The organism is Luteimonas sp. A534 (assembly GCF_054072805.1).
Genome location: NZ_JBSVRR010000001.1, coordinates 798,238 through 1,021,605, shown reverse-complemented (window position 1 = coordinate 1,021,605; position 223,368 = coordinate 798,238). Strand labels below are relative to the sequence as shown.

Sequence of the window (223,368 nt, the reverse complement as noted above, 5' to 3'; positions counted from 1 at the left end):
GTCGCTGTCGCCGGATTTCCGCATCAAGGCATCGGCGTCGAAGACCCTTGGCCGCGCCAACCCGGAAATGATCGCAACAGTCGAGAATTTCAATGACGAGGAATTCACCGTCTCGCGCGGCAACGCCGGTATCAAGCCACGGCAATCAACCAACCTTGACCTGGGCATGGAGTACTACTTCCACCAGGGTCTGGGAATGGTCACGCTGACCGGCTTCTACAAGGACATCAGCGACGACATCCTCAACATGTCGTGGCAGGAAACCATCGAGGATGAAACCTGGACAGTGACCTCGCCGATCAATGGTGAAGACACCACCTACAAGGGCCTGGAGCTGGGTGTGATCCACAGCAGCTTCGGGGGTCTGCATCACGCGCTGGCACCGCTGGGCGCTTCCGTCAACATGATGTGGATCGACGGCAAGTCCTCCTATATCTACGGGGAAGGGATCCACGAGATCGACCAGCTCCAGTACCAGTCGAAATTTGCCGGCAACGCCGCGGTGTTCTGGAGCTTCAACAAGGGCTCCGAACTGCGTTTGGCGGTCAACCACCAAGGCAAGTACCTTGAAAGCTTCGACGCCAATCCTTGGGACACGCTCTGGATCCAGCCGTTGACCACGGTCGACCTGACCGCGAAGTGGAACGTGAGCTCCAACCTGCAGCTTCGACTCAGCGGGCGGAACATTTTCAGCAAGAGCCGCGGGCGCACGATTGGCCCGAACCACGACATGTTTCGCGCTGGCCTCGAGATCGGCTCGACCTGGTTCCTGGACATGAACTACCGCTTCTGACTTCTTCCTGCATGGGGCCGCAGGCCCCATGTAGGACGGCGACTCAGCCCCGCCGCGCGGCCTCGATCGCGGCGACATCGATCTTGCGCATGGTCATCATGGCGTTGAACACGCGCTTGGCGGCGGCGCGGTCCGGGCCTGTATAGGCCTCGGTCAGGACGCGCGGGGTGATCTGCCAGGAGATGCCCCACTTGTCCTTGCACCAGCCGCATTCGCTTTCCTGGCCGCCGTTGCCGACGATCGCGTCCCATAGGCGGTCGGTCTCGGCCTGGTCTTCCGTGGCGATCTGGAACGAGAACGCTTCGCTGTGCTTGAACGTGTCGCCGCCGTTGAGGCCAAGACAGGGGATGCCGCACACGCTGAACTCGACCGTCAGCACGTCGCCTTCCTTGCCGGACGGGTAGTCGCCGGGCGCGCGGTTGACGGCGGTGACGGCGCTGTCGGGGAAGGTCTGGGCGTAGAAGTTGGCGGCATCGAGCGCGTCGCGGTCGTACCACACGCAGATGGTGTTCTTGGCGATCATGGCTGCGGGGTCCAGTCCGCGGCCGGTACGGTGTTGACCATCCACGGCACGCCGAAGCGGTCCACCAGGGCGCCGTAGCCTGGCGACCAGAAGGTCGCCTCGAACGGCATCACCTGTTTGCCGCCTTCGGACAGCTGTTCGAACCAGCGCCGCGCCTTGTCGATGTCATCGGTGTGCACGGTGACGTCGAAGCCGTTCTTGGGCTTGTCGACATTGGGCGCCCACTCGACGTCCATGTCGGCGCCCATCAGGGCCTGGTCGTCGACCTCGAGCCAGCAGTGCATCAGCCAGGTCTTGTACTTGTCGCCGCTGATCGGCATGTCCGGCGGCGCATCGGCGTAGGGGATCGCGGCGGTGATCTTGCCGCCCAGCACCTTGGCGTAGAACTCGAACGCTTCGCGGCATTGCCCCTGGAAGCTCAGGCTGGTCACGATCTTCATGGCTCTTCCCTGTGTCCGGTGGAGGAGACGCCTGAGTACGCCCGCGTCCGTTATGCGGGTGTCATCGGGCGCACTCCCGCGCTGGTCGATCGATCGCGATCACGCCGACGCGGGTCTCGACCCGGCCGCTCTCGGAGCGCGCCAGCCAGCCCTTCACGTCTTCGACGGGGAGGGTGCTGCTTCCTTCGGCCAGGGGCACGAGGTTCAGCCCGCTCAGGGTCTGCGCGCAGTCGCCGCTGTCGTTGTAGAAGTGGCTTTCTGCCTGCACGAGCACGCGACGATCGTCCCCGGCGAGCTTGCGCACCGCGAGGTGGTTCGCGAGCGTTCCGGTGGGCAGGTAGATCGCGTCGTCCTTGCCGAGCAGCCGGGCGAACTTGCGTTCCAGCTCACGGATGACGCCGCCCTGTGAGTAGTAGTCGGGTTCTAAGCCGTCCTCCGCCACGACCTCGCCCAGCAGTGCTGCGTACTCGGCGGGGCTGAGCCCAAGCCCGTCGGACGCGAAGTTCACGCGCTTGAACAATGTTGCGGTGGCGTTTGCCACGGGGGAAGTGCCCAGTGCGGCCAACATCGGCGACGCGGCGGCTGCTCCAGTCACGCCAAGGAAGCGGCGACGATCCATGCGTAGTCCTCAGGGGCAGGGCGTGGCGGCAGCGACGCTTGCCATCAATCGTAACCAGCGCCGCGGCCACCCCACCGGGCACCGTGCCGTGGGCTTGCGATGGGCATGAACTACCGCTTCTGACTCCTCTTCACTTGGTGTGGGTGGGACAGTGGGGGAGGGAGCGACGCTTCGAACAGCACCCGCTTGCTCGCCACGTTGTTGTCCGTGCGGAGTTCGGGCCAGTCGTAAAGCACGCGCGCGGTGCCCGTGACCATGGTCTGCGCGGCCGAGGTGGTGAGGACGAAGGGAAACTGGCGCTCGTGATGCGCGCCCGCTGCGAGCGCCGGCATCTGGCAGGTGATCGCGAGGGAGCCGTTCCAGGCCTGGGACGTGCAGTCGCCCGGGAGGGTGTCGCCACTGACCGACCCGAGGCGCGGTTCGAGGCGGAAGGTCAACTTGTAGGCCGCGGCCTGCAAGGTGCCGCGGTTTTCCACGCGTATCGCCGCCGCGCCTGCGTTGAGGCCGGTGAACACCGCAAGGTCGGTCCCCAGTGATGAATTGCGGCCGGCCCTGTAGGAGATGCCTCCGCTGGCGTCGCGCAGCACGATGTCCCTCTCGCCATCGCCGTTGACGTCGCCAAGGGCGTAGCTCGCGGTGTTGCCCAGCTCGTGCGTGACCGCGGGAGAAAATCCACCGCCGGCACGCCCGAGTCGGACGACCAATGCCTGGTCGAAACTTCGGGTGAAGACCAGCACGTCCTGGTGGCCATCGCCATCCAGGTCAGTGGCCAGCACTTCGTCGACGCTGACCAGTCTCCCACCACCAAGGGGCTGCTTCAGACGATACGCGCCGTCATTGCCCTGCAGGTGGAGGACGACCGAGTACGTCGGCCAGGACCCCACAGCGTGCGCGAGGTCGATGCGGCCGTTGCCCCTGAAGTCGGCCACCGCGAACCGGTCATCGAAGCTGGCCCGGACCAGGGTGCGGGGCGACTCGGCGAAGCCCGTGCCCTCGTTGCGACGGACCTGGAACACGTCCCACGCGTGGTAGACGAGGTCCTCCCTGCCGTCGCCATCGATATCGGCCAGCTGGAACATCGAGGGGTAGGCGTTGTATCCGTGCCAGGTGATCTGGCCGAACCCGGCTTCGCCGTCGCCGTGGAGGATGGCGATGTTGCCGTAGTTGTCGTTGCCCACAAGGTCCAGATGGCCATCGCCGTTGACATCGGTGAACCTCATTTCGCGCAGCACTTCGGTCGTGGAAAATGCGTCCACCGTGAATGCGCCGCCGTCATTGCGGAGCACGGCCAGCTCGCTGCTCGGGTAGTCACCGTAGGGCACGAGGATGTCGAGGTCGCCGTCACCGTCAAGGTCAGCCAGCGCAAGCCCCTTGCCCGCGGCGTAGTAGTCGGTCGGCTCGGGGTGGTAGTCGATCGCGACAGGCGGCGCGAAGCCGTTCGCGATCTGTGCGTAGAGGATGACGCGGTTCCGGAAGTGGGACTGGCCGCCGCCGAGCGCGAGCACATCGTCAAGGCCGTCACCGGTCACGTCGCCTACCGCCACCGCCTTGGCGTCGATCCCCGCGGGAGCGATCGCGGAGACCAGCTCGAATCCATGATCAGCCATGGCGGTCGTGCACACGCACGACAAGATCATGGCACCTGCAATCTGCCTGTACATTCTGGATTTCCCCTTGTAGTGGATGCGTTGGCTGCCTTCCGATGGGTGTTCTGCGATACCGCCAGGTGCCGCGCGCCATCGACATCGTCCGCTCCCATGGCCCCCGCGGGAAGAATACAGCCCTCCTGCGGGGGCAGGCGGCGATGGGTGGCTGGGGCGTCACTTGTGCCGGCGCGCAGGTTGTGGCCTGTCGGATGCTTCATGCCTGATCGACGAAGATGGCGCCATGCATGGATCCCCCGGCCTCCCCTGCTAAAGACTCTTCACTACCGCGAAGGCAAACTCATGTCCGAACGCATCCTGGTGTTCTACGGCTCCTACCGCAGCGACCGCATGGGCATCCGCCTGGCCGACTACTGCGTGCGCACGTTGCAGGCACGCGGAATCGACGCCGAGCTGATCGACGCAAGGGCGGTGGATCTGCCGATGCTGGACCGCATGTACAAGGAATATCCGAAGGGCCAGGCGCCCGAGGCGATGGAGGCGCTGGCCGGCAAGATCCGCGGCGCCGACGGCTTCGTGTTCGTCACCGGGGAATACAACTGGGGCATGCAGCCGGGCCTGAAGAACCTGACCGATCACTTCCTGGAGGAGTGGTTCTGGCGTCCCGCCGGCGTGGTCAGCTATTCGGCCGGGCGTCTGGCCGGTGCGCGCGCGAACGTCGCCTGGCACGGCACCTTGTCGGAAATGGGCATGGTGGTGATCTCAAGCACCGTGGAAGTCGGACCGATTGCAAAGACCCTGGACGATCAAGGGCAACCAGTCGATGCGGCCGGCAAGTCGCTTGAAAGGAGCTTTGCCCGCTTCGCGGATGACCTGGCGTGGTGGACCGAGGCCGCGCGGCTGCAGCGGCAGCGCAGGGCGCCGCCCTATTGAGGAAGAAACCCCGGTGGAAGAGATCGTTGAGGGCGTGGTGACCGTCAATGGCCGCGGCCCGCTGCGCGCCCCGTTGACGCTGATGCACTTCGCCAGCTTCTTCATCGCCAGTCACCCGGCGCGGGTGCAGGCGGAGATCGCCGACTACCTGGGCGCGCGACCGCAGGACGTCTGCCTGACCGGCAACACCACCACCGGCCTGGCGCTGGTGTACCAGGGCCTGCCGCTACGGGCCGGCGACGAAGTGCTGTGCACCACGCACGACCACTACTCGCACCCACCATGAGTCGATCCGCCTGGCCGTCGAACGCGCCGGGGCGAGCATGCGCATGGTCCCGCTGTTCGAGGACGAGGCGTCGGCCACCACCGATTCGATCATCGACGCGCTGCTCAAGGCCATCGGCCCCAAAGCACGGGTGGTGGGGCTGACCTGGGTGCATTCCAGCAGCGGCATCCGCCTGCCGATCCGCGTGCGCGCACGCGCCGGGAATTGGGCACGCCTACGAGCACTAGTGGGCCGCCGCCGCGGCGTTCCGCATGCACAAGCAGATGGGGCGCGCGCACGTGGCGGCGCGCATCCGCAAGCTCAACGATCAGTGCAAGTCCGGGCTCGCCGCCAATCCGAAGGTGAAGCTGCACACTCCGATGTCGGGAGAGCTGTCAGCGGGGCTGGTGTCGTTCGAGGTGGAGGGCGTGGCGCCGGCGGAGATGGTGCGGCAGCTGCTGGCGCGCAACATCATCGCCAGCACCAGTCCCTATGCCGTCACCTATGCCCGGCTGGCGCCGAGCCTGGTGAACACGAGTGACGAAGTGGAGCGCGCGGTGCGGGCGGTGCGGGAGATTTCAGGGTAGGGCTCATGCCTTGCCGCGCGATTCGCAAGGCCGCTGATCGCGACGTAGTGTGGAACCCTCGCCGGGAGGGATTCTGGATGCGTGTACCTGTTGGTGCAGCGCGCCGATCGAGTCTGTGGGACCTGGTCTTACTTTGCGACCGGCAAGGTGTATGAAGGACGGGTTGTTGCTCGCGCGATGGTCCCGGACGCGGCAGCGCGGCCGTGGCTGTGTCGGCACTAGTCCCGGCACATCAACTGCGCGCGCATGCTCGCGACCTGCTCGGGCGAGAGGCCCGCAACGTTGTCCGGTGTGACCTGGGCCTTCTCTTCCCGGACGATCAGATACCCGCCGTCTGCCTGGCGCAGCCACATGACATAGCCGCAGGTGAACCCCTGGCTTGGGTAGGTCACGCCGTAGTCGACCGCGACATATCGGCCCAGCGATGGCGCATTCGCGGGATTGTCGTACCAGGTGGTGCGGACCAGGCGCGTTTCCGCACCGGGTCCGACCTTTGCATTGAAGGCGCTGCGGGTGGCCGCCCACTCTTCCGGTGTCGCGTAGCTGGCCATTTCGGGCGAGAGCAACTGGTACGCGGCGTCCGCGTCGGCGTTTTCCTTCGCCGTGAAGTAGGCCAAAGTAAGTGCGTTGATGATTGCCGCGTCGTCTTCGGTCGGTGGGCTGTCAGGCGCCGGTGGCACCGGCATGGAGGCCGTTTCGATGGTCTCCTGCGGTGCGTCGTGACAGGTGATGTCGTGCGAGTAGCGCAGCGATTCCGGCCCGGGTGTGTCCGACGCCCCGAGTTGGCTCCACGCTTCAAAGCGGTACTTTCCGAAATGCGGGAACCGGGCTCCACAGGTCGTCAGTGCTTCGGGCGTGATCGCGACCAGTCCCTCCCCGGGATCCATCGTGCCGTGAACAACGGTGCTCAAGGTGTACCGGCCATCGCCGTGGTCCTGCACTTGCACGGCTTCCCCGGCGATCGCGGTCGCGGACAGCAGGGAAAGAAGTGCGGGGACCTTCCATCGGCGCATCGGGGCACTCCTGCTCAATAGTTGTAGATCGGGGTCGCTGGGCGAGAATACCCGTTACGGTCTGCTTTCTTGGCTGGGGATGAGGGAATGAGTGCAAGAGGTGTTATGCGTACGCTCGCGTGGGCGGCGGGCGCACTGGTGGCGTTCGCGGCGGTTACGTACGCGGTGCTCCTGGTCGTCAACTGGAACGACGAGTCGGCTTCTGCCGACGCGGAGCGGCTGACGGCCATGATGCGCGACCGTTTGGTGCTGGCCGATACGGCAAACGGCTACATCCATGCGTTGGGCCTGGCGGCCGCGCAGGACACGGATCCGGTGGCGCTGGGCAGCGTCCGCAATGCGCACATCGAGGCGTTCACTCCGTCGTCCTTTGGAGCCTACTTCCCGGAACTACCGGGTGAGGATGCGGACTACAAGGCCGCGCGCAGCCCTGAGGTCGCCGCGCTTGCCACCGCATGCAGCGAGGCAGCGGCATGTGTGGAGGCATTGCATGCCCACCCCGAAGCGGTAGCGCAGTGGTTGGCCGGGGAGCAGTGGTTGCTCGACCGGTATGGCCGCATGCTCGCCACCGACGGGTGGCGCGACCCCATTCCCGCGGATATTGGCGTGCCGCTGGCGGGTTATCAGCATCCGATGGAGATCCAGAAGCTGCATCTGGTCGCGGTGCGGCAGCACGCGATCGCGCGCGACGCGGGGGCCGTGCGGGACCTCCTGGAGCAAGATCTTGTGTTCTGGCGGCAAGTGCTGGCCTCGTCGGACCTGCTGGTTTCCAAGATGATCGCGGCGGCTGGGGTCAGGCGGAATTTCGCGTTCGGAAACCTTGCGCTAGCCGAGCTTCCACCCGACCTTGCCGCCGCGGCCGTGCCGCCGTCCTGGCGGCAGCCCATGTCGGTGGCCGAGCGTTCCCTCGCGCGGGCGCTCGGTGGCGAGTGGCACGCTACCGGTGGCTCGCTGCGGATGGTCATGTCGCCTGAAGCGCAGACAGCCAACTCGCGTTCGCAGGTCAGCGAGCGCCTGCTGCGCCCGCTGTTCCAGCCGCAGGCGACGCTCAATCTGTTCGCTGCCCGAATGGTCGAGCTGGGTAGGCTCTCAGAGCTGCCTTATCCGGAGATGGGCCAGGCACTGGATGGCCTCGCCGAGCCGCAGAATGATGCGTCGCCGGGGTTCCGGCTGTACAACCCGGTCGGCGCCATCCTCGACTCCATAGCCGCACCCGCCTACACGAACTACATCGCACGGCTGACTGATCTCGAAGGCCAACGGCGCGCCGCGTTGCTGGCTGCGACCCTGCGCGCCGGTGGCATTTCACGCGAGGGCGCGGCGGACGCGGTACGCGATGCGCCGCTTCGCAGACCCCATGACGGTGCCCCGTTCGAATGGGATGCTGCCAGCGGGTCCATCGTGTTCCACGGGCTGGAGCAGGGGGAACGTGGACGGCATGTGGTGCTGTTCTAGACGGCCGGGTTTGACGCTGGTCCGACGCCGGAACGTGCTCTCGGCTCAGTCCAGCGCCCGCAAGGCGGATTCGAGGTCGGCAACGTCGGGATGATCTTCACCGTGGGCTTCGCGCAGGATGGTCAGGGCCTGCGCGTAGTTGTCGCGCGCCTCGGTGATGGCGCCGAGATCCTGGTAAGAGCCAGCCATGTTGGCGAGCACCGTGGCGGTGGCGGGATGTCCAGCGGGGAGTGCGTTGCGCCGGATATCGAGCGCGCGTCGATAGAGCTGCAGTGCATCTTCATGCTGGCCTCGCGCATCCGCCAGGATGCCTTGCGTGTTCAGCGTGTACGCAAGGTCCGGGTGGCCGGGTCCAAGTTGGGCTTGCTCCGTGGCGAGTACACGGTCAAGCATCTGGTGCGCTTCGTCGAGCCTCTCCGTTCGGATGAGAAGGTCGGCAAAGTTGGCTTGCACCTTGGCCAGCTGCAGTGGCGGTGCGCCGGTAGCCGCCATGAGCGCCAACGCCTCCGTGTAGGCCTGTTCGGCCTCGGGAAGTGCGTCCAGCTGGTGGCGGATCAGGGCAAGCGCGGCGAGGGCCGTTGCGGTCTCGGCATGCGTGGGGCCGTAGGCCAGTTCGCTGGTCCTATACGACTCTTCGAGCCACGGCAACGCGCGATCGAACTGCCCCTGTTGCCGGTGCAGCTCGCCCAGGTTGCCCATGGCCACCGCCATGTCCCTGGGATCGGGGTCGGGACTACGGCGCAGCGTGGCCAGGGATGATTCAAAGGCCGTGGTGGCTTCGGGGAAATGCCCAAGTGCAAGCTCGGCGGCGGCATGCAGGCTCAACGCCGCGCCGGCTTCAGTGGTGTCGGGGCCAAGGGTCGCCGTCGCCTGTGAATGCGCGAGGCGCGCCAGTTGCGACGCATCGGCATACGCGGCGCGCTCGTAGGCTTCGTTGGCCTGCGCGTACGCCAGTTCCCAGCTGAGCGGGGTGGCGGTGGCGGTCGCCGGTGCGCGTGCGGTGTGATCCACGTTCGCGCATGACGTCATGACGCATGCGAGCAGCAGCGCAATGGCGGCTGCTCTCTTCCTGGCTGATCCGTTCAACGCTTGCTCCCCGTTCCCTGTCGGGAGAATAGCGCGCCGGCGGATGGACTCAAGGCCGATCGGGCTCCCTGGCCATGTTGGCGGCAGTGAATTTGACCGTGCCCTTCTTGCAGTCGAGCATCGCAAGCCGCGTGTCGCCCTGGAACACGGTCAGTTGGCCGTACCAGTCCGGATCCATGTAGGAGGTTGATGCGTCGAGCAGATAAGTCGTGTCGCCGTTCTTGAAGTTCATCACGAAGCTTTCAACCTGCGAACCCGTGGAGACGGAGTATTCGAGCTCCGCCGTAGGCGTCTCGATCGTCATTTCTGGCGCCTGGCCAGGCTTGCCGAAGGTGTAGCGGACGTGGGTCACCGTCTGCACCACCTGTACGACCTTGCCGTTCGTTGTCGTGCAGCTGAAGACCGTGTCGTCTGCCTGCGCCAGGAGCGGCAGGGCCGCGAGGGAGGACAGGATCAGAACGCGCATGGGTGCCTCCTTTGCTGAAGGACACGACATCCCGACGACAGAACGGCCAGAGGCATGGTGGACGGCAACCCGCTGCACCAGCGAGGACAGCCGCGGAACGGGGTCAGGGACTGATGTTTTCATGGCCTGATCGCTGCGGCCGTGGACGGTACGGGATGGCGTTGGGACGGTTATCCAGAGGCGGGCGCTGCGCCCCAAGTGAGCGGCTGTCCTGCGCCTTGCCACGCCGTAGACACCGTCAAGATACGCTCCACGCAACCGCCACGCCCTGGAGCAGGAAATGCCTTCCCTTCGATCTATTGCCGTCCCGTCCGCCGTGGCCCTGACCATTGCGCTGGCCACCGCATCCTGCGCCACGCCACCCGAAGCACCTTCCGCCGCCCCTGGCAACGTTTCCGTCGAGGGCACCGTGGCGTCCATCGACACGCAACCGTGGACGTACGACGGCAGCGCTGTGGTCGAGGTCGATGTCGTGGGCCGCGGCCGCGTGGCGGTGCGGCTGCCCGCGCGCTGGAATCTTTGCGAAGCCGAACCAGTGGACGTGCAGGCCTTGGCCGTGGGCATGCGGGTGCTGGTGGCGGGTGCATCCGGGGACGGAGATGGCCTGACGGTGTGCAGCGATGCCGCGCACCGGCTGGTGCCGCTGGATGACGGCAGTGACCCGACCCGTGGCGGCGACGGCTCTGCGATCGCGCTCATGCCGCTGTCGGCGGCGGAGATCGATGCGGCGGCGCTTGCCGGGGAGCTCGCCTGCAGCTTCTCCTCTGGCGAAGCGGGCGAGGCACCCCTGCTGCTGGCGAGGGGCGATGTGGCCTCCGCCGAATCCGCACGCGGCGTGGTGAAGGTCGGCGACTACATAGAGCCCGTGGCGGCGCCCGGCGGTTTCGACGCGATGCTCCGCGGCACGCGCTTTTCCGGCGCTGGCAAGACGATCGACATCACGCTCACCGGCGCGGCGAGCGGAGGCGGGGAATCACCGGTCCGCCCTGCGACCCTCGTCTATCACCGTGCCGACGGTGCGCAGCGCAGGTGGAGTGGTTGGTGGCAGTGCGGGCCGTAGGAGCAGCAGGGGTAATCGCCCGGCGCGTGGTTGACGGCGGTGACGGCGCTGTCGGGGAAGGTCGCGGCGTAGAAGGTGGCGGCTTCGAGCGCGCCGCCCGGCGACCTGGTGGCCACCCACCGGCTCGATGCCGATCGCGTACACCGATCCGCATGGCCCCGACGCATCTGCGCAAATGCTGCGGTTCTTCGCAGCGTGGAGGCGTCGCGACGGGTGAAGCCGGGAAGGGGCGGAGATTCATGCGTTGCATGAAGGTTGAGTAAATGACAGAGTGAATCAGGCGCGTGTCCTGAGTCGACCCGTTCGGGGAGCAGACGAATGAAGGCAAGCAAGCTGATTTCTCCCGTGCGCTGGCTCGGGATGCTGGTGTTGGTGCTGATGGCGGTGGCCGTGATCTACGCCGGCTACACGGCGATTGAGTATTGGCCTTCGATCTCCGTCTAGGAACGACACCATGAACAAGCGGCAGTCCCGGATCTTCGCCATCGTCGCAACAGGCCTCGCCGCCGTCGCATTCCTCGGCCTGACCCTGTACAGCCATGCGCGCTTCGACGACCTCACCAACGCGCAGGACATCACGCCGGAGGTCACCCACGGCAAGGATGTCTGGCACAAGTACAACTGCATCAACTGCCACACCCTGTTCGGCGAAGGCGCCTACTACGCCCCCGACCTGACCAAGATCGCGCAGCACCGCGGCGAGGCCTACCTGAAGGCCTATATGCGCGATCCATCGCAGTTCTACGACGAGCAGCGCCATCGCCGCCTGATGCCGACGCAGAACCTCAGCGAGCTCGAGATCGCGAACCTGGTGAAGTTCCTCGAGTGGGTGTCCAAGGTCGACAACCAGGGCTGGCCGCCGCGGCCCATCCTGGTCGCCGGCGGCACCGTCAACGTGGCCGCGCAGGGCACCGAAGAGGGCACGGCGCAGGACGTGAGGCCCGTGCGTGCCGACAGCGACCCGCGCGCAATCGGCGAACACCTGTTCGGCACCGCGGTGCCCGTGTGCACCGCATGCCACTCGCTGCAGCCGGGCGTCCAGCTCGCCGGCCCGTCGATGGCTGGCATGGCGGAACGTGCGGCGCAGACGATCGCGTCCCCGGACTACACCGGCAGTGCGACCGACGTGGAGGGCTATATCCGCGAGGCGATCGTTTCCCCAAGCGCGCACCTGGTTCCGGGAGCCATGTTCTCGGCGGAAGGCACGTCGTTCATGCCCAACACGTATCCAGAGACCCTCACCGAAGAGCAGGTCGACCAGCTCGTCGCCTTCCTTGGATCGATGAAATAACACTGGCGGCGTCCTGCGCCGGCACCGGGAGATCTTCCATGCGTTACAAGTCCCAATCAGTGGCCTACTGGTATTTCGCCGTGGCCATGGTGCTGTTCGGGCTGCAGATCGTGTTCGGGTTGCTGTCGGCGGCCAAGTACCTCGGGCCGGACCCGCTGCTGTACATCCTGCCGTTCGACGTCACCAAGACCATCCACACCAACCTGCTGATCGTCTGGGTGCTCACGGGCTTCATGGGCGCGACCTACTGGATGGTGCCGGACGAGTCGCGCACCGAGCTGTACAGCACGAAGCTCGCGTACTGGCAGCTCGGCTTGTGGACGGTGATGGGCGTCACCGCGGTCATCGGCTACCTGTTCCGCTACGGCACCGGCAACAAGCTGCTCGAGCAGCCGCTGCCGCACAAGATCGTCATCGTCATCTGCATGCTGATGTTCCTCTACAACATCGGCATGACGATCAAGCGGTCGGGGCGACTGACCACGACCGAGGGCGTGCTGATCGGCGGACTTGCGCTGTCGGCGGTGCTCTACATCCCGGCGCTGCTGCATTACGAGAACTACACGGTGTCGATCTTCTACCGCTGGTGGACCATCCACCTGTGGGTCGAGGGCGTGTGGATGATGATCATGGCCGGCTTCCTCGCCTACCTGCTGATCCGCCTGTCGGGCATCGATCGCGAGGTGATGGAGAAGTGGCTGTATGTGATCGTGGGCCTGGTGTTCTTCGCCGGCATCCTTGGCACCGCGCACCATTACTACTGGGTGGGCGTGCCGCAGATCTGGCTGCCGATCGGTGGCTTCTTCAGCGCGCTGGAGCCGCTGGCGCTGGCCGCGATGGCGATCTACGCCTATGCCGCGATGCGGCGCGGCGGGGTCACGCATCCCAACAGCCTGGCGTTGCACTGGACCATCGGCAGCGCGATCTTCGCGCTGTTCGGTGCGGGCCTGCTTGGCCTGGCCCACACCTGGCCCAGCGTCAACAAGTGGACGCACGGCACCCTGATCACCGCGATGCATGCGCACTCCGCGTTCTATGGCGCCTACGCGATGATCATCATGGCGATGATCAGCTACGCGATGCCGGGCCTGACCAACCGGCCGCCGGGAAAGCACTCGCCGCTGGGCTACTGGGCGTTCTGGCTGCAGGTGTCGGGCATGTTCGGCATGACGCTGTCCTTCGGCACCGCAGGCATCGCCCAGGTCTACCTGGAGCGGATCATGGGGATGGGCTACCTGGACGCACAGCTCAAGATCCAGGTGCACTTCCTCATGCTGATCCTGACGGCGACGATCTTCGCCACCGGCGTTGCGATGTTCATCTTCGACTTCTTCCGGTACCGGCCGCAGTTCGATGTGATCGCGGACGGGGCCGAGGGCGAGCTGCAGGTCAAGCCGGGACGCTGATCGATGGATGAGCGCTCAGCGACCGCGACGGCGAAGGCCGGCCCGTACTACCTGCCCACGGGCAACGAGATCGGGATCGTCGAGCAGTGCCATGCAGGCGGGCTTGCCGTGATGCTCAAGGGTCCCACCGGCTGCGGCAAGACGCGCTTCGTCGAACACATGGCCTGGCGGTTGGGGCGCCCGCTGATCACGGTGGCCTGTCACGACGACCTGACCGCGAGCGACCTCATCGGGCGTTTCCTGATCCGCCACGACGACACCGTCTGGCAGGACGGCCCGCTGACCCGCGCCGTGCGCGAGGGCGCGATCTGCTACCTCGACGAAGTGGTGGAGGCGCGCCAGGACACCATCGTGGTCCTGCACCCACTGACCGATTACCGCCGGATGCTGCCGATCGACCGCACCGGCGAGACGCTGGAGGCGGCACCGGGCTTCCAGCTGGTGATCTCCTACAACCCCGGCTACCAGCGCATGCTCAAGGACTTGAAGCCGAGCACGCGCCAGCGCTTCGTCGCGATCGAGCTGGGCTTTCCCGAGCCACCGGCGGAAGCCGCGATCGTCGCGACCGAAAGCGACGTGGACAGCGGCACGGCGGCGGCGCTGGTGGAGCTGGCCGGGCGCCTGCGCTCGTTGCGTGACCGTGGCCTGGCCGAGGTGCCGAGCACGCGCCTGCTGATTGCCGCGGGCCGCCTGGTCGCCAGCGGCATCGGCGTGCGCGAGGCGTGCAACGCCGCGGTGGTTTCGCCGCTGAGCGACGATCCGACCCTGCTCGGTGCGATGCGCGAACTCGTCGACGCGATGTTCCCCTAGGCGGACCCGACGTGGCCGAGGCCGAGGACGTTGTCGTCGATGCCGCGCGGCACGCGACGGTGTTCATCCGCGACACCTGGCGCCGGCACTACGCGCGCGAACCCGATGCGCCGGTCGCACTGGCGTCGCTGGTGCGGCGCTTGGACCTGCTGGTGTCGGCCGCCTGCGGGACAAGCCTGCCGATGCGCGTGGCGCTGCCGCCGGCGCGCCCGACCGTGCTGCACCGGCTGTTCCACCGCGGCGCCTATCCGCGCCACCGCCGGGCGCTGCCGGCCACCAGCGGGGATGCGATCTGGCTCCCGGCGCACCTGGGCACTTGCGATGGTGTCGAGGCGTCTGAGCTGTATCGCGCGATGGCGCTGCAGCAGGCGCGCCGAGCGATGCGTGGCAGCGTGCAGGCGATCCTCGGTCAGCGCGGGTCACCGCTGTTGCGCGATACCGCGCTGGTCCTCGAGACGCAGGCCGCCGAAGCGGAGATTGCGCGGAGCTTCCCCGGGCTGCTGCCGGCGCTGACGCGACTGCGCCGCCTTGCGCTGGCAGGGCGGCCGCCGCTGGCCGATTTCGCGCCGGCCAGGCAGCCGCTCGAGCAGCTGGTCCGCGGCATCCTTGCGCGCGACCTGTCGGCCGTGCCGGCATCGCCGCCGGGACCGGTCGAGGATTCGCTCGCACGTGCCGGGCGACTGCTGCATGAGTGGGGCATCGCCAGTGCGGACGTACGCCGGCTTGGCCCGATGCCGCTGTATCGCGACTGGTGGACTGGTGAACTGCGCGAGGCGGGCGCCGCCGCCGGACTGGTCGAAGGCAAGCCCTTCGACCACGACGATGACGCCGGTCCCGTGCGCAGCGCGCGGATGGAACGGCGCCCCGAGGAGCGCGAAGCGGCCGCGGACGAGGACCAGGACGGCGAGCCCGGCGCGTGGATGGTCCAGCAGGACGCGCCGCACGAGGTTGCCGAAGATCCCTTCGGCCTGCAGCGCCCGGTCGACCGCGATGACGAGACCAGCGCGGACGAGTACGGCGACATGCTTTCCGAGCTGGCATCGACGCGGATGGTCGCCGCGCCGGACCCGTCGCGCGAAGTGCTGCTGTCGGACGATCCACCCTCCAGTCGCGCAAGGATCGAGTTCGACGATCCCGACGCCGGCGGCATCCGCTTCCGCTATCCCGAGTGGGACCACGCCAGCAGGTCCTACATCGAGCACGGCACCACGGTGCGCATGATGCCGTCGGTGGAAGGCGACAGCCGCTGGATCGACGCGACCCTGGCCCGCCACCGCTCGCACCTCGACGGCATCCGCCGCCAGTTCGAGGCCCTGCGTCCCGAGCGCGTCCGCCTGCGCAGGCAGAGCGATGGCGAGGACATCGATATCGATGCCTGCGTCGAAGGCCGCGCCGACCTGCGCGCCGGGGGATTCCTGCGCGAAGGGCTGTACGAGTCGCGCCGACCGGGTCGGCGCAGCATCGCGGTGTCGTTGCTGGTCGACGCCAGCGGTTCCACGGACGGTTTCATCGGTGGCGGCCGGCGCGTGATCGACGTCGAACGCGAGGCCCTGCTGCTGGTCTGCATGGCCCTGGACGGCCTGGGCGAACCCTTCTCGGTCATGGCCTTCTCCGGCGAAGGCCCGCACGGCGTGACGCTGCGCATGCTCAAGGCCTTCGACGAGGCCTACGGGCAGAACGTCGCGCTGCGCATTGCCGGCCTGGAACCCGAGCACTACACGCGCGCCGGCGCAGCGATCCGCCATGCCACGTCGCTGCTGATGCGGCAGCCCGCCGAGCACCGGCTGCTGCTCATGCTGTCCGATGGCAAGCCCAATGACGCCGACCGCTACGATGGCCTGTTCGGCGTCGAGGACATGCGCCAGTCGGTCACAGAAGCACGGCTGCAGGGCATCTTTCCCTTCTGCCTGACTGTCGACCTGCAGGCGCCTGGCTATCTGCCAAAGGTGTTCGGCCCGGGCCACTACGCCTTGCTGTCGACGCCCGAGCGGCTGCCGCTGGTGCTGCTGGACTGGACCCGGCGATTGCTGGCGCGCTGAGATGGTGACTGCAGATGGAGATCCACTATCCGGGCTTCAGCCCGGACGAGACGGTGACCCTCTGTCATTTCAACCTCTGAGTCGCACGCGCCGCGGGTATCACGCGACGCTGCGTACAGTGGGCACCCCGCACCCGACGGACCCGCGCATGCGCAAGCTTCCACCGAACCCCGACGACCTTGGCCGCCTCGACCTCGACGACATCCTCGGCACCATCAACGAGGAGGTGCGGCAGCGCTTCGGCGAAGGCGAGGTGGCGGACTACATCCCGTCGCTGGCCGACGTGCCGAAGGATCGTTTCGGCATGGCGCTGGCGCTGCTGGATGGCACGATCCACGAGGTCGGGCATTCGCGCGAGCGCTTCTCGATCCAGAGCGTCTCCAAGGTCTACAGCTTGACCCTGGCATTGGAGGCGGTTGGCGACGAGCTGTGGACGCGCGTGGACCGCGAGCCCTCGGGTGATGCGTACAATTCGCTGATCCAGCTCGAGCACGAGAAGGGCATTCCCCGCAATCCGTTCATGAACGCCGGGGCCCTGGTGACCGCCGACGTGGTGCTGTCCAGCCATGATGATGCCGAGACCCTGCTGCTCGAGTTCATGCGGGCGCGTTCGGGCAATCCGGAGGTCGGCACCGACGAGGTTGTGGCGAAGTCCGAGCGCGAGAGCGGCTACCGCAACGTGGCGCTCGCCAACTTCATCCGCAGCTACGACAACCTGCACAACGATGTGCAGGATGTGCTGGATTTCTACTACCTGCAGTGTTCGCTGCGCATGGACTGCGTAGACCTGGCGCGCAGCGTGCAATACCTGGCCGATGGTGGCCGCTGCGGGTCGTCTGGCGAGCAGGTGACCACGTCCGAAGGCGCCACGCGCATCAATTCGGTGATGATGACGGCGGGGACATACGATGCCGCCGGCGACTTCGCGTTCTATGTCGGCCTGCCCGCCAAGAGCGGGGTGGGCGGCGGCATCGTCGCGGTGGTGCCGCGCGTGATGGGCCTGTGCGTGTGGTCGCCCGGGCTGGACGACAAGGGCAATTCACTGCTCGGCCGCTATGCACTGCATCGCTTCACGCGGATGACGGGGCTGTCTGTGTTCTGAAAGCAAGGGTCGGGTGTGTCGGGGCGATGTCGGGCAAAATGCGCAGACGATTGAATAAGATCGGGGAGTGCGAATGCGGCACCTGAACATCTCCAGCCGTCGGTGCATCGCGGTGGCCCTTGCGGCCGCGATCGTGGCGGCTGGCTGCAGCGAGTCTCCGGTCAATCCGCAGGACGTCGCGCCGGATGGAATCCCGGCCGCAAGCGAGGCGGTCGACTGGTCCCAGCCCAGCCCGCAAGCGGTCTTGGGTGAGTCGCCCGCGCGCAGGGTGGATGGTCCCGATGCGTATCTCTGTGCGGGTGCCCATGCACGCTGCTCCGATGATGTGTTCATGGCTGTGGATGCCAGGGAAGCTGACTGGCTGATCCGCAACGGCTATCCCTCTCCTGCGGAACGACAGCGTTTGCAAGAACTCACGATCGAGCAGCTCGAGTCGGAGGCGCCCGGCAACGAGGCCGCGGTGCTCGAGCTGGCGATGCGGCATCTGGACGCAGGCGACCCGTACCACGCGATCGGCATGACCTACCCGCTCGCCAGGGCGGGCAACCTCTTCGCCTATCACGTGCTTGCCGACATCCATGCCGCGAAGGGCCCGCGACAGGACATGCTCGAGTCCGGCGCTTACCTCCGGCTGGCTTATATCCTTGGCGATCATCGCGCGGGTGACGTGCTGGCAGAGCGGCTGTCGCGGTTCGGGCCGGTCGAGCACCGGATGGTCGACCGGCGCGCTGCGTCCCTGTACCAGACGTTTGCCGAGGGCAGGACGCCTGATCCCCGCCCGTTCGGCGGAAGTGACTGACTGCCGACTCCGCCTCGCGCAGCCAAGCCGGCCTTGACGCGGTAGATCGCGACCACATCGTCCTGGTGGGCGAAGGCGGCGTGCAGCACATGCCTGCGCCGGCCGACCCGATCCAGGCGTGGATCGACCTCTCCTGCTGTAGCCGGTGACAGCTGCGCGGCGCTGCCGCGAAGCACGCACGGGCGCGCCGCCGAGCTGGCGCAGCTTGTTCGCCCCAGCGATCGCGCCCCCACCCGTCGTATGGCACTCTTCGCCCGTCATCAGGGGGAGCCATTCATGGGATATCGCATTGCACTGGTCGTCGTGCTGCTATGGGTGGGCGCCGCGGGCGCGGTCGAGCCGCTGCCTGCGGTGCAGCCGCAAGGACGCTATGTCGACGACGATCTGTCCGCGAGGTATCACCCCACGCCCCCCGGGGACCGGGCGCGCTTCCGCCGGATGGTCAACGCCGCGATCCAGAAGAACCCGCGCAACGGGGCCGCGCTTTCGCAGCGTGCGTACCTGTTCATGGAAGGCGGCGACCTGGTGCGCGCGCGTCGTGACTTCGACACCGCCCTGTCGGTGGCAGAACCCGGGGGGCCGTACGAGCGCAACGCGCTGTGGTCCAGGGGTTGGGCGAGCTATGACCTCGGCGATTTTGCGACCACCTTTTCCGACTGGCAGCGTGCAATCGCGCTGCATGGCGGCGAACCCTTCTGGGCGGCCTACAGCATGGCACTGCTGTACTGGACGACCGGACAAGCCGACCTTGCCCTGCAGTGGTACGACACCACGGCCGCCGGCCAGCCGGAGTGGGGGACCGTGGAAGGCATGGAGCACAGGATCCGGCGCTGGGATGCACCGCAGCAGGAACGGATGCGCGAACTCTTCGCCGCGTGGGAGCAGCGTTCACGCTGATGAGTCCAGTGGGGCGCTACCGGAACGTCCATGCGACGAACCGGCTCTGTTTGGCGCCCTGTGCCATGGGCACCACCCGGATGTCCGAGGCGCTGGCCTGGACAAGCTGGCTGCGCAGGGCGGGGAGGTGCTCCGACCGGGCGACGAGGCTGGTGAACCAGCGCACCTGGTCGCGGAACTCCACGCTTTCGCGGACCATCCGGCGCAGGAACGCCGCTTCTCCGCCCTCGCACCAGAGTTCGTGGGCATGGCCGCCGAAGTTCAGTGCGGGCGCTGGCGCCCGCTGTGACAGTGGTGGGGACTGCGTGCCGAGCTGGCGACGCTTGCGCTGGTTGGCGTTCGCGGCCTCGCTTGCGGAGGCGTGGAAGGGTGGATTGCACAGAGTGAGGTCGAAGCGGTCGTCCTCGTGGATCACACCGCGGAATACATTGCCCCGTCGCGGTTGCTGGCGCAGTGCCATCGCCTTGTCGAGCCGGTTCGCCTGCACGATCGCGTTGGCGACCCGCAGCGAGGTCGCGTCGATGTCCGAGCCCACGAAGCGCCAGCCGTACTCGGCGTGTCCCAGCAGCGGATAGATGCAGCTGGCGCCGACGCCGACGTCGAGCACGCGGATCGAGGTGCCGCGCGGGATCGCGCCGTCGCCGCTTTCGGCGAGCAGATCCGCCAGTCCGTGCAGGTAGTCGGCGCGGCCGGGGATCGGCGGGCACAGGGCACCATCGGGCAGGTCCCAGTGGGCGATTCCGTAGTCACTGCGGAGAATCGCGCGGTTGAGTTCGCGCACGGCGGCGGGGTCGCTGAAATCGATGCTGGTGTCGCCGCGCGGTGTCGTCAGCAGGTGCGGTGCCAAGGCAGGGCAGGCCTGTACCAGGCGCACGAAGTCGTAGCGGCCCTGGTGCCGGTTGCGCGGATGCAGCGTGGGTGGGGATGGCTTCATGGGAGCTGCGTGCCTGATCGTGCCGTCGTCGCTCAGTGAGCGCCCAAGAGGGTGGGCATGGGCTGCGTTGTGGCGGGAAAGGCGCGCCAAGCCTAACGCACCCCGGTGCCGATGGCCGGGTGGCCCGGACCCGGTGCTACCCTTTCCCGATTCCCACTGAAGCCGATCACCATGGCCGTTCCAGACAACGCCAAGCTCGACCGCATCGTCGCCGAGGCCCGGCGCAGCGCGGAGCAGCGCGACAAGGGCTACCGCGAGCGGGCCCTGAAGATGTACCCCTGGATCTGCGGCCGCTGCGCGCGCGAGTTCACCCGCGCCAACCTGCAGGAACTGACGGTGCACCACCGCAACCACAACCATTCGGACAATCCGGCCGACGGCAGCAACTGGGAGCTGCTGTGCGTGTACTGCCACGACAACGAGCACTCGCGCCAGCTTGACCACACCGGAGTGAGCGCGCTGGTGGCCGAAGACAAACCGGCCACGGCCACGTCCAATCCGTTCGCCGACCTGAAGTCGCTGCTCAAGCGCGAGGCACCATGATCAACAACGACGTCCTGCGCAGCATCCGCTACATGCTCGACCTGAGCGACAACAAGGTGGTGGAGATCGCGCACCTGGCGGATCCGGCACTGCCGCTGGACCGGGACGACGTGCGCGCCTTCCTGCTGAGGGAAGAAGAGCCCGGCCACGTGGCCTGCAGCGATGCGGTGCTGGCGCACGTGCTCGACGGGCTGATCGTGCACCTGCGGGGACGCGACGAAAGCGTGTCGCCGCGACCGGTGGAAAAGCGCATCCGCAACAACGTGGTGCTGAAGAAGCTGCGGGTGGCGTTCCAGCTCAAGGACGACGACATGCACGCGGTGTTCGCCGCCGCGGGCTTCCCGCTGGCGAAGCCGGAGCTTTCGGCCCTGTTCCGGCAGCCGGAACACAAGAACTACCGCCTGTGCGGCGACCAGTTGCTGCGTGCGTTCCTCAAGGGGCTGACGCTGCGCGTGCGCGGCGCCTGAGCCCGCAGGGCGGCAGGTCCCCAGGGTTTCAGAAGCGCTCGCCGGCGGGCAGATAGCGCCAGGCACCCACGGGCATCTTCGTCAGCGGCACCTTGCCGATGCGGATCCTGCGGATGGCCACCACGTCCAGCCCCACCTGCGCGCACATGTGGCGCAGCTGCCCGCCCTGCACGCCCTTGATCGCGAAGCGCAGGCGGATCTCGTTCTGCCAGCTGACCTTGCACGGGGGCAGCGGGCGGCCGCTGTAGCTCATGCCGTGGCTCAGGCGCTGCAGGCCGTAGGGCGCGATCTCGCCGTCCACTTCGACCACGAACTCCTGCTCGATGTCGTCGCGGTCCTCGCTCAGCCGGCGCCAGACGCGGCCGTCCTGGGTCAGCACCATCAGGCCGCTGGCTTCGGCATCGAGCGGCATCAGCGGCGTCAGGCGATGGAAATGCCGCTGCAGCAGGCGCACGCCAGACGGATCCTCACTCCAGCGGCTGTCCGGCTGCACCAGCGTGTCCGCGGGCTTCGGGCCGGTGATGGTGTCGTAGCCCGCCGGCTTGTGCAGCAGGATCGTGGCCGGCTCGGCGGCGGCCAGCTGGGCGGCGGGGTCCACCACCACGGTTTCGGTGGTGACCCGGAACGCCGGATCCTCGACCACCTGGCCGTCCACCGACACCCAGCCACCCTTGATGTACTGCTCGGCATCGGTGCGCGAGCACTGCGTCATCTCGATGACGCGTCTGGCCAGGCGTACGGGGTCGGACATGGGAGGCTGCCGGGAATCGGGACGCGCAGTGTACCGGTGCGCGGGACCTGTCCTCTCGCCCGGTCGGACGGCGTACACCTTGGGAATCCGGTTGCCTGGCCTGGCGCTGCGCGGCCGGGCCCTGCTTTCTTCTTCGTGGAAAGGATGCCGACGATGCTGCGTATGCGCCCCTTGTTTCTCGCCAGCCTGCTCGGTGCAGGCGCCATGTCGTGTGCTGCGTCGGAAGCGGCGCCACCTGCCTACATTGGCGCCCCGGGCTTCAGCGTGGTGGATGCCGAACCCACCGAAAGCGCGGACTACTACAGCGCGGAGCGCTTTCCGGCGCAGGGCGGTTCGGCATTCCATCCGGACGCCGGGCTGGCGCCGCCGGTGCGTGCGCTGCTGCTGGTCGAGCATCGCGAAGGGCTGCTGCCGCACGCACGCTACCGGGTCAGCTGGCACGTGGCGGCCGATGCGCAGGCGCCGGATCGGCAGCTGGACTACGTCGAAGTACAGCGATTCAACCTGGGGCCGGCGCGGCATGACGATCTGCGCGCATCGGTGGCGGCGGAGCACCTGGCCGACGTCTCGGAGTTCGGCGTCGGGGCGGACGTGGCCTGGCGCTTCGTGATGGCGCCCCGGCAGGGCATGCGTGCCGGCGTCATGCATGCCTCGCGCAAGGAGTTGACCGCTGCCGAAGCGCTTGCGGTGGACTGCCTGGGTGCGCCCTGTGCGGCACTGCCGGATCCGGTCGCGCCCGAGGGCGAATGGTTCGCGCGCGATGTGACGGCGCCGTCGATCGGCTATGCGCCGGCGCCCGGTGGGCCGCATCCGGCACGCGTCGCCGACGATCTGGTTGCCGCGCTGGGCGAAGAGGCCGATCGCGCGATGCCTTTCGATCCCGACGCGCCGCGCTTCGTGTTCGTGATCTCGGCCAATGCCGACGGCCAGGACCTGGCGACCACGGCACTCGCGCGCGACGCGATGGTGCTGGATCACGACATCGGCACCATCTGGGTCCGCTGGCGCCAGGTGTTGGATTCCGCGCCCGAATCGGCACTGCTCCACCAGTCGCGCGGCCGCTGATCCAGGCCCGGTCCTTCATCAAATGCGCGAGTGTTCGCGCGGGGAGATTCATGCCATGCAGATCCACTTCCACCATTCCGCCCGGCGGTCCCCGGGTCGCGTCCAGCTTCCGGCGGTGTCGATGCTTGCGCTTGCCCTGATGCTGGCGGGCTGCGGAGGTGACGCCGCGAACGCCGCCGGGAATCCAAGTGCCGGCGGACAGCAGGGCTCGAGCCGGGCCTCGGCGAAGTTCGATCCTTCGCTCAGGGACACCCCCTGCAGCGTGGTGACCATCGACACCGTGGCGACGGTGTTCGGGCTGCGGGTGGATGAGATCGAACAGCACGCGGCCGCGGGGATGTGCCTGTACAGCTGGAAGGGCAACGGCCAGGTCATGGATGCCACCATCCATGTGACACGGGTGTCGGACAACGCCGCCGATGCCGCGGACTATTTCGCCAGCGCCACGCGCGGGATAGGCGGCGCCGAGCTGGACGCGGCCATGGACTCCATCGGCGAGAAGGCGCGCGAGAACGCGGCCGACAGTGCCGCAACGGACGCACTGCTGGGTGCGGCCGGAAGCGCCTCCCGCAGTGGGTCGGGCGGAATCCAGTTCAGCGAAGTCATGGGCATCGGGGACCGGGCCCGCATGCAGGTCGGCAGGGGCGACCTGAGCGTGCTCCAGGACAACCTGCACTTCAGCGTGACCGCCTACCACGGCGACAGGATGCCGGCCCCCGCGGGCCTCGCCGAGATGGTCGCCGCGAGTCGTGAGTGGCACAAGACGACCCTGACGCAGCGTGAGCAGCAGACGCTGGCGCTGGCGCGGGTGGCGGTCGCTGAGCTCTAGGCGGTCGCTCGCTTCAACGCCGGAACCAGCTGTGCAGGCGCACGAGCAGCAATTCGACGTCGGTCAGCGCCGCCCGTTCGGCGCGCAGGCGCACCGCAAGTTCCGGCACGTCGGTACTGATGTCGTCGACGCCGAGGTCCATGTAACGCGCCATGCGTACAGGATCGTTGACCGTCCATGCCTGCAGCAGGTAGCCGCGGCGGCGCGCATCGGCGACCGCGGCGGCGTCGATTTGCAGGTGGTTGATCCCGAGCATGTCGAAGTCGGTCCGCAGTGCCGTGCCGGGCAGGGCAGCATTCGCGAACAGGGCCAGTCGCGCCCCGGGTGCGGCGGCGCGCGCGGCGCGGACGAGCTCCGGCGAGAGTGAGGCCAGCACGACGGCATCTTCATGGCCCGCGCGCTGGATCTCGCGCAGGGTGGCGTGGAGCAGGGACTGTGCGTTGTGTGCGTCGGGCTTGAGCTCGACCAGCGCAAGCGCGCGGCGGTCGATGAAGGCCAGGGCCTCGGCCAGCGTCTGGATGCGCTCGCCCGAGAAGCGTGGATCGAACCAGCTGCCGACGTCGATGTCGCGCATGGCCGACAGCGGCGTCTGCAGCACGGTGCGGGGGTCATTGGCGACCCTGCGGAAATCGCTGTCATGGAACACGACCACGGCACCGTCGGCGCTCAGCCGGACGTCGAACTCGATCGCATCCGCGCCGGCGGCGATCGCCGCCTGGAACGACGCGAGCGTGTTCTCCGGCGCCATCAGCGCGGCGCCGCGATGCGCGGTCACCGTGACATCGCGACGCAGGTTCATGCTGCTCACGGCCATCGTCGCCTGCACCAGTGCAACGACGAGGAACGCGGCCTCGGCGCCCCAGACCAGCCGGCCCGGGCGCCGCGGAGTGGGGTCGGCCGCCCGTGCACCGCGGGCGCCGCCGAGACGGTGGAACAGGGCGCGGACGAGCAGGGTGTTCAAGGTGCTGCCGAGCAGCAGCACGCCCAGCACGGTGGCGACGTAGAGCGTGAGGTACACCACCATGCCACCACTGACCAGCAGGCGATGCTCGGGCAGCCAGTCCAGCAGGGGCGTGGCCGCCCGGTCGTAGAGTTCGGTCACGACCAGCGGCATGGCCGCGACGGTGAGCGCGACGCCCACCACGAGCGCTGCGATGCGCAGGTGCCGGCCGCGGGTCAGCCTGCGGCTGCGGCGCAGGGCGGCGAGTGGCGAGTGGCCTTCCAGCACCAGCGCCGGCGTGGCGAGCAGCCATCTGAAGTACAGCGTCGCGTGCAGCAGCAGGCCGATCGCGAGCACCGGCAGGAAGGCGGCGAGGAACCACCACAGCGCGGGTGGTCGCGCCGCCACCACGAAATACGGATCGTAGCCGCCAAGGAGCAGCCAGTAGAGCGTGCCGCCGATCGCAAGCCAGGGCAGGGCGAACAGCGTGTGCGCGAGGACCTGCAGGGTGGCCAGCACGGCAAGCGGCCCGGCGCGGCGCAGCATGCCGATCAGCGCTGCAGCGGCCGTGCGGTAGCGGCAGCCGTGGCTTGCCGAGACCAGGAGCATGCCGGCCTGCTGCAGCATGACCACGTACCAGGACAGTGCGCCGGCCAGCATGAGCCAGGTGAGCGCGAGCAGGTTGTCGAGGGCGCCATCCAGGTCGCCTGCGAACGGGCGCTCGATCCAGTGCAGCAGCGCGGCGAGCGACCACGTGGTCAGCGGTGCCGCCGCCACCGTCGCGAACACGGTGAACAGCAGGTACCAGGCCAGCATCGGACGCAGGTGGCGGTGCAGGTCGCGACGGATGTCGTGCACCAGGATGCCGCGCAGGAGGGCGCGGTCATCGTTTGCGATCAATGCAGCTGCGCCGCTGTTGCCCCTGTCTCCGGTGTGCACAGAAGCCTCGGTTCGGAAAAGGGCCGGGGTGGAACGGAGTTCCAGCCGTGGCGGAAGGATAGGGGAACACGGCTGTGGCGCGCGATGTCCGGGGATAGACTGCGCGCATGGACGAAACGAATGGCAGGGCGCACGGCGAGTACAAGGTCCCCGGCGGCAAGCTGGTGGTGGTGGACCTGGCCGTCGCGGAGGGCCGGATGACGGCGGTGCAGGTCAGCGGGGACTTCTTCCTGGAGCCCGACAGTGCGCTGGACGCGATCACCGCGGCCCTGGAAGGAACACCCGTCGATGTCGACGAGGCCGCGCTGGCTGCCCTGGTGGCCGCGGCGACGGATCCGGAGACGCGGATGTATGGCATCACCCCCGCGGGTGTGGCGATCGCTGTGCGCCGGGCAGTGGGTGCCGCGGGCGGCGACGCTGGGGGCCGGGCGTGAGCCGCAGCGACTGGCGCGACCACGCCTGGCACCTGGTGCACGCGCAAGCGCAGGCGCCGGCGCTGCACATGGCGCTGGATGACGTGATCCTGGACGAGGTGGCTGCCGGTCGGCGGCCGCCCACGCTGCGGGTGTGGGAGTGGGCCGGGCCGGCGGTGGTGATGGGGCGCTTCCAGTCCCTGCGCAACGAGGTCGACATGGAAGCCGCGCGTCGCCATGGCATCGAGGTGGTGCGGCGGATCAGCGGCGGCGGCGCGATGTTCATCGAGCCCGGCAACACCATCACGTATTCCATCGTCGCGCCGGAGACGCTGGTGCAGGACATGACGTTCGAGCAGGCCTATGCGTTCATGGACCAATGGGTGATCGAGGCCCTGGCCGGTCTCGGGATCAAGGCCTGGTACCAGCCCCTGAACGACATCACGTCCAGTGCCGGAAAGATCGCCGGCGCGGCACAGACCCGGCGCCGCGGGGCGGTGCTGCACCACGTCACCATGGCCTACGACATCGACGCGGCCAAGATGATGGAGGTGCTGCGCATCGGCCGCGAGAAGCTGTCCGACAAGGGCACGACCAGCGCCGCCAAGCGCGTGGACCCGCTGCGCAGCCAGACCGGACTGCCACGCGCCGTGGTGATCGACCGCATGGTGGACACCTTCCGCAGCCGCCATGGCGGGCTGCAGCCCGACATCCTGCATCCGGACGAACTCGGGCGCGCGCAGGCGCTGGCGCGGGACCGGTTTTCGACGCCGGAGTGGACCGCGGTGCTGCCATAGGCCGACGCGAACGCCCTGGCGGATGACCCGGAGGGCCAACAAAAAAAGGCCCGGACATGTCCGGGCCTTTTCCGTTGATTGACTGGAGCGCGCTCAGGCCGGCGCAAAGGGCTTGGTCGCGCCCTTGTCGCGCTTTTCGGCCTTTTTTTCCTTCATGGTCTTGAGCGGTTTCTTCTTCTGTTCCTTCTTCTGGTTCAGGCCCTTGCTCATCTGGTTCTCCTCGGCGCGTTGGCGCGGGACTGCGGTTGCAGTCGGCCCACACAGTATGCGCCAGCCATCCGGAACCGGATTGCCGCCCGGCGGCCGGCACGGCGCTGCTACAGGGCGGGGCTCGCACCGCCCTGGGGGGTGTCGATCAGGTCGTCGAGCTCGAATCCCTGTGCACGGGCCGTGGCGAGGTAGTCCTCGCGGGTCGACGCGTCCAGGCGCGGTTCGCGCGCGAGCAGCCACAGGTACTTGCGGTCCGGGCTGCCGACCAGGGCGATGCGGTAGTCCGGGTCCAGGCGCAGGATCCAGTAGTCGCCCTTGGTGAACGGGATCCAGCGCAGGCCTTGCGGGAGGAAGCTCACCTCGAGCTTGCTGTCCTGGCTGCCGTCGACCGGGGTGGCCTCGCCGATCGACTCCTGCGGCTCGCCCTTGCCGTCGATGGCGCGGTTGGCGACCCGCACCTTGCCGTCGTCCTGCAGCGTGTAGGTGGCGGTGATGTTCCGGTAGTCCTCGGGCTCGTACCGCATCGGCAGGCGGGCGATCTCGTACCAGGTGCCGAGGTAGCGCTGCAGGTCGACGGCGGGGACGGTGGCGGGGGCATCGTGTGCGGTCATCGGGGAGCTCCTTGTGGGGTCCCCCTGTTTAGCCGAGTGCGGATGAAGCATCCGCAAAGGCCGGACGCAGCCTATGGGCCCTGGCGTGGTCAGGCCGCCGTCAGCCGCCCGAGGAACACCAGCAAGGTGGCGAACGTGAGCATCATGAAATAGATGAAGCCGATGACCAGGTACTTGGGCACCGTCAGCCACCAGGACTGCGCGTAGACGCGCTTCTGCATCATGAGCAGATAGACCGGCATCCACACGAGGATGGCGAACATCGCCAGGGCGGACACGACGCCCGCGGCGCGCGTGCCCACCCAGTCATCCAGCGCCGCCAGCAGGAAGGCCGCGGTCAACATGAGCAACAGGAAGATGTGGCTGTACAGCGCCACCACCAGGTGTTCGAGGTACACGCGTCGCGTGAACAGGTAGGCCACCTTCAACAACAGGGCGAACACCGGGACCAGCAGGAAGAGCGCCGACGGCGCCGACGACATGATGCCCTGCAGCCACACGTCGGGGGCCGCACCGTCGAAGGACTGCATGTTCTTGTCGAGATTGCCCACCTTGCGGTTGAGCCAGTCGTTCGCGAAGCGCGGCCACCAGTTGACGACAAGCGGGTTGGTCTCGGCATCCCACACGCCCTTGTGGCCGAACGAGTTGAACTGCAGTGACGAGGGACGCTTGCCGCCGGGTGCGGACGATTCGCCCGTGTCTCCGGCCGCCGGCTCGCCCGTCAGCTCGACGATGCGGTTGGCGGCGGCACCGTGAATCCGCACCTCGGCTGCCACGAGGGCAGGGTCGATGCCCGGTGTGTTGCCGGCTTCCACGCGTGCGGCTTCGATCTCGGCGGTCATCGCGTCGCGGATGCGCTCGACCTCTTCGACGGTCCCCGCACCCCGGATTTCCTCGATGCCGGTGACGGTGACCGGGTTGTCGTCGACGTGCACCGACACCGCGCCGATGAAGAACGTGAGCACGCTCAGGATCACGAACAGGCGCAGCGGCGCGATGTAGCGGGCGCGGTGGCCGGCGAGATAGTTGATCGCCACCCGCCCCGGGAACCAGAGGTCGCGGAGCGTCCGGAAGACGCGCCCGTCGAGATGCCAGAACGCTTCGAAGAACTCTTCGATCGCGTGTCCGAAATGGCGGATCGGATTGTGTACGGACTGTCCGCAGGCGTGGCAGAACTCGCCGTGCAGGGCGGCCGCGCAGTTTTCGCAGTGGGCCGAGTGGTCGACGCCGGTGCTTGTAGCCTGGTCGCTCATTTGGTCCTTTCCCGGAGGCCTTGGCGGCGGGCGTTACGATAACGCATCCGATTCAGCTGCAAGCCCATCGACTTCAGAGTGGAGCGGGCAGGGACGCTCTCGAAGCAGACGACCTCACTCGAGCACGTCTGATGCCGTTCCGGACGAGCTGATCCCAAGCGGACCCGCGGCCTTATCGAGCGCGGCGTGGTCATCGGGGGCGACGGTTGCCTCCTGTGGCTGCGGCGCCGGACTCGCTGCCCTCAACTTGGCGGTCATTTCCCCGATCAGATCCTGGATGACGCGTGCCTCGTCCTGGAATCCGTGGAACGCGGAATTCTTCCAGTCGCCCGCGATCAGAAGGTCGCCGCTCTTGGCATCGAACAGTTTGACCGCTACGGACTGCAGGTACATCACGATGTCCCAGCGCCAGACATCGACGTAGCTCACGATCGCGTCGACACCGTCCGACGTGCGCGTCCCGGCGGGCAAGGGCGCCTGCACGGTAAATCCGTTCGCGAGCAGCGCATTGCGCACCGCCACGTCCATCTCTGCGGAATTTCCCTCGGCCGGTGCCTGCGCGACGGACACGATCGCCGGCGGCGCCGACTTCGCAAGAAGCACGTCCTGGTGCGTCGCGCAGGCGGACAGGAACAAGGCTGCGGCCAACGCCGCGCCGCGCATGGTCTGTTTCATGATGTTTCCCCCTGTGAGGCGGCAACTATATGCCTTGGGTGCCTGGTGGATTGGCGGGCCTCGTCGCCGCAAACAGGTGCTGCTGACGTGAATCGTCACTACCCGCCGTGAAGCGGCCGCCTGCTCGGGTGGATGGGGCGTGGGATGTATCGCCCGATGGCACGGCGTTGGCACGCGACGTGCTTCATGCGCAGCGCGCCAGCGTCTTCCGGCGCGGTCAAAAACAATGAAAACAGGGGAGTTTCATGAAGAAGTCCAGTTCGGTGGCCATGATGGCCGCCGCGTTCGCAGTCATCGCATCAACGGGTGCCTACGCCCAGTCGAAGGCGATCGAGCCTGCGTCACCGCCGCCGCGCCAGGAGATGGATCCGGCCAAGCGCGTGCCCGAAGCGCCGCGACCGGTTGTCGCTGCAGACGAAGCGCCGCAGCCTGTGCCGCAGCAGCAGTCCAGCGTGGGCCACTCGCAGTCGTATACCGGCAGCTACGAGGCTCCGGCGCGCCAAGAGGAAGGCCGGGGCGGCTTCTTCGTCGGCGTCCAGGGCGGCAAGGGCTGGGTATATGACGACGTCGACCAGTCGGCGCGCTTGGTCAACGCGGGCTACCGCTGGCAGGCCGGCGCGGTGGGCCTGGTCGGTATCGAGCTGGCCGCCGGTCGGCTGGACAGCACCACCGAGGACGGCTGGCGTTTCGCCGAAGTCGACTACGCAAGCATCGGTGTGAACGCCCGCTTCAACTTTGGCAGCACCAGCCCGGTGTACGCCCTCGTGCGCGCCGGTTACATGTCGGCCGACTACGATGTCGACGGCGGCTACGTCGGCGTCGGCCTGGGCGTGGACTTCAACCGTCATTTCAACATGAGCCTCGTCTACACGAACTACGTGTACTTCAACGAAGCCTATTGGGACCGCGGCACGTTCTATTACGACGCGGACCGCGCCGATACGCTGATGCTCGGCGTCGAAGCCCGGTTCTGACTGAACGGCGGCGGGTCCCGGCATGGGGCCCGCTGCCGCGGGAGACACTGGCCCACGCCGCCATCCACCGCTATCGTCGGACCCCCATCCTTTGCCGATCCGGGGCTCCCATGCGCTTCCTCGCCGCCATCCTGCTGTCCACCACCGCATTGCTGGCCCATGCCGCGGAGCCTGTCTCCTACGGCGAGGCTTTCACCGATGGCCCGACCGTTCCGGTATCCGCAGCCATTGCGGATTTCGACGGCCATGCCGGCGAGCCGCGTCGCTTCAGCGGCCGCATCGCCGAGGTCTGCCAGGCCAAGGGCTGCTGGATGATGCTGGAGGACGACGGCCAGGTGGCGCGGGTGATGTTCGGCGACCACGCCTTCTTCCTGCCCAAGGACGCAAGCGGCGCGGCGGTGGTGCACGGCGTACTTGAGCGCAAGGAGCTCACTCCCGAGCAGGTCGAACACCTCAGCGGCGACAGTGCCAAGGGCATCGCGGCCGAGCCGGTCGAATACCGGATCGTCGCCGACGGCGTTCGCGTCGCCGGCGCGCCCTGATCGCCGTGTCCGGCGGGCGCGGCGGCATGGACAGGCGGCGGTTCATCGGTGGCGCGGCGGCAGCGGCCTTGCTGCTGCCACTTGCCGGCGGGCACCGCGCGCTGGCCTCGGTGGGCGGGCGCCTGCTTCCCATGGCGCTGAAGCCGGGCGATACCGTTGCCCTGGTCAGTCCGTCATCGCCCGTCGACGATGCCTTCAACCTGCAGCTTGCGCAGGAAGTGATGGAAGCGCTGGGCTTCAAGGTCAAGGCCGGCGCCCACTACGCGGACAAGCGCGGCCACCTGGCGGGCAGCGATGCCGGGCGCGCGGACGACATCAACACGGCCTTCGCCGATACCGACGTCAACGCCGTGATCTGCGTGCGTGGCGGCTCCGGCGCCGCGCGGCTGTTGCCGCTGCTGGATTACGACCTGATCCGCGCCAATCCGAAGGTGCTGCTCGGGTACTCCGACATCACCGCATTGCACAGCGCGATCCACGCGCAGACGGGGCTCGTCACCTTCCACGGCCCCAACGGCTCCGGCAGCTGGAACAGCTTCAACGCCGACCAGTTCAGGCGCCTGTTCTTCAATCGGGAGTTGATGCAGTACCGGAACGTGGCCGATCGCGGTGACGAGCTGGTGCAGCGCAAGAACCGCACGGTGACGATCACCGGTGGCACGGCGCGCGGCGAGCTGGTCGGCGGCAACCTGACCGTGCTCACGGCGCTGGCCGGCTCGCCCTTCCTGCCGGACTTCAGCGGGAAGATCCTGTTCCTTGAAGACGTGTCTGAGGCACCGTATCGCGTGGACCGCATGCTCAGCACCTTGAAACTGATGGGCGCGCTGGACCGGATCGCGGGCTTCATTTTCGGCGAGTGCACCGATTGCGACCCGGGCGACGGCTACGGTTCGCTGGGACTCGACCAGATCCTCGACGACTACATCAAGCCGCTGGGCATTCCCGCCTACCGCGGCGCGATGATCGGCCACATCCGGCAGCAGTTCATCGTGCCGGTGGGCGGCCGGGTGGAGATGGACGCGGGTGACGGGAGCTTCCGGCTGCTGGAGCCGGTCTTCCAAGGCCAAGCCTAGGCCAGGGTCGGTTGGCACGTCCGGATCGTGTTCGGGAGCATGCGCCGGGGCGTGAAGTGCGTAGGAAGGCAGCGCGGGATCCGGGCGCGGGATGAACGCGAGCGCCGTGCTCGTTGTCGGCTTCACGCGCACCGAATCCCGCGGCTGCTGTCCTTGGTGCCTGCTCAACCAGCAGTCACACGGAGATCCCCCATGCTCGCCAGGCTCATCAAGCTTGCCTTGCTCACCGGCGCCGGCGCCGCTGCGTGGAAAGCGTATTCGCGACGCGACAAATCGCGCGGTTTACTCGGGCAGGCCTTGTACGACGGCGTCGCCGCGGTGGAGGCGGCGCGTTCGGCACAGCTGCGCGGGGCGTCGGCGGAGCTGCGCCGGTTCGCACAGCAGCTGGAACACGACCTTGTGGCGCTCAACCGGGTGCTTGCCGAAGCCGCCGGCAGCGCGCCCCCGAAGCCCGACGCACGCCAGCGGAGCACGCTGCACGAACTCGACCGGAACCAGGGCGAAGCCTACGACCGTGCGTGGCTCCGGCACATGGCGCGCGGCCATGGCCGTGCAATCCGCCTGTACCAGCGCGAGCTCGACCAGGGCGGGCCGGGCGCGCACCTCGCCGGGGAAGCTCTGCCGAAGCTGCGCGAGCACGATCGCAGGATGGCCGCGCTTCGATCCGGCCGCAGTGGCAGTGCATCCGATCCCATCGCAGAGGTGGTAGCGCGCTGAAGGACGAAGGTCCCGGCCGGGCGCGGTAACCTGCGCGCGTGACTCGCTCGCCCCGCCCGATCCGCGACGGCATTCCCGCCAGTCGCCTGCAACTGCCCCCCGGTCCGTGGGGCACCCTGCTGGATGGCCTGTGCGCACGTTTTCCGGCAGTGGACCGGGCGACGTGGTCCGACCGTTTCCGCCGGGGGCGCGTGCTGGATTCGGAGGGACGCGCGCTGGACGACACCACTGCGTACCGCGCCGGCTCGGAGATCCATTACTTCCGCGAAGTTGCCGACGAGCGCTGCATCCCGTTTTCTGAAACGGTGCTGCACGTGGATGAACACCTGGTGGTCGTCGACAAGCCGCACTTCCTGCCGGTCGCTCCCACGGGCGCGTTCGTGCGCGAAACCCTGCTGACACGGCTTGCCACCCGTCTCGACACCGCGGACCTGGTACCGCTTCACCGTATCGACCGCGACACCGCGGGCCTTGTGCTGTTTTCCGTGCGCCGGGACAGTCGGGCGGACTACCAGGCCCTGTTCCGCGAGCGACGCATGCGCAAGGAATACTTCGCCCTCGCGGCCCCGCTGCCGGAGCTCGGGTTCCCGCATGTGCGCCGCAGCCGCCTCGAAGCGGGCGAGCCGTTCTTCCGGATGCGCGAAGTGGCCGGAGAGCCCAACTCCGAAACGCTGATCGACGTTGCCGCGCGCGGGCCGGACGCCTGGTGGTACCGGCTCAAGCCGGTGACGGGACGCAAGCACCAGCTCCGGGTGCACATGGCGGCCCTGGGCGCCCCGATCCAGGGCGATCCGTACTATCCGGTGCTACGTGCGATCGGGGAAGACGACCATGCACGGCCCTTGCAGCTGTTCGCACACGCACTGGAGTTCGTGGATCCGCTGACCGGCGCGCACCGGCGTTTCGAAAGGCCTTCGGACGCAGCGCCGTTCCTGTAAAGCTGCCGCAATGCGGTGTGACTGGCCGGACGCGCTTCGCTAATGTGGCTGCCTGTCATTGCAGCGGAGGCGTGGCCATGCGGCACCTGACCTGGTCCAGGCGCGATGTGTTGGGGGCGATGGCTGCAGGCGCCACCTGCGCGCTGGCCCCGTCGGCGTGCTCCAGGCAACCCATGCCGGGAGCAGACGTGTCCGGACTGCTGTTGCGCGACGTGCTTCTTGTCGACGGCACCGGCGGGCCCGGCCAGCACACCGATGTCAGGATTCGCGGTGATCGCATCGAACACATCGGCCCGTCGTCCGACGCCGATGCACGCGGGCTGCGCGTGGTGCAGGGCGAGGGCCGCGTGCTGGCGCCCGGCTTCATCGACCTGCATACGCACGGCGATCCGCTGGAAGCCGCGTTCACGCCCTTCCTCGCCATGGGTGTGACCACGGTTGTGCTTGGCCAGGACGGCGGCAGCCCCGCGCTGCCGGAGGCGCGGAATGCGCCCGACAGCCTGCCGGCGTGGATGGACGCGGTGGACGCGTCGAACCCGGACATCAACATCGCCACGCTTTCCGGACACGGCACGCTGCGGCGGCGCGCAGGCATCGATGACGGCACGCGCCGGCCCTCGGATACGCAGCTCGAACGGCTGCAGGCGGTCCTGGACGGCGATATGCGCGCCGGGGCGTTCGGTCTCTCCACGGGCCTTGAATACGTGCCGGGCCGCTACGCGGAGATGCGCGAGCTCGCCAGCCTCGGGCCGGTGGTCGCGCGCCATGGCGGCGTGGCGATGAGCCATATGCGTTCCGAGGATGTCGACGACGTGCGTGCGTCGATCCGGGAGCTGGTGGAAGCCGCCGGCCCCGCGCGTGCGCACGTCTCGCACCTGAAGGTGGTGTACGGGAAGGGCGAGGACGCCGCCGTCGAACTGCTCGCCTTCCTGCAGTCGCTGCGCGGGCCGCGGCAGCCGCTCACCGCCGATGCCTATCCCTACGAAGCCAGCTATACGGGCGTGGCGATCCTGTTCCCGGAGTGGGCGCTGCCGCCGGGCGACTACGCGGCGGTGCTGCAGTCGCGGCGCGACGAATTGCGCGCCTGGCTGCAGCAGCGGATGACGCAGCGTGGCGGGCCGTCGGCGCTGCTGTTCGGCACCGGACCGCATGCGGGACGGACGCTGGAGCAGGTGTCGGCGGAGCGCGGCCTTCCCTTCGCCGACGTCCTGCTCGAGATCGGCCCCGGCGGGGGGCAGGCTGCGCACTTCGTGATGGACCGCGCGCTGCAGGACAGGCTGCTGTTGGATCCGCGCGTGGCGGTGGCCTCGGATGGTTCGCCGGGTGGCAGCCATCCACGCGGTGCCGGGACGTTCGCGAAATGGATCGAGGACTTTGCCGTCCGCGACCCGCGGGTGTCGCTGGAAGAAGCCGTGCGCAAGGCGACGTCGCTGCCCGCGTCCATCCTCGGCCTGGCCGACCGCGGCACGGTGCGCGTGGGTGCGATCGCCGATCTGGTGCTGTTCGATCCATCAGCCGTGCGGGCGCGGGCGGACTATGTGCATCCGACCGCTCAAGCTGAGGGCTTCGACCTGGTGGTGGTGAACGGCCGGCCCGTCTACGAAGCCGGGAAGCCGGTCGCACGCGCGGGCCGCATGCTGCGCCGTTCCGCGCGCGGCGGCTCCGCGTGACGGCGGCGCGCAGCCTGGTACTGCGTGGCTGCGCGTCGTGACGGTGAAGCGTCGGGCGTTCCGGATCGGCTGCGTCGGCTGCAAGACGCTTGCCGCAGGTCGCTAGCCGCGCGTGCGGCGGTATTCGCGTATGGCCTGCTCGGGCGTGGGATTGGACATCGCCATGCCGTTGACGAACACCGCCGGCGCGCCGCGCTTGAACACCTCGATGGAGCGCCGGATCGCCGCCTGGTCTTCGCGCGTCGGCTCAACCGCTTCGAACTCGATGCTGGTGCCACGACGCACGGGAACCCCGTCACGTTCCAGTGCGGCCAGCAGCGCTTCGGACCGCTGCGCCTGCTCGGATGGGCAGTTGCGCGGCGCGAGCACCAGCACGACATTGCGCGGCGCGCCCACCGGCATGGCCGCGGGCACGAATCCGTTGGGACTCGGTTCGGCGCCGATCGCGGCAATGGCCGCGTCGGCGGAGCGTTCCTGCCACCACTGCCAGCCGCCGTACAGCGATGCGGCCAAGGCCAGCCAGAGCACGATGCGCATGGAGTTCCCCTTCGATCCCATTCCCTGGCCGCCGACTATAGGGTCCCGGTAGCATTCGCGCATGTCCATCATCCTCACCGACTTCGCCCGCGGGCGCCTGTTCCCGCGTCAGCCGCGTGGCAACACCATCCAGGACTGCACGCCGGAGGCCTTCGAGCACCATCTCAACGAGGTGCCGCCGCTTGAGGTGCTCGATGGCTACGCGCCGTTCTGCAAGCTGCATGTGCATCGCAACTGGACCTCCACCCGCTGCCTGGCGGCGCCGATCACCGACGCCAACCGGCACCTGCTGCGCTCGGACTACGAGGCGCGCACGCGCGACGAACTGCCCGTGCTCGTGCGCTGGTTCGAAGGCCTGGAGCCGCCTGTCGCCGGTTACCTGATCCCGATCCTCTACAGCCGCGCGCAGCTGGAGAAGGAAGGCACGCGCATCAGCGCCGACTGGGGCGTGGTGGGCTGCATGTACACCGCGGAGCCAGATGAAACGCCGATGGCGCCGATCACGATGATGCGCAACGCGCTGGGCGTCGAGGAGGGCGGTTCGGGCGTGCCGGTGGACCGCGAGGCGTATGCGCGCAGCGTGGCGTTCTGGAGCACGCACGCCAACTGGCGCGGGTGAGCGCTGCCGCTCTGCCCATGGGCGGGCATTCCGGCACGTCGCGGCCGGCGGCGCGGCGGAAAGCAGGGCTAGGGATGTCCCCATGCTGCACGGGCCGTGCGGATGGCGTTAGCGTGCAGGTCATCCCGTCCCCCGCACGAGGCGACCGATGAACAAGTTGCTCGCGAGCATGGCGCTCGTCGCCTGCGCTGCGCTGTCCGGCTGTGCAGCCACCGTCCAGCGGCCGGCGGCGCCGGCGGCGGGCATGGACATCCCGGTGCCAGCGACCTCGCGCATCCTCCTGCACGTGAAGGGCACGCCGGAGATGGTGGCCTCCGACGGTTGGCAGGCCTTCCGCGCGGAGTGGCGCAGCGCGATGGCCGCCACGGCTGCCGGGGCCGGGCGGGAGTTCGTCTACCTGGACACCTTGCCGGCGACGTTCGAGATGCCGGGAACGCTGGTCGAAGTGACCATCACGGATTACCGCCATGTGTCCACCGGAGCACGCTACGGGCTGGGCGTGATGACCGGCAACGCCCGCGTCGAGGCCGATGCCGCCTTCTACGTGCTGCCGGGCAGGACCCTGGCTGGCACCCGCGAGTACTCCACCTCGTCCAGCGCGTGGCAGGGGATCTTCGCGGCGATGACGTCCAAGCAGGTCGCGGCGATCACGGAGCAGATGGTGCAGGAGATCGATTCCAGGGAGTGACGCCTCTGGCCCGGGCAACTGAACAGACCCGGCGAGGGTCCTGCAGACGCGCGCGTGATGGTGCTCGCGACGGTGAATCCGTCCTGGTTGCTGCGGCTTCCCGACAGCGAGCGGACGCCGGGGCCAGTTCCCGCCGGCAGCCGCTCAGAGCATCGCAAGCTCGACATTGGCCAGGATGCCGCCGTACTGCTCCCGCAGCCGGACCTTGCGCTCGAAGTCGGCAATGATGTGGCTGCTGAAATCCACGCCGGTCAGCTCCTCGGCCATGTTGATCCCGCCGGGCGTGTCGACGTTCACCTCCATCAGCTTGTCGCCGACGATGTCGAGGCCGGTGAAATACATGCCGTCGCGGATGAGCTTCGGCGCCACGATCTCGGCCAGCCGCAGCGCATCGGCATCGGGGACGGCGAGTTCGACCTTGCCGCCGGCGCTGATGTTGCTGCGCGCGTCGCCGCTGTCGTTGTAGCGGCGGAAGCAGGCGTACTGGCCATCCACCTGGAGTGGCCGGCCATTGAGGGTCAGCAGGCGCAGGTCGCCGTCGGCGGCCTTGGGCAGGTACTCCTGGGCGATGGCGTAGCCGTCACGGGTCACCGCTTCGATCATCTGGTTGAGGTTGCCGCCGTCGTCCTCCCGGACCACGAACACGCCCTGGCCGCCGGAACCCTGCAGCGGCTTGATCACACCGCGGTTGCCATGGGTGGCGATGAAGTCGCGGATCTCGTCGGCGTCGCGGCTGATGCAGGTCACCGGCCGCACCTCTTCCGGGAAATGCTGGAAGTAGGTCTTGTTGGATGCATTGGTGAGGTGGAAGGGATCGTTGAGCACGATCACGCCGCGGCGGGTCACCAGCTGCGCGAACAGCAGCGCGCTGGTCGGTGCCCAAGGCCGCTCGACCTGTTCCGGCGCGGGGTCGCTGCGCAGCATCAGCACGTCGAGCTCCTCGACGTTGATCCGTTCGGTGGCGGCGTCCTCGTCCTGTATCTCTTCCAGCATTGCGTTGTCGTCGGCGTAATCCTGCCCGGCGGGCATGTGCGCCTTGGCGCGCACGGTGCCGTTGGCGTCGTAGACGAACCCGTCGAGTCCGATCAGGGCCACGCTGTGCCCCAGGTTGGCGGCGGTGCGCGCGAGGCGGATGGTGGTGTAGTTGTCCTGCTCGGTGGCGACGTCGTTGACGACGAATCCGATGCGCAGCGGTCGGTCGGTCATGCGGGCGGTTCCTGGAAGGCCGGAGGGGCGGGCTGGTGGTGGTGGTGGAGGTCTTCGACGCCGATGTCGCGGCACTGGTCGAGTGCGCGCGTGAAGCCGGCAGCGGTGGCATAGCGCGGTAGCAGTGCAGGGGGCAGCACCCAGCCGGCTTCGACCAGTTGCTCCAGCACCACCAGGTGCGTGAGTGCGAACTTGCCGGCGAACAGCGGCTCGAAGGCGCCGCCGCCACGCAGGTGGTCGAGCAGGTCGCGCAGCCCGCGCAGGTAGACGGCATCCTTGGTCAGGCCGCCCCCGCGGCGCGCACGCACGGCGACGTCGAAGGCGTCTTCGGTCGGGAACCCGTGCTCCTGGTGCAGGCAGGCGAAGATTTCCGGGATGTCGCGGTCGCGGATGGCCATGTCGGCGGCGACCACGCGGCCGGCCAGTACGCGCAGGCGTTCGCCGGGAAGGTAGCCGGCCATGTATTCGGCCAGCACGCCCAGGCCTTCCTGCAGCGGATCGTAGTGCGCCAGCCCGACGGCGAGCTGCCGCAGCGGCTGGCGCAGCCCGTTGTAGCGGGTGACCACGTGGGTGCCGACTTCGTGCTGCACCAGCGGCTGCAGCCGTGCATGCGGCAGGCGCAGCTGCGCGTCGAGGTACAGCCGGCCGTGCGAGACCATCATCAGCGAGCCGATGTCGGCATCGACGACGATGTCGAGGCGGAAATCCGGCGCGCGCTCGCAGTACCAGGCGACTTCGTCCTCCACGGCGGCGACGACCGCGTCGACGCCGATGTCGGCCTCGAGCGGCTCGCTGTCATCGACGCCAGCGAGGATCGCTTGGGCCAGTTCGAGCAGGCCCGGCTCCACGCCGCCGAACAGGTCGATGCTGGCCGACACGAAGCCCCGGGTGCCGCGCAGCCGCACCAGTTCGATCATGCGGTCGAGTTCGCGCTGCTTCTCGCCCAGCACGCCGGCGAGCAGCGATGATTCGATGCGCTCCACCGGGAGGTCGAGCAGCCGCCTGCGCATCGCCGCGAGGTCGAGCGTCGGCTCGGCATAGCGCAGCGGCGACACGCGCGTGTGCCCGCTTGCCACGAACTCCTCCCACAGCGCATCGGTGCCCAGGGGCGTGAGCGCGAGCAGCCAGTCGAGGCCGGCATCGATGTCGGCGAGCGCGGCATCCACTTCCGCCGCCACGGGGGGCAGGGAGCGCACGCCCGGCGCACCCGTGACCGTGCTCACTGCCGTGCCTCGAAGTCCGGGCGCACCGCGTCCACCGCTGCCTGCAGGCCGTCGCGCAGCGCATACAGCGCGGCGATGTCGGCCTGCCCGGTGTGTTCGTCCATGAAGATCTTCTTGTACTCGGGCGAGATCGTGCAGACCCGCGCGCCCCAGCGCGCATACACCCATTCCGGGAAGTCGCCGCCGGTGGGGAAGCGCACGTTGGCGCGCACGTCCGGTGCGCGCCCATGGAGGGGCGTGGCGCGCAGCGCGGCCGCAAAGCGTTCGCAGACCGCGGCCCAGCGCTCCGGATCAGCGGTGGTGAGGCCGAGCTCGATGTCGGGGTTGGCGTCCTGTGGCGCCGGCGCCGCGTCGGGCCCGTCGCGACGATGGTTGTAGCTGTGCAGGTCGATCAGCAGCACCGCCTCCCAGCGTTGCAGCAGCCGGTCCAGCAGCTCCGCCACCATCGCGTGGAAGCGGTCCCAGCTGGCGAGCGAACGTTCGATTTCGGCATCGGGAAGCGTGCCGCGCCAGGCTTCAAGTCCCCAGCAATCCTCCGGCCGCGCGTACACGGCCGCGGTGCGCGGTCGATTGAGGTCAAGCTCGAAGCGCGAGGTCGGGACCTGGATGCGCACGTCGCCAACGGCGGTCAGGACTCCGGTCAGCGGATCTTCCTCGCGAAACCGCACGTCGTCGGGCAGCGCAAGCAGCGATTGCAGCGAAGGCCGGATGGCATGGCCGTCGTGGATGGCGGTGGCCACCACGGGGCCGTCGGCCACCGCGATGTTCCATTCGCGCGCCGCGGCGGTGGGGACGGGCGGTTGGCCATCCTGGAAATAGCGGGCCTGCGGTGCCGGGGTCTCGGGTCGCGTCATGGCGGCAAATGTTCGCAGCGGGGCAATGATCGCGCCGTGACCGCGCTGTACCGTGGTCACCGCCGGTCCTGTGCTAGTGTCCGCGACGCGACGGCGCGGGCACGCATCCATCCCGCGGTCGGCATCGGAAGCCGGGGTGGTTCATTGGGGGGGAGACTTGGATGTCGGTACTGCTTGATCTGTTGGATACCCGCGGCGGCGATGCCGTGTTGGCGATGCCGTACGTCATCAGGGCCTGCGACTAGGCCCTGCGGCCGAGCTCGACCGACGTCATGTGCCGGCTGATTCGGACCACGTTGCTGCTGCTGGCATTTGCCGGCATGCCGGCGTTCGCGAACGACGCGCTGGAAGCGGAAGTCAGGGACATCGAGCGGCTGGCGGTCACTGCGCACTGGCGGCAGTCGGACGTAAGGATCGAAGGCCTCGCGCCGCGGCTGGACGACTTCAGCCCGGAGCAACGGCAGCGCCTGGAGTTCGTCCGCCTGCGCAACCTGGCGGTGTCGACGCGCGAGCAGGAATCGTTGGAGGGCTTCGTCGAGCTGCTGCACGAGGACCTGTCGGCGCAGCTGCGCGTGCGCGTGTACACCACGGCCATCAGCGTGGCGGCCAATATCGAGGACTGGCCGCTGGCCTTTGCCTGGCTGGGCGAAGCCCTGACGTACCTGGCGGACGCGCCCTCGGAGTCGGGCAGGCTCATGGGCGTGGCCAGCTATCTGCACACGCTGGTCGGCGAAACCGCGAAGGCGCGGGAGCTGGCCCTGCGCGGCCTGGAACTGGTCGAGTCACAGGGAGACGCGCGGGCGGTATGCCTGGCCGTGTCCGACGTGGCGCTTGCCGAGGACCATGCGCGCAACTACCGCGAATCGGAGACCTGGCGGTTGCGGCAGATCGAGGAATGCACCCGTGCGGGCGACATGATCTTCATCGCCAACGCCAAATACGGCGTCGGCAAGATGCTCGCCGCCCAGGGCAAGCATTCGGAGGCCCTGGGCTGGGGGCGCCAGGCGATCGCCGAGTTCGAGGCCGCGGGCTTTGCCGCCGGCGCCTGGAGCGCGAAACTCGTGGTAGCCGAAAGCCTGACCACGCTTGGCCGCGGCCATGGCGAAGCGCAGGTGCTGCTCACGCAGGCGCTGGCGCACTACAGGGAAAAAGGCGCCCAGTTCGCCATCGCGGAAACCGAGCAGCTGCTGGGCGACCTGGCCGAACGACGCGGCGACCTGCGCGAGGCGCTTGCCCATCGCAAGTTCGCCGCCACGGCGCTGGAAGCCGCCGAAGCCATCACCCGCGAGCGCCAGCTCGCCTACCTGCAGGTCGAGTTCGACACCCGCCTGAAGGAGCAGCAGATCGCGCTGCTGGAAGCCGAGAAAGAGCTTGCCGCGCTCCAGGTCACCGCCACCCAGCGCCGGCAGTGGCTGCTGGGCCTGGGCATGTTCGCGCTGCTGGTCACCGCTGTCCTGCTGGCCATCCTGTTGCGGCATTCGTTCCTCGAACGCGGCCGCTACCGGCGGCAGTCCGAACGTGACGGTCTGACCGGGCTGTTCAACTACCAGCAGATCCGCAGGCGCGGCGAGGCGGCCTTCGTGCGTGCTCGCAACAACCGGCGCCCGTTCACCGCGATCGTTGCCGACATCGATCTGTTCAAGCAGGTCAACGACAGCTACGGACATGCCGCGGGCGACGAGGCCTTGCGCTCGCTAGGCGACTGGATCAGCGAAGTCGTCGAAGGACGCGGCATTGCCGGCCGCAGCGGTGGCGACGAGTTCACCATCCTGCTGGAGGGTTCGGCGTCGGAGGCCGAAGCGCTGCTGGATCGCCTGCGCGCGCGGCTGGAGCCGATCACCGTGTTCGGGCAGACCTTCGGCTTCGACCTCAGCGCCGGGCTGTGCCAGGACGACGGCGACAGCGCCACCCTGGAACAGCTGCTGCACAAGGCCGACCAGGCCTTGTACCGCGCCAAGCACGACGGCCGCGACCGCGTGGCCTGAGTGGGCCAGGCTAGTTGCGCTCCAGCAGGCGTTTGCGCGGCATCCGCTCCTCGCGCATGGCGGCGTGGTAGGCGAAGGTCGCGACGATCGCCGCGGCCTGCTTCAGGTCCTCGGGCTCGATGTGGTCCCAGGTGTCCAGGTGGGTGTGGTGGACATTGGTGAAGTAGTCCAGGCGGTCCTGGATGAACTGGAAGCCGGGCAGGCCGACGCGGTCGAAGGCGATGTGGTCGGTGCTGCCGGTGTTGCGCGTGGCCACGGTGGTGGCGCCGACATCGTGGAAGGGCGCAAGCCAGGCTTCGAAGATCGGCACGGCGGCCAGGTTTTCCTGCGCGTAGATACCGCGGAAGCGGCCGGAGCCGTTGTCCATGTTGAAGTACGCCGAGAAGCGGTCGTAGTCGCGCTGCTTCTGCAGCGGGCCGGTGGGCTCGCGCAGCGAGCCGGGCAGCGCCTTCTGCGTCGGATCGGTGGGTTCGGGGTACGCGGCGAAGTGGCGTGACACGTAATCCTGCGAACCGATCAGGCCCTGCTCCTCGCCGCTCCACAGCGCCACGCGGATGGTGCGGTCGGGGCGGGCGCCCACCGCCTTGAGGATGCGCATGGCTTCCATCATCACGGCCACGCCAGCGGCGTTGTCGGCGGCGCCGGTACCGGTGTGCCAGGAGTCCATGTGGGCGCCGAGCATGACGATCTCCCCGGCCTTGCGGCCGCGGCCGGGGATCTCGGCGATGGTGTTGTAGCCGGGCTGGTCGGCTACGTCGGTGAAGCGGGCATCGACCCGGACGCGCAGGCGCACGGTGTCGCCGCGCTCGAGCGCCCGCACCAGCGGATTGAAGTGCTCGGCGATCATCGCAAGCTCCGGGATGCCCACCGGCTCGCCGGCCTTGCGCGAACCGCCACCGGCGACGCGGATGATGCCGTTGTCCCAGCTGCTGATGCTGATCGCGGCCAGCGCGCCTTCCTCGGCGAAGAAGGTATTGATCGCCCGGGCGAGTTCCTGGCGTTCGCTGTACTCCTTGACCCGCTTGGCGCGGTCGCTGGCGGCGGTCTTGGGCACCGTGAACTGCTGCAGGCCTTCCAGCGAGGTAGCGTCGTGGCGCTGCGAATCGGGCTCGCTGCCGCGCTTGTATTCGCGCGCCTCGCCCAGCAGCAGGATCTTGCCGGCCAGCTTGCCGCGGTAGGTGTCGATGTCGGCCAGCTTCTTGATCTCGACATGCACCAGCTCGCCTTCCACCGCGCCGTCAGTGCCCGGGGTCCAGGCCTTGGGCAGGGCGTGCAGCGGCTGCACGCGGTCGCTGAGCATCTCCACGCTGGCGTGGCTGAACTCCCAGCCTCGCCCGAAGTCGTCGAACGCGTCGTCGTGGACGTTGGACAGGCCCCACTCGGTGAACCTGGCGCGCGTCCAGGCGTTGGCCTCGGCCATCTGCGGCGAGTTGGTCAGGCGGGCGCCGATGTTCTCGGTGAGATGGCTGAAGGTGGCCATCACCTGGGAGTTGTGGAAGGCCTCCTGGCGGATGCGGCTGACCATGTCGAGGTCGACGGGCTCGGTGGCCGCGGCGAGGCCGCTGGCCCCCAGGCAGAACACCATCAGGCAACGCTTCAACATCGGGATCCCCTCTGCGCCCGGGGCGCTGGAAACCGACAACTCTAGCGAAGAGGCAGCCGCGGTTCACCGGTCGTTAGTCACGCCGGCGGGGTCGGTTTTGCTACGCTTCCGCCCCCGATTCCCGAATGCCTGGCCGGTGTCCCCGATGTCCCTGATGCGCGCCGCGCTGGTGCTGTTGCTGATCGTCCTCAATACCCTGGTGCACGCGGTGCCGCTGCTGCTGGTGGCCGTGGGCAAGGCGCTGCTGCCGATCGAGGGCGTGCGGCGGGCCATCAACCGCCTGCTGGCGGTGCTCGCGGAAAGCTGGATCGGCGCCAACGGCGCGATGGTCGACAGCCTTACCGGCACCCGCTTCCAGGTGAGCGGGGACGCGGCGCTGCAGGCCGATGGCCACTACCTTGTGCTGGCCAACCACCAGAGCTGGGTCGACATCGTGGTGCTGCAGAAGGTGTTCAACCGGCGCATCCCGCTGCTGCGCTTCTTCCTCAAGCGCCAGCTGTTCTGGGTGCCGGTGCTGGGACTGGCGTGGTGGGCGCTGGATTTCCCCTTCATGGGCCGCTACACCCGCAAGGAGATCGCGAGGAACCCCGAGCTTGGCAAGCGCGACATGGAAGCCACGCGCCGTGCCTGCGAAAAATTCCGGGCGCTGCCGGTCGCAGTGATGAACTTCGTCGAGGGCACGCGCTTCACGCCCGACAAGCACGCGCGGCAGGCCTCACCCTACCGGCACCTGCTCAAGCCCAAGTCGGGCGGCGTGGCCTTCGTGATCGATGCGATGGGCGACGCCCTGCATGCCGTCCTGGACGTCACCATCGCCTATCCCGCCGGCCGGCCCACGATGATGGACCTCATGGGCGGGCGCATCCCGGAGGTGCGCGTGCACGTGCGGCAGCGCCCGATCCCGACCGAAGTGATGGCAGGCCGCTACCAGGACGACCGCGTCGTGCGCGCCCGCTTCCAGCAGTGGATGAACGGGGTGTGGCAGGAAAAGGATGCGGACATGGAGCAGATGCTGGGGCCTGTCCGGCATCTGTAAGCGCTTGCGCGGGCGCTGATACCGCCTCGCTCAGGCAGGCGTGTCCTGCGCCGGGGCGTCGTCGCCCTTGGCCGCTTCGCGTTCGGCGCGCTTCTTGGCGTCCTTCGCGTCCTGCTTCTTCTTCTTTGCCAGCTCGCGCTGGCGCTTTTCAAACGAGTAGTTTGGCTTGGCCATGGGTCATCCGTCGTGATCAGAACGTCCATTGTACGAAAACGGGCGATCCGGGGCCTCCGCGCCCACTCGGCAGGCCTGCATCTAGAACATCTGCAGCGGAATCCCGCGGGCGTTGCGGTCCGAATAGTCTTCGCGCAGTGCCCGGCAATAGGCGCCGCCCATCACAAACCGCCTGCAGACGTCGGGACGTGATTCATAGATCGAGCAGCCGCCGCCGGCGGGATCGACCGCCACGCACCAGCCGAATTCGTCCCGGGCCATGACATGCAGGCCGGCGTCGGTCCAGGTGGTGAGGTGGTCGGCGATACGGTCTTCGGCTTGCAGGACCACGGTCATGCGGCAGCAGACAGCGTCGCAGGACGCGCAGTGATGGACGTCGGCGCTCATGCGCCGTCGTGCGTCAGGTTCATGGGGCTTTCCGATGCGGGGGGTGGGCGCACCTTAGACCAAGCGGTGCCCTCCGGGTGGAAATGTGGCCGCAGGGGCCTACATCCCGCGTTCAGCCGGGACTTTTGTCCCGTGCCAAGTGGCGCGGGGCTGGCTAAGTTGGGCGGGTTTATCTCCTGGATGCCGACCGCATGTCCCGAAACGCCCTTGCCCTCGCGCTCGCCTGCGCGCTTGCCTCGTTCCCCGTCCTCGCCCAGGACCCGCCTGCGCCGCCGCCGCAGGACAAGGCGGAGCAGCAGGAAAACCGCGATGACAACGTCGAACTGGAACAGGACGCGCTGGACGCCGCCGGCGTGGACGAGGCACGGGCGCCCCTCGAGAGCGCGCGCGGCCTGCGCGAGGACGCGGATGGCACCGACGAGGCCGCCAAGTGGAACGTGGAATCCACCCAGGGCCAGGCGAAGACGGTGCGCTTCGAGACCGGCGAAGGCACCTGGATGGACGTCGACGTCTCGCCCGACGGCCGCCAGCTGGTGTTCTCGCTGCTCGGCGACATCTACCGCACGCCGATCGCCGGTGGCGCCGCCACCCGCATCACCACCGGTCGCGCCTGGGACATCCAGCCGCGCTGGTCGCCCGATGGCCGCCGCATCGCCTTCACCTCCGACCGCAGCGGTGGCAACAACATCTGGACGGTGGCTGCCGACGGCAGCGATGCGCGCCAGGTCACCGAGGAGACCTTCCGCCTGATCAACAACCCGGCCTGGACGCCGGACGGCGAATACATCGTGGCCCGCAAGCACTTCACCTCCACGCGCTCGCTTGGCGCGGGCGAGCTGTGGCTGTATCACGCCGGCGGCACCAGCGCCGGCATCCAGCTGGTGGAAAAGGCCAACGAGCAGCAGGACCTCGGCGAGCCCTCCGTGTCGCCGGACGGACGCCATGTCTATTTCTCCCAGGACGTCAGCCCCGGGCCGAGCTTCGAGTACAACCGTGACCCGCACGGCGTGATCTACGCGATCAAGCGCTTCGACCGGCAGACCGGCAAGACCGAGACCGTGGTCGCGACGCCGGGCGGCGCGGTGCGTCCGCAGGTGTCGCCCGATGGCAAGTCGCTGGCCTTCGTCAAGCGCGTGCGCGATGCGAGCGTGCTGCACCACCTGGACCTGGCGAGTGGCGAGGTGCGCCCGGTCTGGGACGGCCTCAGCCACGACCAGCAGGAAGCCTGGGCGATCTTCGGGCCCTACAGCGGGTTCGACTGGACGCCGGATTCGCGCGCGGTGGTGGTCTGGGCGCAGGGCGGGCTGTGGCGCGTGGACATGGGCAGTGGCGCGGCGACGAATATCCCGTTCACGGCGCAGGTGGAGCAGGTGGTCTCGGAGCCGCTGCGGTTCGCGCAGTCGCTGCCCGAGGGCCGCTTCAACCCGCGCATGATCCGTGACGTGGCTACCTCCGCCGATGGCGGCACCCTGGTGTTCCATGCGCTGGGCCAGCTCTGGCGCAAGCCGCTGCCCGGCGGCACCCCGGCGCGCCTCACCGGCAATCGCGACGTTTACGAATACCAGCCGAGCTTCAGCGCCGACGGCCGCCAGCTGCTCTACACCACGTGGTCCGATGCTGCGCTCGGCGCGATCCACGTGCGCGGCGCCAGCGGCAGCGGCGCCGGGCGCAAGCTCACGCAGGAGCCTGGCTTCTACTACCACCCGCGCTTTTCGCCCGATGCCCGCCACGTGGTCTACAGCCGCAGCAGCGGCGGCGGCCTGACGGGAAGCCTGTGGTCGGGCGACCGTGGCATCTACGTCGTGCCCACGGCCGGCGGCAAGCCGGTGCGCGTGGCCGAGACCGGCCAGTCGCCGCAGTTCAACCACGACGGCACGCGCGTGCTCTACCTCACCGGCGGCGGCATGGAGAAGAAGCTGATGTCGGTGGGCCTGCACGGCGAAGAGCCGCGCGCGGTGTTCGACCTGAAGTACGTGGACTCCGTGCAGATCAGCCCCGACGGCAAATGGGTGGCCTTCACCGAGCTCTTCAACGCCTACGTGGCACCGATGCCGGAAACCGGCCGCAGCATCACGCTCGACCGCAAGACCAAGGCGCTGCCGGTGCGCCCGGTCAGCGCCGACGTCGGCAGCTACCTGCACTGGGCGGCGGACTCGGGCTCGCTGCACTGGATGGTCGGCGACCGCTACCACTCGCGCCGGCTCGACCAGACCTTCCCCTTCCTGCCCGGCGCGCCGCAGGAGATCGCTGCGCCGGCACCAGGCGGCGGTACCGCCGTGGGACTCGAGGCGCCGGTGTACGCGCCGCGCGACGTGGTGGCCTTCACCAATGCCCGTATCGTCACCATGCGCAATGCCGAAGACGGGGAAGAGGTGATCGAGAACGGCACCATCGTGCTCGACGGCAACACCATCGCGGCGGTGGGCGCGGCGGGCTCCGTGCAGGTGCCTGCCGGAGCGAACGTGATCGATGTCTCCGGCAAGACCATCGTGCCCGGCATCATCGATGTCCACGCGCACGCCTCGAACTTCGGCCAGGGCGTGGTGCCGCAGCAGAACTGGGCCTACTACGCCAACCTCGCGTTCGGCATCACCACCCTGCACGATCCTTCGGCGACGACCGAGTTCGTGTTCTCGCAGGCCGAGCTGCTGCAGGCCGGGCGCATGGTCGGTCCGCGCATGATGTCGACCGGCACGATCCTGTACGGCGCCGACGGCGGCTTCAAGGCCGAGATCGATTCCCTCGACGACGCGCGCAGCCACCTGCGCCGGATGCAGGCCAACGGCGCGTTCTCGGTGAAGAGCTACAACCAGCCGCGCCGCGACCAGCGCCAGCAGGTCAACCAGGCCGCGCGCGAACTGGGCATGCTGGTGGTCGAGGAGGGCGGCTCCACCTTCCACCACAACATGACCATGATCCTGGACGGCGCCACCGGCATCGAGCACAACCTGCCGATCGCGCCGCTCTACGACGACGTCGTGAATCTGTGGAAGGAAACCGACGTGCGCAACACGCCGACGCTCGTGGTCAGCTATGGCGGCCTGTCCGGCGAGTACTGGTTCTACGCCCGCGACAATGTGTGGGAAGACGCCAAGCTCAACCGCTTCTTCCCGCGCGAGACCCTGGACGCGCGCAGCATCCGCCGCGAGATCGCGCCGGACTGGGACTACCACCACATCGAGGTGGCGAAGGCGCTCAAGGGCCTGCGCGATGCCGGGGTCAAGGTGCAGGTGGGCGGCCACGGCCAACTGCAGGGCATGGCCACGCACTGGGAGATCTGGATGCTCACCCAGGGCGGCTTCAGCAACTTCGAGGCGCTGCGCGCGGCCACCATCGACGGCGCCGACTACATCGGCTTCGGCGCGCAGCTGGGTTCGCTCGAGGTCGGCAAGCGCGCGGACCTGGTGGTGCTCGACGGCAACCCGCTGGACAACATCCGCCACACCGCCGACACGCGCTACGTGATGGTCGATGGCCGCTTGTTCGACGTCGCCGCAGACATGGCGGAAATCGGCAACCAGGCCGTGCCCGCACCGGAGTTCTACTGGCAGCACCATCGGCAGGGACAGGCGTTCGGCGAGAGCTTCGGCCCGACCTCGGTCTGCCACGGAGTGCATTGATCGCCACCCGCGAACGCCGGCGGCCCACCAAGGGCCGCTGCTATGCTGATTGTCCGATCGTCTTTCCGGAAGTGGGGTGCAAGGGTTGTCCAGGGAATGTGTGTTTGACGGGTCTGATCCGTTCGCCATGCCCTTGGACGTGCCGTTCGTGCCCACCGGCGAGCGGGTGGTGCAGGCGATGCTCAAGCTGGCCGCTGTGGATGCCGGCGACGTGGTCTACGACCTGGGCTCGGGTGACGGCCGGATCGTGGTCGCCGCCGCCCGCGACCACGGCGCGCAGGCGGTGGGCGTGGAAATCGATCGCGTGCGGGTGGAGCGGGCCGAGGCATACGCGGCCCGGGCCGGGGTTGAAGACAGGGTCAGCTTCATCGAATACGACCTGTTCCACGCCGATTTCAGCCCGGCGACGGTGGTCACGATGTACCTGCTGCACAGCGTCAACCTGGACCTGCGCCCACGCCTGCTGGAGGAACTGCGGCCGGGGACGCGGGTGGTGTCGCACGACTTCGACATGGGCGACTGGAAGCCGGACCGCAAGATGTCCGCCGGCGGGGTTGCCATTTTCCTGTGGATGATCCCGGCCGGCGTGGCGGGCACCTGGGGCTGGCAGACATCGAACGGCCGGCGCTTCCGCGTACGCCTGCAGCAGACCTGGCAGCGGGTGGAGGGCGAGGCCTGGATCGACGACCAGCCGGCCAGGTTCAAGCGGGCGGTCCTGTGGGGTGACTGGCTTGAGCTGGTGCTGCGGCCCGCCGGCGCAGCCGTGCCCAAGTCCGTGTTCATGCGTTGCGGACGCGATCATTGGGTGGGCTTCAACGGCAACCACAAGGGCGCAGTGGCATCGCGCCTGTGCGCATGAGTGACCCTGCGCGCCAGCTCAGCGCAGGGTCAGGGCGAAGGCCAGCGCGTTGTTGAGCATGTGCAGGACCACGGCCGGCCCAAGCGAGCGCGTGCTCCGCACCAGCCAGCCTGCGAGCAGCCCGAGCGCGAGGTAGAACAGGAAGCGCGGCGGGTCATCGTGGATCACGGCGAACAGGACGGCCTGCAGCAGGTTGGCCCAGCCGAATGAGATGTGCCGCGCGATTCCGCCCAGGAGCATGCCGCGGAAGGCGATCTCTTCCCACAGCGGCCCGACCAGCACGACGGCGGCGAAGGCCAGCAGGATCTCCAGCGTGGTGCGTCCGCTGTTGACCAGTTCGGCCACCATCCGCACCTGCGCGGTGTCGGTGTCCGTGCCTTGGCCTTGGTGCCAGGCTGCAAGCAGTCCGCCAAGCACAAGCAGCACACCCCAGGCCAGCAGGATCCGCCACCACGCCCGGTGCAGCCGCGCCCAGCCGAAGCCGCCGGCGGTGCTGAAGCGCGCCAGCGGCAGGGCCAGCGCCGCCATGCATGCCAGGCCGCCCCACAGTCCGACCAGCATCAAGGTGCGGCCGCCCGGTTGCGGGTCCTCGGACAGCATCACCGACACGTCGTGAGGGGCCACGATTCCGAGCACCAGCATCGGCAGGACCAGCACGGCCGCCAGCGCCATCCAGGCGTGTCGCAGTCCGAAGGTCTGGTAGAGCGGCGTGCGTGCGCGCCCCGCGAGCCGCCGCAGCGCCCCGCGGTAGTGGACCGGGATCAGCAGCAGGCCCGGGACGAGAGCGAGGCCGAGGAGGATCGCCAGCAAGATGGCGAGCGACGGCCACAGGGCCGGCTGCAGCAGGCTGCCAGGAGATGCCGCGACCAGCCTGGCGAAGCGTTCGGCGTGCGCGACGAAGCCCTCGGCGCGGACCAGGTCGACCGCCGCGGCCGCCGTGCTCCAGTCGCCCGCCGCATGGGCCACGTCGAAGCGTGCGAGGGCCAGTTCATCGTCGTTCCCGTCGGTTGATGCGGCCAGCCGCTCCTGGGCGGCGTCGATCTCGCCGGCGCGAAGCAGGGCGCGCGCGGCGATGGCGGCGTCGACCGCGAAACCGTCCTGCTCCTGGCGGCGCAGTTCGCGAGCGGCGGCGCCCGGCGGCTGCAGCTGCATCGCCGCCTCCACGCGCCGCCCCGCCGCATGGCTGCCGCTGGCCGGGCCGGCGTTCTCGAGCAGGGCCAGCGCGCCGGCGTGATCGCCGGTACCGACAAGGTGGGTGACCGCGCGCGGCACCAGCGGGGACTCGCCCAGCTGCGCGGCCATGGTCGCCATCACCCCCTCGCGTTCGTCGTGCAGCTCCCAGTAGAGGGCGGTCGCGAGTCGCCTGCGCAGCTCGGGCGGCCAGTCGACGGACTCGGCGACCAGTGCGTCGGCCTGTCCGTCGGCATCGTGCAGGCGACCCATCTCCAGCATGTAGACGCGCACGATCGGGTGGTCCGGCGCGGCTGCCGCGATCGCGTCGATGCATTCGTCCAGCGCGTCGGGCGCACTGTCCACGTAGCGGCCGGTTTCCGCGTCGCTGAACGCGGCGATGAATTCGCAGCGCGCCACCGCGCGGGCGGCGTGGTCCGGGAGGGACGTGGGTCCGGCGTCGAAAAGACGCAGCTGCTGCTCGTACGCGGCCAGCATGTGCGCGTCGACCTCGCTGACCGACGCTTGCACCGGGTCGTCATCGGACCGGGCGTGCCAAGGCCAGCATGCAGCCGCGCAGAGCAGCGCCAGCAGCGCGATGCGAAACAGTCCCATCCCCATGGTGTTCCCCGCGTTCCCCTGTCGCGATGATAGCGCGGAGGCGGTTTGCCCCAAGGCCTGCGTTTCGCCGGACCTGCAGGCCGCGGCTTGGCCCGATTCCGGTCTGCCACGGGGTGCACTGGGGCACTGGGGTTTGCGGCTAGACTCGCGCCTGTCCCCCTTGGCGGGGGACGGGCGGGGGAGGGGAGATGAAACAGCTGTTGCGCAATATCGCCGCGGTGCCCGCGGGCATCGTTATCGGGAGCCTGGTCAACATGGCGATCGTGACCGGTGGCCCGATGCTGGTGCCACCGCCTGCCGGCGTGGACATGACGACCGCGGAAGGCCTCGCTGCGGGCATCCACCTGTTCCGGCCGGAGCACTTCGTGGTGCCGTTCCTGGCGCATGCGCTGGGCACGTTTGCCGGTGCCCTGGTGGCCTACCTGGTCGCGGCCAGTCGCAAGGCGGCCTTCGCATGGGTGATCGGCGTCGTGTTCCTGGCGGGCGGCGTGGCGGCGGCGTTCATGATCCCGGCGCCGGCGTGGTTCATCGCGCTGGATCTCGTGTTCGCGTACCTGCCGATGGCATGGCTGGGCATCGTGGCCGGGCGTCGCATGCTGCGTCGCGTCTAGCGGATCGTTGCCGGTCTTGGACAGCGCACGTACCCGATCGGAGCGCGACCCCTATCCCGACGCATTGCGCGCGTGCGCGCTGCTGGTCGTGGTGTTGGGACACTGGGTCGCCACCCTCCCGCGCCTGGTCGATGGCCAGCTGGTCGACACCGACCACCTGCTGGGCATCTGGGAGGCGGCCGGATTCCTGACCTGGGTGCTGCAGGTGGTGCCGCTGTTCGTGTTCGTGTCGGCCGCGGTCAGCGCCGATGGCGTGGCGCGACGGATGGAAGGCGGCGGACAGAAGCACTGGTGGGCGGCGCGCGCGCTCGGGCTGGCGCGGCCGACGGTGACCTACCTCGCGGTGCTGGTGGCGCTGGCGGCGTTCTCGCTCCTGACCGGCGGGCGCCTGCTCGGCGTGTTCAACCAGTCGCTCACCATCCACCTGTGGTTCCTGCTGATGCTGCTGACGGTGCAGGCGCTGCTGCCGTGGTGCCTGCGGCTGGACGTCCGTTTCGGACTGCGCGCGGTGGCGGGGCTGGTGGCGCTGGCGGCCGTGTTCGACGTGGTGCGCGCAGGCGCGACATCGCTTGATGCGCTGCGCTGGCTTGGCCGCGGCGTGTCGGAACATCCGGCCGGAATCGCATGGCTGAACATGCTGGTGGTCTGGCTGATCCCGCAGCAGCTGGGCATCGCGTGGAAGCGCGGGCGTTTCCGCGGCGTCGGCACCGGCATGGCGCTGCTGGTGCTGGGCGCGCTGTGGCTGGCGCTGGCAATGGCCAGCGGCTATCCGGTGGCGATGGTCGGCGTGGCCCTGGCCGGCAACAACATGCTGCCGCCCACGCTGGCGCTGATCGGCGTGATGTGGCTGCAGGTGGGCGCGGTGTTGTCCTTCGAGCCGCTGGCTCGTCGGCTGCTGGCGGGCCGCGCCCTGGGTCGCGTGATTGCCGTGCTCGGTGCGCTCGGGATGCCGCTGTACCTCTGGCACAAGCTGGCTGAACTCCCCGCTGCGTGGCTGGGCGAGAAACTCGGCCTGCCGATCGATGCGGGCGTGCCCGGGGAGCCGGGTTTCTGGCTGGGGCGGGCAGGGTGGATCGCGCTGTGCCTGCTGATGGTGGCGCCGGTGATCGCGCTGGTGCTGCGCTTCGAGCTGCGGCGTACGCGGGACGTGCCCGCTGTGCACGACATGTTGCCCATCCTGGCCGGTGGCGCAGCCCTGTACGCCGGGCTCGCCTCGGCGCTGGTGTGGGGCGTGTGGCCGGGCGCATTGGCCGGGCTGGCAGCGGTGTCCTTCGCGTCCTGGCGGCTTCGGGCACGCGGCGGCGTCAAGCCAGGTGGCGGCTGAACCAGTCGATCGTGCGCTCCCAGGCCAGCTTCGCCGCGGCCTCGTCGTAGCGCGGCGTCGAGTCGTTGTGGAAGCCGTGGTTGGTGCCGGGATAGAAGTGCGCCTCGTAGTCGCTGCCGGCCGCTTTCAGCGCGGCTTCGTACGCCGGCCAGGTGGCGTTGACGCGTTCGTCGTTCTCGGCGAAATGGATCAGCAGCGGCGCCTTGATGCGTGGCACGTCGGCCGGTTCGGCCTGGCGCCCGTAGAAGGGCACGGCCGCGGCGAGCTCGGGATACGCCACCGCTGCCGCGTTGGAGACGCCGCCCCCATAGCAGAAACCGGTGATGCCGACCTTGTCCGTGGTGCGCGCGTCGCGCAGCAGGAACTCGATGGCGGCAAAGAAGTCGTTCATCAGTTTTTCCGGATCGACCTGCTGCTGCAGCTCGCGGCCGCGGTCGTCGTTGCCCGGGTAGCCGCCAACCGAACTCAGGCCGTTGGGCGCGAGCGCCGCGAAGCCGGCCTTGGCCACGCGGCGGGCGACGTCTTCGATATAGGGATTGAGGCCGCGGTTCTCGTGCACCACCACCACGCCCGGCACGGGGGCCTGCGCCTTCGCCGGTATCACCAGGTAGCCGCGCACCTCGCCGTGGCCGTTGGGCGAGGGATAGGTGATGTAGTCGGCGACGATGTCCGGATCGGTGAACTGGACCTGCTGGGCGAGCGCATAGTCGGGCGTCAGCGCGGCAAGGGCGACGGCCGCGGTCATCCCGCCAATGGCGAGCGTGGCGGCGCGATCCAGGAACTGCCGCCGGTTGATGCGGCCGTGGACGTAGCCGTCGTAGAGCTCGAGCAGTTCTGGCGAGAAATCCTTCGCGGTGCGACGGGTCATGGCGGGCAGCTCCCTGGTGGCGGTGGCACGGCAACCTTACGCCTCGGGCGCGCCCGCATGCGGCTTGACCGGAGTCAAGGACGCCAAGAGGGGGAGGGCTGCATGATGCATTCCGCCGGGGTCGCCGGTGACCCCACAAGGAGATCCACATGCAGTTCGAACTGTCCGGCAAGGCCGACGCCGCCATGCTTTCCACCGCGATGCGCCCGCTCGATCCCGACGCAAAGATCGCGCTGGATCTCGAGAACGGCCGCCTGGAAGTGATCTCGAGCGCCAGCAGCGAGCAGATCGTGGCCGCGCTGCGCAAGGTGGGCTACGCCGCCGAGCCGCTCGTGCAAGAGCTGCATATCAGCGGTGGCAGCACCTGCTGCGGCGGCTGCAGCTGAGCCAAGGGTCTACACTCGCGCCTCCCTTGAAGAGGCGCACGCATGGCCCCCAATGCCACGATCTACCGGCTCGAGCTCCAGGTCAGCGACATGGACCGGCATTACTACGCCGGCCATGCCCTGACGCTCGCCCAGCATCCGTCCGAAACGCCCCTGCGCCTGATGGCGCGCGTGATCGCGTTCGCGCTGAATGCGCACGAGCGCCTGGAGTTCGGTCGCGGCCTGAGCAATGAAGAGGAACCCGACCTCTGGCTGCGCGACTACACCGGCGACGTCGAGCACTGGATCGACCTCGGCCAGCCCGATGAAAGCCGCATCCGCAAGGCCTGCGGCCGCGCCCGGCAGGTCACCGTGGTCAACTACAGCGGCGGCGCCGCGGACATCTGGTGGGACAAGGCCGCCAACAGCCTCGGGCGCCTGAAGAACCTTTCGGTCGTCAACCTCGAGCCGGCATCGGTGGAGGCCGCGGCCGGCCTGCTCGAGCGCAGCATGAACATGGGCGCGATGATCCAGGACGGCGAGCTGCAGCTCATCGCCGATCGCGGCGACGTGACCCTGAAGCCGCAGATGCGGATGGGTGTCGCGGCCGCCTGAGGGCGCAGTCCGGCGCTCACGTCCGGCGGACACCCGGTCTGGAATGATCGGCGCAGGCCCTCAGGAGCACGCGCCGTGTCCGACAGCCCGGTCAGCGGAGAGGTATCCAACAGCAAGCTTGCCGCGGTGTTCGACAGCGCCGGCGCTGCGCGCGATGCCGCCGCGGCGATGATCGCCGAGATCGGGCTGCAGCCCGCGCAGGTGAAGGTGATCGCGCCCGACGAGCCCGACGCCAATATCAAGCTCGAACCCGAGGGCGGCGGCATCTGGCGCACCATCGTCATTGCCCACGTGCGGCTGGGCATCCTCGGCGCCGTGCTGGGCGCAGCCGCCTTCGGGACCATGATGTGGATGGGCGTGCCCTTCGTGGCGCGCTCGCCGGTGGCGGCGGGCCTGGCGACGATCTTCTTTGGTGCCGTCGGCGGACTGTTCCTGGGCGGACTGGTTGCCATCCGACCCGACCACGACCGTTACGTGCAGGCCACCCACGACGCGATGGACGCGCACCGCACCACGGTCGTGGTGCATGCGCTGTCGCGCGACGAGCAGTCGCGGGCGAAGGAGTTCCTCGCCGCACGCGGAGGCGAGGTGACCGGCACGCTCTAGCAGCGCGTGCCCTGGCAGCGCGTGCCCACGATGGGGCCGCATCGGGAGAACGCGTCGGCGAGGTAGTCGATCATCACCCGCACCTTGGCCGGCGGGCGCCCGTCGGGCGGATACAGCACGTGGATGCCGCCAAGGTCCACCGCTGGCCTGTCGAGTTCCAGGGCCACGAGTTCGCCCCGCGACACGGCCTCGCCGACGATGAATCCCGGCTGGTAGATGACCCCCTGGCCGCGCACGGCCGCTTCCAGCAAGGCCTCGCCGTTGTTCGCCATCAGGTTGCCGCTGACCGGGACCCGGATCTCGCCGTTGCTGCCGAAGGCCCAGTGGTCGCGCCCCTGCGAGGCAGACAGCGTGTACCCGAGGCAGTTGTGCTGGATGAGCTCGGCGACCCGCCGCGGAACGCCGCGCCGGTCCAGGTAGTCGGGTGCCGCGCAGACCAGCATCGGGCTTTCGCCCAGTCGGCGCGCCTGCAGCGGACTGTCGGCCAGGCGGCCGATGCGGATCGCCAGGTCCCAATTGCCGGCGATGATGTCGAGTTCGGCGTCGCTCAGGCCGAGTTCCACCGACACTTCCGGGTGGCGTCGGCTGAACTCCGGCATCAAGGGGGCCACGAAGCCGCGGCCGAACGACAGCGGCACGTTCATCCGCAGCAGGCCGCTCGCTTTCACGCGCTGCGATGCGGCAGCCGCCTCGGCTTCGTCGATCTCCGGAAGGATCCGCAGGCAGGCCTCGAGATAGTTGGCGCCGGCTTCGGTCAGGGCCAGCCGGCGAGTGCTGCGGTGGAACAGCTTCACGCCCAGCCGTGCTTCCAGGGCATTGACGTGCTTGGTGGCCATGGCCGGCGACATGCCGAGATGGCGCGCGGCCGCCGACAGGCTGCCGTCGCTGGCGGCGCGCACGAAGACGCGCATGCTGGTGATCCGGTCCACGGCGGCAATCTAACACTCCGAGCGGGAAGTATTGTTCGATTCTGGCCGGTTCTCTGCCTAAGGGGTGGAGCCCATACTGTGTGCCATGACCACGAACATTCCCTCCGCGAGCTCCATCGGCAGCACATCCGCTGTGACCGGCGGCGTGCGCATGCCCGTCTTCTTCGTCCCCCACGGTGCCGGCCCCTGCTTCTTCATGGACTGGAACCCGGCCGATACCTGGGACCGCATGGCCGCCTTCCTCAAGGGCGTCGCCGGCACCCTGCCGGCCACGCCGCGCGCGATCGTGCTGGTCTCCGGCCACTGGCTGGAGCTCGGCTTCAGCGTCACCGGAAGCGCCCGGCCTTCCCTGATCTACGACTACAGCGGCTTCCCGCCGCATACCTATGAGCTGACGTACCCGGCGCCTGGCGAGTCGGTCCTGGCCGAACGCATCGTGCAGCTGCTTGGCGAGGCGGGCGCGCAGGCGCGCGTGGATCCGCAGCGCGGCCATGACCACGGCGTGTTCATCCCGTTGAAGCTGATGTTCCCCAAGGCGGAGGTGCCGGTGGTGCAGCTTTCGCTGCGCCGCGACATGGATCCGGCCGCGCACATCGAGGCCGGTCGCGCCCTCGCCGCGCTGCGCGACGAGGGCGTGCTGATCGTCGGCAGCGGCATGAGCTTCCACAACATGCGTGGCTACGGTGACCCGCGCTACACACCGGTGTCGGCAACGTTCGACGAATGGCTGACGGCGGCGGTTGCAAGCGAAACGCCACGGCGCGAGGCCATGCTGCGCGAGTGGGCAGCCGCGCCGCACGCCCGCGACAGCCATCCCCCGGGCGGCGAGGAGCACCTGCTTCCGCTGCTGGTCGCCGCCGGCGCGGGCGCCGGCTCCGAAGGCTGCAAGGTCTATTCGGAGGAAGTCATGAAGACCACCCTTTCCGCATTCCGCTTTGGCTGATCCGCAGCCAAGCCCGCTACAGGAGACTCCCCCATGAAGATCGATCTTTCCGGCAAGCGCGCCATCGTCACCGGATCCAGCGGCGGCATCGGACTGGCCATCGCCACCGGCCTGTCGAAGGCCGGCGCGGCCGTCACCATCGTCGGCCGCATCCAGGGGCGCGTGGACGAAGCGCTGGCCAAGCTGCGCCGGGACGGCGGTCGCGACGATGCCAGCGGCGTGGTGGCCGATGTCGGCACCGCCAAAGGCTGCAGCGCCCTGGTGGGGGCGCGCCCAGACGCGGACATCCTCGTCAACAACCTCGGCATCTATGGTGCGCGCGAATTCTTCGACATCGACGATGCGCTCTGGGACGAGTACTGGCAGGTGAACGTGATGAGCGGCGTGCGCCTGGCCCGCCACTATGCGAAGGGCATGCGCGATCGCGGCTGGGGCCGGATTCAGTTCGTGTCCAGCGAGTCGGCGCTCAACATCCCCACCGAGATGGTCCACTACGGCGCCAGCAAGGCCGCGCTGCAGGGCCTGTCGCGCGGCCTGGCCAAGGTGCTGGCGGGCACCGGGGTCACCGTCAACACCATCCTGCCTGGCCCGACACGCACCGAGGGTGGCGTGCGGATGATGGCCGACCTGGCCGCGGAGCGCGGCGTGACCCCGGCGGAGATGGAAGGCCTGTTCCTGGCCGAGAACCGTCCGTCGAACCTGCTGGGTCGCTTCGCGGATCCGGACGAGGTCGCCAACCTCAGCGTGTACGCGGCGTCGCTGCAGGCGAGCGCCACGACGGGTGCCGCGCTGCGCGTTGATGGCGGCACGGTCGAGACGATTGCCTGAACCCTACGGATTCCAAGGAGCAACAGATCATGAAGAAGCGCAGGCTCGGCCGCAGTGGCCCTGAAATTTCACCCCTCGTATTCGGCGGCAACGTCTTCGGCTGGACCGCCGATGAAGCCACCTCGTTCGCGCTGCTCGACCGCTTCACCGGACGCGGCTTCAATGCCATCGACACAGCCGATGTCTACTCGGCGTGGGCCCCGGGCCTGTCGGGTGGCGAATCGGAAACCGTGATCGGCAACTGGCTGGCGAAGCGCGGCCGCCGCGACGATGTGGTGCTGATGACCAAGGTCGGGAAGCTGGCATCGCGCGAGGGCCTGTCGGCGGACAACATCCAGGCGGCGGTGGAGGAGTCGCTGAAGCGCCTGCGTACCGATTATCTCGATGTCTACTTCGCCCACGCCGACGATTCGACCGTGCCGCTGGAGGAAACGCTCACCGCGTTCTCGAAGCTGGTCGAGGCCGGCAAGGTCCGCACGATCGGCGCGTCGAACTATTCGGTCGAACGCATGCGCGAGGCACTGCAGGTGTCCAGCGACGAGGGCCTGTCCCGCTACGAAGTGATGCAGCCCGGATACAGCCTGTACGACCGCGCCGGCTACGAGTCCGGGCTGGCCGCCGTGGCGCAGGAAAACGATATCGGCGTGGTGAGTTACTTCTCGCTCGCCAGCGGCTTCCTGACCGGCAAGTACCGCAGCGTCGAGGATCTGGAAGGCACCGCGCGCGCCGGCTTCCTCAAGGGCTATTTCGATGAGCGCGGCATGAAGCTTCTCGAAGTCCTGCGCACGGTCGCAGCCGACGTCGCTGCCACGCCCGCGCAGGTCTCCCTTGCGTGGCTGATGGCGCGTCCGAACGTCACGCCCATCGCCAGTGCCACCAGTCTGGAGCAGCTTGACGACATCATGGCCGCGGCGGAGCTGCACCTGCCGGTGTCCGCAATGGAGGCCCTGGAACAGGCGTCGGCCTGATCTCCATGGAATGGCGGTAAGGTTGGCCTTGCTGCTATTCCGGCCCGCCAGCAGTCCAGCAAGCCAAGGAGATCCCATGAGTCGTGATACCAGGGAACGCTACGGAACCGTTTCGCGCCTGCTGCACTGGGGCGTGGCCCTGCTGGTGGTCTGGCAGGTGCTCAAGATCTTCGACCGCATCGACGATGGCGAGCACTGGGTCGGCCAGACCCTGGTGCCCTGGCATATCTCGATCGGCTTCCTGATCCTGCTGCTGATGCTGTTGCGCATCGTGTGGGCGCTGCGCAACCAGGGCAACCGCCCGCCGGCACCGCCGCCGAAGATGCTCGGCCTTGTCGCCAAGGCGGGCCACTTCGCGCTGTACGCGGCTCTCGTGCTGATGCCGGTGACCGGCATCAGCATCATGATCGGCAATGGCTACGGATTGACCGTCTTCGGCATGGAGCTGGTGGCGCAAGGCGCCGAGATCCCCTGGCTGGCCACCTTCGGCGGAGTCCTGCATTCGCCAGTCGCGTGGCTGCTGCTGGCCATGGTGATCGGCCATGCGGTGATGGCGCTGGTCCACCGCTTCGTCAAGAAGGATGGCGTGCTGCAGCGGATGCTTTGACCCGCGCGTACCGGCCGGCCAAGGCCCGTGACCTGGATCAGGGCCGTGGCCGATGCCGGCCGGGATAATCGGGATCGTCCCCTCCAAGGAGCCGAACCATGCCGGTCCGATACACGCAGGTGTCCAACAGCATCCTCGACGCCGTGCACGACACGCCCATGCTCGAACTCGAGGACGGCATCTTCGCCAAGTGCGAATTCCTCAACCCCTCCGGGTCGATCAAGGCGCGCATCGCCTCGTACATCATCGGTCGCGCGGAGAAGGAAGGGCTGATCAAGCCCGGCGACACCATCGTCGAGGCCACCAGCGGCAACACCGGCAACGCGTTCTCGATGGTCGCGGCGGTCAAGGGTTACCGCATGATCGTGGTCATGCCCGAAGGCCTGTCCAGCGAGCGGGTGGCGATTTCCCGCGCGTTTGGCGCCGAGGTGCTGCTGTGCGGCAACTTCCACGTCAACGAAGCGCTGGAGCGCGCACGCGAACTCGGCCAGCGCCCGGGCTTCTTCTTCCCCGGCCAGTTCGAGTCGGAGTGGAACGTGCAGGAAAACCGCGAGATCCTGGGTCCGGAGATCCTGGCCCAGCTGCCCGCAGGTCGCGTGCCGGATGCCTTCGTGCACGGCGTCGGCACCGGTGGCACCCTGATCGGCGTCGGCCAGGCGTTCCGCAGGGTGAACCCCGACGTACGCCTGTTCGCGATGGAGCCGTCGGAGTCGCGCACGCTGCTGTGCGGCGAAGTGGACCTGCATGGCATCGAAGGCATTTCCGACGGCTTCGTCCCCGGCATCTTCGCCCGCCACCGCGACCAGGTCAGCGACTTCCTGAGCGTGTCGAGCACTGACGCCGTGGCCGAGATGCGCAAGCTGGCCCGCACGCGCGGCCTGCTGTGCGGGCCCAGCTCCGGGGCGCACCTCATCGCCGCCCGTCGTATCCGCGAGCTCTTCCCGGAGTTGAAGACCGTGGTCACCGTGCTTGCCGACAAGGGCGAGAAGTACCTCAACGACTTCTACATGTCGGCTGCCGAGCCGGCGTCACCGCCGCTGCACTGATCGGGGGCTGCGCCGCAAGGCGTCGGCTCGCCGCGCCGCTGCCGCTGCCGACCACTCGATCGCATCCACCAGCTCACAGGTCTTCGGGAGAGCCAATGAAGCATGTCGCCTGCTGTCTGTTCCTGCTGCCGGAAGACATCAACAGGAAAGCCCAGGCCCTGATCGAGGAGTTCCGTGCACGGGAGTTGGAATACGATGCGACAACCGCGCATGGAGCGACGCAGGGAGCGCGGTTCTAGGTCGATAACAGACCTCGGATGCTGGAGTCGGAAGAACGCTTCTCAAACGTGCGGGCAGGCGCCCTGCATCACGGCGACGCGCCGGAATCGAACACCGGCTCGAACCCGCCCCACATCATGCGCTTGCCGTCGAAGGGCATCTCCGGCATGCCGGCGCCTTCCATCTCGGCCTCCATGGCCTTGTTCGCGGCATCGCAGGTGTCGCGATCCGGCCAGGCGATCCAGCTGAACACCGGTACTTCGCCTTCGACGGCCTGGGCAGCGCGGTAGAAGTCGGTGCGCTTGCCATGCGGAACGTCTTCTCCCCAGGCCTCGACCATGGCCAAGGCGCCGAGCCGGGCGAACATCTGCCAGCCCTCGTCGGCCATGGCGACATAGGTTTCCTGGTTTTCCCCGGGCACGGCGAGCGCGAAGCCCTGGTAATAGCCACCGCTCGCAGGTTCGCCCTGCGAGTACACCGGTGTGAAACCGCCGTAGATCATGCGGCTGCCGTCGAACGGCATCTCCGGCAACACCGCCATCGCCGAGTCCTGTTCCATTTTCTGCCATGCGGCATCGGAGGCGGCCCGGTCGGGCCAGGCGATCCACGAGAACACGACGGTCTCGTCATCCCCGGCCTCGACGGCGCGATGGAGGTCGGTGAGCTTCCCGTGGGGCACGTCCACGCCCCAGGTCTCGACCATGCGTTCGGCGCCGTACTTCTGGAACACGCGCCAAGTGGCAGCGGCGTGGTCGATGTAGTCCTGCTTGCGGGCGGTGGGAACCGCGACGATCGTGCCGGTGTAGTAGGGCATGTGGCGTCTCCTGGGCGTCGGGGAAGGGCAGCCCTGCACGGGCCTGCCGATGCGCCGACAAAGTAATCCCGGAGATGTTTCGCCGGCGTTAACCGGACGAAGACTGCAGGGAGGCTAGCGCAGCGTGGCGGTCGTGGTGGCCGGCCTGCGGCATCCCGGCTGCTCGAACCAGTCCACCACCAGCGGCATCAGCGCGTCGAGTTGCATCGGCAGGCTCAGGTGGTCCTGGCCGGGGATCTCGACGTAACGCGCGTGCGGCGACGACGCGGCCAGCGCGCGGCCATGTTCGACGGGGACGTGGCGGTCGGCATCGCCGTGGACCAGCAGCGGGCAGGGCACGTGCGCAAGCGCGGCGCCAACGTCGACGTTGTCCAGGGACAGCTCCAGGGTGCTGTCGGCCTGCTCGATCGCGTCATCCAGCACGGCATCGCTCAGGCGCCATTTCAGCCACTGCCGGGTCAGCCAGGCAGAAGGCGGCGCGGGGGCGTCGGTGAGCATGTAGGGCACCATGTCGCGGATCGCGGTGCCGGCGACGGCGAAGGATTCCATGGCCACCACGCTGTCGGCCTGCAGGTGCGGGTCGGCGCCGGCGAAGATCGCGGTGGCGGCGCCGTAGGACACGCCCAGCAGGTGCAGCGGACCGACGATCTCGCCGCGCTGGCGCAAGGCGGTGACCACGTCGACCACGTCGTCCGCCTCGCGCGTGCCGTAGCCGGAAGGGCCCTCGCCCGAGCGGCCGTGGTTGCGCAGGTCGATGGTGATCGTGCGGTAGCCGGCCTCGCCCAGGCGCAGCGCCCAGGGCAGCATGGAATCGCCGTGCATCATCCACCCGTGCAGCAGCACCACGGTGCCGCGCGGCGCGGAGGCAGGCGTGGACGGGACGTCGAAATCGAGCGTGGGAAAGGTGTCGGCCACGGTCAGGCCCTGCGGCCAGGACATGCGCAGGTCGTAGTTGCCGGGATCGATAGCGCGCCAGAAGACGGCGATGCCGTCGCCGGTGGTGACGTGGCCGCTGCGGTCGTGCAGGCGGGACAGGGCGGCGTTGATCGGGCCGGACGGCAGCAGCGACGAGGTGCCGCCGGGCGCGACCAGGCGCGATGCCAGCGCCGCGGACAGTCCTGGCCAGGAGGTGAAACCCGCCGCCAGCAGGCAGGCGGCGAGGAGGGCGGCGATGCGGAGCATGTGAACCACGGCTGGAATCGGCCTTTCAGGCTACCGGCCCGCCGCGTGGCTGCTCTACCTTGCTGCGATGACACAGTCATGACAGCTGGCTGGCCATTCAGGAATCGCCCGCGTCGCAGATGCGCTACGCGGGCGACAGGTGTCGCGGATGCCGAGCGGCATCAGTTGACGCTGATCGTGCCCTTCATCAGCGCTGCATGGCCCGGGAAGCTGCAGAAGAACTGGTAGGGACCACCGGTCTTGATCTTGGCCACGTCGAAGGTCACCGAGGTGCTTTCGCCGCCGCCGACCATGTCCGTGGCCGCGATGACGCGGCTGTCGCCGGCCTTGAGGTAGCCCGCTGCTGCGCCGGTGGAAATGCCGTCGGCGGCGACGCCGGCCATGTCGGACGACGTGGTGACCACGACGTTGTGGCCCATCGCCGCTTCCGGCAGGCGGCCGGTATGGGTGAGGTTGATGGTGAATTCGGCGCAGCTCGACGGCACGCTGATCGACGACAGGTTGAACTGCATCATGTCGTTGCCTTCGATGTCGACGGCGCAGCTGGTGGCGCTGGCTGCGGCATCACCGGCAGCGGTGTCGGCGGTTGCGGGTGACTCGGCGGGTTCGCCCGGGTCGCCGGGCCCAGCCATGGAGCCGTCCGCTGGAACCTGGTCCATCGGGGCGTCGGTACCCGGGGCGGGAACCGCCGTAGCGGCATCTTCGGCCGGGGTGGTGGCGGGGGCCGGTGCGGCTGCGGTGTCCTGGGTCTGTGACGGCTCGCCGCCACAGGCGGACAGGGCCAGTGCGCAGGCGGCGGCAAGCAGGGAAGCGTGGAGTTTCATCGTGCACCTCGTGCGTGGGAAATTGGGAACCATGATGGACCTTCGTGGTCTTTCGCGCGCGTGAAGGCGCGCGGCCGGCGCGGCCGGATCAGGGGGCCGTCGTCGTCTGTGAAGGGTGGTCGACCGGCCGCCCCTCGGCATCCACCACCAGCCGCAGGCGCCGGCCCTCGTGGTAGAAGCTGGCGCGGTAGAGTCCGGCATCCTCGCCGGTGCCGCGTTCGCAGAGCATGCCGACCTTGCGCAGCGCCATCAGTTCGCGGAACCGCTCCACATCCAGGCCGAGGCCGCGCGCCACCAGGTCGCCGTCGATCTCGATGTCCGGCCGGTCGGCAAGTTGAAGGGAAATGGCGTCGCCCATGGCCTCCTCCGTGCGTGGGGAGCATGCAGGCTCGCATCTTCGCGGCGTTCGCGCATTGACCTGGGTCAGACCGGCGCGTCCGCGCCGCCGGCGCTCTATCATGGCGCGCTGCCGTCGCCCGGAATCCGTACCTTTATGTCTTTCCTCCCCGCTTTCCTGCGCCGGCCAAGCCTGGTCACGCAAATCGTGATCGGCCTGCTGGCCGGCGTCCTGCTCGCCATGGCGTCGCCACGCGCCGCGGCGTCGGTCGGCCTGCTCGGGACGGTGTTCATCTCCGCGCTGAAGGCGGTGGCGCCGGTGCTCGTCCTGGTGCTCGTGGCCGCGTCGATCGCCAACCATCGGCAGGGCCAGGACACGCGGATGCGTCCGGTGCTCGTGCTGTACCTGGTCGGCACCGCGCTTGCGGCGCTGGTGGGCGTCGCGGCGAGCTTCATGTTCCCGACCACGCTCACGCTCGACGTGCCGGCCGACGTCGCTCTCAGCGCGCCTGGCGGCATCGGCGAGGTGCTACGCACGCTGGTGCTGCAGGTGTTCGACAACCCCTTCGCTGCGCTGGTCAACGCCAACTACATCGGCCTGCTGGCCTGGGGCATCGCCACGGGCCTGGCGTTGCGCCACGCGGGCGAGGGCACGAAGCAGGTGCTGTCCGATTTCTCGGACGCGATCACGCGCGTGGTGCGGATGGTGATCCGACTGGCGCCGCTGGGCGTGTTCGGAATCGTCGCCTCGATCCTGGCCGAAAGCGGGTTGTCGGCGCTACTCGATTATGTGCACCTGTTGGCGGTGCTGCTGGGCGCGATGCTGTTCGTGGCCCTGGTGGCCAATCCGCTGGTCGTGTTCGCGATGACGCGGCGCAATCCCTATCCGCTGGTGCTGCGCTGCCTGCGCGAGAGCGGCATCACGGCGTTCTTCACCCGCTCGTCGGCGGCCAACATCCCGGTCAACATGGAGCTCTGCCGCAAGCTGGGCCTGCACCAGGAAACCTGTTCGGTAGCGGTGCCGCTGGGCGCGACGATCAACATGGCGGGCGCCGCGATCACCATTTCGGTGCTGTCGCTGGCGGCGGTGCACACGCTCGGCATCCCAGTGGACCTGCCCACGGCGCTGCTGCTGAGCGTGGTCGCGGCGATCGGCGCATGCGGTGCGTCGGGCGTACCGGGCGGGTCTCTGCTGCTGATCCCGCTGGCCTGCGGGCTGTTCGGCATCAGTGACGACATCGCCATGCAGGTGGTGGCGATCGGCTTCATCGTGGGCGTGGTGCAGGATTCGGCGGAGACGGCGTTGAACTCGTCGACCGACGTGGTGTTCATCGCCGCGGCCTGCGGCGCGACCTCCGCCCGCGATGCAGTGGTCGATGAGGATGCCGCGGGCGGAATGTCCGGGAACGCGGTGCCGAGGGGCGGCTTCAGCGTCTGAAACGTACGGGCGGCGCGCGATGATCGCGCGCCGCCCCGGTCATCCTGGCCCGGTCGGGCAGGGTGCAGTCTGGTTTACTTCTTGGCCTTCGCCGCGGGGGCGTCTGCCGCAGGTTTGGCGACAGCGGTCTTGCGGCTGGTGGTGCGCGAGGTATACGGCCGCAGGGGCGTGTTGCCCAACACTTCGATCCGTCCACCGGACTTCTTGAACGACGCGAGGTCGGCGGCGATGCGCTGGCTGGTCAGGTGGGAGGCAGAGCTGTTGGCGCTGCTGCCCGAAGAGCGGCGGAGCGGCGGCGAGGTGCGGGCGCGCGGTGTGGTGGCGGCGGGGGCGGGGGTCTTCTTCTGGGCGTTGCTGCGGGACATCTCGACTCCTGTCGTTGTTGGCTCGGCCGTGCGGTTGCGGCCGGCCGGCCTTCGGAGAGCGGCCATGGCAGTCGGGGCAGGGCCCCGGAATGGTTGTGCGGTGCCGAAACGCACCTGGAGACTGGAACTGCCCGACCTGGACACCGCTGACCCTGTCGGGTGCATGCGTCCTTGCGTCCATTTTACCAATCGCACATTAACAAAGTGTTTGCAGGCTCTTGACGCCGGCTTGCCGCCGTGGCAGGAGGCTCAGCGCCGGAAGTGCAGCAGACGGCCACGCAGCGTGCCCAGGGCGTCCCCTTTCAGCGCTCCGCGCGATTGCGTAAGCCCGAAACCTTCGTCCTCCAGCAAGCGCACGAGGGTGCTGCTGTTGCCACGGCCGGGGTCGGCGACAACGACCTCGGCCACCGGATTTGCGTGGCGCACCACTACAGCCGCGAGCAGCGCCGCATGTTCGCGCTCGTACAGCACGTCGCTGGCGATGAGCACGTCGAAGCCGCCCAGCGACGGCAGCGCCCGTTCCCAGTCGAGCTGGCGGTAGTGCACGGCCGGCAAGCCGTTGAGCGCCGAGTTGTAGGCGATGAAGGCTTCCGCCAGCGGGTGTATGTCCGAGGCGACCACGTCGGCCCCGCGCCGCTGGAGCACCAGGCTGGCCAGGCCGATGCCACAGCCGGCTTCAAGGATCCGCTTGCCTGCGATGTCGAACGTGTCCATGGCCTCGGCCAGCAGCCGTGCCGAGGGCCAGAGCTGGCCGAAATGGCTCCACTGCGCCGACGAGATGCCCAAGCGCTCGCCATGGCCGTCGGGATCGGAGAACTGCTGGTTGTCGCTGAGGACGCGCAGCCGGTAGCGGTGCGCGCCGACCGCCACGGTGAGCGTGCGGGTGCTGTAACCGGGCACGAAGGCCTCCCTGGAGGGGCGCCCGTCCTGTCGGACTGCGCGTGGGAGGGGCGTCCGGTGGGTTGGTACGCGCATATGCAGTGCGAGCCTGCACTCGCGGGCAGGGTAGCAGGCGCGGCCGGTGGCCGCCGGTCAGCGCTGTGCCTGCAGCAGCTGCACGAACTCGGCGGGCGGCATCGGGCGGGCGATCCAGAAGCCCTGCCCGGCGTCGCATCCGGCCTCGGTGAGCCAGGCCCGCGTGTCCTCGTCCTCGATGCCTTCCGCGGCGACGCTGGCGCCGAGCTCGTGACCGAGATCGATGGTGGCACGGACGATCGCGCGGTCCGAGTGCGAGGCCAGCAGGGCGCGCACGAAGGACCGGTCGATCTTCAGTTCGTCCGGTGCGAGGCGTCGCAGGTTCACGAGCGAGGAGTGGCCCACGCCGAAGTCGTCGACCGAGATCCCGATGCCGTGGCTGCGCAGGCGCGGAAGCGCTTCTGCCACGCGTTCGGGTTCGCGCATCACTTCGGTCTCGGTGATCTCCAGCATCAAGCCGGGACAGCCACCGTCGCAGGCGTCGATGATGGCGTCGACCAGGTGCGGGTCGGCGAGGTCATTGGCCGACACGTTGATGGACACATGCAGCGGGTCGCCCGTGGTCGGCCAGCCGCGGCACTGCGCGAGGCCATGGCGCACCAGGTAGAGCGTCATTTCTCCGATGGTGCGTGCCTGTTCCGCGATCGGCACGAACTCTTCGGGCGCCATCGGGCCCAGGCGCGGATGGTCCCAGCGCACCAGCAACTCGGCACCAAGCAGGCGTCCGCTGCGCAGGTCGATCTTCGGTTGCAAGGCATAGGCGAGCTGCTGGTTGGCGATCGCCTCGCTCAACTCCTCAAGCAACCGCGGGCTGTCGACGGTGGCATCGGGTGATTGCGTACTGGCGGCGGCCGTTGAGGTCTGGCTTGGCGCGACCGTATGCGCGGTGGCGGGACGCCGACGGCGTTGCCATGCGAGCAGTGCGAGCAGTGCGATGCACGCGACAGCCAGCGCACCCAGCCCGGACAGGAGCAGGGCGAAAAGGTTGCGCGGCGTGGGTAGCGGCTCGCCTGGCGCGCCCGGATTGCCGATCCATTCCACGTACAGCCGGTTCTGGACGCCATTCCGGCGCAGTCGCCCCAGCGATCCGTTGATTGCGGCCACCAGTTCCGGATCGCCCGGCCGGACGGCGAACACGTATTTGCGCTCCAGCAGCGGCGGGGTGAGCGCAACGATGCCCGGCAGGTCCTCGTGCTGGATCGCGTAATAACCGATGCCGGTGGGTGCCAGTGCGTAGTCGACTGCGCCCTGCGCCACCAACCTCAGGGTTTCGGATTCGTTGTTGGTCTCGACCAGGGTGACTCCGGGGCGATCGAGTTCGCGCATCGCTTCCCAGGCCAGCCCCGAGCTTTGTACCGCGATGCGCACGTTCGCCAGCGCCTCCAGTGAGCTGACGGCCGGCGTTTCGTAGTGGCCGAACAGGGCGTGGTGGCGGATCAGGAAGGGCTCGGTAAGCCCGTAGCGCAGTTCGCGCGCGGGCGACCAGAACATGGGTACGACGTCGAGTTCGCCGCGTGCGAGGCGCTCGAGCGCGGCCCCCCAGTCGCCAAGCTCGAACACCGGTTCCAAGCCCAGGTCGGCGGCGATTTCGCGGGAGAGTTCGATGTCGAAGCCATCAGGGTGGCCGCGGGCGTCGAGGAAGTGGTACGGCGGGTAGTTGGCATCGCCGCCGATACGGAGGGTGCGGGGCTCACCGGAGGCGACCGACAGCGTGGCGGTGAGTGCCAGCAGGAGGCCCGGCGCCAGCAGCCACCACGGGCGAACTCGTCGAGTGCACTTGCCGTCCGCTTCCATCCGACCCCCATCTGATGGGACCGCACCGGAGAGTAGTACCACGGTTGCCTGGGGTTTGGGCGATTGGGCGCTTTAAGATCCCCGCATGCGAATCACGAAGACTCCAGCGATGCGCGTCGGCCTGTCGGTCGCGGTCGCTACCGGACTGTACGGCGTGTCCTTCGGCGCGCTCGGCGTGGCGGCCGGACTGGACGTCCTGCAGGTGGTCGCGCTCAGCGCGCTGATGTTCACCGGCGGCTCGCAGTTCGCCTACATCGGCGTGGTGGCCGGTGGTGGAGGCGGGGCCGCGGCGTTTGGCGCGGCCACGTTGCTGGGCGTGCGCAACGCGGTGTACGGCATGCAGATCAACCGCATGCTGCGGCCGCGAGGGTGGAGGCGTGTGCTTGCGGCCCAGGTCTGCATCGACGAGTCCACTGCGACCGCCGTTGGCCAGCGCGACCCGGCCGAACAGCGGCGCGGTTTCTGGACGGCGGGGCTCGGCATCTACCTGCTCTGGAACATGTGCACCGCGACGGGCGCGCTGCTTGGCGATGCCATGGGTGATCCGCGGCGCTGGGGCCTGGACGGTGCCGCGGTGGCGGCCTTCCTCGGGCTGCTGTGGCCGCGGCTGTCGGCGCGTGAACCTGTGGCGATCGCGGTGGTCTGCGCGTTGGCCACGGTGCTCGCGGTGCCCTTCGTGCCGCCGGGCGTGCCGATCCTGGTCGCGGCGGCAGTGGCCGCCGCCTGGGGCTGGTACGGCGCGGCGAGGCTGCGCTGATGTCGACTTGGGGATGGATCCTGCTCGCCAGCGCTGCCGCGTTCGCGACCAAGTTCGCCGGCTTCCTGGTGCCGCCGCGCTGGCTCGATGCGCCGTGCGCGCAGGCGGCGGCAACGGCCTTGACGATCGGCCTGCTCGCTTCGCTGACGGCGGTCAACACCTTTGCCCACGGCCAAGTGCTTGCCTTCGATGCGCGCGTTGCAGCACTGCTCGCGGCGGCGGCCGCGCTGGTGCTGCGGCTGCCGTTCCTCGTGGTGGTGGTGGCAGGTGCGGCCGCGGCGGCGCTGGTGCGCCTGGTCTGAGCCGGTTGCCGCGGCGGCGGTCAGTTCGTGGCGTCGCCGGCCGTTCCTGGGATCGCTTCGAGCATCCGCTTGACGTGCTGCGCGGGATTCATGTCCGAATGCGCGGCCAGCACGCGGCCGTCGCTGCCGATCAGATAGGAGGTGCGGCTGGACATCTCCGGCTTGCGCTCGAGCACGGCGGAGTATTCGGCCGCGATCTTCGCGCCGGTGTCGGCGGCCACCGGGAACTTGCCGGAGCAGGTGGCCTTGTCGGCGGAGAACTCGCGCAGCTGTTCGGTGTTTCCGGCGGTGACGCCGATCACCGACACGCCGCGTGCCTTGAAATCGTCGATCGCCTGCGAGAACAGCGATGCCTCGATGTTGCAGCCCGGCGTGTTCGCGGCGGGGAAGAAATACAGCACCACCGGCCCGTCGCGCAGCGCCTTGGAGAGGGAGTACTCGAACGCCTCGCCGGCGAGCCAGGCGGGGGCGGTGAAGTCGGGTGCGGCGTCACCGGGCTGGAGGGTCGCGCGCGCCTGCGGCGAGCAGGCGGAGGCGAGGGCGAGGGCGGCGAGTACCAGGGTGCGCTTCAGGTTGGTCATGGCGGGGCTCCTCGGAGGACTTCCGATTCTAGGCCCTGCGTCGCGTCAGCGCGGCACGAGACGCGTGACCAGGTCGACGAAGCCGTCGACATACGCCTGCAGGAACGCGCGCGTGTCGGCATTGCTGAAGTCGCCGTCGGCGCCGATGAGATCGGGCCTGAACTGGATGTAGGCTTCGCCGCCCTGGACCACTGCGCCCAGGATGCCGAGGATCTGCCGCAGGTGCTGCTGGCCGACCGCGGTGCCGATCGCGCCCGGCGTGGTGCCGGTGATCGAGGTCGGCTTGCCGCGCCAGACGTTCTGGTCCATCGGCTTGGAACCCCAGTCGATGGCGTTCTTCAGCACCGCCGGCAGCGAGCGGTTGTGCTCTGGCATCACCACCGCCACGGCGTCGGCGGCGGCGATCTCGCCGGTGAAGCGGATGACTTCGGCCGGGCGCTCGCCCTCGAGGTCCATGTTGTACATCGGCAGGTCGTCGATGCGCGGCCAGCTGACCTCGAAGGTGTCGGGCAGCTGCCGGGCCATGGCTTCGGCAAGCTTGCGGTTGATGGAGTCGCGGCGGTTGCTGCCGACGACGATGGCAAGGTGGTACTTGGCCATGGAAGGGTCCTGGAAGTTGCGTGGGGAGGAGTGCACGCAACAAGGGTATGGCCGATACCGGACGCCGGAACCACGGCCTCGCGCAACGATGCGTTGCGCGCATCCAGCGGGGCGCGCCGGCGTCAGACGTCCAGGTTGCGGGCCGGCCTGTCCCGCGCTGCAAGGGCGCGACGACGGTCTTCGTCGCTCCGCCAGCGGCGGACGCTGCGCTGGAAGAACAGGCTGTTGGGCACGCGGAGCACGCTGCCGCGCGGGTCGCCGGCGTCGTCGATTTCCTGCAGCGTGGTGTAGACCAGGTTGATGTCGGTCACGCGGCCGCCCAGGCCCGGCTTGTCGCCGCCTTCGAGGATCTCGACGTGGTCGTACAGCCGGAACGGGCGCGTGGCCAGGATCAGCATCGTGCAGAAGATGTTCGACAGCACGCTCCAGGCGGCGAAGAAGGCCACCGCGGCGACCGCGGCGAAGCCGGTGAACGCCGTCCACAGCACGGTGCCGGACACGCCCAGGCGCTGCAGGATCAGCAGGAGCGCGGATGCGGAGATCAGGAAGGTGACCACGCGGCGCGACCCCACCACGAGTTCGGCCGGGGCGTCGTAACGCTTCCAGATGCGGTCGCCGACGCGGCGTGCCAGCAGGCGCAGCAGCAGCGCGGCGACAATGATCAGCGCGACCTGGCCCAGGGGCACGATCACGCCCAGCCATTCCTGCACCCACACGGGCAGATGCTCCCTCACGTCAACTCCTCGGATATGTCCCAAAGCCGGCGTGCCATCGCTGCGTCGCGCTGTGCGGCGCTCTGTTCGGCGGGTTGGAAATCCCGCAGGAACCGACCGTTCACTCCCGCCATGCGCGGGTGCACCGCCGCGTAGCAAGGCGTGGCGGCACCCTGCGCCGGAGTGCGTGCATCCGCCCGATAGGCATCGCCGACGTGGCGCAGGATGCGCGTGCGCGTATGCCCGGGCGTCACGCAGTTCGACGTGGCTCCGGTGCCCGCGAGGCGGCGCGACAGCTCAAGCGAGAACAGGCCGTTGGCCAGCTTGGAGTGGCTGTACGCACGCTCGTGCCAGCCTTCGCCCGACAGTTTGTCGAACTGGATGCCGCCCTCGGGCGCATCGTGGTGGTTGGCGCTGCCCAGCACCACCACGCGACCGCGCGCGGCGACCACGAGGTCAAGCGCCTGGTTCACCAGCAGATGATGGCCAAGGTGGTTCACCACGAAGTGCTTTTCGATGCCGCCCACGCGCTGCCAGTCGCCAAGCACGATGCCCGCGTTGCAGACGATGGCGTCCAGCCGCGGCGCCAGTTCGCGGACACGGGCCGCGCAGGCCCGTACCGAATCGAAATCCGCCAGGTCGAGTTGCACCGGCACCAGGTGTCCCGCGAAGCCGTCCCAGGCGGCCGGTCCGCGCGCCGCGGAACGCGTGCTGCCCAGCACCCGAGCGCCGCGCAGTGCGAGCACGCGCGCGGTTTCCAGTCCGATCCCGGACGTCGCGCCGGTCACCAGGACTGTGCGGCCGGCGAGGTCCAGGCCACGCGTGGCTTCTTCGGCGGTGGTGGTTGGCCCGAAGGCCTCTTCGGCGCACAGGCCCGGAAGGAGCGGCGCAAGCGCCAACAAGGGCACGGCGGACAGCAAGCGGCGGCGAGTGGAATTGGCAGGCATGGGGTGATGGTCGCATGGCCCTGCCATGACCAGCGACACACTTCGCGGGCGGATCGGCGTGGGTAGACTGTCCGGCGCACCCGCACCCGCGGGGCCAACCATTTGCGCCACGACGCGCCGGAGAAGCCCGCTTTGAAAAAGACGATCCTCAGCCTTGCCACCGCCCTCGCGCTCACCGTCGGCACCCCTGCGGTCGCCAGTGCCCACGAACGCTGCCTGGACGAAGCCTGCCACCTCCTCGCCCTCGTCGATGACGGTGGGCAGGGTGCGGGCACCACGGACACCGTGGCGGCCACCCGGTACGGCACCTGGGGCATCGACACCGCCGGCATGGATCCCTCCGTGTCGCCGGGCAGCGACTTCTTCGGCTATGTCAGCGGTACCTGGGCGGCGAACACCGAGATCCCGTCCGACAAGTCCATGTACGGCTCGTTCCTGGTCCTGCGCGACCTGTCCGAGGCCCGCGTGCACCAGCTGCTGGAAAGCTACGCGCCGGGCGATCCGGCGGGCAGCGACAATGCCGCCAAGCTCGCGGCCCTGTACCAGGGCTTCATGGACGAAGCCGCGGTGGAAGCGCTCGGCGCCAAGCCGCTGCAGCCGCAGCTGGACGCGATCCGCGCGGTCGACGGCAAGGACGGCATGGCGAAGCTGATGGGCCAGCGCAACGCCAGCTTCGGCGGCAGCTTCTTCGGCCACTACGTGGGCGACGACCAGCGCAACCCGGACGTCTACACCCTGTACCTGAGCCAGTCCGGCCTTGGCCTGGGTGATCGCCAGATGTACCTGGACGAGAAGTTCGCCCCGCAACGCGAGCGCTACGTCGCCTACATCGCGCAGATGCTGGAGCTGGCCGGCTGGGACAAGCCGGCGGCCAACGCCGACGCGATCATGGCGCTGGAAACGAAGATCGCCGAGGCGCACTGGACGCGCGCCGAGAGCCGCGACCGCGACAAGACCTACAACCCGGTCACCTTCGCCGGCCTCGACGCCTTCGCCCCGGGCTTCCCGTGGCAGGCCTACCTGGCCGCGGCCGGCGTGGACTACGCCGATGCCGGCGTGGTCCGCCAGGACACGGCGCTTCCGAAGATCGCGAAGATCTTCGCCGACACCGACCTCGACACCCTGAAGGCCTGGCAGGCCTTCCACACCACTGACAACGCCGCGCCGCTGCTGTCGAGCGCCTTCGCCGACGCCCAGTTCGAGTTCCGCAGCAAGTTCCTGTCCGGCCAGCCCGAGCAGAGCGCGCGCTGGAAGCGTGCGGTCTCCTTCGCGTCCTCGGCGATGGGCGAGGCGATCGGCGAGGACTACGTGAAGCTGTATTTCCCCGCCGACGCCAAGGGCAAGATGGACGCCCTGGTCGCCAACGTGAAGGCGGCGATGGGCGCGCGCCTGGACCAGCTGGAGTGGATGGGTGACGAGACCAAGGCCGAGGCCCGCGCCAAGCTGGCCGGCTTCGGGCTGAAGATCGGCCACCCCGACACCTGGCGCGACTACAGCGGCCTGCAGCTCGCCAACGCCGACGTGTTCGGCAACGCCCAGCGCGCGGCCACGTTCGAGTGGGACTACCGCCGCGTGCGCATCGGCAAGCCGGTGGACAAGGCCGAATGGGGCATGACCCCGCAGACCGTGAACGCCTATTACAACTCGGTGAAGAACGAGATCGTGTTCCCGGCCGCGATCCTGCAGCCGCCATTCTTCGATCCCGACGCCGACCCGGCCGTGAACTACGGCGGCATCGGCGGCGTGATCGGCCACGAGATCATCCACGGCTTCGACGACCAGGGGCGCAAGTCCGATGGTGCCGGCCTGCTGCGCGACTGGTGGACGGCCGAGGACGCGGCGCAGTTCGAAGTCGAGGCCGCGAAGCTCGGCGCACAATACGAGGCCTTCAAGTTCCCGCAGCTGCCGGGCATGCACATCAACAGCAAGGTGGCGATGGGCGAGAACATCGGCGACCTCGGTGGCCTGACCATCGCGCTCGAGGCCTACCACCGCTCGCTTGACGGCAAGGACGCGCCGGTGATCGACGGCTTCACCGGCGAGCAACGCTTCTTCATGGGCTGGTCGCAGGTGTGGCGCACGCTGTGGCGCGATGACGCGCTGCGCCAGCAGCTGGTCAACGGCACGCATTCGCCGGGGCATATCCGCGCCTTCGCGCCGCTGCGCAACATCGATGCCTGGTACGAGGCATTCGGCGTCACCGAGGCCGATCCGCTGTGGGTCGCGCCGGACGATCGCGTCCGCATCTGGTGAGTCGGGAGGGGGCGGGTTTCCGCCCCCTTTCTTTTATGCGCCGATCCGTGGCGTAATCGGTCCACCCACGTCGTCCATTCCACCCGAGGTAACGCGTCCGCACAGCCACAGGAGTCAGCCACACGATGCATCCGCAAGTGATCAGCGAGGAATACGGGATCCCGGCCGCACAGGCCAGGGAGATCATCGGGCGCGAGACGCGACGGGCGCTGCTGGGCCGCTGGCAGGCCTGGGCGTGGCTGGCCTTGACCGTGGGACTGGCGGCCGCGCTGTACTTGCTGCAGCCCGGAAACGGGCTGGCTGCGCTGCTGATCGGCGGCGGCGCGCTGCTGGTGTGGTTCCAGGTCGGGCGCTTCCTGGCGGAGCCGGCGGTGCATGCGGCCGCGCGGGGGCGTTCCGCCGCTTGATCCGGGTCAGGGTGCCCTGCGCCCGCCCTGCCTAGGCTTGTCGGCTCCAGCCTGACCTTGGAGCGCGACATGTCCCGACCTTCCGTCCTTGTCATCGGTGCCGGCCCCGCCGGCCTCTGCCTTGCGCGTGCACTGTCGCTGCGCGGGCTGCGCGTGGATGTCATCGAACAGCAATCGCGCGAGGCGGTGTCGGCTCCCGCAGCGGATGGCCGCGAGATCGCGCTGACCCGGGCATCGGTGCGGATCCTGCGCGAGCTTGGCGTATGGGATCGGCTGCCCGGAGACGCGGTATCGCCGCTGCTGCGCGCGCGGGTCGCTGACGGCGATGCCGGCAGGGGGTTCGAAGTCGATGCCAGCCCCTTCGGAGGCGAGGCGCTCGGCAGCCTGGTCGCGAACAGTGACATCCGCGCCGCCGCCTGGTCGCAGGTGGAGGGCGACGGCAATATCCGCGTGCACTTCGGTGCCCGGGTTGCTTCGGTGGCGACCGGTTCGCGCCTGGCCGAGGTCACGCTCGATGACGGCCGCCGCTTCGAGGCGCCGCTGCTGGTCGCGGCCGACAGCCGCTTCTCGTCCACCCGTCGCGCGATGGGCGTCCCGGTGGCGATGCACGACTTCGGCAAGACCATGCTGGTCTGCCGGGTGCGGCTGGCGGATCCGCACGAAGGCGTCGCTTGGGAATGGTTCGGCGAAGGGCAGACGCGCGCGCTGCTGCCGCTCAATGGTGCGTTGGCTTCGGCGGTGGTCACCGTGACGGGCGCCGAGGCGGAGCGATTGAAGGCGATGGATGCCGGGGCTTTTTCGAAGGAGCTCCATGAGCGGTATCGCGGCCGCTTTGGCACGATGACGCTCGAAGGCGAGGTGCACGCCTATCCATTGGTGGCGACCTGGGCGCATCGCTTCGTCGGCCGCCGCTTCGCGCTGGTGGGCGATGCCGCGGTGGGGATGCATCCGGTGACCGCGCACGGCTTCAACCTCGGCCTGGCCAGCGTCGAGCGCCTGTCGCACGCGGTGGGGGATTCGATGGAGTGCCATGGCGATCCGGCCGATCCGGCGCTGCTTGCGCGCTACCAGCGCCGCCATCGCGCCGGCTGCGCCACCCTGTTCCTGGGGACCGGGCTGGTCGTGCGGGTGTTCACCGACGACCGCCTTCCGATGCGCCCGGTGCGCCGCGCCATCATCCAGGCGGGCCGCATGCTGCCGCCGCTGCGCCGCGTGTTGGCCGATGCGCTGCTCGACGACGGTCCAGTCGATCCCTCGCCGCTGCAGCGCCTGCGGAGGACCGCGGCAGTGCTGCGTCCGCGCGGGGCCGCGCTCAAGGGAGCGTGAGCGCGCGGCTACAATGGGCGGTCACACGCAAGCCCCGGAGTCGCCATGCCCGCCACCATTCCCGCCTGTCCGCAATGCGGCCTCGAGAACACCTATCCCGACGGTGCGCTTTACGTCTGTGCCGACTGCGGCCACGAATGGGCCGCCGGTGATGGCGAGGGCGCGAGCGTGGATGCCGTGGTGGTCCGCGACGTCAACGGCAACCCGTTGGAAGCCGGCGACACCGTGGTGGTGATCAAGGACCTGAAGGTGAAGGGCTCTTCGATCCCGCTCAAGCAGGGCACGGTGATCCGCAATATCCGCCTGGTCGACGGCGATGTGGAGAACATCGAAGGTCATTCGGACAAGATCCGCGACCTCGTGCTGAAGACCTGCTTCCTGCGCAAGGCCTGAGGCCACGATGGATGACGCCCCGACGGCGACCGCGGCGACCGCGTCGCAGGCGGCCGTCCGCCGCGTGGCCGTGGTCGGCGGCGGCCCCGCGGGGCTGTTCGCGGCGGAAGCGCTGCGCGCGGCCGGCTGCGAGGTGGATGTCTTCGAAGCCAAGGGTTCGGTCGGGCGCAAGTTCCTGGTCGCGGGGAAGGGCGGCCTGAACCTCACGCATTCCGATCCGCCGGCGCTGTTCGCCAGCCGCTACCGCGAGCGGGCCGACCAGGTCGCGGGCTGGTTGTCGGTGTTCGACGCCGACGCGCTGCGCGCCTGGGCGCTTGGACTGGGTGTCCCGACCTTCGTCGGCAGCTCAGGTCGCGTCTTCCCGGAGGACCTCAAGGCTGCGCCGCTGCTGCGCGGCTGGGTGCGCAGGCTGCGCGGGCAGGGCGTGGGGATCCATGTCCACCACCGCTGGCTTGGCTGGAATGACACGGGCGCGCTGCGCTTCGCGACGCCGGACGGCGAACAGCAAGTCGCCCCCGATGCCGTGGTATTCGCCCTGGGCGGCGGCAGCTGGCCCCAGCTGGGCTCGGACGGTGCCTGGGAGGGCGTGCTGCGCGATGCGGGCGTCGATGTCGCGCCGCTGCAACCGGCCAACTGTGGCTTCGACATCGTCTGGTCACCGCACTTCGCCGCGCGCCACCCCGGTGCGCCACTGAAGCCGGTGGTCGCGCACTGGCGCGATGCCGACGGCGTCGAGCAAGCGCTGCAAGGCGAGTGCGTCGTGTCGGAGCACGGCATCGAGGGCAGCCTGGTCTACGCGATCTCGGCGGACCTGCGCGATGCGATCGCGCGCAACGGCCATGCGCTGCTGGAGCTCGACCTCGCGCCCGGTCGCGACCTGACGCGCCTGCAGCGCGAACTGGCACGGCCCAGGGGCAAGCGCAGCGTGTCCGAACACCTGCGCCGAAGCTGCGGCCTGGACGGCGCCAAGGCCGGGCTGGTGCGGGAAGTGATCGGCGCCGACGCCATGCACGATGCCGATGCGGTCGCTGCCACCACCAAGCGCCTCCCGCTGCGCCTGCGCGCCCCGCGCCCGCTGGCGGAGGCCATCAGCAGCGCAGGGGGCGTGCGCCTGGAGGCGCTGGACGCCCACCTGATGCTGCGTGTCCGTCCGGGAACGTTCGCGGCCGGGGAGATGCTGGATTGGGAAGCACCGACTGGCGGCTACCTGCTGACCGCCTGCTTCGCCAGCGGCCGGGCGGCGGCTGAAGGCGTCCTGCGCTGGCTTGCGGCGACGGATTGACGACGCCTCCGCACCGATGCGGCATGCTGTCCGCCTTCAGATCCTGACGAGGACCACGCGATGAACCCGAGACTGCTTCCGCTGCTGTTTGTGCTGGCCGTGCCGCTTGCCGCCTGCGATCGCGGCAACCCGCCGCCGGACGCGCTCCCCGATGCCGATGACGTTGTGGCCGGTACACCGGCCGACCAGCCGCCAGCGGCCCCGGTTTCCGCGCTTCCCGAGGAATTCGTGGTGCTGACCAACGAGCCGTTCTGGCAGGCGCGCGTGGAGGGTGGCGAAGTGGTGCTGAGCGGTCCGGACGTCGAAGGACGGCACTTCACGATCAGCAGCGAGAACGACGCCGACGGTGCCCGCGTGGTCCATGCGGGCGACGCCGCCGGTTCGATCTCGGTCACCCTGCTGCCGGGGCCCTGCGAGGACAACATGTCCGGTGCCGTGTTCCCGCAGGCCGCGGAGCTGACCATCGATGGTATCGGTCCGACGCCGGGCTGTGCGCGGCCGGCCGACATGCCGCCGCCCGCACCGGGCGTCTAGCCGCGCGCAGTCGCGTGCGGACCCCGTGCCATGGATCAGGCGTCGTGGGCGGTGTGGCCGCTGTGGCGGCCGGGTTCGATCAGCACTGTTTCGCCCCAGCTCAGGGGCATGGTGATCACGACCGCTCGGCCGGCGGTGGTGGCGTCGCCAAGCGCGACGGCGTGCGCGGCCATGGTGGCCTTGAAGCGGCTGTGGAAGACCTCGTCGTAATTCGCGCCGGAGACCTGGAATCCCGATGCGACCTCTTTGATCTCGACCATTGGCGTGACCTGGTAGTGGGGGCGCCCCGGCCCAGCTTCACGACTTGCTCAAGGTCGCGGCCAGTTCCGTTGCTGAGCGGCATCCGTGACCGGTGCAGGGCCGTGCTGCCGGGGCCCAGACAGGATGCGCCTGCAGCGCCCGTCAGCCCGTCAGCGCCTTCGCGATAAACGGGTAGGAAAAATCCGAAAACCTAGGGCGAGGCGGCCGTCGTCGCGCCCGCTTCGACCGGCAGCAGATCCTCACCCGCGTAGGCACGCTGCTCTGCCGCAAGGTGGGCGTCGAGTTCGGTATTGACCGAGGTGTCACCCGCCGGTTCGCTCCCCGTGGGCGGGAACTGCGCCGCAGGCGCGGCGGCATCGTCTGCAAGCGTCGCCGTGTACTGGATGCTGCGCGGCGTGCTGATGCCGGCTTCGGCCAGGCGGCTTCGCACGGCGTGCAGCGCCTCGGAGCGGACCTTGCCCAGGTCGCTCGCGCTCTGGTCCACCCAGGCGAAGAAGCGCAGCGTGATCGCGCTGGCGTCGTAGCCCTCGACCGTCCATGAAGGGCCGGGGTCATCGAGGACGCCGTCGGTGGTGCGGATTGCTTCCAGCGCAAGTTCCTGGACGCAGCGGATCGACTCGGAGACGTCGACCGGGATCGCGAAGTCCAGGCGCCGCTTGCGGTTGCTGGAGAAGTTGAGCACCACCGATTTGAACACCAGGGCGTTGGGCAGGGTGAGGCGATTGCCGTCGGCGGTGACCAGCACGGTGGCGCGGGGAGTGAGCGCCGCGACCCGCCCCTCGTGCGCGCCGTCGATGCGCAGCAGCTCGCCGGGGGCGAATGGCCGGCGGATGCTCAGCAGCACGCCGGCGACGTAGTTCTCGGCGATGTCCTTGAAGGCGAAGCCAAGGGCCAGGCCGAGCACGCCCGCCGACCCCATCACGGCGCCGACCAGGGCCGTGGCGCCGAGCAGGTCGAGTGCCACCAGGACGCCGCCCAGCAGCACGAGCCACTGGATGACCTGCTGGATGAGGCTGGCGAAATACGGGTTTTCCGACTGCCAGTTGCGTCGCCGGATACGCCGTCCCACGCGGCGGCCGAACCATTTCCCGACCCACCAGGCCAGCATCACCACCGCGATTGCCACCAGCAGCAATGGCAGCGCCGCCACCAGGCGCATGAGTTTGTCCCCGGCCAGCGACGTTGCCGTGGCGACGCGATCGGACAGCCGGGTGCTCAGGGCCACGCGGTTCTCGACCTGGGTGATGCCCGGTTGCTGGCCGGCCACCTGCGCTGCGCGCTCGCGGTCTTCAGGGGTGAGGACGACACCCTCGAGCTCCGCCACGCCGTCGCGCACCGTGACGGTGACATCGGCGAGGCCGTCGGCTTCCCGCAGGCGATCGGCGACGCGGCGGCTGTCGGCGAGGTCGCGCTCGGTGTCGCCGCTTCCGGCTTCGGACACGGGCGCCTCCGCGTTGGCAGTGTCTTCAACGGGCGGCGCGGCGACATCCTGCGCTTGGGCCGGAGCCGCCGTGCCCAGGGCAAAGGACAGCAGCAGGATGGCGAGGAGGGATGCGGTGGGGTTCATGCGCATGGCGGGCATGTTCGCACGAGCTCGTGAAATCGGCCCCGTCGATCGCTCAGGCGAAACCCGCGTGCGTGCCCGACTGCAACACGCGCGCGGTGTCCGCACCAACCCGGTCCGGAGGCGTCCCCGAAAGCAGCGCGCGGATCGCGTCGGGCTGCGGGGCATCGCCGGGAACCACCCCCAGCCAGCCGTTCTTGCGACCTCGCTTCACGGCATACAGGCAGCGGTCGGCCAGGCCCACGCAGGCGCTCCAGTCACCGAGCTCCGGCCATTCGGGCGCGAACGGCCACGGCGCGAATCCGATCGAGCAGGTGAGGTCGAGTGCGAGTCCGCGGCCGAGGCGGATCGGCTGGGTCGCAATCGCGTCGCGGATCCGCTCGGCAAGCACCGCGGCGTCCTCCAGGCGGGTGAAGCGCGAGATCAGCAGGAACTCCTCGCCGCCCCAGCGCACCAGCAGGTCGTCGTCGCGGCTGAGCAGGCGCAGGCGGTCTGCGAAGTGCACCAGGACCTCGTCGCCGGCCTGGTGGCCGTGGACGTCGTTGACCTGCTTGAAGTCGTCGATGTCGATCATCAGGAACGCCAGGCGGCTGCCGCTGCCGTCGGCGGCCTCGGTACGCTGCCGCAGCGAAGCGGCTTCGCGCCCGAGCCAATCCTGCAGGTCACGCCTGTTGGAGATGCGTGTCAGCGGATCACGGCGGGTCGCGATGCTGAGTTCGGCGTTGGTGCGGCTCAGGCGCTGGTTGGCGAGCTGCAGCTGCGCGGTGCGCTCGGTGACGGTGCGCTCCAGCAGCTCCACCTGCCTGCGTTCGCGCCGCATGGCGGCGTCGACGCGAAGCGCGATCAGCCCCAGCAGCAGCAGCAGGACCAGGGCGTAGGCCGCGTAGGCCGCCGGGTGCCGCCACCAGGGCGGCGCCATGTCGACCTGGAGGCGTCGAGCGGTGCCGAAGCGGCCATCACGCCCGGCAGCCTCGGCTTCCAGCACGTAGCGTCCCGGTGGGAGGTCGGTCACCGAGAATTCGGCCCGGGGGGCGTGCGGGTACACCCAGTCCTCGTGCAGGCCCAGCACGCGGTAGCGGAGCTTCGCGGCGTCGGGCGCGCCGAAATCGATCGCGGCCATCTGCACGGTGACCATGCGGTCGCCGTGGGCAAGCTGCACGTTGTCTGCATAGACGATGTCGGTTTCGCGCGGCCCGCCACCATTGGCGTCCAAGGAGGCGGTCCGCAGGTTGGTCAACACCGGGCGCGCGGGTGGACTGTGGCGCGGCAGGCCGGACGGGTCGATCACGTCGATGCCCCGGGTGCCGCCAAAGTACAGCAGCGCATCGCTGCCGCGAAGAGCGGAGCTGCTGTTGTACTCGCGGTTGACGAGGCCGTCGCGCGGGCCCAGCACCTGGATGTTGTCATTGCCGGGATCGATGACGGACAGGCCGTCGTTGCTGCTCATCCAGATCCGGCCGAGGTCGTCTGGGATCAGCGCATAGACGACGTTGCTGCCGAGTCCGTCCTGCATGGTGTAGTTGCGCACGCTGCCGGTGGCGCGGTCGATGCGATAGACGCCCCGCGAATAGCTGCCGGCCCAGAGGGCGCCCTCCCGGTCGGTGGCGAGCGACCACAGCGAACGATGGATATCATCCGGCGCTACCTGCGTCGCCGGGGCGGCGGGATCCAGTCGCCAGAGGCCGTCGGCATTGGTGGCGATCCAGAGATGATTGCCTGTGCGCACCAGTGCAGTCACATGGCTCGTGAGCAGCGGTGCGAGCGTCGGATCGTCGATGATGCGGCCGTCGCGCAGTCGGGCCAGTCCGCCACGGGTGCCGATCCAGCCGTTGTCGCCTTCGACCAGCAGGGCGTCGATGCGGCGGTCGGGCAGGCCGGGCACCGCCCGCGGCGTGCCGTGGCCGGACCAGTGCCACAGGCCGTCGTGGCTGCCGATCCACCAGCCGCCGTCGGTGGCACGCGCGATGGCGCGCACGGACTGGCCGCTGAAGCCGGGGATCTCGCGCCATTCCGGGCTGCCGTGGCGGCGCTCCAGCAGGCCGGCGTCGGTGCCGAGCAGAGTGTGTCCGCCGTCGCGCCAGATCGCTCGCATGCTGCCGCGTGGCCATCCCCCGGGGATGCCGGCTTCGGCACCGCCTGCGCGGACGACCGCCGAAAGCGGGCGTGCATAGTGCAGGCCCGAGGTGTAGCTGCCGATCCACAGCGCGCCCGCGGGATCTTCGTGGAGCACGGTGACTGCGCTGTCCAGCGGCCGGTCGAGTGCCAGCGGAACGGGGGCGGCCCGGGGGCCGGCGATGCGCGCGATGCTGCCGTCGCGCAGGCCCACCAGCAAGGTGCCGTCGCGGCGACGGAGCAGGGCGCTGACCGGCTGGGCACCGGGCAACAGCCCTGCAAGCGTAAGCGTGTGCAGCGTCCGGCCGTCCTGGCTGGAAAGCAGGAACACGCCGCCGTGCTCGCTTGCGACCCAGGCGCCCTCCGGGCCGGCCTCGAGCGCGATGCAGTCGCCGGACGCGCCCGGTACCGTCGCCAGCAGGTCCATGGTGGTACGACTGGCCCGCCACAGCCGGCAATCGCGGCCCAGCGCCAGCGCGCCGCCGGTCCCCGGCAGGTGCGCGATACCGACGATTCCCGCGTCGCCGCCGAGGCGGGCCACGGCGGCGTCCGCCGCGACGTGGTTCAGACCGTGGCTGGTGCCGACCCAGGCTCCGCCCGCGCCGTCGAGCACGATCCGGGTGATCTGGTGGTGGGACAGCCCGGACGTGCGGTCGATGCGGGTCCGCGACCAGTCGGGCAGGTGCAGCACTTCAAGGCCGGCGTCGTTGCTGCCCAGCCACAGGCGGCGGCTGGTGGCATCGAAGGCCAGGGCGTCGATGCTGCCGCTGACCAGGCCCCGGGTCGAGCCTGGATCCTGCGCTTCGGCGGGTTCTTCGCCGCGCCAGACCTGGAACCGGTGGCCGTCGAAGCGCGCGATCCCATCCTGGGTGGACACCCACAGGAAGCCCTGGTCGTCGCTGGCCAGCGCCATCACGGTGGACTGTGGCAATCCCTCATCCGGACCGTATGACTCCAGGCGCAACAGGTCCCCGGATCCTGCGCACGCGCTGAAGCAGGCCAGGAGCGCCAGCACGCCCGCAGCCAGGCGGTTGCGGAGGGCGACGGTGGGCCGGGAACGGGTCATGGAAACCAATGCAAGCAAAACATGTGCCACCACTTGGTGATGCCTGCCCTTGCAGCAATCCAGCAGCGCCCCGATAACGGGATACAGGCAACTCCATGGAGAAGCGGCATGGCCACCGGTTGGGCCGGAGACGGCGCCGTCCAGGATCAGATCGACGCGACCGTGAAGGACGCGATCGAGCGCGCCCGCAGTCGCCTGGGAACCGGCCCCGGGCGCGAGGACTGCGAGGAATGTGGCAAAGCCATTCCCGAGGCGCGCCGCAAGGCCGTGCCGGGGGTGCGCCTGTGCATCACCTGCCAGGCCGCACGCGATGAGGAAGAGACCGGCAGCGGGAGTTACAACCGGCGCGGCAGCAAGGACAGCCAACTGCGCTGACGCCTCGGGCCGTGCTGCGCTAGGCTCTTTGGGATGGCGACGGAGGCAGGCGTGGCGGGCGGCAATTCCTGGTGGCAAGGGCTCGCGGACCTGTTCGCGCTGCTGCGCGGGGCAGGACCGCGCGATCCCACCGGGCTGCGCCTGCGCCCGGCGCGCGTGCGCGAGCGCAACGGGTACGTGTCGCTGCACTTCATCCGCGGGCAGACCCAGAGCCGGATGCGCAGCGATGCACCCGACCACCTGCTGATCGACTACACCCGGACCATGCTGGCGGCGCTGCTGTGGCGGCCGAAGGCGCGGCGGATCGGGATCGTGGGCCTGGGGGGCGGTTCGCAGGTGAAGTTCCTGCACCGGCACCTGCCGCTGGCGCGCCTGGAGGTGGTGGAAAACCACCCCGGGGTGATCGCGCTGCGCCGCTCGTTCGGCATCCCGGACGACGATTCGCGGCTGGAGGTGACGCACGACGACGGCGCACGCTTCATCGCCGCACGGCCCGCGCGCTACGACCTGCTGCTGGTCGATGGCTACGACGAACGCGGCATTCCCGAAGCCCTGTCGACCACGGCCTTCCTCCAGGCCTGCCGTGACGCACTGCTGCCAGGCGGCGTCATGGCGAGCAATCTGCACGGTGCGGATCCGGCTCCCTACCTCGAACGGCTGCGTGAGGCTTTCGGCACCGAGCATGTGTTGGTGCTGGAAGAAACGAAGATGAGCAACCGGATCGCCTTCGCATGGACCGGCGATGCGCCCGTCGCCAATCACGCAACCGTCCGGGCGGCGCGGTCCGCACTGTCGGGGGGCGCTGCGGGGCGGGAGCTGGAGCCGGTGCTGGAGCGCGTGGCGCTGGCGCTCCGCCGGAAGCGGACGGCCCCGTGCGCGAGCTGATCCCGCTGCCCGCCGGCATGCTCGACGCGCTGCGCCTGGCCTACGCCACGCCGCCCCGCGCCTACCACCACTTCGGCCACGTCGAGGCCGTGCTCGCGCAGTTCGACGCCGTCGCCGCCGGACCGGGCTGGGCCCGCCCGCGTGAGGCCTGGCTGGCGGTGCTGTACCACGATGCGGTCTACGAGGCCGGGCGGCGCGACAACGAGACCCGCTCCGCGGTGTTGGCGGCCCAATCCATCGCTCGCTGGCTGCCCGATGCCGGCCTGGATGCTGCGCACGTCGTCGAACTCATCGAACTCACCGCCCGCCACGGCTCGCTGCGGCCCGAAGCGCTCGGCGCCGGCCCGGCGGGCGATGACCGACGCCACTTCCTCGACTGCGACATGGCGATCCTGGGTGCCGATGCGTCCACCTTCGATGCCTATGACCGGGCGATCGCGGACGAGTACCGCGACGCCGTTCCCGGCTGGCTGTACCGCCTGAACCGCCGCCGCTTCCTGCGCGGCTTGCTGGGCCGCGAACGCATCTACCTGAGCGCGTTTTTCCACGACCGCCTGGATGCCGTCGCGCGCGCCAACCTGCGGCGGACCCTCGGCGTGGAGGGCTGATCTTGCGGCTGCCCGATCCGGTGGTTGGCGGTCATGCGTTGCAGCGCCTCGCACCGCGTGACCGCGCGCTCTACTGCGGTCTGTACGGGTGCGCCGACACCATGCGCAACGTGGGCGCGCCCTTGCCTGGCGAAGCGGCCGCGGCGGCCTTTGACCGCGTCCTCATGCTGCTGGAGCGCGAGCCCGCGCGCTACGGTTACTGGCTGCTGCCGGGAGCGCTGGAAGCGGGCGCGCCGTGCGGGATGATGGCCTTGCTGGGCGACGAGGCCGCGACCAGCGCCGAGGTTGGCGTGCTGCTCGCACCGGCAGCGCAGCGCTCGGGCGTGGCGACCGCCGCGATCACCGCGCTGGCCGACGCGGTATTCACGGCCACGGACCTGCGCCGGCTGTGGACCCGGCATGCATCGGGACACGAGGCCGCCGCAGCGCTGATGCGACGCACCGGATTCAGGGCCATGCCATCGGCGCCGCATGGACCATGCCGCTGGGAGCTCGCACGCGACGACTGGATGGCGCGTGGCCCGGTATCCTTCGCACCATGGCCAAGCTGCTGCTCAACATGAAGATGGTGCCCGAGGACGAAGCGGACGACGTCCGTGGCTTCCTGCGCGAGCACGACATCGCCTTCCACGAAACCCGGCCCAGTCGCTGGGGCATTTCCCACGGTGGCATCTGGATCTCGGACGACGCGGACCATCCCCGCGCGCGCAAGCTGATGGACGACTATCAGGCCGCTCGGCAGGCAAGCGCGCGGGCCGACCGCGCCCAGGCGCTCAGCGACGGCACCGCCGACACCTTTGCCGACGTACTGCGCCGCGAGCCCGCCCGCGTGGCCGCGGTCGCGGCCGGCATCCTGGTCCTGCTGGCACTGGTCGCGCTTCCGGTCGTGCTGCTGTGGAGGGCCGGGGCGTGAGCCCGCGGCGCCCCCCGAAGGCGCCGCATTGGCCCGACCGTTCCGCGCATCTCCGTCGGCGCAACGCGCGCCGCGTCTTCTGGGTGGTGGTGGCGCTGCTGCTGGTGCTGCCCTGGTTCGGATATCGCCACGTGCGCGATTGGCTCGGCCCCCGGACCGACCCGGTGGTGGACGCCGTGCCAGCCCTGGCGCAGCCGGCTCTAACACCACCATCGTCGCCATCGCCATCGCCATCGCCATCGCCGTTGCTCTCATCCGGGTCCGTGGGTCCTGCAGCTACGCTGGCGGCCGACGAAGTCGAGGCCATCGGCCGCGACGCGCGCGCCGGTGATGGCGAGGCCGCCACGGCGCGCCTGGCCGACCTCGGTGCACAGGTGCATCGCGATGCCCTGCTCGCCGACCGCGGCAGCGCCGTGCGTCGCGAGGCCGCACGCCGCGAGCTTGCTGCGATGCCCGGCGTCCGCGGCGCCGGGTGGGTCGATCGCATGACGATGCTGCTGCTTGTGACTTCGCGCGGCGCGGGGCACTCCATGGTGTCCGAGGCCTGCCGGCGGCTTGCGGCGCACGGTGACGTCTCCGGGCTGGCGGTGCGGATACAGGAAGTGGCCGCGGCCGTGCCCGCCGCGGCGTCGCTTCAGGCCGAATGCCAGGCCGGCAGGGCAGCGGCCGCCGCGCCAACCCCCTATGGCGTGCCGGGGGCGTCGCTGCGGGCCCAGGTGGCCGGTGCCGACGCCGAAGCAGAGGATCCCGAGGCCGCGGCCGAGCGCCGCCGCCGCGAAGAGGAAAGCCTGCGCATCCTCAGCGAGAACACGCCGGCTCTGCCATCGCCGCCGGACCCTCGGGTCGACCCCTGACGCGCATTGAACGCCAGGCGCCTATCATCGGCGGTCGTCCCTCATCGAATCCCGGATCCCCACTTGGCCCATCGTCCACTCCGTCACGTCCTGTCCCTGATCGCGCTGGCCTGCATGGCTTCCGCCAGCTGCGCGCGTGACGAGGCCGTCGCCACGCCGGGCGCCGGCCAGCCGCCCGCCACCAGCGCACCGCCCCCGGCGCCGCGTGCTTCGCTCGAGCCCGATACCGCCAACGCGCCGATCGAGCGCGCCGCGCCGCCGACGCTGCAGTCGGTCGCACTCGGGCGTTTCGATGCCGCCGACCGGGTCTCGAGGGCGATGACGGGCGCGCTGGAGATCGAGGACTCGCGTATCGCAGGTGAGAACGGTGCCGGCTTCGTGACAGAGCGCGTGGCCGTCGTCCGTGGCGGCGACGAGTTCAGCGCCGGACAGCGCTATGCCGACGTGATGATGGTCGACGCGGGGCAACCGGTTGAGCTGCGTCGCGTGCTGGACGAGACCCGCGCCGGGGACGGCCAGGCCTTCTGCGGCAGCATGAAGACCGGCTACCTGGCGCTCGCCAGCTACGAAGAGGCGGGCATCCGCGTGGTCAAGCTGCTCGCTCTGCAGGGCGACGGCATCCCGGCGCCCACCGCCGAAGACACGCAGCTGTGCGCTTCGACGAGCTACGAAGCCGCCCCCTGATCAGGCGTCGTTGCCCGCGGCATGGCCGGACGCCCAGGCCCACTGGAAGTTGTAACCGCCCAGCCAGCCGGTGACGTCGACGACCTCGCCGATGAAGTACAGGCCCGGCACGCTGCGCGACATCATCGTCGTCGACGACAGGCCGTCGGTATCGACGCCCCCGAGCGTGACCTCGGCCGTGCGGTAGCCCTCGGTGCCGCTGGCGGTCACCGGCCAGCACGACAACGTCGAGGCCACGCGCGCCAGCGCCGGCTCGTCGAACTGGCGCAGGGGGCGGTCGCCCAGCCACTGTTCGCACAGGCGCTGGGCGAAGCGGCGCGGCATGCGTTCGGCGAGCACCGTGCGCAGTTCGCTGGCCGGACGTGCGGCGCGCTGTTCGCGCAGGAAGGCGAGGGCGTCCACGCCGGGAAGCAGGTTGATGGCCAGCGGCTCGCCGGCATCCCAGTACGAAGACACCTGCAGGATGGCCGGGCCGCTGAGGCCGCGGTGGGTGACGAGCATAGCGTTGCGGAAGGGCTGCCCGCGGCTTTCGGCCTCGACCTCGAGCGCCACGCCGCTGAGGCCGTCCAGGCGTTCCGCGTGTGACCCGGTGAGGACCAGCGGCACGAGTCCGGCGCGCGTGGGCAGCACTGTGTGGCCGAACTGGCGCGCCAGCGCATACCCGAAGCCGCTGCCGCCCAGGCTCGGGATCGACAGGCCGCCGCTGGCCACCACGAGCGACTGCGCGACGATGAGCCCGCGGGCCGTGTCGACGCGGAAGCCGTCGTCCGCGCGCGCCACGCCGTGGACCTCGCAGCCCACGTCGACGGTGACTCCGGCGTCCGCGCACTCGTCGAGCAGCATGCGGACGATCTGCTTCGAAGAGTCGTCGCAGAACAGCTGGCCCAGTTCCTTCTCGTGCCAGGCGATGCCGTGGCGGTCGACCATGTCGATGAAATCGGCAGGGGTGTAGCGCGCCAGCGCGGACTTGCAGAAGTGCGGATTGGCCGAGACGAAGTTCGCCGGCCCGGTGCCGGTGTTGGTGAAGTTGCAGCGGCCACCGCCCGACATCAGGATCTTCTTGCCCGGCTTGTTGGCGCGTTCGACCACGCGCACGTGCCGGCCGCGGCGGCCGGCGGTCAGCGCGCACATGAGCCCCGCGGCGCCGGCTCCGATGACCAGCACGTCGCAGGCGATCTTCATCGCGACAGGATAGCCCGGCTAGAATGTCCGCATGCCCCTGTCCGACCGTGTTCCCTCCTATCCCCGCACCGCTCCGGCGCCGCATCGCGCATGACCTGGCTTGGCCTGGTTGCGATCATCATCGGCCTCTACCTGGCGTTCAAGGTCGCCGGCGTGGTGCTGAAGCTCGCGCTGTGGGTCCTGATCCTGGTCGCCGCCTACTGGTGGCTGGCCCCGCTCCTGGGCTGGCCACCGCTCGACGAAGTCATCCACGTCCTGGGCCCCTGACGAGCGGTCGGGAACCGGGCTGACGCCCCGGTGGATTGTTTGCTAGGCTCAGCTGAACGGGCCTGGATGGCCCATGGGGGCTGGGCAGTGGCTGGAAGTCTTGCCTGTGTCGGTACCGGGATGATGCTGGGCGCGCATATCGGCCCGCGTGCGCGTGCGACCATCGAACAGGCCGAGGTCGTGTTCGCTGCCGTCTCCGATCCCCTGGTCGAACTCTGGCTGCAGCAGATGCATCCCGACGTCCGCAGCCTGCAGCCCCTCTACGACGAGGGCAAGTCCCGGCACGACACCTACCGCGAAATGGTCGAGGCCATGCTGGCCGAGGTCCGCGCGGGGCGTCGCGTCTGCGGTGCGTTCTATGGCCATCCCGGCGTGTTCGCGCTGGTGCCGCACCGCGCCATCGCGCAGGCGCGCCGCGAAGGGTTCGAAGCCGTCATGGAGCCGGGCGTGTCCGCCGAGGACTGCCTCTACGCCGATCTCGGCATCGATCCGGGCATGCATGGCTGCCAGCACTTCGAGGCCAGCCAGTTCATGTTCTACCGCCGGCGGGTGGATCCGTCCGCCTGCCTGGTGCTGTGGCAGGTCGGGGTGGCCGGGGATCGCTCCACAAGCCGTTTTGCTACGGGGCGGGCGCATCGCCAACTGCTGGTGGAACGCCTGGCCGAAGACTATCCCCTGGACCATCCCGTGATCCTTTACGAAGCCGCCACGCTGCCGATTTCCACGCCCCGCATCGAGGAACTGCCGCTGTCGGCGTTCCCTGGTGCGCGCATGGACCTGCAGACCACCCTGGTGGTACCTCCCGCGATTCCGCTGCAGCGCGACGAAGCGATGCTTGAACGCCTCGCCGTCCTCGATGCCGCGGTGGAATCAAACCCCGAACTGCAGGAATACACCTGACATGACGCAAACCATCCAGTTCCTCGACGCGATCGGCCGTGCCCCGGCGATCCTCGGCTCGACAGCGGCCTACCAGGCTGCGGTCGAGTCCCTCGACGCCACTCCCGCCCTGCGGGATGCCCTCCTGCGACGCGACGCGATGGGTCTGGGCGACCTGCTCGGCGGGCGCCCGCGCATGGTCTGCGCGATCTGCACGCCAGACAGCGAAGAAGTTCCGCTGCGCTCGCCCGACCGCGAAGGCGACGGCGACGAACGGGACGTGCCCGATCGGGAGGATCGCTCGCCGGCGGGCGAGTGATCTGCGCAAGTGACGCGGACCTTCGCCATCGTCATCGTCGTCCTCGCCGCACTTTGCGGGGCGACCGGATCTGTTGGCGCGTCGGACCCCGTCGCGCCCGCTGATGACAAGACCGATATCCGGGAGCTGCTCGCCCAGGCCGATGCCCTGCGCAGCTCGGACCGCGTCCGCTTCGGCCAGGCGCTCGAGCAGCTCTACGCACGCCGCGATTCGCTGGACCTGACCGAAGTGCAGCGGCTGCAGTACCTGCGGGCCTATTGGCTCGTGCTTTTCGGCAACGATGTCACTGCCGGCATCGCGCGTGCGCAGACGCTGTTCCACGAGGCTGCGGATCCGGATCTGCGCTTCCGCGCCGGGTCGCTGGTGGCCAACAGCTTCGCGATCAACCGCGACTTCGCGGAAGGCCTGCGCTTCCTCGAGAAAACGCTGCCGATGCGCCACGAGGTCGAAGACCGGGACATCCGCCATGACGGCACCAACGTGGCGGCGGCGCTGTACAACCAGCTCGGGCAGTACACGCTGGCCAAGACCTATGCCGCCGAGACCCTGGCTGATTCGCCGGCACCGCGCGCAGCCTGTTTCGCCGGCCATTTCAGCCTCGAGGCGCGCCTGAGACTGGGCCAGCTGGGTGATGGCGAAGGGGATGCGCGAGAAATCCTGGCGAAATGCGATGCGATCGGCGAGGGCGTCGTCGCCGGTATCATCCGCACCAACATCGCACGCCACCTGGCGGCCACCGGCAAGCGGCGCGAAGCGATCACGCTGCTGCAGCAGACCGTCGACAAGGTGACGGCCATCGGCTATCCGTGGCTCATAGCGGAATATCGCTCGCTGCTGTCCGTGCTCCTGGAAGAGAGCGGCGACATCCAGGGCGCGGTTCGCAGCGCGGAAGCGGCCGTTGCCCAGGCCGCCGGCATCGACGGTGCCCGTGCGATCGCCGATGCCTACCGCGTGCTGTACGTGATCGCCGAGCGCGCGGGGCGTCCTCAGGAGGCGCTGGAGTACTACCGCAAGCATGCCGAGGCCGACAAGGCCTGGTTGAACGAGGTCAAGACGCGCGAGCTGGCCTACCAGATCGTGCGCCAGGAAACGAACCAGAAGAACCAGCAGATCGAGCTGCTCAACCAGCAGAACGAGGTCCTGCAGCTGCAGCAACGGGTGCAGGAGCAGGAGGCGACCAATTCGCGGCTGATCGTGCTGCTCCTGCTGCTGGCGCTGGCCACGATCTGCTACTGGGCCTTCAAGACCAAGCGCATGCAGCGCTCGCTGCGCCATCTTGCCGAGAACGATCCGCTCACCGGCGCCCGCAACCGCCATTTCTTCACCCAGCGCGCCAAGCAGATGCTCGCCGCGCAGGGGGAGGGAACCGTATCGCTGGTAATGTTCGACCTCGACGGCTTCAAGCTCATCAACGACGACTTCGGCCACGCCGCCGGCGACTGGGCCCTGGTACGCGTGGTCGAAGTCTGCCGCGCGCTGTGCACGCCGCGCGACTGCTTCGCGCGCATCGGCGGCGAGGAATTCGCGATCCTCATCCCCGGTGCCGACGTCGCACGCGCGCGCCACGTCGCCGAGGAGTGCAGGTCACGGCTGGCGTCCATCGACTCGGCCGGCAGCGGTCACGTGTTCACCGTCACCGCAAGCTTCGGCGTTACCTCCAGCGAGCTCGCCGGCCGCGACCTCACCGCGATGATGTCCCAGGCCGACCGCATGCTCTACCGCGCCAAGCGCGAGGGCCGCAACCGCGTCTGCGTGCACGAGCTTCCGCGGGTGGTGGTCGAGGAGCTGCACGAGCGCATGCCGGCCGGCGTGGAAGCCGAAGCCGACGCGCGCAACAGGGTCGCCGCCCTCTGAGGACCGCCTAGCGCGAAGGGGCCGGACCCTTGCGGTGCGGTTTGCGCGGCGGGAACGCCTTTTTCTCGAACGGCTTCTTTCCGAACGGCTTGCGGCCCGCCGGCTTGCCTCCCGAAGTATCCGGCGGCTCGCCGTCCACGGTGATCCGCAGCTGCTGGCCCGCGCACCACACGCCCTTCAAGTGGGTCATGGTTTCGGGCGGCATGCCGGATGGCAGGTCGATCAAGCTGTGGTCCTCGAAGATCTCGATCCTGCCGATGTGCTTCGACTCGATGTTGGCCTCGTTGGCGATCGCGCCGACGATGTTGCCCGGCTTCACGCCGTGGTCGTAGCCGACTTCGACGCGGAAGGTCTGCATGCCCGGCGAGGGCGCGCGCGCCACGCGCTCCTTCTTCGGGAAGGCGGGGCGGTCGGGACGCTCCGGGCGGTCGTGGCGCGCCGGACGCTCGGCGCGATCGAACGCGGGTGCCGGACGCAGATCGCGCCTTGGCGGCTCGAGCAGCAGCGGCACGTCGCCGCGTGCCATCTTCGCAAGCGCGGCGGCCACCTCGACGGCCGGGACGTTGTGCTCGCGCTCGTAGTCCTCGACCAGCGACTGGAACAGTCCCAGCTCGCCCGTCGCCAGGGTCTCGGTGATCGACTGCTTGAACTTGACGATGCGGGCGTCGTTCACCGTCTCCACGCTCGGCAGCTCCATCTGTTCGATCGGCTGCCGGGTGGCGCGCTCGATCGCGCGCAGCAGGTTGCGCTCGCGCGGGGCGATGAACAGGATCGCCTCGCCGCTGCGCCCGGCGCGGCCGGTGCGGCCGATGCGGTGGACGTAGCTCTCGGTGTCGTAGGGCACGTCGTAGTTCAGCACGTGGCTGATGCGGTCGACGTCGAGCCCGCGCGCGGCGACGTCGGTCGCCACCAGGATGTCGACCTTGCCGTCCTTGAGCTGGGCGATGGTGCGCTCGCGCTGGGCCTGGGCGATGTCGCCGTTGATCGCGGCGGCGGCAAAGCCGCGCGCCTGCAGCTTCTCCGCCAGCTCCTCGGTCGCGATCTTGGTGCGCGTGAACACGATCATGCCGTCGAAGGGTTCGGCCTCGAGGATGCGGGTCAGCGCGTCGAGCTTGTTGGTGCCGCTGACCATCCAGTAGCGCTGGCGGATGTTGCGCGCGGTGCTGGTGGCGGACTTGATCGCGACCTCGACCGGATCCTTCAGGTAGGTCTGGGCGATGCGCCGGATCGGCGGCGGCATGGTGGCCGAGAACAGCGCCACCTGGCGCGTCGCCGGGGTGCGGGCAAGGACCGCTTCGACGTCGTCGATGAAGCCCATGCGCAGCATCTCGTCGGCCTCGTCGAGCACCAGCAGGCGCAGCTCGGAGATGTCCAGCGAGCCCTTCTCGAGGTGGTCGATCACCCGGCCGGGCGTGCCCACGATCACCTGCACGCCGCGGCGCAGCGCCTGCAACTGCGGGCCGTAGCCCTGGCCGCCGTAGATCGGCAGCACCTGGAAGCCGGGCAGGAAGGCGGCGTACTTCTGGAAGGCCTCGGCCACCTGGATCGCGAGTTCGCGGGTCGGCGCCAGCACCAGCACCTGCGGCTTGCGCGCGGCGGGGTCCAGGCGTGCCATCGCCGGCAGCGCGAAGGCGGCGGTCTTGCCGGTGCCGGTCTGGGCCTGGCCCAGCACGTCGCGGCCGGCCAGCAGCGGCGGGATGGTGGCGGCCTGGATCGGCGAAGGGGCCTCGTAGCCGACGGCGGCGAGCGCCTGCAGCAGCGGCTGCGGCAGGCCGAGGTCGGTGAAGAGCGGGGTGGTGGGGGCGTCGGAACTCATCTGCGGCCTTGTGCGGGGCCGGGACGGCCATAAGGGGCGCAGATTCTACGCCTCCCGGCGCCTGTGCGGTGTCAGGGCAGTCGCGTGGCCAGGCGCTGGCCCAGGCGGACGGGGGTTTCCGGACCCAGCCCGGCCGCCAGTTCGGCCACTCCGGGTGGCAGCAGCACGATCACGGTGGAGCCGTAGTTGAAGCGCGCCATTTCCTCGAAGCGCGCCAGTTCCACGGTGTCCGCCACGTAATCCTTGCTGTCCACGCGGTCGCCATAGGCGGGGATCTCCTCGCCGCTCCAGACCGTCTCCACGCCCGAGACCAGCAGGGCGCCGACCATCACCACGGCCATGGGCCCGAAGTCGGTCGCGAAATGGCAGACCAGGCGTTCGTTGCGCGCGAACAGGCGCGGCACGCGTGCGACCGCGGCCGGCCCGACGCTGAAAAGACGGCCGGGGACGTGGACGGTGCGCAGCAGGCGCCCGTTCCAGGGCATGTGCACGCGATGGTAGTCGCGCGGCGAAAGATAGACGGTGGCGAACAGGCCATCGTCATAGGGGGCCGCGGCGGTGGCGTCGGCCAGCAGCTCCGCGGCGGTGAAGGAACGTCCCTTGGCCTGGAAGATGCGGCCCTCGCGGATCGGTCCGCACTGGCTGATGCGGCCGTCGGCGGGCATCAGGATCGCGTCAGGGTCCGGATCCGCCCGGCGCGCCTCCGGCCCCAGCGCTCGGGTGAAGAAGGCGTTGAAGGTGGGGTAGGCGGCCTGGTCGGGCTGGGCCGCTTCCGCGAGATCGACCTGGAAGCGGCGCACCACGGTGTCGATCAGCCAGCGGCTCAGCCGCGGATTGTCGGAATAGGCGAGGCGACGCGCGGCCGCGGACAGCAACCGGTGCGGCAGCGCGTAGGTCAGGGTGGTCGTGAGGCTCACTGCGGTGCGACTCCGGTCAGCGCGGTGAGGTCGGCGGCGATCGCCGCCGGGTCCAGGGGTCCCTGCACCACGCCGGCCATGCGGCCCTCGGGGTCGAGCAGGGCGAGCGCTGCGGAATGGTCGATCGTGTACTGGTCGGCGGGCGCGTCGTCGGACAGCGGCACCTTCATGAACACCAGCGACAGGGAGCGCGCGAACGCTTCCAGCGCGGGGATGTCGGCGGTGGCGGCCAACGTGTCGCGATGGAAGAACGCGGCGTACTCGCCGATGCGGTCGGGGCTGTCGCGCTCGGGGTCGACGGAGACGAACAGCACCCGTGGGCGCAGCGCCTCGGGCAGCGGCTCCCACTGCTTCTGCGCCTGCGCGAGTTCCGCAAGCGTGGTCGGGCACACGTCGGGGCAGTGGGTGAAGCCGAGGAACACCAGGGTCCAGTGGCCGTGCAGCTCGCCCGGCACCAGCTGGGTGCCGTCGGACTGCTGCAGCGCGAAGGGCGGCAGCTCGCGCGGCTGCGGGAACAGACGCACGGTTTCGAGCTCGGGGCCCACCGGGGCGGCGTCGCCCCCGAACCAGCGCTGCGAGGCCACCAGGCCGAGGCCGGCCGCCAAGGCGATCACGAGCACGATCAGGAAGCTGCGGTTGAACATGGGGCCTCGGCGCGTTGGGGGCGCAACATCATAACGGCCGGCGCGCGGTGGCGCGCATTGCTCGCCTATACTGCCGGACCCGGCGAAAGCGCCGTGACCGCGCGCCATGACGACCCATCAGCTCCAGACCATCATCGACCTCATCCGCTACGGTGCCAGCCGCTTCAACGCGGCGGGGCTGACGTTCGGCCACAGCTACGACAACGCGCTGGACGAAGCCACCCAGCTCACCCTGCACGCGCTGCACCTGCCGCACGACCTGAATCCCGTCTACGGCCAGGCGCGGGTGACCGAGGCCGAGAAGGAAGAGGTGCTGGGGCTGTTCATCCGTCGCATCGAGGAGCGAATCCCCGCGGCCTATCTTTGCGGGGAAGCCTGGTTCGTCGGCCTGAGCTTCAAGAGCGACACGCGTGCACTGGTGCCGCGCTCGCCGATCGCCGAACTGATCGAATCCGGCTTCGAGCCCTGGCTCGCCGGACGCGACGTGCGCCGCGCGCTCGACCTGTGCACCGGCTCGGGCTGCATCGCGCTGGCGATGGCGCATTACAACCCCGACTGGCACGTCGACGGTGTCGACCTCAGCGACGACGCGTTGTCCCTCGCTGCCGAGAACGAGCGCCGCCTGGACGTGCACAACGTCCGCTTCATGCGCTCGGACCTGTTCTCGTCGCTGCAGGGCGAGCATTACGACCTCATCGTCACCAATCCGCCCTATGTCACCAACGACGAGACCGACGCGCTGCCGCGCGAGTATTCGTACGAACCCGAGATGGGCCTGCGCGCGGGCGACGATGGACTCGACCTGGTGCTGGCGATCCTGCGTGACGCGCCGCTGCACCTGTCCGAGGACGGGCTGCTCATCTGTGAGGTCGGCGAGGCCGAGCGGGCGCTGTCCCGGCTGCTGCCGGAGCTGCCGTTGATGTGGGTGGAGTTCAAGGTCGGGCAGATGGGCGTGTTCGTGGTCGAACGGCACGACCTGGTGACCCACAACGCCCGCATCGCGGCCCTGGCCGCGGAGCGTACAGGGGCGGCGGCGCGCGCTGTTCCATCCCCTGAGCACGGTGCCGTGTCCGGGGCGGGCGACCTGTTCTGATGTGCGCGCCCGCCGGCCAGCCGCGCGGGGCATGGCGGTGAACACGTTCGGGCAGCTGCTGCGCGTCACCACCTTTGGCGAATCACACGGGCCGGCGATCGGCTGCGTGGTCGACGGCTGTCCTCCCGGCATCGCCCTGGCGCCCGGAGACTTCACGCACGACCTCGAGCGCCGCGCGACCGGGCGCACGAGGCACACCTCGGCGCGGCGCGAGGATGACGCGGTCGAGATTCTTTCCGGCGTGTACGGGGGCGTGACCACGGGGACACCGCTGGCGCTGCTCGTCCGCAACACCGACGCGCGCAGCAAGGACTACGCAGGGATCGCCGCGCAGTTCCGACCCGGCCATGCCGACTACACCTACTGGCAGAAGTACGGGGTGCGGGATCCCCGTGGCGGCGGCCGCAGCTCTGCACGCGAGACCACGATGCGGGTGGCGGCGGCGGTGATCGCGAAGAAGTGGCTGGGCGAACGCCATGGCGTGCACGTGCGTGGCCACCTGGCGCAGCTGGGCGAGATCACTCCGCGCGGCCACGACTGGAGCGTGGTGGAACACAACCCGTTCTTCTGGCCCGACGCAGCCCAGGTGCCCGAGCTCGAGGCGTACATGGATGCGCTGCGCAAGTCCGGCGATTCCGTCGGCGCGCGCGTCACCGTGGTTGCCGACGGCGTGCCGCCGGGCTGGGGCGAACCCGTCTACGGCAAGCTCGATGCCGGACTGGCCGCGGCGATGATGTCGATCAACGCGGTCAAGGGCGTGGAGATCGGCGACGGCTTCGCGTCCGTCACGCAGAAGGGCAGCGAACACCGGGACGCGATGGCGCCCGACGGCTTCCTGAGCAACCACGCTGGCGGTGTGCTGGGGGGCATCAGCAGCGGCCAGCAGGTGGTGTGCTCGATCGCGTTCAAGCCGACCTCCAGCCTGCGCCTGCCGGTGGCGGGCGTTGACGTCGAAGGCAGCGTGGTGGACATCGTGACCACCGGGCGGCACGACCCCTGCGTCGGCATCCGCGCGACGCCGATCTGCGAGGCGATGATGGCGCTGGAGCTGATGGACCAGGCGCTGCGCCACCGTGCGCAGTGCGGCGACGTGGGCGACGTTGCACCGCGCATCCCGGCGTCGCGCGACGGATCCGTCGATGGCTGATCCCAGGCCGAAGGTCTGGGTGTCGCAGCCCCTGTACGAGGACATCGAAGCGCGGCTGGACGAGTGGTTCGATGTCACGCGCACGCTGCGCGTCACCGACCACGCGCCGGACGCGATCGCGGCGGCGCTGGCCGGTGCCGACGGCGCCCTGGTCACGCTCAACGACAGCATCGGCGCGACGGAGATCGCCGGCGCAGCGCGGCTGCGCGCCGTGGCCAACGTCGGCGTCGGCTACAACAACCTCGATGTGGATGCGTTGGCCGCGCACGGCATCATCGCCACCAACACGCCGGGCGTGCTGACCGAGACCACGGCCGACTTCGGCTTCGCGCTGATGATGGCCGCGGCGCGGCGGATCACCGAGGCCGAGCACTGGCTGCGTGAGGGCCGCTGGCAGGGCTGGGGCTTCCACCAGCTGCTGGGTGTGGAGATCCACGGCAGCACGCTGGGCATCCTCGGCATGGGACGCATCGGGCAGGGCATCGCGCGGCGCGCGCGGGGGTTCGGTATGCGCGTGCTGTACCACAACCGCAGCCGGCTTCCGGATGCAGTGGAGTGTGAGTGCGCCGCGACCTGGGTCGCGCGCGATGCGTTGCTCGCGGAAGCCGACCATCTCGTGCTGGTGCTGCCCTACACGCCGGCCAATCACCACGTCATCGATGCGGCGGCGCTCGCGCGCATGAAGCCTGGTGCGACGCTGACCAACATCGCCCGTGGTGGCCTCATCGACGAGGACGCGCTGGCCGACGCGCTGCAGGCAGGCCGCCTGGCCGCGGCCGGCCTGGACGTGTTCGAGGGCGAGCCTGCGGTCAATCCGCGCCTCGTCGCCTGCCGCAACGTGGTGCTGACACCACACATCGCCAGTGCCAGCCTGCCCACGCGACGGGCGATGGTGTCGCTGGCGGTCGACAACCTGGTGGCGGCGATGGGCCATGGACCCGATGCGGGGCATCCGCCGGACTCCGTCACGCCGCGACCGGTCGACAGGGATGGCGGACGGTCGTGATCAACGGCGGCGCGGCCAGGCGTGACTGACGCTGCCCGCACCGGGGAAGGCCTGGTCCGCGGCATCGGCCGCGCCAGCATGGTCGCGCTCTTCATCAACGCCGTCGTGGGCGCCGGCATCTTCGGCCTGCCGTCGCGCGTGCATGCGCTGCTGGGCCCTTGGGCGCTGCTGGCCTACCTCGCATGCGCGCTGCTGGTGCTGCTGGTGGTGCTGTGCTTCGCCGAAGTCGGCAGCCGCTTCGAGCGCACCGGCGGGCCCTACCTCTACGCGCGCGAGGCCTTCGGGCCGGTCGCCGGCTTTCAGGTCGGCTGGCTGGTCTGGCTGACGCGGGTCACCGCGTTCGCGGCGCTGTGCAACCTGCTGCTCGACTACCTGGCCTGGTTCTGGCCAGCTGCGACGTCGCCGGCCTGGCGGGTGGTGCTGGTGTCGGGCGTGGTGGCGCTGATCGCCTGGGTGAACATCCGTGGCGTGCGGCCCGCGGCGATCGTCGCCAACGTGTTCACCGTCGGCAAGCTGGTGCCGCTGCTGCTGTTCGTGGGCATCGGCCTGTGGTTCGTGGAGCCGGCACGCTTGGTGCCGGGCGATGCGCCGGCGCTCGACGACTTCTCCGCCGGCATGCTGCTGCTGGTATTCGCGTTCACCGGCTTCGAGACCGCGACGGTGCCCGCCGGCGAAGTCCGGGACCCGCGGCGCACGCTGCCGTTCGCGATCCTCGCAGCGCTCGCGGTGATCGTGCCGTTGTACGTGCTGGTGCAGGTGGTGAGCATCGGCACGCTGCCCGGGCTTGCGACATCGACGCGGCCGCTGGCCGACGCCGCCGGAAGCTTCGCCGGCACGGCAGGTGCCAGCGTGGTGGTGGTCGGCGCGCTGGTGTCCATCGCCGGCACCCTCAATGGCCTGGTGCTTGCGGCGCCGCGGCTGCTGTTCGCGATGGCCGGCAACAGCGAGCTGCCCGCGCTGTTCGCGCGCACGCATCCACGCCACCACACGCCGCACGTGGCGATCGTGTTCACCGCGCTGGCGATGCTGGTGTTGACGCTTTCGGGTTCGTTCCTGTCGGCGGTGGCGATCAGCACGCTCACGCGGCTGCTGGCCTACGGCGCGACCTGCGCCGCGGTGGCCATGCTGCGGCGGCGCACGGACGTGGCCCCGGCGCTGTTCCGCGCCCCGGGCGGCATCGGCACGGTGGCGGTGGCCCTGGCCGTCATTGCGTGGCTGCTGGCCCAGGGCAGCGCGCGTGAGCTGCGCGATGTCGGGATCGCGATGGCGCTGGGCTTCGTGCTGCTGTGGTGGGGGCGTCTGCGCATCCGGGCGCCGCAGGCGCGATAATGCATGGCTGCGCGGCGCCGTCGCGCGGGACAGCAGACGGAGGCCCCCCATGGGCAAGCAATACAAGGTGGCCGTGGTCGGCGCGACCGGCGCGGTGGGCGAAACGATGCTCGCGATCCTCTCCGAGCGCAATTTCCCGGTCCGCGAACTCGTCGCCTTGGCCAGTGCGCGCTCGGCGGGCGGCGTGGTCGCCTTCGGCGAAGAGGAAGTCGTGGTCCGTGACCTCGCGGAATTCGACCCGGCGGGCGTGGATATCGCGCTGTTCGCCGCGGGCGGCGCCATCTCGAAGGAGTACGCGCCGAAATTCGCCGCCGTCGGCGCGGTGGTGATCGACAACTCCTCGGCCTTCCGCCAGGACGACGACGTGCCGCTGGTGGTGAGCGAGGTCAACCCGGACGCGGCGAAGAATCGCCCGCGCGGCATCATCGCCAATCCCAACTGCTCGACGATGCAGATGGTGGTGGCGCTGGCACCGATCCACCGCGCCGTGGGCATCGAGCGCATCAACGTCGCGACCTACCAGTCGGTGTCCGGCGCGGGCCGCTCGGCGCTGGAGGAACTGGGCCGGCAGACCGCTTCGCTGCTGCGCTTCCAGGGCGCGGAGCCGAAGCGCTTCCCGGTGCAGATCGCGTTCAACCTGATTCCGCACATCGACGAGTTCATGGACAACGGTTTCACCCGCGAGGAGATGAAGCTGGTCTGGGAGACGCAGAAGATCCTCGGTGACGCGTCCATCCAGGTGAACCCGACAGCGGTGCGGGTGCCGGTGTTCTACGGCCATGCCGAGGCCGTGCACATCGAGACCCGGGCGAAGATCACCGCCGCCGAAGCGCGCGCGCTGCTCGAGGCCGCTCCCGGCGTGGAAGTGGTCGACGAGCGCGCCGACGGCGGCTACCCGACGCCGGTGACGCACGCATCGGGCCACGATGCCGTGTTCGTCGGCCGGATCCGCGAGGACCTCTCGCATCCGCGCGGGCTGGACCTGTGGGTGGTCGCGGACAACATCCGCAAGGGCGCGGCGCTCAATGCCGTGCAGGTGGCCGAGCTGGTGGTCGCGGAAGGCTGAGGCAGGCGCGCCTCAGTCCGCGCGCGGGGTCTTCGGGATCGTGAGCGCGACTACGGCCGCGGCGCTTGCGAGCAGGAGCACGTTGACCAGCAGCGCCACGATCGCCGCCTGCCGCTCCGTGCCGTCCCAGCAGGTTTTCACCAGCGCCAGGCTGGCGGGCATGATGCAGGCGGCGGACAGGCCCTGCAGCGCGCGGCCGCAAAGCAGCGCCGCGGCGCCCAGGCTGCCGGGGCGCCACGGCGATGAGCAGCGAGCCGGCGATGCCCAGGTGAAGACCGATGCGGACCATCCTGAGCCGCCCGACGCGGTCGGCGAGGCCACCGAAGACGACGGTGAAGATTCCCGAGAAGAGGGCCCCCAGGGCCACGGCGGTGTTCATCAGGCTGACGCTGGTGCCGAGGCCTTCCCGCATCGCCGGCGCGATGTTCAGCGCCGACTGCGCGAACAGCCAGAAGGTGACGACCGCCATGATGAGTCCGCTGAGCAGGCGGTCGTTCCCCGTGGCACGCGCGCGGTTCGCGGCTCGATGTTCATGCTTGCTCCGATGAGTTGATCCCTGCGGGCTGGACATCGGCCACCGGTACCACGACGGCGACGATACCGCGGCCGGCCACGTGCCGTAGTGCACGTGGATTGGGTGCGCCTGCCGCGTCGGAGATTGCCAATTGCGCCCCGGCACCGCTAGAGTCTTCGGGATATCCGCGGGGGAAAGCGTCATCAAGAAGCTGCGATCCATACGCGCGATGGCATGGGCGGCCGCCTTCGGGCTGGCACTGGTGCTGTTCGCCGGGCAGGCCTTGGCCTTGGGGCTGGGGCGCATCGAGGTCAAATCGCGCGCCGGTGAGCCGCTGCTGGCCGAGATCCAGGTCATTTCCACCGATCCGGCCGAGCTCGACGCCTTGCGCGCACGACTGGCATCGCCCGACACGTTCCGCCGCATCGGCCTGCCGGCACCCGATGAAACGGTATCGGGGTTGCAGTTCACGGTGGCCCTGGACGTCCGCGGCAATCCGGTGATCCGGGTCACCACGCGCGACCCCGTCACACAACCGGCGCTCACCTTCCTGGTCGAGGTCGACTGGGGGCAGGGGCGCCTGGTGCGCGAGTATTCCGCCCTGGTCGATGCGCCGCAGACGGTGTCGGCACCGGCGCAGCCGGCCGTCGCGGCCCCTGTCTCCGCGCCGTCGAACACGATCGTGCGGGCGCCCGAAGCCAGCATCGCGGACGGCGGGACGGCGGCTGCGGACGCGACGCCGGCAAACGAAGCCGTCGCGACCGATGCCGAGGGCCAGGATGAGCCAGCGGCCGAGCTTGCTTCCGCACCCGAGCCCGCGCCTGCGCCCGCGCCCGCGCCCGCACCGGCTGTTTCGGCCCCCGCCCCCGCGCCGCCCGCGGCTGCATCGGCGCAGGCCAGTGAATACGGTCCGGTGCAGTCCGGCGAGACCCTGGGCGCGATCGCCCAGCAGCTGGTGGGCGACGGCATCAGCCGTGAACAGGCGATCGTGGCCCTGTTCCGTGCCAATCCGCAGGCGTTCATCGCCAACAACCTGAACCTAGTGCGCCAGGGCGCGGTGCTCCGCATCCCGGATCGCAGCGAGATCGCCGGGCTCGACCTGCGCGAATCACGCGCGCTGATGCGTGAGCAGATTGCGGCATGGCGTGACATGACGCAGCCGGCACCCCAGCCCGATGCGGTAGCCGCGGCGGGCGAGGGCGCCTCCGAAGCGGATGCTGCCGGCGCGGGTGCGCAGTCGGCTCCGGCTCCACGAACCGCGGATGCGCGCCTTGAAATCGTGCCGCCGTCGGCCGCGGGCGGGCAGCAGGCAGGCATACGATCCGGCATCCAGGCCGGTGGCGAGGGCGAAATGCTGCGACAGGAAATGCAACAGGAACTGCAACAGAACCAGGAAACCCTGGCCGCGCGCGAGGCCGAGGTTGCCGAGCTCAAGGCCCGCGTCGCCGACCTCGAGCGCCTGCAGGCACAGCAGGCGCAGCTGATCGAAATGAAGGACAGCGAGATGGCCGCGGCGCAAGAGCGGCTGGCCAGTGCGTCCGAAGTCCCGGCGACGCCGGCGCCCACAGCGGACCAGGCCGGCGGGTTGCCCTGGCTGTGGATCGGCCTTGGCCTGCTGGTGGTGGTGGCCGTGGCGTGGCTGCTCGTACGGCGCGCGCCGCGTCCGACGCCGCGTCCGCGCTTCGATTCCGAGACGCTGGCGGCTGCGACGCCGTCGCCAGCGCCGCGCCGGGAAGCCGGTCCGGATGACGCTGTCCCCGCTCCTGCAGCGGTGTCCAGGCCCGTGCCGGCAGCTGCGGCCCCGACCTGGCACGCCGACGCGCCCCTGTCGACCGCGGTGGCGGCCCCGGTGACACCGCCGACGCAGTCGCCTCCGGCCACGGACGCGGGCCGGGATGCGGCGGACGCCGCGGTGATCGCATCGCTCAACCCCGCGCCGGGCGGTGCCGAGCGGATCGAGCTGGCACGCGCCTATATCGACCTCGGTGACATCGATACCGCGCGCGACCTGCTGCGCGAGGTGGCCGACGCCGGCGAGCCCGCTGCCCGCGCCGAGGCGTCCCGCCTGCTGGAAGGGATCGCCTGACGAACCCGCCGCGGCCTGGCCGCGGCGCGGCGGTCTGTCGACACCATGCGCTACGCCCTTGGCATCGAATACGACGGCAGCGCTTTCCTGGGATGGCAGCGCCTGGCCCGGGCCGGCGTGGAGAGCCTGGAGACGCTGCAGGGGACGCTGGAAGCCGCGCTGTCGAAGGTCGCGAACACCCCGGTGGCAACCATCTGCGCAGGCCGCACCGACTCCGGCGTGCACGCGCGCTGCAACGTCGTGCACTTCGACAGCGAGGCCGGGCGCGTGCCGCGCAACTGGATGCTGGGCACCACGTCGCTGCTGCCACCGTCGATGGCGGTGCGCTGGTGCAGCGAGGTCGGGGACGACTTCAATGCGCGTTTTTCCGCGCGTGCACGCCGCTACCGCTACAGCATCCTCAACCGCCCGGTGCGTCCCGCGCTGGGCCACCAGTACCTGTCGTGGAGCCGGAGGTCGCTGGATGCGGAGGCCATGCACCGCGCGGCCCAGGCCCTGGTCGGCGAGTTCGACTTCACCTCGTTCCGCACGGTCCACTGCCAGGCGCCGCATGCGCGCCGCGACCTGCAGCAGATCAGCGTCGTCCGCGAGGGCGACGTGATCATCGTCGAGATCCAGGCCAACGCTTTCCTGCATCATATGGTCCGCAATATCGTCGGGTCCTTGCTCGCGGTCGGTGAGGGATCCCGTCCTGTGCACTGGATCGCAGAGGTGCTGGCTGCGCGCGATCGCACCATCGCCGGTCCAACGGCGCCGGCAGGTGGACTGGTGTTCCTTGGACCGCTGTACCCGGCCGACTGCGGCCTTCCCGACGAGGTCACGCTGGCCGCTGCCGGCCCGTCGCTCCCCCTTCCCTTGCCACGCCCCTGACATGCCCCGCACCCTGTTCCGTACCCGCATCAAGTTCTGCGGCCTGACCCGCCCCGGCGATGTCCGCCTGGCTGGCGAACTCGGCGTCGACGCTGTCGGCTTCGTCTTCGCCCACGGCAGTTCGCGCCGCGTCCATGTCGCTGAAGCGCGTGCGCTGCGCAAGGCGCTGGCGCCGCTGCTGGACGCGGTGGCCGTGTTCCGCAACAACAGTGCCGACGAAGTGCGCGAGGTGGTGAAGCACGTCAGGCCCAGCCTGCTGCAGTTCCACGGCGACGAGGACGATGCCTTCTGCCGCCGCTTCGACGTGCCGTGGATCAAGGCGGTGGGCATGGGCGAGGGCGCACCCGCCAGCGGCCCCGCGCTGATGGCGGCCTTTCCCGATGCATCCGCGTTCCTGTTCGACAGCCATGGCGGCGGGCATGACGGCGGCAGCGGGCGCCGTTTCGACTGGTCCGCGATACCTGCCGGCCTGACCCGTCCCTACCTGCTGTCGGGCGGCCTGTCGCCGGCCAACGTGCACGATGCCGTGTCCGCCACCATGCCCTGGGGCGTGGACGTGAGCAGCGGCATCGAAGCCGCGCCCGGCCAGAAGGACGGGGACCTGATGCGTGCCTTCGTGACCGAGGTGCGCCGCGCCGACTGTCGCGCGGACGATGACGCGACAACCCACGGAGAAGGTGCGCGATGAGCGACATGCCCGAGGATTTCCATGCGTTCCCCGACGCCAGCGGCCACTTCGGCCGCCACGGGGGCCGCTTCGTGGCCGAGACCCTGGCCGGGCCGCTGCAGGAGCTGGCTGCCGCCTACGACGCCGCGCGCGCCGATCCCGCCTTCGTGGCCGCCTTCGAGGCCGACCTGGCCGATTACGTCGGTCGCCCGAGCCCGATCTACGAAGCCGTGGGCCTCACCCGCCACGTCGGCGGCGCGCGCATCCTGCTCAAGCGCGAGGACCTGAACCACACCGGCGCGCACAAGATCAACAACACCATCGGCCAGGCGCTGCTGGCCAGCCGCATGGGCAAGACCCGGATCATCGCCGAGACCGGCGCCGGACAGCACGGCGTGGCGTCGGCCACGGTCGCCGCGCGCCTGGGCCTGGAGTGCGTGGTCTACATGGGCGCCACCGACATCGAGCGCCAGAAGATCAACGTCTACCGCATGAAGCTGCTCGGCGCTTCGGTGGTGCCGGTGACCAGTGGCTCGGCGACGCTCAAGGACGCGCTCAACGAGGCGATGCGCGACTGGGTCACCAACGTCGCCGACACCTTCTACATCATCGGCACCGTGGCCGGCCCCGATCCGTATCCGCGCATGGTGCGCGACTTCAACGCCGTGGTCGGAAAAGAGGCGCGCATGCAGATGCTCGCGCGCCACGGCCGGCTGCCGGATGTCGTCACCGCCTGCGTGGGCGGCGGCAGCAACGCCATCGGCATCTTCCACGCCTTCCTCAACGACCGCGGCGTGCGCCTGGTCGGCGCCGAGGCGGCGGGCGAGGGCATGGCCAGTGGCCGGCATGCGGCGTCCATTTCTGCCGGACGCGTAGGCGTATTGCACGGCAACCGCACCTACGTGCTCTGCGACGACGACGGCCAGGTGATCGAGACGCACTCGGTGTCGGCAGGCCTGGATTACCCCGGCGTCGGCCCCGAGCACGCCTTCCTGGCCGATACCGGACGCGCCGAATACGTCGGCGTCGACGACGACGAGGCCCTGGAAGCCTTCCACCTGCTGGCGAAGACCGAGGGCATCCTCGCTGCGCTCGAGTCGAGCCACGCAGTGGCGCAGGCGATCAAGCTCGCGCGCGACATGCCGAAGGGCGCTCTCGTGCTCTGCAACCTGTCCGGCCGCGGCGACAAGGACGTACACACCATCGCCGCGCGCGAAGGAGTGGAGGTATGAGCGCCGTCGCCGAGGTGGCGCCGCGCATGGCGCGCCGCTTCGCCGCCCTGCGCGCCGCGGGACGCAAGGCGCTCGTGCCCTTCATCACCGCCGGCGACCCGGGTCTCGAAGACACCGTGCCGGTGATGCACGCGATGGTCGCGGCCGGAGCGGATGCGATCGAACTCGGGGTGCCGTTCTCGGATCCGATGGCCGATGGCCCGACCATCCAGCGCAGCTCCGAGCGCGCGCTCGCGCGGGGCGCCGGCATGGCCTGGGTGCTGGAGCGGGTGCGCGAGTTCCGGCAGCGCGACGACGATACCCCCGTGACCCTGATGGGCTATCTGAATCCGATCGAGATCCGGGGTCCCGAGGCGTTTGCCAAGGCCGCGGCCGATGCCGGCGTCGACGGCGTGCTGCTGGTGGACCTGCCGCCAGAGGAGGCCACGGAGTTCCGCAAGGCCTTCTCCGCCCATGGCGTGGCCCTGGTGCTGCTGGCGTCGCCCACGACCGGCCCGGAGCGCGTGGAGATGCTTTGCTCGCTGGCGCAGGGCTACCTGTACTACGTGAGCTTCGCCGGCGTGACCGGTGACTCGGCGCGCCTGGATGCCGGCGCCGCGGCCGCGCAGCTGCGCGCCATCCGCGCCCGCAGCCCCGTGCCGGTGGTGGCCGGCTTCGGGATCCACGACGCCGCCAGCGCCGCTGCGATGGCCGTGGACGCCGACGGCGTGGTGGTCGGCAGCGCCCTGGTCAAGGTGATGGCCGCCGCCGGAAGCGGCCACGCCGCGGCCGCGGCCGCCGCCTTCCTGGCCCCCCTGCGCAGCGCGCTGGATGCCGGCGCGGCCGGGACAGTGGGCTAAACTCCCCCGGTTCGCGGCTTTGCCGCATAGGATCACAGCACACGCATGTCCTGGCTGAAAAAACTCATGCCCGCCCGCATCCGCACCGAGGGCAGCCCCGCACGCAAGCGCAGTGTGCCCGAGGGGCTGTGGGAGAAGTGCGACAGCTGCGGCGCGGTGTTGTACCGGCCCGAGCTCGAGGAGAACCTCGAGGTCTGCCCGAAGTGCGCCCACCACATGCCCATCCGCGCCCGCGCGCGCCTGGCGGCCTTCCTCGACGCCGGCAGCGGCCGCGAGATCGGCGCCGCGCTCGGCCCGGTCGACGTGCTCCGCTTCCGCGACCAGAAGCGCTATGCCGACCGCATCAAGGCCGCGCAGAAGTCCACCGGTGAGCGTGACGCGCTCATTGCGATGGAAGGCTTGTTGAAGGGCAGCCCGATCGTCGCCAGCGCCTTCGATTTCGCCTACATGGGCGGCTCGATGGGCTCGGTGGTCGGCGAGCGCTTCACGCTCGGCGCCGAGCGTGCGCTCGAGATCGGCTCGCCCTTCGTCAACTTCTCCGCGAGCGGCGGCGCTCGCATGCAGGAAAGCCTGTTCTCGCTGATGCAGATGGCCAAGACATCGGCCGCGCTTGGTCGGCTGCGTGCGGCTGGACTGCCCTACATTTCGGTCATGACCCACCCGACCACCGGCGGTGTCTCGGCCTCGTTCGCGATGCTGGGCGACATCAACCTCGCCGAGCCCAAGGCGCTGATCGGCTTCGCCGGCCCGCGGGTGATCGAGCAGACCGTGCGCGAGACACTGCCCGAAGGGTTCCAGCGTTCGGAGTTCCTGGTCGAGCACGGCGCCATCGACCAGATCTGCGACCGCCGCGAACTGCGCGAGCGGATCGCCGCCTTGCTGGCGATGCTGATGCGCCGTCCGGCACCGCCGGCCGACGAAGTGGCCGCGTCGTGAGCGGCGTTGCAGCGCGGCGCTGGTTCGGCACCGACGGCATCCGGGGCCGGGTAGGCGAGAGCCCGATCTCTGCCGATTTCATGCTGCGCCTCGGCAACGCCTACGGCCACGCGCTGCTGGCATCGCTCAAGGGCGGGGGCGAATGGCGCAAGCCGCTCGTGATCATCGGCAAGGACACGCGCATCTCGAACTACATGTTCGAGGCCGCGCTCGAGGCCGGCCTGGTGGCCGCGGGCGTCGACGTGCAGCTGATGGGGCCGATGCCGACGCCCGCCGTCGCGCACCTCACGCACTCGATGCGCGCAGACGGCGGCATCGTGATCTCGGCGTCGCACAATCCGCACCACGACAACGGCATCAAGTTCTTCTCGGCCATGGGCGAGAAGCTCGATGACGTGACCGAGCTCGCGATCGAGTCCGCGCTCGAACAGCCGTTCCGCACCGTGGCGGCCGACCAGCTGGGCAAGGCGGTGCGCACGCGCGACGCCGTGGGCCGCTACGTCGAGGCCTGCAAGGGATCGGTGCCGCGCAGCTTCGACCTCGACGGCATGCGCATCGTCGTCGACTGCGCCCACGGCGCCACCTACCAGATCGGTCCGATGGTGCTGCGCGAGCTGGGTGCGCGCGTGGACGCGATGGGCGTTGATCCCAACGGCACCAACATCAACGACGGCGTCGGCTCGACCCATCCCGAAGGCCTGGCCGAGCGCGTGCGCGCCACCGGCGCGGAACTTGGCATCGCCTTCGACGGCGACGGCGACCGCGTGATGTTCGTCGACGGTGACGGCGTGGTCCGCGACGGCGACGACCTGGTCTACGTGCTGGCCTGCGACTGGCAGGAGAGCGGCCGCCTCCGCGGCCCCGTGGCCGGGACGCTGATGACCAATTTCTCGCTGGAGCAGGCGCTCGCCGCCCGCGACATCGGCTTCATGCGCACCAAGGTCGGCGACCGCTACGTGCACAAGGCGCTGATCGAGCACGGCGGCATCCTCGGAGGCGAGGCCTCGGGCCACCTGCTGTGCCTGGACCGCTCCACGACCGGGGACGGCATCGTCAGCGCCCTGCAGGTGCTGGAGGTGCTGCACCGGCGCGGGATGTCGCTGGCGGAAGCGCTGCGCGGCCTGCGCAAGGTGCCGCAGCGCACCGTCAACGTGCGCATCGCGAATGGCGCAAAGCCGGTCGAGGCCGGAAGCGTCCAGGCGGCGTTGGCCGACGCGCAGCGGGCCGTGGAAGGCCGAGGGCGCGCGTTCCTGCGCCCGTCGGGCACCGAGCCGGTGGTGCGCGTGACCGTGGAGGCCGACGACGAGGCCCTGGTGGCGGCCACCCTGGAGCGCCTGGCCGAGGCGGTACGCGCCGTCGCCTGAGGTCGAAACTTCCGGGCGGGCGGTATCATTGCGGACCTGCGCCCCCGCCGGGGGCGGTCGCCCCCGAGTGAGCCATGGCCCCGCGTATCCCGACCCTCGACATCCGCCGTTTCATCCAGCCCGCCAGCCCGGAAGACCGCCAGGCCTTTATCGATGACCTGGGCGCCGCGTATCGCGAGTGGGGCTTCGCCGGCATCCGCAACCACGGCATCCCGCAGGGCCTGATCGACGAGGCCTACGAGGCCTTCAAGGCCTTCTACGCGCTGCCGGAAGAGACCAAAAAGAGCTACCACGTGCCCGGCGGCGGCGGCGCCCGTGGCTACACGCCCTTCGGTGTCGAGACGGCCAAGGATTCCAAGCACTTCGACCTGAAGGAGTTCTGGCACATCGGTCGCGAGATCCCGGACGATTCCGGCTACCGCGACGTCATGCCGAAGAACCTTTGGCCCGATGAGGTCCCGGCGTTCCACGAGAAGGGCTATGCGCTGTACCAGGCGCTCGACGCGCTGGGGTCGCAGGTGCTGCGGGCGCTGGCCCTGCACATCGAGCTGCCCGAGGACTATTTCGCCGACAAGACCGATTTCGGCAATTCGATCCTGCGGCCGATCCACTACCCGCCGATCACCGCCGACGACATCCCCAATGTGCGCGCCGGCGCGCACGGGGACATCAACCTGATCACGCTGCTGGTGGGTGCCAGCGCCGCCGGCCTGGAAGTCGGCTCGCATGAAGGCGAGTGGGTGCCGTTCACCGCCGACGCCGACACCATCGTGGTCAACATCGGCGACATGCTGCAGCGACTGACCAACCACGTGTACCCGTCGACCATCCATCGCGTGGTCAACCCGCCGGGTGAACTCGCGCGCCAGCCGCGCTACTCGGTGCCGTTCTTCCTGCATCCGAACCCGGACTTCCTGATCGACGTGCTGCCCTCGTGCATTACGCCGGACAATCCCAGCCGGTATCCGGAGCCGATCACGGCGCACGGTTACCTGGAAGAGCGCCTGCGCGAGATCAAGCTCGCCTGAGCCTGCCTGCCGGGCACGCGCGCTACGGGCGTGCCCAATGCAGGAATGTGTACGAAGGCCTAGAATCTGCGGCCCGTCAACGTCCGAGGTCATCCCATGCGCGCACGCATCGTCGCCGGCAACTGGAAGCTCAATGGCAGCCGCGGCTTCGCCGATGGCCTGCTGTCGGACGTGGCGGCGGGCCTGCCGGTCGCCGGCGTCGAGGTGGTGGTGCTGCCTCCGGCCACGCACCTGGGAAGCCTGGTGGCGGCCTATGGCGATCGCGGCATCGGCTTCGGCGGCCAGGATGTCAGCGAGCATGCCGAAGGTGCCTACACCGGTGAAGTGTCGGCACGGATGCTGGCCGATGTCGGCGCGGGCTTCGCGCTGGTCGGGCACTCCGAGCGCCGCCAGTACCACCGCGAGGACAGCGACCTGGTCGCGCGCAAGTTCGCGGCCGCGGTCGCGGCCGGGCTGCGCCCGATCCTGTGCGTGGGCGAGTCCCGGGAGGACCGCGAGGGCGGTTCGACCGAGGCCGTGATCGCCTCCCAGCTGCGCCCGGTGCTCGAGCTGGCCGGTGCCGCGGGCTTCGCCGGGGCCGTGGTGGCCTACGAGCCGGTCTGGGCGATCGGCACCGGACTGACCGCCAGCCCGGAGCAGGCCCAGGAAGTCCATGCGTTCATCCGTAGCGAGGTTGCCGCGATGGATGCTAAGATTGGAAATTCACTGCCGATCCTCTACGGCGGCAGTGTGAAGCCCGCCAACGCCGCCGAGCTGTTCGCCAAGCCCGACGTCGATGGAGGCCTGATCGGCGGAGCGTCGCTGGTGGCCGCGGACTTCATGGCCATCGTGGCCGCAGCGGCCCGCTGACCTCCAGGGCACCAGAGAACGGAACCAATGCTGCAGCTCATCCTCAACATCGCCTTCGTGCTGGTCGCCATCTCGCTGATCGCGCTGATCCTGATGCAGCGTGGCGCGGGTGCCCAGGCTGGCTCCGGTTTCGGCGGTGGCGCATCGGCGACCGTCTTCGGTGCGCGCGGCGCATCCAATTTCCTCAGCAAGTCCACCAAGTGGCTGGCCATCACCTTCTTCGCCCTGACCCTGTTCATGGCGTGGCAGGCGACGCAGATGGCGCGGCAGGCGGGTCCCGTCGCCGCCGACCTTGGCGTGATGTCCGAGATCCCGATGGCGCCGGCGACGCCGGCCCCGGCCGGGGCGGTCCCCGCGGCGCCCGACGCCGTGCCCGCTGTCCCGGAATCCACCGTCCCCTCCGTGCCGGAGGAATTGCCGCCCGCGGCATCTCCCCCCGCACAGGGGGAAACGGGGCAGGAAGCTCCGCAGGACGAGTGATAGCGATTACAATATCGCGCTCCGTACCCAGGTACGGAAAGAGTCAGAAACATTGCCCAGGTGGCGGAATTGGTAGACGCACTACCTTGAGGTGGTAGCGGCTTAGGTCGTGGGGGTTCGAGTCCCCCCTTGGGCACCACTACGCGTCGGGCCCGGTCGTTCAACGGCCGGGCCCGGCACCAGCAAGCAAAGGGCGGCGCAAGCGGCCCGTAGCCGAGAGAACACCGTGCTGGCCGAATATCTGCCGACCCTGCTGTTCCTATTTGTCGCAACCGGAATCGGCATCAGCCTGGTCGTCATAGGCAATGCCCTTGGGCCGAAGTTCTACAATGCCGAGAAGTTGACGGCGTACGAATGCGGCTTCGCCCCGTTCGAAGATTCGCGGATGCAGTTCGACATCCGCTACTACCTCATCTGCATCCAGTTCATCGTCTTCGACCTGGAAATCATCTTCATCGTGCCGTGGGCCACCGTGTTCCGTGAGCTCGGCGTGCTCGGCCTGATCGAGATGGGCATCTTCGTCGGCATGCTGCTGATCGGTTTCATCTACGTGTGGAAGAAGGGAGCGCTCGAATGGGAGTGATCCAGGCGGCCCGCAGCCTTGCGAATGCCGCGAGCAACCCGCTGTCCGAAGGACGCGTCGACGACATCCTGCGGCCGGAGGGCGAGAACCCGCTCCTCGAGCAGGGCTTCGTCACCACCAGTTCGGACATCCTGCTTAACTGGGCGCGCACCGGCTCGATGTGGCCGGTGACCTTCGGCCTGGCCTGCTGCGCGGTCGAGATGATGCACGCCGGCGCGGCGCGCATGGACCTCGACCGTTACGGGGTGGTGTTCCGCCCGTCGCCGCGGCAGTCGGACGTCATGATCGTGGCCGGCACCCTGGTCAACAAGATGGCCCCGGCGCTGCGCAAGGTCTACGACCAGATGCCCAACCCCAAGTGGGTCATCTCCATGGGCAGCTGCGCCAATGGCGGCGGCTATTACCACTATTCGTATGCGGTGGTGCGTGGCTGCGATCGCGTGGTTCCGGTCGACATCTACGTGCCGGGCTGCCCGCCCACGGCCGAGGCCCTGGTGCACGGCATCCTGCAGCTGCAGCGCAAGATCCGCAGGTCGAGCAACTTCGGCGAGGACAAGGTGGGCCAGCGCAATGTCTGAGTCCGCCACCGCGTTCGCCGCGCGCCTTCGCGCCCGCTTCCCGACGGCCCTTGTCGATGTCGCGCTGCCGCGCGGCGAAGTCGGCATGGTGCTGCTCGCGTCCGAGTGGCGCGAAGGCTGCCGCACGCTGCGCGACGAGTTCGGCTTCGAGATCCTGATCGACCTCTGCGGCGTCGACCACCTGGGCTATGGCACCGACGAGTGGGACACCGACGTCTCCTCCGAAGGCTTCAGCCGCGGCGTGGAGGGCAGGGGCCCCGGTCGCTTCCGCTACGGCGAAGCGCCGAGCCAGCAGCTCGCGCAGCCTGACGGCGAGGGGGCGATCCCGCTGCCCGAGAACCGCTTCTCGGTGGTGGTGCAGTTGCTGTCGATCGCCAACAACCGCCGTCTGCGCGTGACCTGCCATGCGCCGGACGACGCCCTGCCGGTGGTCGACTCGCTGTTCGAGGTGTGGGAAGGCGTGAACTGGTTCGAACGCGAAGCCTTCGACCTGTTCGGCATCATGTTCCCGGGCCATCCCGACCTGCGCCGCCTCCTCACCGATTACGGCTTCATCGGCCATCCGTTCCGCAAGGACTTCCCGCTGATCGGCAACGTCGAAGTGCGTTACGACGCGGACAAGCAGCGCGTGGTGTACGAGCCCGTCACCTCGGTCGAGCCGCGCGTACTGGTCCCGCGCGTGATCCGCGACGACGCCCGCTACGAGACGAGTGCAGGCGAGTCGCAGGACCTCAAGGTCGGCCCGGTGCGCGGTTACGGCGTTGCAGGAGACACGAAGTGAGCATCCACCCGCCCAGCGAGCTGCTGGCCAGCAGTTCGGCCGAAGCGCGCCAGGAAATCCGCAACTACACGCTGAACTTCGGCCCGCAGCATCCGGCCGCGCACGGCGTGCTGCGCCTGATCCTGGAAATGGACGGCGAAGTCGTGCAGCGCGTGGACCCGCACGTGGGCCTGCTGCATCGCGGCACCGAGAAGCTGGCCGAGTCCAAGCCGTTCAACCAGTCGATCGGCTATATGGATCGCCTCGACTACGTGTCGATGATGTGCAACGAGCACGCCTATGTGCTGGCCATCGAGACCCTGCTGGGCATCCAGGCGCCGGAGCGTGCGCAGTGGATCCGCACGATGTTCGACGAGATCACCCGCGTGCTGAACCACCTGATGTGGATCGGCTCCAACGCGCTCGACCTCGGCGCGATGGCGGTGATGCTGTATTCGTTCCGCGAGCGCGAAGAGCTGATGGACGTCTACGAGGCGGTCAGCGGCGCGCGGATGCACGCGGCGTACTACCGTCCGGGTGGCGTCTACCGCGACCTTCCGGACCACATGCCGAAGTACCGCGAGTCGCCGTGGCGCAAGGGCACCAAGCTCAAGCGCTTCAACGAGTGGCGCGAAGGCTCGATGCTCGACTTCCTGGAAGCCTTCACGAAGGACTTCCCGGCGCGCATCGACGAATACGAAGTGCTGCTGACCGACAACCGCATCTGGAAGCAGCGCACCGTCGGCATCGGCGTGATCCCGCCGGAGCAGGCCATGGCCTGGGGCATGACCGGCGTGATGCTGCGTGGCTCGGGCATCGAGTGGGACCTGCGCAAGAAGCAGCCCTACGCGAAGTACGACCAGGTCGATTTCCAGATCCCGGTGGGCACCAACGGCGACTGCTACGACCGTTACCTGGTCCGCGTGGCCGAGATGCGCGAATCCAACCGGATCATCGCCCAGTGCGTGGCGTGGCTGCGTGCCAACCCCGGCCCGGTGATGGTCGACAATTTCAAGGTCGCCCCTCCTTCCCGCGAGGAAATGAAGGACGACATGGAAGCCCTGATCCACCACTTCAAGCTGTTCTCCGAAGGCTATTGCGTGCCCGAGGGCCAGACCTACCAGGCCGTCGAGGCGCCCAAGGGCGAGTTCGGCTGCTACCTGGTCAGCGATGGCGCCAACAAGCCCTTCCGCGTGCACCTGCGCGCGCCCGGCTTCGCGCACCTGTCGTCGATGGACGCGGTGGTGAAGGGGCACATGCTGTCCGACGTCGTGGCGATGGTCGGCACCTATGACCTCGTCTTCGGAGAAGTGGACCGATGAAAGCGACCGGCAACTTCGAGAACGCGCGCAACGTCGACCCGATGGTCGTGCTCAGCGATGAGACGCGCGCGCACATCGACCATTGGGTGGCCAAGTTCCCGCCCGACCGCAAGCGCTCGGCCGTGATCCAGGGCCTGTTCGCGACCCAGCAGCAGAACGGCGGCTTCCTGACCGACGAGCTGATCGCCGGCGTTGCGAAGTACCTCGGCATCCCGCCGGTATGGGCCTACGAGGTCGCGACCTTCTATTCGATGTTCGAGACACGGGAAGTCGGCCGCCACAACGTCGCCTTCTGCACCAACATCAGCTGCTGGCTCAATGGCGCCGAAGACCTGGTCGCGCACGCCGAGAAGAAGCTCGGCTGCAAGCTTGGCGAGACCACGGCCGATGGCCGCGTCTACCTCAAGCGCGAGGAAGAATGCGTGGCCGCGTGCTGCGGCGCCCCGGTGGTCGTGATCAACGGCCATTACCACGAGAAGCTCGACGCGACGAAGGTCGACGAGCTGCTCGACGGACTGAAGTGAGGCTGGACGCAGGCATGGCGCATCACAACTCCCACGTCTCCGAAGGCTACGGCCCCGTCGGCCCGGCGCCCAAGGAGCACCAGGCCGTGTACACCACGCTGCACTTCGACAAGCCGTGGTCGTACGAGAACTACCTCAAGACCGGTGGCTACCAGGCGCTGCGCAAGGTGCTGGCCGAAAAGATGCCGCCGGCCGACGTCGTCGAGATGGTCAAGCAGTCCGGCCTTCGCGGCCGCGGTGGCGCTGGCTTCCCGACCGGCCTGAAGTGGAGCTTCATGCCCAAGGGCGACGTGCAGAAATACATCCTCTGCAACTCCGACGAGTCGGAGCCCGGCACCTGCAAGGACCGCGACATCCTGCGCTACAACCCGCATTCGGTGATCGAGGGCATGGCGATCGCCTGCTACGCCACCGGGTCCACGGTCGCCTACAACTACCTGCGCGGCGAGTTCCACCACGAGCCCTTCGAACATCTTGAAGAGGCGCTGGCGGAAGCCTATGCGCACGGCTGGCTGGGCCGAGACATCCTCGGCAGCGGCGTGGACATCGACATCCACAACGCGCTGGGTGCCGGCGCCTACATCTGCGGCGAAGAAACCGCGCTGATGGAGTCGCTCGAAGGCAAGAAGGGGCAGCCGCGCTACAAGCCGCCGTTCCCGGCCAACTTCGGCCTGTACGGCAAGCCGACCACGATCAACAACACCGAGACCTACGCCTCGGTGCCGGCCATCATCCGCAACGGCCCCGAGTGGTTCGCCGGCCTGGGCAAGCCCAACAACGGCGGCTGCAAGATCTTCTCGGTCTCCGGCCACGTGATGAAGCCGGGCAACTACGAGATCCGCCTCGGCACGCCGTTCTCCGAACTGCTGGAGATGGCCGGTGGCTTGCGTCCGGGACGCACGCTCAAGGGCGTGATCCCCGGTGGTTCGTCGATGCCGGTGCTGCCGGGCGAGACGATGATGGGCCTGACCATGGACTACGACGCCCTGCAGAAGGCGGGTTCGGGCCTGGGTTCGGGCGCGGTGATCGTGATGGACGACAGCACCTGCATGGTGCGCGCCTGCCAGCGCATCTCGCGCTTCTACTGGCAGGAATCCTGCGGCCAGTGCACGCCCTGCCGCGAAGGCACGGGCTGGATGTACCGCATGGTGAGCCGCATGGTGGAAGGCAAGGCGACGATGGCCGACGTCGAGATGCTGCGCGCATCCGCGGGCCAGATCGAGGGCCACACCATCTGCGCCTTCGGCGAGGCCGCGGCCTGGCCGGTGCAGGGCTTCCTGCGCCACTTCTGGCACGAATTCGAACATTTCATCGAGCACGGCCGCTCGATCGTCGACGCCAACGCGGAGGTGGCGGCATGAGCGCGCAGCCGGTGAACCCGAACCTGCCGCCCGACCACGTCACTGTCTTCATCGACGGCGTCGAGATGGCCGCGCCCAAGGGCTCGATGATCATCCAGGCCGCCGACAAGGCCGGCATCCCGATCCCGCGCTTCTGCTACCACGACAAGCTCGCGATCGCGGCCAACTGCCGCATGTGCCTGGTCGAGGTGGAGAAGATGGGCAAGCCTGCGCCGGCTTGCGCCACGCCGGTGATGGATGGCATGCGCGTGTCCACGCGCAGCGACAAGGCGCTGAAGTCGCAGCGCAACGTGATGGAGTTCCTGCTGATCAACCACCCGCTCGACTGCCCGGTCTGCGACCAGGGCGGCGAGTGCGAGCTGCAGGACCTGTCGCTGGGCTACGGCCGTTCGGTCTCGCGCTTCGTCGAACGCAAGCGTTCCGTGGCCGACGAGGACCTGGGTCCGCTGGTCGCGACCGAAATGACGCGCTGCATCCACTGCACGCGCTGCGTCCGCGTCACCGCGGAAATCGCCGGCACTTACGAACTGGGCGGCATGCAGCGCGGCGAGAGCCTGCAGATCGGCACCTACGACGGCAAGCCGCTGACCACCGAGCTTTCGGGCAACGTGATCGACGTCTGCCCGGTGGGCGCGCTGACCAACAAGGTGTTCCGCTTCCGCGCACGCCCCTGGGAGCTGATCGCCAAGGAGTCGCTGGGCTACCACGACGCGCTTGGCAGCAACCTGTTCCTGCATTCCCGCCGCGGCGAAGTGATGCGCACCGTTCCGCGCGACAACGAAGCGGTCAACGAGTGCTGGCTGTCCGACCGCGACCGCTATTCGCACCAGGGCCTGTACGCCGACGACCGCGCGACGCGTCCGTTGCTGCGCGTGGCGAACAACGGTGACGAAGCCGACTGGCGCGAAGCGACCTGGGACGAGGCGCTTGCGCGTGCCGCGCAGATCCTGCGCGACAACGCCGCCGACGACCTCGGCATCCTGGTGCACCCGTCAACCTCGAACGAGGAGGGCGCGCTGGTCGCACGCCTGGCCGAGGGCCTGGGCACGGGCAACCTCGACCACCGCATCGCCCAGCACGACCTGTCCGACGGCGCCGTCGCCGACGTCTTCGGCATGCCGGTGGACGCCATCGAGCAGGCCGACGCCATCGTCATCGTCGGCAGCAACCTGCGCACCGAGCTGCCGCTGGTCAACCAGCGCGTGCGCAAGGCCTGGCGGGCCGGTGCCAAGGTGCACGTGGTCAACCCGGTCGACTTCGACTTCACCTTCGACATCACCCACAAGTCCATCGTGGCGCCGTCGCGGATCGCTGCTGCACTGGCGTCGTCCGAACTCGGGCAGGCGCTTGCGGGTTCCTCGCGTGCCGTGGTGATCGTGGGCGCGGTGGCCGAGTGCGGGATCCACGCCGCGGCCATCCGTGCTGCCGCCGGCGATTTCGCGCGCAGCAACAATGCCGCGCTGTGCCGCGTGCCGCAGGGTGCGAACGCGGTCGGGCTCGCGCGCCACGGCGTGCTGCCGACCTCGCGCGATGCCGGCGCCATGCTGGCCCAGCCGCGCGGCGGCTATGTGATCTACGGCATCGAGCCGGGGCTGGACTTCGCCGACCAGGCGAAGGCGATGCAGGCCCTGGGCGGCGCGCAAGTGGTGGCCTTCAGCCACTTCGCCTGCCAGTCCACGCGCCGCGTGGCCGATGTGATCCTGCCGATCGGACTGCTGCCCGAACTCGACGCGACACTGACCAACCTCGACGGTCGCGACCAGCGCACCGTGGCCGGCGGCAAGCTGCCGGGCGAGGCGCGCCAGGGTTGGAAGGCGCTGCGCGCGCTCGGCGGCCTGCTGGGTGTGCCGGGCTTCGACTTCACCGACTTCGCCGGCGCGCTTGCGCTGGTGTCGCCGCGCCAGGTCGAGGTCGCGCGCGGCGCGGCCCCGGCAGCGGCGGGCGAGGGCCTGGAGTTGGCGGTATCGCAGGCGATCTACCGTGTCGACGGCGTGACCCGCCGCGCCGCGGCGCTGCAGGCGCATCCGCTGACCGTGGGGGCGCGCATCACCCTCAACCCCGATGACGCATCGGCGGCGGGCCTGCGCGAGGGCGCCATGGCGCGCGTGGCCAACGGAACCGGCACCGCGACCCTGCAGGTGGCGACGAGCACGGGCGTGGCCCGCGGCGCGGCGCTGATCGAATCCGGCTACGGCGCCACGGCGGCGCTCGGCGCCGGCACGGTGCGGGTGGAGGCCGCATGAGCACGACGACGACCAACACCGCCACCGTGCTGCTCGGCTGGCTCGAACCCTTCCGCGCCTGGCTCGATTCGCTCGGCGCCATGGGCACCGTGATCTGGCTCGTGCTGCTGATCCTGTCGATCACCATGCCCGTGATCATCACGGTGGCCTTCTACGTGGTCTGGGAGCGCAAGCTCCTGGCCTGGATGCACGTGCGCCACGGCCCGATGTACGTCGGCTTCGGCATCCTCCAGGCCTTTGCCGACGTCTTCAAGCTGCTGTTCAAGGAAGTCATCCGGCCCAGCGCCGCGCACAAGGTGCTGTACATCCTCGCGCCGCTGATCACCCTGGCGCCTGCATTCGCCGCCTGGGCGGTGGTGCCCTTCGACACGCAACTGGTGCTGTCCAACGCCAATGCCGGCCTGCTGTACCTGCTGGCGATGGTGTCGATCGGCGTGTACGGCGTGATCCTGGCCGGCTGGGCATCGAACTCGAAGTACGCGTTCCTGGGCGCGATGCGCTCCGCGGCGCAGGTGGTGAGCTACGAGATTGCGATGGGCTTCGCCCTGGTGGGCGTGATGGTCGCCGCCGGCAGCCTCAACCTCAGCGAGATCGTGATGGCGCAGTCCGGCAACGCCGGCTTCCTCGAGTGGTTCTGGTTGCCGCTGCTGCCGCTGTTCATCGTCTACTTCGTGTCGGGCGTGGCCGAGACCAACCGCGCGCCCTTCGACGTGGTCGAAGGCGAGAGCGAGATCGTGGCCGGCCACATGGTCGAGTACTCGGGCGCGGTGTTCGCGCTGTTCTTCCTGGCCGAGTACGCCAACATGCTGCTGGTGAGCTTCCTCACCGCGACCTTCTTCATGGGTGGCTGGCTGTCGCCGGTCCCGGTGGCCTGGATCCCGGACATCCCGGTGCTCTCGGTGCTGCTGGGCGATGGCTGGTGGTGGCTGTTCCTGAAGGCCTTCTTCTTCGCCAGCTGCTTCATCTGGTTCCGCGCGTCGTTCCCGCGCTACCGCTACGACCAGATCATGCGGCTTGGCTGGAAGGTGTTCATCCCGCTGTCGATCGCGTGGATCGCGGTGACGGCGTTGATGGCGTACTTCGGCGTGTTCGAGGCAGGTGCGTGATGGACAAGTTCATTTCCCGGGCGCGCAGCCTGCTGCTGATCGAGATGTTCCGCGGCCTGGCGCTGACCTTCAGATACCTGTGGCGCCCGAAGTACACGATGATGTACCCGATGGAGAAGATCCCGCAGTCTCCGCGCTTCCGCGGGCTGCATGCGCTGCGCCGCTATCCGAACGGCGAAGAGCGCTGCATCGCGTGCAAGCTCTGCGAGGCGGTGTGCCCGGCGCTGGCGATCACCATCGATTCCGAGCAGCGCGAGGACAACACGCGGCGCACCACGCGCTACGAGATCGACCTGTTCAAGTGCATCTTCTGCGGCTTCTGCGAGGAGTCATGCCCGGTGGACTCGATCGTCGAGACCCACATCCACGAGTACCACTTCGAGAATCGCGGCGAGAACATCGTCACCAAGCCGCAGCTGCTCGCAATCGGTGACCGCCTCGAGGCGGAGATCGCCGAGCGCCGCGCCGCCGACGCCGCATACAGGTAAGCCATGGACTTCGTACAGCTCGCATTCTTCGCATTCGCAGGGGTCGCGGTCGCCGCGGCGATCGGCGTGATCGGCGCCCGCAACCCGGTGCACTCGGCGCTGTTCCTGGTGCTGACCTTCTTCACCGTGGCCTGTACCTGGATCATCGCCGGCGCCGAGTTCCTGGGCGTCGCCCTGGTCCTGGTCTACGTCGGCGCGGTGATGGTGCTGTTCCTGTTCGTTGTGATGATGCTCGACATCGACCTCGACCCTCTGAACGAGGGCTACGTCCGCTACCTGCCGGCCGGCCTGGTGGTGGCGGTGGTGATGCTGCTCGAGCTGCTGTCGCTGATCGGCATCATGGCCTTCGTCGAGACGCCGTTCGCGGCCAACGCCTTCGAGGCCGAGGGCGTGCCGAACACGGTGTGGATCGCGCGCCGGCTGTTCACCGACTTCCTGCTGCCCTTCGAGGTCGCGGCCGTGATCCTGACCGTGGCCGTGATCGCCGCCGTCACGCTGACGCTGCGCCGCCGCGAAGGCACCAAGCACCAGGTCCCGGGCGAGCAGGTGCGTACCCGCGCCGGCGACCGCCTGCGGATGGTCGACATGCCCAGCTCCGTGCACGTCGCCGACGACGCGCCGGCCGCCGATGCCGCCACCGACGGGGAGGAGAAGTAATGGAGTTCCTCGGACAGGGCCTGGCACTCGGGCACTACCTTGCGCTGGCTTCCGCGCTGTTCTGCATCAGCGTCGCGGGCATCTTCCTCAACCGCAAGAACGTGATCATCCTGCTGATGTGCATCGAGCTGATGCTGCTCTCGGTGAACATCAACTTCGTCGCGTTCTCGCGCGAATTCGGCGACGCCGCCGGTCAGGTCTTCGTGTTCTTCATCCTTACCGTGGCCGCGGCCGAGGCCGCGATCGGCCTCGCGATCCTGGTCACCCTGTTCCGCAACCGGCGCACGATCAACGTCGCCGAAATCGACACGCTGAAGGGCTGACGGAATGCCTGGCATGGAAATTGTCATCTCGAAGGCGGTGCTGATCGCGATCGTGCTCGCGCCGCTCCTTGGCGCGATCATCGCGGGTCTGTTCGGTCGCCAGGTCGGCCGCGTCGGTGCCCAGTCGGCCACGATCCTGGGCGTGGCCGTCAGCTGCGCGCTGTCGTGCTACGTGCTCTGGCAGCTGATGGGGCAGGGCGCGGCGCCGTTCAACGAAAACCTCTACACCTGGTTCCAGGTCGCCGGCTACGAGATCCACATCGGCTTCATGGTCGATCGGCTGACGGCGATGATGATGGTGGTGGTGACCTTCGTGTCGCTGCTGGTCCACATCTACACCATCGGCTACATGGCCGACGACCCGGGCTACCAGCGCTTCTTCAGCTACATCAGCCTGTTCACCTTCTCCATGCTGACGCTGGTGATGGCCAACAACTTCCTGCAGCTGTTCTTCGGCTGGGAAGCGGTGGGCGTGGTGTCGTACCTGCTGATCGGCTTCTGGTTCAAGCGCCCGACCGCGGTGTTCGCGAACCTCAAGGCCTTCCTGGTCAACCGCGTCGGTGACTTTGGCATGCTGCTGGGCATTGCCGGCGTCGCGTACTGGTTCGGCACGCTCGACTACGCCACCGTCTTCGCCAATGTCGGGCCGACGATCGGCGGCGGCCAGGTGGTCGAGATCATCCCCGGCTATGCCTGGTCGGTCGCGACCGTGATCTGCATCTGCCTGTTCGTCGGCGCCATGGGCAAGTCGGCACAGGTGCCGCTGCACGTGTGGCTGCCGGACTCGATGGAGGGCCCGACCCCGATCTCGGCCCTGATCCATGCCGCGACCATGGTCACCGCGGGCATCTTCATGGTGGCGCGCATGTCGCCGCTGTTCGAACTCAGCCAGACCGCGCTGCAGTTCATCCTCTTCATCGGCGCCACCACGGCCTTCTTCACCGGCCTGATCGGCATCGTGCAGAACGACATCAAGCGCGTGGTCGCGTATTCCACGCTGTCGCAGCTGGGTTACATGACCGTGGCGCTGGGCGTGTCGGCGTACTCCGCGGCCGTGTTCCACCTGATGACGCACGCCTTCTTCAAGGCGCTGCTGTTCCTCGGCGCGGGCTCGGTGATCATCGCCATGCACCACGAGCAGGACATGCGCCGCATGGGCGGCCTGCGCAAGTACATGCCCATCACCTTCATCACCATGGTGATCGGCACCCTGGCCCTGGTGGCGACGCCGTTCTTCAGCGGCTTCTACTCCAAGGACACCATCATCGAGGCCGCGAAGTTCGGGGCCGAAGGCATGGGCTGGGTCGGCACCTACGGTTACTGGGCGGTCCTGCTCGGCGCCTTCGTGACCTCGTTCTACAGCTTCCGCCTGCTGTACATGACCTTCTTCGGACGTGAGCGCTTCCGCGAGGAGGCGCACGGCGACCATGGCCATGACGACCATGCGCATGACGGCCACCACGGCGTGCACGAGCCGAAGGAGTCGCCCTGGGTGGTGACCCTGCCGCTGGTGCTGCTGGCGATCCCCTCGATCGCGATCGGCTTCTTCACCGCCGGTCCGATGCTGTTCGGCACCAGCTGGAGCGGCAGCGAACAGGTGATGCCGTTCTTCACCGGCGCCATCGACCTGCTGCCGGAGAACGACACCCTGGCGCGCGTAGCGTCCGAGCTGTGGCACGGACCGATGGCGTTCGCCCTGCACGGCTTCCTGACCCCGGCGTTCTGGCTGACGCTGGCCGGCTTCGTGCTCGCGACCGTCATGTACTGGTGGCGTCCTGAGCTCGCGACCAAGGCCCGCAGCGTGTTCGCGCTGCCGGTCAAGGTGCTGGAAAACAAGTACTGGGCCGACGATTTCTGGATCGGTGGCCTCGCGGGCGGCAGCCTGCAGCTGGGCAAGGCCTCCAACGCGATCGACAGCAAGCTGATCGACGGCGTGGTGGTCAACGGCAGCGCCGGCTTCATCGGCCTGGTGGCGCGCGTCGTGCGACGCCTGCAGACCGGACGCCTGTACGACTATGCATTCGCGATGATCGTCGGCCTGATCGTGCTCCTGGCCGTGCTCATCCACTACTGGACCTGACGGAAGACGATACGTGTCGAATTGGCCCCTCCTCAGCATCCTCATCTGGCTGCCGATCTTCGGTGGCGCGATGGTGCTCGCGCTCGGCAACCGCGCGGGCGCAGCGCGCTGGCTCGCGCTGGCGATCGCCCTGGCGACGCTTGCGATCAGCATTCCCCTGTTCACCGGTTACGACGCTTCGGGCGCCGTGGCCACGATGCAGTTCGTCGAGGCCCGGGAGTGGATTCCCGCTTACGACATCCAGTACCACCTGGGCGCGGACGGGATCTCGGTCGCGCTGATCCTGCTCACCACCCTGGTCACGGTGCTGGTGCTGATCGGCGCCTGGGCGGTGATCGACAAGCGCGTGAACCAGTACTTCGCCGCGATGCTGGTCCTCGAGGGCCTGATGATCGGCGTGTTCTCGGCCGTGGACGCGATGCTGTTCTACGTGTTCTTCGAGGGCATGCTGATCCCGATGTTCATCATCATCGGCGTCTGGGGCGGTCCGCGGCGCGTGTACGCGTCGGTGAAGTTCTTCCTGTACACCTTCCTCGGCTCGGTGTTCATGCTGGTCGGCCTGGTGTACCTGTACCTGAAGGCCGGCAGCTGGCAGCTGCCCGACCTGTACGCGCTTCCGCTCACGGCCACCGAGCAGATGTGGCTGTTCTTCGCCTTCCTGATCGCGTTCGCGGTCAAGGTGCCGATGTTCCCGGTGCACACCTGGTTGCCCGACGCCCACGTCGAGGCGCCCACCGGCGGCTCGGTGATCCTGGCGGCGATCATGCTGAAGATCGGCGGCTATGGCTTCCTGCGCTTCAGCCTGCCGATCACGCCCGACGCCGGGCACGAATGGGCCTGGCTGCTGATCGCGCTGTCGCTGATCGCAGTGGTCTACGTCGGACTCGTGGCGCTGGTCCAGCAGGACATGAAGAAGCTGATCGCGTATTCGTCGGTCTCGCACATGGGCTTCGTGACCCTGGGCATCTTCATCGCCTTCGCCCTGGTCCGCGACACCGGCAACCCGGAGGCCGCGCGCCTCGGCCTGCAGGGCGCGATGGTGCAGATGGTGTCGCACGGCTTCATCGCCGGCGCCATGTTCACCTGCGTCGGCGTGCTCTACGACCGCATGCACACGCGCATGATCCGCGACTACGGCGGCGTGGCGAACGTGATGCCGTGGTTCGCCGCGTTCTACGTGCTGTTCGCCTTCGCGAACTCCGGCCTGCCGGGCACCTCGGGCTTCGTGGGCGAGTTCATGGTCATCGTGGCCTCGTTCCAGCACCACCCGCTGATCGCCTTCGTCGCCGCCCTGACGCTCATCCTGGGCGCGGGCTACACGCTGTGGCTGGTCAAGCGCGTGATGTACGGCGAGGTCGGCAACGCCCACGTCGCCGCGATGAAAGACATCAATGGCCGCGAGGCCCTGGTGCTGGGCGTGTTCGCTGCAGGCGTGCTGCTCATCGGCCTCTGGCCGCGGCCCCTGACCGACCTGATGGAGCCGTCCATCGCGCAGCTGGCGGGCATGCTCGCCAACAGCAAGCTTTGAGGAACGTGACGCGATGATGCCTGGTGAATTGAACCTTCCCGTCCGGACGCTGGCCGACATCGCGCCGCTGGCGCCCGAGCTCGTGGTGGTGATCGGCGCGTTCGCGCTGCTGATGCTCGACCTGTTCATCGGCGAGCGCCGCCGCGTGGTCACGCACGGCCTGGCCGTGGCGGTGCTGCTCGGCGCCGCGCTGATGATCGTGCTCGGCGTGGGCGGGCACGGCATGGTGCTGGCCGACATGTTCGTCCGCGACACCGCGGCCGACGTCCTCAAGGTGGGCATCCTGGTGCTGACCGCGGTATCGCTGGGCTATGCCTGGCCGTTCATGCGCGAGCGCGACCTGTACAAGGGCGAGCTGCCGGTGCTGATGCTGTTCGCCACCGTCGGCATGATGCTGCTGGTGTCGGCGCCGAACATGGCCACGATCTACGTCGGCCTCGAGCTGCTGGCGCTCTGCCAGTACGCGCTGGTCGCCATCGACCGCGACAATCCGATCGGCTCCGAGGCGGCGATGAAGTACTTCGTGCTCGGCTCGCTGGCCTCGGGCCTGCTGCTGTTCGGTATGTCGCTGGTCTACGGCGCCACCGGCAGCCTCGACCTCGCCACGATCAGCACCGCGGCGGCCACCGTCGACGGCGGCACGCGCACGCTGCTGCTGACCGGCACGGTGTTCCTGGTCGTGGGCGTGTGCTTCAAGTTCGGCGCCGCGCCGTTCCACATGTGGCTGCCCGACGCCTACCACGGTGCCCCGACGCCGATGACGCTGTTCATCGGTTCCGCGCCCAAGCTGGCGGTGTTCGGCATGGCCTACCGCCTGCTGGAGTCCGGCGTCGGCCCGCTGCAGGACCAGTGGCAGGTGATGGTGGCGCTGCTGGCCGCGCTGTCGCTGGCGGTCGGCAACGTGTTCGCGATCGCGCAGACCAACCTCAAGCGCATGCTCGCCTATTCCACGGTGTCGCACGTGGGCTTCCTGCTGCTCGGCCTTGCCGGTGGCGGTCCGGAAGGCTACGCCGCGGCCATGTTCTACGCGATCAGCTACGCGATCATGGCGACCGCGGGCTTCGGCGCCATCGTGCTGCTGGCCAAGCGCGGCTTCGAGGCCGACCGCATCGAGGACTTCAAGGGCCTCAACGCACGCAGCCCGTGGATGGCGGCGATGGTGCTGGTGATCATGGCGTCCATGGCCGGCGTACCGCCTTTCCTCGGCTTCTGGGCGAAGATGGTGGTGCTGCGCGCGGCGATCGGCGGCGACATGATGTGGCTGGCCATCGTCGGCATCGTGTTCGCGGTGGTTGGCGCGTTCTACTACCTGCGCGTGATCAAGGTGATGTACTTCGACGAGCCGGAGGGCAGGGCGATCGAAGTCAGCGACAACGGACCACTGCGCACGCTGTTCGCGGTCAACGCGCTTGCCCTGCTGGTGCTCGGCATCGCGTGGAACCCGTTGATGGCCTGGTGCCAGGCGGCGTTCGCCTGATGATTGACGCAGGTCCTGATGCGGCGATGCCGTATCAGGCTTGCACGAAACCCGACGTTACGTCATAATCGTCGGCCTGGTGCGGGGTGGAGCAGTCTGGCAGCTCGTCGGGCTCATAACCCGAAGGTCGTAGGTTCAAATCCTACCCCCGCTACCACTACACAGCAGCGGCGCGTTCCTTCAACAGGACGCGCCGTTTGCCTTTTCAGACTTCGATCACCATCGAGCGGCGCCCGTCGCCGATGATCGCGTGCGGCACGAAGCGCGCGCTGTCGCGGGTGATCGGCGAGTCGTCCTCGCGGATGCCCATGCCGCAGGCCATGTCGCCCACGACCCAGCTGCCGATCAGCGGCCAGGCGCCATCGAGCGCGGGCAGGGCGTGCAGTGCCTGGCGGATCGCGGGACCTGCGTAAGGGCCCGGCTGATGCAGGCGCTGGCCGTCGGCGAAGTGCATCTCGATGTTCGCGCCCTCGCGCGAGAACAGCGGCTTGCGCACCCAGCCCGGCGGCAATGCGCTGCCATCGTCGAATTCCGCGGGCAGCAGGTTGGGGTGCCCGGGATGCCGTTCCCACAGCAGCGGCAGGGCGCCCTTGTTGCTGAGCAGCAGCTTCCACGGCGGCTCGAGCAGCTGCATGCCAGAGCCGGGCAGGGCCTGTGCGAACTCGTCGGCGAACAGGTCCTCGAGCGGATAGAGCTTGAACAGACTGGCGATCACCACGTCGTCGGCGGCGGTGAAGCGGCCGTCGGCTGACAGGCCGATGTCCTCGATCGACAGCGCCCCTGCCTCGATGCCCGCCTGCGCCGCGCAGTCGCGCAGGTAGTCGACGGTGCCCTGGTCTTCGGGGCTGTCGTGCGCGGCGGCGAAGTACAGCGGCTGCGTCATCCGCCCGCCGATTTCGACGAAGCGCGCAACCAGCGCCTCGTGGATGGCGTTGAACTGGTCGGCGCCGGGCGGCAGCACGCCGGCCTCGCGCTGGCGCTCCAGCCAGTCCCACTGGAAGAAGGCGGCCTCGAACAGCGAGGTCGGTGTGTCGTAGTTGAACTCGTAGAGCTTCGCGGGGCCGCGGCCGTCGTAGGCCAGGTCGATGCGGCCGTAGAGGTGCGGGTCGCGGCGGCGCCAGCTTTCGGCGACCTGGTCGCGCGCCGCATCCGGGATCGCCAGGCGCTCCATCAGCTCCTGGCTGCCGGCGGCTTCGCCGGCCAGCTCCATCGCCATCGCATGCAGCTCGGCGGTCGGCGTCTCGATGTCGTCTTCGACCTGGCGAAGGTCGAAGGCGTAGTAGGCGGTCTCGTCCCAGTAGGGCGCGCCGTCGATGGTATGGAAGGCGAAGCCGCAATCCTCGGCGCGACGGCGCCAGTCCGGGCGCGCCTCGATCGCGATGCGGCGCATCAGCCGCCGGCGCTGCGGCCGGCGCCCGCGCGGCCGAAGCCGCCGCGACGCACGGTCGGCGCGCGGTCGGGCTGCAGGCTGGTGCGGGCCAGAGCCGTGGCGCCGCCAGGGCCGGCCTGCGGTCGCAGCCAACCCGACTGGTTGGAAAGGAACGCGGGTGAAGCCGCGCGCGTGGCCCCGGCCGTGGCTGCCGCAGGGCCGGCGCCGGGTGCGGGTGCCATCGCGCCGGAGCGACCGCTCATCATCTGCGAGAGCACGAAGCCGGCCATCAGCGGGCCCACGAAGCTGCCGCCAGCCTGCTGGCGCGTGGCGCACTGGCCCTCGCCGAACTCGGCCTCGCACTCAGCCACGGAGGTGTAGCGCGGTGCGACCGCATCGGCCTGCGCCTGGGCGTGTTCGAAGGCCTGGCGGCACATCGACGGATCCATGGTTTCGGTGGCGCAGGCCTCGACCGAGGTGAACAGGCCTTCCGAGGTCTGCACCTCGGGCTGCTGCGCGCAGGCGACCAGCAGCAGGGGCGCGGAGCCCATGAGGACGAGGGCGGTCTTGCGGGAGCGTTTCATGCAGTGTTGCACCAACTGGCGTGGGACCGCCAAGGTTAACCGATGGCGCCCGCACGCCGCGTCAGTCGCCGCGCCGGCTTGCGGGAAGACGGGCCCGCGCCTATACTCCAGCGGCTCGGCGGAACATGCAGGACCACCGTTGTCGCCTCCCGGCGCCAGGTCCGGCCCCGCCGCAAGCTTTTCGCGGTCGACGGAAAGCCTCCAAGGAGGCTTTTTTCGGTTGCGGGAGTCGGGCTCGCGCGGTGCGCATCGAGGCGCGCCGGCACCGGATCCAGCAGTATCGGACAAGGGGCCCTCGGGCCCTTTTTCGTTTTTCGCCCCCGGCACGGCCGGCAATTTGGACAAGACAGGAGGACGCAACGTGGCCGACAAGTCGACCGACATCGCTGGGCTTCTGTCTCCGACGGTGGCGTCGCTGGGGCTGGAGCTGCTCGGCGTCGAATACCTGCCATCGCCCGGCGGCGCGCTGCTGCGCCTGTACATCGATCGTCCGGGCGCGGATGCGGCGGACGAAGCGCAGGGCGTGGGCATCGAGGACTGCGAGGCGGTAAGCCGCGAGGTCTCGGCCCAGCTCGACGTCGAGGACCCGATCACCGGCAATTACACCCTCGAGGTGTCGTCACCCGGCGTCGACCGCTTGCTGTTCACCCCGGCCCACTTCCAGCGCTTCCTTGGCGAGCAGGCCAAGGTGACCCTGAAGCTGCCGCAGGACGGCCGTCGCCGGCTGCAGGGCCGGATCAGCGCGGTCGAGGGCGAAACGATCACCTTCGAAGTCGACGCAAAGCCGTTCGCGGTGTCCGCCGACAACATCGACAAGGCGCGACTGGTGCCCGACTGGGTCGCCCTCGGCTACGGGCCCGCGAAGGACGCCTCCGGGCGCGACGCGCGCCCGGGCAAGGCCAAGGCCAAGCCGGACAGCAAGCAAAAAAACACCAACAACAAGCCGGCGGCGTCGAAGCCGTCCCGTGCGGAGTGATAGAGAAGATGAGCAAGGAACTGTTGCTGGTCGTCGATGCGGTCGCCAATGAAAAGGGCGTGCCGGAGTCGGTGATCCTCGAAGCCCTCGAGGCGGCCCTGGCCACCGCGGCCAAGAAGCGCTACCTCGAGCAGGACGTGCTGACGCGCGTGGTGATCGACCCCACCGATGGCACCTACGACACCTTCCGCCGCTGGGAGGTCGTGGCCGACGACGTGGTGATGGAGTCGCCCGACCGCCAGATCCGCATGATGGACGCGGTCGACGAGGCCGAGGGCGTCGAGATCGGCGACTACATCGAGGAGCAGATCGAGAACGTCGACTTCGGCCGCATCGCGGCCCAGGCGGCGAAGCAGGTGATCGTCCAGCGCGTGCGCGAGGCCGAGCGCCAGCAGGTCGTGGATGCCTGGAAGGATCGCGTGGGCGAGCTGGTCACCGGCGTGGTCAAGCGCGTCGAACGCGGCAACGTGTTCGTCGACCTCGGCGGCAACGCCGAAGCCTTCATCCCCAAGGACAAGGCCATCCCGCGCGACGTCGTTCGCGCCGGCGACCGCATCCGCGGCTACCTGTACGACGTGCGCACCGAGCCGCGCGGCCCGCAGCTGTTCATCAGCCGCGCTGCGCCTGAATTCATGATGGAGCTGTTCAAGCTCGAAGTGCCGGAAGTCGGCCAGGGCCTGGTGGAAATCAAGGCCTGTGCCCGTGACCCGGGCGACCGCGCCAAGATCGCCGTGGTCGCCTACGACACCCGCACCGATCCGATCGGCGCCTGCATCGGCATGCGCGGTTCGCGCGTGCAGGCGGTCTCGAACGAACTCAACGGCGAGCGCGTCGACATCGTGCTGTGGTCGGACAACCCGGCGCAGTTCGTGATCAACGCCATGGCGCCGGCCGAAGTGCAGTCGATCGTCGTCGACGAGGACAAGCACTCGATGGACCTCGCGGTGGCCGAAGACCGCTTGGCGCAGGCGATCGGCAAGGGCGGGCAGAACGTCCGCCTCGCCAGCCGCCTGTCGGGCTGGCAGCTCAACGTGATGACCCAGGACCAGGTCGCCGCGAAGTCGGAGGCCGAGCAGGCCACGGCGCGCGCGCTGTTCCAGGAGAAGCTCGAGGTCGACGAGGAAATCGCCGGCATCCTGGTGGCCGAAGGCTTCAGCACGGTCGAGGAAATCGCCTACGTGCCGGTCGGCGAGCTGCTGGCGGTGGAGGGCTTCGACGAGGACATCGTCGAGGAACTGCGCGCCCGCGCCCGCGACGCCCTGCTCAACGATGCGCTGGCGGTCGAGGAGGAGCTCGGCGACAACGTGCCCGCCGACGACCTCGTCGCGCTCGAAGGCATGGACGACGAAATCGCGTTCGCGCTTGCCACGCACGGTATATGCACCGCCGAGGACCTGTCCGACCTGGCCGTCGACGAGGTGCTTGAATTCGGCATCGAGGGTCTCGACCAGGAGCGCGCCGCCGCGCTGGTGCTGGCCGCGCGCGCGGGCGAGATCGCGCGCCTGGAAAGCGAAGGCTGACAGGCCGGGGCCATCACGGCCCCCGAGCATGGCAAGCACCCAGAATTGATCCATCCACAGCGCGGCAAGTGCCGACGCCAAAGGAACCGGAATCCGAATGTCGCAGCAAACCACCATCCGCAAGCTGGCCGAACTGGTGAACACACCGGTCGAAAAGTTGCTTGAACAGCTGTCCGAAGCGGGCATGCCGTTCAGCGATCCCGACCAGGCCGTGACCAGCACCGAGAAGATGAAGCTCCTGGGCTTCCTGCGTCGCACCCACGGGCGCGCCGAGCAGGGCGCCATGGATCCCGTCGCGCCCAAGAAGATCACCCTCCAGCGCAAGAGCACGCTGACCGTGGGCGGCGGCCGCAACAAGCCGACCGTCGACGTGGTCGTGCGCAAGAAGGTCACCCTGGTCAAGCCGGAGGCCGGCGCCGGTGCGCCCGCCGGTGCGGGCGGGGTGGACGACGAGCGCGCCGAGATCCTGCGCAAGCTCGAGGAGTCGCGCCAGCGCAACCTCGACGAGCAGCAGCGCCTGGCCGAGGCCGACCGCCGCCGCGTGGAAGAAGCCGAGGAAGCCAAGCAGCGCGAGGCGGCGGCGGAAGCCGAACGCGTCCGCGTCGAGACCGAGGCCGCGGCTTCGGTCGCGAGCACGGAAGAGGCGCCGCGCAAGGCCCACGGCCACGGCCATCCGAAGCCGCCTCCGGCACGCGACGATCGCACTGCCGCCAAGGGCAAGCATCGCGGCTCGCACGCGATGGTCGCTGGCGTGGAGGACGACGAGGGCGCCGCGGCCCGCTTTGCAGGCCAGCTGCACCTGTCGCCGGCCGATCGTGCGCGCCGCAGCACTGCGCGCCCCAGGCGTCCGCAGCGCGGACAGCAGCGCGACCAGTCCCGTACCGGTACCGGCTTCACCCGGCCGACGGCGCCCGTGGTGCGCGAGGTCGAGATCGGCGAGGCGATCACCGTCGCCGACCTGGCACAGCGGCTCGCCATGAAGGGCGGCGACGTGGTCAAGGCGCTGTTCAAGATGGGCGTGATGGCCACCATCACCCAGTCCATCGACCACGACACCGCGGTGCTGATCACGGAAGAACTCGGCCACACGGCCGTGCGCGCCGACGCCGATGACGCCGAGAGCGAGCTGCTCGCCCACGTCGAGGAAATGACGGGCGACCAGGCCGCCCGCCCGCCGGTCGTGACCATCATGGGCCACGTCGACCACGGCAAGACCTCGCTGCTCGACTACATCCGCCGCACCCGCATCGCCACCGGCGAAGCCGGCGGCATCACCCAGCACATCGGCGCCTATCACGTCGAGACGCCCAACGGCGTGGTCAGCTTCCTCGACACGCCCGGCCACGCCGCCTTCAGTTCGATGCGCGCGCGCGGCGCGAAGATCACCGACATCGTGATCCTGGTGGTCGCGGCCGACGACGGCGTCATGCCGCAGACGATCGAGGCGATCCAGCATGCGAAGTCGGCCCGGGTGCCGCTGATCGTCGCGATCAACAAGATCGACAAGTCCGAAGCCGATCCTTCGCGGATCAAGAACGAACTGCTCGCCCACGACGTGGTGTCCGAGGAGTTCGGCGGCGACACGCAGATGGTGGAGCTTTCCGCCAAGACCGGCGACGGCATCGACGACCTGCTCGACGCGATCAACCTGCAGGCCGAGGTGCTGGAGCTCAGGGCGATTCCCGAAGGCCGTGCCAGCGGCACCGTCATCGAATCCTCGCTCGACAAGGGCCGCGGTCCGGTGGCCACGGTGCTGGTGCAGCAGGGACAGCTCAACAAGGGCGACTTCGTGGTCTGCGGCGTGGAGTTCGGTCGCGTGCGCGCGCTGTTCGACGAGACCGGCAGCCAGGTGCCCTCGGCGGGTCCGTCGATCCCGGTGCAGGTGCTCGGCCTGTCGGGCGTGCCCGACGCTGGCGACGACTTCGTGGTCGTCGACGACGAGCGCCTGGCCCGTGAAGTCGCGCAGCAGCGCGAGACCAAGCGCCGCGAAACGCGCCTGGTGCAGGCCGCGGGCAACCGCATGGAAGACATCATGGCGCAGATGGGCGGCGGCCAGCAGCTCGAGCTGCCGCTGGTGATCAAGGCCGACGTGCAGGGTTCGGTGGAGGCGCTGCGCCAGGCCTTGACCGCGCTGTCCAACGACGAGATCCGGATCAACATCATCCGCTCCGGCGTCGGCGGCATCACCGAGTCCGACGCCAGTTCGGCGGCGACGTCCAAGGCCACGATCATCGGCTTCAACGTCCGTGCCGACGCGTCCGCGCGCAAGGTGGTCGACACCCACGGCCTGGACCTGCGCTACTTCTCGATCATCTATGACGTGATCGACCAGGTGAAGCAGGTGGCGTCGGGCATCCTGGGCGTCGAAATCCGCGAGGAGATCATCGGTACCGCCGAAGTGCGCGATGTGTTCCGCAGCTCGAAGTTCGGCGCGGTGGCAGGCTGCATGGTGGTCGAGGGCGTGGTCAGGCGGAACAAGCCGATCCGCGTGCTGCGCGACGATACCGTGATCTTCGAGGGCGAGCTGGAATCGCTGCGCCGCTTCAAGGAGAACGTCGACGAGGTGCGTACCAACACCGAGTGCGGCATCGGCGTGAAGGCGTACAACGACATCAAGCCCGGCGACAAGATCGAGTGCTTCGAGCGCGTCGAAGTGCAGCGCACGCTCTGATGGCGCAGAAGTCCTTCCATCGCACCGACCGCGTGTCCGCCCAGCTCCGGAGGGAGCTGGGCACCCTGGTGCGCGACGCGGTGGCGGAGCACGGCCTGCCGTCGGTGAGCGTGTCCGACGTCGAGGTCACCCGCGACATGGCGCATGCCAAGGTGTTCGTGACCGCGCTGGAGGCCGAGCGCGCCACGGAGGCGATCAAGGGCCTCAAGGCGGTGGCGCCGGAAGTGCGCTACCGGCTCGCGCGCGCGGTGAAGATGCGGCATGTGCCCGAGCTGCACTTCCACTACGACGATTCCGTCGATCGCGGCGAGCGCATCGACAACCTGCTGCGTGACCTGCCCGACGTTCCCGACGCGTCCGAAGACGATCAGTAGGGCGTCACGGTGTGACCGTGACCCGCACCGCGGGCTGGCCACTTACAATGCTTCGATGAAGTCGCGCCCCCGAACCACGTTCCGCAAGCTCGACGGCATCCTGCTGCTCGACAAGCCACGCGGGCCGAGTTCGAACCAGGCGCTGCAGCGCGCTCGGCATCTGTTCCGCGCTGCCAAGGGCGGCCATACCGGCAGCCTCGATCCCCTGGCGACCGGGTTGCTGCCGCTGTGCTTCGGCGAGGCGACGAAGATCGCCGGTGGACTGCTGGGCGCGCGCAAGGCCTACGACGCGGTCGCGCGCCTGGGCCAGGTGACCGACACCGACGATGCCGACGGCCAGCTGCTGCGTGAGCGGCCAGTGCCAGCGCTGGACATCGCCACCATCGACGCGGCGCTGGCGCGGCTGACCGGCCGCATCATGCAGCGCCCGCCCATCTATTCGGCGCTCAAGCGCGGCGGCGAGCCGCTGTACGCGAAGGCGCGACGGGGCGAAGACGTCGAGGTCGAACCCCGCGAGGTCGACGTCCACGCATTCAGCTTGCTCTCGGCCGCCGACCTGATCGATGCCGTCCAGGGCGCGGCGCCCGGGAACATCCTCCGGCTGCGCGTGGAATGCGGCTCGGGCACCTACGTGCGCAGCCTGGTCCGCGACCTGGGCGAGGCGCTGGGCTGCGGCGCACACGTGGCTGAATTGCGCCGGCTGTGGGTCGACCCGTTCAGGAATCCGCGGATGTGGACCTTCCCCGAGCTCGAGGCCCTGGCCGAGCGCGGCGAGCGCAGCCTCGAAGCCTGCCTGCTGCCCCTGGAGGCGGGCATGGACGCCTGGCCGCGGGTCGAGGTGGATGCCACGGGCGCGGCGCGCCTCGCGTACGGCCAAGGCGCCGAAGGCGTGTTCGCGGGTGCCGGCGAGGTCGCCGTGTTCGGCCCCGATGGCCGCGTGCTCGGCCTGGGGACCACGGACGGCGAGGGCGGACTGCGTCCGCGCCGCATGTTCGCCTGGGCCTGCGCCCAGCCCGGCACCGCCCAGGAAGCGCCCGCGGTCTGAGGCCGCGCCTTGTCCGGCAACCCTCCGCGCGTTACAATTCTGCGGCTTTTTCCGAGCAATCCGTGCGCCCGTACCTGGCGCTCCCATAGCAAGCGGCGGTTCTCGTGGTGCGCATCCATGCCAGGCCGGCATGAGCGCGTTCCTGCGGTCCACGCATCACCTGAAAGGCAACATCCAATGTCCATCGACACCGGCAAGATCATCGAAGACAACAAGCGCGGCGACAACGACACCGGCTCCACCGAGGTCCAGGTCGCCCTGCTCACCGCGCGCATCGTGCAGCTCACCGACCACTTCAAGGTCCACAAGCAGGACCACCACAGCCGCCGCGGCCTGCTGAAGATGGTCAACCAGCGCCGCAGCCTGCTGGACTACCTGCACCGCAAGGATGCCGCGCGCTACAGGGCGCTGATCGAGAAGCTCGGCCTGCGTCGCTGATATGTCTCCCGCCGCGGCGCAGAAATGCGCCGCGGTTTCATTTCGGCGCGTCGCAGGCGCGCCACCCGGCAAGGGGCATGGGTCCCGGTCGGTTCATCGCAAGACGCACCAAGGAATTCCAGACGTGGCAAAAGTTACCAAGAGCTTCCAGTACGGCAATCGCACCGTCACCATCGAGACCGGCGAGATCGCACGCCAGGCAGGCGGCGCGGTCATGGTCTCCTGCGACGGCACCGTGCTGCTCGTTTCCGCGGTCGCCAACAAGACCGCCCGCGAGGGCCAGGACTTCTTCCCGCTGACCGTCGACTACCAGGAGAAGTTCTACGCCGGTGGCCGCATCCCGGGTGGCTTCTTCAAGCGCGAGGGCCGCCAGACCGAGAAGGAAACGCTGATCTCGCGCCTGATCGATCGCCCGATTCGCCCGCTGTTCCCCGACGGCTTCCGCAACGAAGTGCAGATCATCGCCACCGTGATGTCGATGAACCCCGAGATCGACGGCGACATCCTCGCCCTGATCGGTGCCTCCGCCGCGCTGTCGCTGTCGGGCGCGCCGTTCGACGGCCCGATCGGCGCCGCCAAGGTCGGCTACAAGGATGGGCAGTACCTGCTCAACCCGACGGTCACCGAACTGAAGGATTCCGACCTCGAGCTCGTCGTCGCCGGTACCGCCGCCGCGGTGCTGATGGTCGAGTCCGAAGCCAAGGAACTGTCTGAAGACGTGATGCTGGGCGCCGTGATGTTCGGCCACCAGCAGATGCAGGTCGCGATCGAGACCATCAACGCCCTGGTCGCCGAGGCCGGCAGGCCGAAGTGGAGCTGGAGCGCCCCCGCTGCCGACGAAGGCATCGTCAACGCCATCCGCACCGCGATCGGCGACCAGCTCGCCTCCGCGTTCCAGGTGCGCGACAAGCTCGAGCGCAAGGACGCGATCTCCACCGTCAAGAAGGCGATCCTGAACGCGCTGGCCCCGGAAGCAGAAGCCAAGGCATGGACCTCGGGCGACCTGTCGAAGGAGTTCAGCGAGCAGGAGTACCAGACCATGCGCAACTCGGTCCTCAAGACCAAGGTCCGCATCGATGGCCGCGCGCTCGACACCGTGCGTCCGATCGCCAGCCGCGTCGGCATCCTGCCGCGCGTGCACGGCTCGTCGCTGTTCACCCGTGGCGAGACCCAGGCGATCGTTGCCGTCACGCTGGGCACCGCCCGCGACGGCCAGATCATCGACGCCGTGTCCGGCGAGTACAAGGAACACTTCCTGTTCCATTACAACTTCCCCCCCTACTCGGTGGGTGAAGCCGGCCGCATGATGGGCCCGAAGCGTCGCGAGATCGGCCACGGCCGCCTTGCCAAGCGCGGCGTGCTCGCCGTGATGCCGACGATGGAAGAGTTCCCGTACACCATCCGCGTCGTGTCGGAGATCACCGAGTCGAACGGTTCCTCGTCGATGGCGTCGGTCTGCGGTTCGTCGCTGGCGCTGATGGACGCGGGCGTGCCGATCAAGGCGCCGGTCGCGGGTATCGCGATGGGCCTGGTGAAGGAAGGCGACGACTATGTCGTGCTGTCCGACATCCTCGGTGACGAGGACCACCTCGGCGACATGGACTTCAAGGTGGCCGGCACCACCAACGGCATCTCGGCGCTGCAGATGGACATCAAGATCCAGGGCATCACCGAAGAGATCATGAAGGTCGCGCTGGCCCAGGCCCAGCAGGGCCGCCTCCACATCCTCAAGGAAATGGAAGCCGCGCTGACCGCGCCGCGTTCGGAGCTGAGCGAGTTCGCGCCGCGCCTGATCACCATCAAGATCCACCCCGACAAGATCCGCGAAGTGATCGGCAAGGGCGGTTCGGTCATCCAGGCGATCACCAAGGAAACCGGCACCCAGATCGACATCCAGGACGACGGCACGATCACGATCGCCTCGGTCGACGCCGCCGCCGGCCGCGCCGCCAAGGAGCGCATCGAGCAGATCACCTCCGACGTCGAGCCGGGCCGGATCTACGAGGGCAAGGTCGTCAAGCTGATGGACTTCGGTGCGTTCGTCACCATCTCCCCCGGCAAGGATGGCCTGGTCCACGTGTCGCAGATCTCCAACGAGCGCGTCGAGAAGGTCGGCGACGTGCTCAAGGAAGGCGACATGGTCAAGGTCAAGGTGCTGGAAGTCGACAAGCAGGGCCGCATCCGCCTGTCGATGAAGGCCGTAGAGGAAGGCGAGGGCGTGGTCGGCGAATAAGCCGCGCAGGTTCATCGCTGGAACAGGAAAAGCGGGCTTCGGCCCGCTTTTTCGTTGTTCCCGGGATGCCGCGCATGAAGCGCGTGCGCTATTCCTCGCCGGGCTCGGGTTCCCGTTCGATGCTCTGCGCCTCCCGGAGCTCCTGCTTGTCGTTTGCCAGCCCTCGCGTGTCCAGGGGCCGGATAGACTGGATGCGGCAAGGGGGCTGGAATCCGCCACCACCGGGCCTGATCACGTGCACGCTGTCAAACGTGGCCGAGACACGCCTTGTCATTCCGCTGGGCATGTTCCTTCTGGCATTGCTGAGGCTGATCGAATGGGCGGAGCTCAGGCCCGTGCAGCGCATCCCCAGTTCCAGCAGGAAGGCCTGATTGTTCCTGGTCCACACTGCCAGGGCCTCATCACCCAGTGCAGTCCACCTCACGTTATTGGTGTGCTGGAAACCCGAAACGGGTTCGCCCGCGTTGGCGCGGTACAGCGCCAGCCGATCGGGCGTGGATAGTCCCCCGGTGTGCGTGCAGGCGGTGACCGTCATTGCGGCAAGCAGCGTTATGAGCAGCTTCTTCATGGCGAGGCCCCTTGATCGAGGTGATGCTGGCAACAGTCAGGGAAGGTCCGGACACGTCGTCAAACCGGCTGACGCGCGGCCATGCGGTTTCGCCACATGGCCGCACGCGAACGAGGTCCCTGCAGCTCTCACAGATGTTGTGGAGACGGGCGGGTCGCACCGTGGACCACTGCACGCAGGAGGGTCAGGACCAGACCACCGGTGACCATGCCGAGCACGTAAACGAGAAAGATCAAGATGGCAGTCGGCATGGTGATGCTGACCGAGAACAGTGACACGGTCACCGCGCTGAGATTCTGGATCTTGAAGAGAATCACCAATGCCGTGATGCCCACGGCCAGCGCGATATAGAAGATTCTTCTCATTCTCATACTGCGTTCACTCCCCGGTGCGGTGGGCAGGCTTGATGTGAATCAACGTGATGCGAGACCACGCCAACACGCGTAATCAGTCATCGCACACCGCGCGGACCCGCACCACGGCCCGATCGAACGCATCACCACGCGCACTCTCCAGGTCACGCCGTGCCGCCAGGCACTGGTCGGCTTCACGGCGATGGTCGCCGAACGCAGCCGCTGTGGGCGTCTCGCAGAACACGCTGCCGACGCGGCGGATATTGTTGAAGTCGCCACGTTCCACGGACACGCAGTCGTTGACGCGGATATCGCCCTGGTCGGACAGGACGCGCACGTCACCGCCACCGACCAGCCTGACGGTGAAGAAATTACCGGGCCTGGACGAGTTGCCGCTGTTGCCGATGGCGTGGCCTACACCTGCACCAGCGGCGGTGCGCGCTGCGCGGTTGGCGCCCCGCTGCCCCCTGCCGCTGGACATGCCGATCATTCCACCGACGATCGCGCCGGTATTGCTGCTGGATCTGGAATTGGCGGGTGCCGGCTGGACCGCGGTGACCCGGCCATAGTCAATGGAACTCACCTGGGATCTTGCCAGGGCAGGCATGCCGAGCAGTCCCGCCAGTCCGATCACGATGGCTGTTTTAACGAGCGACTTGTTCATGGCTATTTCCTGTGCTTTGGCGAAAGGAAACCGCAACTACGGCCAGAGCATACTGCGCAAGTGGTGTCAACGGTAGTCTTTCAAGCGGGACAGCCTGTAGTCATGAAGCATTAAGGAAAAGACACATCATTCTCACGCAGACCTCACGCTGCATTTACACGGGAGGTGAAACTTTCGGGCCGTGCAGTCAAGGGGCCCGGGCTGCACGGGGTCAATAGCAATAGTAATGGTGCAGCAGGTTCGCATAAGCCCTGGAGGCTTTTGACGGACTGGCTAGTGATGAAGCCGCGCAATGCGGTCGCTTCTTTTAGAAACCCCCCCGTGTTCTGAAGAAGGAGTCACCATGAGTACTTCCGACACGCAGAAGTTGCCGCTGACAACCCTGACCGCAATGGTGGTCGGCGGCATGGTGGGCGCGGGGGTGTTCTCCATCCCGCGCAACTTCGCGATGGCGACCGGTGTCATCGGGGCGCTCATCGCCTGGACCATTGCCGGCCTGGGCATGCTGATGCTGGCCTTCGTGTTCCAGACCCTGGCCAACCGCAAGCCGGACCTTGACGCCGGTGTCTATGCCTACGCCCGCGCCGGGTTCGGATCGTACCTGGGTTTCGCTGCGGCGTTCGGCTACTGGGCCAGCGCCTGCGTCGGCAACGTCTCGTACTGGGTACTCATCAAGTCGACGTTCGGTGCGGTGTTCCCGATCTTCGGCGACGGCAACACCGTCAGCGCGGTAGCGGTCTCGTCGGTCGGCATCTGGGCCTTCCATTTGCTGGTACTGCGCGGCACCAAGGAAGCGGCGGCGATCAACAAGATCGTGACCGTCGCCAAGATCATACCGCTGCTGTTGTTCCTGGTGCTGGTGATCTTCACCTTCAAGCCCGACGTGTTCGCGGCCAATCTTTGGGGCGGGGGCGGCCTGTATCAGGAGTATCTGCACGCGCACAATGACCTCATCCCCAGCGCAGCGGCCGCCCAAGCGCGCGACTACGGCAGCCTGTTCGAGCAGGTCAAGGCGACGATGCTGGTGACGGTGTTCGTGTTCCTGGGCATCGAGGGCGCGAGCAACTACTCACGCTTCGCCGAGAAGCGCTCGGACGTGGGCAAGGCCACCGTGATCGGATTCCTCGGCGTACTGGCCTTGTTTGCGTCGGTGTCGATCCTGGCTTTCGGCATCCTGCCGCGCGCGGAAATCCAGGCGCTCAGCCAGCCCTCGGTGGGTGGCGTGCTGGCGGCGGCGGTCGGCCCCTGGGGCGCGACCTTCATCGGCATCGGCGTGGTGATATCGGTGCTCGGCGCCTACCTGGCCTGGACGCTGATGGCCGCCGAGGTGCTGTCGATCGCCGCGAAGAAGGGCGACATGCCGGCCTTCCTGGCCAAGGAGAACGCGGCCCAGGTGCCGACCAATGCGCTGTTGATGACCACCATGCTGGTGCAACTGGTGCTTCTCGCGACGCTGTTCTCGGCCGATGCCTTCACCTTCGCGCTGTCGCTGTGCAGCCACCTCGCGCTGCTGCCGTACCTGCTGTCGGCCGCGTACCTGCTCAAGCTGGTCCTGTCCCGCGAGACCTATGCCCCGACCGATGCCGAACTCCGCAAGGACTTGCTGGTCGCGGTCTTCGCCACTGTCTATTCGGTCTTCCTGGTCTATGCGGGCGGAATGAAGTTCCTGGTGCTGTCGTTCCTGATCTACGCGCCGGGCACGTTGCTGTACCTCAAGACCCGGCGCGAGCAGGGCAAGCAGTTCTTCACCACGGCCGAATGGATCGTTCTGGCCGTCTTCGTGCTTGGCGCGGTGTATGCACTGCGCGGGCTGATCACAGGCAGCATCACCATCTGACTGGAGTAGTGAGACATGACTGAGTCCAAGGGTAAAGACACCGCATTTGGAGTCCACTCCGAAGTCGGTCAACTGCGCAAGGTAATGGTGTGCACACCGGGTCGGGCGCATGCGCGCCTCACGCCCAGCAACTGCGACCAGCTGCTGTTCGACGACGTGATGTGGGTGGAGAACGCCAAGCGCGACCACTTCGACTTCATCACCAAAATGCGCGACCGCGGCGTCGACGTTGTGGAGATGCACAACCTGCTGGCCGGGACGGTGGCGGTGCCCGAGGGCAAGAAGTGGATCCTCGACAACCAGGTGGTGCCGAACCAGGTGGGCCTGGGCCTGGTCGATGAAATCCGCGGCTACCTGGAGGGGCTCGATGACCGTGCCCTCGCGGAAACGCTGATCGGCGGCCTGTCCACCGAGGAGTTTCCGGAAGCGATCGGTGGTGAGCAGCTGGCGCTCATAAAAGATGCCGCAGGCGTCACCGAGTACCTGTTGCCGCCGTTGCCGAACACGCTGTACACGCGCGACACGACCTGCTGGATCTACGGCGGCGTGACCCTCAACCCCTTGTACTGGCCGGCACGCCACGAGGAAACCATCCTCACCACGGCGATCTACAAGTTCCATCCGGACTTCGCCGGCAAGGTCAATGTCTGGTGGGGCGACCCGACCCAGGACCACGGCATGGCGACCGTCGAGGGCGGCGACGTGATGCCGATCGGCAAGGGCAATGTGCTGATCGGCATGAGCGAACGCAGCTCGCGCCAGGGCATCAGCCAGCTCGCGGCGGCGCTGTTCAAGAACAAGGCGGCCGAGCGCGTCATCGTCGCCGCGATGCCGAAGCTGCGCGCCGCGATGCACCTGGACACGGTGTTCACGTTCGCCGACCGTGACTGCGTGCTGCTGCACCCCGACATCATGAACCACGTCGAGACCTACTCCTACCGCCCGGCCAACAACTCGTCCGGCGTCGAACTGCACAAGGACAAGGGCCTGTTCACCGACGTGGTCGCGCAGGCGCTCGGACTGAAGAAGTTGCGCGTGGTCGAGACCGGTGGCACGGCGTACATGCGCGAGCGCACGCAGTGGGACAGCGGCGCCAATCTCGTCTGTGCCTCGCCGGGCGTGGTGTTCGCCTATGACCGCAACACGTACACCAACACGTTGCTGCGCAAGCAGGGGATCGAGGTGGTCACCATCGTCGGTTCGGAACTCGGCCGCGGTCGTGGCGGCGGCCACTGCATGACGTGTCCGATCATCCGCGACGCGGTGGACTTCTGAGCGAACTGCGCTGACGCGTCTTCGCGCCGCGCGGTACTTCGAGCGGGGAATGCCAGGATGGAACCGGGAGGCGAAGTGAAGAAAGGCGGCTTCAAGTTCCCCGGAGCAGTGACGACGCTGGCCATCGTCACGCTGCTGGTCTGGGTCGCTGTGCTCTTCATCCCGGCGGGGGTGTACCAGCACGCGGCCGACGGCTCGCCGATTCCCGGCACCTACCAGCAGATCCCTTCGACGCTGAGCTTCGGCGAGAAGGTCAACCAGCTGGTGCTTTCGCCGGTCAACGGCGTGTACGGCCTGCGCAGCCCTGCTTCAAACCAGGTAGACACCGAGATCGTCGGCCGTATCTTCGGGCAGATCGGCATCATCATCTTCATCATGGCGATCGGCGCGTTCATATCGGTGAGCTTCGCCACGCGCAGCATCGAAGTTGCCGTCGCATCGCTCGCCAACCGCCTGCGGGACAAGGGCTGGCTGCTGATCAGCACGGTGATGGTCTTGTTCTCGCTGCTCGGCTCGACGATGGGCTTCTCGGTCGAGACGCTCGGGTTCTACGCCCTCTTCCTGCCGCTGATGGCGGCGCTGGGCTATGACCGGCTGGTGACCTCGGCGATGATCATCCTCGGCGCGCTGGTCGGTGTGATGGCTTCCACCGTGAACCCGTTTTCGATTGGCGTCGCCGCCGGCGAGGCGGGTACTTCCATTGGCGATGGCATCGCGCTGCGTGTCTTGCTCTGGGTCGTGCTGACGGCGATGGCGGTCGGCTGGGTGCTGCGGTATGCCGCGAAGGTGCGCAGCGACCGAAGTGCCTCGCTGGTTGGCTTCGATGCCGAGACCGGCGTCGATCCCGCCGCCGCCGAAACCGCCATCCATGAAAAGCTGACCGGCACGCAAAAGTGGGTGCTGGTGATCACGATTGCGGCTTTCGGCCTGATGATCGTTTCGGTCATTCCCTGGTCGAGCGTGCTCGGCGGGCGCGCCGGCCCGGCCGAAGACCTGCTGTTGCACGAAGTAGCGAACGCAGAGCCGTACTGGTTCGAGTTGAACTGGTGGTTCCCACAACTGGCGATGCTCTTCGTCTTCGCGTCTGTCCTGGTGGGCTTCGTTGCGAAAATGGGCGAAGCGGAGACGGTGCGGCTGATCACGGCCGGGGCATCGGACATGTTGGGGCCGGCGATGGTGATGCTGCTCGCAGGTGCCGTGTCGGCGATCATGAACAACACGCAGACGATTGACACCATCCTTTTTTCGATGGAGCGCCTGGTCAGTGGCTCGTCGGCGGCGTTCTTCACGTTCCTGACCATCGTCGTCAACATTCCGATCGCGGTGCTGATCCCGTCCAGCTCCGGGCACGGCGCACTGGCGATGCCGCTGCTCGCGCCGATGGCCGATTTCGCGGGCGTCAGCCGCGCGACCACCATCACGGCGTGGAGCATGGCCCATGGCCTGGCACTGATGGTGGCGCCAACCAGCGTCGTGCTCGTCGGCGGGCTGGCGATCGCCAAGGTCGGTTACGAGAAGTACGTGCGTTTTGTCTGGCCGCTGCTGCTGGGAATGCTGCTTGTTTCGACGAGTGTTATTGCCGCTTACGCGAAATTCGCCGAGTAGACCCGTGCGAAGTTGCCTGCGGGTGGCGCGGTCTGTATCGCCTGCTCCCGTCATGACTTCTGGAGGTTCACCCCGTGTTCGAATTCGCCGCTTCAGGCTGCTTCGTTCGCTGTCCACGCAATCTGGTGCCGCTGCTTGGCGTGGTGCTCCTGTTCTCGGCATGCCAGGGCGACGATGGGGCCGAAAAGGCCGAGATTCGCCCGGTCCGGGTCATGGCTACCGACACGCGCATGAGTGGCGACACGGTTTCGCTGGTCGGCACAGTGCAACCGGAATCCGAGATCAACCTGTCGTTCCGGATTTCCGGGAGGCTGGTGGAACGTGCCGTGGCCGTGGGCGACAACGTGCGGCGTGGCCAGCTCGTCGCCCGCCTGGAGACGCAGGACGAAGAGAGCGGGCTGCAGTCGGCGCGTGCGCAACTGAGCGCAGCCCGCGCGCAACAGGTGGAAGCCGACAACCACTTCGGGCGGATGCGGGGACTGGTGGCCCAGAACGCGGTGTCGCGCGCCCTGTTTGACCAGGCGGATGCAAACCGCAAGTCAGCCCGATCCCAGGTCGAGTCGGCGCAGGCCCAGTTCGATCTCGCGAACAACCGGCTGGGCTATACCCGGCTTGTCTCCGACGTGGCCGGCGTGGTGACGGCGCATGGTGCGGAGCCAGGCGAAGTGGTGTCGGCCGGGCGGATGATCGTCCAGGTTGCACGCGAGGGCGGTCGCGACGCAGCGTTCGACGTGCCCGCGCGCGTCAAGGACAACGCGCCAGAGAATGCCGAGATCACCGTCGTGCTGACTTCCGACCCCAGCGTCACCGCCGTCGGACGCGTACGTGAAGTCGCGCCGCGCGCCGACCCGGTCACCGGAACCTTCCGGGTCAAGGTGGGCCTGGTCGATCCGCCCGCCGCGATGCGGCTGGGAAGTACGGTGACAGGACGGTTGGCGCTTGATGCGGTAGCGGGCATCCAGGTCCCGGCCTCGGCGGTGATTCGCGCCAACCAGCAGGCGGCGGTCTGGGTCGTCGACCCCAAGACCGGCGAGGTCTCGATGCGCCCCATCGAGATCCAGTCCTCGGATCCGGACAACGTGGTGATCGCGTCTGGCCTGGAGCCTGGTGACGTCGTGGTGACCGCGGGGGCGCAGGCCCTGCGGCCTGGCCAGAAAGTCCGCCTGCTCGAGTCCGCGCAGTGATCGGCCCCAACCTCTCGGAATGGGCGCTTGGCAAGCGCTCGCTGGTCATTTTCCTGATGATCGTCGCGATCATCGCGGGCACGTTGTCGTTCCTGCGCCTGGGCCGGGGCGAGGATCCGGCGTTCACGTTCCGGACGATGGTCGTCGCTGCGGCCTGGCCTGGCGCCACGGTCGAGGAGACCTTGCTGCAGGTCACCGAGCGCATCGAGCGCAAGCTCCAGGAAACCGACCATCTCGATACGGTGCGTAGCTACACGACCGCCGGACAGACGACGATCTTCGTTGATCTCAAGCAGTCGACACCACCTTCCGAAGTTCCGGACGTCTGGTACCAGGTCCGCAAGAACATCGGTGACATACGCCAGACGCTCCCCAGTGGTGTCGTCGGACCGTTCTTCAACGACGACTTCGGCGATACCTTCGGCATCATCTACGCGTTCACCGCCGATGGCTTCGACTTCCGCGAGGTGCGCGACCATGTCGAGGCCGCGCGTTCCCGCCTGCTGCAATTGCCGGACGTCTCCAAGATCGAGGTGCTGGGCGCACAGGACGAACAGATCTACATAGAGTTCTCGACCCAGCGGCTCGCCGGCTTGCGACTGGACCTCCCTTCGATCATCTCGGCACTCCAGGCACAGAACATCATCCGTCCGGCCGGCGTGATACAGACCGAGCAGGAGCGCGTGTTCCTGCGCGTGACCGGTGCATTCGACACCGAGCTGGACATCGAGGCGGCCAACCTGGTGTCCGGTGACCGCATCTTCCGCTTGGGCGACATCGCAACCGTCCGGCGCGGCCCCGTAGACCCGCCGCAGCCGATGTTCCGCGTGAATGGCCAACCCGCGATCGGGCTGGCGATCGCCATGCGCGATGGCGGCGACATCCTCGCGCTGGGCGAAAACGTCCGCAACGAGATGGCCGACATTCGCGCGAACCTGCCGGTGGGCATCGAGCCGACACTGGTCGCCGACCAGGCGGTCACGGTCGACGTTGCGATCGGCGACTTCATGGGTTCGTTGTGGCAAGCGATCCTGATCATCCTGGCCTGCAGCTTCGTGAGCCTGGGCGTGCGGCCCGGAGCCGTGGTCGCGCTGGCCATCCCGCTGACCCTGGCGATCGTCTTCGCGGTCATGGACATCGTCGGCATCGACCTGCAACGCATCTCGCTCGGCGCGCTGATCATCGCGTTGACATTGCTCGTCGACGACGCGATGACGACGGTCGACGCGATGATCAACCGGCTGGCCGCGGGCGACAGCAAGGATGCCGCGGCAACCTATGCCTACAAGACACTCGCGGCGCCGATGCTGATCGGCACCCTGGTCACGATCGCGAGCTTCGTGCCGATCGGCTTCGCGCGCAGTTCCGCGGGCGAGTACACGTTCTCGATCTTCGCGGTGGTCGCCATTGCGCTGATCGTGTCGTGGCTGGGTGCGGTCGTATTCGCACCGTTGCTCGGCAAGGCCATCCTGAAGGCGCCCAAGCCGAACAAGGACGCCAAGCCCAGCAAAGTGCTTGGTGGCTACAGCCGGCTGCTGGCAGGAGCGATACGGGCAAAGTGGCTGACGATCGGCGTGACGGTCGGTGCGTTCGTCCTGGCGATGCTGCTGCTCCAGTTCGTGCCGCAGCAGTTCTTCCCGGCCTCCGACCGTCCCGAACTGACGGTCGACATGACACTGCGGCAGAACGCCTCGATCTACGCGACCGAGGCGCAGGCCAAGCGTCTCGAGGCCGTATTGAAGGACAACCCCGACGTCGACCACTACAGCACCTACGTCGGCCGGGGTGCGATTCGCTTCATCCTCACGCTCAACGTCCAGCTCGCCAATCCCTTCTTTGCCCAGTTTGTGATCGTCGCAAAGGACATCGAGGCACGCGAACGGCTGCAGGAAACCCTCGAGAACGTCCTAGCCGAAGAGTTTCCCGACGTGGTCGCGCGCGTGTCCCCGCTGGAGCTGGGGCCGCCCGTCGGCTGGCCATTGCAGTACCGCGTCACTGGACCTGACAAGGACGAGGTGCGCCGGATCTCGCTGGGCCTGGCTGGTGTGATCGGCTCCGATGCGCGCGCGCGGCACATCAACTACGACTGGATGGAGCCCGCTCGGCAGGTCCGCATCCGGATCGACCAGGACGAGGCGCGCCAGCTGGGCGTGAGTTCCCGCGCACTGGCCGCCGTGCTCAATGCCGCCGTCACCGGCTCCGCGGTGACCCAGCTGCGCGACGATATCTACCTGGTCAATGTGGTCGCGCGCGCCACCGACGACGAGCGCATTTCGTTCTCCACCCTGGGTACGCTGCAGGTACCCACGCCAAGCGGGCGGATGGTTCCTCTGAGCCAGTTCGCGACGTTCGTGGAGGACCAGGAGTTTCCGCTGGTCTGGCGACGCGACCGGCTGCCGACCCTGACCGTGCGCGCGGATGTCGTCAGTGGTGTGCTGCCCGATGAGGTCGTCGGAAAGCTCGCGCCAAAGATCGAGGAGTTCGCCGGGACGCTACCCGCGCCGTACAGGATCGAGACCGGCGGCCTCTACGAGGCAAGCGCCGAATCGAGCGAATCGGTGTTCGCAGTCGTGCCGTTGATGCTGCTGTTGATGCTCGTGATCATGATGGTCCTGCTGGTGAGCTTCCGGCGGCTGGCGATGGTGATCTGTGTGCTGCCCCTCGGCCTGATCGGCGTGGTCGCCGCGCTGCTGGTGTTCAACCGGCCGCTCGGCTTCGTGGCGATCCTCGGCATTCTCGCGCTGATCGGCATGATCGCGAAGAATGCGGTGATCCTCATCGTGCAGATCGAAACCGACCGCGCCGGAGGCAAGAACGTTCTGGACGCAGTCGTCAGCGCGGCGACCTCGCGCATGCGGCCGCTGATGCTCACCGCGATATCGACCGTGCTGGGTCTGATCCCGATCGCACCGACGGTGTTCTGGGGGCCGATGGCGTTCGCCATCATGGGCGGGTTGCTGGTGGCCACGCTGCTGACGTTGATCTTCCTGCCCGTGCTGTACGTGACGGTGTTCGGGAACGAGCCGACGCCGCCGCGCCAGTCGGCCGAGCCAGCGTGATCCGCGATGGGCGCCTACCTGCCATCCGATCACGAACGCAAGGACAACGCGCCCCTGCGCGTCGTGATTGCCCGCGGTGCGATGTATTTCGCGCTCTGGCTGGTGCTGATGCCAAGTGCGAAGCCGTACGATCTCGCAGCCGGCGCACTCGCCGCGGTCTTCGCCACCTGGGCCAGCTTGTGGCTGCTGCGGCCCGAAGCGGGACGCGTGCGATTCGGCGTACTGCTTGCGCTGCTGCCGCACTTCCTCTGGCAATCGGTGCTGGCCGGGGTCGACGTGGCGCGCCGCGCCTTCGATCCGCGCATGCCGATGCGCCCCGGCTTCGTCGATTGCCCCTTGAATTTCCCGCCCGGTCTCAGCCGCAACACGTTTGCCACCATCACCAGCCTGCTGCCGGGCTCCGTGCCCTGCGGTGACAAGCACGGCGTGCTGGTCTATCACTGCCTGGACATCACCCAGCCGGCCATCGAGCAGCTTCGGGAGGAAGAGCGCCTGTTTGCGCGGGCACTCATCGCGGGGAAAGGGCATGACTGAATTCCTGCTCGGCGCCGCAGGGTTCGTGGTGGTGCTGGTCGCACTGGGCCTGGTCCGCATCCTGCGCGGACCGGGCGATGCCGAGCGCATGATGGCTGCACAGCTGTTTGGCACTGGCGGCATCGCGGCCCTGTTGCTGGGCGCGACGGTCGGCACGTCCGCGGTGATCGACGTGGCGTTGACGCTGGCGTTGCTGGCGGCCTTCGCGTCCATCGCCTTCGTCAAGGCCGTGGTGCGGCGCGACGACAAGGCGCGAGCGGGGGAGGACCCATGAGCGCAGCACTGAACCTGCTGACCATCGTCGCGGTCACGGCCGGCATGTTCTTCTTCCTCGCCGGGACCGTGGGCCTGTTGCGCTTTCCCGACACGCTCACGCGGCTGCATGCACTGACCAAGGCGGACAATCTCGGGCTGGGACTGGTGGTGCTGGGATTGCTGCCGCAGGTCGACAGCGCGCTGGCGGGGCTCAAGCTCATGGTCGTCTGGTTGCTGGTGCTTTGGGCTTCCGCGACGGTATCCCAGCTGATCGCGCGTGCCGCACGAAACCAGGATCAAGGCCGATGATCGAAGTACTGAACATCGCCCTGGTGTTGCTGGTCCTGATGCTTGCAGTCTGGACGATCTTCGCGCGCGAGACCTTTGCCGCGGTGGCCAGCTTCATTGCCTGCGGACTGCTGCTCACGCTTGCGTGGGTGCAGCTGTCGGCCGTAGACGTGGCGATGACAGAAGCTGCGATCGGCGCGGGCTTGACCGGCGCGTTGCTGATCGGTGCTGCATCCAAGCTGCAGGCAACACAGGCTGCGGCGCGCGCCGAAGGCCCGGGTGTGTTCACACGCGTGCTGGCTGCCGTCGCTGCCATTGGCGTTGCGGCGTCGCTGGCGGCCTGCGTGCTCATGCTGCCCGATCCCGCCCCCACGCTTGCACCGCAGGTGGCCGCGAACATGTCGGTCACCGGTGTCGGCAACCCGATCACCGCGGTGTTGCTCGCGTTTCGTGCCATGGACACCTTGCTCGAGGCGATCGTGCTGCTGTTTGCGCTGATCGGCGTGTGGTCGCTGGCCCCCAACCGGGTATGGGGTGGCCGGCCGGGGCCGGCCCATCCTGCCGATCCCAACGGCATCCTGGCCTATATCGCGCGCGTGTTGCCGCCGGTCGGGATCGTGGTTGCCATCTACATCTTCTGGGTAGGCGCGGATGCGCCGGGCGGAAAGTTCCAGGGCGCCACGATCGTGGCCGCGATGTGGTTGCTGGTGATCATGTCAGGTCTCGCCGACGCACCTGCGATCAGCCGCAAGTGGTTGCGGATCGGATTGGTGGCCGGGCCTGTGGTGTTCATCGCGACCGGCTTCGCCGGCGTTCTGACTGCGGGTGCGTTCCTCGGCTATCCGGATGGCTATGCAAAACCCTTGATCGTCTTGATCGAGGTCGCGCTGATGCCATCGCTTGCGATCACGCTGGCCCTGCTCCTGGCAGGCGCCCCGCATCGGTTGTCGCCACCATGAGCGCGCCGACGCTGTTCGGACTGTGCGCCGCGGCGCTGGTCGGGCTCGGGCTGTACGGCCTCATCGTCAACCCGCAGCCGCTGCGCAAGATCCTGGCGTTCAACCTGGTGGGCAGCGGCACGTTCCTGGTGTGCGCGGTCATCGCGCGCAGGGGAGCGGCTGCAGGGATGGGCGGCGACCCGGTACCGCAGGCGCTGTTGATCACCGCGATCGTGGTCGCCTTCTCCGCCTCGGCGCTCGCGGTCGCGGTGGTGCTGCGCTTGTTCGAGGAGGCCGGCTCGATCACGCTCGCCACGGATGCACCCGCCAAGGCAGATGCTGCCGATGGTGAGGCGTAAGTGCTGGCCCCGGCGCAGACGGCGGGGGACCTGACAGCGCCTGGCGACCTGCTGCTGGTGCTGGCTGTGCTGGTGCCGTTCGTGGGGGTGATGGTTGGACTCGTCTTGGGCGGCCGCAATGCACGGCGCGTCGCGCTGGTGACGCTGGCGCTGGGACTTGGCATCGCGCTCGCCATCGCCAACGTGCTGCTGGGCTCCGGCGATGCGCTGGTGTACGTGCTCGGCGGTTGGGCGCCGCCGCTCGGTGTCGTCCTGCGCGCCGATGGACTGTCGGTGGTGATGCTGGTGGCCATTGCGGTGGTCATCTGCGGTATCGGCGTGTATGCCTGCGGTGATTTCGGCACGCCGTCCGGCACGCAGGAAACACGTGCATCGTTCACGTTCTGGCTGCTGCTGCTGGCGGTGTGGGGCTCCCTCAACCTGGTGTTCGTCAGCGGTGACGTGTTCACGCTGTACGTCGCGCTGGAGCTGCTGACCTTTGCGGCCGTGCCGTTGGTCTGCCTCGACGGCCGCGGCGAGACTCTGCGGGCGGCGTTGCGGTACCTGTTGTTCGCGTTGCTGGGGTCGATGTTTTACCTGCTGGGTACCTTCCTGCTTTACGGCGCCTACGGCACGCTGGATATCGTGCTGCTGGCCGAGCGCATCCGCCCAGAACCCGTCGCCTGGGCAGCGGCGGCATTGATGACGGCGGGACTGCTCGCCAAGACCGCGCTGTTCCCGCTGCATCTGTGGCTGCCACCCGCGCATGCAGGCGCGCCGGCCGCGGCCAGCGCGGTGCTCTCCGGACTTGTGATCAAGGGCTCGTGGTTCCTGGTGGTGCGGCTGTGGTTCGACGTGATGCCTGGCGTGATCACGTGGTCGGCAGCGGAACTGCTTGGTGCGCTGGGCGCTGGCGCCATCGTGTTTGGAAGCGTGGTCGCACTGCGGCAGGAACGCCTGAAGCTCCTGGTCGCATATTCCACGCTCGCGCAGATCGGTTACCTCTTTCTCATGTTTCCGCTCGCCATCGACGCTGCCACCGGGCATCTCGGCCGCGATGGCGCGCTCCCGGCCGGGATGCTGCAGGCGGTGTCCCATGCCACGGCAAAGGCTGCGATGTTCATGGCAGCCGGCTCGATCTACGCCGCGCTGGGCCATGACCGGATCGCCGGGTTGCCTGGCGTCGCCAGGGCCTTGCCTTTGAGCGTGCTGGCGTTCGCGCTGGGTGGCATCGCACTGATGGGCGTGCTGCCGAGCGGCGCTTATCTTGCGAAGAAATTGCTGCTTGATGCCGCGGCGGGCAGCGGGCAATGGTGGTGGGCGCTGGTGCTGCAGGCCGGAGGCGTGCTCACCAGCAGCTACGTGGTGCTGGTGCTGGCGCACGCGCTGCGGCCGTCGGGCGGTCCGGTCGTATTGCAGAAATCCGTATCGCCGATCCCGCAATTGGCGGCGCTGGCGCTGGCGCTGTGCTCGTTGCTGCTCGCCTTCGCGGCGTTCGGTCCGCTTCCGCGGTCCCTGCTGTCGAACCCGCTGGCGCTCACGGAGATCGTCCCGCTGCTGCTCACTGTCCTGGGAGGTGGCGTGCTCGCATTCTGGCTCGGCGCCCGGCCGGCGCGCGTCCCGCTGGGGAATGTCGTGGGCGGGATGTTCGAGTGGACTGACGATGTCCTGCGACGCTGGCCGTCGGCCAGCATCGCCCTGGTGCTGGTGGCGGCCCTGTTCAGCTGGACGCTGTTGGCGACAGGCTGATGCACACCTCGCAAATGCCATCTGGAGCGATTCCATCATGACCAGCTTGTTCGAGCACGAGAGTACCGCAAGGCGGATTCCGACCCCGCGCAAGGGAAAGGTGATGAGGACATGCCTGTTCGCAGCGCTGGTGGCCACCTCCGTCGCCGGCTGCATCACGGTCGGGCCGGACTACGTGCGTCCCGGCGTGGACACCCCGGATGCGTGGCGGATCGACTATCCCAAGACCGCCGAAATCGCCAACACCAAGTGGTGGGAACAGTTTGGCGACCCTGTGCTGAATGAGTTGATCGAGACCGCGCTGCAGGAGAATCGCGACGTGCGCATCGCCGCTGCGCGCATCGACCAGTTCATCGGCGCGCTGACCGCGACGCGATCCCAGGCATTGCCGCAGGTCGGTTACAGCACCGACGCGAGCCGCACGCGGGCGAGCCGCGAGGGCCAGCCGCCGATCCCGGACAGCGTCGACCCGCACTTCGAGCTGTACCAGGCAGCACTCGGTGCGTCCTGGCAACTGGATCTGTTCGGCCGGGTGCGGCGCCTGAGCGAAGCGGCGCAGGCACGGGTCTATGCAAGCGAACAGGCGCAGCGCGGCGTCGTGCTCTCGCTGGTGTCGGGGGTCGCATCGAGCTACATCGCGTTGCGGGGATTCGACCAACAGCGCGAGATCGTCGAGGCGACGGCGCGCAACTTCGGCGAGACCGAGCGGATCTTCCAGTTGCGCTTCGATTACGGCGTGATCTCCAACACGGAGCTGATGCAGATCAAGTCGCAGCACAGGCAGGCGCTTGCCGCGATTCCGGCGATCGAACAACAGATCACGGCGACGGAGAACCGTATCTCCCTCCTGCTGGGGCGTAATCCCGGCCCGATCCCGCGCGGCAAGACCATCGACGAACTGACAGCGCCGCCAATTCCCGGGGACCTGCCTGCGGCGTTGCTGCAGCGAAGGCCTGACATCCTGCAGGCGGAGCAGAACCTCGTTGCCGCCAACGCCAGCATCGGTGCCGCCCGGGCGTTGTATTACCCGACGATTTCCTTGACCGGGCTGCTCGGATCCATCAGCACCTCGTTCGGCAACTTCCTGTCCGGATCGGCGAAAGCATGGTCGGCCGGAGCCAGCCTGGCCGGCCCGATCTTCACGTCTGGCGCAGTCGAGGGCCAGGTGCGCGCGGCCGAAGCGCAGGAGCGGCAGGCGTTCTTCGGGTACGAGCAGACGATTCTCAACGCCTTCCGGGAAACCAACGACGCATTGAGCGGATCCCAGAATCGCATCGAGGAAGTCGCCCAGCAGCGTGAGCGCGTCGTGGCGTTGAGGGAGTTCGCGCGCCTGTCCCGGCTGAAGTTCGAAGCCGGCCTTGTGGGCTACGTCGAGGTGCTGGTGGCCGACAACGAGTTGTTCGCGGCCGAGATCGGCCTCGCTCGCGTGCTGACTGACCGCCACATCCAGGCCGTGAACGTGTACCAGGCAATGGGTGGTGGCTGGGTCGATACCGCCAATGCGCTGACGCAACAGCCAGCGGAAGACTTGTGACCGGGCTTGCTTCTCAAGTACGCCACGCGCATGCGCTGGATCGTGCGTGGCTCAACTTGCGGACCCTTGGTCGTGGTTTGCATGACAAGGGCATTTTTAACCCTGACATGAGAGACATGGCATGAACATCTCCCGATACCGCCTGTGCCTGCGTGGACTCTTCGTGGTCATGGCGTTGCTGCCGGCCAACGCCGCGCTGTCTGCCGGGCAGCAAACAGCAAGCGACCCGGTATCGGAACCGGATCTGGATCCGGTTCAGGAGCGTCTCCAGCGAGGCCGCGAGTATTTCGCCAACGGGCAGTACGCGGAAGCGAAGATCGAGTTCGAGACGGTGTTGCGCCTGGAGAACCTGCCGCGGGACGTGCTTTCCCAGGTCAAGATCTACGACGAGGCGGCACGACAGGCCCTGGAAGAGGACAAGCACCTGACGGGCTTCGGCTATGCGATCGCCGGCGTCGGCGGTTACCGGGTGAACTCGACCCGCGGTACCAATGCATTTGGCGGCGGCGATCGCCACGACACCTTCTACAACCTGCGCGCGGGCGGCAGCCTGAACTACGCGTTTGAGCGCGGTTACGCCTTCGACGCCACGCTGGACTATCGCTTCCGCTACTACGACAGCAACAGCACCCGCGATGACCGCGACTTGCGTTGGAGCGCCGCTGGCAGCCGCGCGTTCGGCGATGACAACCTGGCATTGGGCCTGCGCGGCCGGGTCAGCTACCGCGGCAATGGCGACTACCGCAATGACGTCGGCCTCTTCACCGACTATTCCCACCAGGTCGACGCCGTCAACCAGGTCACGCTCGGTGCCGAGGTGCGGCGGCGCAGATACCCGGAAGGGAGTTTGCGCGAGCGTAGCCGCACGACATCGACAGTTTCAGCGGGCTGGCTCCGGTCGCTGGCGGAGGGGCGCGCGAGCTTTGGCCTGACCCTCCACGGCGGCCGCAATTACGCGACGAGCCGGCCCGACGGCGACTCTTCGGTCTTCGGCGCCACGGTGAACCTGGATTACACGTTCAGCGACACCGTCGATGGATTCCTCTTCGGCTGGTGGGAACGCGACTCCTTCAACGCCGACGCCCTTCATTACCATCCCGATGACCTTGATGAAGGTGTCATCCTGAGGCGCAAGGACAACCTGTATGAGGTCGGTGCCGGCCTGGTCTGGGAGTTCGCCCCGAGCTGGAGCCTGCGGCCTGAGCTTTTGTTCATCCGCGACCAGAGCAGCTCGGTCGGGTTCAATTACAGTTCGACCGAGTACTGGCTCAATGTCCGCAAGGGCTTCTGACCGTGGGCCCGTGCATCGCTCGCAGCGGCGTGCGCGGTGCAAGCTGCGCATTGACGAGGCATGAGACTTGAACACTGAGCGGCAACAGGCTTGCATCGGATTGTTCTTCTGCACGGTCGTGGCCACTGTGCATGACGCGAGTGCGCAGACGCCCCCGTCCTCGCTTGCGCAGTGCCACGCAATCCAGACCAGTGCCGAACGCCTGGCCTGTTACGACGCCTCCAGCGACCGTCCCGCAGACGCCGCAGACGCCGCAGACGCCGCAGACGCCGCTGGCGGCGTTGGACGAGCGCAGCCGGCAGCCGCAATTCCGGCCGCTGCGGAGTCCGCGGAATCTTGGCCTGACGACGTACTGGCCCAGGCGATCGACACGGAACGCACCGCCGATGCAACGACGTCGATGATCGATGCCGCCTGGGATTTCGATCCCTCCACCCCGAACATCGACATCCGCCTCTATCGGGCCAACTACCTGCTGCCCGTGCGCTACAGCAGTCGCGTCAACAACCAGCCATTCACGCCCTTGTTCGAAGCCGCCGGTGTGCCGCAGCAGGAACTGGACCATGTCGAGGCCAAGTTCCAGCTCAGCTTCAAGGGTCGCTTGTGGTCGACCGATGACCGGCGCTGGGGCGTCTGGGTCGGTTACACCCAGCAAAGCCAATGGCAGGTGTTCAACGACAACGAGGTCGTCTCGCGGCCGTTTCGCGAAACAAATTACATGCCGGAACTGTTCTTGAGCTACCGGCCGGGCGTCGAACTGCCGGGCGGCTTCCACTGGGGGCTGCTCAACGTCGGACTCAATCACCAGTCCAACGGCAGGGCCGAGCCGCTGTCGCGGAGCTGGGATCGGGCATATGCCGAGTTCGCCGTCGAGCGCGGGAACCTGGTCCTGTCCGCGACGGTGTGGTCCCGCTTCGAAGAAGACTACGACGAGGACGACAATTCGGACATCACCGATTACTACGGCAATGGTGAGTTCAGTGTCCTGTACCGATGGCGCGGCCAGAGCTTCGCGGCCAGCCTCCGCGGCAACCCCGGCACCGGGAAGGGTGCGGTCCAGTTCGGATGGACGTCACGCCCGCTGTTCGGCGCGTTCCGTGGCTACGCGCAAATCTTTTCCGGCTACGGCGAGAGCCTCATCGACTACAACTGGAACCAGACCACGATCGGCGTCGGCATCGCATTGAACGACGGCCTGTAGCGCTCTACCAGCCCTGGGCAGCCTTCAGCTCCGATACCTTGCCCATGATCTGCTCGGCTGTCCGCCGGGTATCCGCGTTGACGGTAGTGCGGAGCTCCCCAGCGCCAACGGCGGAGGAGAGCACCGCCGAACCCCCGAGCGCCGGAGCGACCACCGCGCCCGGAAGCCTGGAGCCCGTGGCCACCGTCTCGAACTGCTTGACCGGCTTCCAGCCCTCCTCGGTGACCTGGAAGACCCGGACCTGCGTCCGCACTTCGCTTGCACCCAGGCCAAACCCGACCACGAACCGCAGCGCCCGCGATCCTGCGTCGACGCGCACGAAGTCGCCCTCGATCACCAGGTCGTTCACCTCGGGCAGGCCGGCCCCGGCGACGCGCTCGGCGGGGAGACCGAGCGACTGGATGGCTTCGACCGTTCTGGTCGCGAGGCTGTCCGCCACCGCCTCGGCAAGCAGGTCGGGCTGTTCCTGCGACAACGACAGCGCGGGCTCGCCTTCCTGACGGGGGGACGTGAGCAGCTGGACGTCGGTCGGCCCGGTGGTGAAATCGTATACGACGACCCGCGCTGGCCGCGGCAGGATGAGCGCGTGATCCCTCTGCACGTTCTGGACGCGAGCCCCGGCGCACCCGACACAGATCACGGCCGTCACCGCCAGGACGAGCCCCACGATGACACGTCGATGCGTTGACGATCCGATGTGCCTTGCAGACGCCACTTCCTTCACAACCGTTGCAACAGCGGACTTGGCTTCCGGTGTCATGTCAGGTCCTCTTCGTGAAGGCCACACACGCTGACGAGAAGCGGGGACCGCGCAATCGAGTCACTCGTGGACAAGGTCTCAGTTGCGCAGTGCATTCTTGTAGATCCGGCCATCCTTCATGATGACCACGAAGTTTCCTTCGGAGTCTTCGATCAGCTCGAGGTTTTCCAGCGGGTTCCCTTCGACCAGCAACAGATCCGCCAGTGCGCCTTCTTCCACCACGCCCAGCTTGCCGGGATAGGGGTCGCGCGGACCCGACAATTTCAGCAGTTCGGCATTGGTGGCGGTGAGCATGGTCATCACTTCCGGTGCGCTGTACCACTTGCCCATCCTGGTCAGGACCGCTGTCTGCCCGGCTGCATCGTCCGCCGAGAACAGGATGTCGGTTCCGATGGCCATCTTGAATCCGTACTGTTTCGCCAGTTCCACGGTCCGCTCGGTCCCTGAGACCACCTGTTCCAGCCGGGCGCGATTGGCGGGCGCCATCTGCTCGCCGGGGCTGAGGTCGGTGAAGGGCTGGAAGCTCAGCCAGATTCCCTTCTCGGCCATCATCCTGGCGGTCTCCTCATCCATCAGATGACCATGTTCGATGACCTTGACGCCTGCCGCGATCGAGCGCTGCATCGCCGCCGGAGTGTAAGCGTGCGTTACGACGTAAGTGCCCCAGTTCTCGGCGGCCTGTACCGCGGCCCTCAACTCGTCCTCATTGAACGTGGTCACGTCCAGCGGGCTGTGCGGCGATGCCACGCCACCGCCGGCCGTCAGCTTGACCTGCGAGGCGCCGAGCGTCAGCTGTTCGCGCGCGCGGACCCGCACTTCGTCGGGCGAATCGGCCACCATGCTGCCGCCCGTGAGTTCCATGGGTGACAAAGGTCCGCCGAGTTGCCGTGGCAACTCGCTGAGCGCGCGGAAATCGCCGTGGCCACCGGTGATGGTGATCATGGCGCCGGAGGGATAGACGCGCGGGCCGACCACCTCCCCGGCGTCGATGGTCCGCTTGAGCGCGAACGACGGCCCACCAAGGTCGCGCACGGTGGTGAAACCGCGCATCAGCGTGGCTTTGGCCTCCACGTTGGCCAGCCGGGTCATGTTGTCCACGTCGAACGTCATCAGTTCCTGCATCGGCACACTTGCCAACATGACGTGCCAGTGGTTGTCGATCATGCCGGGCATCAGCGTCCGGCCGTTGCCATCGATGACGGTGACGCCTTCATCGGACGGGACGGTGATCGCCTCCGCCGAGATCCTTTCGATCACGTTGCCGCGCACCAGTACGTTGCGCGCCTCGGACAACGTGCTGCTCTTGCCATCGAACACCCGAACGTTCTGGAACAGGGTGACGGGCACGGCTGGTTCAACGGCGGCGGCGGTCGCCGGAGCAGTGGCTTCGGCCGAGGAAGGTGGTGAGGTCGCGCTGGCCGCTACGTCGCCCGGGCCATCAGAGCGGTTGCAGGCGGTGCAGAACACGACCCCGAGCAACGCCGGGACCGCAAGACTGGACAGGACCTTTCGCATGGTCTTTCCCCCTCGACTTGAAAGAACTAGCGCCGCTTGACCCCGCCCCAGCGTTGACCATGAAGCTGCCGAAGTTAAAAGTGTGTGAATGTGTGAGTGAACCCGACAATGACGGCGGCGTTATCACTGCACTTTTGCGCATTGCAGAAACGGCGGCAGATCAAACTTCGGTTTGAAACTCTGCTTTACTGCAGACATCGCGAATTGGCTGCCACGGCAACGCCGGGTCAACCGCATGCTTCCCGCAGGTCTGTCCGCTCGCCGCGGCAATCATCGTTTTCCTGCGTGATCACCTTCACCTGCCACTGCAGCCGCGGAGTATATTTGGCCTGCCCCTGATTCGCCTTGCTTTGTTTAACGCAGCGAAGTTGCTGTTTCTCAAGCGCTAGCATCAACAGGAGAAAGCTCTGATGAAACGTATCGCATTGGCAATGTTCCTGGCCGTGACCCTGGCATCGTGCGCCGCCACGCCCAGGGTCAACACCGACTTCGATCCAGCGGCACAGTTCGCAGGCTTTCGTACCTATACCTGGTTGATGAAGCCTCAAGGCGTTTCGCCGCTGGTGGAGCAGCGCATTGTCGAAGGCATCGACGCGCAGTTGGCCGCCCAAGGCTGGACGCAGGTCGAGAACGGCGATATCGCGGTGGCGGCGCATGTGGCAACCGCCGATCGGATGAGGATAGACACGTTCTACAGCGGCAGCAGTTTTAATCAGTGGGGCTGGAGGGGTCACCAGGGCTGGAGGGGCCACCATGGCGCCATGCATCGGCCTCACGCGACCACGACGACGGTACGGAACTACACGGTGGGTACGCTGATCGTGGACCTGTTCGATTCCGGGACCAAGCAGGCGATCTGGCGTGGGACTGCAGAGCAGACGGTGCCCAGCTCGCCCGACAGGGTGAATACCTCCGTGCAGGCAGGCATCGACAGGATGTTCGCGGACTTCCCGCCTGGCTCTTGAGTGGGACAACGACGTGCATCGCTCGTTGAAATCTTGATTCCGCGGCCGCGCCTGACCCGGCCGGGATTGCTTCGATAGCTGGCGCCCCGGGAACGGGGCGCCATGGCGAAAGCTCCATTACGCGCGGTACGCGAGCGGCGATTCAGCGCGTGCCTTGACGGGCCGGGTGGACAGGATTCTGCGACGTGATCGCTTGCGCCTCGAACCCGGGCAGCGATTCGCGAATGCGCTGGGAAAAATCTTCCGCACCATCCGCAGCCTGCGAAGCGGCATTGATGTGCGAACGCCGGCGCAGTTCCTCGAAGGGCAAGCTTGTGTCGAGGAATCCGGCCTCGTATAGATAGCCATCGATCAGCCCGTTCAACAGGTGGCGGATGTCGAAACCACCTTCCCGGCCCACCTTGTTCGCGTAGCGCACGATGTTGATCGTGCAGCTGTTGCTGAGCAGGTGGTACCACTCCGGTTTGTCGGCGAGCGCATTGATCCGGTCGATGTAGACCAGGAACAGCTGGCGCGCGCGCTCGGGCGAGGTCTGCAGGCGATACAGGAAAACGTCCTCGTCGCGGTGGGTGGTGCGCACGCCGACCAGGTCATGTTCGTCGCCGACCAAGTAGATCAGTTCGAACTGCTTGAACATGGAAGCGATTGGCGCAAAGCTTTCGCCTTGCTCCGGCCGGGTTTCGATCGAGATCGTCACTGGTGGTGCGTTGTCGAAGATGAAGCTCACGAAGGTGTGTCCGACCGGCCCCTTCGCCCAATAGGAAATGAAGAGGTCCACGCCTGTCAGGTGCGAAAGTGATACTTCGCGTTCTTCGTACCGCACGGTGAAATCATCCCGGCTGCGGAAGTCGAAGTTGCGGACACCGGAAATGCGGACCCGGTCGCCGTCAACGACGGCACGCGGCACGACCGCCACTTCCGTGAGCCAGGGTCGGTCATTGGAAGGGGGGATAAGCAACCACCAGACCAGCACAACCGCGAACAACCCGACGAAAGCGAGGCGCGCGCGTGGCTTGCGCGCGAGCCACAATGCCCAGATACCGAACGCCGCAAACGCCAGTGCCGACACCAGCCTCAACCAGTCCCAAGGCAGGTTCGACCAGTAGATCGCCATCGAGCCCCAGGCGAGGACTCCAACGCGAGCGATGAAGCTGATGCCGGTGACCAGCCAGGTGAGTGGCCTGGACAGCCAGGGAGCCAACGACTTACCCGGACGTGATTTCGCAAGCGTCATGGTGGATAGGCCTTTCGATGCTCAGGATCATTGCGGCGATGCCACGCCATGCGCAGGGTTCCATCATGCCTGACCGGACGCAAGGCGGCGCGTGATCCGGCGGTCTCAAAGTTGCGATTCGATCGGCAGCACCCTGGCCAGCCAGGCCAGGATTCGTCGCTGCACGCCCGCTTGCGGATCGCGCGTCCAGACCTGTTTCCCGTCGCTCCAGCGCAGGCGGTTGCCGTGCAGCGTGACCTTCCAGGCGCGTTCGCCCTGCAGCTTCGCATCGAACATGCGCGTCAGTTCCGCCGCCATCACCGGGTCGGCTACCAGCACGCCCTGTTCGGTGTTCAGCGACTTCGAGCGCGGATCGAGGTTGTACGAACCGACGAAGATCTGCTCGTCGTCGACGATCATCGCCTTGGTATGCAGGCTGGCGCCCGATACGCCCATCAGGCCATGTTCGGGGTCGGTCGTACCGACCGGCCTGAGTTCCCACAGTTGCACCCCGCCGCGCAGCAGCGGGCGCCGTGATCGCATGTAGCCACCGTGCACAATGGCAACGTCCGTGGCGGCGAGCGAGTTGGTGAGCACCTGCACTTCCGGTCCGCGTTGGGCGGCGGCGACCAGTTCGGCGGTGCCGCTTGCGGCGGGTACGAAATACGGCGTGAGGATGCGCAGGTTCCGCCGTGCCTGGTGCACGACGGGCAACAGCACGCGCAGCACCTCGGACCGATCAGCCATGTCCAGCCGCTTCTTCTGCGGATCGTCGCTGACGAAGCGCCATTCGGAATGCCATCGCAGGTAGGTCTCGCCCGCAAGCAGCGCATGTACCTGTGGGTCCTCGCGCAGCACGTGCTCGAATTCGCTGGCCCCGAGTTCGACCAGGCTGTCATCGAGCACGCCGCGCAAGCGCTGCAATGCCTCCGGAGAAACGGCCCGCGGCGAAAGCTGCGCGATCGGAAAACTGGAGGGCGAGTTCCAGAACGCGTCGAAGGTCGCGCTCACTTCCTGCACCACCGGCCCCGTCATCAGCATGTCGAGGTCGATGAAGTTCACCCCCGTGTGCGCGTCGAAGTATTCGTCGCCGAGGTTGCGGCCGCCGACCAGTGCGATGCGGTTGTCGGCGATCCAGCTCTTGTTGTGCATGCGATGGTTGAGGCGACGGAAGTCGGTGGCGAACTCTCCCCCCATGCGCAACAGTCCGCTGCGGCTGACCAGCGGGTTGTAGATCCGGACCTCGAGGTTGGGGTGCGCATCAAGGGCGGCGAATCCAGCGTTGTGCACGCGTGCCGGGAAGTCGTCTGCAAGAATCCTGACGCGGACACCGCGATCGGCCGCCAGCAGCGCATGCCGGGCCAGCAGCTTGCCGGTCAGGTCGTCTTTCCAGATGTAGGACTGGATATCGAGGCTCGTGGTCGCAGCCTCTGCGCTGTATGCGCGCAGGGCATAGGCCTCGGAACCGGCGGCAACCAGGCGAAAGCCGGACTGGCCGGGATGCCGTGCCTCCATCGGAGCGACCCGCTCGGCGATCGCACCGCTGCTTGCCGGCGCAGGCGCCAGCTCCTCCGGAAGATCCGCGCGCTGCGGCAGCTGCGCGCACGCGGCGAGCAGCAGACACAGCGCGAACGCGATGGAACGATGCACGGCGATCCCCTTCGACCCCGACAGCGGTGTTCCGTCACCCAAGTGAAAGGAACAGCCCTAAACGACACTGAAGACAAGCCGCTGCAGTCCGTCCAGTGAGCGCGACTTGGGCTGTCAGAAACTCGACTCCAGGTAGGTATAGATATAGTTCGAACCGCCATCGACGCTGCCCAGCAGGCGCGAGGAGGCGAATATGCCGGACCGGTGCGAAATGCCCAGGCCGAAGTAGGTGTTCTTCCAGCGCTCCGAGCGGAATATGTCGCCGACGTTGACGTCGATGGTCGGGTCCAGGTAGTTCAGCAGCTTGGAGGTGGGGCGCCCGCGCTGCTCCTGGCTGATCACTTCGGTCGATGGCACATGGTTGGCGTAGGAAATGCCGAAGCCGAAGCCGAAGCGTGTATTGACGGAGCGGCTCCACGGGAATCCGTAGTAGAAGGCCTTCATGTAGGCGTCCACTTGCAAGCCATCGGCCTGCAAGCCGTTCTCGTTGCGGTACAGCAGGCCGACATAGCCGTTGAAGTCGAGTGGCCAGCCATTGACCCGTTCCAGGAAGGGCCGGCCGACATGCACGCCGGTCACGCTGGTTGGATTCTCGTGGTCCAGCGAGGTGCAGGACAGGGTCATGATCCTGGCCATGTGGCAGCCCTCGGCCGAGGCGCGGCCGTAGAACACCTTCACCAGTAGCGGTTTCTCGTCGTCGTCCCAGCGGGTGATTGCGGTGCCGAAATCGTAGACCGCGCCGGCGAACAGCGCCGGTTGCAGGTCGTCGCGGATGATGGGGCTGTTGCGTATCTTGCCATCCAGCGCTGTCACTGAAACGCCACCGAGCAGGCGCCAGTTCTTGAGGATGCTGTAGCTGCCGTACAGGCCCAGCGACACGTTGACGCCACTGCCCGGCGCATAGGCCGGACGATCGGGCGTGGCTTCGTGCGGCGCCACGCCGTAGTAGTAGTTGTTGAGGTTGGAATCGCGCAGCGACACCCTGAGGTCGGGACGCAGCAGCCAGCGTTCGCCGCGCCAGTCATACGAGTAGCCCAGGCTCAGTTCGCTGCCATCGGAAATGCCACCAACGTCATGCATCAACGAGGCGCGCAACGTACCCCAGGACTGGGTGTGGCGGTAGGTCACGCCCAGGTCGATGCTGGTGTTGCGTACCTCCATGCCTTCCAGGCTGGGTGTTATCTCGTCTTCCGGAAAACCTTCCAGTCGGCGTCCGAGGAAGGCATCGAAACGATGCACGTCATCGTTGAAGATCTTCACGCCGACGCGGTCGGCGTTGAGGAAAAAACGTTCGCCTTCGTAGAGGTACAGCGGCAGCAGGTCGACGCGGTTGCCGCCGTCGATGTAGGGCGATTGTTCGATGCGTGAAATGAAGCCCAAACCGGCGCTGCCGGGGGTGTCGAGCAGGTCCGCGATGTGATCGGTGCTGGTCTGCGCCTGCACGCCCCCAGCCGCCAGCAAGCCCACGGCCAGCGCCAGCAACGCACGCCCGACACGGCGGGGCGTTGGTTTGCCGGGATTCTGCAGCTCGCTGCGTGACCTCTGGAGTCGAGAGCGCAGAGACGAGTCCGGACACGACATGATCACCACAGCCGATAGATCCCACACCCGACGCACTCCCTCTGCATCAATGCCGGCCCGGAAGAGAAGCATCCGCCTACCGCGATCAAACCGCTTCCGCCCACCTGTCAAGGGGGACGAATGTTGGCATTTTGCATCTTCAGCGACTGACGCGTGCAGTCGTACCGTCCGTAGTAACGCGGACGCGATCGCCAACGCGGTAGTTATGCACCGAACCCGCCTGTGCCACGGCGACCGACTCACCGGTTTCTTCCAGGCGCACGGTGAACTCGACGCCCTCGCTGGTTCTTCCTGCCATGGATCTGCCGGCGGCGGCGCCGGCAACCGCGCCAGCCACCGCACCGGCCACAGGGACACGCCTGCCGCCGCCTATGGCGCTGCCTGCGATACCACCCAAGGCCGCACCAGTCGCAGCGGCAACCCAGGAGCCGTCACTCTGGATGGTCACCGGGCGAATGGCGTCTATGACGCCCCATCGCACGGTGTGTTCGACGCCGGCCTGGCTCGAAGAAAAGGTGCTGCTGCTGGGGGGCGCGGAGGCACATGCAGAAAGCAGGACCGCGAAGGAAAACACAACAGGTAAAGTAAAGTTACGAGAACTTTTCATCACGCTGCCCTCAAATGAATGAGCGAGCCCCGCCTGACTTGAGACCGGGGGAGTTCCGCGCCTTCGATACTTGCACAGTTCCTTGACGAGTCACTTCACGCCGTTTACACAAACCTGAAGGGCGTTTGTGCGTCAGCGCTCAGCCCCCGGGGACGCGTAGCCGGGTGCGGGGACTCGGGGGTATGCCGTAGATGGGCGTCATGTCCGGCCCCTGCACGAGCCCAAGCGGCGCATACCCCGCGTACTGCGGGAACACCTGCCCCAGGCGGTTGTTGCCCATGCGCCGGATCAGCAACTCCGAGAACACCTGCCGGTAGTCCGTAGTGACCGGGATGTCGCCGAAGTAGGGCGAGAGCACCTCGGGATCCAGGCCCGGCCAGTCGCCGTAGAAACGGCGGCCGTTGACGGTATCTCCCAGCACCAGCAGCGGATTGCCATAGCCGTGGTCGGTGCCGCCGCTGCCGTTCTGGCGCACGCGGCGCCCGAACTCCGACTGCACCACCATGGTGACCCGTGACGACTCCCCGCCGGCCGCCATCTCGACGTAGAACGCGGTAAGCGCCTCGGAGAGCTCGGCGATCTTGTTCTGGTAGTAGTTGTAGCCGCTGCCGGCGGTGCCCTGGCCTTCGTGCGTGTCCCAGCCGCCGAGGTCGAGCGTCGCGTAGCGGAGGCCCGTGCCGAAGCGGATCGCCTGCGCCACGGTCCACAGCTGGCGCGCGAAGGTGGTGGTGGGCCAGCCTTCGGGCAGCGTGCCGCTGAAGGGCAGCGTGCGGATGCGCCGCAGCGCGGCATCGCCGGCGCGCGACTGCTGCTCCACCCGGGCGCGCCCTGCGACGAAGTTGCCGAGCACGTCGTTCACGCCAAGCACGCCCGCCGGGCGGCCGCCGCCCGATTCGCGCCACTGCCAGGGGCCGGCATTGAGCGCGAACTCGGTGGGGCTGGCCATCGACAGGGCATCGGTGGCGCCAAGCAGGCTTGCAGGCTGTCCGCCGCCGACGCCGAGCAGCGGGATTGCGGCGCCGCCCGCCGGATCACTGTTCCAGGCGCGGGCGAGCCAGCCGGTACCCGAACCCTGGCGTCCCGGCGTGCCGAGGTCGCAATAGAGCTGGGCGTCGAAGTGGCTGCGGGTGATGGTGGTGGCCATGCCGCAGGCATGCACGACCGCCAGGCGGGACTCCTGCCACAGCGCATGCAGGCCCGCGGCCGAAGGGTGCAGCCCGAAGCCGGTGCCGCCGCCGCCCTGCAGGGTCAGCGGCAGCGCCGCATACGCACCGGTGGCGCGGATGGACAGCGTCGGACGGGCCTCCTCGTAATGGCCGCGGTCATTGCCGTCGATCGGCACTACCAGGTTCAGGCCGTCGATGCCGCCACGGAGGAAGACGTGCACCAGGGTGTCGTGCGGCGTGCCGGCGATGGCCGGCGGCGCGTAGAACATCGCGGGCGCGACGCCGGCGATGGCAGCGGTGGCGCAGCAGCCCTTGAGGAAGTTCCGCCGCGAGAGCGTGTGGTCGGCCATGGTGGTCCCTCAGCGGATGGCGAATTCAGGCGACATCAGCAGCAGCGAAACCATGCTGCGCAGGCGGTCGTGGTTGTAGTGACCCTTGAGGTCGCTGCCGCGCCAGGCGTTGTCGTCGGCGATGACATGGCCCGCGGCGGCGCCCTGGCCCATGAAGGCGCGCAGCATCTGCAGCCGTGCGGGCGCTGGAGGTCCTCCCAGCAGGCGCAGGCACCAGTAGTCGACGAGGTTGGCCGCGGTCCAGCTGGGGACGTTCGCGCGGCTGTCCTCGACGATCGGCATCAGGCGCGTGCCGTCATCGCTGGTCTCCGTCAGCCAGCCGAGCATCCGCCAGGTCATGCCGAAGCTGTTGGCACCCGACCAGGCTTCGGCGCGGTCGGGGTAGCCGTTGGGTGCCGGCCAGTCGAAGGGCAGGTGTCCGGTGCCACCGAGGCGCCACATGAAGTCGTCGCTGCGCGCGTGCGCGGGACGCGGCGTGAACGGGCTGGCCGACGCCCGCAGCGTGGCGGCGATGATCTCGGAGGGCCGGCGCCGCTTGTTCTGGCGGCCGTCGCGCACCTCGGGTGAGCGCAGGATGTGGCGCAGCACGATCCGGATCTGGTCCTGGTCCTGCCAGTGCGCGCGGAACAGCGCCGCGGCGCTCGCGACCAGCGCCGCCGGTGCCGCGTCGCCGGCGAAGTGGCGCACCAGCTTGCGGCAGATGAAGCGCGCCACGCGCGGGTGGCTGGCGATGCGGTCGAGCACGTCGCGCCCGTCCTTCATTGCCGGCTGCTCGGGCGGCAGGAACATCCCCAGCACGTACTTCGGCCCGGTGTCGTGCCAGGCCGCGCGGTACACGAAGCTGCCGTCGTTCTCCGCGGGGAACTGCCAGTGCCCGTTGCGCACCGACCAGCCGGTGAACGCGGCCGCCGCCTCGTACACGTCGATGTCGGTGTAGCCGATCGGGTAGGCCGGATCCTCGGGGCAGGGCGGCACCTGGGCGGGATTCATGAAGCCCAGGTAGTTCTCGGTGCCGAAGGTGTGCAGTTCCAGCAGTTCGCGGGCGAAGTTCTCGTTCGGACCCGAACGCATGTTCGACAGGTTGTCGAGGTAGTACAGCATCGCCGTGCTGGTCGCGACGCCCTCGAGCATGGTGCGGAAGTTGCCCAGCGCATTCGCGCGGATCGCGTCGCGGCTGTAGGCCACGAACACCGGGCCGCCGGTGTAGTCGCTGCCGGTGACGTGGAAATGGTCGTGCCAGAACGTGGTCACGCGCTCCTGCAGCTGGCGCTTCGAGAACGCGGCGCGCACCATCCATGCCCGCTGCGATTCCCAGGCTGGGAGCATGCGAACTTCCCACGGCGGACCGCTGGCGACATGGTCCGTCCACAGCTGGGCCAGCGATTTCCCCAGCGTGGAATAACCGGCCGATGCCACCCTGGCCTCGATTGCGGAGTCGTCAATCGCCTCCCATGCGAGTTGCTGGTCGATCAGCGCTTCGTAGCGCGCGATGTCGTTGCCGCCCAGTGCGTCGAAGGCCTGCCTGGCACCGGGGAAGATGCCGTAGCCGAGCCGGGTCCAGGCGCGCACCCAGGCCGGCGCCGGCGGAAGATGGAGCACGGGATCCTGGCCGCGGCCCTGGCCGCCGTCATCGGGCCGGTTGCCGGGCGGCGGCAGGTCCGGCGGCGGCCGCATCGCCAGACGCCGGATGTCGTGCCCATGGCGCTGCAGCAGCGCACGGTCGATGGTCTCGCGGCTGGGCGCCGCCGTGATGCGTGCCATAGGATTCCCCCGACGCGATCGTCGCTCCGCCCAGACTATCGCCCAAGTCAGGCGCTCCGGGTGTGATCGGGAGCAGGTATCGGGCAGCAGGCGGGAGGGCCGCCGAGCCGTCCTGCAGCGGCCTCAGCGCCGGAAGGCGGCGTGCCGGTGCCAGGCGTCGACGGGGGTGTCGTGGTACTGCCGGAACCAGTGCTCGGTCGACAGCCACGTCCACAGGCCCGCCAGCGACCCCTTCCCGCTGCGCCAGCGGTCGAACGCGGCGGAGGCGACGTCGGCTTCGAACACGCCGCGTTCGCGGAACCGGCGCGAGCCGATGATGTCGCCGGCGTATTCGACGCCGAACGTGCGCAGCCATTCGTTCGCGGGCGTGGGATACCCCTGCTTGTCGCGGCGGTCGAGGATCTCGTCGGGCACCGTGCCGCGCATCGCATTGCGCAGGACCACCTTGGTGACCCCGTTGTCGATCTTCTGTGCGGCGGGCAGGGCGATGCCGTACTCGACGAAGGCGCGGTCCAGGAACGGCACCCGGCTCTCGATCGAGAACGCCATGCTGAAGCGGTCCTCGGCCTGCAGCAGTTCCGGCAGGCGGGTGGTGGTGAGGTCGCTCAGCAGATGGGTGTCGAGGTTCGAGAACGCGCGCCGTGCCAGCGCCTCGGCCGATGGGGATGACTGGGCGCGCAGTTCGGGGCTGAGGAAGCCGTCGTCGAACGCGGCGCCGCGGCCTGCGACGCGCGCCGCGCGGCGCAGCCAGTCGGGCCAGAACGGCGTGGCCAGCTCCCGCCACAGGGCCTGCCGCGAAAGATCGCCCTGCTGCGCGCGGAAACCTTCGAAGTTGCGGCGCAGGCCGGGCACGCGCCCGGCGAGCAGCAGCTCGCGCAGGTAGGTCGGGTAGTAGCGCGGGTAACCGGCCAGCAGTTCGTCGGCGCCCTGGCCGTTGAGCACGACCTTGATGCCGCCGGCGTGCACCGACTTCATGACTTGCCACCACGAGTACACGCTGCCGCCCCAGACCGGCTCTTCGTAGTGCCAGGTGGAACGTTCGAGCACGTCGACCAGGTCGCGCCCGTCCGGCGAGGTATCGGTGCCGTCGAGGTTTCCGACCTGGCCACGCAGCGCATGGATGTAGCGCGATTCGTCGTGGACCGTGCCGGGGTAGGTCACGGAGAACGTACGCAGTGGATTCGCCGTTTCGCGCGCGGCGAGCGCCGCGAGGGTGCCGGAGTCGAGCCCGCCGCTGAGGCAGGCGCCGACCGGCACGTCACTGCGGAGGTGCGAGCGCACGGCCTGGGTGATCTGTTCGCGGAAGCGTGCGGCGTGGTCCCGGGGCCGATCGTCGCGTGCGGCCAGCGCGTCTTCGGCGTTCCAGTAGCGCGAACGCACGAAGCGACCATCGACCAGCACCGCGTTGTGCGCCGGTGGCAGCTGGAGGACGCCGTGGAAGCATGTCGTCTCGCTGCTTGCGCGCGCGCGGTAGACCAGCTGCAGCCGCAGTGCCTCGTGGTTCGGCCGCACCGCCACCAGGCCGCTTGCGAGCACCGCCTTGATCTCGGAGCCGAAGGCGAAGCCGGCCGTCGTCAGCGCGTAATAGAACGGCTTGATGCCGAGCCGGTCGCGCGAGCAGAACAGCCGCTGCCGCGCCGGCTCCCAGATCGCGAACGCCCACATGCCCTCGAAGCGCTGCACGCAGGCTTCGCCCCACTGCCGGTAGGCGGCCAGGATCACTTCGGTGTCGGTGGTGGAGCGGAACGCGTGGCCGTGGCCGATCAGTTCGTCGCGCAGTGCCTCGTGGTTGTAGATCTCGCCGTTGAACACGATCCACAGCGAGCCGTCGCCGTTGGGCATCGGCTGGTGGCCGGCCGGCGACAAGTCGACGATGCTGAGGCGGCGATGCCCGAGGCCGACGTGGCCGTCGACATGGACGCCGGCATCGTCAGGACCACGGTGCGCGATCAGGTCGGTGAGGACGCCGATGCTGTCCGCACTGACGCTCGCGCCGTCCAGGCGCACGATACCGGCGATTCCACACACGGGCGATCCTTGGCGTGACAGGGGCGGGACGGATCGACGCCCTTGTCCGACGCATCAATCGCACTGGAACCAACGTGATCCGGCGGACAAGCCGGTCAACGCGGAGCGCCGCCCGGGCCCGTCAGCCCAACCCGAAGGCGTGGAAGATGCCGATGATCGCGAACATGCGGCGGCGCGGCCATGGTGTCCTGCGACGGCAGCGCGCTGCAGGTTCCCGCAGTCGACAACTAGACTGCCCGCGAGGGCCAGCTTCTTCGGTTAAACCGATGCTGGTCAGCAGTCAGTGAGGGTAAGTATGAAGATCGCTCTTTTGTTGGTTTCTTCGCTTCTCGTTGCGACGCTCGCAATGATCGCTCCTCCTGCATTTGCCCAAAGCCATTCGCCTACGGTCTATGCGTACGCAAATGCTTATGGCGTCAGCCTCGAGGAGGCTGAACGGCGAAGCGCGGTGGCGAATATGGCCCGGGAACTGCAGGAAAAACTCAAGCGAGAACTTCCGGACAGTTTCGCCGGCATGTACCTTGAGCATGTACCGGAACACAGGGCAGTTGTCCTTTTGACCGGTGATGCGCCTGCGCAACTTCGACGCTTCACCTCCGACGAGTTCTATGTCCCCAGGCAGGTTTCATATTCCCTTGAGCTCATGAGGGCTGTTCAGATGGAAATTGGGAACGTTTTGCAGCGCAGCTCCGTTCCCTTCTATGTTTCCCTTGATGTCGAAAGTAACGAACTTGTGGTTACCGTTGAGAATATGGCAAAGGCAGCGATGGAGCTTGTGCCATTGCGGTCTGTGTACGACTTCGTTCGCCTCGAGCAAGGCGATTTGCCTGTGCCTGTTGAGTTGATTGGGGGGGCGGTGGTAGGCGGCTACGATGATTCTCAGGAGTATCGTGAATCTACATTGGGCTTTAATGTTGTGACGTCGGAGTTGGAGCTTGGAATCATTGGTTCAGGGCATGCGGTGAATAACTCTGTGGAAGTGGATCAGCAGCCAATGGCTCTCGAGTTCATTGATGAGTGGGTGCACGGCAATTTTGATGTTCAGCTTTTTGTCCAGAGTTCTCTTCAGCCTTTGCCTCAGCCTATCGAGGCTATCCCCGATTTCCGGTCATTAGGAGAACTGAAGTCGTGGAATGCGACCCGTCCGGCAATTGGAACTGCAGTGATTACAATGCTACATACACGGATACGCAAGCAACTCCACTAACTTTCACGTTTCGATGCAATAGCGGGAGTGGGCTCCCAACTGCAACGTTTCGTTGGAGAACAACTCTAGAAGGGGCGGATGGCGTCATAACCTCCGGCGTTGAGCATACGAGTACATGTGTGGGTAGTTCGAGCGCTTCCGCTTCCCGGCTGGGAGGAGGGGTTGTGAAGGGCACGATTACCATCGCGCAGTAATTGCTCGGTCGTTGGTTGTTTGGGATTCGCTGAATTTCGGCAATTTGGATTCGTTGACGATGCGAGGCCTGGTGTCACAGCGGGTGGCTAGGGTCCAGCTTGGTGGGTAATTCAAGTGCACGTGTGGAGGTCGTCTTGGAAAGGATTCACTTTGATTATGGAAGGTTGAACCGTGCTGGAATGCTGCATGTGCGCACGCGTCTTGGATTGGCCGCGCTGTTCATCGGCCTGCTTCTGGTGGGCAGTCCTGCCGCTGCGGTGGAGCCGGGGGCGCGCGGGGTGTTGGAAGACCTGCCAACGCTGGTCCGCGTGAAGCGTGATGCACCCATCGCCTGGCCGCTTGAACTCTTCGTCGGCGCGCGAATCGAGGTCCGGAACGGCTGCGTGCATCTGGCCAATGGCGGTGCACTGGCGATATGGCCGCCGCACTACGAACTCCTGGTTGTCGATGGACGCGCCGTTGGCGTACTGGACCCGGAGGATGGCTCATCGCTCCGGTTCGGGGACCCGGCCGATCTCGGGGGAGGGGATGCGCGGATCGCGAACCAGTACCTGGACCCGCCGATTCCCCCCGCATGCGCGGGCCGAGCGGTGCAGGTGTATCTGGGGTCCTAGCGCGCGCGAAATCCCCGTGGCTCCCAGCCCGAGGACACGCTCGGCCGCGTGCGCGGGTTCGGCGGCGCGGTCGGCCAGTCCTTGGCAACGCGCCGCTGCAAGGCAGCGTGGGGCCGCTGGCCCTCAGACCACCCCGAACGCGTAGAAGACACCAATGATCACGAACACCGCGAGGGTCTTGATGATCGTGATCGCGAAGATGTCCTTGTAGGCCTGGCGGTGGGTCAGGCCGGTGACCGCCAGCAGGGTGATCACCGCGCCGTTGTGGGGCAGGGTGTCCATGCCGCCCGAGGCCATCGAGGCCACGCGATGCAGGACTTCCATCGGGATGCCGGCGGCCTGCGCGTTGGCGATGAAGGTGTCGGCCATCGCGGCCAGCGCGATCGACATGCCGCCCGAGGCCGAGCCGGTGATGCCGGCGAGCGCGGTGACCGTGACCGCTTCGTTGATCAGCGGATCCGGGATCGCGCCCAGGGCATTGGCCACCAGGAGGAAGCCGGGTAGCGCCGCGATGACGGCGCCGAAGCCGTATTCCGACGCGGTGTTCATGGAGGCCAGCAGCGCGCCCCCGATGGCGGACTTCGTGCCCTCGGCGAAGTGCGTGAACACCGTTTTCCAGGCAAAGACCATCACCGTTGCGATGCCGATCAGCAGCGCGCCCATCACCGCCCAGATCGCGGCGATCTTCGCCACTTCCTGCACCACCGGCGCCGGGTTGCCGACCACGGCGGGGATGAAGCTGTGGCTGTCGCCGTACCAGCCCGGGATCAGCTTGGTCAGGACCAGGTTGGACACGCCCACCATCACCAGCGGCAGCAGGGCGATGAACGGATGCGCCAGCCGGCTTCCGACGAAGGGCTCGGGTTCGTTGCGGAGCAGGGTCGGGTCGCCGTAGCCCTCGCCGGCGCGCTCGGCCACGCGCCGCCGCCAGTCGAGGTAGGACAGGCCGACGGCGAGGATGAAGACGCCGCCGATGGTGCCCAGCACCGGCGCCGCCCAGGTGTCGGTGCCGAAGAAAGCGGTCGGGATGATGTTCTGGATCTGCGGCGTGCCCGGCAGCGCGTCCATGGTGAAGGTGAACGCGCCGAGCGCGATGGTGCCGGGGATCAGGCGCTTGGGAATGTCGCTCTGGCGGAACAGCTCGGCCGCGAACGGATACACCGCGAACACCACCACGAACAGCGACACGCCGCCGTAGGTCAGCAGCGCGCAGACGATCACGATCGACAGCATCGCGCGCTGCGCGCCGACCACGCGGATGGTGGCGGCGACGATCGATTTGGAGAAGCCCGAGATCTCGATCAGCTTGCCGAACACCGCGCCCAGCAGGAACACCGGGAAATACAGCTTCAGGAAGCCGACCATCTTGTCCATGAACAGGCCCGTGAACATCGGCGCCACCAGCGAGGGGTCGGTGAGCAGCACCGCGCCCATGGCCGCGATCGGGGCGAACAGGATCACGCTGTGGCCGCGGTAGGCGACATACATCAGGAAGACCAGCGCGGCGAGCACGATCAGGAACGACATCGGGGATCCCTTGCGGTCGCGCGGCGCGCGACTCCACGGACGACAGTGTTCCCGCCGGGCGCGGCCACGGCCCATTGTCCGAAGGTACGATGCCGCCGCAGCGGTCCCCTCCCTAGTCTTGTCACCACGCGGCAAATCGGCCGCGCGCAACGAAGATTCCAGGGGATCACATGAAGCCTGTCCATATTCGCGCCACCACCCTCAGCCTGGCGATCGTCGTGGCCCTGGCCGCGCCGGGCCTGCACGCGCAGGAATCCGATGCCGACCAGGCCCCGTCCGCGCGCAGTGCCACCGAACTCGACACCATCACCGTGACCGCCCGCCGCCGCACGGAATCGATCATGGACGTGCCGGTCGCGGTCAGCGCCTTCGGCGAGGAGCAGCTCAAGGACCTCCAGGCCAGCGACGTCAGCGGCCTGCAGGGCGCGGTGCCGAATCTCAATATCGTGCAGGGCCGCGGCTCGGCGAACAGCGTCAACGTCTTCATCCGCGGCATCGGCCAGCCCGACGCGCTGCAGAGCTTCGACCCCGGCGTGGGCATGTACGTCGACGACGTCTACTACTCGCGCATCAACGGCTCGATGTTCTCGCTGTTCGACGTGCAGCAGGTCGAAGTGCTGCGCGGCCCGCAGGGCACCCTGTACGGCAAGAACTCCACCGGCGGCGCGATCAAGATCACCACGCGTGATCCCTTCGACCACAGCGGCGGCGCGGCCGAGCTGACCATCGGCGACTACGGCCGCCAGGAAGTGCGCGCCTACGCCAGCGGCCAGTTGAGCGAGACCGTGGCCGCCAGCGTCGCCGCGGCCTCGATCCGCAACGACGGCTATGTGCGCGACAGCGTCACCGGGCGTCACTACAACAACGACGACACCCAGGCCATCCGCGCCAAGATCGCGTTCCAGCCCAGCGACACCTTCCGCGCCACGCTGTCATTCGACCACACCGAGCAAGACGTCGCCCCGACCATGGGCCGGCCGATGGCACCGCTGCTGCAGACCGACCTCGGCCTGGGCGTGGTGGTGCTGCAGCCGGGCGAGACCGGTGAGTGGAACCACCGCTCGCAGACGTCGTTCCTGCCGCCCGGCCACGGCCAGCAGCTGGAGCACTCCGGTGCCTCGCTGTCGATGGAGTGGGACTTCAGCGAACAGTGGTTGTTCAAGAGCATCACTTCGCACCGCCGCCTGAAGACGGACTCGTTCATCGACATCGACGCCAGCGAATTCGAGCTTGGCGACGTGCTGGTGTCGCTCGACCAGGAGCAGACCAGCCAGGAGTTCCAGCTGCAGTACGACAACGGCAGCAACCTGCAGGCCACCTTCGGCGCGTACTACATGCGCGAGGACGTGCCGTCCTACCAGGAGGCCTATGCCGACGACCTGTTCGCCCTGTTCGGCGCACCGCTGTCGTTCCTGCGCACCATCGACGATGACCTGACCACCACCAGCGTCGCCGCGTTCGCCCACGCCAACTGGGAGTTCGCCCCGACCTGGACGCTCGCCGCCGGCGTGCGCTGGACGAAGGACGAGAAGGAATACGACCGCAGCACCAGCACCTTCTGGGGCGCGCCCTTCTCGGGAATCAACGAGACCGTGGCCTTCCAGGCCAAGGCCAACTGGACCGCGGTTACTCCTTCGGTGAGCCTGCAGAAGGCCTTCAGCGACAACGTCATGGGCTATGTGTCCGCCAACCGCGGCTTCAAGTCGGGTGGCTTCAACGGCCGCGCCAACACCGTGTACGACACCCAGAACGCGAAGTTCGATCCCGAATACGTCTGGACCTACGAGCTCGGCCTGAAGGCCGCGTCCGATGACGGCCGCCTGCGCGGCAGCGTCGCGGCGTTCAAGAGCGACTACAGCGACTTCCAGGCCCGCGTCTCGCAGGACGTCGGCACCTTCCCGGTGCTCAACGCCGCCGAACTCGACATCGTGGGCATCGAGTTCGAGGGCAGCGCGCTCTTCGGCGAGGCCACCATGCTCAGCGCGCAGGTGGGCTGGCTGGACGCCGAGTACGACCGCTTCGACGACTTCCGCCTCGACCCGACGTACCCGGGCTTCGATCCGAACCTCAACCACGACCACGTGCCGTTCTCGCCCGACCTGACCGCACGCGTCGCGTTGCAGCAGGGCTTCTCGCTGGGCGATGCCGGCCACCTGGGCGTCGGCGTGGATGCGTCCTACCGCGGCAAGACCTGGCTGTCGGTGGACAACCGCGACGTGCTGAGCCAGGGCGCGTACACCCTGTACGGCGCGTTCGGCGTGTGGGATTCGCCGCAGTACACCTGGCAGGTCCGCGCCGGCGTGCGCAACCTGACCGACGAGGTCTACAAGACCGAAGGCCAGGAGTTCGCCAGCGTCGGCAACATCCAGACCGCCTACTACGGCCTGCCGCGCAACTGGTACATGTCGGTCCGCTACAACTTCTGACCGCCACCGTTCCATGCGGTGATCACGGCGGCGGGCTTCGGCCCGCCGCTGCGTTATGCTCGATGCCCACGGTCCAGGGCAGACAGGCAGGGGATACAGGGCAATGCTGAGCGTCGGCATGGTGGTCGCGGCCGCGACGCTCTGGCTGGTCCTGCTGTTTGGCGTGGCGGTGTATGCCGAACGCCGGCCCGGGACGCTGGCGCGCCACTGGCACCATGTCTACGCGCTGTCGCTGGCGGTGCACTGCACGTCCTGGACCTTCTACGGCACGGTGACCCAGGCGGCGCGCTACGGCTGGCCGCTGCCACCGACCTTCCTCGGTGCGATCGTGTTCTACGCGCTGGCCATCGGCTTCATGTTGCGCCTGGTGCGCCTGGCCCGCGCCAGCAACGCCACCTCCATCGCCGACCTCATCGCCACGCGGCTGGGCAAGGATCCCTGGCTTGCGGCGGTGGTGACGCTGGTGGCGCTGCTGGGCATGGTTCCCTACATCGCGCTGCAGCTGAAAGCGGTGACGATGAGCTTTGCCACCCTGACCAGCCCTGGCGAGGTCGCCGCGGTGGTCGCGCCCTGGCGCGATGGCGCGCTCTACGTCGCGCTGGCGATGGCGGTGTTCGCCATCGCCTTCGGCACGCGCCGGGCCAGTGCCACGGAGCACAACCGCGGCCTGGTGCTGGCGATGGCCTTCGAGTCGCTGTTCAAGCTGGCGGCGATGCTGGCACTGGGGGCCCTGGTCTGGTTCGGGCTCGGTGATTTCGACGTCGCCGCGCCGCCGCCGCCACCGGAGCCGGTGGGTGGCTTCATGCCGCTGGTGCTGCTGGGCGGGCTGGCGATGTTCATCCTGCCGCACCAGTTCCACGTCGGCGTGGTCGAGTGCCGCGACGAGCGCGACGTGCGCACCGCGCGCTGGCAGTTCCCGCTCTACCTGGTGCTGATCGCGCTGCCGACCCTGCCGCTGGCGCGCGCCGGTACCGTACTGCTCGGCGACAGCGTGCCGTCGGACATGTACGCGCTGGCGTTGCCCGCCGCGCTGGGGCATGACGGCCTGGCGCTGTTCGCCTTCCTTGGCGGCCTCAGCGCGGCCACCGGCATGGTGGTGGTCAGCACCCTGGCGCTGAGCCTGATGATCGGCAACCACTGGTTCACGCCCGGCCTGCTGCGCGGTGCGTGGGCGGTGGGTCGCGCCGGCGACGACGACCATCGTGGCGCGCTGCTGGCGCTGCGTCGCGCCGGCATCCTGGCCGTGATGCTGCTGGCCTGGGCCTACAGCCGCGTGATCGTCGGCAGCGAAGCCTTGGCCGACATCGGCGGTGTCTCGTTCTCGGCCCTGGCCACGCTGGCGCCAGCGCTGTTTTGCGCCGTATGGCGTACGCGCACGCCGGCCGCGGCGGCCACCTGGGGCGTGTTGGCATCGTTCCTCGCCTGGGCCTGGGTCACGCTGTCGCCGATGCTGGTGGAGCTCACCGGCGGCGACGGGACCTGGCTCATGGCCGGGCCTTGGGGCATCGCCTGGCTGGCGCCGGACACGCTCTTCGGGCTGACCGGCTGGAGCCGGCTGGGACGTGCGGTGGGTGCCAGCCTGTTCGTGGGCATCGCCACCACGCTCGCGCTGTCAGCCTGGCTGTCGGCGCCGGATCGCGACGTGGCGCGAGGTTCCGACCTGCGGACCCTGCGCCAGGCGGGGCGACGCTTCCTTCCGGTGCGCGCCGTCGACGAGTTGCTGCGCGGCGCACCCGCGAGCGGGCCGGTGCCGTCGGCGATCGAGGCACGCCTGGAGCGTGAACTGTCCGCCGTCCTCGGCAGCGCCTCGGCGCGCCTGTTGCTCGATGCCGCGCGCCGCGAGGCCGGGCCGGACCTGGACACGGTGGCGGAAATCGTCGGCGAAGCCTCGCAGGACCTGCGCTTCAACCAGCGCGTGCTGCAGGCAGCACTGGAGAACATGAGCCAGGGCATCAGCGTGGTCGACCGCGAGCTGCGGCTGGTGGCCTGGAACCGCCGCTATGCGGAGCTGTTCGGCTATCCGCAAGGCCTGCTGCGCATCGGCGTGCCGGTGGCGGACCTGGTCGTGCACAACCTCCAGCGTGGGCTCGCAGGGGACATCAGGGGACGCGTGGATGCCGAGTCGTCCAAGCGCATGCGCCACATGCAGTCCGGCACGCCCTACGTCAGCGAGCGCGTGTTCCCGGACGGCGGCATCGTCGAGATCCGTGGCAATCCGATGCCCGGTGGCGGCTTCGTCGCCACGTTCACCGATGTCACCGCCTTCCGTCGCACCGAGGCCGAGCTCAAGCGCAGCAACGAGACGCTGGAGCAGCGCGTGGATGAGCGCACTGCCAGCCTCGACCAGGCACGGCGAGAGGCCGAGCGCGCCAACGAGGCCAAGAGCCGCTTCCTGACCGCGGTGGGCCACGACCTGCTGCAGCCACTGCATGCAGCGCAGCTGTTCACCGATGCGCTGGCTGAGCAGGTCGAGGGCAGCAGGAAGGCATCGCTGGGCCAGATCCGCGGCGCGCTCGACTCCACCACCGACCTCCTGACCGGCCTCTTCGACATGGCTCGGCTGGAGGCCGGTGGACTGGTGCCACAGCCTCGCGCGTTCCCGCTGGCGGAAGTCCTGGAGCCACTGGCCTCCGAGTTCCGCGCACTGGCCGAGGATCGGGACCTGTGTTTCAACCACGTGGCCAGCGCCGCCTGGACGCACAGCGATCCGCAGCTGCTGCGGCGGGTGCTGCAGAACTTCCTCGCCAATGCCGTGCGCTACACCGAGCGCGGCCGCGTGCTGCTGGGCGTGCGCCGGGTCGACGGCGGCCTGCGCATCGAAGTGCACGACACCGGCCCGGGCATCGACCTGGCGCAGCAGGCGCTGATCTTCGAAGAGTTCCGCCGTGGCGAAGGCGTGGGCGGGCAGGGACTGGGGCTGGGGCTGGCGATCGCCGAGCGCATCGCGCGGCTGCTCGGTTCGCGGGTGGAGCTGCGCAGTCGTCCCGGCGCGGGCACCTTGTTTGCGATCACGCTGTCGCGCGTGGCCGCGCCGGCGGATGCCGTTGCCATCCCGGCCGTGCGCGCGGGCATCGCCGGTGCGCACGTGCTGCTGCTGGACAATGATCCGATGGCGCTGGAATCGCTGGCCGCGCTCCTGCGAGGCTGGAACTGCAGCGTCGACCTGGCCGCGGATGCCGATGCCGCGGTCGCGGCCCACGCCGCGCGCCCCGCGGACCTGTGGCTGCTCGACTACCACCTCGACGACGGCGACACCGGCATCCAGGCCTGGCAGCGGCTGTCGGCGCGCGTCGGCAGCGTGCCCGCGCTGGTGCTCACCGCCGACGCTACGGATGCGGTCCGACGCGAGGTCGCCGAGCATGGACTGGGCCTGTTGCAGAAGCCGGTGCGGCCGCTGGCGCTGAAATCGATGCTGGGCCGGATGTGGGTCCGGCACGGACGCGCGGGCTGAGCGCCCTACAATCACCGGCCCTCCGCCTGTCGCAGCCACGATGCCCTACACCCCGATCCTGGCCACCCTCGGCTACGTGCTCTCGCCCGACGGGCGCCGGGTGCTGATGATCCACCGCAACGCGCGCCCCGGCGACCTCCACCTGGGCAAGTACAACGGCCTGGGCGGCAAGCTCGAGGCGAACGAGGACGCGCTCGCCTGCATGCGTCGGGAGATCCGCGAAGAGGCCGCGATCGAATGCACGCGCATGCAACTGCGCGGCACCATCAGCTGGCCGGGCTTCGGCAAGCATGGCGAGGACTGGTTCGCCTTCGTCTTCCTGGTCACGGAGTTCACCGGCACGCCGCTGGCGGCGAATCCGGAAGGCACGCTGGAGTGGGTGGACGTCGACAGCGTGCTCGAGCTGCCGCTGTGGGAAGGTGATCGCCACTTCGTGCCGCTGGTGTTCGACGACGACCCGCGCGCCTTCCACGGCGTGATGCCCTATCGCGACGGGCGCATGCAGTCCTGGGCGTTCTCGCGCACCTGAGCGCGGAGTCAGGCCTCGCGTTCGACCTGGCGCGCGGGGTCGCTGAGTTCAAGCTCCCGCAGGATCACGCCGGCCTGGGTGCGGTTGCGCGCCCCGAGCTTCTCGAAGATCGCCGACAGGTGGGCCTTCACCGTGCGCTCCTGCACGTCCAGCCGGTCGGCGATCTGCTTGTTGAGCAGGCCGTCCGCCACCAGCGCCAGTACGCGGAACTGCTGCGGCGTGAGGCTGGCCAGGCGCGCGGCCAGGTCGGCGTCGCCGGGCGTGGAGTGCGCGCGCGACACGGCGCCGCGCAGCGCCGGTGGCAGCCACTCTTCGCAGGCCAGCACGGTGCGGATCGCGTCACGCATTTCGTCCAGGCCGGCGCTCTTGGGGATGTAGCCGGCAGCACCGTGGTCGAGCGCGCGCCGTACCACCTGCGGATCTTCGTTCGCCGACACCAGCACCACGGCGACCGCCGGGAACTGGGCGCGGATCGCGGCCAGCCCGGCCAGTCCGTGGTTGCCCGGCATGTGCAGGTCGAGCAGTACCAGATCGATGTCCGGACGTGACTCCAGCAGGGCGAGGGTCGCGTCGAGCGTGCCGGCCTCGAGCGTCTCGGTGCCGGCCTCGGCTTCCACAGCAGCGCCGCGCATGGCGGCGCGGAACAGCGGGTGGTCGTCGGCGATGAGCAGGGTGGCCATGATGCTGCTTGGTCGTCCGCGGCCGTTACTGCGTCGACCAGCCGCCGTCGACCGGGAAGGAGGCGCCGGTGACGTTGTGCGCTTCGCGGCGGCACAGCCACGTCGCCAGCGCGCCGATCTCTTCGGGCAGCGTCATGCGCAGGCTGGGCTGCTTCTCGGCCAGCAGCGCACGCACGCCATCGTCGCGGCTGCCGCCGTTGCGGCGGGCTTCGATCTGCGGCTCGATCAGCGGCGTCTCCACCCAGCCCGGGCAGATGCAGTTGACGGTCACGCCGCCGCCATCGCGGCTGCCGACGGCGGCGTATTCCAGCGCCGCGACCTTGGACAGGCCGACGATGCCGTGCTTGCTGGCGACGTAGGGCGCCTTGTCCTTCGAGGCCACCAGGCCGTGCACCGAGGCGATGTTCACCACCCGGCCGTAGCCGCGCGCCGCCATGCCCGGCATCGCCAGGCGCATGGTGTGGAAGGCGGCGCTCAGGTTGATGGCGATGATGGCGTCCCACTTGCCGACCGGCATCTCGGCCAGCGGCACCGCGTGCTGGATGCCGGCGTTGTTGACCAGCACGTCGATCGGCGACCAGGCGTCGATGTCGGCCATCATCTTGCTGATCGCGTCCGGGTCCAGCAGGTTGGCGTCGAAGTGGCGGACGTCACGGCCGCCCGCGGCGCGCACGGCGTCGAGCGCCGCGTTGACCTGGGATTCGTCGCCGAGGCCGTTGATCGCCACACGGGCGCCGGCCTGGGCCAGCGAGCAGGCGATCGCCAGGCCGATGCCCGAGGTGCTGCCGGTCACCAGCGCGGTGCGGCCGGAAAGGAAGGTGTCGGTCATGGCGTCGGCTGCGGGGTGCGGGGAGGACGTCCACGGTAGCAAATCGCCACCCCGCATCCCTGCGTACAAAAGTACGATGCCGGCGGCGCTGTCGACTGCTACGGTGCAGGCCATTCCCCGTACCAGAAGGTGGCGCACGTGCGCGAGACACAGCATCGGATCCTGCCTGCGCCCAGGGCGCGCCTGCGCTCCGCCGCGGTGGCGCTGGCCGTGACCGCGGCGATTGCCGGCTGCGCTTCGCAGTCAACGCGCGACGCCACCACGGAGGCCGTGATGTTTGAATACCAGCGCAGCAGCATGCACCGCGATGGCGACGACCTGCTCACCGCCGGACTCGGCATCGACGGCCTGCGCCAGATGGTGCCGCCCGCGTTCGCCGATGCCGAAGCGCCGACCGCCGCCGAGCTGCGTCGCCGTGCGCTGTGGAGCAACTGGCGCGGCATCGCAGATCTCGGTCCCGGCGGCGGCTACGGCGTGCTGTACGGCAGCATGGACGCTGTGCCGGGGCGCGAGTTCTCGGCCTACGCCACGGTGCCGGGCGCGACGCATCCGCACCGCGTGCTGCTGCAGCTGCCCGACGGCTTCGATGCCGCAAAGCGCTGCGTGGTGGTGACCGCGTCTTCGGGTTCGCGCGGCATCTACGGATCGATCGCCGTGGCCGGCGCCTGGGGCCTGCCGCGCGGCTGCGCCGTGGCCTATACCGACAAGGGCGCGGGCAGCGACTACTTCGACCTGGATGCGGGCATCGGCTTCGGGGCTGATGGTCGCGCCGCGGCGAAGGATACGGCCAGCGACCTCGCCTTCGTACCCGATGCGCCCGCAGGCGCGACCGGCGTCGCCTTCAAGCACGCGCACTCGCGGGACAACCCCGAGGCCGACTGGGGCCGCCACGTGAAGCAGGCCGCGGAGTTCGCGCTGCAGGCGCTGGACGACGCGCTGCCCGCGCAGGCGCCCTTCACCTTCGACAACACCCGCGTGATCGCGGTCGGAATCTCCAACGGCGGCGGCGCGGTGCTGCGCGCGGCGGAACTGGAGGGCGACTGGCTCGATGCCGTCGTCGCCGGCGAGCCCAGCGTTTACGTGGAAGGGCAGGGTGGACGCACGCTCTACGACTACACCACCGAAGCCGCGCTGCTGATGCCCTGCGCGCTGCTCGACATGGACAACCTGCCGCAGCCGCCGCTGCTCACCCAGGTCAAGCCGCTGTATGCCGCGCGTTGCGCGTCACTTGCCGCCGGGGGGCTGCTGTCCGGTGCCGACACCGCCGCACAGGCGCGCGAGGCCCACGACGCACTGCGCGACGCCGGCTGGACCGACGAGGCGCTGCGCGCCGGTGCGCTGTCCGCGGGCTTCGACCTGTGGCGTGCGGTGGCCGCGACTTACGCAAGCGCCTATGGCCGCTACGGCGTTGGCGAGGGTCCCTGTGGCTTCTCCTTCGCCGCCCAAGGCACCGACTTCCTGCCACGGGCGGCAACCGCCGCCGAGCGCGCAGCCTGGTGGTCGGATGCCAGCGGCATCCCGCCGGGCTCGGGCGTCGGCCTCGTCGATGCGGGCATGGCCCCGCCGGACCTCACCCTGAAGGGCCTGCAGTGTCTGCGCGAGCTGTGGACGGGCGAGGGCGCCGATGCCGATCGCGTGCGTGCCGGCATCGCCGCCACCCGCGCCGCGCCGCCGCGCGAAGGGCTGCCGGTGGTGGTGGTGCACGGTCTCGACGACGGCCTGATCCCGGTCGCGTTCAGCAGTGCGCCCTACGTCGCCCACTCCCGCACCGCGGGCCGCGACGTGCGCTACTGGCAGGTGCGCAACGTGCAGCATTTCGATGGTTTCCTGGCGCTGCCCGACTACGCCGCGCGCTACCTGCCCCTGCTGCCCTATGTGTACGAAGCACTCGACCGCGTCGATGCGCATCTCGATGGCGCGGCACTGCCCGCCGATGCGGTGATCGACACGACGCCGCGCGGCACGGCGGCGCTGGAGGCCTCGCACCTGGCCATTCCGCGCTGAATGGCCCTGCGGCAATGCCTGTCGCCGCTATGGCGGCTCCCACAAAAAAAGCGCCGTTGTGGGAGCGGCTATAGCCGCGATCCGGCGCCCGGCAGGAACCACTTGCTCCACCGTGACGGCCGGTTTGGCATGCTGGCCTCCCAACCGCGACAGGAACGGCGATGACCCGCCAGCGACACTTCTCGATGATTCGCGACTTCCAGCTCGCGGACTGGTTCACGCTCGCCAACGCCGTCTGCGGTACCGGTGCCATCTTCGCGGCGATGCGCTACCTGCAGGAAGGCGGCATCCGCGACCTGATGCTGGGCATGGCGCTGATCCCACTGGCCTTCGTGTTCGATGCCCTCGACGGCCGCGTCGCGCGCTGGCGCAAAGTGGCCTCCACGCTCGGCCGTGAGCTCGATTCGCTGTCCGATGTGATCTCGTTTGGCGTCGCCCCTGCCGCGCTCGGCTATGCCTGCGGTCTCCAGGGCGGCTGGGACTGGGTGGTCCTGAGCTACTTCGTCGGCTGTGGCGTGAGCCGCCTGGCGCGCTACAACGTCACCGCTGAAACGCTCGCCGATGGCGGCGACAAGGTGAAGTACTTCGAGGGCACCCCGATCCCCAGCAGCGTGGCCATCGTGCTGCTGCTGGCGGTGGCGGCCTGGCAGGGCGCGCTCGGCGACGCGATCTGGTTCGGGCAGTGGCAGCTCGGCCCCTGGCAGCTGCATCCGCTGGTGCTGGTCTATGCGCTTTCGGGCTCGCTGATGATCAGCAAGACGATCCGCATCCCCAAGCCCTGATCCGCGCTGGCGCCGACATCGCGCATTGCTATGATCGGTGGAACAGATGGAGGTGCGCGATGTCGGTGAATCCACGGGACGATTTCGAGTCACTGGCACGGCGCTACTGGGCTGCCTGGGGCGATGCGCTGCGCGACGCGGTGCCGGGCAGCGGCGCGATGCCTGGATTCGGCGCAATGCCTGGCATGGGTGCGATGCCCGGATTGGGCGCGGTGCCCGGAATGGGTGCGATGCCGGGCATGTCCGGACCGCAGGTATCGCCGCAGGGCGCGGAGGCCTGGCAGCAATTGCTGGACTGGTGGACGCAGCTGGCCCACGGCGGCCGCACCGAAGCCAATGATGCGCTCACGCATTTCAACAGCCAGGCGCGCCGCTGGTACGGGCGCATGCAGGAGGTCGCCGCGCGCTTCGCCGGGCAGGAAGCCAGTGCGGTCGACGTCGCGCGCGCCTGGAAGGAAGCGCTGGGCGCCAGCGGCGAGAACCCGTTCCCGGAGATGCTGCGCAGCATGCGCGGCCACGGACTGCAGGGCCTGGAGCAGTGGGTCGAGGATGCCTCGCCCTGGCTCGACGCGGTGCGCGGCGAGGGCATGGCCTTGCTGCGGATGCCGGCCTTCGGCTCCGGGCGAGAGCAGCAGGAGCGCCTGCAGGCGCTGGCCGGCCACGTGGCCGAGTACCAGCAGGCGTCCAGTGCCTACGCTGCGCTGATGCTGAAGGCGCAGCAGGAAGCGTTCGTGATCTTCGAAAGCAGGTTGATCGACCACGAGGAACCGGGCCGCCAGATCCAGTCGGCGCGCGCCCTGTTCGACCTCTGGATCGATGCCGCCGAGGAGGCCTACGCCGAGATCGCGCTGTCGCCCGAGTTCCGCGAGGTGTACGGAAACCTGGTCAACGCGCAGATGCGCGTGCGCGGCGGCGTGCAGCGCATGGTCGAAGACGCCTGCACGCAGCTGGGCATGCCCACCCGCAGCGAACTTGATGGCGCGCACCGCAAGCTGGCGCAGCTGGAGCGCGAGGTACGGCGGCTCCGCGATGCGGTGGCGGGCGGGACGGGTGGTGGTGCGCGCGCGTCGGCGGCGCCACAGCGTCGGCAGGCGTCTGCGACTGCTTCGATGCCTGTATCAGAGCCTGCGGCGCCGACGGTGTCCGCTGGAGAACCCGCTGTGGCGGCCAGGCGCACGTCCAAGGCGCCGAAGAAGACGGCCGCACGCAGCACGACGAAGGCTGCGACGAAGCGCGCTCCCGCGCGTGCTGCGAAGAAGGCGACGAAGCGTGTGACCAAGCGCGTATCGGAGAGCGCGCCGGCCCGTGCCGCGAAGCCTGCCAAGACAGCCAAGACAGCCAAGCCTGCGAAGACGGCCAAGACTACGCAGGCGGTCAAGACAGCCAAGTCAGCGAAGAGGGCGGTGAAGCGCGTTGCAAAGGCCGCCACGACGCGCGCTGCCAAGCGTCCGGCCGGGAAGGTCGCCAAGCGCGCCACGAAGGCGAGCGGCGGACGCTCCTCCGCCGGCAGGAGCTTCGGCGGCGCGATCGCCGGCGCGATGCCACGGGCACCCGCGCCGATGGCGTCGACGACGAAGAAATCCGTGAAGAAGGGGACGCGCTGACATGTACGGTCCGCTCAACATCACCCCCGCGGGGCTCGCCGAAGAGGCGATGCGCCTGCAACAGAAACTTGCCGCGGGCCTGCAGGTGCTGCGCGAAGTCGATGACGTCGACTTCGGCGCCACCCACCGCCAGGAGGTCTGGCGCGACGGCAAGGTCGTGCTCTACCGCTTCATCGGCGATCGCGAACCCACCGCGCGCGTCCCGCTGCTGATCGCCTACGCCCTGGTCAACCGCCCCTACATGGTCGACCTGCAGGACAACAAGTCGCTGGTGCGCCAGCTGCTCGCGCGCGGCGAGGACGTCTACATCATCGACTGGGGCTACCCCGACCGTTCCGATCGCTTCCTCGACCTCGAGGACTACATCGAGCGCTTCATCGGCGGCGCCGTCGACCACCTGCGCGACAGGCACCGGCTGGATGCCATCAACCTGCTCGGCATCTGCCAGGGCGGGGCGTTCTCGCTCAGCTATGCCGCGCTCAATCCCGCCAAGGTGCGCAACCTGATCACCATGGTCACGCCGGTGGACTTCCACACGCCGGACAACATGCTGTCGAACTGGACGCGCGGCATGGACGTCGACCTGCTCGTCGACACGCTCGGCAACGTGCCGGCCGATCTCATGAACATGTGCTACCTCACGCTCAAGCCCTGGCGGCTGTTCGTGCAGAAGTACGTGGGCATGGCCGACATCCTCGATGACAAGGCGGCGATGGAGGACTTCCTGCGCATGGAGAAGTGGATCTTCGATTCGCCCGACCAGGCCGGCGAGGCCTTCCGCCAGTTCATCAAGATGTTCTACCAGGGCAACGGCTTCGTCGAAGGCGGCATCGAGATCGGCGGGCGCGAGGTGCACCTGGGCCTGGTCGAGATGCCGGTGCTCAACATCTACGCCGAACAGGACCACCTGGTGCCGCCGTCGGCCTCGAAGCCGCTGGGGGGGCTGATCGGCGGCAGCGACTATTCCGAGCTGTCGTTCCGCGGGGGCCATATCGGCATCTACGTGTCGGGACGGGCGCAGAAGGAAGTGCCCGACGCGATCCACAACTGGCTGGCGCAGCGGTGAACGCGGTGAAGCCCAGCCTCAGCCGGCCACTCGACGACCGCGTGCTGGTGGGCGTGATCGGCGGCATCGCGCGCCGCTTCGGCTGGAGTTCCACCCTGCTGCGCGTGTTGTACGTGGTGTTCTCGGTGCTGTCGGCGGCCTTCCCCGGAATCATCGTCTACCTGGTGCTGTGGCTGCTGATGCCCGAGGACGGGTGAGCGCGCGCGACGTGCTCGCGTTCCGGGGCATGCTCGGTGCGCTCGGCATCGCCTGGACGCTGCCCAATACCCTCGCCGGCCTCGCGGTCGGGCTGGCCGCGCTGCCGTTCGGCGCGCGCGTGTGCCTGCGCAGGCGCGACCTTGCGCTGGTGTTCGACGCCGTGCCCTGGGGGCCGGGCGGGGCGCTCACGCTGGGCAACGTGATCCTCCACACCGGCGACAGCATCGACTGCGACTGCCTGACGTACGCGCATCGTGCAGGGCTGTGCGAGCACCCTGCGGTGCGCCTTGCCGACCACGAGCGCGCCCACGTGCTGCAGTACATGGCGCTCGGAATCCTGTTCCTGCCCCTGTACTTCCTGTGCGGCGGGATCAGCGTGCGCAACCGCTTCGAGCGCGCTGCCGATCGCTACGCGCTCACCGGCCGCGGATGGTGGCCCTGGCCGACGCCGCCGACGGACGGTCGCGTGGATTGACGATCGTTTAACGCCACGGGCGCTACTGTCGATGCGTCGAAGAAAAAGCGGAAGGCCTCACAGCCAGACGCAATCGCTTCGACAAACGGGAGGCTCAGCCGACCGGGGAAACCCGGACGACTGGGCCTTTCATTTGTGGGGCTGGCGCCGTCCCCTGGGGTTTACCCGGGGCGCCGCGCCGATACGGACGCGCTAGTCTGGCCGCTACATCGGAGGCCATGCCCATGAGTCCAGTCCGCCTGCGTGACGACGTCACGCCCTGGTCCTTCTTCCTTCCCACGATGCTCGCGGTGACCGTGGGTATCCTCGCAGCCGATGTGGTCGCCCATGTGGCCGGTGCGGTTTTCGGTTCAGACGACACGCCTGTCGTGGCCACCGCGGATGCGCCGCGGGTCGGCGCGGTCCGGGACGACTTCGAAGAGGGCCCGCTGGCCGAAGGTGCGGGCGCGGTCGAGGTCGGCCAGTCCAGCGGCGGCGACCTGGTGCTGCTTCCGGGACCCGTGGCCGCGATGCGTGATGGCGCCGAGCGCGCCTGCATCAACCACACGATCGCCCTGCGGCGCCCCAACGGCTGGGAGCAGGGACTCGAAGAGAACGTGCCGCTGCGCTGCCGCGCCAGCTCTCCCTGACAGGAACGCCGATGGCGGCCGCTTCCGCGATATCAGGCAGTGACCAGGGGCAGCAAGGTGATGCTGTCGCCGCGGCGCGCGCCAGCGGGACCGTAACGCCTCTCGGCGAACAGCACGTGGTCGCGTGCCACCAGCACCACGCTGCTGCAGCGCGTGCCGTATTCGGGTCCGCTCACGAATGGAGGCGAGAGTGCGCGTTCAAGCTCGAGTCCAACGCCCGTGTCGGGAAGCCTGTCATCGGGGGCCGGCCGAGTGTCGGCCAGGGCCGTGAACAGCGGATCCAGGGCCTCGGGTGCGCCGAGGGGATCGGCAGCGGCATCCGGCGTATCCAGCCAGGCCTCCAGCGCGCGCGTGGCCACCATGCTTTTCGGCCAGGGCGCGTCGAAGGCCCCGTTGGACATGGCGTGCATGCCCGGAGCCACTTCGACCCGGGAGGTCGCGGGATGGTTGCTGGCGTGGACGAGTGAGCGGCCATCCCAGAACAGCGCGTTGAACAGGCCATAGCCGTCGGCGGCCGCCTGCGTCGCGGCGAAGTTCTCCGACGTGGCACGGCCCCGCACGAAGTCGCGGACCAGCCATCCCCTCGAGCAGGGCCGTTGCGCCATGCCGCTGCCGCGACCATCGCGGACGTTGGTCACGGCTGCAAGCCGGCCCCATGGCGACACCTGCAGCCAGCCGCCGCCCTGCACCAGGTCACGGCCGCCGTAAACGCCGGGCGCGTCGGGGTCGAGGCTGGCCGCGGCCGTGGGACGCCCGTGGAACTCGTCGCGGTTGGCGGCGATGGCCAGCGGGTAGCGGGGATGGAGTTGCCAGGCGAGGGCGATCAGGCACATGCCGCCATGGTAGCGGCCCGGGGCAGGAGTCACCCGGAAGGGATCGTGCGTCAGACGTAGCAGCTGAAGTTCCCGGCCCAGCACCGTAGCCGATGGCCACGGCCAAACTCCCTGTAGGCGGCGCGCCGTCCGTTGGTGCGCTGTGCTGCCGGACCCACATGATCCGGCAGCGCGCGGGCCCGCGGTATCAGCGCAGACCCGGCAAAAGGGTCAGAAAAATCCTACAGTGGTGCCGGAAGTGGGACTCGAACCCACACAGGTGTTTAGCCCGGCGGATTTTGAGTCCGCTGCGTCTACCGATTCCGCCATTCCGGCGCGGGCGCCAAGTATAGCGGCCGATCGGCAACCGCCAAGGGATTTCCGGAGATCCGTCGGTGTGTGCCATGCCGGTATCGCTTGAGGTCGGAATGCCCTCTCAACGCAACCATCGTGCGATTGATAAGGAATAGCAGTTCACGACTCACGTCCATGTTCACCGTTCCCCGTGTTGCAGTTCTGCGTCACAGCGCATTGATGTGATCGCATCTGCTCGAGGACCGTCAAGCTCGCCGGTTACAGGTACCCGCCTGTCTCTTATGAGGAAAAGTCCGATTCAAGTGTCGCCGCGTCGGTAGGCAGCACGTTCTCCGTGCGTACATGCCATTCGCCGCTCACCGGCTCGAACCGCGAGCACGCTTCCAGCGGTGCTTCGTAGACATGCAGGGACACGGCGATCGCGTCCGCGTCGGCGTTGCGGATGGTGTGGTACTCGTGCGGGGGGATCAGGCTGCCGGCACTGCCGGGACCGGCCTGCAGGCCGCCGGCGCAGCGGAAGCGGAAGCGGTCGCCGTCACTCTCCAGCAGCTCGTACTGGGTGATTTCAAGCTCGCCTGCCCACACGCCTTCCACGCACCAGCAGCCGGCATGGTCGTGGATCGGCGTGCCCTGGCCTGGCCCCCAGGTCATGGCGACCACGCTGTACCCGTGCTCCGGGCTGCGATACAGCTCGCGGCGGGCGTAATGGTCGGCGATCGGCGAATGCACGCAGTCGGGAAGACGGACCGCGGGATCGCGGATCAGTCCGCACATCACGTTGCGCAGGGCCGCGGTGACCGCGTGGCAGTCGCCGGCGCCGAGCGCGGCGTCGATGCCGGCGATCAGGTGCTCGCGGCCGGGGAAGTCGATGTCGGACAGGACGCCATCGGCGTCCTCACGGGTCTGGGTCATGCACCCGAGTGTACGACGCCCCGCGCCGCCCTCGCGCCGCGGTGCAGCATCCTGCCGGGTGCGATGCCCGGCTTCAGAGCGCTGCCAGGAAGCCGCCGATCGCGGGCGTGAAACGGGCGAAGTCGACCAGGAAGGCGTCATGGCCCTGCGGCGATTCCAGCGGCAGCAGCGTGGATTCGGCACCGCCGGCGCGTAGACCGTCGGCGATTTCCTCCTGCTGCTGCAGTGGGAACAGGATGTCGGTGTGCACGCCGATCGCCAGTGCACGCTCCACGTGGATGCGCGCGAGGCCATCGGCCGTGGTGCCGCCGCAGGACTCGCCGATATCAAACCAGTCCATGCAGCGGCTCAGGTACAGATAGCAGTTCGGGTCGAAGTTGCGCACGAAGCGCCGGGCGTGGGCCTCGAGATAGCTCTCCACCTCGAACTCGAGGCCGAAGGGGTCCTCGTCGTCGCGGCGGTCGGAGTCCAGGCGCACGCGGCCGAAACGGCCGTCCCACTCCAGCGCGGACCGGTAGGTGATCACGCCGAGCTTGCGCGCCATGCGCATGCCGCTCTCGGGATAGCGCGCATCGTCGTAGTCGCCGTTGTTCCAGTGCGGATCGAGGCGGATCGCCTCGCGCTGCAGCGAGCGGATCGCGATCGAGAACGGAAGCGCGCGCGCGGCACCCGACACGTTGATATGGCTGCGGGCGATGCCCGGGTGCCGGGCGAGCAGGGCCAGCGCGGCCATGCCGCCCATGGAGTTGCCGATCACGCAGGCCAGGCGCTCGATGCCAAGCGCACGAACCACGTGTGCGGCAGTATCCGCGATGTCCTCGATGGCGACGTCGGGGAACGCGATGCGCCAGGGCTGGCCGGTGGCAGGGTTGATCGTGGCCGGGCCGCTGGAGCCCTTGCAGCTGCCGAGCGAGTTCACGCAGACCACGTGCCAGCGGTCGGTGTCGATGGCCTTTCCGGGGCCCACCATCGCCTCCCACCAGCCGGGGGTGGGGTCGGCCTCGCTCGCCGCGGCGTGCGCGTCCGGCGACAGGCCGGTGAGGATGAGGATCGAGTTGTCGCCGGCGGCGCTGCGGCGGCCCCAGGTCTCGTAGGCGATGCGGCCGTCGCGCAGACCGCCGCCGCGTTTCATGGCGAAGGGCGAGGGCAGTTCGAGGAAGCGCGTGCCGGGCGGGATGAATTCGGTCATGGCCGCAAGTTTAACGGTCGCGGCGCACGGACCGCAGGGCGGTCAATCGGCGCCGATCACCAGTTCCACGATGCCGCTGTTCGGCAGGGACACGCGAACGGCCGCGGATTCCACGTCGTCGGCGCTGCGTTCGACCGTGCCGCTGGCGGAGATCCGTGCCGAGACCAGCACCACGTCCAACTGCGACAGGAGCCGCGTCGGCATCGGGCTGTCGCCGTCGTCGAGCACGATCTCCAGCGGCAGCGTGGAGACCTCGTGGCGTTCGGCGGCGACGGGCATCGGCGGACCGTCGGGGGCGCGCGCCATCACGAACACCGTGCCTTTGCCGCCGAGCCTTTCAGCCACGCCGGGAGCGAGGCTGACGCGCACCCGCAGTGCGTTGTCCGCAGCGGCGGCGGTATCGGTGCCAGGCTGCGCGATGGCAGGCGTCGCCCCGGCGGCCGCGGCTCCAGCACCCGCCGGACCGGCCGCAAGCGCCGGCAGCCCCGCGGCCTCGCGGGCGTCCGCGATCTGCTTGCGCAGGCTGGCGGCGGTGGACGGATCGATCGTTGGCAGCAGCGCCTCCCATGTCGCGGCCGCTTCGGCGTCCATGCCGCGTTGGCGCTGGGCGACGCCGACGAACCAGTGCGCGCGCTGGTTGGCCGGCTGCAGGACCACGGCGCGCTCGAGCAGCGCCAGGGCCTCGTCGTCGAACAGGTTCTGCGGATGCGCCTGGGCGCTGGCCTGGGCGACTTCGACCATCAGGGCGGGTTCGTCGGGAACGAGCTCCAGCGCCTTGGCGTAGGCGTCGCGCGCGCCGGCGTGGTCACCCTGCACCGAGAGCGAGCGCGCAAGCAGCGCCCAGCCCTCCGGCTGCTGCGGATTGCGCTCGAGCTCCGCACGCAGCTGGCTGACCGCTTCGGCGAAGTCCGCTGGATCGACGTGGGGATCACCGCCGGCCACGTCCGGAGTGGTGCGTGCGGCCGGGTCCAGGGCGGCGGGCGTGCCCAGCACCTGGTACAGGCCGACCGACAGCAGCGGGACCACGGCAAGCGCGGTGAGCCAGGTGCGCGGCGAGTTGCGGCGCAGCGGCGCGGCCACCAGCGCCGCCGCCAGCAGGGATGCGAACAGCACTGCGAGGAAGAACAGGGTCGACATCACCACTCCTGCCCGTCGTCGACGGGATCGATCGCGGCGCGGTTGCCGGCGGCGCGCTTGCGTACGACCACGACCAGCACGATTGCGCCGGCCAGCAGCACGAACGCCGGCCCCAGCCACAGCAGCAGGGTGCTGCCGCCGAACTGCGGGCGGTAGAGCACGAACTCGCCGTAGCGGTCGACCAGGAAGGTCTTGATCTCGGCGTCGCTGCGGCCCTCGCGCATCAGGTTGAAGACTTCGCGGCGCAGGTCGTGGGCGATCGGCGCGTCGGAGTCGGCCAGGGACTGGTTCTGGCACATCACGCAGCGCAGCTCGAGGGTCAGCGCGTGGAAGCGCTGCTCCTCGGCCCGGTCGCGGAATTCGAGCGGCTGCACGTTGCGCACGGCCTGCGCGGTGGCAGGAGCCGGCCACAGGGCGAGTGCGGTCATCGCGGCCAGGAGAAGCGCCAACATGGCCGAACCGGCGATGGCGCTGAAGGTCGTGCGGGACGACGTGCGTGCGGCCGCTGCGCGCGACGGCAATCCGTGCGCGCTCATCCGCCGGTCCCCATGCGCTCGACCATCGGCGCCACCACGTTGTCGATGATGTCGTCGGTCAGCGGGCCGACGTGCTTCCAGCGCACGATGCCTTCGGCGTCGACCAGGAAGGTCTCCGGCGCGCCATAGATGCCCCATTCGATCGCGGTGCCGCCTTCGTAGTCGGCGATCACCACCCAGTAGGGATTGCCGAACTGCTCCAGCCAGCGCAGCGCGTCTTCGGGCTCATCCTTCCAGTTGTAGCCGACGACGCGGATCACCTTGGTCTCGGCGTAGCGCGCGATGACCGGGTGTTCGACCTGGCAACCCGGGCACCAGCTGCCCCAGACGTTGAGCAGGTAGGGCTGGCCCTGCAGCTCGGCGGTACCGACGCTGTAGTTGGCATCGTGCAGCACCGGCAGCGAAAACTGCGGGGCCGGCTTGCCGATCAGCGGCGAGGGCAGGGCTTCGCGGTCGGGGCGGTCGGACTGGCGCACGCCCCAGGCCAGCAGCACCACCAAGGCCAGGAAGCCGGCCCCCAGCAGCACGGCCAGCAGCATGCGTCCGCTGCGCGCGGGAGGGGCTCCGGGGGGCTGGGCGGCGTTCATTCCGCCTCCCTGGCTTTCAGCGGCAGGCGGAAGCGGCGGTCGGCGGCGGTGACGAAGCCGCCCAGCGCCATCAGCAGCGCACCGGCCCAGATCCAGCGGATGAAGGGCTTCACGTGCAGGCGCACCGCCCAGGACTCGCCGCCCAGCGGCTCGCCCAGCGCGACGAAGAGGTCGGCGCGCACGCCGGCGTGGATCGCGGCATCGGTCATGACCTGGCCGCCACTGGCGTAGGCGCGCTTCTCGGGATGCAGCAGGACCAGCGGCCTGTCGTCGCGGAACACCTGCACATGGCCGCGGTCGGCCATGTAGTTCGGGCCCGGCACGCGCTCGACGCCATCGAAACGGAAGGCGTAGCGGCCGATCGTCTGGGTCTCGCCCGGCGCCATCGGTACCTCGCGCAGCACGTTCTGCGCTTCGACCAGCATCGCACCGACCACGAACACGGCGACGCCGAGGTGGCCCAGCACCATGCCGAACATCTCCGGGGTGAAGCTGCGTCCCTTGGCGCGGAGCCGGGTCCAGGCAAAGCGCAGCGTGCCCAGCGCGACCCAGGCCGCACCGGCGACGCCCAGGCCGGTCTTCAGCGCGCCCTGGGGCGCCCTGTACCAGGCGATGACGCCCAGCAGCAGGGCCAGGCCCAGCCAGGGCAGCAGCATCGCCAGCGGCTTCGAGGCCTGGTCCTGCTGCCAGCGCGTCAGCGGGCCGAAGGGCACCAGGAACACCAGCGGCGCCATCAGCAGCAGGAACAGGGTGCCGAAGTAGGGCGGGCCGACCGAGACCTTGCCCAGGCCGAGCGCGTCGGCAAGCAGCGGATACAGCGTGCCGAACAGCACCATCGCGCAGGCCGATGCCAGCAGCAGGTTGTTGACCAGCAGCAGGGTCTCGCGCGAGTACGCCGCGAACGGCTTGCCGTCGGCGAGCTTCGGCGCGCGCAGCACGTAGACCGCCAGCGCGCCGCCGATCACGGCGCCGAGGAAGGCGAGGATGAACAGCCCGCGCGAGGGGTCGGCGGCGAACGAGTGCACGCTGGTCAGCACGCCCGAGCGCACCAGGAACGCGCCCAGCAGCGACAGCGAGAACGCCGCGATCGCCAGCAACATGGTCCAGCTGTTGAAGCTGCCGCGCTTCTCGGTGACCGCCTGCGAATGGATCAGCGCCGCGCCCACGATCCAGGGCATGAAGCTGGCGTTCTCGACCGGATCCCAGAACCACCAGCCGCCCCAGCCGAGCTCGTAGTAGGCCCACCAGCTGCCCAGCGCGATGCCGATGGTGAGGAAGCCCCAGGCGACGTTGGTCCAGGGCCGCGACCAGCGCAGCCAGCGCACGTCAACCACCCCTTCCAGCAGCGCGGCGATCGCGAACGCGAACGGCACCACGAAACCGATGTAGCCGATGTACAGCAGCGGCGGATGGATGATCATCCCCGGGTCCTGCAGCAGCGGATTCAGGTCGTGGCCTTCAAGCACCGCCGGAAGCAGGCGTTCGAAGGGGTTCGAGGTGAACACCATGAACGACAGGAAGCCGACCGCGACCAGGCCGATCACGCCCAGCGCGCGCGCGCGGAAACTCCAGGGGATGCGGCCCGACAGTGCCGCCACCGCCGCGTTCCAGACGGCCAGCATCATCGCCCACAGCAGCAGCGAGCCCTCGTGCGCGCCCCAGACGGCGGTGTAACGGTAGATGAGCGGCAGCAGCGAGTTGGAGTTGTCGGCGACGTACTTGACCGAGAAATCCTGCAGCACGAAGGCCAGCGTCAGCAGCACGTAGGCGCCGAGCACCAGCACCAGCTGCGCGAGCGCGGCCGGGCGCGTGACAGCCGCCAGGTCCTCGCGGCCGCGGGCGGCGCCAACCAGGCCGGCAATGCCCTGGAGCACGGCGAACACAAGCGCCAGCGCCAGCGCCGCCTGGCCGATCTCCGGCAGCACCTAGAGTGCGCCTTCCGGCGGCGGGGCAGGCATCTCGACGTTGTGCTTCTCGTGCGCCAGGCCCATCTTGTCCGCGACTTCCTTGGGTACGTAGGTCTCGTCGTGCTTGGCCAGTACGTCGTCGGCGACGAAGGTGCCGTCGGCGCGCATGCGGCCGGTGGCGACCACCGACTGGTTCTCGCGGAACAGGTCGGGGAGGATGCCCGAGAAGACCACCGGCATCAGTGCATCGCCGTCGCTCACCAGGAAGCGCGCTTCCATCGAGCCGGCGGGCCGCTCGAACGAACCGTCGGCGACCATGCCGCCCAGGCGAAAGCGGGTTTCGCCCGAAGCGACGTCGATGCCGGCACGGCCATCGAGCACCTCGGCGGGCGTGAACAGATAGGCGACGTTGCGCTGCAGGGCCATGGCCACCAGCACCGCCACCAGGGAGGCGGCGACGACCACGGCGAGCACGAACCAGAGGCGCCTGCGGCGGGTGGGATTCATCGACCTAGCTCCGTGGGAGGGGTATTGCGGGCGGGGCGTGCGGCCTTGCGCGTGGCCAGGCGGCGCGCGGCGCGCACCTGGCGCGCGATGGCGAAGCGTGGCGCCAGGTAGTCCCAGACCAGCATCACGACGAACACCGCGTAGGCGGCGATGACATATTCGCGATAGCTCATTCGTTCGTCCCTGCGATGCGGCGGGCCCAGTCCTTGCCGGCCTCGCGCTGCAGGTTGTCGGCACGCGCGCGCGCCAGCAGCGAACCGGCGAACCAGAGCTTGGTGCCGATCAGCATCCACACCAGCGGCGGGATCATGCTCGGGTCCATCGAAGATTCGCCGAACACGCGGATGGTCTGGCCCTGGTGCAGTGAGTTCCACCACACCACCGAGTAGCGGATGATCGGCAGCATCACCACGCCGACAAGCGCCAGCAGGCCGGCGGCGCGCGCGGCGGTGCGGCGGTCGTCGATGGCGTGGTACAGGCCGATCACGCCCAGGTACAGGAACAGCAGCACCAGCTGGCTGGTCAGGCGCGGGTCCCAGTCCCACCAGGTGCCCCACATCGGCTTGCCCCAGATCGAACCGGTGGCAAGCGTGACGAAGGTGAAGGCGGCGCCGATCGGCGCGCAGGCCATGGCAAGGATCTCGCACAGCTTGATCCGCCAGATGAGCGCGATCGCGCTGTACAGCGCCATCAGGCCGAACACGAGCAGGCTCATCCAGGCCGCCGGCACGTGGATGTAGAGGATGCGGAAGCTGTCGCCCTGCTGGTAGTCGGCAGGCACCTGGAACAGCGCGCCGTACATGCCCCAGGCCATCACCAGCGCGCCCAGCGCATATCCCCAGGGAGACCACCTGGCGGCGAAACGGTCGAAATAGGGCGGTGAGCCAAGCTGGTGGAACCAGCGGATCACCGGGTTCATGTCGGACATCTGGTCTTCGCTGGCAGGAGGTGGGCAGGCCGGGGATGGGCCGGCTCAAGGCCTCGACGGGCCACGTCAGTGCCCGTCGGCGCATTCTTTCAGGTTTGGACATGCGGGCCAAGCACGATTCTAGCCGCGCTGCGGCAAACACGGGCTGACGCAGGTCAACGCAGTGTTCCGCGTGGCGGCCGTCAGGACAACGCGATCCTGATCGCCGCCGCGGCGGCGAGTGGCGCCAGCACCACAGCGGCCACCAGTCCCGCGGCCAGCAGCAGCAATCCGCCAATCGGATCGAAGCCCTGCGCGGAAGCGGTGACGGCACCGGCACCGAACACCAGCACGGGCACGTACAGCGGCAGCGCCAGCAGGGCGACCAGGATTCCCGAACGGCGCATGCCCACCGTCAGCGCGGCGACCACTGCCCCGAGCAGGGCGAGCAGCGGTGTGCCCAGCGCCAGCGAAGCGAACAGCACGCCCCAGTGTTCGCGCGGGAGCCCCATCAGCTCTGCGAGCACCGGCATCGCCAGCACCAGCGGCAGCGCGGTGGTCGCCCAGTGGGTGGCCACGCGCACCAGCACCAGCCAGGCCAGCGGCACGGGTGCCAGCAGCCACTGTTCAAGCGAACCGTCCTCGGCATCGCCGCGGAACAGGGTGTCCAGCGCGAGCAGGCCGGACAGCAGTACGGCCACCCACAGCGCGCCGGGCGCCACGCGCGCCAGCGTCGCCGGGTCGTTGCCAAGGGCCAGCGCGAACAGCACCAGCACCAGCAAGGCGAACAGGGCGGGTTGCAGCGCGTCGCCGCGCCTGCGCCACAGCATCTGCAGATCGCGCACGGCCAGTGCCCGCGCCGCCGACCACATCACGAAGGCCGCTCCAGCACCAGCAGGCGGGTGCGCACCGGCGGCGCGGAGTAGGCGCCGTGCGTGGTGACCATCGCGCCGCCGCCTTCGCGCAGGTGGGCCTGCACCATGCGGTTCACCAGTTCGATGCCGTCAAGGTCGAGGTTTGCGTAGGGTTCGTCGAGCAGCCACAGCGGTGCGGGCGACAGCCACAGCCGGGCCAGCGACAGGCGTTTGCGCTGGCCGGCGGACATCTGCCGCGCCAACGCATCCTCGTAGCCGGCCAGGCCGACGGTGTCCATCGCGTCCTCGAGCGACATGCCCGGGCGGCTGCCGTGCAGGCCGCAGAGGAAACGCAGGTTCTCCAATGCGCTGAGGTCCGCCTTCTGTGCGGGCAGGTGGCCGAGGTAGCCGACCACGCGCGCCCGCAGCGCCGGCATGGCGGCCTGGTCCTGCAGGCGGATGTCACCGCTGTCGGCGCGAAGCAGTCCGGCAAGGACCTTGAGCAGGGTGGTCTTGCCGGCGCCGTTGTCGCCCTGCACCAGCAGCGCTTCCCCGGCCGCGACCTCGAAATCGATCGGCCCGAACACGGGCATGCCGTTGCGCGTGAAGCGCAAGGCCCGGGCAGAAAGCAGCGTGGGAACGGAGTTGGCGGGTTCGGGCATCGTGCGGCACGGGCCGCGACGGCGACCGGGTGGCGGCTATTCTAGCCAGTCGATCGGGGCGTCGCGCCGGAACCGTCGGGGACGCGTGGACTGCATGCGCAGACGCACCGCGCGGCCACGCGGCCACCAAAGGGCCCCGAGCTGCCCGAACTCGCTGCACAGCTGGTCGAGTTCGTCGGCGGTGATGTCGAAGACCACCCAGCCCGGCTCCCTCCAGCTGCGGTTGGTCGCCGAGGAAAACGCCGGGATGTGTTCCAGCCCGCGTGCGGCGAGTTCCGCTTCAAGCGCCACGTCAGCGCGCCGGTTCGCGGACTCCTCGCGCGGTTTCGAGTAGGGGTTCCAGGCCGACAGCAGCCCGAAGCTGCGCACGCGGTGATGCAGGAGCTCGAGCCCCGGTACCGGCAGGCCGATGTGGATGTCATGCCAGTCGCCATCCCGGGCCCAGCGATAGGTCGCCTCGAGGTAGGCGGTCGCGAGGCGCTGGACATCGGCCTCGGGGACATCGGGCGTCGGCGTCGGCATACCCGGGATTTAACGCCAGCCGGGGCGCTGCGTAAACTCGGCTCCGCCGGCAGGTGGCCGGGACGGAGGACTCGCATGCCCGGTACCAAGCTTCCCAGGGTCGGTACGACCATTTTCACCGTGATGTCGCAGCTGGCGGCCGAACACGGCGCGGTCAACCTGGGGCAGGGCTTCCCCGACTTCGACGTACCCTCCCGTCTGGTGGATTCGCTGGATCGCGCGATGCGTGCCGGCCACAACCAGTACGCGCCGATGACCGGCGTGGTGGCCCTGCGCGAGGCGATCGCGGACAAGACCCTGGCGCTGTACGGCCATCGCCCGGATCCGGACGCCGAGGTCACCGTGACCAGCGGCGCCACGGAGGCGATCTTCAACGCCATCCACGCCGTGGTCCGCGCCGGCGACGAGGTCGTGGTGCTGGACCCGGCCTACGACTGCTACGAACCGGCGATCGACCTGGCCGGCGCGCGCGCCGTGCACGTGCCGCTGGACCCGGCGACCTTCGCGCCCGACTGGGCGCGGGTGCGCGCCGCCATCGGCCCGAAGACGCGGATGTTGATCGTCAACACGCCGCACAACCCGTCGGGCGCGACGCTGACGGCCGACGACATGGCCGAGCTCGCCGCCATCGTCCAGGACACCGGCGTCTGGCTGATCTCGGACGAGGTCTACGAGCACATTGTGTTCGATGGCGCTCGCCACGAATCGGCGCTGAGGTATCCGGCGCTGCGCGAGCGGGCCTTCGTGGTGTCGAGCTTCGGCAAGACCTACCACTGCACCGGCTGGAAGGTCGGCTACTGCATCGCGCCGCCGGGGCTGTCGCTCGAGTTCCGCAAGGTGCACCAGTACAACGTGTTCTGCACCTTCGCGCCGGCGCAGCACGCGTTCGCTGAAATGTTGCGCGAGGAGCCAGGGCACCACCTCGGCCTGGGCGACTTCTACCAGGCCAAGCGCGACGCGTTCCGCGAGCAGCTCAAGGCCACGCGGCTGCGGCCGCTGCCAGTGCCGGGCGGCTACTTCCAGCTGGTGGATTATTCCGCGGTCAGCAACCTGCCGGATGTCGAATTCTGCCGCTGGCTGACCATCGAGCACGGCGTGGCTTCGATCCCGCTGTCGCCGTTCTATGAAACCCCGCCTCCCGGCCAGCGCCTGGCGCGACTGTGCTTCGCCAAGGCGCAGCCGACCCTGGACGCGGCCATCGAGCGGCTGGCGAGGCTAGGATAAAGCCATGGACAACCTGCGCATCTCCCTTGTCCAGGGCGACACGCTCTGGCACGACCCCGCCGGCAACCGCGAATATTACGGTGGACTGATCGCGCCGCTGCGCGGCATCACCGACCTGGTGCTGCTGCCGGAAACTTTCACCAGCGGCTTCAGCAACGACGCCATCGAACAGGCCGAAGGCATGGACGGCCCCACCGTGCGCTGGATGCGCGACCAGGCCGCCGCGCTGGGCGTGGTGGTGACCGGCAGCGTGCAGCTGCGTGATGGCGACAGCGTCTTCAACCGCATGCTCTGGGCCACGCCCGACGGTGGGCTGCAGCACTACGACAAGCGCCATCTCTTCACCTACGCGCGCGAGCACGAGCGCTATGCCGCCGGCCGCGATCGCCTGGTGGTGGAACTCAAGGGCTGGCGCATCAATCCGCTGGTCTGCTACGACCTGCGCTTCCCGGTGTTCGCGCGCAACACCCTGGATGCCGCGGGCAGGCCGGCGTTCGACCTGCAGCTGTACGTGGCGAACTGGCCGGCCGCGCGCGCCTATGCGTGGAAGACGCTGCTGCGCGCGCGGGCGATCGAGAACCTGTGCTACGTCGCCGGGCTCAACCGCGTCGGGCGCGATGGCAACGGCCTGGCGTACTGCGGCGACAGCGCGGTGATCGACTTCCTCGGTGCGCCGCTGAGCGAGTGCACCGACGAAGAGGTGGTGGTGACCACTACTTTGCTCGCCGACACGCTGGCGGCCCACCGCGAACACTTCCCCGCGCTGCGCGACGGGGATGTGTTCATGCTCGCCGAGGGCTGAGCGGGATCGAGCCGGGTCGGAGTCCGACCCGGTTCAACGGGTGCTGCTCAGGCGCCGCGCCGACCCCCACCGCCGCCGCTGCGCGGTCCGCGGGGACCCGCACCCTGCGGGCGTCCGCCCGGCCGGGCGCCGCCGCCCGGGCGCGGGCCGCCGCCGGGACGACCGCCACCGGGCTTGCCGCCACCCGGCTTGCCAGCGCCGGGACGCGCCGGGCGCGGACCGCGGGGGCGGTCATGGGCGCCGCCGGGCGTGGCGTGATCGGAGGGAAACACCGGCGCGTTGCCGGGATGGCCATAGGGGTGCGCCGCGCGCGCGGGCCGGCCCGCGCCACCTGGACGACCGCCGCCACCGCCAGGGCGCCCGGCGCCCGCCGGCTTGCGTGGACCGCGGGCGCCCGCCGGACCCGCGTTGCGGTGGCCCGAGGGGCCGGTGTCGACGCCATCGGGCACGTACCAGCTGCGGAACGCGGCCGGATTGCCTTCTGGCAGCGCGCGCTTGTCCTTACGCGCCTTCAGCGGGTTGTGCGACTGGCGCGCAGCGGCTTCGCCGGTAACGGTCAGGCCGCCCGAGGGCTTGCGCGGGCCGCCGCGACGGCCGCGGTCTTCGCGGACGTTGTCGAAGCGGCGCAGTTCGCGGCCTTCGTCGGCGGTGCTGTGGCCGCCGACGTAGCCGGCGCTGCGGTGCTGTCCGCCCACGTGCACGGTGGACTTCGCGGCGCGGCGCTGGCCGATCACAGGCAGCAGGGTGAGGGCGGCGGGGGCGCCGTCTTCCAGGCCGAGCTTCGTGCGAAGCGCCTGCACCTTGTCGTCGGCAAGCTCCTGCGACTGCCCGCGCAGCAGCGGCTGCGGAAGCTGCACCGGCCCGTAGCGCACGCGCTTGAGGCGGCTGACCTGGCAGCCCTGCGATTCCCACAGGCGGCGCACTTCGCGGTTGCGGCCTTCCTTGAGCAGCACCTGGAACCACTCGTTGCTCATATTGTCCTGGGCCGGGGTGCCGCCGATGCGCTTGATCTCGTCGAACTTCGCCGGGCCATCCTCGAGCGCCACGCCGCGGCGCAGCCGGTCGACGATGTTCTCGGGCACGGTCTCCGCGCCTTCGGGTGCGCGCACGCGGCAGACGTACTCGCGTTCGATCTCGAACGAGGGGTGCATCATCGCGTTCGCCAGCTCGCCGTCGGTGGTCAGCAGCAGCAGGCCGGTGGTGTTGATGTCGAGGCGGCCGATCGCGATCCAGCGCGCGCCCTTGAGCGCGGGCAGGGAATCGAAGATCGTCGGACGGCCCTCGGGGTCTTCGCGGGTGGTCACTTCGCCTTCGGGCTTGTTGTAGAGCAGCACGCGGGCGGGCTCGGTGAGCGCACTGGCGACGAAGGTCTTGCCGTCCAGTTCAACGCGGTCGCCGCCGCCGACGCTCATGCCGACCTGCGCGACTTCGCCGTTGACCTTGACCAGGCCCTCGGTGATGCGCTGTTCCAGCGCGCGGCGCGAGCCCAGTCCGGCCTGTGCCAGGACCTTGTGCAGGCGTTCTTCCAGGCGCGGGGCCTCGGCTCCCGCGGTGGTGGTGGCGTCGGTGCTGCGCTTCAGCGACAGCTTGCGGCCGCCAGTCTTGTCTTGGGTCATTCTTCTTCCACTCCGGTGCTGTCGCCTTCGACGGCGAGGGCATCTTCTTGTCGTGCCGCATCGTGCGGCGGGCTTGGGTCGGTATCCGTGGAGTCCACGGCGTTGGTTTCAATGTCGTTTTCGTGCGTTTCGTCGTCGGCTTCGATGTCGGCTTCGATGTCGCCGAGCGGCATCGCATCCGGGGCGCCGTCCCCGTCGCGCTCGAAGCGCAGCTGCGGTTCCAGTTCGCCGAAGTCCTTGAGCTCGGACAGCGGCGGCAGTTCGTCCAGGCGCTTGAGGCCGAAGTAGTCGAGGAAGCCCTTGGTGGTGCCGAGCAGCTCGGGCTTGCCGGGCATGTCGCGGTGGCCGACGACGCGGATCCACTCGCGCTCTTCCAGCGCCTTGATGATGTTGCTGTTGGTGGACACGCCGCGGACCTGTTCGATCTCGCCACGGGTGATCGGCTGCCGGTACGCGATCAGGGCCAGGGTCTCGAGGGTGGCGCGGGTGTACTTGACCTGGCGCTCGGTCCACAGCCGCGCCACCCAGGGATGGACGTCGGCTTTCACCTGGTAGCGCCAGCCCGACGCGACCTCGACCAGCTCCACGCCGCGTTCGGCGCAGTCGTCCCGCAGCGCTTCCAGCGCCTGCGCGATGCTGCCTTCGGGCGCCGGCTCATCGAGCGGGAACAGGGCGTTGAGCTGCACCACGGTCAGCGGCTGGCTGGCGGCCAGCAGCGCGGCTTCGACGATGCGTTTGATCAGTTGTGGATCCATGTGCGTCCTGTGGCGGAAAGCGGTGCGTCAGCGCGCCGCGTCGTCGTCGTTGGCGGGTGCGATGTCGTCGTCGAACTCGCTGGCGAACTCCAGCGGCGGGCCGTCCTCGCGCGCCACCGCCAGCGACTTGACGTAGATCGGCGCCAGCGGCGCCTCCTGGACCACGTCGAGCAGCTGCTCCTTGGCCAGCTCGAGGATCGACAGGAAGGTGACCACCACGCCAAGCCGGCCCTCGCGGGGCTCGAACAGCTGCTCGAAGCGGTGGAAGGCACCGTCTTCGAGCCGGGCAAGCAGTTCGCCCATGCGCTGGCGGACGCTCAGGGCGTCGCGCCTGATCGCGTGCCCGGTGAACAGGTCGGCGCGCTTGAGCACGTCGTGCAGCGCCAGCAGCATCTCGCGCAGCTCGACCGGGGGCGGCTCGCGATGCACGCTGCGCTCGGGCACGAAAGCCTTCGCCGGCGTGGTGTCGCGGTCCAGGCGCGGCAGGGTGTCGATGTCCTCGGCGGCCTGCTTGAAGCGCTCGTATTCCTGCAGCCTGCGGACGAGGTCGGCGCGCGGGTCGTCCTCCAGGCCTTCCTCGAGCGGCGGCCGCGGCAGCAGCATCCGCGACTTGATCTCGGCCAGGATCGCGGCCATCACCAGGTACTCGGCCGCCAGCTCGAAACGCAGCTCCTGCATCACGTCGATGTAGGTGACGTACTGGCGGGTGATCTCCGCCACCGGGATATCCAGGATGTCGAGGTTCTGGCGGCGGATCAGGTACAGCAGCAGGTCCAGCGGGCCTTCGAACGCCTCGAGGATGACTTCGAGCGCATCCGGCGGGATGTACAGGTCCTGCGGCATCTGCAGCAGCGGCTGGCCGTGCACCGTCGCCAGCGCGAACTCCTGCTGCATCGGGTGGCTTCCGGACGCCGGGGCGTCCGACGCGGGTGCGGCGGCGGTGTCTGGACCGGCTTGGGTCATCGGTTGGCGGCCCCCTCCGGGCCACTGGAACGTTGGACGGCAAGGGCCGGGCTCGGGTGGGAGCCACGGTCCACGTCTGTGCGGCTGGACGCCGCGGCATTGCAGCCTGACCATGCCCGGCCGCGCGCGACGGCAAGCGGCCGAGGCGGCGCGATGGTGGTGAGGTGTGGTCGGGCCGGTGGGGACAGGACGGGCGGGCAGATCGCCGCCGCTGCGTTCCGGCCTCGGAACCGGGCTTCAGGGTACGGGCAGGAGATACGGCTTGTCCAGCCCGGCCGCAGGGCGGCTTCATTGCGGGTTGCGGCTAGGATATCCGCCAGTGCATTCAAGACAGTGGAGCAGGGCGGATGTGGTACGCGATTGAAGGACGTGATGGCGCCGATGTGCTCGGCAGGCGCAGCGCGGCGCGCGAGGCGCATCTTGCGCGACTGCATGCCCTGCGTGACGAAGGCCGGCTGCTGCTGGCCGGTCCCTGTCCCGCGGTCGATGCAGAGGATCCGGGCCCGGCGGGGTTCAGCGGCAGCATCGTGATTGCCGGTTTCGAATCGCTCGATGACGCCCGCGCCTGGGCCGATGCCGACCCCTATGTCGCAGCCGGCGTGTACGCCAGCGTCGAGGTGCGGCCGTTCCGGAAGGTGTTGCCCTGACACGCGTTGTGGTGCAGCACGGACGTGCTTTGCCGGCCGCGATGTAAACGTTTACATTCGAGTCGGGCCAAGGGATGCGAGGGGTCGATGGCGGTCACGATCAAGGACGTGGCACGCGAAGCCGGGGTGTCGGTCGCCACGGTATCGCGCGCGATCAACGACCAGGGCAACGTCGCTCCCGCCGTGCGCGAACGCGTGCTGGCCGTGGTGCGTGCACTCGACTACGCCCCGCACCAGGCGGCGCGCGCGCTGAGCAGCCGCCGCACCCACACCATCGGCGTGGTGCTGCCGGATCTCCATGGCGAATTTTTTTCCGAGCTGATCCGGGGCATCGGCCAGGCCGCGCGTGCGCATCGCCTGCACCTGCTGGTGTCGAGCGACCATGGCGACGCCGCCGAGCAGGGTGCTGCGCTGCTGGCGATGCGCGGTCGCGTGGACGGCGTGCTGCTGATGGCGCCCACCGACGAGGGCATCCGCTTCCTGGCGGACCACCTGGCGCCGACGCTGCCCGCGGTGCTGATCAATACGGCCGACCCCGAAGGCCGCAGGCCGAGCGTGGCCGTGGACGGCTATGGCGGTGCACGCGCGATGGTCCGGCACCTGGTGGCCATGGGCCATCGCCGCATCGCGTTCATCTCGGGACCCGCGGACAACCGCGACGCCCGCGAGCGCCGGTGCGGCTACGAGGATGAGCTCGTGGCCAGCGTCCCGGGTGTCGCGCCCCTCGTGCTTTCCGGGGACTTCGAAGAGGCGTCGGGCACGCGTGCCGGTCTCCGCCTGCTTGAGGGCGACCGCCCGGACGCCGTGTTCGCGGCCAACGACGCCATGGCCATCGGCTGCCTGCGTGCCTTCGTCGATGCGGGCGTGGACGTGCCCGGCGACATCGCCCTGGCCGGATTCGACGATATCCCGCTCGCCCGCCACGTGCGTCCGGCGCTTACGACCATGCGCACGGACATCGCCGGACTCGGGAGCGGGGCGCTGCGGACCCTGCTCGAGCACATTCCCTCGGGCGCGGCCGGTGCGCCTGCGGTGCCATTGCCGCCGGAACTGATCGTGCGCGACTCCACCCGTCCACCTCGCATTCACGCCATTGCGAATGGTCGTCCGTGAACATCCCCACGCGGCCCTCGTGGCCGAGCACCGCAACGGGTCCATCGCTTGAGCGCCCTGGGAGGGGATATGTCATGAATTCGAACCACAACCATCCGCGGAATGGACGGACCACGCAGGCGCAGCGTTCGCTGCTGTGCTGCGCGCTCGCGGCAGCCATGCTGCTGTCCACGCCGGCCGCCATGGCACAGTCGACCGGCGCCACCCTGCGTGGCCAGGTCATGGTCGACTCGGCCCCGGCGGACGACGCCACGGTCACCGCCACCAACACCGCGACCGGGCTTGAGCGCAGCGTGCGGACCAGCGACGGCAGCTACAGTCTCGCGGGCCTTCCGCCGGGGCCGTATCGGGTGGAGGTCGAAGCCGGCGGCCAGGCCAGCAGCCAGGACGTCACCCTGCGCATCGGCCAGACGGCCACGCTGGACCTGCGCACGGGCGGGGTAGCTGAAGCCGCGCCCGTGGGCGAGGCCACGGACATCGCTGCGGTCGTGGTGACCGGACAGTCCCTCGTCGAGACCCGGACCTCCGAGGTGGCCACCTATGTGTCGCAGCGGCAGATCCAGGCGCTTCCGCAGGCGTCGCGCAACTTCCTCGCCTTTGCCGATACCGTGCCGGGCATGATCTTCGAAACCGCCTCGGACGGATCCACCAAGCTGCGCGGCGGCGCACAGAGTTCCAACGGCATCAACGTCTTCATCGACGGCGTGGGCCAGAAGAACTACGTGCTCAAGGGCGGCGTGAGCGGCCAGGATTCCACCAGCGGCAATCCCTTCCCGCAGCTCGCCATCGGCGAGTACAAGGTCATCACGTCGAACTACAAGGCGGAGTACGACCAGATCAGCAGCGCCGCGATCACGGCGGTGACCAAGTCGGGCACCAACGAGTTCGAGGGAAGCTTCTTCTGGGACTACACCTCCGATGGCTGGCGGTCGGAGACCGTCCGCGAAGCCGCGGATGGCGCCAAGGTTCCGTCGAGCGAGGAGCAGTACGGCGCAGCGTTCAGCGGTCCGATCATCCAGGACCGGCTGTTCTTCTTCGTCACCTACGAGGCCAAGGAGATCGATCGTCCGCGTGACGTGCGCATCGGAGACAGCGCGTTCAACCCGGCCGATCTCACTCCCGAACTGGCTGCGAACCTCGGGTCCTTCACCGCACCGTTCGCGCAGGACCTGTACTTCGGCAAGCTCACCTGGTTCGCCGGGGACGACCATCTTCTGGAGCTGTCCGTCCGGCGCCGCGACGAGGAAGAGTTGCAGGCCATCGGCGATGGCCCCAACACGCCTTCGTACGGCTCCAGCAAGACCAACGACAGCACGCGCATCGACCTGCGCTGGCAGTGGACCGGCGAGACGTGGCTGAACGATCTCCACCTCACGTCCGAGGACGATTTCTGGAGTCCCCGCCCGATCACCATCGGACCCGGCCTGGACATCCGCAACAACCTGGTCAACCAGGTCGACGGGAGCACCATCCTCAACCTTGGCGGTGGCCCCGACTTCCAGAACAAGGGACAGGAAGGCTACTCGCTGCAGAACGACTTCACGTTCACGGGTTTCCTGGACCACACCATCAAGGCCGGCATCAAGCTGAAGTCGGTGGACGTGGAGTCGTTCCAGCAGCAGCCCTACAACGCCCAGTACCGGGTCGATTACTACGAGAACCTTGCCGCCGGCCGCGACACCGTCGACGCCTTCATCCCGTGGCGCGTGGAATTCGGCGCGCCGCTGCCGGGAATCGACGACCGCACGGTCAGTTCGAACAACAAGCAGTTCGGTATCTACCTGCAGGACGACTGGCAGGTGAACGAAAAGCTGATCCTGAACATCGGTATCCGCTACGACTACGAGGAGACGCCGGCCTACGAGGACTTCGTGACCCCGGAAGCCCTGGTAGCCGCACTGCGGGCCTGGCCCAATCTCCAGGGTCCGAACGTCGACTACGACATCGAGGACTACATCAGCAACGGGCGCAACCGCGAACCCGACAAGGACAACTGGGCGCCACGCCTGGGGTTCTCCTACGACCTGTTCGCCGACCAGCGGCACGTGCTGTTCGGCGGCATCGGGCGATCGTACGACCGCAACCTGTTCGACTACCTGGCGCTGGAGCAGCAGAAGAACACCTTCCCGGGCTACACGTATTTCTTCGATACGCCCGAACACGATTGCTCCAGCTCGGGACCGACCTGCCTTGCGTGGGATCCGTCCTATTTCGAGATCGAGAACCTGTATGCGCTGGTCGCGGACAGCCCCAACCTGGGGGCCGAGGTCAACCTCATCAACAATGACCTCGAGACGCCATATTCCGACCAGTTCAGCATCGGCATGCGCAACAGCTTCACCTTGGGCGGCGTGGACTGGAGCACGTCGACGACGCTTGCGCACATCCGCAGCTACGACGGCATCCTGTTCACGCTCGGCAATCGTTGGCCCGACGGAAGCTTCCGCGACCCGGCCAATCCCGATGCCACCTGGGGCGGCCAGCCGTGGGGCCACCCGATTCCCGGCTTCGGCACGCTGATCATCGCCGACAACGGCATCGAGACCCGGCTCAACTCGCTCCTGTTCTCGCTCGAGAAGCCGTTCCGCAGCGACTCACCTTGGGGCGTCACGCTTGCCTACACCTACAGCGACGCCAAGGAAAACCGGTTCAAGGCCGCCAGTGAGGACGAGCACTACCTGTTCGACGGCCCGGACCTGGACGGGCAGCGCTTCCTGACCGCGGTGGGCGTCCCAAGGCACAGGCTGGTGGCGACAGGCATTGCCGAATGGGGCGGGGTCACGTTCTCGAGCAAGCTGACGCTGGCAAGCCCGTCACCGAAGGATTCGATCAACTGCCGCGACGTCGACCTGCCGGGCAACTGCTTCTTCGACGATTTCACTCCCGATGGGACGATCGGCTTCAAGCAGTTCGACGTCGCGATCCAGAAGGTCTGGGACACGGGGACCAACATCCGCTTCCGGGTGCGCGGTGATCTCCTGAACGTCTTCAACTGGAACAACTACATCGACTACAACACCAACCGGGGCGACCCTGGCAATCCAAACCCGACGTTTGGCGACCGCAACGGCAACAGCACCGTGTGGCCGCCGCGCATGTTCAAACTGTCCCTGGGCTTTGACTGGTAGTTGAGCCATCCGCCACGGCCGGTGGCATGCCGGCCGCGGCGTCCGTACTGGAGTACTTCCCGATAATGCGATCCGTGCCACCCCGCCGTCCCTGGTTGCTCCTGCCGCTGGTGGCCGTCCTGCTGTTTGCCGGATGCGGGCGCGAGGCACCCGACTCTGAAGTGGCACCGCCCCGGCCGGGGCCGATCGAGGAAGTGGTGGTCACCGCGCCGCCGCCGACCGATGCCGCGATGCCCGCGAAGATGCCGCTGCCGCAGCTGTTCCGCGACATCGAAAAGCGCACCTTCCAGTTCTTCTGGGATACCACCGACGAGCGCAACGGCATGACGCCCGACCGTTTCCCGTCGCGGCCGTTCGCCAGCGTGGCGGCCATCGGCTTCGCGCTGACCGCGTATCCGGTCGGCATCGAGAACGGATGGATCGGCCGGCGACAGGCGGTGGATCGCACGCTGTTGACGCTGGAGTTCCTGCTGGAGTCTCCGCAGGGACCGGAGGCGACCGGCACCATCGGCCATCGCGGCTTCTTCTACCACTTCCTCGACATGCGCACCGGCCACCGGTACGAGCCCTGGGTGGAGCTGTCGAGCGTCGACACCGGCCTGATGATGCTCGGCGTGCTGTTCGCGCAGAGCTACTACGATGGCGACGACCCGCGCGAGCAGCGCATCCGGGAGCTCGCGGACGAACTCTACGGGCGCATCGAGTGGCCCTGGCTGCAGCAGCGGCCGCCGCTGATCTCGATGGGCTGGTATCCGGAGCGCGGCTTCATCGAGCACGACTGGACCGGCTACGACGAGGCCATGCTGGTCTACATCCTGGCACTGGGTTCGCCGACGCATCCGGTGGAACCGGAGGCCTGGACCGCCTGGACGCAGACCTATGACGACAGCTGGGGCATTTTCCAGGGCCAGGAATATTTGAGCTTCGCGCCGCACTTCGGGCACCAGTACAGCCACGCCTGGATCGACTTCCGCGGCATCCGCGACGCCTACATGCGCGGCCGCGGCATCGACTATTTCGAGAACTCGCGGCGTGCGACCTATGCCCAGCGTTCCTACGCGATCGAGAACCCGATGGGCTGGAAGGGCTACGGCGCCGATATCTGGGGGCTGACCGCGAGCGACGGTCCCCAGCGTACCGACCAGGAGTTCAACGGCGAGTTGCGCGAGTTCCGCCACTACAGTGCGCGCGGCGCCGGCATCGCGGTGGCCTTCGACGACGGCACCATCGCGCCGACCGCGGCGATCGGCTCGCTGCCGTATGCGCCGGAAATCGTGATCCCGGCTACCCAGGCGCTGGTGGACCAGTACGGCGAGTATCTGTATTCGAGCTACGGCTTCCTGGATGCCTTCAACCCGAGCTTCGACTTCGACATCCCGCTCAAGACCGGCCGCCTGGTCCCGGGCAGGGGCTGGGTGGCGAGCGACTACATCGGCATCGACCAGGGGCCGATCCTGATCGGCATCGCGAACTACCGGAACGATTTCGTCTGGAACGTCATGAAGCGCAACCCGCATATCCGCAGGGGCCTGGAGCGCGCGGGCTTCACCGGCGGCTGGCTGGCGGAGCTGCAAGCGCGTGACGCGGCGGGGGCCGCGGAACGCGCGGCGGACGAAGCGGAGCCGGCGGGCGGGGCCGGCGACCCGGACGGGCCGGCGGAAGCCAGCCCGAGCCCGGCGACTGCACCCGCGCCGCCGCCGCGGGCGGGCTGACGCGGTATGCCCGGGTCGGGTCCCCGAAGCATCCGCTGCGGCCTGTTGCTGGCCGTCCTGGTCGTGGGAAGCCTGCTCGCGGGCTGCGCGCGCAAGGACGCCGACGACACGACCACGATCCGCTTCTGGGCGATGGGTCGCGAGGCGGAAGTCGTCGGGACGCTGCTGCCGGACTTCCATCGCGAGCACCCCGGTCTGCGCGTGGAGGTGCAGGCGATTCCCTGGACCGCCGCCCACGAGAAGCTGCTGACCGCCTATGCCGCCGAGGCGATGCCCGACCTGCTGCAGCTGGGCAATACCTGGATCCCCGAGTTCGCGGCGCTCGATGCGCTGGAGCCTCTCGGCCAGCGCGTCGAGCGCTCGGCCGGTATCAGTGCCGCCGACTATTTCCCGGGCATCTGGGACACGAACCTCGTCGACGGCACGCTGATGGGGGTGCCCTGGTACGTGGACACGCGGCTGCTGTTCTATCGCAAGGACATCCTGCGCGAGGCCGGTGTCGCGCTTCCCTTGCGGACCTGGGACGAGTGGGCTGCCGCAATGGACGCGATCCAGCGCCATGTCGGGCCGGAGCGCTACGCGATCCTGCTGCCGCTGAACGAATTCGAGCCGCAGCTCTCGCTCGCCCTGCAGCAGTCCGACCCGTTGCTGCGGCAGAACGGCACCAGAGGGAATTTCCAGAGCGCGGGCTTCCGCGAAACGCTGGCCTTCTACGCTCGTATCTTCGACGAGGGCTGGGCGCCGGTGCTGTCGGAAACCCAGATCTCCAACGTCTGGGACGAGTTTTTCCGCGGCTTCAACGCCTTCTACCTCTCGGGCCCATGGAACATCCGCGAATTCCGCCGGCGTGCGCCGCCGGAGTTGGCCGAGCAGTGGGGCACGATGCCGCTGCCGGGTCCCGATGGCCCGGGCGCCGGCATCGCTGGCGGCACCAGCCTGGTGCTGCCGCGGGGCGGCACGAACGCCGACGCCGCCTGGCTGCTGGTGGAGTACCTGTCGCGGCCCGAGGTGCAGCGGCGCTTCCATGCCCTCAGCGGCAACCTGCCGCCGCGGCGCAGCACCTGGGAGCACCCGGACCTGGCCGGTGATCCATTGGCGGCCGCCTTCCGAGACCAACTGGAGCGCGTGCGCCCGACGCCCAAGGTGCTGGAGTGGGAGCGTATCGCGCAGGAGATCCGCCTGGTGACCGAGCGCGTGGTGCGCGGCGGCCTTGCGCAGGACCAGGCGGTGCGCGAACTCGACGCCAGCGTCGACGCGATCCTCGCCAAGCGCCGCTGGATCGTCGAACAGGAGGGGCGCTGATGCGCGGCGGCATCGCCGGCTGGATGTTCGTGGCGCCCGCATTGCTCGTGCTGGGCCTGTTCTTCGCACTGCCCGTGGCCTCGGCGCTGCTGCTGAGCCTGACCGATTTCGACCTCTACGCACTGGCCGATCCGGCGAACCTGCGCTTCGTCGCGCTCGACAACTACATCGAGCTGCTGCGCACGCCGATCTTCTGGAAGGCGCTGTGGAACACCACGTACTTCGTCGTGGTGGGCGTGCCGCTGTCGATCGCGGTCTCGCTGGCCGCCGCGCTGCTGCTCGACTCGCAGCTGGCACGCGCCAAGGCCTTCTTCCGCACCGCGTTGTTCGCGCCGGTGGTAACCACCCTGGTGGCGGTGGCGGTGATCTGGCGCTACCTCTTCCATACCAGCTACGGGCTGGTGAACTGGGCGCTCGGGCACGTGGGCATCGCGCCGATCGACTGGCTGGGCGACCCGCTGTGGGCGATGCCGACGATCATCGGCTTCGCGGTGTGGAAGAACTTCGGCTACAACATGGTGATCCTGCTTGCCGGCCTGCAGGCCATTCCGCGAGAGCTGTACGAAGCCGCGCGCATCGACGGTGCCTCGACCTGGCGGCAGATCGTGCACATCACCCTGCCGTCGCTGGGGCCGGTGCTGCTGGTGGTCTCGGTGATCACGGTGTCGGGCTACTTCCAGCTGTTCGCCGAGCCCTATGTGATGACCCGCGGCGACCCGCTGCAGTCGACGGTGAGCGTGCTGTATTTCATGTTCGAGGAAGGTTTCAAGTGGTGGAACCTGGGTCGCGCATCGGCCGTGGCCTTCCTGCTGTTCCTGGTGATCCTGGGCGCGACCACGCTGCTGCTGCGCGCCGGCCGCAAGCGGGACCTGGTATGAGCGGGCCCGTGGGCGGCTCGCGGCTGGAGGTGCTGCTGGTCAACGGCGCGCTGGCGGCATTCGCGCTGCTGGCGCTGGCGCCGCTGGCGTGGATGGTCTCGGTGTCGTTCATGCCGATGGGCGAGGCCAGCCGCTTTCCGCCGCCGCTGCTGCCGGCCGTGGTCACGCTCGACAACTACCGCGAACTGTTCGCGCGCACCGGCTTCGGCCGCGCCTTCGCCAACAGCCTCATCGTGTCGCTTGCGATCACGCTGGGCTCGCTGCTGGTCAACACCGCCGCTGGCTACGCCTTCGCCAAGCTGCGCTTCCGTGGCCGCGAGCGCCTGTTCCAGCTGATGCTGGCGGCGCTGGTGGTGCCGGCGCAGGTGGCGATGCTGCCGCTGTTCCTGCTGATGAAGGAGCTGGGGCTGGTCAACAGCCTGGGCGGCGTGGTGGTGCCGTCGCTGGCGGGCGTGTTCGGCATCTTCCTGGTGCGGCAGTACGCGCGATCCATCCCCGACGCGCTGATCGAGGCCGCGCGCATCGATGGCGCCGGGGAGCTGCGGATCTTCTTCCAAGTGGTGCTGCCGCTGCTGAAGCCGGTGCTGGTGACGCTTGCGATCTTCACCTTCATGGCGGCGTGGAACGATTTCATGTGGCCGCTGATCGTGCTCGCCGAGCAACAGCAGTACACGTTGCCGGTGGCGCTGGCGGCGCTGTCGCGTGAGCACATCATGGACGTGGAGATGATGATGGCCGGCGCCGTGGTGACGGTGCTGCCGGTGCTGCTGCTGTTCCTGTCGCTGCAGCGGTATTACATGCAGGGGCTGCTGCTGGGCAGCGTCAAGGGTTGAGGAGATGCGGGTGATGGCTTTCGAGGAGACGGTGCGGATGTGCGGGCGCGGTGCGAGGCGCCGCTGCCGGCCGATGCGCTGGACCGTGGCGAAGCTGCTTGTGCTGTCCGCGAGCGTGGTGGCCGCGCCGGCTGCCGCGCAGGAGGTCGTTTCCACCCGCGTGATCGACGACTTCGAAAGCCCACTCGCCTGGAGCACGGTGGCCTCCGACCAGGTCAGCGCCTCGATCCGCGTCGTCGACGGCGACGCGGGGCGCGCACTCTGCCTGGACTACGACTTCAACGGCGTCTCCGGGCACGCCGGTATCCAGCGCGCGCTGCCGCTCGATTTCCCGGGCAACTACCGCTTCGATTTTCGCCTGCGCGGTGACGCACCGGCCAACGACCTGCAGTTCAAGCTCGTCGACGCCAGCGGCGACAACGTCTGGTGGGTGAACCGGACGTCGGTCGAGCCTCCGGCGCACTGGACGCCGCTGCGGCACAAGGCGAGGCACATCGTGAAGGCCTGGGGTCCGGATCCGGATCCGGTGCTGCGGGCCAGCGCGACGCTGGAGTTCGTGGTCTACAACCGGGTCGGCGGCCGGGGTTCAGTGTGTTTCGACGAACTGACCTTCAGCGAACTGGCGCCGGCCGATGACAGTCCGCTCGATGCCACCGCCATCGCCATCGCCGGCAACGCGGCCCTGGCGGTCGATGGGGATGTCGCGACGGCCTGGCGTGCGCCAGCGATTGCCGGCGGCCAGCGGCTGGTGCTCGACCTCGGCAGCGTCCGTGAATTCGGCGGGCTGGTGCTTGACTGGCTGCCGGGTGCGCAGGCATCGCACTACGACATCCAGCTGTCCGACGATGGGGCAGGGTGGCGGAACGTCCGCAAGGTGGAACGGGGCAATGGCGCCCGCGACTGGATCGCGCTGCCGGAGTCGGAAGCGCGCTACGTCGCCCTCGACCTCATCGCCGGGCCCGGTCCGGAGTTCGCGCTCGGCGAGGTCGCGGTGCAGCCGCTCGGATTCAGCGCGCATCCCAATGACTTCGTGCGCGCCGTGGCCGCCGACCTGCCGCGTGGACGTTTCCCTCGCGGGTTCAGCGGAGAGCAGCCCTACTGGACGATCCTCGGCATCGACGGTGGCCTGCAGCAGGGCCTGATCGGCGAGGACGGCGCGGTCGAGGTCGCGCGCGGCGGCTTCAGCGTCGAGCCCTTCGTGCTGGCCAACGGCCGCCTGGTCAGCTGGGCCGACGCTACGCCCCGACAGTCACTGCAGGATGGCTACCTGCCGATCCCCAGCGTCGACTGGCGGCACCGGGACTTCTCGCTGCGTGTCACCGCATTCGCGACGGGGGATGCCGGGAACTCGCAGCTGGTGCTCCGCTACCGCCTGGCCAATGTCAGCGGGCGCGCGCAGGAGCTCCAGCTGGCGCTCGCCGCGCGGCCGCTGCAGGTGAATCCACCGGCGCAGTTCCTCAACACCATCGGCGGCGTGAGCCGGATCGAGGACATCGCCGTCGACGGCGGCATGGTGTCCGTCGCGGGCGTGCCGCGGGTCTTTGCCAAGCAGATTCCGCAGGCGTCGTTCGCATCGGCCTTCGATGCCGGCGACGCGGTGCAGCACCTGGCCGGCGGCAAGCTGCCGGCCACCACGCGCGTGGTGGACGATCCGACAGGCCTGGCGTCGGCGGCCCTGGTCTACAGGATGCGGCTGGGGCCGGGCGAGGTCGGCAGCGTCGAAGTGATGGTGCCGATGACCGGTGGCAGCGGTCCGGCGCGACGGTGGTGGGACGCGGAGCAGCTGCAGCAGCAGGTCGCGACGCAGTGGCGCGCGAAGCTCGACCAGGTGCGCCTGGACCTGCCGCCCCAGGGCCAGGCACTGGCCGACAGCCTGCGCACGGCGCTGGCGCACATGCTCATCTCGCGGGTCGGCCCGCGACTGCAGCCGGGCACGCGTTCGTACTCGCGCAGCTGGATCCGTGACGGCGCGATGATCTCCGAAGGCCTGCTGCGCCTGGGGCGCGCCGACGCCGTGCGCGACTACGTCGAGTGGTATGCGCCCTTCCAGTTCGACGACGGCAAGGTGCCTTGCTGCGTGGATGACCGCGGCAGCGATCCAGTGCCCGAGAACGACAGCCACGGCGAGCTGATCTTCAATATCGCCGAGTACTGGCGCTATACCGGCGACGATGGGTTCCTCGAACGCATGTGGCCGCACGTGCTCGCGGCCTACGAGTACATGGAAGCGCTGGCGCTGAGCGAACGCACCGAAGCCAACCGGGCGATCGACCCCGCCTTCTACGGAATGATGCCGGCCTCGATCAGCCATGAGGGCTATTCGGCCAAGCCGATGCACTCGTACTGGGACAATTTCTGGGCGCTGCGCGGCTACAAGGACGCGGTGCAGGTGGCCGAGGCACTCGGGAAGGACGCCGATGCCGCGCGCATGGCGGCATCGCGCGACCGCTTCCGCGCCGACCTCATGGCATCCCTGGATGCCGCGGCGGCGCGGCACGGCATCGACTACCTCCCCGGTGCGGCGGAGCTCGGCGACTTCGACGCCACATCCACCACCATCGCCCTGGCGCCGGGCGGCGAGCTCGCCAACCTCCCGCCCGACCGCCTGCACAAGACCTTCGAGCGCTACTGGCGCGAGTTCGTCGCCCGTCGCGATGGCCAGCGCGAATGGGATGCCTACACGCCCTACGAGTGGCGCAACGTCGGCGCCTTCGTCCGCCTGGGCTGGCGCGAGCGTGCCTGGGAGGCCGCCGACTGGTTGATGGCCGACCGCGCGCCGCCCGCCTGGAACCAGTGGGCGGAAGTGGTGACACCGACGCCGCGCAAGCCCTTCTTCCTCGGTGACCTGCCGCATGCCTGGGTGGCCTCGGACTTCGTGCGCTCGGCGCTGGACATGTTCGCCCACGTGCGCGAGTCCGACGACAGCATCGTGTTGGCCGCGGGCGTGCCCGCCGACTGGTTCGACCAGGGCTTCGGCCTGCGCGGGCTGCGAACGCCAGGCGGCGCGCTGGCCTACGCGTTCCGGCGCGACGACGACGTGCTCGTGCTCGAGGTCGAAGACGGCCTGGCGCTTCCGGCCGGGGGGCTGGTGTTGCCCTGGCCCTGGGTCGGCGGTGCTCCGGGTGCGACGACCATCGACGGTCGCCCCGCCACGTGGGAGGGGAATGAACTGCGTATCCAGCACCTGCCCGCGCGCGTCGAGATCGAGCGTCCCGCGCGCCCGGCGGGCGCCGCGCCACGCGGGTGATCGCGATGCCGGACCCGCGATCCGCGGCCGTCCCCGTCTGGCCGCTGCCGCTGTCCATCGCGGCGTTGCTGGTGGCCGCCGTGCACCTGGCGTGGTGGCTCTCCGTGCGCGACGGCCACGTGCCGGCGTGCATCCCCTACGTGGAAGGCTGCACGTCGATCAGCCGCGCCGCGCGACACGGGCTGGGCAACCACGTCTTCCGCCTCCTGGTGCTGCCGTGCACGGCACTGCTGGCCCTGCACTGGTGGTTGTCGGCGCGGTGGCTGGCGCTGCGCGGCGCAATGCGTGGCGCGCGCTGCCTGGTCGTGCTGGGCATCGCCGCCGCGGTGGCGCTGGCGGTGTACGCCACGTTCCTGGGCACCGACGGCGCCGGGTACCGCTTCATGCGCCGCTATGGCGTCATCGTCTACTTCGGTGCGAGTTATCTCGCGCAGCTGCTGTTCCTGCGCATGGGCCGCGTGGCGGGGGCGCCGGAGGGGCGGCTGCGCACGGCGATGGTAGCGATCTGCGGCCTGATGCTGGCCATCGGCGTCGGCAGCGTGGCGGCGTCTGCGGCAGTGGAGGATCCTCTGCTGAAGGACCGGATCGAGAACGCGCTGGAGTGGCAGCTGGGCGTGCTGCTTGTCGGCTGGTACCTGCTGCAGGCCTGGCTGTGGCGCTGCAGCGGCTATCGGATCGGGTTGGCCCTGGAGCCCGGCAGCCACAGGCCGGCGGGGCAGGCGCGCGCCGAGGTGCGCCAGCGGCGGGACAGGGTGGCGCGCTAGTCGAGGCCGAACAACCTGCGCGCGTTGTCCGAGCGGATCTTCGCCTTCTCCTCAGGGGTCAGCGGGAGTCGCTCCAGGGCCTCCAGGTGCTTCGCAAACGACATCTGCGGGTAGTCCGAACCGAGCACCACCTTGTCGATGCCGACATTGCGCAGGGTCCAGACGAACTCGGCCTCGATCGGTGAGCCGGCAGCCAGCAGCACGATCCCGGAAATGTCGAAGTGGACGTTGTCCATGAAGAAGCCGTCGGCGGTGCGCGCCAACGCGAGAATGTTCCAGAAGCGGAAATCCATCCCGCCCATGTGGGCGAAGACCAGGCGCGTACCTTGCGCCTGGACGGCGAGATTGAAGAGCGTTTCGCTGTCGCCTGGGAGGATGCCGGCGTTGTCCATCAGCACGGTCATGCCGAGCTCGCCGGCATTGCGCACCAGTTCAAGCACGCGCGGGTCGGCGGCATTGAACTTCTGCGTGTGGGGATGGATCTTGAGCACCTTCACCCCCTGCGCCGCGACCCGGGTGAGTTCTTCCTGCGCGGCGCGCCCGTCATAGGGATGCACGGTAGCGATCGGCAGCACCTCCCGGTATTTCACCGCAAGCGCGATGACCGAATCATTACCCGCCCTGATCGCCTCCAGGTCGCCTTCGAGTGCCTGGCGCGGGCCACCGAACCACATCGCGCCCAGTCGGGTGGGCCCGACGCCAGCCGCCTCCAGCGCGGCTTCGTATTCGAGCAGCGATGCTTCGCCCTCGCGCAGGTGGACGTGCATGTCGAACGTGGCAGCGTGCTGTGCCTGCGCCAGCGGCGCAGCCAGGACGAGGAGGAGGGCGAGGAGGCGCTTGTGCATGTCAGTGGTTCCGGAACGGGGCGCCATCAGGGACACCAAAGGATCCGCAGCGGCGCACCCGGCGTGGTGAACGCCATGCGCACCGGAAACTCCATCGGGTCGTCGCCGCCGAGCACGTCGTCGAGCAGCTCGCGCTTGCGGGCGCCGCGGATGAGCAGCAGGCGGGTATGCGCTGGGGCCAGGCCCGTCGGCGTGAGGCTCACCCGACGCGTCCAGGCGCCGGCGCCGGGACAGCCGGTGGCGTCCACGGCCACGTAGGGCCGCGACGACCTGAGGGCGTCGGCCAGGCCGGGCATCTTCGGGAACAGCGAGGCCACGTGCCCATCCTCGCCCATGCCCAGCACGACGACGCCCGCAGGGTGGGCGGCGTGCATGTTGGCGATGGTCACCGCTTCTTCAATGCTGCGTCCCGGCCGCGTGATCGCTTCGAAGCGCGCGGCGCCGGCGCGGTCGGCGAGCAGCGATTCGCGGACCAGGCGTGCGTTGCTGTCGGGGTCGTCGGGCAGCAGCCAGCGTTCGTCGACCAGGGCGACGTCGACGCGACTCCAGTCCAGCGGTGCACGGGCCAGCGCGGCGTAGACCGGACCGGGCGTGCGGCCGCCGGAGAGCAGCAGGCGCGCGCGGGGCTCGGCTTCGAGCGCGCGCCCAAGCGCCGCAGCCAGGGTGACGGCCGCCGCCCACGCCCACTGCGTGCTGTCCTGGAAGGCCTGGAACTCGACGCCGTGACGCAGTGGAACGGAACCGGCCATGGTGGGGCTCACGCGGCCGCTCCGTGGCGCTGCCGTGCGATGGCCGCGGCACCCAGCAGCCCGGCTTCCGGATGCAGGACGGCCAGCGAGGGCACGGTGGACATCACCGGCGCGAAGCGTCCCTTGTGCTCGAACCGCTCGCGGAAGCCGGAGTGCCGCAGCGTTTCAAGCAGCTCCAGGGTGACGCCGCCGGCGAGATAGACGCCGTCCCATGCCCCGAGCGTGAGTACGAGGTCACCGGCTGCGCTCCCGAGCGCTGCGCAGAAGACATCGACCGCCTGCATGCAGCGTGCGTCACCGGCTTGCGCACCTGCGGCCACGTCGGCCGGATCCATCGGCACGGCGTCGGTGCCGGCCATCGCCGCGAGGGCACGATGGATGTTGACCAGCCCCGGGCCGCTGAGCAGGCGCTCGTTCGATACCCGGCCGTGGTCGCGCGACAGCTGCTCGAGGATGCCGGCCTCGACCGGCGTCGCCGGGGCGAAGCCTGCGTGGCCGCCTTCGGTCTCGAGCGCGATGGCCCGGCCGTCGCGCAGGAGCAGTGCGCCCACGCCCAGCCCGGTGCCGGGACCGATGATGGCGAAGGTGCGGTCGCCGGATGCGGCCGCGGTCGGGCGTGGCATGACGCTGCCGATCTGCGCAAGATCGGACGCGCCGAGCAGCGGGATCGACATCGCCTGCGCGGCGAAGTCGTTCACCAGCAGCGCGTCGTCGAGCCCGAGCGCGGCGCACAGGCGCGGGCGCGAGACCAGCCAGGGATGATTGGTGATGCGTGCGTCGTCGCCGTCGACGCGCCCGGCCACGGCGAACACGCCGGTCCGCAACGCGCCCCTGGCGCTGCCGATGTCGGCGAGATAACGCAGCGCCGCGTCGCCCAGCGAGGCGAAGGCCGCCACCTCATAGCGACGCACGCTGTCGACGAGAAGCGGCGCGGTCGCACGCGGGTCCGCGAGCGCGAAGCGCGCATTCGTGCCGCCGATGTCGGCCAGCAGCACGCGGGTGCCGGCGTCGGTCTGCAGTCGGGAATCGTGCATGCCGGCGACGTTGTCCTCGCTAGTAGGGAAGTGGATCGGAGAGCGTGCGTCCGTTGCTGGCGATGACCTTCGAATACCAGCGTGCGCTGTCCTTTGGCGTGCGCTCCTGCGTGCCGTAGTTCACGTGCACGATACCGAAGCGCTTCGAGTATCCAAGCGACCACTCCAGGTTGTCCAGCAGCGACCAGGCCATGTAGCCGCGGATGTCGACGCCGGCATCCATGGCGTCGCGGATGGCGGAGAGGTGCTTGCGAAGGTAATCGATGCGCAGCGGATCGCGCACGCGGCCCTCCTCGGCCACGGCCGGATCGAAGAACGCCGCGCCGTTCTCGGTGATGTAGACCGGCAGGTCGCCATAGGTCTGCTTGAACCAGACCAGCAGGTCGGTCAGGCCCTGCGGGAACACTTCCCAGCCTGTCTCGGTGTAGGTGCCCAGGGGTTGGCGCACCACGGCGGTCTTGAGCGGATAGCTGTCGCCCGCGGCGGTCACGCTGCGCGTGTAGTAGTTGATGCCGACGAAATCCAGCGGCTGCCGGATCAGTTTGAAGTCTTCCTCCGGCCAGTCCGGCCAGGCGTCGCCGAAGATCTCCTTGAGTTCCGGTGGGTAGTGGCCGA

213 protein-coding genes, 3 tRNA genes and 7 pseudogenes (2 of these 223 cut by a window edge) are annotated in these 223,368 nt (G+C 68.6%); 140 read left to right on the top strand and 83 right to left on the bottom strand.

Translation table 11 applies throughout. The features are described from left to right. On the top strand, positions 1 to 793 hold the end of the coding sequence (locus tag ACW5F0_RS04680; RefSeq protein WP_456964853.1) for a TonB-dependent receptor. It extends 1,862 nt beyond the left edge of the window; only the last 793 of its 2,655 coding nucleotides appear in the window; its start codon lies beyond the left edge, outside the window; the stop codon is at positions 791 to 793. A gap of 43 nt (positions 794 to 836) precedes the next feature. Here ACW5F0_RS04680 and ACW5F0_RS04675 read toward each other — a convergent pair whose 3' ends face one another. From ACW5F0_RS04675 to ACW5F0_RS04660, 4 genes are all read right to left on the bottom strand, one after another. Then, the gene (locus tag ACW5F0_RS04675; protein WP_456964852.1) at positions 837 to 1,316 is read right to left on the bottom strand and encodes a VOC family protein; all 480 of its coding nucleotides are present in this window, start codon (positions 1,314 to 1,316) and stop codon (positions 837 to 839) included. Further along, positions 1,313 to 1,756: a VOC family protein gene (locus ACW5F0_RS04670; protein WP_456964851.1), complete on the bottom strand. Its 444-nt coding sequence runs from the start codon at positions 1,754 to 1,756 to the stop codon at positions 1,313 to 1,315. The genes ACW5F0_RS04675 and ACW5F0_RS04670 overlap by 4 nt, the downstream gene beginning before the upstream one ends. 61 nt (positions 1,757 to 1,817) lie before the next feature. Further along, entirely contained in the window at positions 1,818 to 2,375 is a 558-nt protein-coding gene (locus ACW5F0_RS04665) for a beta-eliminating lyase-related protein (protein ID WP_456964850.1), read from the bottom strand. Between the two features lie 110 nt (positions 2,376 to 2,485). Next, positions 2,486 to 3,982, bottom strand: a complete 1,497-nt coding sequence (locus ACW5F0_RS04660) for an FG-GAP repeat domain-containing protein (RefSeq protein WP_456999143.1) — start codon at positions 3,980 to 3,982, stop codon at positions 2,486 to 2,488. A gap of 339 nt (positions 3,983 to 4,321) precedes the next feature. On the opposite strand from ACW5F0_RS04660, the gene ACW5F0_RS04655 reads away from it, so the two are divergent. From ACW5F0_RS04655 to ACW5F0_RS04645, 3 genes and pseudogenes are all read left to right on the top strand, one after another. After that, positions 4,322 to 4,912: an NADPH-dependent FMN reductase gene (locus ACW5F0_RS04655; RefSeq protein WP_456999142.1), complete on the top strand. Its 591-nt coding sequence runs from the start codon at positions 4,322 to 4,324 to the stop codon at positions 4,910 to 4,912. Positions 4,913 to 4,925: 13 nt separating this feature from the next. Then, positions 4,926 to 5,198 (top strand): hypothetical protein, encoded by a 273-nt coding sequence (locus ACW5F0_RS04650; protein ID WP_456999141.1) that lies wholly within the window; start codon positions 4,926 to 4,928, stop codon positions 5,196 to 5,198. A 248-nt stretch (positions 5,199 to 5,446) separates the two neighbouring features. Continuing rightward, positions 5,447 to 5,764: pseudogene (locus ACW5F0_RS04645) on the top strand (aminotransferase class V-fold PLP-dependent enzyme); the annotation flags it as partial. A gap of 218 nt (positions 5,765 to 5,982) precedes the next feature. Here ACW5F0_RS04645 and ACW5F0_RS04640 read toward each other — a convergent pair. Next, the gene (locus ACW5F0_RS04640) at positions 5,983 to 6,777 is read right to left on the bottom strand and encodes a DUF4019 domain-containing protein (protein ID WP_456999140.1); all 795 of its coding nucleotides are present in this window, start codon (positions 6,775 to 6,777) and stop codon (positions 5,983 to 5,985) included. Positions 6,778 to 6,882: 105 nt separating this feature from the next. Here ACW5F0_RS04640 and ACW5F0_RS04635 point away from each other — a divergent pair, with 105 nt between their 5' ends. After that, a complete protein-coding gene (locus ACW5F0_RS04635; RefSeq protein WP_456999139.1) occupies positions 6,883 to 8,232 on the top strand; it encodes a hypothetical protein in 1,350 nt (449 codons plus the stop codon). Between the two features lie 45 nt (positions 8,233 to 8,277). Here the strand turns inward: ACW5F0_RS04635 and ACW5F0_RS04630 are convergent, their stop codons facing one another. Both ACW5F0_RS04630 and ACW5F0_RS04625 read right to left on the bottom strand, forming a co-directional pair. Further along, positions 8,278 to 9,318, bottom strand: coding sequence for a tetratricopeptide repeat protein (locus ACW5F0_RS04630; RefSeq protein ID WP_456964846.1), 1,041 nt, complete (start codon positions 9,316 to 9,318; stop codon positions 8,278 to 8,280). Between the two features lie 49 nt (positions 9,319 to 9,367). Further along, entirely contained in the window at positions 9,368 to 9,784 is a 417-nt protein-coding gene (locus ACW5F0_RS04625) for a hypothetical protein (protein WP_456964845.1), read from the bottom strand. A gap of 316 nt (positions 9,785 to 10,100) precedes the next feature. Between ACW5F0_RS04625 and ACW5F0_RS04620 the strand changes: the two genes are divergently transcribed. The 9 genes from ACW5F0_RS04620 to ACW5F0_RS04580 all read left to right on the top strand — a co-directional run bounded on the left by ACW5F0_RS04620 (position 10,101) and on the right by ACW5F0_RS04580 (position 19,188). Beyond that, on the top strand, positions 10,101 to 10,844 hold the full coding sequence (locus ACW5F0_RS04620) for a hypothetical protein (RefSeq protein WP_456999138.1): 744 nt from the start codon (positions 10,101 to 10,103) through the stop codon (positions 10,842 to 10,844). 318 nt (positions 10,845 to 11,162) lie between these two features. After that, a complete protein-coding gene (locus ACW5F0_RS04615) occupies positions 11,163 to 11,288 on the top strand; it encodes a hypothetical protein (protein ID WP_456964843.1) in 126 nt (41 codons plus the stop codon). A 10-nt stretch (positions 11,289 to 11,298) separates the two neighbouring features. After that, complete coding sequence (locus ACW5F0_RS04610; protein WP_456964842.1) at positions 11,299 to 12,135, top strand: c-type cytochrome; 837 nt, start codon at positions 11,299 to 11,301, stop codon at positions 12,133 to 12,135. A 38-nt stretch (positions 12,136 to 12,173) separates the two neighbouring features. Beyond that, entirely contained in the window at positions 12,174 to 13,541 is a 1,368-nt protein-coding gene (locus ACW5F0_RS04605; protein WP_456964841.1) for a cbb3-type cytochrome c oxidase subunit I, read from the top strand. Between the two features lie 3 nt (positions 13,542 to 13,544). Next, positions 13,545 to 14,351: an AAA family ATPase gene (locus ACW5F0_RS04600; RefSeq protein WP_456964840.1), complete on the top strand. Its 807-nt coding sequence runs from the start codon at positions 13,545 to 13,547 to the stop codon at positions 14,349 to 14,351. Between the two features lie 11 nt (positions 14,352 to 14,362). Beyond that, complete coding sequence (locus ACW5F0_RS04595) at positions 14,363 to 16,390, top strand: nitric oxide reductase activation protein NorD (RefSeq protein WP_456999137.1); 2,028 nt, start codon at positions 14,363 to 14,365, stop codon at positions 16,388 to 16,390. 148 nt (positions 16,391 to 16,538) lie between these two features. Next, entirely contained in the window at positions 16,539 to 17,492 is a 954-nt protein-coding gene (locus ACW5F0_RS04590) for a glutaminase (protein WP_456964838.1), read from the top strand. 73 nt (positions 17,493 to 17,565) lie between these two features. Beyond that, complete coding sequence (locus ACW5F0_RS04585) at positions 17,566 to 18,291, top strand: hypothetical protein (protein ID WP_456964837.1); 726 nt, start codon at positions 17,566 to 17,568, stop codon at positions 18,289 to 18,291. Positions 18,292 to 18,567: 276 nt separating this feature from the next. Continuing rightward, complete coding sequence (locus ACW5F0_RS04580; RefSeq protein ID WP_456964836.1) at positions 18,568 to 19,188, top strand: tetratricopeptide repeat protein; 621 nt, start codon at positions 18,568 to 18,570, stop codon at positions 19,186 to 19,188. A gap of 16 nt (positions 19,189 to 19,204) precedes the next feature. Here the strand turns inward: ACW5F0_RS04580 and rlmF are convergent, their stop codons facing one another. Further along, entirely contained in the window at positions 19,205 to 20,122 is a 918-nt protein-coding gene (gene rlmF, locus ACW5F0_RS04575; protein WP_456999136.1) for a 23S rRNA (adenine(1618)-N(6))-methyltransferase RlmF, read from the bottom strand. A 171-nt stretch (positions 20,123 to 20,293) separates the two neighbouring features. On the opposite strand from rlmF, the gene ACW5F0_RS04570 reads away from it, so the two are divergent. After that, positions 20,294 to 20,665, top strand: coding sequence for a YajD family HNH nuclease (locus ACW5F0_RS04570; RefSeq protein ID WP_456964834.1), 372 nt, complete (start codon positions 20,294 to 20,296; stop codon positions 20,663 to 20,665). Beyond that, a complete protein-coding gene (locus tag ACW5F0_RS04565) occupies positions 20,662 to 21,132 on the top strand; it encodes a DUF1456 family protein (RefSeq protein WP_456999134.1) in 471 nt (156 codons plus the stop codon). Before ACW5F0_RS04570 ends, ACW5F0_RS04565 begins: the two co-directional genes overlap by 4 nt. A 28-nt stretch (positions 21,133 to 21,160) precedes the next feature. Here ACW5F0_RS04565 and ACW5F0_RS04560 read toward each other — a convergent pair whose 3' ends face one another. Next, on the bottom strand, positions 21,161 to 21,883 hold the full coding sequence (locus ACW5F0_RS04560; RefSeq protein ID WP_456999132.1) for an rRNA pseudouridine synthase: 723 nt from the start codon (positions 21,881 to 21,883) through the stop codon (positions 21,161 to 21,163). Positions 21,884 to 22,036: 153 nt separating this feature from the next. Here ACW5F0_RS04560 and ACW5F0_RS04555 point away from each other — a divergent pair, with 153 nt between their 5' ends. Then, positions 22,037 to 22,948 (top strand): hypothetical protein, encoded by a 912-nt coding sequence (locus ACW5F0_RS04555; RefSeq protein ID WP_456999130.1) that lies wholly within the window; start codon positions 22,037 to 22,039, stop codon positions 22,946 to 22,948. Between the two features lie 55 nt (positions 22,949 to 23,003). Further along, a complete protein-coding gene (locus ACW5F0_RS04550) occupies positions 23,004 to 23,777 on the top strand; it encodes a hypothetical protein (RefSeq protein WP_456999128.1) in 774 nt (257 codons plus the stop codon). A gap of 13 nt (positions 23,778 to 23,790) precedes the next feature. Here the strand turns inward: ACW5F0_RS04550 and ACW5F0_RS04545 are convergent, their stop codons facing one another. Further along, on the bottom strand, positions 23,791 to 25,617 hold the full coding sequence (locus ACW5F0_RS04545; RefSeq protein WP_456999127.1) for a glycerophosphodiester phosphodiesterase family protein: 1,827 nt from the start codon (positions 25,615 to 25,617) through the stop codon (positions 23,791 to 23,793). A 146-nt stretch (positions 25,618 to 25,763) separates the two neighbouring features. On the opposite strand from ACW5F0_RS04545, the gene ACW5F0_RS04540 reads away from it, so the two are divergent. Beyond that, on the top strand, positions 25,764 to 26,090 hold the full coding sequence (locus ACW5F0_RS04540) for a biotin--protein ligase (protein ID WP_456964828.1): 327 nt from the start codon (positions 25,764 to 25,766) through the stop codon (positions 26,088 to 26,090). Beyond that, positions 26,087 to 26,866, top strand: a complete 780-nt coding sequence (locus ACW5F0_RS04535) for a lipoate--protein ligase family protein (protein WP_456964827.1) — start codon at positions 26,087 to 26,089, stop codon at positions 26,864 to 26,866. The genes ACW5F0_RS04540 and ACW5F0_RS04535 overlap by 4 nt, the downstream gene beginning before the upstream one ends. Before the next feature lie 317 nt (positions 26,867 to 27,183). Here ACW5F0_RS04535 and ACW5F0_RS04530 read toward each other — a convergent pair whose 3' ends face one another. The 3 genes from ACW5F0_RS04530 to ACW5F0_RS04520 all read right to left on the bottom strand — a co-directional run bounded on the left by ACW5F0_RS04530 (position 27,184) and on the right by ACW5F0_RS04520 (position 29,615). Beyond that, positions 27,184 to 27,687, bottom strand: coding sequence for a lipocalin family protein (locus ACW5F0_RS04530; protein WP_456999126.1), 504 nt, complete (start codon positions 27,685 to 27,687; stop codon positions 27,184 to 27,186). A gap of 89 nt (positions 27,688 to 27,776) precedes the next feature. Beyond that, a complete protein-coding gene (locus ACW5F0_RS04525) occupies positions 27,777 to 28,940 on the bottom strand; it encodes a DUF3667 domain-containing protein (RefSeq protein ID WP_456999125.1) in 1,164 nt (387 codons plus the stop codon). Positions 28,941 to 29,054: 114 nt separating this feature from the next. Continuing rightward, on the bottom strand, positions 29,055 to 29,615 hold the full coding sequence (locus tag ACW5F0_RS04520) for a hypothetical protein (RefSeq protein WP_456999124.1): 561 nt from the start codon (positions 29,613 to 29,615) through the stop codon (positions 29,055 to 29,057). Positions 29,616 to 29,860: 245 nt separating this feature from the next. Here ACW5F0_RS04520 and ACW5F0_RS04515 point away from each other — a divergent pair, with 245 nt between their 5' ends. The 6 genes from ACW5F0_RS04515 (at position 29,861) to ACW5F0_RS04490 (ending at position 35,529) form a co-directional block, all read left to right on the top strand. After that, a complete protein-coding gene (locus ACW5F0_RS04515; RefSeq protein WP_456999123.1) occupies positions 29,861 to 30,589 on the top strand; it encodes a hypothetical protein in 729 nt (242 codons plus the stop codon). Between the two features lie 110 nt (positions 30,590 to 30,699). Next, entirely contained in the window at positions 30,700 to 31,131 is a 432-nt protein-coding gene (locus ACW5F0_RS04510; RefSeq protein WP_456964822.1) for a DUF4920 domain-containing protein, read from the top strand. A 26-nt stretch (positions 31,132 to 31,157) separates the two neighbouring features. Further along, positions 31,158 to 32,204 carry a S66 peptidase family protein gene (locus ACW5F0_RS04505; protein WP_456964821.1) on the top strand — a complete coding sequence of 349 codons (1,047 nt, stop codon included), beginning with the start codon at positions 31,158 to 31,160 and terminating at the stop codon, positions 32,202 to 32,204. A 192-nt stretch (positions 32,205 to 32,396) separates the two neighbouring features. Next, positions 32,397 to 32,921, top strand: coding sequence for a DUF4142 domain-containing protein (locus tag ACW5F0_RS04500; RefSeq protein WP_456999122.1), 525 nt, complete (start codon positions 32,397 to 32,399; stop codon positions 32,919 to 32,921). Between the two features lie 38 nt (positions 32,922 to 32,959). Next, entirely contained in the window at positions 32,960 to 33,859 is a 900-nt protein-coding gene (locus ACW5F0_RS04495; RefSeq protein WP_456964819.1) for a pseudouridine synthase, read from the top strand. A gap of 188 nt (positions 33,860 to 34,047) precedes the next feature. Next, on the top strand, positions 34,048 to 35,529 hold the full coding sequence (locus ACW5F0_RS04490; protein ID WP_456999121.1) for an N-acyl-D-amino-acid deacylase family protein: 1,482 nt from the start codon (positions 34,048 to 34,050) through the stop codon (positions 35,527 to 35,529). A gap of 102 nt (positions 35,530 to 35,631) precedes the next feature. On the opposite strand, the gene ACW5F0_RS04485 is transcribed toward ACW5F0_RS04490, so the two are convergent. Further along, entirely contained in the window at positions 35,632 to 36,066 is a 435-nt protein-coding gene (locus ACW5F0_RS04485) for a hypothetical protein (protein ID WP_456964817.1), read from the bottom strand. A 61-nt stretch (positions 36,067 to 36,127) separates the two neighbouring features. Between ACW5F0_RS04485 and ACW5F0_RS04480 the strand changes: the two genes are divergently transcribed. Both ACW5F0_RS04480 and ACW5F0_RS04475 read left to right on the top strand, forming a co-directional pair. Then, a complete protein-coding gene (locus ACW5F0_RS04480; RefSeq protein WP_456999120.1) occupies positions 36,128 to 36,685 on the top strand; it encodes a DUF3228 family protein in 558 nt (185 codons plus the stop codon). A 148-nt stretch (positions 36,686 to 36,833) separates the two neighbouring features. Further along, positions 36,834 to 37,373: a hypothetical protein gene (locus ACW5F0_RS04475; protein ID WP_456964815.1), complete on the top strand. Its 540-nt coding sequence runs from the start codon at positions 36,834 to 36,836 to the stop codon at positions 37,371 to 37,373. A gap of 144 nt (positions 37,374 to 37,517) precedes the next feature. Here the strand turns inward: ACW5F0_RS04475 and ACW5F0_RS04470 are convergent, their stop codons facing one another. Genes ACW5F0_RS04470 through ACW5F0_RS04460 form a run of 3 tightly spaced genes read right to left on the bottom strand, consistent with a single transcriptional unit; the run spans position 37,518 to position 40,656 of the window. Continuing rightward, positions 37,518 to 38,579 carry an ATP-grasp domain-containing protein gene (locus ACW5F0_RS04470; protein WP_456999118.1) on the bottom strand — a complete coding sequence of 354 codons (1,062 nt, stop codon included), beginning with the start codon at positions 38,577 to 38,579 and terminating at the stop codon, positions 37,518 to 37,520. Next, positions 38,576 to 39,802, bottom strand: a complete 1,227-nt coding sequence (locus tag ACW5F0_RS04465) for a flavohemoglobin expression-modulating QEGLA motif protein (RefSeq protein WP_456999117.1) — start codon at positions 39,800 to 39,802, stop codon at positions 38,576 to 38,578. Before ACW5F0_RS04465 ends, ACW5F0_RS04470 begins: the two co-directional genes overlap by 4 nt. Further along, complete coding sequence (locus ACW5F0_RS04460; protein ID WP_456964812.1) at positions 39,799 to 40,656, bottom strand: N-formylglutamate amidohydrolase; 858 nt, start codon at positions 40,654 to 40,656, stop codon at positions 39,799 to 39,801. The genes ACW5F0_RS04465 and ACW5F0_RS04460 overlap by 4 nt, the downstream gene beginning before the upstream one ends. A 272-nt stretch (positions 40,657 to 40,928) precedes the next feature. Between ACW5F0_RS04460 and ACW5F0_RS04455 the strand changes: the two genes are divergently transcribed. Further along, positions 40,929 to 42,641 (top strand): diguanylate cyclase, encoded by a 1,713-nt coding sequence (locus tag ACW5F0_RS04455; protein WP_456999116.1) that lies wholly within the window; start codon positions 40,929 to 40,931, stop codon positions 42,639 to 42,641. Positions 42,642 to 42,651: 10 nt separating this feature from the next. Here the strand turns inward: ACW5F0_RS04455 and ACW5F0_RS04450 are convergent, their stop codons facing one another. Next, positions 42,652 to 44,244, bottom strand: a complete 1,593-nt coding sequence (locus ACW5F0_RS04450; protein WP_456999115.1) for a M20/M25/M40 family metallo-hydrolase — start codon at positions 44,242 to 44,244, stop codon at positions 42,652 to 42,654. A gap of 145 nt (positions 44,245 to 44,389) precedes the next feature. Between ACW5F0_RS04450 and ACW5F0_RS04445 the strand changes: the two genes are divergently transcribed. Beyond that, the gene (locus ACW5F0_RS04445; protein WP_456964809.1) at positions 44,390 to 45,280 is read left to right on the top strand and encodes an acyltransferase; all 891 of its coding nucleotides are present in this window, start codon (positions 44,390 to 44,392) and stop codon (positions 45,278 to 45,280) included. A 30-nt stretch (positions 45,281 to 45,310) separates the two neighbouring features. Here the strand turns inward: ACW5F0_RS04445 and ACW5F0_RS04440 are convergent, their stop codons facing one another. After that, positions 45,311 to 45,454, bottom strand: a complete 144-nt coding sequence (locus tag ACW5F0_RS04440; protein WP_456964808.1) for a hypothetical protein — start codon at positions 45,452 to 45,454, stop codon at positions 45,311 to 45,313. 81 nt (positions 45,455 to 45,535) lie between these two features. After that, the gene (locus ACW5F0_RS04435; RefSeq protein WP_456964807.1) at positions 45,536 to 45,841 is read right to left on the bottom strand and encodes a YkgJ family cysteine cluster protein; all 306 of its coding nucleotides are present in this window, start codon (positions 45,839 to 45,841) and stop codon (positions 45,536 to 45,538) included. Positions 45,842 to 46,032: 191 nt separating this feature from the next. Here ACW5F0_RS04435 and ACW5F0_RS04430 point away from each other — a divergent pair, with 191 nt between their 5' ends. Further along, positions 46,033 to 49,461: an amidohydrolase family protein gene (locus ACW5F0_RS04430; protein WP_456999114.1), complete on the top strand. Its 3,429-nt coding sequence runs from the start codon at positions 46,033 to 46,035 to the stop codon at positions 49,459 to 49,461. A gap of 127 nt (positions 49,462 to 49,588) precedes the next feature. Further along, entirely contained in the window at positions 49,589 to 50,320 is a 732-nt protein-coding gene (locus ACW5F0_RS04425; RefSeq protein ID WP_456964805.1) for an SAM-dependent methyltransferase, read from the top strand. A gap of 18 nt (positions 50,321 to 50,338) precedes the next feature. On the opposite strand, the gene ACW5F0_RS04420 is transcribed toward ACW5F0_RS04425, so the two are convergent. Continuing rightward, the gene (locus ACW5F0_RS04420; RefSeq protein WP_456999113.1) at positions 50,339 to 52,105 is read right to left on the bottom strand and encodes a CPBP family intramembrane glutamic endopeptidase; all 1,767 of its coding nucleotides are present in this window, start codon (positions 52,103 to 52,105) and stop codon (positions 50,339 to 50,341) included. Between the two features lie 194 nt (positions 52,106 to 52,299). On the opposite strand from ACW5F0_RS04420, the gene ACW5F0_RS04415 reads away from it, so the two are divergent. Beyond that, entirely contained in the window at positions 52,300 to 52,722 is a 423-nt protein-coding gene (locus tag ACW5F0_RS04415; protein WP_456964803.1) for a hypothetical protein, read from the top strand. Positions 52,723 to 52,738: 16 nt separating this feature from the next. Then, on the top strand, positions 52,739 to 54,046 hold the full coding sequence (locus ACW5F0_RS04410; RefSeq protein ID WP_456999112.1) for an acyltransferase family protein: 1,308 nt from the start codon (positions 52,739 to 52,741) through the stop codon (positions 54,044 to 54,046). Here ACW5F0_RS04410 and yghX read toward each other — a convergent pair. Continuing rightward, on the bottom strand, positions 54,027 to 54,914 hold the full coding sequence (gene yghX, locus ACW5F0_RS04405) for a YghX family hydrolase (RefSeq protein WP_456999111.1): 888 nt from the start codon (positions 54,912 to 54,914) through the stop codon (positions 54,027 to 54,029). The two genes, ACW5F0_RS04410 and yghX, sit on opposite strands and share 20 nt — an antisense overlap. A gap of 149 nt (positions 54,915 to 55,063) precedes the next feature. Between yghX and ACW5F0_RS04400 the strand changes: the two genes are divergently transcribed. The 3 genes from ACW5F0_RS04400 (at position 55,064) to ACW5F0_RS04390 (ending at position 56,500) form a co-directional block, all read left to right on the top strand. Then, complete coding sequence (locus ACW5F0_RS04400) at positions 55,064 to 55,300, top strand: hypothetical protein (protein WP_456964800.1); 237 nt, start codon at positions 55,064 to 55,066, stop codon at positions 55,298 to 55,300. A 42-nt stretch (positions 55,301 to 55,342) separates the two neighbouring features. Then, positions 55,343 to 55,894: a YaeQ family protein gene (locus tag ACW5F0_RS04395; RefSeq protein WP_456964799.1), complete on the top strand. Its 552-nt coding sequence runs from the start codon at positions 55,343 to 55,345 to the stop codon at positions 55,892 to 55,894. A gap of 75 nt (positions 55,895 to 55,969) precedes the next feature. Next, entirely contained in the window at positions 55,970 to 56,500 is a 531-nt protein-coding gene (locus ACW5F0_RS04390; RefSeq protein ID WP_456964798.1) for a hypothetical protein, read from the top strand. On the opposite strand, the gene ACW5F0_RS04385 is transcribed toward ACW5F0_RS04390, so the two are convergent. After that, complete coding sequence (locus ACW5F0_RS04385; protein WP_456999110.1) at positions 56,497 to 57,429, bottom strand: LysR family transcriptional regulator; 933 nt, start codon at positions 57,427 to 57,429, stop codon at positions 56,497 to 56,499. The genes ACW5F0_RS04390 and ACW5F0_RS04385 overlap by 4 nt on opposite strands. Positions 57,430 to 57,514: 85 nt before the next feature. On the opposite strand from ACW5F0_RS04385, the gene ACW5F0_RS04380 reads away from it, so the two are divergent. From ACW5F0_RS04380 to ACW5F0_RS04355, 6 genes are all read left to right on the top strand, one after another. Next, positions 57,515 to 58,372, top strand: a complete 858-nt coding sequence (locus ACW5F0_RS04380; protein ID WP_456999109.1) for a DODA-type extradiol aromatic ring-opening family dioxygenase — start codon at positions 57,515 to 57,517, stop codon at positions 58,370 to 58,372. Positions 58,373 to 58,405: 33 nt separating this feature from the next. Continuing rightward, a complete protein-coding gene (locus ACW5F0_RS04375) occupies positions 58,406 to 59,200 on the top strand; it encodes an SDR family NAD(P)-dependent oxidoreductase (protein ID WP_456999108.1) in 795 nt (264 codons plus the stop codon). 26 nt (positions 59,201 to 59,226) lie between these two features. Then, a complete protein-coding gene (locus ACW5F0_RS04370) occupies positions 59,227 to 60,168 on the top strand; it encodes an aldo/keto reductase (RefSeq protein ID WP_456999164.1) in 942 nt (313 codons plus the stop codon). A 76-nt stretch (positions 60,169 to 60,244) separates the two neighbouring features. After that, positions 60,245 to 60,775 (top strand): cytochrome b, encoded by a 531-nt coding sequence (locus tag ACW5F0_RS04365; RefSeq protein WP_456964794.1) that lies wholly within the window; start codon positions 60,245 to 60,247, stop codon positions 60,773 to 60,775. Between the two features lie 98 nt (positions 60,776 to 60,873). After that, positions 60,874 to 61,821 (top strand): PLP-dependent cysteine synthase family protein, encoded by a 948-nt coding sequence (locus tag ACW5F0_RS04360; protein WP_456999107.1) that lies wholly within the window; start codon positions 60,874 to 60,876, stop codon positions 61,819 to 61,821. Between the two features lie 95 nt (positions 61,822 to 61,916). After that, complete coding sequence (locus ACW5F0_RS04355) at positions 61,917 to 62,060, top strand: hypothetical protein (RefSeq protein WP_456964792.1); 144 nt, start codon at positions 61,917 to 61,919, stop codon at positions 62,058 to 62,060. 68 nt (positions 62,061 to 62,128) lie between these two features. On the opposite strand, the pseudogene ACW5F0_RS04350 reads toward ACW5F0_RS04355, so the two are convergent. From ACW5F0_RS04350 to ACW5F0_RS04330, 5 genes and pseudogenes are all read right to left on the bottom strand, one after another. Continuing rightward, positions 62,129 to 62,473: pseudogene (locus tag ACW5F0_RS04350) on the bottom strand (DUF1428 domain-containing protein); the annotation flags it as partial. A 21-nt stretch (positions 62,474 to 62,494) separates the two neighbouring features. Beyond that, positions 62,495 to 62,854 (bottom strand): annotated as a pseudogene (locus ACW5F0_RS04345) (DUF1428 domain-containing protein); the annotation flags it as partial. 114 nt (positions 62,855 to 62,968) lie between these two features. Beyond that, the gene (locus ACW5F0_RS04340) at positions 62,969 to 64,036 is read right to left on the bottom strand and encodes an alpha/beta hydrolase (protein ID WP_456964791.1); all 1,068 of its coding nucleotides are present in this window, start codon (positions 64,034 to 64,036) and stop codon (positions 62,969 to 62,971) included. A 161-nt stretch (positions 64,037 to 64,197) separates the two neighbouring features. Continuing rightward, on the bottom strand, positions 64,198 to 64,860 hold the full coding sequence (gene azu / locus ACW5F0_RS04335; protein WP_456964790.1) for an azurin: 663 nt from the start codon (positions 64,858 to 64,860) through the stop codon (positions 64,198 to 64,200). A gap of 88 nt (positions 64,861 to 64,948) precedes the next feature. Continuing rightward, a complete protein-coding gene (locus tag ACW5F0_RS04330) occupies positions 64,949 to 65,218 on the bottom strand; it encodes a DUF6522 family protein (RefSeq protein WP_456964789.1) in 270 nt (89 codons plus the stop codon). Positions 65,219 to 65,353: 135 nt separating this feature from the next. On the opposite strand from ACW5F0_RS04330, the gene sstT reads away from it, so the two are divergent. Then, a complete protein-coding gene (gene sstT, locus ACW5F0_RS04325; RefSeq protein WP_456964788.1) occupies positions 65,354 to 66,634 on the top strand; it encodes a serine/threonine transporter SstT in 1,281 nt (426 codons plus the stop codon). Positions 66,635 to 66,708: 74 nt separating this feature from the next. Here the strand turns inward: sstT and ACW5F0_RS04320 are convergent, their stop codons facing one another. The 3 genes from ACW5F0_RS04320 to ACW5F0_RS04310 all read right to left on the bottom strand — a co-directional run bounded on the left by ACW5F0_RS04320 (position 66,709) and on the right by ACW5F0_RS04310 (position 69,768). Next, positions 66,709 to 66,999 (bottom strand): hypothetical protein, encoded by a 291-nt coding sequence (locus tag ACW5F0_RS04320; protein ID WP_456964787.1) that lies wholly within the window; start codon positions 66,997 to 66,999, stop codon positions 66,709 to 66,711. Positions 67,000 to 67,248: 249 nt separating this feature from the next. After that, positions 67,249 to 67,899 carry a class I SAM-dependent methyltransferase gene (locus ACW5F0_RS04315; protein ID WP_456964786.1) on the bottom strand — a complete coding sequence of 217 codons (651 nt, stop codon included), beginning with the start codon at positions 67,897 to 67,899 and terminating at the stop codon, positions 67,249 to 67,251. 132 nt (positions 67,900 to 68,031) lie between these two features. Next, positions 68,032 to 69,768, bottom strand: a complete 1,737-nt coding sequence (locus ACW5F0_RS04310) for an EAL domain-containing protein (RefSeq protein WP_456999106.1) — start codon at positions 69,766 to 69,768, stop codon at positions 68,032 to 68,034. 85 nt (positions 69,769 to 69,853) lie between these two features. Between ACW5F0_RS04310 and ACW5F0_RS04305 the strand changes: the two genes are divergently transcribed. Both ACW5F0_RS04305 and ACW5F0_RS04300 read left to right on the top strand, forming a co-directional pair. Continuing rightward, the gene (locus ACW5F0_RS04305) at positions 69,854 to 70,525 is read left to right on the top strand and encodes an AzlC family ABC transporter permease (RefSeq protein ID WP_456999104.1); all 672 of its coding nucleotides are present in this window, start codon (positions 69,854 to 69,856) and stop codon (positions 70,523 to 70,525) included. Further along, entirely contained in the window at positions 70,525 to 70,827 is a 303-nt protein-coding gene (locus ACW5F0_RS04300) for an AzlD domain-containing protein (RefSeq protein ID WP_456999102.1), read from the top strand. The genes ACW5F0_RS04305 and ACW5F0_RS04300 overlap by 1 nt, the downstream gene beginning before the upstream one ends. Before the next feature lie 20 nt (positions 70,828 to 70,847). Here the strand turns inward: ACW5F0_RS04300 and ACW5F0_RS04295 are convergent, their stop codons facing one another. The 4 genes from ACW5F0_RS04295 to ACW5F0_RS04280 all read right to left on the bottom strand — a co-directional run bounded on the left by ACW5F0_RS04295 (position 70,848) and on the right by ACW5F0_RS04280 (position 73,668). Next, on the bottom strand, positions 70,848 to 71,408 hold the full coding sequence (locus ACW5F0_RS04295) for a peroxiredoxin (protein WP_456999101.1): 561 nt from the start codon (positions 71,406 to 71,408) through the stop codon (positions 70,848 to 70,850). A 45-nt stretch (positions 71,409 to 71,453) separates the two neighbouring features. Continuing rightward, positions 71,454 to 72,008 carry an NADPH-dependent FMN reductase gene (locus ACW5F0_RS04290; RefSeq protein ID WP_456999099.1) on the bottom strand — a complete coding sequence of 185 codons (555 nt, stop codon included), beginning with the start codon at positions 72,006 to 72,008 and terminating at the stop codon, positions 71,454 to 71,456. Positions 72,009 to 72,130: 122 nt separating this feature from the next. Next, entirely contained in the window at positions 72,131 to 72,742 is a 612-nt protein-coding gene (locus ACW5F0_RS04285) for a mechanosensitive ion channel domain-containing protein (RefSeq protein ID WP_456999097.1), read from the bottom strand. Continuing rightward, entirely contained in the window at positions 72,739 to 73,668 is a 930-nt protein-coding gene (locus ACW5F0_RS04280; RefSeq protein ID WP_456999096.1) for an SDR family NAD(P)-dependent oxidoreductase, read from the bottom strand. The genes ACW5F0_RS04285 and ACW5F0_RS04280 overlap by 4 nt, the downstream gene beginning before the upstream one ends. 132 nt (positions 73,669 to 73,800) lie before the next feature. Between ACW5F0_RS04280 and ACW5F0_RS04275 the strand changes: the two genes are divergently transcribed. From ACW5F0_RS04275 to ACW5F0_RS04250, 6 genes are all read left to right on the top strand, one after another. Continuing rightward, entirely contained in the window at positions 73,801 to 75,921 is a 2,121-nt protein-coding gene (locus tag ACW5F0_RS04275; protein ID WP_456999095.1) for a M13 family metallopeptidase, read from the top strand. Between the two features lie 125 nt (positions 75,922 to 76,046). Next, on the top strand, positions 76,047 to 76,328 hold the full coding sequence (locus tag ACW5F0_RS04270; protein WP_456999094.1) for a hypothetical protein: 282 nt from the start codon (positions 76,047 to 76,049) through the stop codon (positions 76,326 to 76,328). 69 nt (positions 76,329 to 76,397) lie between these two features. Continuing rightward, positions 76,398 to 77,654 carry a 5-demethoxyubiquinol-8 5-hydroxylase UbiM gene (gene ubiM / locus ACW5F0_RS04265; protein WP_456999093.1) on the top strand — a complete coding sequence of 419 codons (1,257 nt, stop codon included), beginning with the start codon at positions 76,398 to 76,400 and terminating at the stop codon, positions 77,652 to 77,654. 45 nt (positions 77,655 to 77,699) lie between these two features. Further along, positions 77,700 to 78,047, top strand: coding sequence for a zinc ribbon domain-containing protein YjdM (locus tag ACW5F0_RS04260; RefSeq protein ID WP_456964775.1), 348 nt, complete (start codon positions 77,700 to 77,702; stop codon positions 78,045 to 78,047). Positions 78,048 to 78,054: 7 nt separating this feature from the next. After that, positions 78,055 to 79,329, top strand: a complete 1,275-nt coding sequence (locus tag ACW5F0_RS04255) for a TIGR03862 family flavoprotein (protein ID WP_456999092.1) — start codon at positions 78,055 to 78,057, stop codon at positions 79,327 to 79,329. A gap of 60 nt (positions 79,330 to 79,389) precedes the next feature. Further along, positions 79,390 to 79,863 carry a hypothetical protein gene (locus tag ACW5F0_RS04250; protein WP_456964773.1) on the top strand — a complete coding sequence of 158 codons (474 nt, stop codon included), beginning with the start codon at positions 79,390 to 79,392 and terminating at the stop codon, positions 79,861 to 79,863. A gap of 35 nt (positions 79,864 to 79,898) precedes the next feature. Here the strand turns inward: ACW5F0_RS04250 and ACW5F0_RS04245 are convergent, their stop codons facing one another. The 3 genes from ACW5F0_RS04245 to ACW5F0_RS04235 form a co-directional block, all read right to left on the bottom strand. Continuing rightward, positions 79,899 to 80,123: a hypothetical protein gene (locus tag ACW5F0_RS04245; RefSeq protein WP_456964772.1), complete on the bottom strand. Its 225-nt coding sequence runs from the start codon at positions 80,121 to 80,123 to the stop codon at positions 79,899 to 79,901. Between the two features lie 191 nt (positions 80,124 to 80,314). Beyond that, positions 80,315 to 81,691, bottom strand: coding sequence for a mechanosensitive ion channel domain-containing protein (locus ACW5F0_RS04240; RefSeq protein WP_456999091.1), 1,377 nt, complete (start codon positions 81,689 to 81,691; stop codon positions 80,315 to 80,317). A 52-nt stretch (positions 81,692 to 81,743) separates the two neighbouring features. Further along, positions 81,744 to 84,866, bottom strand: coding sequence for a diguanylate cyclase (locus ACW5F0_RS04235; RefSeq protein WP_456999090.1), 3,123 nt, complete (start codon positions 84,864 to 84,866; stop codon positions 81,744 to 81,746). A gap of 108 nt (positions 84,867 to 84,974) precedes the next feature. Between ACW5F0_RS04235 and ACW5F0_RS04230 the strand changes: the two genes are divergently transcribed. From ACW5F0_RS04230 to ACW5F0_RS04200, 7 genes are all read left to right on the top strand, one after another. Next, positions 84,975 to 85,241 (top strand): DksA/TraR family C4-type zinc finger protein, encoded by a 267-nt coding sequence (locus ACW5F0_RS04230; RefSeq protein WP_456964769.1) that lies wholly within the window; start codon positions 84,975 to 84,977, stop codon positions 85,239 to 85,241. Positions 85,242 to 85,274: 33 nt separating this feature from the next. Further along, the gene (locus ACW5F0_RS04225; protein WP_456964768.1) at positions 85,275 to 86,126 is read left to right on the top strand and encodes a spermine/spermidine synthase domain-containing protein; all 852 of its coding nucleotides are present in this window, start codon (positions 85,275 to 85,277) and stop codon (positions 86,124 to 86,126) included. A gap of 17 nt (positions 86,127 to 86,143) precedes the next feature. Continuing rightward, complete coding sequence (locus ACW5F0_RS04220; RefSeq protein WP_456965263.1) at positions 86,144 to 86,734, top strand: HD domain-containing protein; 591 nt, start codon at positions 86,144 to 86,146, stop codon at positions 86,732 to 86,734. Positions 86,735 to 86,736: 2 nt separating this feature from the next. Continuing rightward, positions 86,737 to 87,297 (top strand): GNAT family N-acetyltransferase, encoded by a 561-nt coding sequence (locus ACW5F0_RS04215; RefSeq protein WP_456964767.1) that lies wholly within the window; start codon positions 86,737 to 86,739, stop codon positions 87,295 to 87,297. Then, on the top strand, positions 87,273 to 87,647 hold the full coding sequence (locus ACW5F0_RS04210) for a DUF6164 family protein (protein WP_456964766.1): 375 nt from the start codon (positions 87,273 to 87,275) through the stop codon (positions 87,645 to 87,647). The genes ACW5F0_RS04215 and ACW5F0_RS04210 overlap by 25 nt, the downstream gene beginning before the upstream one ends. Further along, the gene (locus ACW5F0_RS04205; RefSeq protein ID WP_456999089.1) at positions 87,644 to 88,501 is read left to right on the top strand and encodes a hypothetical protein; all 858 of its coding nucleotides are present in this window, start codon (positions 87,644 to 87,646) and stop codon (positions 88,499 to 88,501) included. Before ACW5F0_RS04210 ends, ACW5F0_RS04205 begins: the two co-directional genes overlap by 4 nt. Before the next feature lie 63 nt (positions 88,502 to 88,564). Then, on the top strand, positions 88,565 to 89,185 hold the full coding sequence (locus tag ACW5F0_RS04200) for a hypothetical protein (protein WP_456964764.1): 621 nt from the start codon (positions 88,565 to 88,567) through the stop codon (positions 89,183 to 89,185). Here ACW5F0_RS04200 and ACW5F0_RS04195 read toward each other — a convergent pair whose 3' ends face one another. Further along, a complete protein-coding gene (locus tag ACW5F0_RS04195) occupies positions 89,186 to 90,367 on the bottom strand; it encodes an NAD(P)/FAD-dependent oxidoreductase (protein WP_456964763.1) in 1,182 nt (393 codons plus the stop codon). Positions 90,368 to 90,457: 90 nt separating this feature from the next. Here ACW5F0_RS04195 and ACW5F0_RS04190 point away from each other — a divergent pair, with 90 nt between their 5' ends. The 4 genes from ACW5F0_RS04190 (at position 90,458) to ACW5F0_RS04175 (ending at position 93,686) form a co-directional block, all read left to right on the top strand. Then, positions 90,458 to 90,634, top strand: a complete 177-nt coding sequence (locus tag ACW5F0_RS04190) for a hypothetical protein (RefSeq protein ID WP_456964762.1) — start codon at positions 90,458 to 90,460, stop codon at positions 90,632 to 90,634. Between the two features lie 87 nt (positions 90,635 to 90,721). Continuing rightward, positions 90,722 to 91,534 (top strand): SAM-dependent methyltransferase, encoded by an 813-nt coding sequence (locus tag ACW5F0_RS04185; RefSeq protein WP_456964761.1) that lies wholly within the window; start codon positions 90,722 to 90,724, stop codon positions 91,532 to 91,534. A gap of 1 nt (position 91,535) precedes the next feature. Next, entirely contained in the window at positions 91,536 to 91,832 is a 297-nt protein-coding gene (locus ACW5F0_RS04180; protein ID WP_456964760.1) for a hypothetical protein, read from the top strand. A gap of 9 nt (positions 91,833 to 91,841) precedes the next feature. Continuing rightward, the gene (locus tag ACW5F0_RS04175) at positions 91,842 to 93,686 is read left to right on the top strand and encodes a GGDEF domain-containing protein (protein ID WP_456999088.1); all 1,845 of its coding nucleotides are present in this window, start codon (positions 91,842 to 91,844) and stop codon (positions 93,684 to 93,686) included. A gap of 7 nt (positions 93,687 to 93,693) precedes the next feature. On the opposite strand, the gene ACW5F0_RS04170 is transcribed toward ACW5F0_RS04175, so the two are convergent. The 3 genes from ACW5F0_RS04170 to ACW5F0_RS04160 form a co-directional block, all read right to left on the bottom strand. Then, complete coding sequence (locus ACW5F0_RS04170) at positions 93,694 to 95,502, bottom strand: DEAD/DEAH box helicase (protein WP_456964758.1); 1,809 nt, start codon at positions 95,500 to 95,502, stop codon at positions 93,694 to 93,696. A 71-nt stretch (positions 95,503 to 95,573) separates the two neighbouring features. Next, positions 95,574 to 96,419, bottom strand: a complete 846-nt coding sequence (gene asd / locus ACW5F0_RS04165; RefSeq protein WP_456964757.1) for an archaetidylserine decarboxylase — start codon at positions 96,417 to 96,419, stop codon at positions 95,574 to 95,576. Next, the gene (locus tag ACW5F0_RS04160; RefSeq protein ID WP_456964756.1) at positions 96,416 to 97,063 is read right to left on the bottom strand and encodes an SCO family protein; all 648 of its coding nucleotides are present in this window, start codon (positions 97,061 to 97,063) and stop codon (positions 96,416 to 96,418) included. Before ACW5F0_RS04160 ends, asd begins: the two co-directional genes overlap by 4 nt. A 106-nt stretch (positions 97,064 to 97,169) precedes the next feature. On the opposite strand from ACW5F0_RS04160, the pseudogene prmB reads away from it, so the two are divergent. From prmB to ACW5F0_RS04135, 5 genes and pseudogenes are all read left to right on the top strand, one after another. After that, positions 97,170 to 98,084, top strand: a pseudogene (prmB, locus tag ACW5F0_RS04155) (50S ribosomal protein L3 N(5)-glutamine methyltransferase); the annotation flags it as partial. Between the two features lie 103 nt (positions 98,085 to 98,187). Further along, positions 98,188 to 99,303 carry a chorismate synthase gene (gene aroC, locus ACW5F0_RS04150; protein WP_456964755.1) on the top strand — a complete coding sequence of 372 codons (1,116 nt, stop codon included), beginning with the start codon at positions 98,188 to 98,190 and terminating at the stop codon, positions 99,301 to 99,303. Continuing rightward, a complete protein-coding gene (locus ACW5F0_RS04145) occupies positions 99,296 to 100,309 on the top strand; it encodes a 2-hydroxyacid dehydrogenase (RefSeq protein WP_456964754.1) in 1,014 nt (337 codons plus the stop codon). The genes aroC and ACW5F0_RS04145 overlap by 8 nt, the downstream gene beginning before the upstream one ends. Before the next feature lie 21 nt (positions 100,310 to 100,330). Then, a complete protein-coding gene (locus ACW5F0_RS04140; RefSeq protein ID WP_456964753.1) occupies positions 100,331 to 101,638 on the top strand; it encodes an APC family permease in 1,308 nt (435 codons plus the stop codon). 49 nt (positions 101,639 to 101,687) lie between these two features. Then, positions 101,688 to 102,704 (top strand): aspartate-semialdehyde dehydrogenase, encoded by a 1,017-nt coding sequence (locus tag ACW5F0_RS04135; RefSeq protein ID WP_456964752.1) that lies wholly within the window; start codon positions 101,688 to 101,690, stop codon positions 102,702 to 102,704. A gap of 12 nt (positions 102,705 to 102,716) precedes the next feature. Here the strand turns inward: ACW5F0_RS04135 and ACW5F0_RS04130 are convergent, their stop codons facing one another. Both ACW5F0_RS04130 and ACW5F0_RS04125 read right to left on the bottom strand, forming a co-directional pair. Next, entirely contained in the window at positions 102,717 to 102,866 is a 150-nt protein-coding gene (locus tag ACW5F0_RS04130; protein WP_456999165.1) for a hypothetical protein, read from the bottom strand. A 133-nt stretch (positions 102,867 to 102,999) separates the two neighbouring features. Then, positions 103,000 to 103,116, bottom strand: a pseudogene (locus ACW5F0_RS04125) (hypothetical protein); the annotation flags it as partial. Positions 103,117 to 103,447: 331 nt separating this feature from the next. Here ACW5F0_RS04125 and ACW5F0_RS04120 point away from each other — a divergent pair. The 26 genes from ACW5F0_RS04120 (at position 103,448) to ACW5F0_RS03995 (ending at position 128,756) form a co-directional block, all read left to right on the top strand. Further along, positions 103,448 to 105,304: a type IV pilus assembly protein FimV gene (locus ACW5F0_RS04120; RefSeq protein WP_456964750.1), complete on the top strand. Its 1,857-nt coding sequence runs from the start codon at positions 103,448 to 103,450 to the stop codon at positions 105,302 to 105,304. A gap of 45 nt (positions 105,305 to 105,349) precedes the next feature. Continuing rightward, positions 105,350 to 106,174, top strand: a complete 825-nt coding sequence (truA, locus tag ACW5F0_RS04115) for a tRNA pseudouridine(38-40) synthase TruA (RefSeq protein WP_456999087.1) — start codon at positions 105,350 to 105,352, stop codon at positions 106,172 to 106,174. A 1-nt stretch (position 106,175) separates the two neighbouring features. Continuing rightward, on the top strand, positions 106,176 to 106,862 hold the full coding sequence (locus tag ACW5F0_RS04110) for a phosphoribosylanthranilate isomerase (RefSeq protein ID WP_456964748.1): 687 nt from the start codon (positions 106,176 to 106,178) through the stop codon (positions 106,860 to 106,862). After that, positions 106,859 to 108,073, top strand: a complete 1,215-nt coding sequence (trpB, locus tag ACW5F0_RS04105) for a tryptophan synthase subunit beta (RefSeq protein WP_456999086.1) — start codon at positions 106,859 to 106,861, stop codon at positions 108,071 to 108,073. The genes ACW5F0_RS04110 and trpB overlap by 4 nt, the downstream gene beginning before the upstream one ends. Further along, positions 108,070 to 108,912: a tryptophan synthase subunit alpha gene (gene trpA, locus ACW5F0_RS04100; RefSeq protein ID WP_456999085.1), complete on the top strand. Its 843-nt coding sequence runs from the start codon at positions 108,070 to 108,072 to the stop codon at positions 108,910 to 108,912. Before trpB ends, trpA begins: the two co-directional genes overlap by 4 nt. Before the next feature lie 45 nt (positions 108,913 to 108,957). Further along, a complete protein-coding gene (accD, locus tag ACW5F0_RS04095; RefSeq protein ID WP_456999084.1) occupies positions 108,958 to 109,848 on the top strand; it encodes an acetyl-CoA carboxylase, carboxyltransferase subunit beta in 891 nt (296 codons plus the stop codon). Beyond that, on the top strand, positions 109,845 to 111,212 hold the full coding sequence (gene glmM / locus ACW5F0_RS04090; RefSeq protein ID WP_456999083.1) for a phosphoglucosamine mutase: 1,368 nt from the start codon (positions 109,845 to 109,847) through the stop codon (positions 111,210 to 111,212). Before accD ends, glmM begins: the two co-directional genes overlap by 4 nt. A 74-nt stretch (positions 111,213 to 111,286) precedes the next feature. Continuing rightward, positions 111,287 to 112,240 (top strand): isopenicillin N synthase family dioxygenase, encoded by a 954-nt coding sequence (locus ACW5F0_RS04085; protein ID WP_456999082.1) that lies wholly within the window; start codon positions 111,287 to 111,289, stop codon positions 112,238 to 112,240. A gap of 96 nt (positions 112,241 to 112,336) precedes the next feature. Continuing rightward, a complete protein-coding gene (gene tpiA, locus ACW5F0_RS04080) occupies positions 112,337 to 113,089 on the top strand; it encodes a triose-phosphate isomerase (protein ID WP_456964741.1) in 753 nt (250 codons plus the stop codon). A 27-nt stretch (positions 113,090 to 113,116) separates the two neighbouring features. Then, positions 113,117 to 113,569 carry a preprotein translocase subunit SecG gene (gene secG, locus ACW5F0_RS04075; RefSeq protein WP_456964740.1) on the top strand — a complete coding sequence of 151 codons (453 nt, stop codon included), beginning with the start codon at positions 113,117 to 113,119 and terminating at the stop codon, positions 113,567 to 113,569. 54 nt (positions 113,570 to 113,623) lie between these two features. Continuing rightward, positions 113,624 to 113,708 (top strand) — tRNA-Leu (locus tag ACW5F0_RS04070). An 87-nt stretch (positions 113,709 to 113,795) separates the two neighbouring features. Continuing rightward, a complete protein-coding gene (locus tag ACW5F0_RS04065; RefSeq protein ID WP_456964739.1) occupies positions 113,796 to 114,152 on the top strand; it encodes an NADH-quinone oxidoreductase subunit A in 357 nt (118 codons plus the stop codon). Further along, positions 114,143 to 114,730, top strand: a complete 588-nt coding sequence (locus ACW5F0_RS04060; RefSeq protein ID WP_456964738.1) for a NuoB/complex I 20 kDa subunit family protein — start codon at positions 114,143 to 114,145, stop codon at positions 114,728 to 114,730. Before ACW5F0_RS04065 ends, ACW5F0_RS04060 begins: the two co-directional genes overlap by 10 nt. After that, positions 114,723 to 115,511: an NADH-quinone oxidoreductase subunit C gene (locus ACW5F0_RS04055; protein ID WP_456964737.1), complete on the top strand. Its 789-nt coding sequence runs from the start codon at positions 114,723 to 114,725 to the stop codon at positions 115,509 to 115,511. Before ACW5F0_RS04060 ends, ACW5F0_RS04055 begins: the two co-directional genes overlap by 8 nt. Further along, a complete protein-coding gene (locus tag ACW5F0_RS04050; protein ID WP_456999081.1) occupies positions 115,508 to 116,812 on the top strand; it encodes an NADH-quinone oxidoreductase subunit D in 1,305 nt (434 codons plus the stop codon). The genes ACW5F0_RS04055 and ACW5F0_RS04050 overlap by 4 nt, the downstream gene beginning before the upstream one ends. Continuing rightward, positions 116,809 to 117,336, top strand: a complete 528-nt coding sequence (nuoE, locus tag ACW5F0_RS04045; protein WP_456964735.1) for an NADH-quinone oxidoreductase subunit NuoE — start codon at positions 116,809 to 116,811, stop codon at positions 117,334 to 117,336. The genes ACW5F0_RS04050 and nuoE overlap by 4 nt, the downstream gene beginning before the upstream one ends. Positions 117,337 to 117,350: 14 nt before the next feature. Then, a complete protein-coding gene (nuoF, locus tag ACW5F0_RS04040) occupies positions 117,351 to 118,697 on the top strand; it encodes an NADH-quinone oxidoreductase subunit NuoF (RefSeq protein WP_456999080.1) in 1,347 nt (448 codons plus the stop codon). Beyond that, complete coding sequence (nuoG, locus tag ACW5F0_RS04035) at positions 118,694 to 120,940, top strand: NADH-quinone oxidoreductase subunit NuoG (protein WP_456999079.1); 2,247 nt, start codon at positions 118,694 to 118,696, stop codon at positions 120,938 to 120,940. The genes nuoF and nuoG overlap by 4 nt, the downstream gene beginning before the upstream one ends. Further along, on the top strand, positions 120,937 to 122,046 hold the full coding sequence (gene nuoH / locus ACW5F0_RS04030; RefSeq protein ID WP_456964732.1) for an NADH-quinone oxidoreductase subunit NuoH: 1,110 nt from the start codon (positions 120,937 to 120,939) through the stop codon (positions 122,044 to 122,046). The genes nuoG and nuoH overlap by 4 nt, the downstream gene beginning before the upstream one ends. After that, positions 122,046 to 122,534, top strand: a complete 489-nt coding sequence (gene nuoI / locus ACW5F0_RS04025) for an NADH-quinone oxidoreductase subunit NuoI (protein ID WP_456964731.1) — start codon at positions 122,046 to 122,048, stop codon at positions 122,532 to 122,534. The genes nuoH and nuoI overlap by 1 nt, the downstream gene beginning before the upstream one ends. Before the next feature lie 3 nt (positions 122,535 to 122,537). Further along, positions 122,538 to 123,191, top strand: coding sequence for an NADH-quinone oxidoreductase subunit J (locus ACW5F0_RS04020; RefSeq protein WP_456964730.1), 654 nt, complete (start codon positions 122,538 to 122,540; stop codon positions 123,189 to 123,191). Next, positions 123,191 to 123,514, top strand: a complete 324-nt coding sequence (gene nuoK / locus ACW5F0_RS04015; protein ID WP_456964729.1) for an NADH-quinone oxidoreductase subunit NuoK — start codon at positions 123,191 to 123,193, stop codon at positions 123,512 to 123,514. Before ACW5F0_RS04020 ends, nuoK begins: the two co-directional genes overlap by 1 nt. Before the next feature lie 13 nt (positions 123,515 to 123,527). Continuing rightward, positions 123,528 to 125,594 (top strand): NADH-quinone oxidoreductase subunit L, encoded by a 2,067-nt coding sequence (gene nuoL, locus ACW5F0_RS04010; protein WP_456999078.1) that lies wholly within the window; start codon positions 123,528 to 123,530, stop codon positions 125,592 to 125,594. A 13-nt stretch (positions 125,595 to 125,607) separates the two neighbouring features. Then, on the top strand, positions 125,608 to 127,122 hold the full coding sequence (locus ACW5F0_RS04005) for an NADH-quinone oxidoreductase subunit M (protein ID WP_456999077.1): 1,515 nt from the start codon (positions 125,608 to 125,610) through the stop codon (positions 127,120 to 127,122). Between the two features lie 13 nt (positions 127,123 to 127,135). Continuing rightward, entirely contained in the window at positions 127,136 to 128,599 is a 1,464-nt protein-coding gene (gene nuoN / locus ACW5F0_RS04000) for an NADH-quinone oxidoreductase subunit NuoN (protein WP_456964726.1), read from the top strand. Between the two features lie 80 nt (positions 128,600 to 128,679). Then, positions 128,680 to 128,756, top strand: a tRNA-Met gene (locus tag ACW5F0_RS03995). A 48-nt stretch (positions 128,757 to 128,804) separates the two neighbouring features. On the opposite strand, the gene ACW5F0_RS03990 is transcribed toward ACW5F0_RS03995, so the two are convergent. Beyond that, on the bottom strand, positions 128,805 to 129,989 hold the full coding sequence (locus ACW5F0_RS03990) for a glutathionylspermidine synthase family protein (protein ID WP_456964725.1): 1,185 nt from the start codon (positions 129,987 to 129,989) through the stop codon (positions 128,805 to 128,807). Next, on the bottom strand, positions 129,989 to 130,552 hold the full coding sequence (locus ACW5F0_RS03985; protein ID WP_456964724.1) for a DUF1190 domain-containing protein: 564 nt from the start codon (positions 130,550 to 130,552) through the stop codon (positions 129,989 to 129,991). Before ACW5F0_RS03985 ends, ACW5F0_RS03990 begins: the two co-directional genes overlap by 1 nt. A gap of 361 nt (positions 130,553 to 130,913) precedes the next feature. Here ACW5F0_RS03985 and rimP point away from each other — a divergent pair, with 361 nt between their 5' ends. The 7 genes from rimP to pnp all read left to right on the top strand — a co-directional run bounded on the left by rimP (position 130,914) and on the right by pnp (position 139,809). Continuing rightward, positions 130,914 to 131,528 carry a ribosome maturation factor RimP gene (gene rimP, locus ACW5F0_RS03980; RefSeq protein ID WP_456964723.1) on the top strand — a complete coding sequence of 205 codons (615 nt, stop codon included), beginning with the start codon at positions 130,914 to 130,916 and terminating at the stop codon, positions 131,526 to 131,528. Positions 131,529 to 131,536: 8 nt separating this feature from the next. Then, positions 131,537 to 133,048: a transcription termination factor NusA gene (gene nusA / locus ACW5F0_RS03975; protein WP_456964722.1), complete on the top strand. Its 1,512-nt coding sequence runs from the start codon at positions 131,537 to 131,539 to the stop codon at positions 133,046 to 133,048. Between the two features lie 97 nt (positions 133,049 to 133,145). Continuing rightward, positions 133,146 to 135,719 carry a translation initiation factor IF-2 gene (gene infB / locus ACW5F0_RS03970; RefSeq protein ID WP_456964721.1) on the top strand — a complete coding sequence of 858 codons (2,574 nt, stop codon included), beginning with the start codon at positions 133,146 to 133,148 and terminating at the stop codon, positions 135,717 to 135,719. Next, the gene (gene rbfA / locus ACW5F0_RS03965) at positions 135,719 to 136,093 is read left to right on the top strand and encodes a 30S ribosome-binding factor RbfA (protein ID WP_456964720.1); all 375 of its coding nucleotides are present in this window, start codon (positions 135,719 to 135,721) and stop codon (positions 136,091 to 136,093) included. The genes infB and rbfA overlap by 1 nt, the downstream gene beginning before the upstream one ends. 55 nt (positions 136,094 to 136,148) lie before the next feature. Next, positions 136,149 to 137,138, top strand: coding sequence for a tRNA pseudouridine(55) synthase TruB (gene truB, locus ACW5F0_RS03960; protein WP_456964719.1), 990 nt, complete (start codon positions 136,149 to 136,151; stop codon positions 137,136 to 137,138). A gap of 177 nt (positions 137,139 to 137,315) precedes the next feature. Then, positions 137,316 to 137,576: a 30S ribosomal protein S15 gene (gene rpsO, locus ACW5F0_RS03955; protein WP_456964718.1), complete on the top strand. Its 261-nt coding sequence runs from the start codon at positions 137,316 to 137,318 to the stop codon at positions 137,574 to 137,576. Positions 137,577 to 137,700: 124 nt separating this feature from the next. Continuing rightward, complete coding sequence (pnp, locus tag ACW5F0_RS03950; RefSeq protein ID WP_456964717.1) at positions 137,701 to 139,809, top strand: polyribonucleotide nucleotidyltransferase; 2,109 nt, start codon at positions 137,701 to 137,703, stop codon at positions 139,807 to 139,809. Between the two features lie 88 nt (positions 139,810 to 139,897). Here the strand turns inward: pnp and ACW5F0_RS03945 are convergent, their stop codons facing one another. The 3 genes from ACW5F0_RS03945 to ACW5F0_RS03935 form a co-directional block, all read right to left on the bottom strand. Beyond that, positions 139,898 to 140,377: a DUF6491 family protein gene (locus ACW5F0_RS03945; protein WP_456964716.1), complete on the bottom strand. Its 480-nt coding sequence runs from the start codon at positions 140,375 to 140,377 to the stop codon at positions 139,898 to 139,900. Between the two features lie 128 nt (positions 140,378 to 140,505). Beyond that, a complete protein-coding gene (locus tag ACW5F0_RS03940; RefSeq protein ID WP_456964715.1) occupies positions 140,506 to 140,742 on the bottom strand; it encodes a hypothetical protein in 237 nt (78 codons plus the stop codon). A gap of 82 nt (positions 140,743 to 140,824) precedes the next feature. Then, on the bottom strand, positions 140,825 to 141,394 hold the full coding sequence (locus ACW5F0_RS03935) for a hypothetical protein (protein ID WP_456964714.1): 570 nt from the start codon (positions 141,392 to 141,394) through the stop codon (positions 140,825 to 140,827). A gap of 343 nt (positions 141,395 to 141,737) precedes the next feature. On the opposite strand from ACW5F0_RS03935, the gene ACW5F0_RS03930 reads away from it, so the two are divergent. From ACW5F0_RS03930 to ACW5F0_RS03865, 14 genes are all read left to right on the top strand, one after another. After that, positions 141,738 to 143,231: a basic amino acid/polyamine antiporter gene (locus ACW5F0_RS03930; RefSeq protein WP_456999076.1), complete on the top strand. Its 1,494-nt coding sequence runs from the start codon at positions 141,738 to 141,740 to the stop codon at positions 143,229 to 143,231. A gap of 15 nt (positions 143,232 to 143,246) precedes the next feature. Then, positions 143,247 to 144,506 (top strand): arginine deiminase, encoded by a 1,260-nt coding sequence (locus tag ACW5F0_RS03925; protein ID WP_456999075.1) that lies wholly within the window; start codon positions 143,247 to 143,249, stop codon positions 144,504 to 144,506. A gap of 57 nt (positions 144,507 to 144,563) precedes the next feature. Further along, complete coding sequence (locus ACW5F0_RS03920; RefSeq protein ID WP_456964711.1) at positions 144,564 to 146,111, top strand: YfcC family protein; 1,548 nt, start codon at positions 144,564 to 144,566, stop codon at positions 146,109 to 146,111. A gap of 74 nt (positions 146,112 to 146,185) precedes the next feature. Next, a complete protein-coding gene (locus ACW5F0_RS03915; RefSeq protein ID WP_456964710.1) occupies positions 146,186 to 147,295 on the top strand; it encodes an efflux RND transporter periplasmic adaptor subunit in 1,110 nt (369 codons plus the stop codon). Next, a complete protein-coding gene (locus tag ACW5F0_RS03910) occupies positions 147,292 to 150,354 on the top strand; it encodes an efflux RND transporter permease subunit (RefSeq protein WP_456999074.1) in 3,063 nt (1,020 codons plus the stop codon). Before ACW5F0_RS03915 ends, ACW5F0_RS03910 begins: the two co-directional genes overlap by 4 nt. A 6-nt stretch (positions 150,355 to 150,360) precedes the next feature. Next, positions 150,361 to 150,888: a Na+/H+ antiporter subunit E gene (locus ACW5F0_RS03905; protein ID WP_456964708.1), complete on the top strand. Its 528-nt coding sequence runs from the start codon at positions 150,361 to 150,363 to the stop codon at positions 150,886 to 150,888. After that, positions 150,881 to 151,162, top strand: coding sequence for a monovalent cation/H+ antiporter complex subunit F (locus ACW5F0_RS03900; protein ID WP_456964707.1), 282 nt, complete (start codon positions 150,881 to 150,883; stop codon positions 151,160 to 151,162). The genes ACW5F0_RS03905 and ACW5F0_RS03900 overlap by 8 nt, the downstream gene beginning before the upstream one ends. Further along, positions 151,159 to 151,452 carry a cation:proton antiporter gene (locus tag ACW5F0_RS03895; RefSeq protein ID WP_456964706.1) on the top strand — a complete coding sequence of 98 codons (294 nt, stop codon included), beginning with the start codon at positions 151,159 to 151,161 and terminating at the stop codon, positions 151,450 to 151,452. Before ACW5F0_RS03900 ends, ACW5F0_RS03895 begins: the two co-directional genes overlap by 4 nt. After that, positions 151,449 to 152,390: a hydrogenase subunit MbhD domain-containing protein gene (locus ACW5F0_RS03890; RefSeq protein WP_456964705.1), complete on the top strand. Its 942-nt coding sequence runs from the start codon at positions 151,449 to 151,451 to the stop codon at positions 152,388 to 152,390. The genes ACW5F0_RS03895 and ACW5F0_RS03890 overlap by 4 nt, the downstream gene beginning before the upstream one ends. Continuing rightward, complete coding sequence (locus tag ACW5F0_RS03885) at positions 152,387 to 152,728, top strand: NADH-quinone oxidoreductase subunit K (protein WP_456964704.1); 342 nt, start codon at positions 152,387 to 152,389, stop codon at positions 152,726 to 152,728. Before ACW5F0_RS03890 ends, ACW5F0_RS03885 begins: the two co-directional genes overlap by 4 nt. Then, entirely contained in the window at positions 152,729 to 154,456 is a 1,728-nt protein-coding gene (locus ACW5F0_RS03880; protein WP_456999073.1) for a complex I subunit 5 family protein, read from the top strand. It begins immediately after the preceding gene. Between the two features lie 37 nt (positions 154,457 to 154,493). Continuing rightward, on the top strand, positions 154,494 to 155,990 hold the full coding sequence (locus ACW5F0_RS03875) for an efflux transporter outer membrane subunit (RefSeq protein WP_456999072.1): 1,497 nt from the start codon (positions 154,494 to 154,496) through the stop codon (positions 155,988 to 155,990). A gap of 121 nt (positions 155,991 to 156,111) precedes the next feature. Beyond that, complete coding sequence (locus tag ACW5F0_RS03870; protein ID WP_456999071.1) at positions 156,112 to 157,281, top strand: hypothetical protein; 1,170 nt, start codon at positions 156,112 to 156,114, stop codon at positions 157,279 to 157,281. Positions 157,282 to 157,348: 67 nt separating this feature from the next. Beyond that, positions 157,349 to 158,482, top strand: a complete 1,134-nt coding sequence (locus ACW5F0_RS03865; RefSeq protein WP_456999070.1) for a phospholipase A — start codon at positions 157,349 to 157,351, stop codon at positions 158,480 to 158,482. Between the two features lie 4 nt (positions 158,483 to 158,486). Here ACW5F0_RS03865 and ACW5F0_RS03860 read toward each other — a convergent pair whose 3' ends face one another. Both ACW5F0_RS03860 and ACW5F0_RS03855 read right to left on the bottom strand, forming a co-directional pair. Beyond that, on the bottom strand, positions 158,487 to 159,242 hold the full coding sequence (locus ACW5F0_RS03860) for a DUF4410 domain-containing protein (RefSeq protein WP_456964699.1): 756 nt from the start codon (positions 159,240 to 159,242) through the stop codon (positions 158,487 to 158,489). A 78-nt stretch (positions 159,243 to 159,320) separates the two neighbouring features. Next, entirely contained in the window at positions 159,321 to 160,757 is a 1,437-nt protein-coding gene (locus ACW5F0_RS03855; protein WP_456999068.1) for an amidohydrolase family protein, read from the bottom strand. Positions 160,758 to 161,167: 410 nt separating this feature from the next. Between ACW5F0_RS03855 and ACW5F0_RS03850 the strand changes: the two genes are divergently transcribed. Continuing rightward, positions 161,168 to 161,722 (top strand): DUF4136 domain-containing protein, encoded by a 555-nt coding sequence (locus ACW5F0_RS03850; protein ID WP_456999067.1) that lies wholly within the window; start codon positions 161,168 to 161,170, stop codon positions 161,720 to 161,722. A 142-nt stretch (positions 161,723 to 161,864) separates the two neighbouring features. Here ACW5F0_RS03850 and ACW5F0_RS03845 read toward each other — a convergent pair whose 3' ends face one another. From ACW5F0_RS03845 to ACW5F0_RS03825, 5 genes and pseudogenes are all read right to left on the bottom strand, one after another. Then, positions 161,865 to 162,956 carry a lipoprotein N-acyltransferase Lnb domain-containing protein gene (locus ACW5F0_RS03845; RefSeq protein ID WP_456999066.1) on the bottom strand — a complete coding sequence of 364 codons (1,092 nt, stop codon included), beginning with the start codon at positions 162,954 to 162,956 and terminating at the stop codon, positions 161,865 to 161,867. Positions 162,957 to 163,061: 105 nt separating this feature from the next. Beyond that, the gene (locus ACW5F0_RS03840) at positions 163,062 to 164,585 is read right to left on the bottom strand and encodes a phospholipase D-like domain-containing protein (RefSeq protein ID WP_456999065.1); all 1,524 of its coding nucleotides are present in this window, start codon (positions 164,583 to 164,585) and stop codon (positions 163,062 to 163,064) included. A gap of 114 nt (positions 164,586 to 164,699) precedes the next feature. Next, the gene (locus tag ACW5F0_RS03835) at positions 164,700 to 166,028 is read right to left on the bottom strand and encodes a MipA/OmpV family protein (RefSeq protein ID WP_456964694.1); all 1,329 of its coding nucleotides are present in this window, start codon (positions 166,026 to 166,028) and stop codon (positions 164,700 to 164,702) included. 277 nt (positions 166,029 to 166,305) lie between these two features. After that, positions 166,306 to 166,464, bottom strand: a complete 159-nt coding sequence (locus ACW5F0_RS03830) for a hypothetical protein (protein ID WP_456965290.1) — start codon at positions 166,462 to 166,464, stop codon at positions 166,306 to 166,308. Positions 166,465 to 166,473: 9 nt separating this feature from the next. Continuing rightward, positions 166,474 to 166,614 (bottom strand): annotated as a pseudogene (locus ACW5F0_RS03825) (hypothetical protein); the annotation flags it as partial. Between the two features lie 16 nt (positions 166,615 to 166,630). Between ACW5F0_RS03825 and ACW5F0_RS03820 the strand changes: the two are divergent. After that, positions 166,631 to 166,795, top strand: a complete 165-nt coding sequence (locus ACW5F0_RS03820) for a hypothetical protein (RefSeq protein WP_456965289.1) — start codon at positions 166,631 to 166,633, stop codon at positions 166,793 to 166,795. A gap of 117 nt (positions 166,796 to 166,912) precedes the next feature. On the opposite strand, the gene ACW5F0_RS03815 is transcribed toward ACW5F0_RS03820, so the two are convergent. The 3 genes from ACW5F0_RS03815 to asnB all read right to left on the bottom strand — a co-directional run bounded on the left by ACW5F0_RS03815 (position 166,913) and on the right by asnB (position 172,078). Beyond that, the gene (locus tag ACW5F0_RS03815) at positions 166,913 to 168,289 is read right to left on the bottom strand and encodes a DUF1501 domain-containing protein (protein WP_456999064.1); all 1,377 of its coding nucleotides are present in this window, start codon (positions 168,287 to 168,289) and stop codon (positions 166,913 to 166,915) included. 9 nt (positions 168,290 to 168,298) lie between these two features. Next, entirely contained in the window at positions 168,299 to 170,050 is a 1,752-nt protein-coding gene (locus ACW5F0_RS03810; protein WP_456964692.1) for a DUF1800 domain-containing protein, read from the bottom strand. A gap of 123 nt (positions 170,051 to 170,173) precedes the next feature. Next, positions 170,174 to 172,078, bottom strand: coding sequence for an asparagine synthase (glutamine-hydrolyzing) (gene asnB, locus ACW5F0_RS03805; RefSeq protein WP_456999063.1), 1,905 nt, complete (start codon positions 172,076 to 172,078; stop codon positions 170,174 to 170,176). A 295-nt stretch (positions 172,079 to 172,373) separates the two neighbouring features. Here asnB and ACW5F0_RS03800 point away from each other — a divergent pair, with 295 nt between their 5' ends. Together ACW5F0_RS03800 and ACW5F0_RS03795 are read left to right on the top strand one after the other, a co-directional pair. Beyond that, positions 172,374 to 173,285: a hypothetical protein gene (locus ACW5F0_RS03800; RefSeq protein WP_456999062.1), complete on the top strand. Its 912-nt coding sequence runs from the start codon at positions 172,374 to 172,376 to the stop codon at positions 173,283 to 173,285. A gap of 383 nt (positions 173,286 to 173,668) precedes the next feature. Beyond that, on the top strand, positions 173,669 to 174,094 hold the full coding sequence (locus ACW5F0_RS03795) for a hypothetical protein (RefSeq protein WP_456999061.1): 426 nt from the start codon (positions 173,669 to 173,671) through the stop codon (positions 174,092 to 174,094). Positions 174,095 to 174,217: 123 nt separating this feature from the next. On the opposite strand, the gene ACW5F0_RS03790 is transcribed toward ACW5F0_RS03795, so the two are convergent. Further along, positions 174,218 to 175,621 (bottom strand): GntP family permease, encoded by a 1,404-nt coding sequence (locus ACW5F0_RS03790; protein ID WP_456964690.1) that lies wholly within the window; start codon positions 175,619 to 175,621, stop codon positions 174,218 to 174,220. A gap of 170 nt (positions 175,622 to 175,791) precedes the next feature. On the opposite strand from ACW5F0_RS03790, the gene ACW5F0_RS03785 reads away from it, so the two are divergent. The 3 genes from ACW5F0_RS03785 (at position 175,792) to ACW5F0_RS03775 (ending at position 182,027) form a co-directional block, all read left to right on the top strand. Continuing rightward, a complete protein-coding gene (locus ACW5F0_RS03785) occupies positions 175,792 to 178,047 on the top strand; it encodes a TonB-dependent receptor (protein WP_456999060.1) in 2,256 nt (751 codons plus the stop codon). 103 nt (positions 178,048 to 178,150) lie between these two features. After that, positions 178,151 to 181,498 (top strand): hybrid sensor histidine kinase/response regulator, encoded by a 3,348-nt coding sequence (locus ACW5F0_RS03780; protein ID WP_456999058.1) that lies wholly within the window; start codon positions 178,151 to 178,153, stop codon positions 181,496 to 181,498. A gap of 40 nt (positions 181,499 to 181,538) precedes the next feature. After that, positions 181,539 to 182,027, top strand: coding sequence for an NUDIX hydrolase (locus ACW5F0_RS03775; protein WP_456964687.1), 489 nt, complete (start codon positions 181,539 to 181,541; stop codon positions 182,025 to 182,027). 8 nt (positions 182,028 to 182,035) lie between these two features. On the opposite strand, the gene ACW5F0_RS03770 is transcribed toward ACW5F0_RS03775, so the two are convergent. Continuing rightward, positions 182,036 to 182,707, bottom strand: coding sequence for a response regulator (locus tag ACW5F0_RS03770; RefSeq protein ID WP_456964686.1), 672 nt, complete (start codon positions 182,705 to 182,707; stop codon positions 182,036 to 182,038). 25 nt (positions 182,708 to 182,732) lie between these two features. Beyond that, entirely contained in the window at positions 182,733 to 183,536 is an 804-nt protein-coding gene (locus ACW5F0_RS03765; RefSeq protein ID WP_456999057.1) for a 3-hydroxybutyrate dehydrogenase, read from the bottom strand. A 138-nt stretch (positions 183,537 to 183,674) separates the two neighbouring features. Between ACW5F0_RS03765 and ACW5F0_RS03760 the strand changes: the two genes are divergently transcribed. The 7 genes from ACW5F0_RS03760 (at position 183,675) to ACW5F0_RS03730 (ending at position 190,294) form a co-directional block, all read left to right on the top strand. Continuing rightward, positions 183,675 to 185,540 (top strand): 3-hydroxybutyrate oligomer hydrolase family protein, encoded by a 1,866-nt coding sequence (locus tag ACW5F0_RS03760; protein WP_456999056.1) that lies wholly within the window; start codon positions 183,675 to 183,677, stop codon positions 185,538 to 185,540. A 161-nt stretch (positions 185,541 to 185,701) separates the two neighbouring features. Continuing rightward, positions 185,702 to 186,322, top strand: coding sequence for a CDP-alcohol phosphatidyltransferase family protein (locus ACW5F0_RS03755; RefSeq protein ID WP_456999055.1), 621 nt, complete (start codon positions 185,702 to 185,704; stop codon positions 186,320 to 186,322). A gap of 59 nt (positions 186,323 to 186,381) precedes the next feature. After that, positions 186,382 to 187,926, top strand: a complete 1,545-nt coding sequence (gene phaE / locus ACW5F0_RS03750) for a class III poly(R)-hydroxyalkanoic acid synthase subunit PhaE (RefSeq protein WP_456999054.1) — start codon at positions 186,382 to 186,384, stop codon at positions 187,924 to 187,926. Between the two features lies 1 nt (position 187,927). Continuing rightward, entirely contained in the window at positions 187,928 to 188,992 is a 1,065-nt protein-coding gene (phaC, locus tag ACW5F0_RS03745) for a class III poly(R)-hydroxyalkanoic acid synthase subunit PhaC (protein ID WP_456999052.1), read from the top strand. A 5-nt stretch (positions 188,993 to 188,997) separates the two neighbouring features. Beyond that, complete coding sequence (locus tag ACW5F0_RS03740; RefSeq protein WP_456964680.1) at positions 188,998 to 189,189, top strand: PspC domain-containing protein; 192 nt, start codon at positions 188,998 to 189,000, stop codon at positions 189,187 to 189,189. 29 nt (positions 189,190 to 189,218) lie between these two features. Beyond that, the gene (locus ACW5F0_RS03735) at positions 189,219 to 189,665 is read left to right on the top strand and encodes a hypothetical protein (protein ID WP_456965262.1); all 447 of its coding nucleotides are present in this window, start codon (positions 189,219 to 189,221) and stop codon (positions 189,663 to 189,665) included. Positions 189,666 to 189,889: 224 nt separating this feature from the next. Further along, on the top strand, positions 189,890 to 190,294 hold the full coding sequence (locus tag ACW5F0_RS03730; protein ID WP_456964679.1) for a hypothetical protein: 405 nt from the start codon (positions 189,890 to 189,892) through the stop codon (positions 190,292 to 190,294). Positions 190,295 to 190,326: 32 nt separating this feature from the next. Here the strand turns inward: ACW5F0_RS03730 and ACW5F0_RS03725 are convergent, their stop codons facing one another. The 14 genes from ACW5F0_RS03725 to ACW5F0_RS03660 form a co-directional block, all read right to left on the bottom strand. Beyond that, positions 190,327 to 191,127, bottom strand: a complete 801-nt coding sequence (locus ACW5F0_RS03725; RefSeq protein ID WP_456999051.1) for an NRDE family protein — start codon at positions 191,125 to 191,127, stop codon at positions 190,327 to 190,329. A 227-nt stretch (positions 191,128 to 191,354) separates the two neighbouring features. Then, positions 191,355 to 191,442: transfer RNA gene (locus ACW5F0_RS03720), tRNA-Leu, on the bottom strand. Between the two features lie 258 nt (positions 191,443 to 191,700). Continuing rightward, positions 191,701 to 192,333, bottom strand: a complete 633-nt coding sequence (locus tag ACW5F0_RS03715; protein ID WP_456964677.1) for a cysteine dioxygenase — start codon at positions 192,331 to 192,333, stop codon at positions 191,701 to 191,703. A 73-nt stretch (positions 192,334 to 192,406) separates the two neighbouring features. Next, positions 192,407 to 193,522 carry a homoserine O-acetyltransferase MetX gene (gene metX / locus ACW5F0_RS03710; protein ID WP_456999050.1) on the bottom strand — a complete coding sequence of 372 codons (1,116 nt, stop codon included), beginning with the start codon at positions 193,520 to 193,522 and terminating at the stop codon, positions 192,407 to 192,409. Positions 193,523 to 193,564: 42 nt separating this feature from the next. Further along, complete coding sequence (locus tag ACW5F0_RS03705) at positions 193,565 to 194,659, bottom strand: tetratricopeptide repeat protein (RefSeq protein WP_456964675.1); 1,095 nt, start codon at positions 194,657 to 194,659, stop codon at positions 193,565 to 193,567. After that, positions 194,659 to 195,111 carry a cytochrome c-type biogenesis protein gene (locus ACW5F0_RS03700; protein ID WP_456964674.1) on the bottom strand — a complete coding sequence of 151 codons (453 nt, stop codon included), beginning with the start codon at positions 195,109 to 195,111 and terminating at the stop codon, positions 194,659 to 194,661. The genes ACW5F0_RS03705 and ACW5F0_RS03700 overlap by 1 nt, the downstream gene beginning before the upstream one ends. 80 nt (positions 195,112 to 195,191) lie before the next feature. Next, entirely contained in the window at positions 195,192 to 195,782 is a 591-nt protein-coding gene (locus ACW5F0_RS03695; protein ID WP_456964673.1) for a DsbE family thiol:disulfide interchange protein, read from the bottom strand. Beyond that, positions 195,779 to 197,707 carry a heme lyase CcmF/NrfE family subunit gene (locus ACW5F0_RS03690; protein ID WP_456964672.1) on the bottom strand — a complete coding sequence of 643 codons (1,929 nt, stop codon included), beginning with the start codon at positions 197,705 to 197,707 and terminating at the stop codon, positions 195,779 to 195,781. The genes ACW5F0_RS03695 and ACW5F0_RS03690 overlap by 4 nt, the downstream gene beginning before the upstream one ends. Further along, positions 197,708 to 198,196, bottom strand: coding sequence for a cytochrome c maturation protein CcmE (gene ccmE / locus ACW5F0_RS03685; protein WP_456999049.1), 489 nt, complete (start codon positions 198,194 to 198,196; stop codon positions 197,708 to 197,710). It lies immediately after the preceding gene. After that, entirely contained in the window at positions 198,193 to 198,369 is a 177-nt protein-coding gene (ccmD, locus tag ACW5F0_RS03680; RefSeq protein WP_456964670.1) for a heme exporter protein CcmD, read from the bottom strand. Before ccmD ends, ccmE begins: the two co-directional genes overlap by 4 nt. After that, entirely contained in the window at positions 198,366 to 199,115 is a 750-nt protein-coding gene (locus ACW5F0_RS03675) for a heme ABC transporter permease (protein WP_456965261.1), read from the bottom strand. Before ACW5F0_RS03675 ends, ccmD begins: the two co-directional genes overlap by 4 nt. Positions 199,116 to 199,306: 191 nt before the next feature. Next, the gene (ccmB, locus tag ACW5F0_RS03670) at positions 199,307 to 199,975 is read right to left on the bottom strand and encodes a heme exporter protein CcmB (protein WP_456965260.1); all 669 of its coding nucleotides are present in this window, start codon (positions 199,973 to 199,975) and stop codon (positions 199,307 to 199,309) included. Continuing rightward, positions 199,975 to 200,619, bottom strand: a complete 645-nt coding sequence (gene ccmA / locus ACW5F0_RS03665; protein ID WP_456999048.1) for a heme ABC exporter ATP-binding protein CcmA — start codon at positions 200,617 to 200,619, stop codon at positions 199,975 to 199,977. The genes ccmB and ccmA overlap by 1 nt, the downstream gene beginning before the upstream one ends. 36 nt (positions 200,620 to 200,655) lie before the next feature. Continuing rightward, entirely contained in the window at positions 200,656 to 201,141 is a 486-nt protein-coding gene (locus tag ACW5F0_RS03660) for a DUF3293 domain-containing protein (RefSeq protein ID WP_456964668.1), read from the bottom strand. A gap of 75 nt (positions 201,142 to 201,216) precedes the next feature. On the opposite strand from ACW5F0_RS03660, the gene ACW5F0_RS03655 reads away from it, so the two are divergent. Both ACW5F0_RS03655 and ACW5F0_RS03650 read left to right on the top strand, forming a co-directional pair. Next, positions 201,217 to 202,365: a pyridoxal phosphate-dependent aminotransferase gene (locus ACW5F0_RS03655; RefSeq protein WP_456964667.1), complete on the top strand. Its 1,149-nt coding sequence runs from the start codon at positions 201,217 to 201,219 to the stop codon at positions 202,363 to 202,365. 4 nt (positions 202,366 to 202,369) lie between these two features. After that, positions 202,370 to 203,167 carry an amidohydrolase gene (locus ACW5F0_RS03650; RefSeq protein WP_456999047.1) on the top strand — a complete coding sequence of 266 codons (798 nt, stop codon included), beginning with the start codon at positions 202,370 to 202,372 and terminating at the stop codon, positions 203,165 to 203,167. 47 nt (positions 203,168 to 203,214) lie between these two features. On the opposite strand, the gene ACW5F0_RS03645 is transcribed toward ACW5F0_RS03650, so the two are convergent. From ACW5F0_RS03645 to ACW5F0_RS03635, 3 genes and pseudogenes are all read right to left on the bottom strand, one after another. After that, positions 203,215 to 204,783: a pseudouridine synthase gene (locus ACW5F0_RS03645; RefSeq protein ID WP_456964665.1), complete on the bottom strand. Its 1,569-nt coding sequence runs from the start codon at positions 204,781 to 204,783 to the stop codon at positions 203,215 to 203,217. 172 nt (positions 204,784 to 204,955) lie between these two features. Beyond that, positions 204,956 to 205,538: pseudogene (scpB, locus tag ACW5F0_RS03640) on the bottom strand (SMC-Scp complex subunit ScpB); the annotation flags it as partial. A gap of 27 nt (positions 205,539 to 205,565) precedes the next feature. Next, entirely contained in the window at positions 205,566 to 206,432 is an 867-nt protein-coding gene (locus ACW5F0_RS03635) for a segregation and condensation protein A (RefSeq protein WP_456965259.1), read from the bottom strand. A 416-nt stretch (positions 206,433 to 206,848) separates the two neighbouring features. Between ACW5F0_RS03635 and ACW5F0_RS03630 the strand changes: the two genes are divergently transcribed. The 9 genes from ACW5F0_RS03630 (at position 206,849) to ACW5F0_RS03590 (ending at position 220,125) form a co-directional block, all read left to right on the top strand. Beyond that, the gene (locus tag ACW5F0_RS03630) at positions 206,849 to 207,148 is read left to right on the top strand and encodes a YciI family protein (RefSeq protein WP_456964664.1); all 300 of its coding nucleotides are present in this window, start codon (positions 206,849 to 206,851) and stop codon (positions 207,146 to 207,148) included. Between the two features lie 87 nt (positions 207,149 to 207,235). After that, the gene (locus ACW5F0_RS03625) at positions 207,236 to 208,261 is read left to right on the top strand and encodes a LacI family DNA-binding transcriptional regulator (protein WP_456999046.1); all 1,026 of its coding nucleotides are present in this window, start codon (positions 207,236 to 207,238) and stop codon (positions 208,259 to 208,261) included. Between the two features lie 74 nt (positions 208,262 to 208,335). Beyond that, the gene (locus ACW5F0_RS03620; RefSeq protein WP_456999045.1) at positions 208,336 to 211,389 is read left to right on the top strand and encodes a TonB-dependent receptor; all 3,054 of its coding nucleotides are present in this window, start codon (positions 208,336 to 208,338) and stop codon (positions 211,387 to 211,389) included. 74 nt (positions 211,390 to 211,463) lie between these two features. After that, positions 211,464 to 213,101: a glucoamylase family protein gene (locus ACW5F0_RS03615; RefSeq protein ID WP_456964661.1), complete on the top strand. Its 1,638-nt coding sequence runs from the start codon at positions 211,464 to 211,466 to the stop codon at positions 213,099 to 213,101. Positions 213,102 to 213,107: 6 nt separating this feature from the next. Next, positions 213,108 to 214,403, top strand: a complete 1,296-nt coding sequence (locus ACW5F0_RS03610) for a sugar ABC transporter substrate-binding protein (protein WP_456999044.1) — start codon at positions 213,108 to 213,110, stop codon at positions 214,401 to 214,403. After that, positions 214,403 to 215,281: a carbohydrate ABC transporter permease gene (locus ACW5F0_RS03605; protein WP_456964659.1), complete on the top strand. Its 879-nt coding sequence runs from the start codon at positions 214,403 to 214,405 to the stop codon at positions 215,279 to 215,281. The genes ACW5F0_RS03610 and ACW5F0_RS03605 overlap by 1 nt, the downstream gene beginning before the upstream one ends. Next, on the top strand, positions 215,278 to 216,114 hold the full coding sequence (locus tag ACW5F0_RS03600; RefSeq protein ID WP_456999043.1) for a carbohydrate ABC transporter permease: 837 nt from the start codon (positions 215,278 to 215,280) through the stop codon (positions 216,112 to 216,114). Before ACW5F0_RS03605 ends, ACW5F0_RS03600 begins: the two co-directional genes overlap by 4 nt. 73 nt (positions 216,115 to 216,187) lie before the next feature. Continuing rightward, entirely contained in the window at positions 216,188 to 219,361 is a 3,174-nt protein-coding gene (locus ACW5F0_RS03595) for a discoidin domain-containing protein (RefSeq protein WP_456999162.1), read from the top strand. Between the two features lie 5 nt (positions 219,362 to 219,366). Next, complete coding sequence (locus ACW5F0_RS03590) at positions 219,367 to 220,125, top strand: hypothetical protein (protein WP_456964657.1); 759 nt, start codon at positions 219,367 to 219,369, stop codon at positions 220,123 to 220,125. Here ACW5F0_RS03590 and ACW5F0_RS03585 read toward each other — a convergent pair. The 4 genes in view from ACW5F0_RS03585 to ACW5F0_RS03570 are tightly spaced (at most 26 nt apart) and all read right to left on the bottom strand, a layout consistent with a single transcriptional unit that may run on beyond the window. Beyond that, on the bottom strand, positions 220,122 to 220,970 hold the full coding sequence (locus ACW5F0_RS03585) for an amidohydrolase family protein (protein ID WP_456999042.1): 849 nt from the start codon (positions 220,968 to 220,970) through the stop codon (positions 220,122 to 220,124). The genes ACW5F0_RS03590 and ACW5F0_RS03585 overlap by 4 nt on opposite strands. Positions 220,971 to 220,996: 26 nt before the next feature. After that, a complete protein-coding gene (pgl, locus tag ACW5F0_RS03580; RefSeq protein ID WP_456964655.1) occupies positions 220,997 to 221,731 on the bottom strand; it encodes a 6-phosphogluconolactonase in 735 nt (244 codons plus the stop codon). Then, positions 221,728 to 222,753, bottom strand: coding sequence for a glucokinase (glk, locus tag ACW5F0_RS03575; RefSeq protein WP_456964654.1), 1,026 nt, complete (start codon positions 222,751 to 222,753; stop codon positions 221,728 to 221,730). The genes pgl and glk overlap by 4 nt, the downstream gene beginning before the upstream one ends. Positions 222,754 to 222,772: 19 nt before the next feature. Further along, positions 222,773 to 223,368, bottom strand: the final stretch of a protein-coding gene (locus ACW5F0_RS03570) for a GH1 family beta-glucosidase (RefSeq protein WP_456999041.1). It continues 784 nt past the right edge of the window; the window shows 596 of its 1,380 coding nt (coding positions 785-1,380); the start codon falls outside the window, past its right edge; it ends in the stop codon at positions 222,773 to 222,775.

Bases quoted from the DNA above. Each gene is read 5' to 3' on its own strand.
- ACW5F0_RS04675 (WP_456964852.1), bottom strand. From the start codon at position 1,316: ATGATCGCCAAGAACACCATCTGCGTGTGGTACGACCGCGACGCGCTC.
- ACW5F0_RS04670 (WP_456964851.1), bottom strand. From the start codon at position 1,756: ATGAAGATCGTGACCAGCCTGAGCTTCCAGGGGCAATGCCGCGAAGCG.
- ACW5F0_RS04665 (WP_456964850.1), bottom strand. From the start codon at position 2,375: ATGGATCGTCGCCGCTTCCTTGGCGTGACTGGAGCAGCCGCCGCGTCG.
- ACW5F0_RS04660 (WP_456999143.1), bottom strand. From the start codon at position 3,982: ATGGCTGATCATGGATTCGAGCTGGTCTCCGCGATCGCTCCCGCGGGG.
- ACW5F0_RS04655 (WP_456999142.1), top strand. From the start codon at position 4,322: ATGTCCGAACGCATCCTGGTGTTCTACGGCTCCTACCGCAGCGACCGC.
- ACW5F0_RS04640 (WP_456999140.1), bottom strand. From the start codon at position 6,777: ATGCGCCGATGGAAGGTCCCCGCACTTCTTTCCCTGCTGTCCGCGACC.
- ACW5F0_RS04635 (WP_456999139.1), top strand. From the start codon at position 6,883: ATGCGTACGCTCGCGTGGGCGGCGGGCGCACTGGTGGCGTTCGCGGCG.
- ACW5F0_RS04625 (WP_456964845.1), bottom strand. From the start codon at position 9,784: ATGCGCGTTCTGATCCTGTCCTCCCTCGCGGCCCTGCCGCTCCTGGCG.
- ACW5F0_RS04615 (WP_456964843.1), top strand. From the start codon at position 11,163: ATGAAGGCAAGCAAGCTGATTTCTCCCGTGCGCTGGCTCGGGATGCTG.
- ACW5F0_RS04610 (WP_456964842.1), top strand. From the start codon at position 11,299: ATGAACAAGCGGCAGTCCCGGATCTTCGCCATCGTCGCAACAGGCCTC.
- ACW5F0_RS04605 (WP_456964841.1), top strand. From the start codon at position 12,174: ATGCGTTACAAGTCCCAATCAGTGGCCTACTGGTATTTCGCCGTGGCC.
- ACW5F0_RS04600 (WP_456964840.1), top strand. From the start codon at position 13,545: ATGGATGAGCGCTCAGCGACCGCGACGGCGAAGGCCGGCCCGTACTAC.
- ACW5F0_RS04590 (WP_456964838.1), top strand. From the start codon at position 16,539: ATGCGCAAGCTTCCACCGAACCCCGACGACCTTGGCCGCCTCGACCTC.
- ACW5F0_RS04585 (WP_456964837.1), top strand. From the start codon at position 17,566: ATGCGGCACCTGAACATCTCCAGCCGTCGGTGCATCGCGGTGGCCCTT.
- ACW5F0_RS04580 (WP_456964836.1), top strand. From the start codon at position 18,568: ATGGGATATCGCATTGCACTGGTCGTCGTGCTGCTATGGGTGGGCGCC.
- rlmF (WP_456999136.1), bottom strand. From the start codon at position 20,122: ATGAAGCCATCCCCACCCACGCTGCATCCGCGCAACCGGCACCAGGGC.
- ACW5F0_RS04570 (WP_456964834.1), top strand. From the start codon at position 20,294: ATGGCCGTTCCAGACAACGCCAAGCTCGACCGCATCGTCGCCGAGGCC.
- ACW5F0_RS04565 (WP_456999134.1), top strand. From the start codon at position 20,662: ATGATCAACAACGACGTCCTGCGCAGCATCCGCTACATGCTCGACCTG.
- ACW5F0_RS04560 (WP_456999132.1), bottom strand. From the start codon at position 21,883: ATGTCCGACCCCGTACGCCTGGCCAGACGCGTCATCGAGATGACGCAG.
- ACW5F0_RS04555 (WP_456999130.1), top strand. From the start codon at position 22,037: ATGCTGCGTATGCGCCCCTTGTTTCTCGCCAGCCTGCTCGGTGCAGGC.
- ACW5F0_RS04550 (WP_456999128.1), top strand. From the start codon at position 23,004: ATGCAGATCCACTTCCACCATTCCGCCCGGCGGTCCCCGGGTCGCGTC.
- ACW5F0_RS04540 (WP_456964828.1), top strand. From the start codon at position 25,764: ATGGACGAAACGAATGGCAGGGCGCACGGCGAGTACAAGGTCCCCGGC.
- ACW5F0_RS04530 (WP_456999126.1), bottom strand. From the start codon at position 27,687: ATGACCGCACACGATGCCCCCGCCACCGTCCCCGCCGTCGACCTGCAG.
- ACW5F0_RS04525 (WP_456999125.1), bottom strand. From the start codon at position 28,940: ATGAGCGACCAGGCTACAAGCACCGGCGTCGACCACTCGGCCCACTGC.
- ACW5F0_RS04520 (WP_456999124.1), bottom strand. From the start codon at position 29,615: ATGAAACAGACCATGCGCGGCGCGGCGTTGGCCGCAGCCTTGTTCCTG.
- ACW5F0_RS04515 (WP_456999123.1), top strand. From the start codon at position 29,861: ATGAAGAAGTCCAGTTCGGTGGCCATGATGGCCGCCGCGTTCGCAGTC.
- ACW5F0_RS04510 (WP_456964822.1), top strand. From the start codon at position 30,700: ATGCGCTTCCTCGCCGCCATCCTGCTGTCCACCACCGCATTGCTGGCC.
- ACW5F0_RS04505 (WP_456964821.1), top strand. From the start codon at position 31,158: ATGGACAGGCGGCGGTTCATCGGTGGCGCGGCGGCAGCGGCCTTGCTG.
- ACW5F0_RS04500 (WP_456999122.1), top strand. From the start codon at position 32,397: ATGCTCGCCAGGCTCATCAAGCTTGCCTTGCTCACCGGCGCCGGCGCC.
- ACW5F0_RS04485 (WP_456964817.1), bottom strand. From the start codon at position 36,066: ATGCGCATCGTGCTCTGGCTGGCCTTGGCCGCATCGCTGTACGGCGGC.
- ACW5F0_RS04480 (WP_456999120.1), top strand. From the start codon at position 36,128: ATGTCCATCATCCTCACCGACTTCGCCCGCGGGCGCCTGTTCCCGCGT.
- ACW5F0_RS04475 (WP_456964815.1), top strand. From the start codon at position 36,834: ATGAACAAGTTGCTCGCGAGCATGGCGCTCGTCGCCTGCGCTGCGCTG.
- ACW5F0_RS04470 (WP_456999118.1), bottom strand. From the start codon at position 38,579: ATGACCGACCGACCGCTGCGCATCGGATTCGTCGTCAACGACGTCGCC.
- ACW5F0_RS04460 (WP_456964812.1), bottom strand. From the start codon at position 40,656: ATGACGCGACCCGAGACCCCGGCACCGCAGGCCCGCTATTTCCAGGAT.
- ACW5F0_RS04455 (WP_456999116.1), top strand. From the start codon at position 40,929: ATGTGCCGGCTGATTCGGACCACGTTGCTGCTGCTGGCATTTGCCGGC.
- ACW5F0_RS04450 (WP_456999115.1), bottom strand. From the start codon at position 44,244: ATGTTGAAGCGTTGCCTGATGGTGTTCTGCCTGGGGGCCAGCGGCCTC.
- ACW5F0_RS04445 (WP_456964809.1), top strand. From the start codon at position 44,390: ATGTCCCTGATGCGCGCCGCGCTGGTGCTGTTGCTGATCGTCCTCAAT.
- ACW5F0_RS04440 (WP_456964808.1), bottom strand. From the start codon at position 45,454: ATGGCCAAGCCAAACTACTCGTTTGAAAAGCGCCAGCGCGAGCTGGCA.
- ACW5F0_RS04435 (WP_456964807.1), bottom strand. From the start codon at position 45,841: ATGAGCGCCGACGTCCATCACTGCGCGTCCTGCGACGCTGTCTGCTGC.
- ACW5F0_RS04430 (WP_456999114.1), top strand. From the start codon at position 46,033: ATGTCCCGAAACGCCCTTGCCCTCGCGCTCGCCTGCGCGCTTGCCTCG.
- ACW5F0_RS04425 (WP_456964805.1), top strand. From the start codon at position 49,589: ATGCCCTTGGACGTGCCGTTCGTGCCCACCGGCGAGCGGGTGGTGCAG.
- ACW5F0_RS04420 (WP_456999113.1), bottom strand. From the start codon at position 52,105: ATGGGACTGTTTCGCATCGCGCTGCTGGCGCTGCTCTGCGCGGCTGCA.
- ACW5F0_RS04415 (WP_456964803.1), top strand. From the start codon at position 52,300: ATGAAACAGCTGTTGCGCAATATCGCCGCGGTGCCCGCGGGCATCGTT.
- yghX (WP_456999111.1), bottom strand. From the start codon at position 54,914: ATGACCCGTCGCACCGCGAAGGATTTCTCGCCAGAACTGCTCGAGCTC.
- ACW5F0_RS04400 (WP_456964800.1), top strand. From the start codon at position 55,064: ATGCAGTTCGAACTGTCCGGCAAGGCCGACGCCGCCATGCTTTCCACC.
- ACW5F0_RS04395 (WP_456964799.1), top strand. From the start codon at position 55,343: ATGGCCCCCAATGCCACGATCTACCGGCTCGAGCTCCAGGTCAGCGAC.
- ACW5F0_RS04380 (WP_456999109.1), top strand. From the start codon at position 57,515: ATGACCACGAACATTCCCTCCGCGAGCTCCATCGGCAGCACATCCGCT.
- ACW5F0_RS04375 (WP_456999108.1), top strand. From the start codon at position 58,406: ATGAAGATCGATCTTTCCGGCAAGCGCGCCATCGTCACCGGATCCAGC.
- ACW5F0_RS04365 (WP_456964794.1), top strand. From the start codon at position 60,245: ATGAGTCGTGATACCAGGGAACGCTACGGAACCGTTTCGCGCCTGCTG.
- ACW5F0_RS04360 (WP_456999107.1), top strand. From the start codon at position 60,874: ATGCCGGTCCGATACACGCAGGTGTCCAACAGCATCCTCGACGCCGTG.
- ACW5F0_RS04355 (WP_456964792.1), top strand. From the start codon at position 61,917: ATGAAGCATGTCGCCTGCTGTCTGTTCCTGCTGCCGGAAGACATCAAC.
- ACW5F0_RS04340 (WP_456964791.1), bottom strand. From the start codon at position 64,036: ATGCTCCGCATCGCCGCCCTCCTCGCCGCCTGCCTGCTGGCGGCGGGT.
- azu (WP_456964790.1), bottom strand. From the start codon at position 64,860: ATGAAACTCCACGCTTCCCTGCTTGCCGCCGCCTGCGCACTGGCCCTG.
- ACW5F0_RS04330 (WP_456964789.1), bottom strand. From the start codon at position 65,218: ATGGGCGACGCCATTTCCCTTCAACTTGCCGACCGGCCGGACATCGAG.
- sstT (WP_456964788.1), top strand. From the start codon at position 65,354: ATGTCTTTCCTCCCCGCTTTCCTGCGCCGGCCAAGCCTGGTCACGCAA.
- ACW5F0_RS04320 (WP_456964787.1), bottom strand. From the start codon at position 66,999: ATGTCCCGCAGCAACGCCCAGAAGAAGACCCCCGCCCCCGCCGCCACC.
- ACW5F0_RS04310 (WP_456999106.1), bottom strand. From the start codon at position 69,768: ATGGAAGCGGACGGCAAGTGCACTCGACGAGTTCGCCCGTGGTGGCTG.
- ACW5F0_RS04305 (WP_456999104.1), top strand. From the start codon at position 69,854: ATGCGAATCACGAAGACTCCAGCGATGCGCGTCGGCCTGTCGGTCGCG.
- ACW5F0_RS04300 (WP_456999102.1), top strand. From the start codon at position 70,525: ATGTCGACTTGGGGATGGATCCTGCTCGCCAGCGCTGCCGCGTTCGCG.
- ACW5F0_RS04295 (WP_456999101.1), bottom strand. From the start codon at position 71,408: ATGACCAACCTGAAGCGCACCCTGGTACTCGCCGCCCTCGCCCTCGCC.
- ACW5F0_RS04290 (WP_456999099.1), bottom strand. From the start codon at position 72,008: ATGGCCAAGTACCACCTTGCCATCGTCGTCGGCAGCAACCGCCGCGAC.
- ACW5F0_RS04280 (WP_456999096.1), bottom strand. From the start codon at position 73,668: ATGCCTGCCAATTCCACTCGCCGCCGCTTGCTGTCCGCCGTGCCCTTG.
- ACW5F0_RS04270 (WP_456999094.1), top strand. From the start codon at position 76,047: ATGCATCCGCAAGTGATCAGCGAGGAATACGGGATCCCGGCCGCACAG.
- ubiM (WP_456999093.1), top strand. From the start codon at position 76,398: ATGTCCCGACCTTCCGTCCTTGTCATCGGTGCCGGCCCCGCCGGCCTC.
- ACW5F0_RS04260 (WP_456964775.1), top strand. From the start codon at position 77,700: ATGCCCGCCACCATTCCCGCCTGTCCGCAATGCGGCCTCGAGAACACC.
- ACW5F0_RS04255 (WP_456999092.1), top strand. From the start codon at position 78,055: ATGGATGACGCCCCGACGGCGACCGCGGCGACCGCGTCGCAGGCGGCC.
- ACW5F0_RS04250 (WP_456964773.1), top strand. From the start codon at position 79,390: ATGAACCCGAGACTGCTTCCGCTGCTGTTTGTGCTGGCCGTGCCGCTT.
- ACW5F0_RS04245 (WP_456964772.1), bottom strand. From the start codon at position 80,123: ATGGTCGAGATCAAAGAGGTCGCATCGGGATTCCAGGTCTCCGGCGCG.
- ACW5F0_RS04240 (WP_456999091.1), bottom strand. From the start codon at position 81,691: ATGAACCCCACCGCATCCCTCCTCGCCATCCTGCTGCTGTCCTTTGCC.
- ACW5F0_RS04235 (WP_456999090.1), bottom strand. From the start codon at position 84,866: ATGACCCGTTCCCGGCCCACCGTCGCCCTCCGCAACCGCCTGGCTGCG.
- ACW5F0_RS04230 (WP_456964769.1), top strand. From the start codon at position 84,975: ATGGCCACCGGTTGGGCCGGAGACGGCGCCGTCCAGGATCAGATCGAC.
- ACW5F0_RS04225 (WP_456964768.1), top strand. From the start codon at position 85,275: ATGGCGACGGAGGCAGGCGTGGCGGGCGGCAATTCCTGGTGGCAAGGG.
- ACW5F0_RS04220 (WP_456965263.1), top strand. From the start codon at position 86,144: ATGCTCGACGCGCTGCGCCTGGCCTACGCCACGCCGCCCCGCGCCTAC.
- ACW5F0_RS04210 (WP_456964766.1), top strand. From the start codon at position 87,273: ATGGCCAAGCTGCTGCTCAACATGAAGATGGTGCCCGAGGACGAAGCG.
- ACW5F0_RS04195 (WP_456964763.1), bottom strand. From the start codon at position 90,367: ATGAAGATCGCCTGCGACGTGCTGGTCATCGGAGCCGGCGCCGCGGGG.
- ACW5F0_RS04190 (WP_456964762.1), top strand. From the start codon at position 90,458: ATGACCTGGCTTGGCCTGGTTGCGATCATCATCGGCCTCTACCTGGCG.
- ACW5F0_RS04180 (WP_456964760.1), top strand. From the start codon at position 91,536: ATGACGCAAACCATCCAGTTCCTCGACGCGATCGGCCGTGCCCCGGCG.
- ACW5F0_RS04170 (WP_456964758.1), bottom strand. From the start codon at position 95,502: ATGAGTTCCGACGCCCCCACCACCCCGCTCTTCACCGACCTCGGCCTG.
- ACW5F0_RS04160 (WP_456964756.1), bottom strand. From the start codon at position 97,063: ATGTTCAACCGCAGCTTCCTGATCGTGCTCGTGATCGCCTTGGCGGCC.
- aroC (WP_456964755.1), top strand. From the start codon at position 98,188: ATGGCGGTGAACACGTTCGGGCAGCTGCTGCGCGTCACCACCTTTGGC.
- ACW5F0_RS04145 (WP_456964754.1), top strand. From the start codon at position 99,296: ATGGCTGATCCCAGGCCGAAGGTCTGGGTGTCGCAGCCCCTGTACGAG.
- ACW5F0_RS04135 (WP_456964752.1), top strand. From the start codon at position 101,688: ATGGGCAAGCAATACAAGGTGGCCGTGGTCGGCGCGACCGGCGCGGTG.
- ACW5F0_RS04130 (WP_456999165.1), bottom strand. From the start codon at position 102,866: ATGCCCGCCAGCCTGGCGCTGGTGAAAACCTGCTGGGACGGCACGGAG.
- ACW5F0_RS04120 (WP_456964750.1), top strand. From the start codon at position 103,448: ATGGCATGGGCGGCCGCCTTCGGGCTGGCACTGGTGCTGTTCGCCGGG.
- truA (WP_456999087.1), top strand. From the start codon at position 105,350: ATGCGCTACGCCCTTGGCATCGAATACGACGGCAGCGCTTTCCTGGGA.
- ACW5F0_RS04110 (WP_456964748.1), top strand. From the start codon at position 106,176: ATGCCCCGCACCCTGTTCCGTACCCGCATCAAGTTCTGCGGCCTGACC.
- trpB (WP_456999086.1), top strand. From the start codon at position 106,859: ATGAGCGACATGCCCGAGGATTTCCATGCGTTCCCCGACGCCAGCGGC.
- trpA (WP_456999085.1), top strand. From the start codon at position 108,070: ATGAGCGCCGTCGCCGAGGTGGCGCCGCGCATGGCGCGCCGCTTCGCC.
- accD (WP_456999084.1), top strand. From the start codon at position 108,958: ATGTCCTGGCTGAAAAAACTCATGCCCGCCCGCATCCGCACCGAGGGC.
- ACW5F0_RS04085 (WP_456999082.1), top strand. From the start codon at position 111,287: ATGGCCCCGCGTATCCCGACCCTCGACATCCGCCGTTTCATCCAGCCC.
- tpiA (WP_456964741.1), top strand. From the start codon at position 112,337: ATGCGCGCACGCATCGTCGCCGGCAACTGGAAGCTCAATGGCAGCCGC.
- secG (WP_456964740.1), top strand. From the start codon at position 113,117: ATGCTGCAGCTCATCCTCAACATCGCCTTCGTGCTGGTCGCCATCTCG.
- ACW5F0_RS04060 (WP_456964738.1), top strand. From the start codon at position 114,143: ATGGGAGTGATCCAGGCGGCCCGCAGCCTTGCGAATGCCGCGAGCAAC.
- ACW5F0_RS04055 (WP_456964737.1), top strand. From the start codon at position 114,723: ATGTCTGAGTCCGCCACCGCGTTCGCCGCGCGCCTTCGCGCCCGCTTC.
- nuoE (WP_456964735.1), top strand. From the start codon at position 116,809: ATGAAAGCGACCGGCAACTTCGAGAACGCGCGCAACGTCGACCCGATG.
- nuoF (WP_456999080.1), top strand. From the start codon at position 117,351: ATGGCGCATCACAACTCCCACGTCTCCGAAGGCTACGGCCCCGTCGGC.
- nuoG (WP_456999079.1), top strand. From the start codon at position 118,694: ATGAGCGCGCAGCCGGTGAACCCGAACCTGCCGCCCGACCACGTCACT.
- nuoH (WP_456964732.1), top strand. From the start codon at position 120,937: ATGAGCACGACGACGACCAACACCGCCACCGTGCTGCTCGGCTGGCTC.
- nuoI (WP_456964731.1), top strand. From the start codon at position 122,046: ATGGACAAGTTCATTTCCCGGGCGCGCAGCCTGCTGCTGATCGAGATG.
- ACW5F0_RS04020 (WP_456964730.1), top strand. From the start codon at position 122,538: ATGGACTTCGTACAGCTCGCATTCTTCGCATTCGCAGGGGTCGCGGTC.
- nuoK (WP_456964729.1), top strand. From the start codon at position 123,191: ATGGAGTTCCTCGGACAGGGCCTGGCACTCGGGCACTACCTTGCGCTG.
- nuoL (WP_456999078.1), top strand. From the start codon at position 123,528: ATGGAAATTGTCATCTCGAAGGCGGTGCTGATCGCGATCGTGCTCGCG.
- nuoN (WP_456964726.1), top strand. From the start codon at position 127,136: ATGATGCCTGGTGAATTGAACCTTCCCGTCCGGACGCTGGCCGACATC.
- ACW5F0_RS03990 (WP_456964725.1), bottom strand. From the start codon at position 129,989: ATGCGCCGCATCGCGATCGAGGCGCGCCCGGACTGGCGCCGTCGCGCC.
- ACW5F0_RS03985 (WP_456964724.1), bottom strand. From the start codon at position 130,552: ATGAAACGCTCCCGCAAGACCGCCCTCGTCCTCATGGGCTCCGCGCCC.
- nusA (WP_456964722.1), top strand. From the start codon at position 131,537: ATGAGCAAGGAACTGTTGCTGGTCGTCGATGCGGTCGCCAATGAAAAG.
- infB (WP_456964721.1), top strand. From the start codon at position 133,146: ATGTCGCAGCAAACCACCATCCGCAAGCTGGCCGAACTGGTGAACACA.
- rbfA (WP_456964720.1), top strand. From the start codon at position 135,719: ATGGCGCAGAAGTCCTTCCATCGCACCGACCGCGTGTCCGCCCAGCTC.
- truB (WP_456964719.1), top strand. From the start codon at position 136,149: ATGAAGTCGCGCCCCCGAACCACGTTCCGCAAGCTCGACGGCATCCTG.
- rpsO (WP_456964718.1), top strand. From the start codon at position 137,316: ATGTCCATCGACACCGGCAAGATCATCGAAGACAACAAGCGCGGCGAC.
- ACW5F0_RS03945 (WP_456964716.1), bottom strand. From the start codon at position 140,377: ATGAAGAAGCTGCTCATAACGCTGCTTGCCGCAATGACGGTCACCGCC.
- ACW5F0_RS03940 (WP_456964715.1), bottom strand. From the start codon at position 140,742: ATGAGAAGAATCTTCTATATCGCGCTGGCCGTGGGCATCACGGCATTG.
- ACW5F0_RS03935 (WP_456964714.1), bottom strand. From the start codon at position 141,394: ATGAACAAGTCGCTCGTTAAAACAGCCATCGTGATCGGACTGGCGGGA.
- ACW5F0_RS03930 (WP_456999076.1), top strand. From the start codon at position 141,738: ATGAGTACTTCCGACACGCAGAAGTTGCCGCTGACAACCCTGACCGCA.
- ACW5F0_RS03925 (WP_456999075.1), top strand. From the start codon at position 143,247: ATGACTGAGTCCAAGGGTAAAGACACCGCATTTGGAGTCCACTCCGAA.
- ACW5F0_RS03920 (WP_456964711.1), top strand. From the start codon at position 144,564: ATGGAACCGGGAGGCGAAGTGAAGAAAGGCGGCTTCAAGTTCCCCGGA.
- ACW5F0_RS03905 (WP_456964708.1), top strand. From the start codon at position 150,361: ATGGGCGCCTACCTGCCATCCGATCACGAACGCAAGGACAACGCGCCC.
- ACW5F0_RS03900 (WP_456964707.1), top strand. From the start codon at position 150,881: ATGACTGAATTCCTGCTCGGCGCCGCAGGGTTCGTGGTGGTGCTGGTC.
- ACW5F0_RS03895 (WP_456964706.1), top strand. From the start codon at position 151,159: ATGAGCGCAGCACTGAACCTGCTGACCATCGTCGCGGTCACGGCCGGC.
- ACW5F0_RS03890 (WP_456964705.1), top strand. From the start codon at position 151,449: ATGATCGAAGTACTGAACATCGCCCTGGTGTTGCTGGTCCTGATGCTT.
- ACW5F0_RS03885 (WP_456964704.1), top strand. From the start codon at position 152,387: ATGAGCGCGCCGACGCTGTTCGGACTGTGCGCCGCGGCGCTGGTCGGG.
- ACW5F0_RS03875 (WP_456999072.1), top strand. From the start codon at position 154,494: ATGACCAGCTTGTTCGAGCACGAGAGTACCGCAAGGCGGATTCCGACC.
- ACW5F0_RS03870 (WP_456999071.1), top strand. From the start codon at position 156,112: ATGAACATCTCCCGATACCGCCTGTGCCTGCGTGGACTCTTCGTGGTC.
- ACW5F0_RS03860 (WP_456964699.1), bottom strand. From the start codon at position 159,242: ATGACACCGGAAGCCAAGTCCGCTGTTGCAACGGTTGTGAAGGAAGTG.
- ACW5F0_RS03855 (WP_456999068.1), bottom strand. From the start codon at position 160,757: ATGCGAAAGGTCCTGTCCAGTCTTGCGGTCCCGGCGTTGCTCGGGGTC.
- ACW5F0_RS03850 (WP_456999067.1), top strand. From the start codon at position 161,168: ATGAAACGTATCGCATTGGCAATGTTCCTGGCCGTGACCCTGGCATCG.
- ACW5F0_RS03845 (WP_456999066.1), bottom strand. From the start codon at position 162,956: ATGACGCTTGCGAAATCACGTCCGGGTAAGTCGTTGGCTCCCTGGCTG.
- ACW5F0_RS03830 (WP_456965290.1), bottom strand. From the start codon at position 166,464: ATGGCAGGAAGAACCAGCGAGGGCGTCGAGTTCACCGTGCGCCTGGAA.
- ACW5F0_RS03820 (WP_456965289.1), top strand. From the start codon at position 166,631: ATGACGCCCCATCGCACGGTGTGTTCGACGCCGGCCTGGCTCGAAGAA.
- ACW5F0_RS03815 (WP_456999064.1), bottom strand. From the start codon at position 168,289: ATGGCCGACCACACGCTCTCGCGGCGGAACTTCCTCAAGGGCTGCTGC.
- ACW5F0_RS03810 (WP_456964692.1), bottom strand. From the start codon at position 170,050: ATGGCACGCATCACGGCGGCGCCCAGCCGCGAGACCATCGACCGTGCG.
- ACW5F0_RS03800 (WP_456999062.1), top strand. From the start codon at position 172,374: ATGAAGATCGCTCTTTTGTTGGTTTCTTCGCTTCTCGTTGCGACGCTC.
- ACW5F0_RS03790 (WP_456964690.1), bottom strand. From the start codon at position 175,621: ATGTCGTTCCTGATCGTGCTCGCCGCGCTGGTCTTCCTGATGTATGTC.
- ACW5F0_RS03785 (WP_456999060.1), top strand. From the start codon at position 175,792: ATGAAGCCTGTCCATATTCGCGCCACCACCCTCAGCCTGGCGATCGTC.
- ACW5F0_RS03780 (WP_456999058.1), top strand. From the start codon at position 178,151: ATGCTGAGCGTCGGCATGGTGGTCGCGGCCGCGACGCTCTGGCTGGTC.
- ACW5F0_RS03775 (WP_456964687.1), top strand. From the start codon at position 181,539: ATGCCCTACACCCCGATCCTGGCCACCCTCGGCTACGTGCTCTCGCCC.
- ACW5F0_RS03770 (WP_456964686.1), bottom strand. From the start codon at position 182,707: ATGGCCACCCTGCTCATCGCCGACGACCACCCGCTGTTCCGCGCCGCC.
- ACW5F0_RS03765 (WP_456999057.1), bottom strand. From the start codon at position 183,536: ATGACCGACACCTTCCTTTCCGGCCGCACCGCGCTGGTGACCGGCAGC.
- ACW5F0_RS03755 (WP_456999055.1), top strand. From the start codon at position 185,702: ATGACCCGCCAGCGACACTTCTCGATGATTCGCGACTTCCAGCTCGCG.
- phaE (WP_456999054.1), top strand. From the start codon at position 186,382: ATGTCGGTGAATCCACGGGACGATTTCGAGTCACTGGCACGGCGCTAC.
- phaC (WP_456999052.1), top strand. From the start codon at position 187,928: ATGTACGGTCCGCTCAACATCACCCCCGCGGGGCTCGCCGAAGAGGCG.
- ACW5F0_RS03735 (WP_456965262.1), top strand. From the start codon at position 189,219: ATGCTCGGTGCGCTCGGCATCGCCTGGACGCTGCCCAATACCCTCGCC.
- ACW5F0_RS03730 (WP_456964679.1), top strand. From the start codon at position 189,890: ATGAGTCCAGTCCGCCTGCGTGACGACGTCACGCCCTGGTCCTTCTTC.
- ACW5F0_RS03725 (WP_456999051.1), bottom strand. From the start codon at position 191,127: ATGTGCCTGATCGCCCTCGCCTGGCAACTCCATCCCCGCTACCCGCTG.
- ACW5F0_RS03715 (WP_456964677.1), bottom strand. From the start codon at position 192,333: ATGACCCAGACCCGTGAGGACGCCGATGGCGTCCTGTCCGACATCGAC.
- metX (WP_456999050.1), bottom strand. From the start codon at position 193,522: ATGACCGAATTCATCCCGCCCGGCACGCGCTTCCTCGAACTGCCCTCG.
- ACW5F0_RS03705 (WP_456964675.1), bottom strand. From the start codon at position 194,659: ATGTCGACCCTGTTCTTCCTCGCAGTGCTGTTCGCATCCCTGCTGGCG.
- ACW5F0_RS03700 (WP_456964674.1), bottom strand. From the start codon at position 195,111: ATGTTGGCGCTTCTCCTGGCCGCGATGACCGCACTCGCCCTGTGGCCG.
- ACW5F0_RS03695 (WP_456964673.1), bottom strand. From the start codon at position 195,782: ATGAACGCCGCCCAGCCCCCCGGAGCCCCTCCCGCGCGCAGCGGACGC.
- ccmE (WP_456999049.1), bottom strand. From the start codon at position 198,196: ATGAATCCCACCCGCCGCAGGCGCCTCTGGTTCGTGCTCGCCGTGGTC.
- ccmD (WP_456964670.1), bottom strand. From the start codon at position 198,369: ATGAGCTATCGCGAATATGTCATCGCCGCCTACGCGGTGTTCGTCGTG.
- ACW5F0_RS03675 (WP_456965261.1), bottom strand. From the start codon at position 199,115: ATGAACCCGGTGATCCGCTGGTTCCACCAGCTTGGCTCACCGCCCTAT.
- ccmB (WP_456965260.1), bottom strand. From the start codon at position 199,975: ATGTGGTCGGCGGCGCGGGCACTGGCCGTGCGCGATCTGCAGATGCTG.
- ccmA (WP_456999048.1), bottom strand. From the start codon at position 200,619: ATGCCCGAACCCGCCAACTCCGTTCCCACGCTGCTTTCTGCCCGGGCC.
- ACW5F0_RS03660 (WP_456964668.1), bottom strand. From the start codon at position 201,141: ATGCCGACGCCGACGCCCGATGTCCCCGAGGCCGATGTCCAGCGCCTC.
- ACW5F0_RS03655 (WP_456964667.1), top strand. From the start codon at position 201,217: ATGCCCGGTACCAAGCTTCCCAGGGTCGGTACGACCATTTTCACCGTG.
- ACW5F0_RS03650 (WP_456999047.1), top strand. From the start codon at position 202,370: ATGGACAACCTGCGCATCTCCCTTGTCCAGGGCGACACGCTCTGGCAC.
- ACW5F0_RS03645 (WP_456964665.1), bottom strand. From the start codon at position 204,783: ATGACCCAAGACAAGACTGGCGGCCGCAAGCTGTCGCTGAAGCGCAGC.
- ACW5F0_RS03635 (WP_456965259.1), bottom strand. From the start codon at position 206,432: ATGCAGCAGGAGTTCGCGCTGGCGACGGTGCACGGCCAGCCGCTGCTG.
- ACW5F0_RS03630 (WP_456964664.1), top strand. From the start codon at position 206,849: ATGTGGTACGCGATTGAAGGACGTGATGGCGCCGATGTGCTCGGCAGG.
- ACW5F0_RS03625 (WP_456999046.1), top strand. From the start codon at position 207,236: ATGGCGGTCACGATCAAGGACGTGGCACGCGAAGCCGGGGTGTCGGTC.
- ACW5F0_RS03620 (WP_456999045.1), top strand. From the start codon at position 208,336: ATGAATTCGAACCACAACCATCCGCGGAATGGACGGACCACGCAGGCG.
- ACW5F0_RS03610 (WP_456999044.1), top strand. From the start codon at position 213,108: ATGCCCGGGTCGGGTCCCCGAAGCATCCGCTGCGGCCTGTTGCTGGCC.
- ACW5F0_RS03605 (WP_456964659.1), top strand. From the start codon at position 214,403: ATGCGCGGCGGCATCGCCGGCTGGATGTTCGTGGCGCCCGCATTGCTC.
- ACW5F0_RS03600 (WP_456999043.1), top strand. From the start codon at position 215,278: ATGAGCGGGCCCGTGGGCGGCTCGCGGCTGGAGGTGCTGCTGGTCAAC.
- ACW5F0_RS03595 (WP_456999162.1), top strand. From the start codon at position 216,188: ATGCGCTGGACCGTGGCGAAGCTGCTTGTGCTGTCCGCGAGCGTGGTG.
- ACW5F0_RS03590 (WP_456964657.1), top strand. From the start codon at position 219,367: ATGCCGGACCCGCGATCCGCGGCCGTCCCCGTCTGGCCGCTGCCGCTG.
- ACW5F0_RS03585 (WP_456999042.1), bottom strand. From the start codon at position 220,970: ATGCACAAGCGCCTCCTCGCCCTCCTCCTCGTCCTGGCTGCGCCGCTG.
- glk (WP_456964654.1), bottom strand. From the start codon at position 222,753: ATGCACGATTCCCGACTGCAGACCGACGCCGGCACCCGCGTGCTGCTG.